Source organism: Bacillus sp. FSL K6-1145, from assembly GCF_038003425.1.
GTDB lineage: Bacteria > Bacillota > Bacilli > Bacillales > Bacillaceae > Bacillus > Bacillus pumilus.
This window is the reverse complement of the sequence record NZ_JBBOPC010000001.1, coordinates 2652890-2883575: the sequence shown is the minus strand read 5'-3', so window position 1 is coordinate 2883575 and position 230686 is coordinate 2652890. Positions and strand designations below refer to the sequence as shown.

The following is a 230686-nucleotide window of genomic DNA, read 5'->3' as shown; positions in this document are numbered from 1 at the left end:
AGTGAGCTGTATGAGCTGACATTAGGGGAGGCGGATCTAAAGCGAATCACGTTCGAGCATGATGAATTCCTCAAGGAGCATGTCCTATCGGTACCAGAGCCATTTTCATTTCAGTCAAAAGAAGGCGACGAGGTGCATGGCTGGTTTATGAAGCCATCCCAATTGGAAGAGGGGAAGACTTATCCGCTTATTTTAGAAATTCATGGCGGACCGCATGCCATGTATGGTTATACGTATTTTCATGAATTTCAAATGCTCGCCGCGGAAGGCTATGCCATCGTATATATCAATCCTCATGGCAGTCATGGATACGGACAAATGTTTACCGACCGTGTGAGAGGGAGTTATGGTGACGTTGATTATGAGGATGTCATGCAGGCTGTTGATCATGTGCTGAAAGCCTATGATTTCCTTGATGAAACAAGACTTGGAGTGACAGGCGGCAGCTATGGCGGTTTTATGACCAACTGGATTGTCGGACAGACCGACCGTTTTCGCGCAGCCGTCACACAGCGGTCCATTTCAAACTGGATTAGCTTTTATGGCATCAGTGATATCGGTTATTATTTCACAAGGTGGCAGATGGATGGGGATATTTATGATTCAGCCGATAAGCTATGGGATCGTTCGCCGCTCAAGTATGTGAAGCAGGTAAATACGCCGCTTCTCATCCTACACAGCGACGAAGACTATCGCTGCCCAGTCGATCAAGCAGAACAGCTTTTTGTAGCACTGAAGGAGCTTGGGAAAGACACAAGGCTCGTCAAATTCCCGAAGGCTTCTCATGATTTATCCAGAAGCGGTCATCCGGGGCAGCGTATTCAAAGACTGACCTTTATAAAGGATTGGTTTAGAGAGAAGTTAAACTAAAAAAAACGACCCAAATCGGGTCGTTTCAGCGTGATGACAAACCCTCGCATTCCGTGTCAGTCCTGCGTGCTGGTGCTCACGAATATCAATTCGCTCCGCGCCAGTACTCGTCCTTCCTAGAATTCAAGGGTTTTCATATCAAGCTGAAAAAGGCTAATACTGAAAAAAACGACCCAAATTCGGGTCGTTTTCATGTCATATATGAATTAGAAAACCTGTTCAACTTCTACAACGCCAGGCACTTCTTCTAATAATGCGCGCTCAATACCGGCTTTCAATGTAATGGTTGAACTTGGGCAGCTGCCGCATGCACCAAGAAGACGCAATTTGACAATGCCATCTTCAATGTCTACAAGCTCACAGTCTCCACCATCACGTAATAGAAATGGACGAAGTTTGTCTAGTACTTCCTGTACTTGGTCTTTCATTTCGACTTCAGTCATTAGATACAATCGCTCCTTTCACAACATATCACCATTATATTCATCTGGACGATAAAAATCTATTGATTGGTTTCAAAGTTTCCTTCTCATTATAGCACAATCTCATCTTGAAACAAAAAGTGATTTTGACTTTTTTCATACAGAAAATTCAGCTAAAATAAAGAAAGAATAGGGGGCTTGTCAAATGAATCAAACTGTCGATCTTTATGTATATGGAAGAGATGTACTTTGCGCTAGCTGCGTGAATCTGCCTTCATCAAAAGACACATTTGAGTGGTTAGATGCAGCGTTAAAACGAAAATATCCAAATCAGCCGTTTCGCATCACATATATTGATATTGAGCACCCACCAGAAAACGAACACCAAAAGGAATTGTCCGAACGAATTCTTGATGATGAATTCTTTTATCCGCTTGTCTTAGTGGAGGATCAAATTGTCGGAGAGGGCAATCCAAAATTGAAAGACATTTATCAAGAAATGGAGAAATACGGTTACACGGAGAGCAGTGAATAAACTGTTCTTTTTTTGAGAAAATAAACAGAACAAACGTTCCTTTTCGGCTTGAAAAAGAACGTTTGTTCGATTATAATGAAATGAAAGGAGCGTGAGCATCATGAATTATTTACTGAAACAATCTCTTCAACAGCAAATACCAATTGAGATGATTTATATGAAGAAAAACGGAGAGTGCACGAAGCGTAAAATCATTGTCCACCGTCAAACAGACCAGCTCATCCAAGCGTATTGTTTATCAAAAAAGACGATGAGAACGTTTCGTAAAGACTGCATCCTTGCCCTTGCTCCGATCAAATGGACCCGTTCATCGGCACATGCCGTTTCATAGAAAAAAGCTCCCTCGACGAGAAGGAGCTTTGAGATAAAATTCACATGATGTTAGCCATTGTGATGCTTATACATCCAAAGGAGTCCGGATTTTAGAAGTCTTGGTACACGGCCAATAAGTGGACGATCTGCTACTAAGCCAAAGCCGGCTTTTTTCCCTAAAGAGCCTAAGACACCTTTTAGCTTAAACTGAGGATAAGCCTCAGGAAGCGGCTCGTTTTTCCAGCGTTTTTGCAGAGATTGGACAATTTGTTCTGCCTGCGCCTCGGCAAGCTGTGCACTTGGGGCATGCGGAAGACTTGCGCAATCACCCACGACATAGACGTGCTCATTTCCAGGGAGATTGTGATGAGGTGTTAATACGACGCGGCCTTGTGCGTCTTTTTCAACATCCATCTCCCGTACCACTTTGCTTGGCTGAATGCCTGCTGTCCATACGATGACCTCTGCTTCAATGGCGTCATCATGGTTGTAAACAACACCTTCTTCAACCTTCGTAATATTGGCACAGTTAATGATCTTTACGTCATTTTCTTCAAACCACTTTTGCACATATAAACTTAATCTTTTTGGGAAGCTTGATAGAATCAGCTCTCCGCGGTCAAAAAGAATAATGTTTAAATCAGCACGGCTTTCTCTTAATTCACTGGCTAGCTCTACCCCGCTAAGTCCAGCACCGACGATACCAACCGTTGCACCTGCACCCAAATTGTTTAATTTGTTATACGTATGTCTTGACTGATCAATGGTTTGAATGCTGTATGTATGTTCTTTCGCACCAGGGACATTATGATACTTGTCCTCACAGCCGAGTCCAATCACCGTGTCGTCATAAGGAATGGGTTCACGGTCGCTGAATAAGATCTGTTTGTTTTCGATATCAATTTTTTCTACTTCCCCATATTGAATATCCAGCTTCGGATGCTCTGGAAAAGATACTCGAATGTGATGATCAGAGATCGTTCCAGCAGCGAGTGCATAATATTCTGTTTTTAAACAGTGGTAAGGATTTCGATCAATTAATGTGATAGTAACATCATCAGGTAATTGATTTGGCAATAAGCGGTGGAGAACCCGCATATTCCCGTAACCTCCGCCGATCAAGACTAAATTTTTCATGACGATTCTCCTTTTCCCCGTAGACATTGAAAAACACTTATACTAAAAAACTTTAAGTTAAAATACCAAATAAAATTATATCGAATTTACTGTGAAACCACAATAATTGTTTCAAAATAACCTACATATTCATTAGTTAGTCCTAAATAGTAAAACATTTTACGAGGAATAGGCGTAACGATACAGGTGAAGCTCATGTTTTGACTAATAGAAGGAATTTCGGTAGGATGGTAAAGCAATGTGAGGTGAAGCAAAGTGTTCCCACTGATCGAATTTTGTGTAAGTAATCTTGCACAAGGGTCTCAAGAAGCAAAAGAGAAGCTTGATAAAGACCCAAACCTAGACGTTATGGAATACGGCTGTTTAAGCTACTGCGGCAAATGTATGGACTCCCCATTTGCACTCGTGAATGGAGAATTTGTTTCCGGAGAAAATGCAGAGCAGCTAGTTGAGCGTATTTATGCTTTTATAGAGGAAAATGAGATGTTTTAAATGCACCACATGGGTCATGAGGTGCATTTTTTTCATATTTTAAGTTTCCATTTTTAAGGAGAATGAATAGAAAGCGCATCCAATATGTTATGCTAATAAAATATCATTAAAATGAAGCATCACACGAGAGAAAATGAGGCATATGCATAATAAAAGCCCCTTGCCATGGCAGCAAAGAGCTTTTATGTATGAAAAACGGGGGATGATAAGATTGTCTCCTGAATCGACTCCTTTTATACTATAAAGAAACAACATTTTTGGAGGAAGCTCATGACATCATTTCAATTCACGAAAATGCACGGATTAGGAAATAATTATATTTACGTCAATCAGATGAAGGAACAGCTTCCAGAAGAGCAGCTATCAGAGATAGCGATCCAGGTTTCTTCTGTTTATACAGGAATCGGTTCAGACGGAATGATCCTTATTTGCCCATCAGATGTTGCACCTGTGAAAATGCGTATTTTCAACAATGATGGATCAGAGGGAAAAAACTGCGGCAACGGTCTGCGCTGCGTCGCAAAATATGTGTATGAGCATCAAATCGTAACTGACACAACGTTCCAGATTGAGACATTGTCAGGACTCGTTGAAGCGACCGTTCATGTACAGGATGATCACGTTCATTTAGTAACAGTAGATATGGGGAAACCTCGTTTTGAAAAAGAAGCGATGCCGATGCTAGGTGAACCAACAAGCACTACGATTAATGAACCGCTTGATTTTGGCACGACGACCTTAAATGGAACGGCCGTTTCAATGGGAAATCCGCACATCGTGTTTTATTTAGAGGACATTGAAAAGGCACCGCTTGATACAACTGGGCCAATCATCGAAAAACACGACATGTTCCCAGAAGGCGTCAATGTAGAATTTGTAGAAGTGGTTAGTGAAACAGAACTGCATTTTCGTGTGTGGGAAAGAGGATCTGGCATTACTCAAGCCTGCGGAACGGGAGCTTGCGCGGCTGCCGTATCCACGATTGTGAATGGACAGGCGAAAAAAGAAACGGACATGACGGTTCACTTAGCAGGCGGAGATCTCATCATTCGCTGGAAAGACAACGACCATGTGCTCATGACAGGGCCTGCTGAAACGATTTGTGACGGCACATTTTATCTGTAAACCATTTATTTGAGAAAAGGCACCATCACGTTTATAATTGAAAAGAAACATCCAGTCAAAAGGAGGGATGATCATGAGTACACCAGTAACCATTACAGAAGCTGCTGCACTGCAGATTAAAGATATGATGAAAGAACATGAAGAAGAAAATGCGTTCCTACGAGTTGGCGTAAAAGGCGGCGGCTGTAGCGGTCTTTCATACGGAATGGGCTTTGACCATGAAGTTTCAGAGAAAGACACGCAGTTCGAACAGCAAGGCATCCAGGTCCTTGTCGACTCCGAAAGCCTTGATATCATGAACGGCACTATCATTGATTTCAAACAATCACTAATGGGCGGCGGTTTCACTATTGATAATCCGAACGCGATTGCTTCATGCGGATGCGGTTCTTCTTTCAGAACAGCGACAAATACCGGTACGCCGGAAGAGTGTTAAAAATTGAGTGATTTTTTGAGAATTTATTATTTACTTGAACAGTTGAGAGCAAGTTTTAACTTATAACTGAACTTTAGAAAGAATCACATACCTTCTCGGAAGTTAATGTTTAATACATTACTCTTTGAGAAGTTTTTTTTGTTTAAGCATCAGAGTTTATATTAAGAAGAAAATATCAATACATTCCAGAATGATAACGATTTTTTAAAAAATTTTAAAAGGATCATATTCCTAAAAAATAAAATAATTGGTATAATTTAGACGGCGGGGATTTTGGAGAATGTAGCCATAAAAAGCTAGCATTTAAAAAGTGCTTAACAGCTTACTTCCGATAGCTAGAGAAAAACATCTATCGGGGGGAATGTTTAATGATGACGGAAACAAAACTAAGTGGACTTATGTTTTTAATAGTCCTATCAATTGCTTACTTCTCTGGTTTTATGACCATTGATTGGGTAAAACTAAGTGATTTCGCAATAGCATCTCTTGGCCTTTTAGGCAGTTGGGTGTTAGCAAAATTTCATGACAGTGGTAGCACACCTTAAAAGTGGGCTACCTAGTACCACTTTTTTTCAACTTTTAAAAAATAAAAAAGAAAGGGGTGATGTATATGTGTATATGATAGTTTTAATATGATTTTAGATATATGATAAAGATAATTTTTTATTTGTTGAAAATTAATTGTATCAAAATAATGTGAACAGTCATTTAAACATTCCTCGAACTATAGATGGGTTGTCGCTATGCGATAACCCTTTTCTCTGTGTAATTAATGTCTTAATTTAATATTTAATATCTAAAAATAACTATTGTAATCAAAATTATCATTTTCATAAATCGCTCAATTTTGTTACAGCTTGCTCTCACAACTGGCTATTTCCACCCGAAAAGAGTATCATGAGAACCAAACATAAACTGTAGGTAGAAAAGAGGTTGCTGAGGTTTGAGTGAACAAATCAATTGCAGGAACTGTCATGAACTGATTCCGTATCGTTCTAAAACGTGTCCAGCTTGCGGGATTGAGAAGCCGCTTCCGAAAAAGGAACGTGTAAAAGATCGGGTGATTTTGGTTGTGGCAGGGATTGTTGTGGTGCTGCTTGCTGCAATGGTACTTGGAATGGCGAATGCCTATATTGGGATTTTTAAATAAACGAAAAAGGAGTTCCGCTAGTGGGAACTCCTTTTTTTGATTTCGCTTATTTGTTTTCAAATAAGCTTGTGGAATGAAGAGGCTGTACACGGGCTTTCGGGTCCATGTAGGCTTTCGCATTGTTGACAGCCGTTGGTGCTTCACCAAATCCGCTGGCAATCAATTTGACTTTTCCTTCATACGTACAAATGTCTCCTGCCGCATAGAAGCCTTCAATGTTTGTTTCCATTGTGGATTTCACGACGATCGAGTTCTTTTCGATTTCAAGACCCCATTGCTTAATTGGTCCAAGAGAGGAAACAAAACCGAAGTTGACGATCACGTCGTCCACATCAAGCACTTGTTTTTTGTCGCCTTTGACTTCTTCTAGCACAATCTGTTCAATGCGGTCTTCACCAATGAGCTCGGTTGGGACAAATGGCGTCACGACATTGACTTTCGAATTGTGCAGGTTTTCTACACTGTGCTCATGTGCACGGAATTTATCGCGGCGGTGAATAATGGAAACCTCTTTTGCGATAGGTTCAAGCATCAGTGCCCAGTCCACCGCAGAGTCTCCGCCGCCAAGAACAGCGACACGTCTGCCAGCAAATTGATTCAAATCATTAATGAAGTAATGCAGGTTGCTTCCTTCAAATGATTCTGCTGCATCTAGTTCAAGCTTTCTCGGTTGGAATGCACCGTTACCAGCTGTGATGATGATCGTTTTAGAATAATGAACCTCTTGATTTGTCACAAGTTTAAAGATACCATCTGCCTGTTTTTCAACTGTTTCAACTGCTTGCTCTAAGCAAATGGTTTGATCAAATTTATCCATTTGTTCCTTTAAGTTATCAATTAATTCTTGTGCGCGGATTTTTGGAAAACCAGCCACATCATAAATGTATTTTTCAGGGTAAAGAGCGGATAATTGACCGCCGAGCTGAGGAAGGCTTTCAATGATTTTCACACTTGCCTGTCTCATGCCACCGTAAAACGCAGTAAACAATCCTACTGGGCCGCCCCCGATAACGGTAATGTCATATACCTTAGAATCTTCTTGCATTCCTTTAATCCTCCCAAATGAAAATTGTTATCACTATATCATATCATACCACACATCGTCGTTTGACTTGTTTTGAAAAACTTGTCGTTTTTTGATGCCGAAGCTTTGAAAAAGAGGAAAAAGTGAGAAAGACCGTTTATCATAAGGATTTTCAGTTTAAAGCCTTGAAAATTGGATCAGAACTCGCTATTATTGTTAAGGGAACTAAATATTAATTTTTTATGAATTTTTGTCGGATACGGTCAAATGCTTTCGTTTTATGTAGGTGAAAGTTCAGATTTTCACATACTTATTTTTTTGTTTAAATTTCATAAAATGCCGCAAAGCGGTTGAGAATAACGATATGTAATTCTTTATCCGTTTTACAGCAAATTTAAAAAAGGTGGATGTGATTCCAGTGAATAAACCGAAAATCGTTGTATTAGGTGCAGGTTATGGCGGATTAATGACTGTAACAAGATTAACAAAACAGCTTGGCACAAATGATGCGGACATTACTCTTGTGAACAAGCATAATTATCATTACGAAACAACATGGTTACATGAAGCAAGTGCAGGTACACTTCATCATGACCGCTGTCGTTATCAAATCAAAGATGTGATTAACAGTTCCCGTGTCAACTTTGTACAAGCAACAGTTGAAAGCATTAATAAGGAAGAGAAGAAAGTCGTGACATCAGATGGCGAACTTTCTTACGACTACCTTGTTGTTGCGCTTGGTGCTGTTCCTGAAACATTTGGTATTGCAGGACTGAAAGAATATGCATTCTCAATCTCTAACATCAACTCTGCTCGTCAGCTTCGTGAGCATATTGAGCTTCAATTTGCGACGTATAATACGGAAGCTGAAAAACGTCCAGAGCGCTTGACAATCGTTGTCGGCGGTGCGGGCTTCACAGGTATTGAGTTCCTTGGTGAGCTTGGAAACCGTGTGCCTGAGCTTTGCAAAGAGTATGATATTGATCAAAAAGATGTGCGCATCATCTGTGTAGAAGCTGCACCAACAGCTCTTCCAGGATTCGATCCTGCATTGATCGACTATGCAATGAACTACCTTCAAGGTAAAGGCGTTGAGTTCAAAATTGGTACAGCGATCAAAGAATGTACGCCTGAAGGCATCATTGTTGGAAAAGACGATGATACTGAAGAAATCAAAGCTGAAACTGTTGTTTGGGCTGCTGGTGTACGCGGTAACCCAATCGTTGAAGAAGCTGGATTTGAAAACATGCGCGGCCGCGTAAAAGTATCTCCAGATCTTCGTGTACCAGAAAATGATGATGTATTCATCATCGGTGACTGTTCATTGATCATCAATGAAGAAATCAACCGTCCATACCCACCAACTGCACAAATCGCAATGCAGCAAGGTGAAACAGTAGCGAAAAACCTTGCCGCACTAGTGAAAGGTGGTTCTCTTGAAAGCTTTAAGCCAGACATCAAAGGAACAGTTGCTTCTCTTGGTGAACACGACGCTGTAGGTGTTGCGTTTGGTAAAAAACTTCAAGGAACAAAAGCTTCAGCAATGAAGAAAATCATCGACAACCGTTCTTTATTCATGGTTGGCGGACCAGGACTTGTTCTGAAAAAAGGAAAATTCAAGTTCTTCTAAACCGATATAGACAAAAACGTGTATCCTCGTGATACACGTTTTTTTTGACATATTTTCTTACTTGGTTATCGGCAGTAAAGTATGGTATGATAAATTATCAGAAAATTTAGATTAAGGGAGTGAGCAATATGAATGCACATACAAAAGAAAAGAAGTCCACCTGTCAATATTGTTCGGGGAAAGGATATTTTCAGCTATTGCTCGGCGGATCTGAAACATGTGAGGAATGTAAAGGGACAGGAAAGAAGCTTTAATCCATCTGCTTTTTCCATTGATTGACTTCATCTCTATTTCCAAGTTAAACTAATGATGGGATATTTGGGGGTGGAGATGAAGTGATCAGTTTACCAGTCGTTATTATTTCCGTTATTTTATTTTTCGTGTTATTCTTCGGCATTGGCTTTTTGCTCAATATGCTGCTGAGAATGTCATGGATTATGGCTATTTTATATCCAATTGTATGCCTTTTCATTATCAACAATCAAAAGATGATCGCTTATGTCAGAGAACCGGGCATCGCTTTTTCAGGAATAGGGGACCGCATTGTCTCTCTAGCAGCGGCTGATATCATTATTTTGTTAAGCGGTCTGATTGGTGCAATTGCATCAGGTTTTGTCATTAATGCACTTCGAAAAAGAGGGTATCAAATGTTTTAACTCACTTGTAGATAGGCAAGTGGGTTTTTTTGTTTCTCCTTTGCATAGTTTCCATTTTGTTTGGAAACAAATAGATGGGTAGAGGAGTGACAAATAAAGATGAAAACATGGATGAAACGATTGTTCATGACAGCCCTTTTTATGCTTGCTCTTTTGACAAGCTTTACGGGCATATCTGGAGTTGAACCAAGTGATGTAGCTGCCTGGGTGAAAGAGACTGATCCTGGCAAGCAAGTATCTTCTTTTTTCCAACAGCAAAAAAGAGAAACGATGGCACTCAAAAGTGATGACTTGCGGGCTATTTCTCTCGAAGAAGCGTTCAATTGGAACGATTACCCGAAGCAAAAGGTTGTCGCCACAGGCTATACAGCAGGTGTGGAATCAACAGGTAAAACGAAGGAACACCATGCATATGGCATTACATATTCAGGCGTCAAAGTGAAACGTGATTTATATTCAACTGTGGCTGCGGACCCATCAGTCTTTCCGATTGGAACAGTGCTCTTTATCCCAAACTATGGCTACGGAGTGGTCGCAGATACGGGAAAAGCCATTAAAGGTCATAAGCTTGATTTATACTATGAAACCGTAGATGATGTGTATAGAGAATGGGGTAAAAAAGTGCTCGATGTGTATATCATCAAAAAGGGCGAAGGAACGTTAACGGAAAAAGACTTAAACCAGCTTAATGAAGCAAAATCAATGCAAGTATTCCGTCAGCAGTTTCAAGCCAATAAAGAATAAAAAAGCTTTGGACAAGTTTGAGGTCCAAAGCTTTTTTCGCTTCTACATGAAGTAATAATCTAAGATAAGTGTCAGCAAGATCCCTGTTAAGCCGCCAAAGAAGACTTCAATCGGCTTATGACCAAGAAGCTCTTTCAATTTCTTTTGCTTTTCTTTTTCTTCCGCACTCGGGAAATTCTTTGCTTCAGAAACAAATCGGTTAAAATCTGTTACCAGCTTGTTCAGTACAGTCGCCTGTTCTCCTGCCTGTCTGCGCACACCTGTCGCATCGAACATGGTAATAATCGCAAAGATGGCGGAAATCGCAAAGATTGATGTATTTAGCCCGTGCTCTAAAGCCACTGCTGTTGAGAGTGCTGTTACGGCTGCGGAGTGTGAACTTGGCATTCCGCCTGTGCTTGTAATGAGCGACCAATCTAGTCGTCTAGAAATGATAAATTGAATCGGTACTTTTACAAATTGAGCAAAAAAGATGGCTGCAAGGCTGGCAAGCAGCGGAAAATTCGTCAGTACGCTCATGAACAAGAAACATCCTCTCTGTAAGAAAAAATATCGTGCAAAATGGTGGACTGTGTACCCTAGTATGATGAAAAAATGATAGCAGATTCAAATGCTGCCAAGTCCATGTTCAATTATAACATTAAAGAAAGTAGATGTGGAACGAGGAGACGCGGACGGGCTGTACAAGTTTTCATCGCTTTTTCATGATGCCCTTCCGCGTGTGAAAATATAAATGTTCATCAAGTAAAGACAGACTGGCAATGATCGTATAGACCCGCAAATTTTGATATAATAGAAGTTCCAATGTGAAAAATGGAGTTCATTGAAGGAGCGTGTGATAAATATGTTTTTCTCGACAAATGAATGGCAACATAAAGATACACTGGCGATCGGACTTTTTCAAAAGAGCCAATTATCAGGAAAAGCAAAAGAAATGGATGAATTACTTGAAGGACAAATCACTGAATTATTAAAAGAAGGCGATATTTCATCTAAACGAAATCAGCTTTCGAAGTTTTTCCCATCCCCTGAAACAGGCATCAAACGCATTTATTTTGTCGGGCTTGGGAAGGAATCAGATTACACGTTTGAAGAGGCAAAAGAAGGATTTGCCCATTTATTTAAAAAGCTTCATCAAGATAAAAAGCAAGCGGTTTCGGTCTTGCTGGACACGTTTATTGGAAAGGATCTACCTGCCCAAGATGCAGCCCATGCCCTTTCTGAAAGCTGCCTTTTAGCTACATATGAATTACAAGATTTTAAACATAAAACAAATGAGCCGGATCGCTTCATCGAATTTGTTTATGCAATGACGGATCATGATACGACTGAAATTCAGGCTAGTCTGAAAGTGGGCGAGGTCTACGGACAGTCCGTCAATTCGGCTCGTACCCTTGTGAATATGCCGCCGAATATGCTCACATCCTCTGATCTGGCTTCGTACGCGGCAGAGCTTGCGTATAAATACGAATTTGAGATTGAAATTTTAGATAAAGAACAAATGGAAGAGCTCGGGATGGGCGGGATTCTAGCTGTCAATAGAGGCTCAACAGAACCACCAAAGCTCATCGTTCTGAAATATCAAGGCAAGGAAGAATGGACGGACGTGATTGGGCTTGTCGGTAAAGGCATCACATATGATACTGGTGGCTATTCGTTAAAGCCAAGAGCCAGTATGGTTGGGATGAAAACTGATATGGGCGGCTCAGCCTCTGTTTTAGGTGCTATGGAAATCATCGGTGAACTGCGCCCAGAGCAAAATGTCATTGCTGTTATTGCTTCGACAGACAATATGATCTCGGCTGACGCGATGAAACCGGATGACGTCATTGTGTCGCTTAGCGGTAAAACAATCGAAGTGCTGAATACGGATGCAGAAGGCCGTCTTGTTTTAGCAGATGGGGTGACATATGCGAAGCAGCACGGTGCCTCTGTTCTTGTAGACGTGGCGACATTAACAGGCGGAGTCATTGTGGCACTTGGAAATGAGACAACAGGCGTCATGACAAATAACGATGAACTGTATGCCCAGTTTAAAGAGGCATCAGAAGAATGCGGTGAAATGATTTGGCAGCTGCCAATCACTGAAAAAGATAAAAAGCGCGTACGAAACAGCAAAATGGCAGATCTCAATAACTCACCAGGACGTGATGGACATGCGATCATGGCAGGAGCTTTCATCGGTGAATTTGCTGAGGATACGCCTTGGGTTCACTTGGATATTGCAGGAACAGCCACAACAGAAAAGCCTTCATGCTTTGGGCCAACAGGGGCGACAGGTGTGATGGTACGGTCATTGGCCACATTTGTGGAACGATTTGAAGGAAAGAAATAAAGGATGAGGCTCTGCCAAATGGCGGGGCCTTTTTTATGTAGGTCATACGCCATTTGACGTAGTATTTTTTCTATGGTAACATACGTTGGTACTTTAATTATCTACTACATTAGTAAACTAAAGGATTTCGGGGGTTTCACCATGAATGCAGTTGTTTTAGCGGTTGTTTTAATGTTGATATTAAGCTTGCTGCGGGTCAATGTCGTGATTGCGCTGGCACTCGGTGCTTTAGCTGGCGGACTTGCGGGTGGATTAGGCCTGGGAGGAACAGTGGAAGCCTTTACTGACGGGCTCGGAGGAAATGCGACAGTGGCGATTAGTTATGCGCTTTTAGGGGCATTTGCTGCGGCGCTGACAAAAACGGGTCTTCCAGATGCTATGGTTGAAGGAGCAGTGAAGCTTTTAGGAAAAGAAGGCGACTCAAGAAGAAAAACATTATCAAAAGTACTGATCATTCTTGTGATTTTGATCGTATCTTGTTTTTCACAAAACGTCGTTCCTGTTCACATTGCCTTTATTCCGGTCTTAATTCCGCCATTATTAAAAGTGTTTAACGAGCTTCAAATTGACCGTAGACTGCTAGCGTGTGTTATGACCTTCGGACTCACTGCACCATATATTTTACTTCCAGTCGGTTTTGGACAGATTTTCCACGGAATGCTTCGTGATAACATGAAAGAGGCAGGATTAACTGTACAATTATCAGATGTTCCACTAGCCATGCTTATTCCTGTAGGGGGCATGGTGCTCGGGCTGCTTGTTTCACTTTTCGTGTATCGGAAACCAAGGGTATATGAGGATCGAGATATCACGGACGTAGAAAAATCAGCTTATACGAAAAAGAGCTTATTGCTTGCAGTGCTGGCTATCCTTGTCTCACTTATTGTCCAGCTTTATTTATCTCAAAGCCTTGGTGTGGAAGGAATGATCTTCGGTGCACTGGCAGGTCTTCTAGTTCTGTTTGCCACAGGCATGATGAAACGAGATGAAGCGGATGCGCTGATTACTTCCGGTATGAATATGATGGCATTTATCGGCTTTGTCATGCTTGTAGCCGCTGGATTTGCCAACGTATTAACGAAAACAGGAGATATTGAACAACTAGTGAAAGCATCTTCTCAGTTCATTGGAAACAATCAAAGCGTAGCGGCCATTTTAATGCTATTAGTTGGTTTACTTGTGACAATGGGGATCGGTTCATCCTTTGCGACGATTCCAATCATTACAACCATTTTTGTTCCGTTATGTATGCACTTAGGATTTAGCCCGCTAGCCACCATTGCTATTATTGGTTCAGCTGCGGCTGTTGGCGATGCTGGTTCACCTGCAAGTGACAGTACGCTTGGACCGACATCTGGATTGAATATGGATGGACAGCATCACCACATTTGGGGTACATGTGTCCCGACTTTTATCTATTATAATATCCCGCTTGTTCTATTCGGCTGGCTTGCAGCGATTATCCTGTAAGATGAAAAGCTTGTAGAGAAAACGATGATGTTTTTTCTATAAGCTTTTTTGTTGTTCACAAGCGAAAAAATAATTAGGACTAAAGTATGAATTAAATGAATCTTTCTTCCTCTATCTTACGTATATATGCTGATAAAAACGAAAAGGGGAAGATGAGAGATGTCATTTTTTAAAAAGCTAGCGGCAAGTGCAGGGATTGGTGCGGCAAAGGTAGATACCATTTTGGAGAAAAACACTTATTATCCTGGACAAGAGGTAAGGGGAACTGTCCATGCAAAAGGCGGGAAAATCTCTCAGGACATCCGCTATATCAATGTCAAGATTGAAACACAGTATGTGATTGTGAAAGATGATGAAGAGCGTAGAAAATATGCGAACATCTATACTTTACGGGTGACGGATTCTTTTACCATCCAGCCTGGCGAAAAGCATGAATTTCCGTTTTCATTTATTCTTCCTATTGATACCCCGATGACGATCGGAAAAGTAGAAATTGCAGTAGAGACGGACCTTGATATCCAAGGCGGAATTGATAAATCGGACTATGATCGCATTTTCGTTGAAGCACATCCTTGGGTGAAAAATGTGCTAGAAGCCACTAGAAATCTTGGCTTCCACCTGAACGAAGCGGACTGTGAACAAGCACCTTACTTCCAGCGTCGTCTGCCATTTGTTCAAGAATTCGAGTTTATTCCGACATCAGATGACTATCGTTATATGCTTGATGAATTAGAGCTGATTTTTCTGATAGATGAAGGCGGATTAGACATTGTTTTCGAAGTCGACCGCAGAGCAAGAGGACTCAGAGGGTGGCTTGAGGAGATGTATCATGATGGAGAACAGCTTGTGCGCTACCGCTTCAGTCCATCAGACCTTGAAGATGTAGAAGTGCTTGAAGGGATGCTAGAAGGAATCATTGACCAATACGCTGAATAATGATGAAAAAAGAGCCTGAATGAAGACAGGCTCTTTTCTATGCGACTTGTAGATGATGTCTGCACTTATGATGCGGCTTGTTGTTTTCGAAAGGACGTAGCTTTTGAAACAGAGCGATAAATTTTAGGTGCCAGCATCGCAAGTAATATCGTCAATGCGTAATCTTTCACCATAAACCAGATCATAAAGAACCACGTGGTTTGATAAGAAATCGGGGCATTCAGCCACACATTTAATGCGAGGTACGTATAAGTCGTTCCGATCACATACATGACGGTCGTACCTGCAATAGCTGCAAGTAAAAAGCGGCCAAATCCAGGATTTTTTCTTTTTTCTAAAATGAATCCAGCTAGCCAGGCAGCAGGAATATACGATAAGACAAAACCACCGCTTTTGCCTAAAATCACCCCAAAGCCTGCTGAAAACTGTGCGAATACAGGTGCGCCAGCAATTCCGACCAAGGCATATACAATCATCGCTAAAGCACCAAGCCGTCTGCCGAGCAAAAGACCAGCAAGTACACAAAAAAATGGCTGCATCGTAAGTGGAATTCCGCCGACTTGTAAAAACGGCACAATGGATGTGATATTCGCTCCAATCGCCATGAGTGCAGCAAACATTCCGACTAGCACAAAATCAGCGGTTCTTGTTTTCTGTTGCATGATGTTTCCCCCTGTCTTATCTGTACAAATAGATTAAGGGGATGAAGGTTATTTGTCAACCTATTTTTGATATTGGTTAACAATAAAACCCGCCCATCAAAAGGGCGGGTCTGTATTAAGCTTGTGTCATAGAGGACGCATCGATCGCTTGATGAACAGGTACATAATCATAGCCGAGATCACGAGCGACGGCTTCATATGTGATATGTCCGTTCATGACATTGACACCTTCTGCGATGGCTTTGTTTTCTTGAATGGCTTTTGCAGCGCCTTTATTAGCAATTTGCAGTGCGTAGGGAACGGTGACATTCGTTAAAGCAACAGTCGATGTCCGTGGAACGGCTCCAGGCATATTGGCGACAGCATAATGTAAAATACCGTGTTTTTCATAAGTAGGTTGATCATGTGTTGTGATATGATCTATGGTTTCGACAATGCCGCCTTGGTCAATGGCTACGTCTACGATGACGGAACCGGGCTTCATTTGCTTCACCATTTCTTCCGTCACAAGCGTTGGTGCTTTGGCACCTGGGATCAGCACCGCACAAATGAGAAGGTCCGCCTCACTGACTGAATCGGCGATATTGACAGGGTTAGACATTAACGTTTTCATTTGATGCCCAAATTGATCGTCCAGCTGACGTAATCGTTCTGCGTTTACGTCAATAAGAGTGACATCTGCGCCAAGTCCAATCGCCATTTTCGCTGCGTTTGTTCCAACAACACCGCCGCCTATAATTGTGACCTTCCCTCTTGATACCCCTGGTACGCCTGCGAGCAAGATGCCTTTACCGCCTTTTGGCTTTTCTAAAAATTGTGCACCGATTTGGGCGGCCATTCTGCCTGCCACTTCAGACATAGGTGTTAAGAGAGGGAGTGATTTTCCGTCCGTTACTGTTTCATAAGCAATAGCTGTGACGCCTTTTTGTTTTAAAGCTTCAGCCAAGGAGGGCTCTGCAGCAAGATGCAGGTACGTAAATAAGATGAGTCCTTCTCTGAAAAATGAATATTCCTCAGGTAATGGTTCTTTTACCTTCATGATCATATCAGAAGAAGCCCACACATCTTTCGCTTGATCAAGAATTTCTGCACCAACAGATACATAATCGTCATCAGTGAATCCGCTTCCAAAACCAGCGTTTGTTTCAATCAAAATCTGATGTCCAGCTGAAAGTAATTGAGAAGCTGCTCCTGGTGTTAATGCCACTCGGTTTTCATTGTTCTTAATCTCTTTCGGAATGCCGATGATCATGTTTATTCCTCCCATGCTTATCTATTCATATTGTATGTCTAGTGTATCCTGAATGTTTAAAAAATGCTTCGGTTGAAATAAAAAATAAAAAAACGCCTCTTTGTGAAATTTCACAAATGGACGTTTTTTAGCTTCATATCAAGGTATATGGTCATTTTCTCATTCATGTTTTTTAAATCGATTTCTGCAATGTCCGTAATGCGTTTTAATCTGTAATTCAATGTATTGATGTGGATGTTTAATTGCTTTGCGGCAATATTGGCATTGCTGTCACAGTCAATAAACCGTTCAAGGGTTTCGACTAGGTTGGAATGATGCTTCAGGTCGTAATCTTCCAGCTTTGATAAAGAGTAACTGGAGTAAGATGAACCCCTTCGTTTTTCAGCGAGGACATCTAAATATTGATAAATACCAAGTTCAGAAAAACTGTGTAAACGTTCGGTTTCAACAGGGAAGCGCTCTTTTGTTTTTAATACAGCCAGTGCTTCTTTATAGGATGGCTGAATATGAGAGATGTTATCGTAAATTCCACCAATCGCTGCTTGAACGTGATGGATATGATAACGATCAGACAGCTGCTGCAGCATGCCGCTTGTGAATTGTTTAATATCCTGCAGTGGGTGCTCTGTTTTTGGTGAGACAAGAATAATGAATTCGTGAAAATCAACAGTCGTTAACAGCACTTGGACTTGCTGCGTTGTTTCAAGCAGATAAGATAGCTTTTTTTCTGTGTCCTCTGTGAGTTCGTCACGAAGTCGGAAGATGATGATGGCATACGTGTCTGGACATCTGATGCCGAGTCTTAAAAATAGGTCGAGCATCTCATCCTTTTCATGAATATGACCTGTGAGCATCTTCCAAAAAAGCTCCTGATTGCGTTCTTCTGTTTTCGTTTTGCGAATTTGTAAGTTAAGTAATTTGTTTTTAACAGCATGTGCTGCCATCTTCAAAAGGTCTATTTCTTCTTCTGAAAAAGGCTGTGCGGATTCAATTGCCCAGATAAATCCGAGTACTTCTTTGTCCTTCCAGATTGAAATGGCAACCCTGCTAGATAAACCCACCTCTGCAATTTGAGGGACACGAAGCGGTTCGTCTGTCTTAAGGAGTGTAGGAATGATGCCGTCCTTCCAAAGCCGATTAATGACCTTTTCCGGTACACGGCGGGAGATAATGGTTGAAGTTCTGGCGGGATCAGTAAAATCATTATGTGTGCTATAAGCGAGCAATCGATGATGCGTATCTTCTATAGTAATAGGGCAATTGAGCACATCACTAATTTGGTCTGCCACATCCTCTAAACGATCAAGACTATACTTAAATGGATCTGTCTTTTTTGTCATAAAAACCCCTGCTTTTTCGAATATTTCACGTACTTACATTATGAAGAGAAAGAGGTACGTAAATCAATAACAAAATGCCATAAATTTAAAAAAGAGATCGCTATGAAAAGCGAGCGCACCGATGCTGAAAGAAGGAGAAAAAGAAATAGTAAAATAATAACGTAGTAATAAATCAATAGGCGGAAAGATTCAGTGAAGTGTGTCTACACTTATTAAGAATATATGACCAAAAAAATGTTAAATACTAGATAAAAAGCGAAAATACAGTAATTCTATAGACTCATTTTGTAAAATAAAAACAGATTTGTTTGACTGTGTATCATTTCTGTTTTTATAATAATAACGTCAAAAAATAAGTGGATTAGCCCATTATATGGCGGCTATGCACGGGAGGTAATGAGGAATATGTCAGGAATTATTCGCGTAACCCCAGAAGAACTAAGAGCGACCGCTAAGCAATATGGTGTTGAAAGTCAAGAAGTGTTAAACCAAGTTGATCGTCTAAATAGAATGATCTCAGATTTAAAAGGAATGTGGGAAGGTGCTTCTAGTGAAGCATTTGCTGATCAATACGAGCAGTTAAAGCCTTCATTCATCAAAATGTCTGATCTATTAACAGATGTCAGCAATCAGCTTGATCAAACGGCAAATACACTTGAAAGCACTGACCAAGACATCGCTAGCCAAATCCGCGGCTAATCAAAGGGATTTCCTTTCTAAGTGTGAAAAGCAGAAAAAGCGCCGAGTCTGTCAATGGATGCCGGCGCTCTTTCTATTTTGTGAGGTGGAAATTTGTGTATATCGATATTACCATCGACTTAAAAAATTATGATGGCAGTGTGTTTGATTTGAGACTATCAAATTATTTACATATTAAACAAGTCATCCATATCGCCTGGCAGGCAAAACAAATCTCACTCCCTAAGCGAGAAGGCGGCTGGGTGCGAGTAGTCAATAAGAAAGCTGTGTTTTCAGGCGAATATAAGCTGTCAGACTGTGGAATCACCACAGGAGACAGGCTGGAAATACTATGAAAGGACTTTTGTAAATGGCAGATAAAAAGAGTTCCTATTTAGAAGAACAATTAGAAGCAGTGATGAAAAAAGAGGGCGTAACCTACAGCTTCATTTTTCAAAGAGAGACCATTAAACTCTTAGACGGTTTAGAAGCGGCACCGATCAAAGACATCAACCCTTCATTCAAAAAAGAGATTCAATTAACTGAAGATGAGGTCATTATTTCTATTCAACCGCCTCCTGCCTATCAGGAATTTCGTTTCATCCATGCGAAGGATGAAAAAAGCAAATGGATTTTTTCATACCAGCTTGTCGATGCAGTGTGCAAACACGACGTGAAGCGGCTGCATCCTATTGTTTCTCCTGAAAACATTGTTTTTCATCAAGGCTTAGCTCCTGCATTTTTGCATTACGGCGTCAAAGAAAGCGTCCCGCCATATGAAACGGATGAGCATCGTCTGTTAAAAGAGGTCAAAGCCGTCATTCTTCGAGTGGTGGACCATGAATATCAGTTTCAAGAATATGTGGCTTACAGCGAGACACTGAAATTATCTGAACTGGCAAAAGAGATCAGCGAAACGCAGTCTCTGGAAGAATTGTCTGCCCTGATTCAGCAAAAGATCGAAGCGATTGAAACGAAAGAGAAAACGCTATTGACCATTCCGAAAAAGAAATGGAAGGTCGAACGATATATCGGACTAGGTCTGCTTGTCCTATTAATCCCTGCATTGGTGTACACCATTTACACCTTCTTTTTTGCGATGCCGAAACAAGAAGCGTATGTCGAGGCAAACAAATATTATCTCAACAAACAGTACAGCCAAGTGGTGGATACGTTAGAAAAATATTCAGCCAATCAAATGCCGGTCTCTCTTCAATATGAACTGGCCATTTCGTATGTACAAACAAATCAAGGCAACCTGTTACTCGATCAGCATAAAAAAGAAATCACAGATACATACACATTACAGACTGATCCGCAATATTTCCTTTTCTGGATTCATATTGGACAAGGCAATAGCAAGGAAGCACTTGATATTGCACGGGTACTTGGAGACGACCGGTACATATTTACGGCACTCGTCGCCTACCGCAACGACATTCAAAACGATGACAGTCTTTCTGCGGAAGAAAAACAAAAACAGCTAGATCCGATCATTAAGGAAATGGCGAAATATGAAGAAAAAGAAACAACGGAGACAAGCACCAATGACTCCTCGGGCGCAAGTCAAACAGATGAAACAGCTGAACAAAAAGAGCAGTCAAAAGCCGATCAAGAGAAAAAAGAGAAAGAATCTGAAGCGAAAAAGAAAACCTCTCAGACGAAAAAAGATGAGAAAAAATAATTCTTTCGATACAACTGACAGTTGGTGCTGTCCCATGAGGAGGTGGAGCGTTTGAGTCTTCTTTGGGTTTTTTATGAGGAGGATTATCAAACCGTCCGTTTAGACGAGCAGTTCAATCGAGAAGCTGTGATTGGACCTGAAATAGAGCATACGGTGACAATCCCTTCACTTTCGTTTGATGAAGGGGTCATCCGTTTAACTCCTGATGAACCGAATGATGGCTTTTCCATTTATCAGGGTGAAGAGAAGAAAGGCACATTACTTCCACATGAACCATATAAGCTTGGTACACTGACACTTGTTTTAATGGAAGCACATCATGATCAACACATTTATTACCTAGGAAATAGAGTCGAGCTGTCTTTTTCACGTGAGAACAAAGGTGATATTGATGTGTGGAAAGAACAAGCGCATTCCATGTTTCAAGATGCGAGCCAATTTACTTTGGAGAAAATCGAAGGAACTTGGTATGTCATGCCTCAGGACGAAACGATTTATGTGAACGGGAAAAAAATTCATGGTCCAGAGACAATTGATGCTGGAGATGAGCTGTTCTGGAACTTCCTAACGGTGACATTGAAAGAGGATGATTTATTGCAGGTGACTGCATATGAACCATTTCAAACACGTTTGGAAAAAACAAGAGCACCAAGCACAGAAACAAAACAAAAATATCCTTTATATAGACGAACACCGCGTTTAATTTATGATCTGCCAGATGACCGGGTTTCCTTTAGCTTTCCTTCGCAGGAGAGTGAAAATAGCAGCAGAGGGCTTTGGCTTGTTGTCCTCCCGCCGCTTGTGATGCTTCTTGTGATGGGAATTGTCGCTCTTGTCCAGCCGCGCGGGATCTTTATTGTCGTGTCGATGGCGATGTTTATCATGACGTTAATCACATCGTCTGTTCAATACTTTAAAGAGAAATCACAACGTAAAAGAAGGGAAGAGAAACGGCAGCGAGTCTATTCTCTTTACTTAGAAAATAAACGAAAAGAACTGCAAGAGCTCTACGACCGCCAGCAATATATTTTGACGTATCATTATCCGTCATTTGAACAAATGAAGTATTTAACGTCAGAAATTAGCGGCCGAATTTGGGAAAAAACACTGATGAGTGATGATTTCTTGCAGTTGCGTCTTGGGACGGGCGCAGTCCCGTCAAGCTATGAACTATCGATGAGCGGCGGCGATATGGCCAATCGTGATATCGATGAATTAATGGAACAAACGCAGCACATGCAACAGGTCTATCGTGAAGTAAAGGATGTACCCATCACATTCGGTCTTGCCGATGGCTCAACTGGATTGATTGGAAAGCCCGCCATTGTGAAAAAGGAGCTTCATCAGCTTGTCGGACAGCTTGCTTTCTCGCACAGCTATCATGATTTAAGATTTGTCTTTATTTTTCATGAGCAGGAGTATGAGAAGTGGGAATGGATGAAATGGCTTCCGCATTTCCAGCTGCCTCATACATACGGCAAAGGGTTTATTTACAACGAACAAACACGTGATCAGCTGTTGTCCTCCATTTATGAAATTTTACGTGAGCGTGATCTAGAAGAAGAAAAAGAGAAGAAGATCTTTACGCCTCACTTTGTGTTTATCGTGACAAATCATGAGCTCATTGCGGAACATGTGATTTTAGAATATTTAGAAGGCAGCCGAACGGACCTTGGCATCTCCATTATTTTTGCTGCTGAAACAAAGGAAAGCTTAGCTGAAAATATCTCGACGCTTGTCCGTTATATTAACGAGGAAGAAGGAGATATTCTCATTCAGCACAAGAAAGCCGTCCGAATTCCATTTCAGCTTGATACACATGAGCGCGGGGACAATGAGCTGTTTGCCAGAACGCTGAGAACATTAGATCATCAAGTTGGCATGACCAATTCGATTCCTGAAACGGTCTCCTTCCTTGATCTTTTTCATGCCAAACAGGTAGACGAGATTGGTATTCGTGAAAAGTGGCTCACATCAGAAACGGCCAAATCACTCTCTGTGCCAATCGGTTATAAAGGGAAAAATGACATTGTGGATCTGAACCTGCACGAAAAAGCACATGGCCCGCACGGCCTGTTGGCGGGAACAACAGGATCAGGGAAAAGTGAATTTTTACAGACGTACATTTTATCGCTCGCTGTACACTTTCATCCACATGAAGTCGCTTTCCTATTGATTGACTATAAAGGAGGCGGAATGGCGCAACCGTTCCGGAATATTCCTCATTTACTTGGCACGATCACCAATATTGAAGGCAGTAAGAATTTTAGTGAAAGGGCACTTGCTTCAATTAAAAGTGAATTGAAGAAAAGACAACGCTTGTTTGATCAATATCATGTGAATCACATTAATGATTATACGAAGCTCTATAAGGAGAAAAAGGCTGAACAGGCAATGCCTCATTTATTCTTAATCTCTGATGAGTTCGCTGAATTAAAAAGTGAAGAGCCCGACTTTATTAGAGAGCTTGTCAGTGCGGCACGTATCGGCCGAAGCCTCGGCGTTCATCTCATTTTGGCTACCCAAAAGCCAGGCGGGGTCATTGATGATCAAATTTGGAGTAACTCACGCTTTAAGGTCGCACTAAAAGTACAGGATGCGTCAGACAGTAAGGAGATATTGAAAAATAGTGATGCGGCGTCTATTACCGTTACAGGCCGTGGCTACCTACAAGTAGGAAACAATGAAATCTATGAATTGTTCCAATCAGCTTGGAGCGGTGCGCCTTATATGGAAGATGGCTACGGATCAGAAGATGACATTGCCATTGTGACTGATACTGGACTTATTCCGTTATCAGGGGTAAGCACAGAGCCGGCTGTGAAAAAAGAGACAGTGTCGGAGATTTCTGCTGTTGTGGATGAAATTGAACGGATGCAGCAGGAGCTTGGTATTGAGAAGCTCCCAAGTCCATGGCTTCCACCGCTCGAAGAACGGATTCCAAAATCACGTTACGCGTCGAGTGAAGAGCATGTCTTCCATTTTGCGCTTGTCGATGAGCCAGATCAGCAAAGCCAGCATCCACTTTCTTATCAAATGATGGAGGATGGGAACATTGGGATCTTTGGTTCCTCTGGCTACGGAAAATCACTTGCTGCAACAACACTGCTCATGAGCTTTGCGGAGAGATATTCACCTGAAGAATGGCATGCGTATATTTATGACTTCGGAAATGGAACATTGCTTCCGTTGGCCAAGCTGCCGCACACGGCGGATTATTTCTTAATGGATCAAATGAGAAAGATTCAAAAGTCGATGACGCGTCTGCGGGAAGAGGTTGAATACCGCAAGCGTTTATTCAGGCAGCAAGAAATGAGTCATATCAAAATGTACAACGCCTTAAATGAGAAAAAGCTCCCATTCATTTTCATCGTGATCGACAACTTTGACATTGTCAAAGACGAAATGCATGAACTTGAATCTGAATTTATCCAGCTGAGCCGTGATGGACAATCATTAGGAATTTACTTCTTAATTACAGCGACTCGGGTAAACGCAGTCCGTCAATCTCTTATGAACAACTTGAAAACAAAGGTCGTCCATTACTTAATGGATCAAGGAGAGGCGTACTCGATTATTGGCAGACCGAAATTTAGCTTAGAGCCGATTCCAGGACGAGTTATTATCAACAAAGAAGAGCTTTACTTTGCACAAATGTTCCTACCAGTTGAAGGAGATAACGACCTCGAGCTGTTTGAGCATTTGAAACAAGAGATCCAGCTTCTTCATGATCGCTTTGCATCAGCTGAAAAACCAAAACCTGTACCAATGCTTCCTGATAAACTAACCATTTGGGAGCTAGAAAGTCGCTTAGAAGAACAAAAACAGCCGTATGACATTCCAGTCGGACTAGATGAGGAATCTGTTGCTCCTGTTTACTTTGACTTGAAGAAGAATAAACACTGCCTCATCATCGGTCAAACGCAGCGAGGGAAAACAAATGTGACAAAACTGATGCTTGATCAGCTATTAGCAGCAAAACCTGAGAAGCTAGCCGTCTTTGATTCGATTGATCGGGGTCTCTCTCATTATGCAAAAGAAGAGAACATTGATTACCTTGAAACAAAAGGTGATATCACCGAATGGGCTGAGGAAATAGACCGTTTATTCAAGGTGCGTGAAGAGATGTACGTCGAAGCTGTGCGCCGGGGAGAGACTGATCAGTTGTCGTTCTCTCAAATTGTGCTTGTGATTGATGGCATTACGCGTTTTCAGCAGACAATCGACCCGCGCCTTCAAGATCAATTGGCTGATTTCATGAAGTCATATGCACACCTAGGCTTTAGCCTGATCGCATCAGGAAATCATACCGAATTCAGTAAAGGCTATGATGCACTCACAAACGAAATCAAACAAGTTCGTCATGCTATGTTACTCATGAAAAAATCAGAGCAAAACATCATACCGCTTCCGTATGCAAGACAAGAACCAGATATTCAGCCAGGCTTCGGGTATTTGGTTGAAAACGGGAAAGAGAAGAAAATCCAGGTTCCTTTATGTGCGGTAGAAAGGAAGAGTGTTCAATGACAGAGCAGCAAAAAAGCTCCATCAAAATCGTATCGACCATGATATTGATTCTGGTTCTGCCGGTTTTATTTTTCCACCTTATTGGAGATGATCCGGCAAAACAGAAAAAGAATGCCACACGTAATATTGCTGTGGTCAATGAGGATATGGGAGCGAGCGAAAGTGAAAACACCGCTCGTTTCGGACAGGATGTCGTGGCCGCATTATCAGAGCGTCCAGATTATACATGGACCGTAGTGAACCGCAGTGCGGCGGAAAATGGACTGAAAAGCAGAAAGTATGACGCTGTCCTCTATATTCCGTCTGATTTCTCTAAAAATGTGCTGAGCTATGATAAAGATCATCCTGAAAAGGCATCCATTCAATTTTCCATTCAAGATCAGCTCAATTCAGTCAATAAAGAGAAAGTGCAAAGAGAGCTGGAAAATGCGCAAAAGAAAATGAATGAACAGATGTCAACGTTATACTGGAGCTTTGTATCACAGGAAATCGGCAATGTCAGAGAAGAGTTTGAGCATATTGTCGGTAAAGAAGTCGAATTCCAAAACACGATGTATAACTTCTATAAGCCGAACTCAAACAAACTATCAGACGCTGTTCAGCAGCAGAAGAAACAAATAGAAGAATTAAAAAATGCGATGGCCGACTCGCAAAAACAATATAAAGATGGTCTGAGTACAACAGAAGAAGCAAAGAACCAGTTAAAGGGCTTTGTGAAAGTAGTCGATCAATACCAGCAGTATCAAGACAAACAAAAGGACCTCCTGATCAAAGCGCAATCAACAAACCAAAAACAAATCCAGCAGGGGCTCAAACAGCTTGCTGATATCCAAAACCAAAATGCCCGCAGCTTTAGTGATCAAATGGGTGGACTCAAAACAGACATCAACGGCGTACAAAGTCAGCTAAACACAACGGACATCGCCATCCAATCTGTTCAAAAGTCAAGAGAGGACGCTATTCCTAAGCAATCGACGGGATTAACTAAGCTTGTTCAGGAGTCTCAGGAAGAACTGATTAAAAAGTATGAAGAGCGTTACTTAGAAGACTATCGAAATAAGATATCAGCCTTGCAGACAAAGCTATTGGCTAAACGGCAAGAGTTGATGGATGAGCCTGAGCCGCCAGTTGATTCTGAAGATGACGGGCCATCAGATCAAGATAATGAAAACCCAGAAGAGATTGGGATTAACCTAGATGAAGAAACAAATGAGCTCTCGCAAATTTCAATAGAAATGAACGACCTTGCGGATCAATTAGGAGAACAGGAGACACCTCCTTCGACCGGAGATGGGGAAGAAGGTGAAGCGGGCGAAAATCCTGCTCAGCCAGATACCGGCAACAAGAATTCATCGCAGGATGACCTAAAAGCACTCTCAACCCGCTTAGATGAAGTGAAAAAGAAAATTCAAGAAAAAGCTTCCGCTCATAATGACGAATTGAAAGACAAAGTGAGTCAAATGAGTAAAGAGCTTGAGAAACTTACGAAGAAAGTAGAAAAGCTTGAAAAGATGTTCCTATGGTTACAAGATCGATATAATGTGATTCCAAATGAAATCAAAAATCAGGAGTCCACTATTTTAAGCAAAGTAAAAGAGCTGAAGCGCAGAAACTCACCGATTGGTGAAGCTTTTAATGACAATCTTTTTGAGAAAAAGTTCGAAACAAAATCAACAAGAACTAAAAAATTAATGGAGTATTCCAATCAACTCTCTCAGCTAGAGCTGATGATCGCAAATGTCTATCAACCATCTAATAACTCTTCTTTATATGACGCAAAAGAAGAGAATATCCAGTCCATCCTCTCCATCAAAAAAGAGGAAACAGAAAACTGGGATACGCTCAAAAAACAAATGCTGACGTCAAACGATGATGTGTCTACTTTTATTGATGAGATGCAGAAGTTTTCAGATGGCTATGCAGAATACATTTCGACTCAGCAGGCAAGCATGGAACAGGAATTAAACACAATTTCTGAAAGTGCGGACAATGTTGCGGAGCAAATGGCTGATCAAGGAGATGCAGTGTATACGGCAGACCTTGCAGGCAGTTCTATTGTTGTCAGTGCGCAGGATTCAATTGGTCAAGAAGTGCTTCGACTTTCTGAAAATATGAGTTCGTTAACCGACCGCCAAAAAGGGGTGGCGGATTATACGAATAACATTGAAGAGAGTGTGACAACGGTCCAAGAAAAAGCGGATACGCTGAATGAAAACTGGAGCAAGAATGTTCATTCCACGAAGCTTGTTCAGCAAGATTTGAAAGGTATTTTAGGAAACACATTAAGCGATCAAGGCAACAGCAACTATGTGTATAATCACTTAGCCAATCCGCTGAAAATTAGCGGTGATGTACCAGAAGAAAAAACGCAGACTGTACCGCCAGTGGTTATTTTGGTCATTGTGATGATCAGTAGTTTGTTAATTGGCTTTTTCAGCTCGTATTATGCGGCAGCTCCGATGCTGGTTAAAGGTGCACTGTTTGGCATCTTAAATCTATTAGTCGGACTCATGATCAGCTTGTTCGGACTGAACATTTACAAGCTTGCAGATGATCAAGCGATTCAGTGGTCCATTTTCACGATTTTACTATTAGTGGCTTGTTCCGCCTTTATTCGCACGGCGTTCCTTTTCGGCTCTATTGCCGGATGGATGGCAGCAACGGCGCTTATTTTCTTCTTTGTCGCACCATTAATTGATTTGGTGATGCCGAATTTCCATTTCACAAATCCAGTGACAGACGTGTACCTGTCCATCCAATATGGAAATGGAGATCACTTTGGAATGGGTGTTATAGGATTAGTGATTTTAACTGTCCTCTTCATGGCCATCCCGCTTGTGACAAAGCTATGGAAAGATAAAACGGAGGAACGTGATGTGACTCATGAGGCTTAATCTGTTCGTGAAAGGGATGGCACTTGGTGTCATGTCCCTTTTTCTCCTCATTCCTGCTGCTTTCGCTGCTGGTGAAGATACGGATACAAATGTCAAGCCGAATGAATATCAAGAAAAAGAACTCAATATTAACTCAAGTATATTGAGGGATCAAACGAAATACGAACAAAGCAAAAAGACATCAACAGTTAAAACAGACATTCATTTTGCTGAACCGCCTAAAACTCCGGGAGGGTCTCTTTCTCCGCAGCTTTTCAGTGATCTAAAAGAGAACCCGCCCAAAACATCAGCTCACATGATGGAAGAGATGAATATCTCTTTTCGTGATGCCGCTGTATCGGCACCTTCTGGAGATGATTATGAGAAGCAGTCATCCGCACTGCTTCCGATCATCTTTGGTTTCTTAATCGTCTTTGGCATCGTTGTGATGGTCATTCTAATTCCAAAGGTGAATGTGAAGGCTGAAAAGAAATAGCCTGTCTCTTTAAAAAGAGGCAGGTTTTTCTTTATGCAGATTGCTTGAAGTCGTACCGTTTCACTACGTAAAATAGAGTTATCGAGGGAGGAGATTGTCATTCGAATTTCAATCGTTACAGGCGGATCAAAAGGATTTGGCCTAGCACTTGTGAAACGGCTGCTCTCACGCGGAGATCATGTGTACACGGCAGCAAGAAGTGCATCACCAATTTCTCATCCGAAGCTTACACATACACAGGTCGACCTGACAGATGAGCAAGCAGCAGCCAAATGGCTTCAAGATTGTCTCACGCCGCAAACACTGACAGCAGCTGATGACATCTTATTCGTCAATAATGCAGGCATGGTGACACCTATCAAGCGTGTGGGGCAAGGCGGACAGGATACGCTTCATCAACATTATACGCTGAATCTTGTGATTCCTGTTTTGCTGAGCCATGTGTTTGTTAAGCAGACTCAATCATTTAATGGAAAGAAAACGATTGTTCACCTTTCTTCTGGAGCGGCGAAAAATCCATATAAAGGCTGGAGTGCGTATTGCAGCTCAAAGGCAGGACTTGATATGTTTATGAGGACTTTGCATGAGGAACAGCAGGACGAGGAATATCCAATCAACACGTTTTCATTTTCCCCAGGCACGATTGATACAGATATGCAAGGAGAGATTCGGAAATCATCAAAACAGGACTTCGAACAAATTGATCGTTTTCAGCAATTATATGAAACAGGCACACTGAAGAGTCCAGATGAAGTCGCAGGTATTTTGCTCGATCTTTTAGCGAGTGATCCAGCTGGCGGCTGTGTATACGATGCACGTGAGTATGTGAAAAAGCAGTCATAACGACTGCTTTTTTCCGTCTTGTACAAGCAAAACCGGCCAATTTGACATAAGCTAATCTTGAGACTCATAGAAAATATAACAGAACATTTGAGTTTCTTTTCAGAATATGTTAGGATGCTAAAAATATAGATAAGGAGGGGTCTCCATGAGAAAGGTTACATTAATGGATGTTTACACCCATCCAGTTGCTCAAAAGTATTTAAATCGTTCAGGAAAAGCCCATGCGATTGCTTGTGCTTATCACGCATTCAAGCTGGCGATGAAGGCTGGGATTAACCCAGATCTGGCTGTGAAAGCAGCGCTCTTACATGACATTGGCCATTATGAATGGTATACAGCCGGCGGAGAATGGGATTACGAGACATATAGACGAAATGATATTCATGCCATTAAAGGTGCGGAGCGGGCACATAAACTGCTCATACGGCTCGGGGAGGAACCAAAAGCAGCCAAAGATATTGCACTTGCGATTCTGCTTCATACAGATTCCTATTTGCCAGAGGGCGACCTTCATAAGGACACACTCCAACAAATTGTGAAGAAAGCAGATGAAATGGATGAAGAGCCTGGCGGACACCACCATTACAGACAAATAGACGAATCACTCGCAATGAAAAAAATTGCTGATTTGGATCAGAAAGTGCAGCAGGCACTTCAGCCCATGAAACGCTCTGTTTAATATGGAATGTCACCATGAATCGTTCCGTGCTGATCGACATACAATGTGCGAATAACGGTACGGTTAAACGCAGATGTCCCTGACGCAGTGAGTCCAGTGTAATTTACCGTGACAGAATAAGCACCTTCTTTTTTCAATTGAACGGCTGATGAGGTACTTGTTTTCAATGGATGATCTTTTTTTGCATCTTGAAAGTAAGTGGTTTCCACCGTTCTGCTTAACCGTTTAATCAGACCGCTTGAATGGGTCGATGCATCTCCTGACTTCGAAGCAGCTTCTTTAATTTCTTCATTTAATGGTGAATCAAAGGTTACAAGCAGCAGATAAGGAGCTCTTTTTCCTGAGTTCGATTGAATCGTCCATTTTCCAGGAACGGGTTTATTGATTTTCACATGGTGTGAATATGCGCCTTCATATGGGAAGGATGCTTCCGATGTCTTAAGGTTTGTTAAGACATCTCCATTTGGGGCAATGATTTCGGGCTGCGTCTCCTGCCTTTCATTTAACCACTGGATCGATAAGCCATTCGTTCCTTCCTCTACATAGAACGCTTCTGTTTGATCCTTTTCACTTTCTCCACCTTTCACATAAACATCTGTATTGAGCTCAGCAGAAACGGGCTCTTGTTCCTCTTTATGTTTATTTCCAGCGCTCGCGGCATTTGCCAGCAGCTGATGCTGGAACACAGGAAACATGCTTGTGCCGTTTTTGATTGAATAGTGATCCCATTTTCCTGTTAAAATATTGTTTGCATATGATAGTTTTGTGCTGTTTACCGTGACGGCACCATCATTTGTACCAAAGCTTTTTAAATACATGCCGCCTAAATACAGCGCACCGCCAAATGTTCCCCATTCCGAACCAGAGTAGGTGACATATTTATTGGGAAACGCCTCAAGCTGGTCGGTTTCACTTCGAAAAGCCGCCATCAGACCGGTTTGCAAAGAATAAAGCGCGTCGCTTTTTTGTCCAAGAATTTCCGCCAGCCAGCTTCCGCCCTTGCTATACGCTAGATCCGCAAGCGGTGTCCCGTTATGAGGAGAGCCGAGAGTAATGACCTTTTCCACATAGGGATGGGCTTTGAAATACACCAGGGCGGACTGTGTATCGACCCCGCCTTTACTATGACCAATCACAATGAGTTTTCTACCAAACGAATCATAGATTTCTTTGAGCTTTTCCGCTAATAGTTTGCCGTTCTTTTTCATGTCCTGATCTGGGTGCAAATCTATGAATGCGCTTTCGTATCCGTTCAAAACAGCCTGCTTTGCCATATCGTTTCGATTGGACCAAGTGGAGGAGGAGCTGTTAATGCCATGAACAAAAACAAGTGGTGGTTTTGATCCGTCTTTTTGAACGGGCTCTTCGCCTTTAAACCACTTTCCTGGCGTCCCTGGTGGGTCTCCAATTGTCCCTGCATGCGCATAACATGCAGAGGATAGAAAGAGCATGACAGCAACAATACAGATGAGTTTTTTCAAGACAATTCACCTCTTCAAATGTTTTAAATGGTTGGCAGCACCAATCTATTATACTTCTAAAAAATGTAAAAACGTACCAATTGTTAAAATATGGTATTAATGTTGTGGGATTGCCCTGAGTGACATTCACATGGGTTCATGCATACGCTGTGGGTAAATACACAAGTAAAGGGGCGGGTAGTATGGCACAACAAGGAAGTCCACAGCTTGTTTCATTAGTTGATCCATATGTTTATCAAACATTGCAGAAAGTGGTCGGTATGAGATTAATTGTGCAAACAGTGAAAGATACGGTCCGTGGGAAATTGAAGGAAGTCATGCCGGATCATATTGTCATAGAAGCGGGGGCGAAATCAGTTTTTTATGTGCGGATCCAGCAAATCGTGTCGGTGATGCCTGATCACAGTGAAAGAGTGTAACAAGCAGACGCATAGGTGTCTGCTTTTTTTCATGCTTATAGAATGTATATCTAGAAAAAGTGCATGATATACCAATTGTTCTTTTTTTTTCAAAAAATGAGGTTCTAAAAACAAGAAGCAGTTGACAGATGGTGGGTTGAATAGTAGTTTTTTAATAAGATCAATACGTAACAGGAGGAGCATCTTTGTTAAAATCTAAAGTTCATTTTTGGACATTCCAAATATTACTTGTTTTACTCATTGTGTATGTATCAACAAAGGTTTCGTTTTTATTTCAGCCGATTATTTTATTTGCATCAACACTGTTTGTCCCCATTTTGCTGGCGGGTATTCTCTTTTTCATCTTTAATCCAATTGTTCAATTTTTGTCCAAGAAAATGCCTAGGACACTCGCTATCCTGATCATTTATCTCCTGTTCATCGGACTCATCACAATCATCGTCAATGCTGCCGGACCTGCCATTGTCACGCAGTTAGGCGGACTTGTCAAAAGCTTCCCTGGATATGTGACGGACATGCAGAAATTTATCAATGACTTTTCGCATTCTAAAACATTTACTTGGATGATGAGCCAAGATTATGTGTCTGTCTCAAAGTTTGAACAGACGGTCGTTTCGACATTAAAGGCATTACCGGAAAACATTGCTTCAAGCATGTCTGCGGTGTTTGGCGTGATTGCGAATATTGCTTTAGCCGTCATCACAGTTCCATTTATTTTATTTTATATGCTGAAAGACGGGCATAAGTTTCCGGACAAGCTCGTTCAGTTCTTACCAATGCCTTACCGCAAGGAAGGGCTCAAGATCTTCAAAGAATTAAACGACACGCTCGCAGCTTACATACAGGGGCAGATTATTGTCTGTTTGTTTGTCGGAGTCGCTTGTTTTATTGGATACTTATTAATTGGTGTAAAATATGCGCTTATTCTCGGTATTATCATTGCGGTCACAAATGTGATTCCATACCTTGGACCATATCTTGGCGCGGCACCAGCTGTGCTGATTGCCTTTCTTGATTCGCCTGGAAAAGCAGTGGTGACAGTGATTGTGATTCTTGTCGTGCAGCAAATTGACGGAAATGTCATTTCTCCATTGATCATTGGGAAACGCCTGAACACACATCCTTTGACCATTATCCTGTTATTAATTGGGGCAGGAAGCTTTGGCGGTATCCTTGGCATGATCTTTGCGGTTCCTGTCTATGCACTGCTCAAAGCCATCACCCTGAATATTGTCAGATTGGTTCAGCTGCGTCAGCGGTCTCGTAAAGAACAGCATTTAAACGTATAGGACAAATGCACAACTTTTCCCTTTTTGCATAAGATGATTGACATAAGCAGATAGGGGGAGATTTTGATGCCTGCCATCGTTGGACCTATTCATATCGAGTCATTAGGAGGAAACGGTGCAGCTACTTTCGGTGATGTACTGGCCATTGCCCCTTTAGCTGTAGACCACTCTACTGGCGGGGCGGGAGCCTTTAATGCCGGTGATTATATGTCTCTTACAAGTGATCCAAATGCGACGATGCTTTGGGACTTCACATTGTTTGGCCAGCCTCAATCATTTAATGCATAGAAAGACAGCTGGTGATCAAATATCAGCTGTCTTTTTTTATTTGTGATACACGTATTGTTGAGCTGGGCATATGATGTGGATAGAAAAGGTGGTGGAGCAATGCCAGCGATTGTTGGACCTATTCATATAGATCGTGTGTACGGAAATGGGGCGGCACATTTCGGTGATGTTTTTGCCATTTCACCAAAAAGTGTTGATCACTCCGCCGGTGGTTCAGGTACCTATAATGCAGGGGACCTCGTCCAATTTTTTAACAGTCCAAACGTCACATTTGTTTGGGATTCTAATCTTATTAGTCAGCAAAAGAGCTTCAATGCGTAGCCAGCTTTGAAAGGGTATTCCTTTTCAGAAGCTGTCTTTTTTTATGGTACAATGGATATGGATGTAAGAAGAAAAAAGAGGTGTGAACAGAGTCAAATGAAAATTAGAAAAGCACACATCACAAGCCGGCAGCCAAAGACCTACAATGTATATTTACATGAAAATAAAAAAGAATATAAAACGCTTGTTGCCGTACCTGATATTGAATGGAGTATTTCCATTGCGTACGAGGACGAAAAAGAGCAGCTGATCCATACGCTCGAGCAATCCTTAATGGAAAGAGCAGAAACAGACGAAGCCCGTGAACTTGCACTAAAGATTGTGCACTGGGTCACAGAAATGTAAATTTTAAAACCAGGAGTGAAAACAGCGATGAAAGAAGAATCCGTAGACTTTTATTTGCAGCAAGGGATATTTGGACATGCTGAAACAAAACCCGATGAACGAAGAATGTTTCTCGGTTCATTAAGGGAACGAGCGCTTCTTGCCCTGACAAAGGGACAGGTATCACGAAATAAACCGTATCAAGAGGTCGAACAAATATTAAAGGCCAACCGTCAGGCCACTGTTCTTTTAAATGGTGAGTTGTCCTATGCTTCTTATTCGCAATATGTGAAAATGGCTAATGCCGCTGGATGTTCCTTTAAAGTGGTGAATCATCATGAGGCACATTCTCCTTTTGGTCTTGTGATAGAGCTGCCGAATGCGGTCAATCAAGAGCACATCTATATCGAAGATGAGCTGTTTCAAAAGGCTTTTTCTCACGAATCTGTTGAATAGGTTTCCCTAGTGAAATGAATAAGCTATAATGAGTCAAAAGAGCATATGGGAGAGATGCGGATGGGCAAAGCATTGATTTGTATTGATTATACCGTTGATTTTGTTGCAGACGATGGAAAATTGACATGCGGAAAGCCTGGACAGGCGATAGAGCCTAAGATCACAGAGATCACTTCTTCGTTTATTGATGAAGGGCACTTTGTCGTCTTTGCAGTCGATCATCATGAGGAGCAAGACCTTTATCATCCAGAGACAAAGTTATTTCCGCCCCATAATATTCGCGGGACAAAGGGAATTGAACTTTATGGAAAACTAAGTTCACTATTTCACACGTCAAAGCATTTAAAACATGTCTACTATATGGAAAAAACAAGATACTCTGCTTTTGCAGGCACTCAATTAGAAATGAAACTGCGCGAGCGTGGCATCACTGAACTTCATTTAGCCGGCGTATGTACCGATATTTGTGTACTTCATACAGCTGTTGATGCGTACAATAAAGGCTTCGAACTTGTGATTCACGAGAATGCTGTGGCGAGTTTTAATGAAGCGGGGCACGAGTGGGCACTTTCTCACTTTGAGCAGTCGCTTGGTGCGAAAGTGGTTAAGTAAGGGAAGGAGAATGGAAGTTGGAGCATCGGTTTATTGACGACAGTTTATCACTACATACAGACCTTTATCAAATTAACATGGCAGAAACGTATTGGAGAGACGGCATTCATGAGAAGAAGGCAGTGTTTGAACTCTTCTTCAGAAAGCTTCCATTTGACAATGGCTTCGCTGTATTTGCTGGTTTAGAGAAAGCGATTGAGTATTTATCGGACTTCTCCTTTACCGAAAGTGATCTAGCGTATTTAAAAGACGAACTCGGTTATAAAAGCGATTTCATTGATTATTTAAGCGGGTTATCCTTTACAGGCTCCCTTCATTCAATGCGGGAAGGCGAAATTGTCTTTGCAAATGAACCAATTATGCGTATCGAGGCAACGCTTGTCGAAGCGCAGCTAATCGAAACCGCCTTGCTGAATATTGTGAACTTCCAGACGCTGATTGCAACAAAGGCAGCTCGGATTAAAGGAATCATTGAAGACGAGACAGCACTAGAATTTGGAACAAGACGTGCACATGAAATGGATGCAGCAATGTGGGGAGCAAGGGCGGCACTCATCGGCGGCTTTCAGGCGACAAGTAATGTTCGTGCTGGGAAGCGCTTCAACATCCCAGTGTCAGGAACACATGCTCACGCACTTGTACAAGCATACCGTGATGAATATACGGCATTTAAAAAATACGCTGAAACCCATACAGACTGTGTCTTTTTAGTCGATACGTATGATACCGTGAGATCCGGTATTCCGAATGCCATTAAGGTAGCGAAAGAATTCGGAGACAAGATCAACTTTATTGGTGTCAGACTTGATAGTGGTGACCTTGCCTACTTGTCTAAAAAAGCTAGAACGATGCTGGATGAAGCTGGATTCCATGACGCAAAAATCATTGCATCAAGTGATCTCGATGAACATACCATCATGAATTTAAAAGCACAGGGTGCCAAAATTGATGTGTGGGGTGTTGGAACAAAACTGATCACAGCATTTGATCAGCCAGCTCTCGGTGCAGTGTATAAGCTTGTGTCCATTGAAGACAACGGCAAAATGAATGATACCATCAAAATTTCGTCCAACCCAGAGAAAGTGACAACACCAGGACGTAAACGTGTGTACCGCATTATCAACCAATTGAATCATCACTCAGAGGGTGACTACATTGCGCTCGAAGAGGAAGATGTTCATAGTGAGGATAAGCTAAAAATGTTCCACCCTGTGCATACATTTATCAGCAAATTTGTCACAAACTTTGTGGCGAAGGATCTACATGTCCCGATTTTCGAACAAGGAAAACTTGTATATGACAATCCGGATATTCAAACGATTCAAGCCTATGTGCAGGATAGCCTCGGACTTTTCTGGGAGGAATATAAACGAATCAGCAAACCAGAAGAATATCCAGTCGATTTGAGTCAAAAATGCTGGGATAACAAGATGCAGTTTATCCATGACGTGAAAAATAAAATTAAACTAGAGCTTTATGAAAGCTAACGTTGGAAGAAAAGGAGATCATCCAGTCAGGTGATCTCTTTTTTTATTTTTTCACCGATTCAAATTGAACCATAAGCGCAATCATTTGGTATACTGAAAGCACATCTTGTTTGTCATTGCATAAAGGAGGATTGGAGCAGTTGAGGGTGTTTGTTGCGAGACAGCCTATTTTTAACAGAAAAGAACAAGTCGTATCATACGAGCTACTTTATAGAGATAGTGAAACCAATACATATAGCGCTGAAGATGGTGACAAAGCGACAACGGACCTCATTATTAACAGTTTTTTAAATATCGGCATCGAAACATTGACAGAAGGCAAAAGATGCTACATTAATTTCACCGAAAGCTTACTTTCGTCTGATCTGCTCACCTATTTTGATCCGCATCAGCTTGTGATCGAGATATTAGAAAATGTCCCGATTACCCCGGCTCTTATTATGAGATGTAAGGAGTTAAAAAAATGGGGATATACGATTGCACTTGATGATTTTTTTCTAAGCGGATCACATTTCAGTGACAAGTTGCTTGACGAACTCCTCTATTGCATTGATATTTTAAAAATTGACTTTCTAAAGACTACATCGAAAGAACGTAGAAATATTCTACATACCTATAAAAAATATCGACTTCGCTTCCTTGCAGAAAAGGTGGAAACGCGAAGAGAATATGAAGAAGCGCTAGAAGCCGGCTTCCATTTGTTTCAAGGGTATTTCTTTAGTGAGCCGCATGTTATATCAGGACGAGCATTATCAACCAGCTTCCATGCGTACCACCAGCTATTAAATGAGCTGAGCAAGGAACAGCCGAATATCCAGGTCGTGACCCATTTTATTGAAAGTGACCTTTCGCTATCATACCAATTATTAAAAATGCTCAATTCAGGCGGCATGAGGCGTCTTTATCAAATCAAAAGTATCCGGCAGGCGATTATTCTGCTCGGGTTTAATGAAATTCGGCGCTGGATCTTTATTCTTTCATTTAAAGAATTGAATGTTCAAGCCAACTCAAGCCAAAAAGAAATTATCAAAATGTCCTTCATTCGGGCGAAAACGTGTGAACTGATTGCGAGTCGTACCGAACGAGAGCATCCAGCCTCTTATATGCTGACAGGCATGTTTTCTCTCATCGATACACTTGTCAGGGCAGATATCACAGAACTTGTGAAAGAGCTGCCGCTTTCTGATGAAGTTGGCGAGGCACTGCTTGGCTATGAAAATGATTATTCATTTGTACTCGGTGTAGCCAAACGGATTGAATGAAATGAATGGGATCATGAGATGTTAGATGGGAATCTCCCGAAGCAAGAAGCCTACGGATGTTATATAGAAGCCATTGAATGGTGTCATAAAATGTTTGAATCGTAAAAGCCGCTCACGTCAGAGCGGCTTTTTTTGTTATGCCCACTGTAAAAGGAGAAAAAGTCTGCTAGAGGCGAGAGACAAGTAGATACGAATGCCTTCTGGACTAAAGCGGATGTCAATACCACTTTTCACACCGATTTGCTTCAGCATTCGGATGACACTTGCCGAATCAGAGCGCTCAGCAGCCTCCATGATGCGCTGTGCAAACGAAAGCGAGCTGGAAATCTGCTGTGTAATAAGTGAAGCATCAGCAACAAGTCGGGCTGATTCCTTTGCGGCTCGTTGAAACGAGTGGGCATCTACTGGAGGAAAAGTCATAGGCGTGCGCGAATATGCACGGCTCATTGCGGGACCTTGCAAAGCAGGATAAGGAACATAGTAAAACACGTGGTCACCTCTTCTCTCATTGACGTGAAATTGGACGGATATCTGTTCTAAATGTATGTAGAAAATCAGAATAAAGAATCAAAATGATCTTTCTATCTTTATAAATCCAACATAAAAATAGGTACTTTTGCGGTCAATTTCGGTGAATGTCGCCAAAAAATTGCGGTGTCCACAATGGGGTCTGTCGTCTGACCTATAACACGCAAAACCGAGGTTATAGAAGGGATCGTATGTTCTATTGTGAGAGAAGTGTGACGAATGATGCCTATTCTTGTTGCATTAGTGACACAATTCCTTTGAAATTAAGATAAAAGTATGATTTGAAAAGTCAGAAAATGATGAAAAAAGACCTATTGAATTTTGCGGTATCACGCACACATTTTGTGCATACTTTTCGGTGAAAAAATACTCAATTACATTTACACTGTTAGTAATAGATCAAATACTTATGACCCAATCACCATACACAAATACATTGATCTTCCAAAAAAGGAGAGTGGAATCGATGGAAAAGTATGAAATCGAAGAACTTAAACAATTATTATGGAAACTTGAAAACGAAATTAGAGAAACAACGGCTTCTCTTCATAACATTAACAAAAGCATTGATCAATACGACAAATATGAATATGTGAAAATTTCTTAAAGACTTGATAATCATCAAGTCTTTTTTTTATCCAAATACATACAAAAAAAGGATATATTATTATATAATTGTTAAATAGTGATGTCAGTGGACATTTGCTCATGTCTTTTTAGTAAAATAAAAGGCGGAAGGGTGAGGGACAAGACCGAGTATGCTAAACTATCTAGAGAATACAAAAATCAAGCAGAATATGTCTGATTTTATTCAACATGCAGTCAGGCAGAAGGATTTACAAAAGCTGCTTCTAGAATTTACAGATATAAAGAATGAATTTCCCTTTGGGCAATTAGCTTACAAGCATTATGAGGCATTTGGCGGACAAGACAAGCAAGCGATTACACAATTGGCAGCAGGGATTGAACTTCTCATCTTATCAGCCGATATATTAGATGATATCGAAGATCAGGATAAAGATTCGTATCCTTGGATGAACGTCAACCAAGGAGTGGCCATCAATGCTTCTACGTATTTGTATACGCTGAGTATCCAACTCATCACAACAATATGTGAAAATGATTCTCAACTAATTGAGAAACTGTTCCAACTCATCAAATGGTCAATGGAAGGACAGCATGAGGATTTGCGTCATATGCATGGAACAGAAGAAGAGTGTGTAGAGGTTTTAAGGAAAAAATCAGGATCATTAACAGCTCTTGCTAGTGTACTGGGTGTTTATTTAGCGACAGGAAAAATCAACTCAACTGTGGAATCATATTCCATATGTTATGGTGTTGCTGAACAAATCAGTAACGATTTTTTTGCGTTATTTTCGAAAACCAACGGAGATTTTCTAAAAAAACAAACGCTGGCATTTAGCTATTTACAAAGAGGCTTTAACGATGCCAGTCAAGAGATTCTTATGTTCTTATCTAATCGTTTAGATGAGTCAGAACAAAAGTCATTTCAACTGAAGCAGAAATTACTTGAAGCAGGTTTGACTCAGTACATGGTATCAATGAGAGAGATTATGCTGTTACAAATGAGGCAAGGGATTGACCAACTTGATTTACCTAAAACAAAGAGGGAACAATTGTATGCATTTATGACAAAGGAGGGCAATGATTGAACATTCAAAATGTTATTGCATATTTAATGGAAAATCCTGGAGTTGTGAATGAGTTGGATTTAGGGAATGCAAGTTTAATTCACACAGATGAGCAAACCATGAAAGCAATCATTCAAGGCATTAAAAAAGGGCAAATGTCTGCAGAATATATATGGTACTATAAATGATGCTATTTCATTTATAAATGATTTAAAAGTTCTCCAGTTAAGGATGTTTTATACATGAAGATAACTTATACGAAACTATCTGCTTTTTTCGTTTTTCTGTCTTTTTTATTTGTGATCTATGTTTCATATATTTATGTATTTGATATTTTTAATGGAGCACGTGTAGCGGAGAACAAGAACGGTCAAGCAGAAGTTGTCAAAGTTGAATATCTTTCTTTAGCCTACACATCAGGATTAGAAGAAGGAGATATTATACTTAAAATCAATGGGGAACCTGCTAACAACAAAGATCATATGATCAATGGTGAGCTTAGGAATGTGCAAAGAATTGATATTCAAAGAGGCAACCAAATGATCACCCTTAAAAATAAGACATTGATTGGTCAAGAAAGTTTATTTGTCTATTTAATTCCTCTCGTCCTGTATTCAATATGTTTATTTTGTATCTTCTTTATCATTAGAATTAACAAAGAGGCCCAACGGAAATCAGCATTTCTATTAGTTTTATTTTTATTAACGATTTGTATCGGGTATCTTAGTGCAGGTACTTCAGGTATTGGTGAAAGATTTAGCCATTATGTGATCGTATTTTGTTTATCAAGTGTATTTATCTTTTATATTCATTTCATTTATCAGTATTTTAAAGAGTTTAACTTGCATATAACAAATCAAAAAACAATTCGCCTTTTATATAGTCTTCCAGTAATTAATCTATTGATAGAGCTAGCAGTTCCAATAGATTCAGCGATAGCAAGATACATGCCAAGTTTAAATCTTTTATTCTTTTTCGCTTCTATTATCATGTCATTCAAAGTGATTATCAATGGAATGCGGAAATATAAAGAGACAGAGCAGGGGTCTGTTTTAAAGTTTTTTGTCATGATTAATATCATAGCATTCTGTCCATTTATATTTTTATTTGCAATACCATATGTTTTGTTTCGTATTTATGTAGTAGATCCCTTTTTCTTGACTTCTTTTGTCTTGCTTATTCCTTTTTCTCTAGTGTACCAATTCATGACGAACAAACTATACAATATGGACTTTTTGATTAGTAGACTGAAATACTATGGCTTTTTAGCCATTACACCGACCATTTTTGTTATTGTCACGTTTTACATTCTGCAAAAACCAGAAGATTTGAAGTATACACTGAAACTCGCATTAATCACCTATACACTCATGCTTGCTGTCTTTTATTTTAAAGAAATTCTAGATTTCCGCTTCCGGCTGAAACGTTTTTCAGAGAAGCATAATTACCAGGACAGTGTGTTTAAATTTACGCAGCTCATCCGTGAGGCGTCATCACTTCACCAAGTGCTTTATCATTTGAAATACACCATTTTAGAAGTGCTGGTTGTTAATAAAGCCTTTGTGCTTGAAGTGAAGCCAGATGGGCAGATTGAAGAGATTGATGAATCTTCAGGTGATAGCAATCTATGGAAAGAGTATGTGGATCAATTTCAGGATATTTTAGGGGAAGTCGGGAAAATCATTGGGCTTGATAAAGGGTTCATGATGAAAATTGGCGAGCGGGGTGGTCACTCGTTTGTGATTTGCTGCTTATCCAATTTACAGACACCTAAATTGACGCGTGATGAGATTTCTTGGCTGAAAACATTGGCATTTTATACAAGTGTCAGTTTAGAAAATGTCGTCAAGATTGAAGAATTGATGGAGCATCTTGAAGATTTGAAGCAGCGTGAAGCGAACCCTGCTTGGCTGAAAAAAGTCATGTTTGCGATGGAAGAAAAACAGCGCTCCGATTTAGCAAGGGATCTCCATGATTCCGTGCTACAGGATTTGATATCGCTGAAAAGACAGTCAGAGATGTTTTTAACGAATTTCCAAAACGATCAATGCCCAACGTCTATTGAACAATCGCTTATCTCATGGAATGAACAAATGTCTAAGGTGATTCAAACGACGAGAGAAACGTGTCATGAACTTCGGCCGCAGCTGCTGTACGATTTAGGTTTAGTGAAGGCGATATCGAAGCTGACTTCTCAAATTCAGGAGGAAGCACCGTTTCATATTCGGCTGAATACGACACGCTTTGATAAGGAGATGGACATTGATATTGACTCCCAGCTTAATATTTACCGGATTGTTCAGGAATTGTTATCCAATGCCTTGAAACATTCTCAAGCCAGCCAAGTGCTCGTAATGCTGATTTGTATTAAAGATCAGGTTGTTCTTCACTACGAGGATGATGGAGTAGGCTTTGACGCAAGCCATCTTGATCAGCACACCATGAGCATGGGCCTCTCTGGGATCAGAGAACGAGTCAAGGCGTTAAATGGGAAGCTTCACATTCATACCGCACCTGAAAAAGGGCTGAAGGTGAAAATTGAAATGGAATTGTAACGATTTATTAAGGAATAAGACTTGGCATCTGCCAAGTTTTTTATATAAAATGGAAGTGAGTGATTTAAAGGGAGGAAGACATGAAGAAGATATTGGTCATTGATGATCATCCGGCTGTCATGGAAGGGACAAAAAGCATATTAGAATCAGATCAGCAGCTATCAGTCGATTGTTTAAGTCCTGATGCAGAAGCCGCCTTTTTAAAGACGCATGACTTTTCCATCTATGATGTGATTTTGATGGATTTAAATCTCGGGGATATCAATGGAATGGACATTGCGAAACAAATTCTAGAAACCAACCAACAAGTGAAAATCATCATTTATACAGGGTATGAAGTAGATGATTATTTTGAAGAGGCCATTCGGGCTGGATTGCACGGTGCAATTAGTAAAACAGAGACAAAAGACAAAATTATTGAATACATACACCGCACATTGCAAGGAGAAGTTGTCATTCAGCTATCCTATTTAAAGAAATTAATTTCACAGCAGCAAGAAAAGCCAGAACAGGCGCAGCAGACCGATCACGAGCTGTTAACAGAGCGAGAGTGTTTGATCCTCAGAGAAGTGGAAAAAGGATACACGAACCAAGAGATTGCCGATGTGCTGCATTTGAGCAAACGCTCGATTGAATACAGCTTGACGTCCATCTTTAATAAGCTGAATGTTGGCTCTCGAACCGAAGCGGTGTTAATTGCAAAATCTGAAAGTGTGCTGTAAACGTGTGAAGGGAGAGAACCCTGATGGAAGTGAATGGATCAAATACACTGCTTGAGGCACTGGGGATTGAGATTGTAGAGTGTAATGAGTCTCGATGCGTAGCAACAATGCCAGTCGATCACAGAACAAAACAGCCATTTGGACTGCTGCACGGAGGAGCTTCTGCTGCTCTAGCAGAAACAGTGGCAAGCATGGGAGCTGCGGCTCATTTAGACTTAACTCAGCAAGTTTGCTCAGGGATTGAAATCAATGCCAATCACTTAAAATCTGTACGTGGTGGAGTAGTGACAGCGACGGCTGTTCCTGTACATGTCGGGCGCCGTACAATGGTATTTCAAATTGATATTAAAGATGATCGAGACCGGCACATCTGTACGTCAAGATGCACACTTGCTGTCATTGATCGCATATAAAAAAGCTCCCGGTGCAGCGGAAGCTTTTTTTAGGTTGAATTGATTCATAAAAAGAAGATCCTCGCATGTGAGGATCTTCTTTCGGTTTATAAGTACGAGTCTTCTTTGCGTTTAATCACGAAGTTACGAAAACCACCATAATCATCTTGTACACTTCGTTTGTCCATCTTGACACCAGTATTGTAGGCGGCTCTTCCGATCAAGTGTGCGCCGACCGGAGCTGTTAAAAAGATAAAGACAATCCCAAGTAGAATCTTCGCAGAAATAATGCCTGCAAGAAACCATTCGTGAAAGAATACCCCAACTAATATGAGGACAACACCAAGTGTCGATGCTTTTGATGCAGCATGCATACGTGTATAAACATCCGGCAGGCGAAGAACGCCAATGGCTGAAATGAGACAAAGGATGGCGCCAAGCAGGATAAAGAAAATGACAATAGCTTTAGCGATGACGATCATTTTCAATCACTTCCCCTTTCTCAAGGAATTTGGAAAAAGCGACAGTGCCGATAAAGGCAAGGATACCGAGCAGTAAAATAATTTCAAAGAACGTTGTCGTTTTCAGCAAAATAGAAACGATAGCTGTCATCCCAATTAAATTGATTCCTATCGCATCAAGCGCACTTACACGATCAGGAATAGAGGGCCCTTTGATAACCCGTATCACAAAAAGAAAGGTGGACAGCGCAAGAATGCCAAGTGAAATTTGTAATATGAGCTCCATTACTTACCGCTCACCTCCTGAATCGCTTTTTCAAATGAAACCCGGATATCGTGAATGGCTTTTTCTGCATCTTCAATATCCATCGCGTGAATGTATAAAATGGAACGATCATCAGAAATATCAATGACGAGTGTACCTGGTGTCAATGTAATCATATTAGCCAGTATGGTGATTTCCCAATCCGTTTTCAAATCTGTACGAAAGGCGAAAATACCGGGCTTAATGGTGAGCTTTGGAGATAATACGGTCTTTAATACACTTAAATTGGCAAGAAGCAGCTCCCGAATAAAAATCAATACGAGCTTGAAAATCGCAAACAGGGCATAGCCGTAAAAACGCTGCGGGAAAAACCGCCGAAGCATAAAAATGGCGACCATCCCTAGTACAAAGCCTGATACAAAGTCTGCGGCTCTGTATGTATCATTCATAAACATCCATGTAAAGGCGAGGAGAGCGTTTAGTAATATTTGAAAGGCCATGTTCATCTACTCCTTCAGCACAGCTTGAATATATTTTTCTGGTGTTGAGAGCATTTCCGCTGCTTGATTGATATAAGGGGCAATGAACTCTGTCCCTAACCCAATGGCAAGCGACAAGATCACAAGCAGTACGCCAGGGTACACCATTCCTTTAATCGACGGTTTCCTTCTTCGCATATCTTGATCCTCACCCCAAAATGCGAGTATGAAGATCCTCATAATCGAATACAGGACAAGAAGGCTGGACATTAAGACAAGGATAGAAAAGGTCATGTGTCCAGCAGAAAATCCACCTTCTACAATCTTTAGCTTTCCAACAAATCCACTCAGAGGAGGAATTCCTGCTAGGGATAAAGCCGAAATGAAAAACATCCACCCTAGTAAAGGCTGAGATTGAATCAGTCCGCCCATCTTTTTCAAGTGATTGGTGCCAGCATACACAAAGAGTGCACCTGCCAGCATAAATAAAGCGCCTTTAATCACCATGTCATGAATGAGATAATAAATGGCCCCTTGGAGTGAGGCGGGTGTATTGGCTGCAATCCCAAACAAAATGACCCCAACTGCTGTGACAATGTTATAGATGACGATCTTTTGCACATCAGAATAGGCAATAGAGCCAATCACACCGAATATCACCGTTAGTGCGGCAAACCAAGCCATGAGTGTATGTGTAAACCCTGTATCATGTATAAAAATTAAAGTAAAGACTCTGGCAATCGCATATAAGCCAACCTTTGTCAGCAGTGCACCAAATAGAGCAGAAATAGCCGCTGGCGGTGCATGATATGATCCTGGAAGCCAGAAATAAAGCGGGAAGATCCCAGCTTTTAAGCCAAATACAATCATGAACAGAATGGAAATAACAGTGATTAATCCTGTTTGCCCTGATTCAGCAATCTTCACACTTAAATCAGCCATATTCAGTGTACCAGTGACTGCGTATAAACAAGCGACACCGACGATAAATAAAGCCGATGAGATGATATTAAACACAATGTATTTGAGTGATTCTCGAAGCTGCGGTTTTGATCCGCCCAGCACAATAAGCATGTATGATGCCATCAGCAGTAATTCAAAGAATACAAACAGGTTGAAAATATCGCCTGTTAAGAAGGCACCACTTACGCCAGCGAGCAAAAATTGCACGCCAGAGTAATAGAACAGCCGCTCCTTTTCCTTCCCAATCGTTTGAAAGGAGAAAAGAACTGTCACTAGTCCAACGACGGAAGCGGTCAGTACAAGGAGCGCAGCAAATTGATCGGCCACAAGGGCAATCCCAAATGGTGCTTTCCAACCTCCTAAATAGAGGGTTTGAATCCCATTAGTAAATATGGTTTGGACTAAATACACATTGCAGACAATGGCTGATAGTGAAGCAAACACACTAAAGCCTCTTGACAGCATGATATTCTTATTCATAAAGATCAAGAGTGTAGCAGCTAATAATGGTATTAAAATTGGCAGGATCACGAGATTATTCATGCTGATCATTTCCTCTCATTTGATCCATGTCATCTGTTCGCAGCTCTTGGAAGGCACGGAAGGCCATGACAAGTAAAAAGGATGTCACACCAAAAGCAATGACAATGGCTGTTAAAATTAATGCTTGTGGTAATGGGTCTACATAGGATGTGATTCCCTCAGTTAAAATGGGAGGGGCTCCTTTTTTTAAGCCACCCATTGTTAAAAGAAGCAAATGGACGCCGTGGCTCAAAACAGCAGTGCCGACGATGACCCGCAGTAGGCTTTTTGAAAGCATTAAATAGGTCGCCGTCATAAAAATAATACCGACGATAATAGACATTAGAAATTCCATTATTCCTTCTCTCCAATCGTTTGAATAATGGTCATGGTGACACCGACAACAACCAAATATACACCGATATCAAACAGTACGGCTGTTGCCAGTTCTGTTTTCCCTAAAAACGGCAGTTGAAAATAATCAAATGCATGGGATAGAAAAGGTGCACCGAATAGAAATGATCCCATACCCGTCAGGATCGCGACGAGCAGCCCAGTCGCTGCAACATAGATAAAGTTGAACGGCAGAATGCGTCTAACTGTTTTCAGATCGTAGGCTAAGAGCAGAAGGACGACAGCACTGGCACTCATTAATCCGCCAATAAATCCTCCGCCTGGGTTATTATGTCCCGCAAGAAACAGGTGAAGGGAGAAGAGCAGGATGATGAATGCAGTGATTTTAGTTGTGACTTGTAAAAGCATATCATTCGTATCAATTTTTCTCATCGGCGCACTCCTCTCTTCCGTTTTCCTTGTGTCTTTAATAATCCATAAATACCAAGTGCCGCAATCGCCAGCACGGTAATTTCAAAAAGTGTATCAAAGCCCCTGAAATCAACAAGGATGACATTGACAATGTTGTTTCCGCCTGCAAGCTTGTAGCTGTTTTCAATAAAGTAAGAAGCAATCGTATCAAGTGACTGATTGCTTGTGGAAGCGAAAGCAAGGCATGTCACAATGACTCCAACACCTACTGAAATGATGAGATTGGTCATTTTAAATTTCCTCGTTTTTTGCTTCATGCTCAGTTGAGGCAAGTGATAGAAGCAAAGTAAAAACAGTGCAACAGAAATTGTTTCAATAATTAACTGGGTGAGGGCAAGGTCAGGTGCCCTGAAAATAACAAAAAATAGTGACAGCGTATACCCCATGACACCTAACCCGATAATAGCTGTTAAGCGAGAACGAGCAAACACAGTCGTGAGGGTTGCAGCTATCATGACTAATGATAGAATGACCTCGTACGTGCCGATTGGAGCAGCATGCTCCATATTAAATGAAAAGGCATTCTGATAAAACATCACGCCCCCAAGCACGATAATCATGAATCCAAACACATAGACAAGGTAATCACGAAGGAAACCAGTCATATAACTGTTTGTTAGGCGATAGGAGCCTTTTTCTAAGCCTATCAATGAACGGTCATATAAGGAGTTAAATGACCATTTTTCCTTAAAGATATTGTAGATTGGACGCCATTTTGACAACGTCAAATATCCGATAATCCCTAAAGCTACAACACCCATTGTCATATATACCTCTGGCAGAAAGCCGTGCCATGCTTCAATTTTGACAACAAACCGTTTTCCTGGATCAATCGCATCCGGAATAATGGCTGCAATTGCAGGTTCAATGACAGAATAAGCTAGAATATTTGGGAAGAAGAAAAAGGTGACCACAAGCGCAGCAAGGATAATTGGCGGGATGAGCATACCAATTGGTGCTTCATGCGGCTTTTTCTCTAATTGATCTAACTGAAGATTGCCTCTAAATGTTTTAAAGAGAAGCATCATACTGTAAATGAACGTAAAGACACTAGCGAGCCAAGCAATTGCTGGGAAAATAGTGCCCCATGTCGAAATATCTGTAAAGCTGATTTCAGAAATGCGTATCATACTTGTGAAAAACAGCTCTTTACTTAAGAAACCATTAAATGGCGGTAGACCAGCCATTGAAAATGTACCGATTAACGTAATCGTAAAGGTAATCGGCATGATGGTCATTAAACCACCTAATTTCCGAATGTCACGAGTACCTGTTTCGTGATCGATAATACCTGCTGCCATAAAGAGACTGCCTTTAAACGTAGCATGGTTAATGAGGTGAAAAATAGCAGCAAGAACGGCTGCGCCAAAAAAGGCAGGGTTGTTTTCATGAATCGCAGCTGCGCCGACGCCAAGCATGAGCATAATCATGCCGAGCTGACTAACTGTCGAGTAGGCCAGAATGGCTTTCAAATCATTTTGCCGGACGGCATGGAATGATCCCCAGAATAATGTGATAAGTCCGACAATGGATATGGTCCAGAACCACACCTCTGATATAGCAAAGATCGGACTGAAGCGGGCAACAAGATAAATACCGGCTTTCACCATCGTAGCAGAATGCAGATAACTGCTCACAGGGGTAGGTGCTTCCATTGCATCAGGCAGCCAGATATAGAATGGGAATTGCGCTGATTTCGTAAAGGCACCTAGTAAGATCAGGATCATGGCAGGGATAAAGTAAGGTGATGCCATAATGAGCTGAAGCTGATTGACTGCTTCACGAATACTGAATGAATCAGTGATCAGGTAGATGAGGATGAAGCCACCAAGCATAGCTAATCCGCCAAAAACAGTAATAAGCAGTGATTTGGTTGCACCATATCTAGAGCGCTCCCGCTTATACCAATACCCAATTAAGAGGAAGGAAGAAATACTCGTTAGCTCCCAAAACAAGTACAGAACCACCATATTGTCAGAGAGAACCACACCAAGCATAGCGGTCATAAACATTAACAAATACGTATAGAAAGAGCCAAGCTGTTCTTTTTCTTTTGATAAGTAGAAAATACTGTACAAGACCACTAGTGCGCCAATACCTGTAATTAATAATGCAAATAACAAGCTAAGGCCATCAACATATACAGTAAAATTCATCCCTAAAGATGGAATCCATTCAGCTTGTGAGAAAAGCGTTCGTCCATTCGAGGTAATGTGTAACATTTGGATGAAATAGGTGAATAAAATAATCGGCAAGATGAGAACAAACCACCCTGTATGTATACGCCTTACATATTTAAAAAGGAAAGGTACAACAAAGGCGAGTAAAAAAGGTGATAGGATGGCGAAGTGAATAAGCTGCAAGAAAATGAACCTCCTTTGATCAATATAAATTCACGTTCTAAAGAACTGGTAATTAAAATTATATCTTAAATACAGCCATAGTGCATTGGTTTGAAACGATTTCGAGCAAACTGTATTTGTTTTGGGTTCTTTTGACCACAAAAATAATTTTATCAAAAATGAAACTCATTGTATATTGTTTTGTTTTTCGTACATGCTTTTCTTAAAGGAGCTGATTAAATGAAACGAAAGATCGCCATCAGCTTAAGCATATTCTGCACGATTTTAGGAGGAGCATTCTTGATTGACCGAAATGATCAAAAAAGGTGGCAGGACGGCAGTGAATGGCCGCTATTTTCTGAGCACCTTTTCCGCATGAGCTATCAGGAAACTAAGCTGTATCCTTTTCAGCCTAGGGAATATTTACGAATTGTATTAGCTGATGAATAAAATCATATAGGATAAAAGAAATATAAAAAAGCATGTGCCTATGAGAGGGCACATGCTTTTGATGTTTCAATGTTTTAAGTAAACATTCTAAGTAAGATTGTTGCGCAGATCACAGTTGCTGCTCCGCCAAGACGTGTAGATACTTGTGCGAAAGGCATGAGACCCATTCTTCCAGAAGCTGAAAGGATCGCAACGTCACCAGTACCGCCAAGTCCGCTGTGACAGCCTGTCACAATCGCAGATTCTACTGGGTACATGTTCATCAATTTCCCAACGAAGTAACCAGAACCCACCATTCCAAGAACGACAGCGATACATACACAAACGAATGGAATAGAAATCACTGTTGCTACATCATCAAGTGGAATGTATAGAATCCCTAGACCGACCATAAGCGGCCATGTAAAGCTTCTTGATACAAACTTGTAGAACTGCTGTGAGCCATCTTGCAGATGCTGAGGCATCACGTTTAAGTATTTGATTAAAGCGGCAAGAACAATCATTAAGATTGGACCTGGAATATGAACAAAGCTTTCTAATAAACCACCAAAAATGAACGTTGTACAAGCCACGAGTACACCAGCACCCATTAACCCAAAATCAACTTTTGGATCCATATCAGGCTGTTCAAAAATTTCATTTGCCTCTTTAGATTTTACAAGACGACCATTCCCGTTTAGTTCAGGACGTTTTTCACCAAGCTTCTTCATTGCGCCAGCACAGATAATGGCAATGACGTTCCCAATGACGGCAGCAGGAATTAATTGAGAGATTAATGACTCTGCTGATACACCAAGAATTTGTGAATAAGCAATAGATAATGGCAAAATCCCTTCTCCAACACCACCAGCAATAATCGGAACAATAATAAAGAAGAACGAATGATGCGGTGTGTAACCAACTAAAAGACCAACAAGAATTCCGGCAGTCACAGCTGCAATTGTACCTGCAACAAGAGGAACAAACATACGAATAAGGCCTTGTACTAAAACAGTTCGCTGCATCCCAAGAATACTACCTACTACAAGAGCAGAAATATAGAAGTAAAGGAAGTTCGACGTCTTCATAAGAGACGTAACCGCTTCCAACGAGTTCGGATTCAGAACATGAAAAAAGACCAGGAACGATGGTACGAATAAAGAAAGAATCGCCGGTCCACCAATATCTTTTAATATCGGAATACGTTGTCCTATATCTCCAAGGAAAATCCCCAAAATCATAATAACAGCGAAACCACCAAGCATATTTGCTGGAATTTTATTAAAATAAGCGGCAGTTAAAATAATCGCTGCAAGTACTAAATACACAGGTAAGTCAATAACACCAATTTTCCAAGACATGATCTTACGGAAAACGCTTTTATTATTGTCAGAATCGTCTGTAATCGATTTCAATTGTTGTGCATTAGCCACATAAACACCCCCAAATGCTATTTGTCTCAATTGTAGAAGATTCTGTGACACTCATCTATTTATTAAACTAAATTAAGTGTAATAAAAGTAAAATAAACAGGAGTTTTTATGTTTTTATCATACAAAAATCCCCTGAAGGTAGTTTATCCTTCAGGGGATTGATCATACATCGTTATTATCGTTTTCCTTTTAAATAAGGTGTCCCAAGTGCTTTCGGTGCATCTGCTCGGCCGATGAAGCCAGTGAGTGCTAGGATGGTCAGCACATATGGTGCAATGAGCATATACACGTTCGGTATATCTTGGAAGAGCGGTAGGAGAGAGCCAATAATGCTTAAACTTTGAGCAAATCCAAAGAATAAAGCAGCGCCCATTGCGCCGAATGGGTGCCATTTACCGAAGACAAGTGCAGCTAGTGCGATGAAGCCTTGTCCAGTAATGGTTGCATGTGAGAAATCAAGAGCGATGGTTGACGCATAAACAGCTCCGCCAAGACCACCAAACAGTCCACTAATAAAGACGCCGATATAGCGCATCCGGTACACTTTGATTCCCATTGTATCAGCAGCCATTGGATGTTCTCCGACTGCACGAAGACGAAGACCAAACGGCATTTTAAATAAAACAAACCAAGCAACAACCGCAAGCGCTAATGCGAGTATGGACGTATAATAAACATCTTTAAAGAAGATATCGCCAATTATCGGAATGTCACTTAAAAGGGGAATATCACCTTTATAGAAAGGCTCTGTAATTTTATCTGTTTGAGCTTTCCCGTAAATGAGTTTCACGACAAACAGCGTAGCGCCAAGTGCCAGCATGTTAATCGCAACACCACTGACCGTTTGATCTGCACGGAATGTAATGGTCGCAACTGCATGAATGAGAGAGAACAATCCGCCAATCGCCATTCCGACGAGGAGCCCAAGCCACGGGGTCAAGGCCCCAAATGTATCAGCAAAAAACAAGTTAAAGATAATACTGGAAAATGCTCCGACGACCATCAAACCTTCAAGACCGATATTCACAACACCTGATCTTTCTGAAAAGACGCCTCCAAGAGCGGTTAAAATAAGTGGTGCAGCATAGACAAGTGTTGCTGGGACGATGATTTCAAGAATTTGCAGAAATCCCACTTATTTTCCCCCCTTTTTCTTCATTTGGTTCATCACAAGACGGATAATATAGCTTGAGGCAACGAAAAGAATAATGATCGCAATGACAATATCAACGACCTCAGTCGGTACGCCAGATTCAAGTGGCATATTTAAAGCGCCGACCTTCAATCCACCAAGCAGCAGTGCAGCAAGAACAACACCAACAGCAGTATTTCCACCTAATAAAGCGACGGCGATTCCGTCAAAACCTACACCGGTAAACGAGCCTTTAATTGATGCATATTCAAATGTACCAAGACCTTCCATTGCGCCTGCAAGACCTGCAAAAGCACCTGAAATGAGCATCGCATAAATGATATTGCGGCGAACATTCATACCGGCATAATGGGATGCCTGCTGGTTCATTCCAACAGCCCGCAATTCAAAGCCTTTAGAGGTTTTTTGAATAATGACCCACATCACGACCGCAGCTATAATGGCAACAAAAATACCATTATGCATCCGGGAGAAATCGGTGATTTGTTCAAAGAAACCAGAGCGAAGCGAGGCAGTGGCATCGATTTTTTCTGTTTTATCTTTATTATTTGTTAAGACATTTGAAATCAAATAGTTCGTCACATGAAGGGCAATGTAGTTCATCATGATCGTGACAATCACTTCATGAACATAAAAACGAGCCTTTAAAAACCCAGGAATAAAGCCCCATAATGCACCAGCAGCAGCTGCGGTGATGAGTGCAAGTGGCAGATGGATGTACATAGGTGCATGGACAGTTGTACCGATCCATACAGCAGCTACCCAGCCAATCAGCATTTGACCTTCTACACCGATATTAAAGAGACCTGTCCGAAATGCAAAAGCAACAGCAAGCCCTGATAAAATGTAAGGTGTCACTTGTCTGATGGTTTCTCCCATATAATAGGTTTCACCGAAGACGCCATTCCAAAGGGCGCCATAGCCTTCGATGACACTATAACCGCTTGCCAGCATAATAATGGCCCCAACAAAAAGACCAAGTACAATGGCTATAAGCGGAATAAGCAGATTTGTTAAGCGATTAGACATTTGCTTCTTTCCCCACTTCCTGTTGCGTACTTCCAGCCATTAATAGACCAAGCTCTTGCTCTGTTGTTTCTTTTGGATCAACGATGGCAATAATGCTGCCTTCGAATATAACAGCAATCTTATCACTGACATTCATAATTTCATCAAGCTCAAATGAGATGAGGAGGACGGCTTTGCCTGTGTCCCTTTGCTCAATGAGGCGCTTATGAACAAATTCAATCGCACCAACATCAAGTCCACGTGTCGGCTGAGCGGCAATTAATAAATCGGGATTGCGGTCAACTTCACGGCCAATAATGGCTTTTTGCTGATTCCCGCCTGACAGGGCGCGTGCCTCTGTATATTCACTCGGTGTTCTTACGTCATACTCGGCAATGATTTGCTTTGCCTTTTGGTATATATTTTTCATATTCATCAAGCCAAATTTTGAGTATGGACGCTGGTAATACGTTTGTAACGAAATATTCTCTCCTATTGAAAAATCAAGCACTAGTCCGTGTTTATGACGGTCTTGAGGAATGTGTCCAATTCCAGATTCGGTCACCTTACGAGGCGGAAGATTTTGAATGGCTTTCCCGTTTAGCATGATCGTGCCAGATTCTGATTTTTTTAGACCAGTAATGGCTTCAATCAATTCAGATTGACCATTGCCATCGACTCCAGCAATACCGACAATTTCTCCAGCCTTTACTGAGAGGTTGAGATGTTTGACCGCTTCAATACCTCGCGCGTCTTTTACCGTAAGATCCTGAATTTGAAGTACTTCCTCAGCAGGAGAGGCGTCTTTTTTGTCTGTCTTAAATGAAACTTCACGACCGACCATGAGGCTTGCAAGCTCATCTTTGTTTGTGCTTTCCACATCAAGTGTACGAATGCCTTGGCCTTTTCGGATAATGGTGACGCGGTGACATGCATCCATAATTTCTTTCAGCTTATGGGTAATTAAAATAATGGATTTGCCTTCATTGATTAAGTTTTTCATAATTTGTATGAGTTCTTTAATTTCTTGAGGTGTTAAGACGGCTGTTGGTTCGTCGAAGATCAAAATATCAGCGCCGCGGTAAAGAGTTTTTAAAATTTCTGCACGCTGCTGCATGCCGACAGAGATGTCAGATACTTTTGCGGCAGGGTCTATTTTTAAACCATAGCGGTCAGAAAGCTCTTGTACTTGCTGTATGGCTTGTTCTTTGTCGATCTTTCCAAATTTCTTGGGCTCTTTTCCTAAAATGATGTTTTCAGCGACGGTGAAGGTATCGACAAGCATAAAGTGCTGATGCACCATACCGATGCCTAAATCACTTGCATCATTCGGGCTAGAGATGGTCACAGGTTTTCCGTGAACCTTGATTTCACCTTTTTCAGGCTGGTACAGTCCGAAAAGCACGTTCATGAGCGTTGATTTTCCAGCGCCGTTTTCACCAAGCAGCGCATGAATTTCGCCCTTTTTTAGCTGCAGCGTAATGTTATCGTTTGCTACAATGCCAGGGAATTCTTTGCGTATATTCAACATTTCAATGACATAATCCACAGGTTTAACCGCTCCTTTTTTAGGGTGCTGATGAAGATAAAAACTAGCAAAAGAAAAGCTGCAAAACGAGGCTGCAGCTTTTCTTTTACCACCTTTTACGAATAAAGAGGAGGTAAAGGAGAAACAAGGGGATAAGGCGCGCTTATCCCGATGTTCAAATTAAGCTTTAAAATCTTTTAGTTCATCACGTGTTGCAGGGATTTTAATTTCGCCCTTGATGATTTTTTGTTTCCATTCTTCTACTTTCTTCAATACATCTTTATTAAGGTTGTCCTGAGATGGAGAAATGTCAAGAGCGCCTTCTTTTAGACCATATGTGATCACTTCGCCGCCAGGGAACTTACCTTCTTTTGCTTTCGTTGTTAAGTCTTGTACCGCTTTGTCTACTTTCTTAACCATAGAAGTAAGGGTGACACTTTGTTTTGTTCCAGGTACTTTTCCTTCGTCATACTGGTCTTTATCTACACCGATGACCCAAACTTTGCGGTTAGGATCCGCTTTTTTCAGGTTTTTCGCTTCTGTGAAGACACCAGTTCCAGTGCCGCCAGCAGCATGATAAATGATGTCGACGCCGGATTTGTACATGCTTTCAGCTGTTGCTTTCCCGATGTCTGCCTTATCGAATGCACCAGCATATTTCACTTCAACTTTTGCTTTCGGGTTAGCTGCTTCAACGCCTGCACGGAAACCAACTTCGAATTTTCTGACTAATTCAGAATCAACGCCGCCGACAAAACCAATTTTGTTTGATTTTGTAGAAAGAGCAGCCGCAACACCCACAAGGAATGATCCTTCATTTTCGTTGAACACAATGCTGGCTACGTTGTCTTTTTTCACGACAGCATCAACGATGGCAAAGTGGTTTTTCTTACGCTGATCTGCAATTTCACTAATAGAATCTTGCATTAAGAAACCAATTCCGTAAATAAGGTCGAATTTCTCACGAGCAAGTGTGTTTAAGTTTGTTGTATAGTCAGCGTCTGATTTAGATTGTAAGTAATCAAAGCCGTTTTTACCTTTTTTTAGATTGTTGTCTTTTCCAAATGCTTGTAAACCTTCCCAAGCTGATTGGTTAAACGATTTGTCATCGACACCACCGACATCAGTTACCATTGCAACAGTGAATTGATCTTTATCTTTTTTGCTTTCACCGCTGTTTGAGCCAGAGTTGCCGCATGCTCCAAGGATGGTTCCTGCTGCTACGACTAAGGACAATGCTAGTCCAATTTTGCGCTTCTTCAAAACATAACCCCCTATAAAATTTAAAAGTTTCAGAAAAGTCTCGCGAAAAAAGACTGACCTATCTCTTCTCACCCTTCTGAATAGGGTATTTTATCCTGCTTTCTCCTGAAACTTATGGAGGACAGGAGAGAAGATGTAAGACATCAGACTTATATCTCGTTGAACTAATCAATCATAATTTATCATTTCCAATCGAATAAATAAATAGAAATTTGTTTTATTTTAAAAAAAATGTTAAAAGGCTAAATTCGATGTCTTTTTATGTGCTGAAATATGATATAATGCCGCTTTTGTGATGTGATCTACTACAGTGGAACCACTGATATCAAGGGGTTTGTCACATCGTGTTCCATAAAAAAACATCTGGCCTCTGTATAAGGTCAGATGTGTCAAATTATAGATATTGCTGAATTAAATTCATATTTGTTGTACTGAGTTTATATTGGAAAACAGGGCGTCCAATTGTCCCGTATGCCATTTCAACATCAACTACTTCGATGTCCTCAAGGAATTTCAAGTATTTTCTAATAGAGACTTGAGAGATTTCTGTATGATTCGCTAGGTCTTCGGTCGTGAAAGCCTGATGACCGAATGATTGAATACTTGTCCAGATGAGTTTGAGTGTGCTTTTGGTCAGGCCTTTTGGCAGAAGGACTTTTTCCGTCTCTGCTTTTTTATGAAAGAGCTTCGCATCTAAATCATTTTGCGAGATGCTGTTCATCGTTTGGTACAAGGCGTGTTTTCGTTTATATTCTGAGAGCGCTGATTGGAAACGTTCAAATTCAAACGGCTTGATCAAATAATCAACAGCCCCGTTTCGCATCGTTTGCTGGATCACGTCGATTTCATTGGCAGCTGAAATGACAATGACATCAACCGAATGATTTTGTTTGCGAATTTCTGATAATAATGCCAGGCCATTTTGTCCAGGCATATAAATATCGAGCAGTACAAGGTGAATGGCTTCTGTTTTTAAGATGTCCAGTGCCTGCTGAAAAGAGGTGGCAATCCCTTTTAATTCAAAGCCGTCGATTTGGGTCAGGTAGCGTTTGTTCAGCTCCCCAACCATTGGGTCGTCTTCTACTATTAACACATTAATCATGTGAATCCTCCTTTTGTTTATACGGAATACGGAGACTAAAGGTCGTTCCTTCTCCTTTTTCACTCGTGACAATCAGATGACCGTTCAATTTTTTGATGCTTTGATCAACGAAGTAGAGACCGAATCCTCTGTCTTCTCCTTTAGTTGAAAAGCCTTGATCAAACATGATGTCTTGTTCTTTTTTTGTGAGACCAACACCTGTGTCTGTAATTTCAATATGAAGCTGCTCCTGAACGTATCGGAATGAGATCGAGATGTTTTTCGTCTCAGTATGAGAAACAGCATCGAGTGCGTTATTTAACAGGTTGCCAATGACGGTAATGAGATCATGCGTCACTGCCGGGTCCTCTGAATTTGGGACTTGTGTGCTGCATATGACTTCTAAGGTCGCGCCTTGTTCCCTGATATAGCTTTGTTTTCCTAGTAAAAATCCTGCTAAAACAGAGTTTTTCACATGGTTGATGATTTCATTTGTTTCCGTCTGCTGATAGATCGCAATATCTTTGATATAAGTGCCAAGGTCATCGTAGTTTTTGAGCTGAACCAATCCTAAAATGACATGAAGCTTGTTCATAAATTCATGTGACTGGGCACGGAGGGCATTTGCATACATTTTGACTCCGCTCAGCTGCTCAGCCAAGTGTTTGACTTCTGTTTTGTCACGGAAGGTGGCGATTGCTCCAACGATCTCGCCCTTTACCGTAATCGGGACTTCGTTAAATACGAGCTCCAGTCCGTTCATTCTCACGTCGCGGTCAAGCAGCGGCTTGCGTGTTTCAATGACTTGCTTTAGACCGCTTGAAGGGAGGAGCACCTGAACATCTTGTTCTCTAGGATCAACCATAATGCCCATAATATGAAAGAGCCGTTTCGCTTCAGCATTGGCGAGCTTGATTTTACCGTGCTGATCGACGGCAAGAATCCCTTCTTTTGTTGATTCTAGCATGGCGCTTCGTTCTTTTAATAATGTAGCAATCTCATCTGGCTCTAGTCCAAACATAATTTTCTTCACTTTTCTTGCCACAATGAGTGCTCCAATGATACCAGAAAGAAGACTGAGCGATATGACGAAGTAGAGTGGAAGTAAGCTTTGATGAATAATCAAGTCAATTTCCTTTAACGTAATCCCTACTGCCACAGCCCCGAGCTGCTTCCCATTTTGATCATAAACCGGAACAAAAGCACGCATGGATCTGCCAAGTGTTCCAGAAGCCGTACTAATATGCTCTTTACCCTGTAATGCTAGTTTTTCATCACCGCCAGCAAACCGCTTCCCGATCTTCTGCGGATTTGGATGGGTTTTGCGAATGCCGTTCATATCCATCACGACAACGAATTCGGTTTTGGTGATTCGCTGAACACTTGTTGTATATTGACGGAGTGCTGAATACGATCGATTTTCTTCTAATGATTTCGCTGTGATCGGAGCCTCTGCGACCATTTTTGCAGTGGAGAGGGCGATGTCACGTTCCTGCTGATGAATGTTTTTAGCTGTTTCTGACCAGATCGTAAAGAAAGTGATACAAAGGGAGATCAGGACAACGATACAAACAAAAATCGTCAGTCGTGTTTGCAATCTTAATGTTTTTTTCACGAGTATACCCCTAACGCACGATTTTTTCGTAATAGTAATACTTTAACGGGAAAATGTAAGTTTGTGAAGGAATGTACGTGCAAAATCACAAATTTGATTTTGCTACCAGTTTACTTTGAAAGCATCTTGTCAATCCGTTTTAAGTGAGCCATAATAAATGTGAGCTTATGAGAAAGGATCTATTTATGAAAAATACATATTTGACTGGATATTTTCCGCTGATTTCGATTTTACTATTCAGCTCTGCTTTTTCGATTTTCACAGTAGGGATAATGACTGATTTCTTGACTCAAGCAGGTATTTTAAAAGGAATGCTGGAATTCTTCTCGGAACAGGGCATCCGGCTTGCTCTTTTTGCTGCTTTTGCACTTGTTTATTTTATGATTTTATCTGCCTTGAAACTGATTGCAGATACGGTGTTAGAGCTGGCGCTACTCTTTTTCGCGAAAGATCCTGAAGGAGAGAACTTAAAGAAAATTCGGATTGCATCCGTTGTTTATTTATTTGCCAGCTTGCTTGCATTTCTGCTGACGCAGCAGCTGATTTTGCTTGTCGGACTATTTGTTTTAGCAGGTCTTGTCTATTTTATCTGGGTTGTGGTCCGCATTTATCAATCGCTTTCCATGCTGAATTTAATTGGATTTATGATGTTTATTTTGCTGTTTTGGGCCACGTTTTTAATCGGCATTTTGTACTTATTTATTAAGCTTTATAACAGTGTTATGGCAAGTCTGCCTTCATAAACAGACAAAGAAAGCATCCTCCGATAGTGGAGGATGCTTTTTTTATGATAGAAACCGTTTTTGAATATCAGGTGTAGGCATCATACAAGATGTTTTTTGACCGAACCATTTGTAGCGATTTTTCGCTATCCGCTCATAAAACCAATCACGGATAGGGCGCGGAATGGCAAGGAATAAATAACTCCATCTGTAGATTCCTTTTAAATGCCGCGTGGCTTTTAAGATGCCTGTCGACTTCGTATAAAGGGTTCCTTTTTCAATATAAATGAATGAATTAAACTCATCTAAAGGCAAACCGTTTTCTTTTAAAATGCGCTGCCCTGTCTCTGATTGTAATGAAGCAAACATCATTCGCTCATTTGGATCACGCTTAATCACAAACTGAACAGCGCCGCTGCACACGTTGCAGACACCATCAAATAAAATTAAATGGGATGGATGTGTTGAATGCATTGCAATCAAACCTCCTGTTTATCTGGCGTATTGCATCGTATTTTTCCAAATACGTAAGTGCGGACTTGAGCTGTAAATAGATTCAACCGTTCCTCTATCTCTTCCAACCCATACACCCATTGTATATTGATCTGTCAGTCCAACAAACCAAATGTCTTTGTAGTCATTGGATGTTCCTGTTTTACCACCAATGTAAGGGGAACTGAAATTCGCTTTTTTCCCTGTTCCGCTTTTTACAACGGAGGCAAGCAGTTTACGCATGGTGTCATTTGTCCGCTGAGAATACACTTGCTTCGGTGACTCTTTCCACTTGTAAAGTGTCTTGCCGTTTAAGTCTGTCACCTTTGTGATCGAATGATTTTGCGTGTAAGCACCTTGGTTGCCAAAGACGGTATACGCATCTGTTATTTCTAGCGGCGAGAAGCCCTTCGTAAATCCGCCAAGTGCAGAAGGAAGGCGGTAATCATCCGCTACGATATGCTCGAATGAGAATTTCTCTAAATAGCTAAAGCCCTTTTTGACACCGACTGTATCTAGCATTCGGATCGCAGGGGTATTGTAAGAGTTCTTAAAGGCTGTTTCAAGTGTGACGGTTCCATACGTTTTATGATTATAGTTCTGCGGACAGTATCCGCTGCTACAAAACTTGCCGGCACTAATTTTGCTTGAAGCTGTTGCACCGGTTTGGTCGATGTAAGGACCATAGTCTAAAAGCGGCTTAATCGCAGAACCAGGCTGTCTTTGCGCTTGATAGGCGTAGTTGAAATCAAACTTTTTATAGTTCTTGCCTCCAGCAAGTGCGACAATTTGATGCGTTTCATGATTAATGACCGCTGATCCGCCTTCTACACCTTGGTAAGGTAGCTGCGCATTGAGCTGATAGACGGCTCGTTGCTGTAAGGAAGGATCAAGTGCCGTATAAATTTTGACCCCATCCTGAAGCAGGGCACTGACCTTTTCAGATAATTCTTTTTGAATGGCTTTTTTTGCTCCATCTGTTTTGGCCTTCTTCAAGCGTTTTGTAAAGCCTTCCTGATCTGACACAAGATCGGTAAATTCCTCATTGGCATATGTCACATAGTCAGGGTAAAGGTTTTTCTTTTCACTCAAGGACAGGTTGATTTTTTGTTTGACGGCTTTTTTGTATTGCTTTTTGGTGATGACGCCGTCTTTCTTTAAAATGCCAAGCAGTCGTTCTTGGCGTTTCTTTGTGTGTTTGAATTGCTTCAATGGGTCATACAGTGTTGGGTTGTTTGGAATCGCAGAGATAAATGCCATCTGTGCAAGCGTTAAAGAACTAAGTGGCTTATCAAAATAGTAATTAGCCGCAGAACCGACACCGTAAACACCATTACTGAAATAAATCGTATTTAAATAGCTTTCGAGTATTTCATCTTTCGAGAATTTCCGCTCTAATTCATAGGAATAGAGCAGCTCTGTAAACTTTCGGGTGAACGAACGTTCATGGCTTAAATATAAATTACGAGATAATTGCTGTGTGATCGTACTTGCGCCTTGGCTGATGCCATGGTTTTTCACATTTGAGGCAAGGGCACGAACAACTCCCATAAAGTCAATGCCTTTATGGTCATAAAAGTTACGGTCCTCTGAGCGGAGGAACAGCTCCTTCACATGATCAGGAATTTTATCATACGTGACGAACACTCGGTTTTCATCGTTTGATACGATTTCGGAGATGAGGGAACCATCCCGATCATACATATAACTGTTTTGGGAAAAATCTATCTTTTCCAGCTTGATTTTTTGATCAAGCACTTCGTTCACAGGCTTCACACTTGCAGCTTCTTCCTTTGATAGATAAAAAGTCAGAACAAATAATGGAATGAGGGCAGCAAGTAATAACCAACCAATCATTGCACGAAACATGAGGTCACTCACTTTCTTCAATTTTCTAGCCATATCGTACCATTCTTTTGCGAATACGAGAAGGTTATTTTTAGAAAAGAATGGGCTTGAAGTCTAGTGAATAAGGCTTCTACACAAGAAAAAAGAGTATCTGATGCTGGATCAGACACTCCTTTCTTTTGCCTTCGACTGTGAGCGGACTGCCCATAAAAATAATGCACCAAATAGAAAAATGCCGGCGGTGACATAAAAGACAGCTGGAATCCCGTAATGACTCGCCACAATGCCGCCAATTACCGGACCGACAACATTCCCAAGAAAACGGAAGCTGACATTGTATCCAAGCACTTCCCCTTGCATAGAGGCAGGTGCTTTGATCCGAATATACGCCGTCGTACATGGAATAATCCCGCCAAGTGCCATCCCGTATAGAAAACGGAAAAGTACTAACATCGCATAGGAATCCGCCATTGCTTGCGGGATGAATAAAATAGAGGAGAGGATGAGAAGGGCAAGCAGCACCTTGTCGTGACCAATTCGATCTCCGAGATCTCCCCATTTTCGTGTAAAGAGCAGGTTGCCAAGTCCAGTTGCAGAGAACGCAAGACCTGCATAAAATGCGAGATTAACAGGACCGTGTAAATCATGAATGTATAAAGCCAAAAGTGGCTGAATGCTAAAGTTCCCTACTTGTGTAATAAACGTTAAAAGCATCGTGACGACAAGCAAGGGCTGTTTGAAAATATGAACGAGCACATCCTTCCGTGAGTAAGAAACGCGCCTCGCTTCTTTTGAACGGATGGGATGTTCTTTCACTCCGAAAATAATCACAATTGCTGACACATAAATGACAGCCGCTGTGAGGAAAAACGTATAAATAAATCCGACGCTGTCTGCCATGAATCCGCCCATTAATGGACCAAACAATCCTCCGGCGACATTACTCATCTGCATCGTTCCAAGGGTTTTACCTGCAGTTGCCTTTTCCGTCTGTGCAGAGATGAGTGCCATTGAAGTCGAGATAAAACCTGTGACAAGCCCCATGAAGAGCCGCAGGGCGAATAGCTGATAAACGGTTTGCACAAGCCCCATTAATAGAATACTTGTTGCGATCCCAATCCCGTTAATGAGCAAAATCTTTTTATAGCCATGCCGATCTCCAATCCGTCCCCAAATCGGAGAAATCAGAAAGGCCGTTAAAAACGTGACGCCAAAGACATAGCCGCTCCATCTTTGGACAAATTCATTTGAATAACTGCTATCAAGAGATTCTATGTAAAGTGATAAAAAAGGGACGATCATTGTAATGCTGGCAGATACAAAAAAGTTCACAAACCACATGATGTACAAGTTTTTCTTCCTGTTTGTGATAGAGACCACCTTCTTTATTTATTTCGTGTTCCTTAATAATTATAAAGGAAACTAAACGATCTTTCATCTGATGAATAGGTTGGGCATAGTGAATCTGCATTATTTTCAAGAAAATGAAGTGATTTCAAGGTCCGTCTTAATATAATGGTATCAGAATGAAAAACTGATGAAAAAGTGAGGTGAGACTGGTGGAACAGAAGACGGTGCTTGTGGTCGATTTTGAATTTACGATGCCTGATGGAAAGTATCATCCGCAAAATTTTTTTCCTGAAATTATTGAAGCTGGGGTAGTGAAAGCGGCAAGTGAAACGATCATAGACACGTTCTCTAGCTACGTCAAACCGAAAAAGTTCCCGAAGCTGACGAAGCGCTGTAAATCGTTCCTCGGTATTACGCAGCAGGATGTAGAGAGCGGAATTTCCTTTGAGGCATTTATCGAGAAGCTTGTGTCGCTAGATGGGGGAGAGGATTGTGAGATTATTACATGGGGCAATATGGACATGAAAGTGCTGAAGCAAAACTGTATGCTCAATCACATTGCCTTTCCTTTTAAGGGGAAGCTGAGGGACCTTGCCTTTGAATATAAAACCTTTTTTGGTGATCGCACACTGACAGGGCTTCGCAAGGCGGCAAAGGAATACGGCAGTGAAGGAGCTGGTAAGCATCATAAAGCACTAGATGATGCCATGACGACTTATCAGCTGTTAACCCTTTTTGAAAAAGACAGAGCCTATGTGGAAAATCCGCAAACAACCAAAATTGGTGAGCTGATCGATTTCTCACATTTTTTTGATTCGGCTGATTAGCGGGCGTCTTCTGGAAAATAATCTTTTTCGAGAGAAGATAGGCATGCTCTTGATTTTTCTGCCCATTTGGATTCATCCGCATGGAGCGCTTGTTTTAATTTTTCTACAGCTTCTTTTAGTGATACTTGATAATCTGGTATAACGCCATCATAAGGCTTCACCATATGATGAGGGATATTCGTCTGTTCACGATAGGCCAAAGCCCGTCTTTCTTGGAAAAAAGGCACGTCTGCTTCTTTTGGGTGATGCAGGTCGCCTTGAGTGGGATGTGTCAGAACGGCTTTTACTTGAACGAGATAGGCCGATGGTTTCACTGCTGTCACTTCCCCAATGTAAACACCTGTTTTATAAAATCCTTTCACAACGTGTCCAATTTGAATGTCTGTCATGTGAAATTCCTCCATTTCCTTCTCGTAGGAAGGTATTTCATTTCTTTTAGCCAATATAGTGAAGTAAACGAGCAAAAGGGGGAATGGCGAATGTTGTCGTTCATCGCACTCTTTCTACTGTATTTTCCTGAAGATAAAAGGGAGTACATCCCAGCGGCAATCACCACTGTGATTTTCTTTATGGCTGCATTTATTTGCTTTCGTCTGATCGTTCGTGCGTCTAAGAAGCAGGAGCGGATAGATGAAAAAAAGACAAAAAAAATGGATTGATCATTTTCTTCTTGTATCTTCAGGAAACTTCACGGTAACGGTTGTACCAGACTGCAGCGAGCTTTTGAAACGAATGGTTCCATGGTGATTTTCAATGATAGAAAATGTCACGGTCAGCCCAAGTCCAGTCCCTTTATTTTTCAATGTGTAATAGGGTTCGCCAAGCTTTTTCATTTGGCTTTCTGTCATTCCTACACCGTTATCCACGAAAAAAAGGCATATTTTATGATTTTCTTTTGAAGCATAAAGCTCAATTTTCCCTTCGTGTTCTGGGGCTGCTTCAATCGCATTTTTGATTAAATTAATCATGACTTGCTTGATCTTCGTTTCATCACCTTGAATGTATAAGTCAGGTTCAATGGATTGATGAATCGTGACCGATTTGAAATTCGCATAGGATGTCATCAGTGATGCACATTCCTCGAGTAATTTAGATAGGTTGAGAGATTCAATTTGATAATAATTTTGTTTCGCAATGTCAAGATAACTCGTAATAATATCCTGCGCCCTGTCTAACTCGGACAGAACGAGATTTTTATAATCTTTATTGGTTGATGTCTCTTTTGTATTGTCACTAGAAAAGAGCAATTGGATAAAGCCTCTCACCACTGTCAGCGGATTGCGTACTTCATGGGCAACGCTTGCAGCGAGTTCACTTACAATGGTCAGCTTTTCTGATTGGACGAGCTGTGTTCTCATTTGCGCATTTTCTTTGACGAATTCAATGGAATAGATACTTAGCACGAGAAAGAATATGTAGTAAAGAGTTGAGAAAAATAACTCAAGTAACTTCTGCTGCATAATAAAGGCCGGGCTGTATTCCATTAAGCTGACCGCAAATAGTCCAATGTAAATAAAGAATCCTTTGGATAAACCGATAAGCACTCCATACATCAGCTTTTTCAGCTTCGAATATTGACGCCATTTCCGGTAGAACAGAAATGGGATGAAAAAGTAAATCGGTACGACAATGAGTCCAACCCATAAAAAAGAGCCATACATCACGAATTTGACCATGGAACTTATCAAGATGGCGACGATCCCAGCTGTGTAGCCTCCATATAAAATGGCAAGTACAAGAGGGATGGATTGAAGGCCAGTCTGCAAGTCTAAAATCGAACCAACTGGATACATAATACATAGTGCTGAAGAGATGGATGCGAATACTGTGATGAGCAGTTTATTCGTTTTTGGGAAATGAGCAGGGGTCCGGCTTAGCCATAGCGCGTGATATAAAAAGATTGGAAATAGAATAAAAGATACATGGAGCAGAAAATCCTTGAACATTTCCATTTAAATGCTCTCCTCGTAAATAATAGTAATTCCTCTCATTATATCATTTCATGTACAAAGTAGATATGATAAAAGGAGGGTTTTTTTCTTTAAAAAGAACACCCGTGAGGATGTTCTTTTGATCATATAGGTCTTAATCAGATGATTGCGTAAACGCTTGATGAAGGCGTTTCAATCCTTCTTTGACTGTTGAAGTAGGACAGCCGAGATTCATCCGAATAAAGCCGTCTCCTTCGAGTCCGTACACGTGACCAATCTCTAGGATCACTTTGCCCTTTTTTAGCAAATTGCGTTTCAATTCCGCTTGACTGAATTGATAATCCCGAATGTCTAGCCACAATAAATAAGAAGCATCTGGTTTCATATAACGCATGTTTGGAAGATGTTCGTCAATATAGTCCATTGCCATTTTCATATTGCTTTCGAGATAAAGAACAAGTGCATCAAGCCACTCGTCGCCATGGCGGTAGGCTGCTTCCATCGCAGGGATCGCAAAAGCATTCAGTTTGGCCAGTCCGTTTCTTTGCATTTCATTGTTGAAAAGGGTTCTTTTTTCTTCATCGGAAATGATAATGGCAGATGCTTGGAGGCCAGCTAAATTAAATGTTTTACTTGGTGCAATGCACGTCACTGTGATATGTGCTATGTCGTCAGAAAGACTAGCAAATGGTACATGCGGCTTTCCGTATAGCATCAAATCAGAATGAATCTCATCTGAAACGACTGTGACACCGTGCTTGATACAGAGGTCTCCTACTCGCTTTAACTCTTCTTTTGACCACGCTCTTCCGGACGGATTATGCGGATGACAGAGGAACATGAGCTTCGCTTCTGGTCTGCTTAATTTTTTCTCTAAATCATCAAAATCCATGACATAGCGGTTGTTTTCTATTTTTAAAGGATTGGTTGAGACTGTTCGTCCATTTCGTTCAATCATTTGATAAAAAGGAGTATACACAGGGGATTGTATGACGACTTCGTCACTTGGTTTTGTATAGGCTTGGACTGCAAAACTAAGTGCCGTGACAATCCCAGGTGTGAAGGTGACAGCTTCTGTCTGGATCGACCACCCGTGTCTTCTTTTGAGCCATTCAGCTACTGCCTGCTGCGTATCCTGATCTTGAAAAGCATAGCCAAATACACCGTGATCCAATCGCTTTTTTAATGCATCAAGGACGACCTGCGGCGCTTTAAAATCCATATCGGCTACCCACATTGGCAGCGCATCTGTAGTAAGGAATAAAGACTCTGCTTGATCCCATTTCACTGATTTTGACCCTTTACGTATGATCTGTTCGTCGAAATTCATGAAACCCACCTCTAGCCGTTTTTCAACCATTGTTGGTTGTGCTAAAATAAACATCACAAAATTTATTATAAGCGGTGATACCGATGAAAGATAGTCAAGCTGTAGAAGAGATGATTCAACTCATTAAGGCATGGGACCCTTTTCAATATGGGGAGGACTTTTATGAAACGGAGCCTGCTGACGTCATCAGTGCATTATACGACGCAGAAGACTCTTTATCTTTAGCAAAAGACATTCAAGCCATTTATCATCACTCATTTGAGCAGCTCCTGCCTTTTGAGAGCTGTCAACATATAGCGAATCAGCTTTTCGTCATACGAGACAGCAGCTCCTGCACACGCTAAGACAGGCTGAAATGTCCGATTTGATCAGACACAAAGACCGGATTTTCCTCAGGAACGAGGTGCCCGGTTTTTTTTAATGCGTGCAAGGTCGAGTTTGGCAGATCCTTGTGCAGCCTCTCTCCTATTTGGATGGGAACGATTCGATCTTCCTCACCCCAAATGAGCAGCACGGGTGTCTCCATTTTCTTTAGGACATCCGAGGTCAAATCCCCTTCCCGGTGCCGAATCAAGCGGAAAATCCCTCGGAAAATTTGATCATCAGAAAAAGGCTTTAAATATCCATCCACCATCTCTTGATCAATGATGGAATGATCATGCACAACAGCCGTTAAATTTTTCATGATGCCTTGCTTCAAGAGCTTTCTTTTAAGATAGAGATAAAAATAAGGAATATATGTGCTGTAAACAACTGATCTCTTTGATTTATTTAAATATCCTGAGCTGCACAAAAGGACCGCCTTTTCAAATAGGTCTGGCCGTTCAGATGTGGCATATAAAGCAATTTGGCCGCCCATCGAATGACCCACAAGGATCGCATGCTGAATCTGTAAGTAACCAGCTAGCTCGATAATGATCTTTGCCATGTTGCGATAGCTGTAAATAAACGTATTCGACTTCTCGGACTGTCCAAATGGCGGCAGATCGATCGCGATTAAATTGAAGTCTTGTTTCAGAAGCGGGATGAGCTTTCGATAGCTGAAGGTAGAAGAGAAAAGACCATGAATTAAGATCAATGTTTTCTTCCCCTGATTTGGATAGTGCTCGTAATAGATGTCTAAACCGAATTTACTTTTCATATAAGCTGGCTGAACAATGTCCATACTCATCACTCCGATACTTGATACTCTCTCTGTTAGGTGACTGTATTGTACCCTAAAAAGTGGATTTTAAGCTATGGTTAGCATCTTTTCCCTGCTTAGCATAATGGGAAAAACGTGCTATAATGTTCAGAAGATTTTTTAAAACTAGCTTTTTACAATCTGAGGTGTGAAATTAAATGAAACTAACAGAAAAAGAAACTGAAATATTAGAGATTTTAGATGAAAACAGCCGTGCCGATTTAAATACAATTGCAAAAATGGCAGGCGTGACAACAGAAGAAGCAGAAGCAATTATTCAAAAACTTGAAGATCAAAAAGTCATTATTGATTACTCAACCATGATTGACTGGCGTAAAGTAGATGGTCACGAAGGCGTCACAGCCATGATTGATGTCAAAGTGACACCAAAAAGAGGCGTCGGATTTGATGAAATTGCTGAACGTATTTATCGCTTTCAGGAAGTGGAGTCTGTCTATCTCATGTCAGGTGTTTACGATCTATCTGTTGTGATCCGCGGAAGATCTATGTCTGATATTGCCCGCTTCGTGTCTGAAAAATTATCGACACTTGATTCCGTTGTTTCAACAACTACCCACTTTATTTTGAAGAGATATAAACATGATGGGAAAGTGTTTGAAACAGGAGACGATGACAAAAGAATCGTGGTGTCACCTTAAATGAAAAAGTCTTATTTATCTGAAACGGTACAAAGCATTCAGCCGTCAGGTATTCGGAAATTCTTTGATTTGGCAGCCACAATGGAAGGGGTCATTTCCCTTGGTGTCGGCGAGCCAGATTTCGTGACAGCTTGGAATGTCAGAGAAGCAAGTATTATGTCATTAGAACAAGGGCTTACCTCTTATACGGCGAATGCAGGGTTATTATCTTTGCGAAAAGAATTGAGCAACTATTTATATAAGCGGTTTCACATTGAATACAGTCCTGAAGAAGAACTGATTATCACAGTTGGCGGAAGCCAGGCACTTGATTTGGCGTTTCGTGCGATTTTAAACAGCGGGGATGAAGTGATCATTCCAGAGCCTTGTTTCGTAGCATATGGGGCCCTTACGACACTTGCGGGCGGAGTACCTGTTTATTTAAGTACATCGGCTGAAAAAGATTTCAAAGCAGACTCTACGGATCTTCGCACGAAGCTGACGCCTAAGACAAAAGCGATCCTGCTTTGCTCACCGTCAAATCCAACTGGTTCTGTCTATTCAAAGGAAGAGCTTGAAGATATTGCTCAATTTGCAAAAGAGCATGACCTTCTCATTATCACAGATGAGATTTACGCAGAGCTGACGTACGATGAAGCTTTTACAAGCGTTGCGGCAATTCAAGATATGAAGGAAAGAACGATCCTCATTTCAGGCTTTTCAAAAGGGTTTGCTATGACTGGCTGGCGCTTAGGATATGTGGCAGCACCACCTGTACTGCGCGATGCCATGCTGAAAATACACCAATATTCTATGATGTGCGCGCCCTCAATGGCACAATATGCAGCAGAAGAAGCCTTGAAAAACGGGCTTGAAGATGTAGAGAAAATGAAGAAAAGCTACAGAAGGCGGCGAAATTTGTTTGTCGGCTCTTTGAATGAACTGGGGCTCACATGTCACCAGCCAAACGGCGCATTTTACGCTTTCCCGTCCATTAAAACGACGGGCATGACGTCAGAACAATTTGCTGAGGAGCTGCTCCTAAGTGAAAAAGTAGCCGTAGTCCCTGGTAATGTCTTCGGACCGAGTGGTGAAGGTCATATTCGTTGTTCATATGCTTCGTCTCTTGACCATCTTCAGGAATCACTTTCAAGAATCCAGCGCTTTTTGCAGGAACGACAAGTGAAAGAAGAAGCACCTGCCATCATCAAATAAAAAAAGGCATCAATCCATTAGGACTCATGCCTCTCAAATTAGGGGGGAATACTAGAAAGCATTCTTGTTTTCAGGTATTCCCCCTTTTGAACTGATCTAAACCCAATTAAAAAATATTTTGCGTAAAAGACCGTTCTGTGATATAGTTTTTAATTGCGTATAAACGAATATTAAAACATTTATTTAGGAGTTGTTATCATGGCGACAAAGTTTGAAGTAGGCAGTGTTTACACTGGTAAAGTAACAGGATTACAAGCGTATGGTGCGTTTGTTGCATTAGATGAAGAAACTCAAGGACTTGTGCATATTTCTGAAGTAACACATGGTTTCGTAAAAGACATCAACGAGCATCTTTCAATTGGTGACGAAGTTCAAGTGAAAGTTCTTTCTGTTGATGAAAAAGCTGGTAAAATCAGCCTTTCTATCCGTGCTACACAAGAAGCACCTGAAAGAAAAGAAAGCAAACCAAAGAAACAAAGACCACAGCAAGTGAAAGAAGAAGCTGCTACACCACAAGGTTTCAATACACTTAAAGATAAACTTGAAGAGTGGATTGAGCAATCTAACCGTAAAGATTTGATCAAGAAATAAAAAAAGCACCGCTTCAAACGGTGCCTTTGGCTGCCTCGTATAGGCGGCCTTTTTTATGTCTTTTTGTTTAGCGAACCTCTGGATTCGGCTCGTCACGGCGAACAGCTTCTTCGCTTGGCTTGAACAATAGACCAAGGTTAACAAGACCTGCAATTCCAACAAGACCATAAATAATACGTGATAATGCAGAGCCTTGTCCGCCAAAGATCGCTGCTACTAAGTCAAATTGAAAAAAGCCGATTAGTCCCCAGTTAATAGCACCGATAATCGTGAGCACGAGGGCAATACGCTGAATAGCACTCATCGTGATTCCTCCTTTCGCTACAGCATCAATACATTTATATTTTGCAGATTTTTAGCCAAACTATGCGTAAGAAAATGGATTAAAGCAAATTACTTTACTTTTGGAATGATTGAGGCGCATAATGTAGCGCGAGGAGGAGATCAAATGGATCGATTTACTTATTGGAACCCAACGAAATTAATATTTGGAAAGGGAGAAGTTTCAGCCCTTTCAGATGAACTCAAACACTACGGAAAAAACGTATTACTTGTATATGGTGGAGGCAGTATTAAACGAAACGGCCTTTATGACCAAGTTGTCAGCATCCTAAAAGAATCAGGAGCTGCAATCACTGAACTTGCTGGTGTTGAGCCAAACCCGCGCTTAACAACAGTAAGAAAAGGGGTTGAGCTTTGCAAAGAGAACAACGTTGACTTTATTTTGGCAGTTGGCGGCGGCAGTGTTATTGATGCAACGAAAGCGATCGCAGCCGGAGCCAAGTACGATGGAGATGCTTGGGATATCGTGACGCGTAAGCATGTCCCAATGGAAGCAATTCCGTTCGGTACGGTGTTAACCCTTGCTGCAACAGGTTCTGAAATGAACTCTGGATCAGTGATCACAAACTGGGAAACAAATGAGAAATATGGCTGGGGAAGTCCAGCAGTTTTCCCTAAATTCTCTATTCTTGATCCAGTGAACACGTTCACTGTGCCAAAAAACCATACGATTTATGGCATGGTTGATATGATGTCTCACGTGTTCGAACAATATTTCCATCACACGGAAAATACACCTTACCAAGACCGTATGTGTGAAGGGCTTCTTCGTACGGTCATTGAAACAGCTCCGAAGCTGATCAACGATCTTGAGAACTATGAGCTGCGTGAAACGATCTTATTCACTGGTACCATTGCGCTCAATGGTATGCTGTCAATGGGAGCACGCGGTGACTGGGCATCTCACAACATCGAGCATGCGGTATCTGCTATCTATGATATCCCTCATGCAGGCGGACTTGCGATCTTGTTCCCGAACTGGATGAAGCATGTCATTCAGGAAAACCCAGGCCGCTTTAAACAATTAGCGGTACGCGTATTTGATGTGGACCCTGCGGGCAAAACAGACGAAGAAGTAGGCTTAGAAGGAATCGACAAATTGTCAGCTTTCTGGACAAGTCTTGGCGCACCGAACCGTTTAGCGGACTATGATATCAACGATGAGAAAATTGATTTAATCGCAGATCGTGCAATGGCACGCGGTGAATTTGGTCAATTTAAAAAGCTAAACAAAGAAGATGTTCTAGCTATTTTGAATGCTTCTTTATAATCAAACAAAAAAAGATAATTGCTTTCGAGCAGTTATCTTTTTTTGAGTTCGACGTGTACATATGTTAAAGTAGTCTTTCATGTTTTTGGATATATACGCTGTAAGGAGATGTATCAGCAGATGGAAAATTTTATTTATTATAATCCAACGAAATTAATGTTTGGAAAAGGACAACTAGACGGACTAAAAAGCGAACTCGCTCGTTATGGAAAACGAGTGTTACTTGTATATGGTGGAGGCAGCATTAAGAAAAATGGTCTTTATGATAATGTGATCAGCGCGTTAAATGAAGCAGAAGCTGACGTATTTGAGCTGTCAGGTGTTGAACCAAACCCGCGCCTCACCACAGTGAAAAAAGGAATCGACATCTGCCAAAATGAAAAAATTGATTTCCTATTAGCTGTTGGCGGCGGCAGTGTGATCGACTGTACAAAAGCGATTGCAGCCGGAGCGGAATATGACGGAGATGTGTGGGACATTATCTCAAAGAAAACAACCGCTCAAAAAGCATTGCCGTTTGGCACAGTGCTCACACTTGCGGCAACTGGTTCAGAAATGAATCCAGACTCTGTCATCACAAACTGGGAAACAAATGAAAAATATGTGTGGGGCAGTTCAGTCACTCATCCTACTTTTTCAATTTTAGACCCTGAGCATACTTATTCAGTGCCAGAAAACCAGACGGTGTACGGCATGGTCGATATGATGAGCCACGTCTTCGAGCAATACTTCCATAATGTCAAAAACACGCCTTTACAGGATCGGATGTGTTTTGCTGTTCTTCAAACAGTCATTGAGACAGCACCAAAACTGCTTGAAGACTTACAAAACTATGAGCACCGTGAAACGATCCTTTACGCAGGAACGATCGCTTTAAATGGCACGTTGCAAATGGGTTACTTTGGCGACTGGGCGTCCCATACGATTGAGCATGCAGTATCGGCTGTCTATGACATTCCGCATGCAGGCGGACTTGCGATCCTCTTCCCAAATTGGATGCGTCATACACTCGATCACAATGTGGATCGCTTTAAAAATCTCATGCTAAACATGTTTGACATCGAGACAGAAGGAAAATCTGATCGTGATATCGCATTAGAAGGTATCGACAAGCTGTCAGCATTCTGGACAAGCCTCGGTGCACCAAGCCGTCTAGCAGATTATGACATTGGTGAAGATCAGCTGGACAAAATTGCCGACATTGCGGCGAAAGAAATGGAATACGGTGGTTTTGGTAACTTTATGAAACTTGGTCGTGATGACATTCTTTCTATTTTGAAAGCTTCTTTATAATCCTGCTTGCCGTTTCTCTCTATGAGAAACGGCTTTTTGCTATCGGAGTGACGATCACTTGATTTCAATAGCTAGTTCCGCTAAAGTGAAAGGGACAGAACTAACGTAATGGAGGGCTTACAAGCGATGACACATATTCAATTTGACTACTCAAAAGCGTTACCTTTCTTTCAAGAGCATGAGCTTACATATTTAAAAGATTTTGTGAAGGTGGCCCATCATAATATTCATGAACAAACGGGTACAGGCAGTGATTATTTAGGCTGGGTTGACTTGCCGAAGCAATATGATCGCGAAGAATTTGCCCGCATTAAAAAAAGTGCAGATAAAATTAAGTCAGACTCTGATGTCTTGCTTGTTGTCGGAATCGGCGGTTCGTATCTCGGCGCACGTGCGGCGATTGAATTTTTGAACCACTCTTTCTATAACACGCTGCCAAAAGGCAAACGCAAGACGCCGCAAATCATCTTTATTGGAAACAACATCAGTTCTTCTTATTTAACAGATGTGATGGATCTATTGGAAGACGCAGATTTCTCTATTAACGTCATTTCAAAATCTGGTACAACAACAGAGCCAGCGATTGCGTTCCGCATCTTTAAAAAGCTCCTCATTGAAAAATACGGTGCCGAAGAAGCGAAAAAACGTATTTATGCAACAACTGATAAGGCACGCGGTGCATTGAAAACATTAGCAACAGAAGAAGGCTACGAATCATTTATCATCCCTGATGATGTAGGTGGACGTTATTCAGTCTTAACAGCAGTGGGTCTATTGCCAATCGCTGTGAGCGGTGCAGACATTGATCAGATGATGGAAGGTGCGGCAAAAGCAAGCGAAGACTTCGCTTCATCTGAGCTTTCTGAGAATGCGGCATACCAATATGCTGTCGTCCGTAATGTCCTTTACAATAAAGGCAGAACGATTGAAATGCTGATTAACTATGAGCCAGGACTGCAATACTTTGCAGAATGGTGGAAACAATTATTCGGTGAAAGTGAAGGGAAAGATGAAAAAGGAATCTATCCTTCATCTGCGAACTTCTCAACAGATCTTCATTCACTTGGTCAATATGTTCAAGAAGGAAGAAGAGACTTGTTTGAAACAATCGTTAATGTAGACAAGCCTCGTCATGAGCTTGTCATCGAAGCAGAAGAACAAGACCTTGATGGCTTGAACTATCTAGCAGGAAAAACGGTTGATTTCGTTAATAAAAAAGCATTTGAAGGAACGATGCTTGCTCATACAGATGGAAAAGTACCGAATCTGATCGTCACAATTCCTGAGATGGATGCTTATACATTCGGATATCTCGTTTACTTCTTTGAGAAAGCATGCGCGATGTCTGGATATCTACTAGGCGTTAATCCATTCGACCAGCCTGGCGTAGAAGCTTATAAAGTGAATATGTTTGCTTTATTAGGAAAACCAGGCTTCGAAGAGAAAAAAGCCGAGCTTGAAAGCCGACTGAAACAATCGTAAGAATGAAAAGCACACCTTTCAGCGTGATAGAAAACCTTTGAAGTCTAGGAAGGGCGAGCACTGGCGCGGAGCGAATTTAACATTCGTGAGCACCAAGCGCGCAGACCTGACAACGAATGCAAGGGTTTGTCTACACGCTGAGCACACCTTTGAAGGGTGTGCCTTTTTTATTTTCGCACGGTTCCTGTGCAAGCCTCCTTTCGCTCTGTACATAGAATAATGAGTAGAGGAGGGTGAAACATGAGAACGAATCATATTTACATTCACGATATTTCTGGCCAGGCAATCGTCAACTTTGGCAATGTCGGACGCATTTGTCCTATGAGTGCTACGAAGGAAACATCAGGGTCCGGCAGTGCGAACGAGACGAATCAATCATCCAATCAAAGCTTATTTGATGCCACTTTTTCAAACAATGTACAAATCACGAGAGATAGATGTATGAATTCCTCTCTTTAACGAAACCTATTAGACAAAAAGGAGGGTTTCGTATGATTCATGTACCATCCAGGCTGACTGGTGAAAGCTTTTCACTTTACCATTTAGAAGAGACGATGAAGCCGCTCGGCTATGTCATTAATGGTAACTGGGATTACGATCACGGATACTTTGATTATAAAATTGATAATCGTGATGGCTATACCTTTCTCAGAGTTCCTTTTACAGCCGAAAAGGGCCAGCTGGATCAGCCAGGCGTTGTGGTGAAACTGGGAGATCCATTTCTCTTAAAGCATGTCTATCAAGATAAGTTAGATGATCATGCGATGGTTGGAAATGTGGGAGCATCCTTTAATCAATTCCAAGAACCAAAAGAGAAAGATGGAGATGTATCAAAAGCTTATACTGAGATTGGCTTTTCGCTCGTCAAGGAATTAGAAGACGCACTGCTTTAAAGGCTGATCAGTTCATCCTCAGGATGAAGCTCATAATCAAAGGGAGGATTCATCATGGGTCCTTCTTTTTTTTGTACACCGACAATGATCACATGATGCTCTAAAAAATGATGGAGCGCTGTTAAGAATGTTTCTCCGGCTAACGAAGCTGGAACCGGTATGATGGTGATCTGTTTATGCAAGGTCATATGACGTTTTTTCTTTAACGCTTTGAACTGTTCCTTTAAAAGAAAATGCTCGACCATTAAATGATTGACTGCATCAGAGGTATGAATGACTTGATTGGCGCCAGCCCGCTCGGCATTTTTCACGTAACGATCTGTTAAAATTTCAATTAAACAGTAGAGTGAAGGGTTTAATCCTTTTGCTGCAAGTAATGTTAAAACACTCTGCATATCAGCTGTCACTTCATTCTCGTGCTGATCTGCGGTAATCATCAGTGCATCTGCACCTGAAATATTGGCTTTGCGAAGTGTGCCATCTTCGGTGCCATGCCCTTTAATAAAATGAACATTCTCTAGAAGCGGCCCTTCCTTCAAGGAATCATCAATTAGCACAATCGGCATAGCTGGATCAATCGTTTGAAATGACTGAAGCAATTTGTTCGTTTTTTCATTCCAACCGACGATAATGAGATGTCCTTTTCCTTTAAACGCGACCTTCCCTTCTACATAATGGTGCTGCTTGCTGAACACAGCGGCAGCGAGTGTGGCAAAATAAGCCGTGACAAAGCTTGCCCCGATCAGAATCAGCGCCATACCTGCGATTTGTCCGGGAATGGTTTGCGGCACAAAATCACCATAGCCGACCGTCGCGACTGTAATGAGAGCCCACCAGATCCCATCAAAGATCGTATGATACTGCTTCGGTTCAAGCAAGACGATTAATTGTCCAAAAAAAAGAAGCAAGAAACAGATGATGATGGCAATTCGAAGATAGAGAGGCCACCTTAGCCAAGCAATAAAGATACGGTTTGATTTCATTGGACTCTTCCTTTCAGGAGACTGCTAATGTCAGTATGCCCGATTGAGGAAACATTTTTTCATCTTCGTCATGTAGATCCCATATCTTAAAATAAGAGAGAAGAAGGAGGGAATGCGAATGTCGTTCGTTCAAAAGACCGTACTTCTTTTTATCGGCGCTCACTTTTTATCATCAGCTGTGATCTTACTTGTGTTTGATTTAAATGCTGTCAATCATTTTATGAATGATTTTTCATGGCTGCACTTTTTTCAAGACCTATACGGAACGGTGACCTTTTATACAGCATGCTTAGGTGTGTTCTTCTTTTTCATTGGCGTGGTGATCCCCCTTAAAAAGACCTAGTGCTTTTTTCTGTACACGTTACATAAAAGTCATTAAAATTGTAAATAAATATATAAAATAAAAAGGAAGCTGATGAGCATGCTGTTTTTTTATTTTTTAACTTTTGCCGCATTGGGATTATCATTTTGGGCACAATTTAAAGTAAAGAATAATTTTGAAAAGTATTCAAAGGTTGAAGCATCCAGTATGAAAACAGGTGCGGAAACCGCTCGACATATTTTAGATCGCAACGGGTTATACGACGTGCCTGTTGAACCGGTAAGAGGAACTTTGACTGATCATTACGACCCGACGCAGCGTGTGGTTCGCTTATCTGAACCTGTGTACTACGGCCATTCCATTTCGGCCATTTCAGTCGCATCACACGAGGTTGGACATGCCTTGCAGCATCAGGAATCCTATGGTGCGCTTGTCTTGAGACATAAGATTTTTCCTGTCGTGAACTTTGCATCTGGCGTTGCCCCGCTTCTTTTCCTTGGTGGAATCTTACTTGGCAGCCTTAACTTAATCGGGCTTGGGATCATTTTGTTCTCAGCGGCTGTGTTCTTTCAGCTTGTGACATTGCCTGTCGAGTTTAATGCAAGTTCTCGTGCGAAAGATATCATTGTTTCAGAAGGAATCATTAGAAGCAGTGAAGAAAGAGGCGTGAACAAGGTGTTAAATGCTGCCGCTCTTACGTACGTCGCAGCAGCCCTTGTCTCCTTGTTTGAATTGCTCCGTTTTGTAATGATCTTCCTAAATGGCCGTAATGATTAATTGATGCCAGAGGAGGTGAGCCCTTACCGTTGTTAGGTAAGGGTTTTTTTGTATATTTTAAACGTATTTTTAGTCATATTACTCATTGCTGCGACAGCGTTTTTTGTTGTCACTGAATTTGCGATTGTGAAAATTAGAGGCTCTAAAATCAATCAGCTGATTGAAAGCGGTGATAAGAGAGCCATTCACGTACAAAAGCTCATATCAAATCTCGATGAATATTTATCCGCCTGTCAACTCGGTATTACCATTACCGCTTTAGGCTTAGGGTGGCTGGGCGAGCCGACGGTGGAGCATTTTCTGCATCCACTGTTTGAGGAGTTGGGGCTTCATTCCGCATTAACCGACATCCTATCGTTTATCATCGCATTTGTGATCATTACGTTTTTACATGTCGTTGTGGGAGAACTGGCGCCTAAAACGATTGCCATTCAAAAGGCAGAGGCGGTCAGCCTTGTGACAGCAAAGCCACTCATCTTTTTCTATAGAGTCATGTACCCGTTTATTAAAGCATTAAATGGATCTGCGCGAGGCATTGTGAAATTATTCGGTTTTCATTCTGTCAAAGAACATGAAGTGGCGATCAGTGAGGAAGAATTGCGTCTCATTTTATCTGAAAGCTATGAAAAGGGTGAGATTAACCAGTCTGAGTACAAATATGTGAATAAAATTTTTGAATTTGATAACCGAGTGGCGAGAGAGATCATGATTCCTCGTACAGAAATTTCAGCCATAGAGATTGAACAGACGCTTGAAGACGTGACACATTATATGCTGAACGAAAGATACACACGCTACCCCGTCATTAAAGAAGACAAAGATCATGTGATTGGTGTCATCAATAGCAAAGATGTGTTTAAGGCGAGTTTCCTGAATCAAGATGTGACGATTGAAGACTTAATGCGTCCTGTGATACGAGTGATTGAAAGTACGCCTGTTCAAGAATTGCTCATTTTGATGCAAAAGGAACGAATTCATATGTCAGTGCTCGTAGACGAATATGGAGGAACAGCCGGACTTGTCACAGTAGAGGACATATTAGAGGAAATCGTGGGCGAAATTCGAGATGAATATGATCAGGATGAAACACCTCATATCGTCAAAAAAGGTGACTTCCACTATGTAATGGATGGGAAAGCCTTGATTGATGAAGTAAATGATTTATTGGATTTAGCCATTGAGAATGATGATGTTGATACAATTGCTGGCTGGATGATGACACATAAATTTGATATTGAGATTGGAGATACGATTGAAGCAGAAGGCTGTGAATTTACCATCATAGATGCAGAAGACCATCATATTCGGACCATTGACATCAAAAAGGTCCACTTTTCCTAAAAACCTCGTAACACTTGACGAGGTTTTTTTACTTGGTAAACTTTAGGTGAGATAATGCCTTCTACCGATAAACAGTGATTGACTTCACATAAAAAGGGTATGGTTTGATAGAAATGACAAAAAGGAGCCGCTCATATGAAAAAAATTAATGTACAAACAAATAGACGCGATGAGATGATCGACGTGACGAATGAGGTCCATCAATATATCAAGGAAACAGGTATTCAAAACGGAACCGTCATTGTCTACTGTCCTCATACGACAGCAGGGATGACCATTAATGAAAATGCGGACCCAGATGTGAAACGAGATATGCTCCGCCGGCTTGACGAAGTCTTTCCGTGGGAACATCCGAAGGACCGCCATATGGAAGGAAATACAGCCGCACATATGAAAGCGAGCTTTATGGGTGCTACGCAGCATATTCTCATTAATCATGGTGATCCTGTCCTTGGCACATGGCAGGGAATTTATTTCTGTGAGTTTGACGGGCCGAGACATCGCCATTTTTATATACAGGTATCATCAAACGAGTAAGAAATGGGGGAAATAAATGGGGGATATCACGAAATTACTGCAAATCAAATATGGGATTATTCAAGCGCCAATGGCAGGAGGTGCCGTGACACCTCAGCTGGCAGCCGCTGTTTCGCAATGCGGAGGACTTGGCAGTTTGGCAAGTGGATATGTGCAGCCTGACCATTTGAGGCAGCAGATCAGACAGGTCAAACAACTGACAACTCGCCTGTTTCAGGTCAATGTATTTGTACCAGAGCCAATTCCTGAAGTCAAAAAAGAGGATGTGGCATTTTGGGAGAAGAGACTGCCAGCACGACCAGTAGCCGATAGACTGCCGAGCGAAGAGGAATTGTGGAATGATTTTGAACAGAAAATCAACATTCTTTTGGATGAGGACGTACCGGTCGTTTCCTTTACCTTCGCTTGTCCAAACGAACAAACGATACATCGCTTTAAACAAAAGGGGATCTTTTTAATTGGAACCGCCACAACAAAAGAGGAAGCACTGCTTTTAGAGGAAAAAGGGATGGATGCCATTGTTCTGCAAGGAAGTGAAGCAGGGGGTCACCGAGGTACCTTTTTACCTGCAAAAGGAGATGCCCTGATGGGACTCTTTAGCCTGATCTCTGACGTCAAGCCGCTTTGTCATGTGCCATTGATCGCCGCAGGCGGGATTACAGATCGAGCAGGTGTGGAAGCCGCTCTAGCACTTGGAGCGGATGCGGTGCAAATCGGCACACGATTTTTAGCCAGTCAGGAAAGTGCTGCGGCAGACATATACAAAAAGGCGATTTTACAGGCAGCAAGCAGTGAAACAAAGATCACGAAGCTTTTTTCTGGAAAAAGAGCAAGAGGTATTGTGAATCAGTGGATGGAGGAAGAAAGACAGAATGAAGATAGGGTTCTTCCTTATCCGGTTCAGCATGTATGGACGACACCGATGCGAAAAGCAGCTGCGGCGGCGGGAAACCCTGATCAAATGGCTCTTTGGGCAGGACAGGGCGTTGGCCGTATTCACTCGATTTTAACCGTTGAGGAGATCATGCATGAACTGACGCACATATAAAATCATGTTGGGGGGTGTGAAAGGGTGGACATCTTAAAACATTCATACCGAAAAAAAGGACAAATTGAATTTTGGTTTGATGAATTTCCGCACTCTCCTGCCGTCCTTACGCCCATTCGTCATTACTATTTTGTTCGTTATGTAAAATGGAGCCGGCACGATCCGCCGGTCACAAGAAAAGACTTAGAAAAAATGGAGCTCCTTGCGAACACGATGCTTGGCACGCTGCAAGATTATCGAAAGCGCAAGGCATATAAAAGCCCCTTGTCATAACCACTAGACAAGAGGCTTTTTTTAGCTGCCGAACATTTGCCTGAGATAAATCACATCCATCCGGGTGGTCTGCGGCAATAGATAAGCAGATTGAACAGCACCTGGCCGCCTTCTCTTATTCAATTTGTCGATAATTTCTGCCGCTGTTAAAATCCCAAGTCCATGTCCGTAATATTGATCTTCTCCTAAGTAAATCACATTTTCCCCGCGCCACTGTGACTGCTGATAGCTAAATTCTGGATTCTCGAAATATAAGCAATCCCCATAGATAAAGTCATTCCCGCGCTCTGTATAAATCGACAATGTATCATAATGCCAGTCATACAGAGTTAGACTGCGAAGCCTTCGGTTAAACTTCTCGTCCCCTACCGTTTGCAAGACGCCCATATAAAACACGATGACAATGGCGGTGGCACATTCAAATGCATATTGTGAGCCATTTTCAAAAATGTCTTTAATGCCTCTAGATGGTTCGACTTGATAGCGCAGCTCTAGTGCTCCTGCTTCAGATACGCGCCAAAAGGCGTCATTTGCACGAGACCTTTGAAAGATGGCAAATGAGGCACCACTTTTATGCAAATCTCTTGCAGCATTCATAATGTTCGATCTCAATGTAACCTCAAATAACAAATCAGATGCTTGCCTGTAGCGGAACGTATCATTTGAGGCTTGTAACTGCATCAAAATGATCCGCTTTTGTCCCTCTAGCTGAAATGAAGCCAGCTGCTCATTTGTCACTGGCTGTCCTGAAAGGATAATCATATGAAAAGCGCCCCCTTTTGTATTAGCGTATGCAGGGTGCTTGGGCAAGGAATCAATTTGTGTAAATAAACAAAAAAGCATCCTTTTTATTTGAAAAACATGAAAATAATATGAAGCTGTCCGATATATAACATATCGTTTAAAAGGAGGAAAAACATGAAAAATGCAATAAAATGGTTGAAAAAACCATCGATTTCTAAGAGACTGATTATTTCATTCACTCTCGTTCTTGTCTTGCCAATTATTACACTCAGTACGATTTCATATCAGATTGCCAAAGAAGAATTAGATCATGAAATCATGTACGGAGCAAAAGCAAGAGTCAATGAACTGAATGACATGATCCAGCAAAAGCTGATGAATAAGGAAAACGCAGTAAAACTCTTTACTGAAACAGCTACTGCTGCAGACTTTAAAAAGAACAACCAGGACAAGCTGTATGAGCATTTTGAGATATACAGCAAAATCAATGAAGATGATGTGGTTGGGTTTTATGCAGCAAGTAAAAAGCGTGACTTCATTCAGTTTCCTAAAGTAGATATGCCAAAAGGCTATGATCCAACAACGCGCGATTGGTACCAACTAGCTATGCAGGATGATAGTGGTAATCCAGTTGTCACCAATCCATACATTTCTGCCACAACAAACGGCATGGTTGTCACGATTGCCCAGCGCCTGAAGGACGGGGCGGGAGTGATCGGAATCGACATTGATGTGCAAGACATTGTCGATAAAATAAAAGAGATTAAAATTGGACGAGAAGGATACCCAATTATTGCGAATAAAAACAAGCAAATTGTGGCCCATCTAGAAGAAAAATCAGGATCTAAGGTTACTGAAAATATTTCATCTATCCTTTACAGCGGAAAAGAAGGAACATCAACTTATGAGAATAAAGGAGAACAAAAGCGTCTCGTTTTTGTGACAAATGATTTAACAGGTTGGAAAATTGCTGGAACGATGTTTGTATCAGAAACAGAAGAAGCAGCACAGCCAGTTTGGAATTCTGCCATTATTCTTTTAATTTCTTCTTTTATCCTTGGCGGTATTGCGATCTTCTTTATCGTTCGCTCCATCACAATTGGACTTCGAAAGCTTGTTGATTTCTCAGAAAAGGTGAGTGATGGTGATTTAACCGAAACCCTTGAAACCAAATCGAAGGATGAAATTGGAGATCTCACAAGAAGCTTTAGCAAAATGAGTGAATCCCTTCGTGACGTCATTCGAGCGGTACAGCAATCTGTCGACAATGTGGCTTCCGCTTCCGAGGAGCTGACGGCAAGTGCCAGCCAAACAAGTCAAGCAACTGAACATATCACGATGTCGATTGAACAATTTTCAAATGGAAATGAAGCACAAAACGAGAAAGTCGAATCTAGTACGAATCAGCTTGTGGCAATGAATGAAGGATTACAAGGCATGTCACAAACGTCATCAGAAGTGGCTACTGTCTCACTTCAATCGACAGAGGCAGCTGGTCAAGGCGGCCGAATAGTTGAAAGCACAGCGAGCCAAATGAAACATATTGATACATCTGTACAAGAAGCAGAACAAGTCATGAAGCAATTAGAATATAAGTCTAAAGATATTACGAGCATTTTAAATGTCATTAACGGCATTGCAGATCAAACGAATCTTCTTGCGTTAAATGCAGCCATCGAAGCAGCAAGAGCAGGCGAATCAGGACGCGGCTTCTCTGTCGTGGCAGAAGAAGTGAGAAAATTAGCTGTCCAATCGGCAGACTCAGCGAAAGAAATAGAAAAGCTCATTCAAGAAATTGTGTTAGAAATTGCTAAATCTCAAGATATGTTCAAAACGGTCAATCGAGAAGTACATGCAGGACTTGGTATGACAGAAGAAGCAAAAGAAAGCTTCCAGAACATTTATGAGGCGGCAGAAGGAATGTCGAAAAAACTGACGCAATTAAACGATACAGCCATTGATCTATCGAGCGGTTCGAAGCTAGTTTCACAAGCTATGCAGGAGATGCGTCAAGTCTCTAGAGAAAGTGCTGCAAACATTCAGGACATTGCGGCTTCTGCTGAAGAGCAACTGGCCTCTATGGAAGAAATATCATCTTCTTCAGTGACACTTTCTAACATGGCAGAGGAACTAAAAGAGCTCACAAGTCAATTTAAAATTGATTAAATAATGATGAAAAAATACCCAGAATTGTCTGGGTATTTTTTTTATATTTTAAACATCGTTTTCAGCCTGTAAAAATAAACCTTTCATCCGATAATAACTTTAGAGAAGTAAAGGGGGAAAGAGAAAATGGGGAAAATGATTCAATGGTTAAAAAAACCATCCATTTCAAAAAAATTAATTATTGCCTTTTTGGTAGTCCTTATCCTGCCAACCACTGCACTGACAATTAGTGCGTTTTTTACATCAAAGACAGAGCTAGACAAACAGATTATGGGCAGTGCGATGAGTCAAGTCAATGCATTTGATACTTTAATCAATGAGAATATAGGAAACAAAGCAGATGCTGTGGCTCTGTTTACAGACTCACTCAAAGCGTCTAATCTTCAAGAAAAAAATAGAAATGCGACCATCAAAGAATTGCAGCAATTTGGAAAAATTAATGAAAAAGATGTTTCTGCTATCTATGCAGGCTCCGAAAAGGGATTGTTTATGCAATATCCAGTTCAAAAGATGCCTGATGGCTACGATCCAAGAGAGCGTCCATGGTATCAAGAAGCGCTCAATGCAGAGAACGGTAAACAAGTCATCACAAAACCATACGTAGCAGCCTCCACAGGCAAAATGGTCATCACGATTACTCAAAAAATGAAAGATGGGTCAGGTGTTATTGGACTTGATATGGAAATTGACACCCTGATTCAAAAGTTAAAAGAAATCAAAATTGGGCAAAAAGGCTATGCCTTCATCATGGAGAAAGATAAAACAGTTTTAGCAGATCCGACCCAAAAGCCAGGAAGTCAGGTCAATGAGAATCTAGCAAATATTATTTATCAAAACAAAGAAGGAAACGGCAGCTACACACTCAAAGGAATAGATAAAAAGGTTGCGTATGTGACCAACGAATTAACCGGCTGGAAAATCGGTGGAACGATGCTCGTATCAGAAGTAGAAGATGCAGCAAAGCCCGTTTTCAATACAGCCCTTATTGTGTTCAGTGTGACACTTATCGTAGCAGGTACCCTCATCTTCTTTATCGTCCGCTCTATATCTAAAAGATTATCCAACCTTGCCCGCTTCTCGAAAAAAGTCAGCGAAGGTGATTTGCGCGATAAGCTTCAGATCCAATCAGATGACGAAATTGGCCAAGTTGGGAAAGGCTTTAATACAATGATTGACTCATTAAGAACCCTCATTGGTGCCGTCCAAACCTCAGTCGAAAATGTCGCTTCTTCATCAGAAGAACTGACCGCCAGCGCAGGGCAAACAAGTAAAGCAACAGAGCATATTACACTAGCCATTGAACAATTTTCCAATGGAAATGAAAGTCAAAATGACAAAGTCGAATCCAGCTCAGAAGAGTTAGATGAAATGAACCGTGGCCTTCAGCACATGAATGAGTCGGCTGAATCCATTACTGCTTCATCGATCAAATCAACAGATATCGCAGGGGAAGGCGGACAGCTTGTCGAAAAAACCGCTTCTCAAATGAATGTCATTGATCAGTCCGTGAAAAAAGCAGAGAATGTCATCAGCGCTCTTGAAAGTAAATCAAAAGACATTACACAAATTCTAGGTGTCATCAATGGTATCGCCGACCAAACGAATCTACTTGCGCTAAATGCAGCAATTGAGGCAGCAAGAGCTGGGGAATCTGGCAGAGGCTTCTCCGTTGTAGCAGAAGAAGTAAGAAAACTGGCTGTTCAATCAGCCAATTCGGCGAAAGAAATCGAGAATTTGATTAAAGAAATCGTTCAAGACATCGATGTATCACAGGAAGTATTCACTGCAGTGAATCGAGAAGTTCAATCAGGCCTAAGCTTCACTGAACAAACAAGAGTCAGCTTCCACAATATTTTCGAAATGACAAAAGAAATTTCTGACCAGCTGCAAACGATGAATCAAACGGTTATCCAGCTTTCAAATGGCTCTGCACATGTGTCAGAGGCTGTCCGTGAGATTGCAGACGTCTCACGTGAAAGCTCCGCAAACATTCAAGACATTGCGGCTTCAGCGGAAGAACAGCTCGCATCTATGGAAGAAATCAGCTCCTCCTCTGCTACGCTTTCATCAATGGCAGAAGAATTGCGTGATTTGATCAGCAAATTTAAAGTCGAATAGACAAAATGAAAAGAGCCCTTCAGCTAAAGGGCTCTTTTTCAATTGAATAAATCAAAAGAAATAGGTAAATTTACTCATTTTAATTAGATTTCGAACATTACCCCTTGAAAAATAATTCATATTACCTAAGAATAGAAGTGAAATACCACAAATCATAATTCAAAAGGAGTAGAATCATGAAAAAAATCAACTTTTTTAAGCATTTTACAATGTCCAAGAAATTAATTACTGCATTCTTAGCGATTCTCCTAGTGCCAATTCTCGTATTGGCAGCATTTTCTTATGAAGTGGCATCAAAGTCTCTCAATAATGAGATTATGTCTAGTGCTGCAAATGGTGTTCAGCAATTAAACGAACTCATTAATAAAGATGTACAGCCTAAAATTGATATCGTTTCTTATTTATCGAAATCGGTGAAAAAGAGTGAATTGACTTCTAAAAATAAGGATTTACTCAAGGTGAAATTAAAGCAATTATCGGAAACAGACGAAGATGTTGTGGAAGTATTCATTGCAGATCAAAATGGTAAACTAACCGAATATTCCGAGATTCATAAAGGTAGTGAAGCGAGTGCAAAAAACGAACCGTGGTTTCAACAATCGATGAGAGATGAGAAACTCATCATTTCAGATCCTTTTGCCGACAAGTCATCAGATGACCTGCTCATCAGAATATCAGAACAGCTAGCAGATGGTTCTGGTGTGATTGGAATCAATGTGCGCTTGAACACGATCGTGAAAGATACAAACAGCATCAAAATAGGCAAAGAAGGCTATGCGTTTGTCGCGACTTCAGATCAGCATTATATTGCCCATAAAACAGACAAGCCTGGGGCGAAATTGACAGGTGATTTCATCACGAAATTGTATGCTAAAAAACAAGGCAGTTTCAAATATGAATACAAAGGACAGCCGAAGCAAATGTTCTTTGACACAAATGAAGCAACAGGCTGGAAGCTTGCTGGAACCATGTATGTGGACGAAGTCCAAGAAGCTGCACAGCCAGTACTCGACTTAACAATGATCATACTGGCAGTTGCGATTGCCATAGGCGGAATCGCGATTTATTTTATTATTAAATCAATCCGAAAGCCACTGATAGAACTCTCTGAATCGGCTGAGAAAATCAGTCAGGGTGATCTGACCCAGCACATTGAAGTTCGTACGCACGATGAAATCGGCAAGCTTGCGCAGAGCTTTAACGAGATGTCAGCTAAGCTGAAACAAGTCATTCAAGCTGTTCAAAATTCCATCGAAAATGTGGCCTCCTCTTCTGAAGAATTAACAGCAAGTGCGGGACAGACCGCTCAAGCGACTGAGCATATCACATCATCTATTGAACAGTTCTCAAACAGCAATGAACATCAAAATGATATGATCGAAAAAAGCTCAGTCCAGTTGAACGAAATGGATCGCAGCTTATCCCATATGGTCGATACGACCTCTCATATGATGGAATCGTCGATTGATTCAAGCAAAACGGCTCAGGCCGGTGGAGAACTTGTTCAAAAAACAGCAGGGCAAATGCAAACCATCGAGCAGGCAGTGAAAGAAGCAGAGCTTGTGATTCAAGGCTTAGAGCAGAAATCAAAAGATATTACGAACATTCTGGGTGTCATTAACGGCATTGCCGACCAGACCAATCTCCTAGCTTTAAATGCTGCGATAGAAGCCGCTCGGGCAGGAGAAGCAGGCAGAGGTTTCTCTGTTGTTGCAGAAGAAGTTCGTAAGCTGGCAGAGCAATCCGGAAGCTCTTCAAAGGAAATTGAAAGCTTGACGAACGAGATTGTAGAGGAAATTAAAAAATCACAGAACATGTTTAAACAAGTAGCAGGTGAAGTACAATCTGGATTAGACATTACAGATGAAACGAAAATCAGCTTTGAGAAAATTACCGATAAAACATCAGAAATGACAGAACAAATGAAACAAATGAACGGAACGGCTAAAGAACTCTCGCATGGCTCAAATGATATTTCACATGCGGTGAATCAAATTAAAGAGCTTTCACGAGAAAGCTCCGCAGGCTTCCAAGATATCGCAGCATCCGCAGAAGAACAGCTGGCATCTATGGAAGAGATCAGTTCCTCCTCTGCTACGTTATCTCAGATGGCAGAAGAGCTAAGAGAGCTCATTAAACAATTTAAAATATAAGAATATAGGGAAGCACCTGACGTTTTGGCGTCAGGTGTTTTTTCCATTCAATACATATAATTTGGGTATTTTGGTCTTATTTAGACTTTAATAAGTTAAAAAAGTAAAGAACATAGTAGTACTTCCGATATATATACTATCTTACTAAAAGGAGTTTTCTTTTTTATGAAATTCATACAGTATTTCAGGAAGCCATCTATTTCAAAAAAGCTCGTATTCTCTTTCTTATTTATTCTCTTATGCCCAATCATTGTGTTGGCATTCTCTTCATATCATACGGCGAGTACTTCTTTGAATGATCAAATCATGCAAAGTGCAAAGGAGAACGTCGAGCAGCTAGATAAAAATATTACGAAGGTTGTGAAAGTGAAAACAGACGCAGCCGATTTCTTTAGCAAATGGATCACGGAGAAAAAGCTTAAGCAAAAAGGCACGACAGATATTCAAGGACGGTTTGAGCAGTTCATGAGTATGAATGATGACACAGAAGGCATTTTTGTCGCTTCAAGTGATGGCAAAGTGTTTTCAAGATATCCTAATAAAAAAATGCCTGCTGACTATGTCGCAACGGAGCGGGATTGGTATAAAGACGGCTGGGAGAAAAACGGAGAGCTGTCTGTTTCAGCACCGTATCCAACAGCTTCCACAGGTACGCTTGTGGTCACCATCTCTAAAAAGTTAGAAGACGGATCAGGAGTCATTGCAATGAACCTAGACATTGCGAATCTAGTAAAAGAATCAAATAGCATAAACATTGGGAAACAGGGTTATGCCTTTATCGGAAGTCCGGATCGTACCTTTGTTGCCCATCCTACGAAAAAAGCGGGAACAAAATTATCTGGTGAATGGCTAGAAAAGCTTTATTCACAAGATGAAGGTTCTATGAGTTATATGTTTGAAGGAAAAGAAAAGCAAATGGAATTCACCACAAACAAAGCGACTGGCTGGAAAATTGTCGGTACGATGTTTGTGACAGAAGTAGAAGAAGCTGCACAGCCAGTCTTTAACATGGCCGCTATCATTTTAGCTGGCGCGCTCATCATTGGCGGGATTCTGATCTTCTTGATCATCCGTTCCATTACAAAACCACTATCTATACTTGTCTCTTCTTCAAAGAAAATCAGTGAAGGAGATTTAACAGAAAAAATTGATGTCCGGTCAAAAGATGAAATTGGACAGCTAGGCACAAGCTTTAATGAAATGAGTGAATCATTAAGAGATGTCATCCAAGCTGTACAAACATCTGTAGAAAACGTGGCTTCTTCATCTGAAGAACTGACAGCAAGCGCAGGTCAAACAACAAAAGCAACCGAACATATTACATCATCTATTGAAACATTCTCAAACGGCAACGAAAATCAAAGCGAAATGGTGGAGCAAAGTGCGGCTCATTTAAAACAAATGAATGAAGGTCTGAACGAGGTCGCAGAAACATCTGATGTCATCGCAGCATCATCTATTCAATCAAGAACAGTCGCGGAATCAGGCGGACAGCTTGTGGAGCAAACCGTTGGCCAAATGAAGACGATCGACCATTCAGTGAAAGAAGCTGAAGGGGTGATCAACGGGCTAGAGCATAAATCAAAAGACATCACAAACATCCTAGGCGTGATTAACGGCATTGCGGATCAAACGAATTTACTTGCACTCAATGCAGCTATTGAAGCAGCACGTGCAGGTGAGTCAGGCAGAGGCTTCTCTGTTGTCGCAGAGGAAGTACGTAAACTTGCAGTTCAATCATCAGATTCAGCAAAAGAGATTGAAAAGCTTGTGAAAGAAATTGTATCTGAAATCGAAACATCTCAAAATATGTTTAAATCAGTGAATGAAGAAGTGAAGAATGGTCTTTCCATTACAGATCAAACGAAAGAAAGCTTCTCACAAATTAATCAGCAAACAGCGGAAATCGCTACAAGAATGAATGAAATGAATACAACAGTACGCGAGCTTTCAAAAGGATCTGAGCAAATTTCTAAAGCAGTGAATGAAATTGCAGATGTATCACGAGAGAGTTCAGCAAGCATCCAAGATATCGCTGCATCTGCTGAAGAGCAGCTTGCTTCTATGGAAGAGATTAGTTCTTCCTCTACGACTCTTTCCCAAATGGCGGAAGAATTACGTGATTTAATTAAAAAATTCAAGATCAGTGAATAAGATCAAGTGGTTCTCCTCAAGGGGAACCGCTTTTCTTTTTAAGCGGTCATCTCGTACAATAGAGGAAATTGAAAGAATAGGAGAGATGTTATGCGTTTATCAAATAAGAAGGTCATTGCGTTTGTCAGTGATGATTTTGAAGATTTAGAGCTATGGTATCCGGTTCTGCGTTTAAGAGAGGAGGGCGCAACCGTCCATCTCGTAGGAGAAAAAGCAGATCATGAGTACATCGGCAAGTATGGTGTGCCTGCCGTATCCGATGCAGATTTTTATTCCATTCAAGCGGATGAATATGATGCTGTGCTCGTCCCAGGCGGATGGGCGCCCGATAAACTGCGTCGTTATCCAGAAGTATTAGACATTGTCCGTACGTTTGATGAAAAGGCGAAACCAGTCGGACAAATTTGCCATGCTGGCTGGGTGCTCATTTCAGCAGGCATCCTGCAAGGCAAAAAAGTAACGAGCACACCTGGTATTAAAGATGATATGACAAATGCTGGAGCAGACTGGTTTGATGAAGCAGTCGTCACAGATGGTCACCTCGTCTCGAGCAGACGTCCACCGGATCTTCCTCCCTATGTGAAAGCATTTGCGGATGTGTTAGCGGCAACATAAACTATTGATCCAAAATAAAAAAAGGGCGAATTTGCACATCATGTTCGCCCTTTGTTCATCATTTCATGCCCCATTCATTTTATCTATCGGCAGGAAACCTCACGCCCATTTGTTTTCTCGCCTCGTCCATGACGGACATGGTTTGAACAGATAAGGCAAATGTATTGACCGGAGACTGCCTCATTCCTTGCTGAATACACTCAATAAAATGACAGATTTCATAATACATGGCTGGCTGATCATCTTTGAGAGAGATGTCGGTATGGTGTCCTTGCCGATCATGGATCGTGATATGCGAAGGACGGTGGAATTGATCAATCACCATCGTCGCATCCTCTCCTTGAATTTCCGCAGATAAATGAGACGTTGAAATTTTAGAATGAAAAAGGAGTGCTTGATGCCCGGCATACTGTAAAAGGACAGAGCCGCTCCCATCTACACCAGAAGAAAGCTTATAGCCTCTTGCGGTGATTTGATTCGGCAGACCAAATAAATAGAGCGCCGGATAGACGAGATACACACCGATATCCATTAAAGAACCATTGGATAATTCAGGCTTAAACGCATTTGGAATCTCGCCATTTCGGTAGGCATCGTATCTTGAGGAATATTTACAGTAATGAGCGACCACTTGCCGAATGGGTCCAAGCTGATCAAGGTGCTGTTTGATTTGAAGGAAGTTGGGCAGAAATGTCGTTTTCATCGCTTCCATCAAACACACTTGATGTTTCTTCGCTGCAGCAATCATTTCTTCTACTTCTTTTCGGTGAGAGGCAAATGGTTTTTCGCATAATACGTGCTTTTGGTGCTCCATCATCAACATGGCTTGCTCTTTATGAAGGGCATTTGGACTCGCAATATACACGGCATCAAACGCATCACTTTCCGCCATTTGATGTAAGTTCGTAAAAACTGTATCAATACCGTATTTTTCGGCAAATGCCTGGCCTTTTTCAGCGGACCGTGAATAGACGGCTGTACATGTAAAATCAGCTACTCCTTCACCGGCCTGTAAGAATCGATCTGTAATCCAGTTCGTTCCGATGACAGCAAATCGAATCATGTCGTTCCCTCCTTCTACTTTCTCTGATTATACATCCTTTGAAAGCGTTTGTAAGAAAGAACATTCTTTTTATTGAAAAGCGGATGAAACCTTTATATAGGCTGATGCGTCTTACATAAAGGATATAAATGTACGAGAAGTGGGTAGTTTCTTCCTTCATTCGGGTAATACTCTGATAGAAGGGAGAGGAGGAAACGACCATGAAGCGCGTCCTGCATATAGGAAGTACATACGTCTTTGCGCTTTTATTCATAGCAGCCGGTATTTTTCATGTGATAGAGCCGAGTGGCTTTGCGCGTATGATGCCAGGCTGGCCATTTCCATATGGTATGGTCTATGCGACGGCATGCCTAGAATGGCTGCTGGCTGTCTTGCTGCTTTTGCCAAATGTCAGGATCTCAGCAGCAAAAATCATTGCTGTCTATCTTGTCCTCATTTTCCCTGCAAACTTATTTGCTGCACGAGAGGGAATTCCATTTCCAGGTCAAGAAAGCACAGAGCAGTCTTTGCTATGGATAAGACTGATAGGACAGCCCATTCTGATTGTATGGGTGATGTCCATTGCGAAATGGGAAAAAAAGCTGAAACAATGACCACCATATCATGATCAGGTAGTGTACAATTTATTCATAAAATAGCCCGAGTTTGGAGGAACGATATGAATTCTATGCAAATGTGGAGCAGTCGATTTAGAAAATTTTTTCTTGATAACAAGTTTGTTCTCTTTTTACTCGTCCTGCTATTAATTGGATTGAATATCCTTGTTTTCATGAAAACATCCTTTATTTTCACACCGCTCATTGTACTCGTCAAAACCATCGCCTTACCGATTATTTTAACGGGGGTCGTGTATTATTTATTAAATCCAATTGTCAATTTGTTAGAGAAGTTTAGAGTCAAACGGATCTTTTCGATTTTGCTTTTATATATTGTCATTATTGGCATTATTACAGTGACGATTGTGTCTATTATTCCGTTTTTACAAGCGCAAATGATGAGTCTGTTTCATAACCTTCCGAAATATGTTGATACGGTAGAAGATCAGATTAGACAACTAACGGGAAGCAACTTCATTAATCAAGCGCAAAAAGCGATGAATTTTAACGTTTCTGAATTGGTGAGCAAAGCGTCAAGTCAAGCGACGAAAATTTTGGAAAGTACCTTTACCGGAGTGGGGACATTCCTAGGGGCGCTTACTGAAGTCATCATTTCAATCGTGACCGTTCCGTTCATTCTGTTTTATTTATTAAAAGACGGCAAAAAATTGCCTGACTATTTCCTGAAATTTATTCCGAATAAGTTTAGAGAACATACACATATCGTGCTTCACGAAATGAACCATCGCCTGAGCTCTTATATTCTCGGCCAGATCATTGTCAGCTTCTGTATCGGTTTTCTTCTCTTAATTGGATACATGATTATCGGGTTAGACTATGCCTTACTGCTGGCCATCATTGCTGCTTGTACAAGTATCGTGCCTTACCTTGGTCCAACGATTGCCATTACACCAGCGATTGTGATTGCCCTTGTCACGTCACCAATTATGCTGTTAAAATTGATCATTGTTTGGACGGTTGTCCAGCTGATTGAAGGGAAATTCATTTCTCCACAGGTTATGGGGAAAAATCTTCACATCCATCCAATCACCATCATTTTTGTTCTTTTAACAGCCGGTAAACTGTTCAGCGTGGTCGGCATCATTGTCGCTATTCCGACGTACGCCGTGCTGAAAGTCATCACGACTCACTTATTTGATTGGTTTAAAATGCGATCCAATTTGTATAAAGAAGAAAAGGTTTGATGTCATAATCTTTTTTGAAAAAAATATAGTATCATAAAGACGAGCTTTCGAAATAGGAAGCTTGTCTTTATGTGGACATAGATGGTTGCCTGTTCAAAAGATCAGAATTGAAAGGAAAGAAAATCATGAATCTATGGGATTTATTCGTGGCACTGGTTTTAGGAATTGTCGAAGGATTAACAGAGTATGCACCTGTCTCGTCTACAGGTCACATGATCATTGTCGATGATCTTTGGTTAAAGTCAAAGGAAATCATTACGCCAGAGGCGGCAAACACATTTAAAGTCGTGATTCAGTTAGGCTCTATTTTAGCTGTCATGATTGTGTTCAAGGATCGAATTTTGAACTTGTTAGGCTTAAAGAAAAATATCACTGAAGAACAAAAGCGCAGCGGGCATAAACTGACCATTGCTCAAATTGCAGTAGGACTCGTCCCAGCCGTCATTTTAGGATTCTTATTTGAAGATTATATTGATAAATACTTGTTTGACGTGAGAACAGTTGCTGTCGGTTTGATTTTAGGCGCAGTGCTGATGCTTGTCGCTGACTGGATCAATAAACGTAAAACAGAAACAAGCTCTGTCGATAACATGACGTATAAACAGGCGCTTTATATCGGACTGTTTCAATGTTTGGCATTATGGCCAGGCTTCTCTCGCTCAGGTTCGACGATCGCAGGCGGGGTTATTCTTGGTTTGAATCACCGTGCGGCAGCTGACTTTACATTTATCATGGCGATGCCGATTATGGCGGGGGCAAGCTTGTTAACACTGGTGAAAAATGCCGAATATTTAACAACAGACATGCTGCCATTCTTTATCGTCGGCTTTGTGAGTGCATTTGTTGTGGCTCTCTTCGTTGTTCGATTCTTCCTAAAACTGATCAATAAAATCAAACTGGTGCCTTTTGCAATATATCGAATAATCCTAGGTGTGATTTTATTTATCCTATTCATGTAATGCTGAAAACTACTCTTATTAAAGAGTAGTTTTTTGTTGTTTCAACTATTTTAAACAGTAAAATCACCCTCTTATTTGGTAGAAAAAGAAGTTTTTTCATAAATTAGTGTTTAAGAGACTGGAGAAGGGGTAGTACATAAACATACCAATTAAAGGAGGAGTTAGAAATAATGAGAAAAACAAGCAAATTCTTTGTTAGTTCTGTGATCGCTACGTCAATGGTTGCTGCCCCTCTATCTCTTACGACTTTTGGTCAAACGGCTGAAGCTGCAACGACAACAGGTGTTGATGGAAGTGTCTCTATTGATCCAGTAGCCATTGCCGATAAAATTGAACAAGCAGTAAAATCATCTCAAAATCGTGATGGATTCGTTAAAAATGCGGCGTACAGCGCCTTCTATGAAGCAGGTCAAAACTATAACGTCGTTGTCCAAAACTTAAGCCAAGACCATGACTTTAGCGGACTGAACAATGTGGTTTACTATGATAGTGTTGAATATGATGGTATTACGTTTGGTATTTGGGTATTTGAAGATGGGACGTTCGTCAATAATGGTGACGGCGGCTATATTAACTGGACATTTGTCGGCAGCTTTGACCGTGAGGAAGGAAGCGGCACTGTCGACTTCCATAAAAGATTCTAATCTTATTGTTAAAAGTCTGCCGATTCACCGGCAGACTTTTTTTATAACGCACATTCTTCTATGTCAAAACCTAAATCTTCAATGATATGATGATCCATTTGGACTTGCTGACCTTTTGTTGTTAAATAATCGCCTACGAAAATGGAATTTGCCGCATAAAGGGCAAGCGGCTGAAGCGTCCGTAAATTGAACTCTCTGCCTCCAGATACTCGAATTTCCTTGGTTGGATTGACAAACCTCATGAGTGCCAACACTTTCAATGCTTTGACCGGATGTGTTCGTTCTTGATGCTCAAGTGGTGTTCCCTCAATTGCATGAAGAAAGTTGACTGGAATGGAATCCGCATCAATGGCTCTGAGCGCAAAAGCCATTTCAACAATTTGCTGGTTGGTTTCACCCATTCCAATGATAACCCCTGAGCAAGGTGACATGCCCGACTGTTTGACCTCCTCAAGGGTCGACAAGCGGTCATGATATGTATGAGTTGTCGTAATGTGAGTATGATGATCTTGATGTGTATTGATATTGTGATTGTACCGATGAACCCCTGCTTCCTTCAGCCGCTTCGCTTTGTCTTCATTTAATAACCCAAGACATGCACACACCTTCAAAGGCATGGTCTCAGTGATCTCTTTTACTGCTGCTGTCACCTCATCTAATTCTCTGTGAGAAGGTGCTCTGCCGCTCGCGACAATACAATAAGTCCCCGCTTTTCTCTTGAGCGCCTCACGCGCGCCAGCCACAATCGTTTTTTGATCAAGCATTGTATATCGTTCAACCGATGCTTTAGAAATGATCGACTGTGAACAATAACCACAGTTTTCAGGACAATAACCGCTTTTTGCGTTAAAAATCATATTTAATTTCACCTTATTTTGAAAAAAATGAAATCGTACTTGATAGGCTGCATGCATGATAGATAATAATTCTCTATCGTCAGCTTCAAGAAGATCTAGACCTTCTTGAAGAGTGATCCGTTCATTTTTCAGTGCTTTTTCTGCTATCGCTTCCCAAGACAAAGATATGTGTTTTCCCATCATAAGCTCCTCTCATTATGTTAACTTATTTTTATTAAAAGTTAACATAATGGATAGTCGTTGGCAAGCATTGGATAAATGAAGTCTACAAAAATACTTGAAGACACACAAAAAGGCGATGATCATGAAGTCATCGCCTTTTTATATGTAAAGCCTTATAGCTTATCGAACAGTAATATAGTTAATCACAAGCTCGCCTAGTGAATTATAGTAAGAAACTGTGACAGAACCACGTTGTACGGCACGAATCCAAGTGAAGTTCGGAGCTGTTTGATCTAATTGAATGGCATATGTTGCGCCTGACACAGAAATTTGACTTGCTGGAAGAGAGACGGCGATTGAAGAACCTACAGTAAGCGTACGGTTCACTGTAATCACTTTATTCATAATAGGAGCTTTTGCTATAACTGGTTCTTTTGGCTGTGCAGCTGCATGTGCACCTTCAGTTTGGAAGAACGTAAGAGCACCTAAAGCAGCTAAAGACAATGTACAAGCTTTCATTAATTTTTTCATCGGTAACACTCCTTTTTTTGATATATACATATATTAATAATAATAGCATTATATGTCAATTAAAATATGTGAAAAAAAGAGTATTTATGGTGAAAAATGTCACATATTATTCATGATCCTTCTCTTTTTTAGGGGAAAAAGAGGCATAAAAAAAGCTGGGCGTATCCCAGCAATGTAAAGCTTTATGAAAAGAGATGCTCAATCGTCGTCTCGCTGTTTTGGCTGACGGCCTTTTTGCTTCTCTTTTTCTTTAATGTAGTGAATAAAATCGATGGTTTGTCTTCGTGCTTCTTCGGAAAAATCGGAGGCAGCCTTAAACGCAATTTGCAAATCAGGATCGTCTGCAAGGTCGCCATCAGTTCCGCCTTTGTCCTTACCTGTGAGAAGATAGTCCGTTGAAACTCCGTATAACTCGGCGATTTTCACAATCATTTCACCGTCGGGCTTTCTCAAGCCATATTCCCAATTTGCATAAGTGGACATCGCCTTTAATCCGAGTTTTTTAGCAACCGTTGACTTGCTCCATCCATGCTTCTCTCTTAATTCAGTTAAAATCTTCCCAGTCAAATTATCCATTGGAAACACCTTTTTTCATGTTATGAGTAAATTTTATCATGAATTACACGGAAAAGATAAATAATTACACAAAAAGAATAAAAAATGATTGACTTACTCGTTTTGTGTACATTATCATAATGAATATAACTTACACATATTGAGTAAGAGGTGAAAAGATGAAACTTGAAAATTTACGAGAAGAACGCATTTTACAAGGAAAAACACAAACCTATATGGCGAAAAAGTTAGGGTATAAGTATACGAGCGGCTATGCAAATATAGAAATGGGCAGAACGAAGCCCAGCTTAGAAATAGCAAAGCATATTGCAGATTTGCTGAATAGGGGTGTTCAAGAGCTTTTTTTTGACCAAAAGTTACACGAAATGAGTAATTCTTTAAAGGAAGAGCACTTCTTTGAAAAGGGGAGACGAACAAAATGAATATTGAACATCCATTGGTAGCGCAGATGAATGACTTTGGATATCCAAAAAGCTATTGGTCATATGACATGACACGTTATGGGTATCAAGTCGAGATTGAAGAGAGTCTGGAGGGATTTGAAGAAGATGAAACATCAGATGACGTTTGATGCCAGAAAGGAAGCGCAGCTCTGTTTAGTCCAAGCTGGTGGCTGGATGACCTTTCATCACCAGAAACCGGTGTTTGTTTTTTCCACATCAGAAGACAAGCAAACATACATGACCCTCTTGGCGGAAAAGCTCGCTGAAGCAAAAAAGGAGGAAGCAAGACGACATGAAACGATGGAAGAAAATCATGGAAATCCTCAAATGCTTGCTCAAAGCGAGTAAAAACGAACAAGACATTCGTCAGTGGGAAAAGGATGACGGGAGATCATAACATGGTCATCCATTTCATCATTGAGACAGAGTTATTGTTCACAAAAGATACATTGATAAAAAGAATACGAGCAGCTGCAAAAGCGCAATGCCCGCAGAAAATAAAAGACGCACTATCACTCGAGATTCGTTTATTTGACGACATGCCGCTTGACATAGCTGATTGTCAAATCAAGCGTACATACGCAGAGAAAGGTTTGATACGCCCAGTGAACGTCAGCATCTTTCAGCCGCGGCTGCATCATATTCAAGAAGCACTTCATTCTATTGCGGATAGGGCCTCTCTACAGATCGTTGATTTAAGAGTTTCCCAGTTTTATAGTATGCGTCCAAGAATTGAAATCATTTTAAATACGATAGGTGATGGCACGAAGTCCTCACCAATTAAGGAGACAAGCATATGAACGAGCCAAAACAATTATTCATTCAAGAAAACCAGACATTTGTCGGTGAGATGGAAACAGGAAAAATTCAAGTCATCGTGTTAGATGGGAATGTAGGAACAGCTTATCAGATAGATGTACCTGAACATGGAAAAACCATTATCCAAACGGCAAAAGGTCATTTTGCAAGAGTAGATCACGAGATTGGTTTTAAAATCAGCTAGATCACTGAACAGATCACAACATCATACGTCCAAGACGGAAAGCCTGCGGACACTGATCAAGACCCTATGAAAAGGGGACTGATTGGTGTCCGTTTTTTATTTTCTTAAAAAAGGGAGAGAGCCAATATGCAAGATTTACTCATTGAATACAAACGAGCATTAAAGGATGCTAGAAAACAATATGAACCATTTAAAGAAAAAGAAGAACATCAGCTGTCCGTTCAAGACAAGCATGATAAAAAAATGATCGCCAGTATGGTGAGCGATCTCGAATACGTAGTAGAATGGCTTCAAATTGGAAGAGAGCCAGGCGCACGCAGAGGATTAGACAGACGTTCAGTCTATCAGCGCACCATTCTAGCAAATCCAGAAGTGTTAGAGGCTTTATCACATGAATATACAATCATCCAAGAAAATGAAAAAGAATTCAGTGAGCGGGACAAGAAACGAATTGATGAAGCCTTGTCCGTTTTAACGGACCGAGAAAAGGACGTATTTTTCATGCACACAACGCAAGGATTATCGTTTAGCGAGATTGCGATCATGCTGGATGTGAAGAAAGGAACTGTGCAAAAACATATGGAGAGAGCTCGGACAAAGATGGCCAAAAAAGTACAAGAACGCCTATTCGAAGCAGCTGAATAGGCGTTTTTTCTTTTACAAAATAAATGGAGCAACACTTGTCTTACAGTTGCCACCTATAGTTAGAAAGACCAAACGGATGTTTGCTAGCCCTACACAAATGATTCCTTCACAGGAAATCGTTCGAATTAAAAGGAGGCGGCAGGTGAATGTAAATGAAAGATAAACGGATAGAAGCCAAGCAAGATTATATGAAAGGGATGACGTACCAGCAAATTGCTGATCATTACAATGTCTCGATCCATACCGTGAAATCTTGGAAAAGACGATACGGATGGCAAAGGCAAAAAGGTTCGTCAAAGCAGGCACACTCGATCTTCAATCAGTTTCTTTCAGATGAAACAATTGAAATCATGGAGAAAATGGGCGGGCGTACATCGCTTGATTTAATCTGGGATCAAATTCAAATTCAATATGCTGCCATTATTCGGGCGCAGCGAATCATGTATGTGTCAGATCAAGATGACATGATCAAAGAGCTGAAAAAGGCAGCATACATGCCTTCTTCATTAGAAGAAACAGTAGAAGGCATTCAGCCAGAACAAGAAATCAGCACAGAAGAATATTCGTTTCAATTTTCATGGGATCGGCATGCCACCTTTTTAAATGCCCAATCCCGTGCAATGGGAGAGCTCAGGCGTCTCATTAAACAGTTTGAAGAGCTTGCACATGCGAAGGATGAACGAAGATTAAGGCTAAAGCAAATTGAACTGACCATCGAAAAAACAAAAAAAGCAGTGCGCGAAGAAAAAGAGGAAGATCTTCACATCATGATCAAGCGAAAAGAGGATAACTCATGACGCCATTGATTGAAAAAGAAGTCAATCCTCACTTTGAACACTTTCTATTCGATTGGAATCAAAAGTTTCAATTTTTAGTAGGCGGCTACGGCTCCTCGAAAAGCTATCACATTGCGTTAAAACTCATTTTAAAGCTGCTGGAAGAAAAACGGACAGCACTTGTCATTCGAGAAGTATATGATACGCACCGCGAATCAACATTTTCTCTCTTACAAGAGATCGTCAGCGATCTTGGCATCGATCATGTGGTGAAGTGCCGCAGTTCGCCGCTTGCCTTGACGTTTCGAAATGGCAGCAGCATCTTATTCAAAGGGCTGGACAAGCCTGAGAAATTGAAATCGATTAACAACATCTCGATGATTTGGATTGAGGAGTGTTCAGAGGTTTCTTATGAAGGCTTTAAAGAGCTGCTTGGAAGGCTGAGGCACCCGTCCTTACCGCTTTATATGATGTTATCGACCAATCCTGTTGGTCAAGATAATTGGACGTACAGACATTTCTTTCGAGATGAACAGTTGAAGCGATTTGTCCTAGATGACGAAACCTTATACAAAAAACGCACCGTTGTGATCAAGGATACGTACTATCATCACTCCACAGCGGAAGATAACCTATTTCTCCCTAAAAGCTATGTGGAGCAGCTGGATGAGCTGAAAGAATACGACCCAGACCTCTATCGAATTGCGAGGAAGGGCTATTTCGGCATCAACGGCACAAAGGTTTTTCCTCAATTTGAGGTGAGAAGCCATTCTGATGTATTAGAAGCCATTCAGCAGATTGACCGGCCGCTAAAACGAGCAGGCATGGATTTTGGATTTGTTGAATCATACAATGCGCTCATTCGATTAGCCGTCGACCATGAAAAAAAGTACTTATATATTTACTGGGAATATTACGACCGCGGGAAAACAGATGATGAAACAGCTGTTGACCTAAAAGAGTTCATTGAATCAAAGGAACTCATCAAAGCCGATGCAGCCGAGCCTAAAACCATTCACTATTTTCGGCAGCGTGGATTTCAAATGGTGGCAGCACATAAGTTCCAAGGCTCTCGTTTGCAGTATACGAAAAAGATCAAACGGTTTAAAAAAATCATTTGCTCTGATGCTTGTCCGTACACAATCTATGAACTTCAATCACTGACCTATAAGGCAGATAAGGATGGACGTTTAGAGGAAGATGCATTTCAAATCGATCCGCACACATTATCAGCGATCTGGTATGCGCTGGATGATTATGAAGTGACGGATTTGAAACAGACCGCCTCAGAGCGTGTCCGTCCAAACAGAGAGAGGAGGTCCATACAATGAAACAATTGAAAGCAACGATTATGAAGGCAAACATGTCTGATCATACAAAACAAATGTATGCAGATGAATTTTCCTATGAAAAAGATGACATTGTTCCCCCGCCTTACAACATCAATGAATTAAAAAGCATGGCAGAATATTCAACCATTCTTCAGCAATGTATTGATGCGTACAAAACGAATATTTTGGGTTTTGGGTTTGGGGTGGAATATGCCTTTGACTTTAATGCAGAAGGTGTAAAACCGGCAAAAAAGAAAGCCGCAGAAAAGGAATGGACAAGACTTGAAGAGTTTACGAAGTACATGAACTATGATGAGTCCGCTGATGTGATTCTTGGCTATGTCCTCGAAGACCGAGAGAAAACGGGCAATGGCTTTTTAGAGGTGCTGAGAGATGGACAAGGAAAGCCGGCCGGAATCGAGTATTTAGATGCGCTCCATATCCGCATTTGCAAGCTTAGTGAGCCAGTCGACGTTGAATTCAGTTACACAGAAAATGGCGAATTAAGAACAATGAATCGAAAGAAACGATTCCGCAAATATGTGCAGGTGATCAACGAAAAGAAAGTCTTCTTCAAGGAGTATGGTGATCCGCGCATTTTGCACTGTGAAACAGGCAAGTACGATGACACCACACCAGAGCCGCTTCGCGCAACAGAAGTAATTCATTTTAAAATTGGCAGCGGAACGTATGGGATTCCCCGCTGGATTGGCAACATCGTCAATATGTACGGAGCACGCAAGGCAGAGGAGCTGAACTATCTTTATTTTAAACAAGGGCGGCATGTACCAGGTGCCATCATTGTCGAAAATGGGATGCTGTCAGAATCCTCTTATCAGCAGCTTCAAGATTATATGGACGATATTGAAGGATCTGATCATGCACATAAATTTCTATTGCTTGAAGTTGAAGGTCTGCCGACAGAAAAAGGGTTAACGGGAGAAGAAGATGTCTCAAATGTCAAAGTAAACTTCAAATCTCTAGCCGAGATCCTGCAAGAAGATGCGCTCTTTTTAGAATACGATGAAAAAACAAGAAACAAAATCCGCTCTGCGTTTCGCCTTCCGCCAATTTACACAGGTGAGTCTCAAGACTATAACAAAGCGACAGCAGATACAGCGCGTAAAACAACTGAAGAGCAAGTATTTCAGCCGGAACGGCATCTCATCACAGGAAAACTCAATACTCTTTTCCTGCCGGATCTTGAAATTTGGCATGTCCGTTTTCTATTAAATGGTCCTGATTTTAGAGATCCATTAGAGATTGCCAAAGTACTGACACCATTTATTCAGGCGGGGGCAGTGTCACCTAACGATTTGCGCGATTTAGCAGGAAGAATCCTCGGAAAAACGCTAGAGGAATGGCCTGAGGAACTGTATCACCGCCCTTTAGAAAGCCGCATGAAATCAGCTGAAGAAAAGCCTCAACCAGAGCCTGACCAGCTGACGAAATAAACAGAAGCGGGTGCGCTTTTTTGAAAGGGGGTGAACATATGCCAAGAGAACTAAAAAACGCTAAAATTACGCATGTTTCCTACGTGGACAAAGCAGCGAACAAGAAGAAATTCTTTTTGATGAAAGCAAAGAAAAAGCGGCCTGACTTTCAAAAAGAGGTCAGTGTCCTGACAAAGGCAGAAGATGCTCATCGCCTCGTGTACGGTGTCGTGTATGAGCCGAATACACCTGATGCACATCAAGACTTTATGACAGCCAAGGAAATTGAAAGAGCGGCACACGGCTTTATGAAGGATGCCCGTCATATTGACAAGCAGCATGATTTTCAGGATGGTGTTGGCGAAGTGGTTGAATCATATATTGCTCCGGCTGATGTTGAAGTGGGCGGGGAGCTGATTCGCAAAGGATCTTGGGTGCTTGTGACAAAGGCTTCCCAAGAGATTTGGGATCAAATTCAAAAAGGCCACATTACAGGTTATTCAATGGCCGGAACGGCGGACATCGTCGCCATAGAAGAACAAGATCAGCTTCTATCTCAAGACACAAATGAGAGAGGGCTTTTTTCTTTGCTGAAAAATTTCTTTTTAAAAGAGGAAGGTGCAAACATGTCACAACCATTTTGGAACGTTTTAGACCATCTGCTGGAAACCTTACAGTCAAGTGATGGTGATGAGGCGGATGTAAGAGCTACCTTAGAACAGCTCATTCCAATCATGCAGGACATTCTGAAGACAGAGGATGTACTTCAAACGATTGGTGAAAGGCCAGCAGACGTACAAAAAGAAGAGGCCGCTTTGACGACGGATCAAGTGCGAGAGCTCGAAAAGGCAAAAAAGGCCATCGAAAACGTCTTGCAGCAGGCTGAAAAGCAGGAAACAGAACAAACAGGGGAAGAACCTGTCCAAAAAGTGCTCGAGCAAGTCGTTGCACCGATTCGTCATCAGCTCTCTTCCTTAGAAAAATCAGCCAGCAGAGAAAAAGCAGCGATGCAGGAAGTGCTTCAGCAGCAGCTTTTGCCTATTTCAGAGCGGATTCACATGCTTGAAAAGGCAAGGGGCATATCAAAACAAACAATCCACGATACACAAAACGACACGACAAAACCCATATGGGATGGCTTACTATAAGCCGAAATAAGGAGGAAACAGTGTGAGAAATCAAGAGTTGATTCGTAAGGCCGAAATGACACTTGCCAGCTTAAAAACCGGCGGTCTCATGAACGCAACCCAATCCAACACATTCATTAGAATGATGCAAAACACACCAACCGTTTTAAATGATGCACGCATCATTCCGATGGAAAGTGATTCACAAAAAATCGAAAAAATCGGCTTTGGCCAGCGTATTTTGCGCCCAGCAGAGGAAGGCAAAGCGCTTGATGCAAAAGACCGTGTTGTCCCAGCGACAAGCACAGTCCAGCTAAATGCAAAAGAGGTCATTGCAGAAATTCATATGACCTACGACAGCATTGAAAACAATATTGAAAAAGACGGAATTCAGCAGACGATTATGCAAATGCTTGCTGAACGAGCGGCAGTTGATATTGAAGAGCTCATCGTCAATGGGGATACGACTTCAGCAGATCCGTTTTTAGCCCAAATGGATGGCGTCAGAAAACAAGCAGTATCTCATATTGTCGATGCCAATGGAGCGGAAATTAGCCGCCAAATGTTTAAACAAGCCTATAAAGAGATGCCGTCAAAATATTTACGTGTACCTCAGGATTTCCGTTTCTATACATCCCCAAGTTTAGAGGTGGAATGGAAGGATCAAGTAGCAAACCGTCAGACAACTCTCGGAGATGCGGTTATTCAAGGCGGACTTTCTTCTGCATTCGGTGTGCCGGTCAAAGGTCTTGCCAATATGCAGCCATATGACGAAGCGGGAACAGACGTATCAGATATTTTGCTGACACACCCTAAAAATATTATCGTAGGTTTTTCTCGTCATATTCGAATTGAAGTAGAAAAAGATATTCGCAGACGTAAATTTATTATTGTCCTAACAGCGAAGCTAGACAGCAAATTTGAGGAAGAGGATGCTGTAGCAAAAGTGATGAAAGTGAAAGAGTAGGTGACATCAGGCCATGATTATTTCTCCTGAAGAACTGCAAGCCTATTCTGTATTTGAGCGTGTGAAAAATCGATCTGTAGAAAGACTGACAGCAGATATTATCGAAGCAGAAGCTGCGGTATTTCAAATCGTAGGTCATGATTTCTCAAGCGAAAAATATCAGCCCCTCCCTGAAAAAGCAAGAATCGCATTATTAAAAATGGCCCAATATTTTGCCATGCTGAATGATGATGAATCTATGATGAAAGGCTTTACGTCAGAAAAAATGGGTGATTATTCATATGCGAAGGCAGCTGATCAAGTGAAAGGCAAACCTTATGTATATGCCCTGCTTGTCGATTACATTGAACCATCATTTACTGGGGGCAGTACCAAATTAAAGGTGAGATCATTATGAGTTATCAATCTCTCTTAACAGATCGCTGTGATCTTTTTCACCTTGAACATCAGGAGGCTTCCCGAGGAAAATTCGGGATTCCAGCTGATGACTTACAAATGACTCTTTCCTATCCTGATGCGCCTAGCCTGACAGATCTGGCTTGTTATGTCATAGAAAAGAATCAGTCACTTGTGCAAGAAGAGCCGAATACAGTGATTTATCAGTCCTATCTTGTCCATTTTCCTTTAGCAAGTGATATTCGCCTGCATGACAAAATGGTGTGGAACGGCGTCTCACTTAAGTTGCAGCAGCCCAAAATAGTGAAGAATCATCACATTGAAGTGATGGCAGTCAGGAAGGAAAATCTATGAAAATTGATGGACTTGACCGGCTGCTTTCACAGCTGGAAACAGCGTGTGCCGGCGGCTTAAAAGCAGAATATCAAGATTGGCTAGAGGACATGGGCCTAGAGCTTTTGGACATCATTCAGGATGAGTTAATCAAGGAGAATGCTGTCGATACAGGTCGGCTTCTAAGCTCCTTTACGCAAGGAGACAAGGAGAATCATTTTCTCATGTCAAAAGGTGGTCTCACACTTGAAGTGGGAACGAAGCTTGAATATGCCTCCTATGTCAATGACGGACATGCTACTTCTTCAAGTGGAGAGCGAAGATGGGTGCCTGGCAGGTGGGCTGGCAGCCGCTTTGAATATGATCCGAATGCAAAGACAGGAATGATGCTTGCCTCTCAATGGGTAGATGGAAATGGCTACTGGGATCATGCTGTCATGCTCTATGAGCAAATGTTTGAACAGTCGCTGGATCGAAAGCTTCAAAGCTGGTTCGATCGACATTTTGGGAGGTGATGAAATGAATCAAGAAGTCGGGGCAATCATGCATTATATTTACACACACTTTCCTGTGACAATGTATGATCGACTTTTGCCAGAGCGTTTTCAAGTGCCATCCGTTTATGTGCCGCCCGTAACAGTCATCAGCGGTCCAGATACGGTATCTACATTTATGAAATCTTATTCGCTGCAAGTGAAAGTGTTTCATATGGATTCAGAAAAAGCACATGACGCGGCAGAAATAATTGTTGATGCATTGCTTGCTGATCGTCAAATGATTCAGATGATGAGTGAAGATGGAGAGGTGCTTGATGATTATGTCCGCATAAAAAGAGTGGAAACAAGAATGATAGATCAAGGCGTAGCAGCGATTGTCCTGACGTGGGATAGCAGTTATTGGTACAACCGAGACAAACAAGCGAGCCTTGAAGACATCAACTTTTCAGATGGGGTGATCAAACGTGAGCAAGACTAAAAAAGCAGAGCCTGCTCAAACAGCTGGCGAAGAAAAAGAATTTGGCTTTTCATTTGAAGCCTTAAAGGAGCACAGTAAGGATCTTTTTGGGGTTAAACCAGAAATCCTTGAAGGTGCTCTTTTTTATATCAAACATCAACCAATTACAAAAACAGAAGCGAAAAAGCACATTGATGCTTTTTTGTCCAAGGAGGTTTAAAGGATGAACGGAGGCACATTTACACCAGGTACAGAGAAAAAGCGTCCTGGCATTTACTTTAATTTTAAAACAACAGCAGAGCAGCGAATTACTTTAGGCGATCGAGGTACGGTGGCACTTCCTCTTGTGATGAGCTGGGGAGAACCAAAAACCTTTATTTCCGTTTCCAATATGGAAGACTTAAATAAAAAGGTTGGACTCAACATTGATGACAAGTCTCTTCTTCTTTTCCGTGAAGCAAAGAAAAAAGCGCAAACGGTCTTGCTTTACCGCCTAAACGAAGGGGTACAAGCCAAAGCGGAAATCGCAGAAAAATTTGTGGTCACAGCCAATTATGGCGGTCAAAAAGGAAATGAGATCACTATCCAAGTGGCAGAAAATGTACTCGACAGCACAAAACGTGACGTCATCACTTATCTTGGAACAGATATTGTCGATAAGCAGGTTGTCACGGATGTCAAAGATCTTGTAGAAAACAAATATGTTCAATTTTCTGGTGAAGGTGAAGCAGTTATCACGGCTGGTGTGGCACTAAGCGGCGGGAAAAACGGTGTGGCAAGTGTCGCAGATTATACAGCTTTCCTAGAAGCAGCAGAAACAGAATATTTTGATGTCATTGCGCTCCCAGTCGATAAAAGTGAGCAATTAAAAGCGACATTCGCTTCCTTTATCGAGCGTTTACGTGATAAGCAAGGACGTAAGGTGCAAGGCGTTGTGGCGAACTATGCAGCTGACCAAGAAGGCATCATTAATGTGACAAGCGGTGTTGTGCTGGAAGATGGAACAGAACTAACGCCTGCTCAAACAACTGCTTGGGTTGCAGGGGCAAGTGCAGGAGCAAACTTCAATCAGTCACTCACCTTTGTTGAATACGAAGGAGCAGTAGATACATTAGAACGCCTTGATAATGATCAAGTAGAATACCGATTATCACAAGGGGAGTTCATCTTCACTTTTGATGCGAGAGACCGCACGGTCAGTGTTGAAAAAGATATTAACTCTTTAACAAGCTTCACAGCTGAAAAGAATCAGCAAATGGCGAAAAACAAAATCATTCGTGTGCTTGATGCCATCAACAATGATTTAACGTTCGAATTAAAAAATCTGATTAAATTACGCAAAGCCAATGGCAATGACATCCCAGCATCTGATGATGGAGTGCAGCTTGTGAAAACACTGATTACACAGTATCTCACACAGCTTCAAGATGGCAGCGGCATTACAGGCTTTAACTCAGAAACAGATATCGTGATCGGTCTCAATGAAGATCGTGATGGATTTATTATCGATCTAGCTGTTCAACCAGTAGATGCAGCAGAAAAATTCTATTTCAACGTGGAGGTGAAGTAAGATGGCTTTTAAAGCGCAAAATACAATTTCAGGTAAAGAGGGTCGTCTTTTCTTAGAAGGTGAGGAGCTTGCCTTTATCAAAACGTTTGAAGCAAACGTGGAGAAAAACAAATCAGAAGTCAACGTGATGGGCCGAAGAATGACGGGTCATAAAACAACTGGGGCAAATGGAACAGGAACGGCAACATTCTATAAAGTCACTTCACGTTTCGTACAACTCATGCTCAACTATGTGAAAAAAGGGGAAGACCCTTATTTCACTCTTCAAGCGGTGATTGATGATAAATCATCAGGCAGAGGCACAGAGCGTGTGACGTTATTCGATGTCAACTTTGATTCGGCTAAAATTGCTGGATTGGACGTCGATTCAGAGGCACTTGAAGAAGAAGTTCCGTTTACGTTCGAGGACTTTGATCTTCCTGAAAAGCTGAAGAATTCCTTTTAATGAACAAAAGGCATACAAATGACGAAAATATATGTTATTTTTATTTTATTCAACGATATGGTATAATTTTTCATAGTTACAGAGTAGCTACAAAAGTGTTACTGTGTAACCCCAAAAAGTTTTTTAGAAATATGTTTACATGCAAAGTACTTTGCATAAAATAAAAAGAAGCCAGGATGCGTCAACATCCCGGCAATGTACAATTTGGCCCTCAAGGGGCTGGCTTATCAATTAGATAGTTTTTAAGGATAGACTTTCCCTTCAACCGTCCAAAGCTCAAGGGGAGTCTATTTTTTGTCTATATACGTCAACAAAGTAAAGATAAACATCCCGAATAAAAGCATTAGGGAAATCGCTTCAAATGTTGACATTGGCATCACCCCCTTCCTATCGGGGATGAGCCAGACACCCTTGAGCAAGCCGTTCAATTGTACAATTTAGATTATACATGAAAAGATTGGAAAGCACATTCAAAAAATGGATGTGCTTTTTTGCATTCAAAAAAACATAACAAAGGGAGTTTTTATACATGAGCGAAAAACAAACATTTGATCTTTCATTTTTTATGCCAGGAAAAACAGTAGAAGCGGAAGAGGTCAAAGTACCAATTTCTAAGCGTTTTGTTGATAAAAAAGGGAATGTCATCCCTTTTGTCTTTAAAGCCATTACAACTGAACGCATTGATGAACTGGAAAAAGAAAATACGACCTTCAAGAATGTCAAAGGCAGAGGCCGCGTGAAGGACTTAGACAGCCAGCGTTTCTACGCACGAATTGCCATTGAATCGACTATTTATCCAGATTTCCGCTCGAAGGAATTAAGAGAAGCCTACAGCACACAAGATCCAGTTGAAGTCGCAAAACGTGTATTATCTGTCGGCGGTGAATACGCAAACTGGTTAAACAAAGCGATTGAAATCAACGGATTCGAAGACGAAATTGAAGATTTAGAAGACGCAGCAAAAAACTAATAAAAGATGGGGATAAGGAAGCCGTGTTTTTATATTACGCCATGCACGAGCTTCACTATTCCCCATCTGAACTCCTAGATTTATACGAATCACCAAGACCATTCAAAGCACTCCTATTTGGACTCATCAGCTACAAACTCGACATGCTAGAAAAAGAAGCAAAGAAAGGAGGGAAATAATTGGCGAAACTCACTGCACGATTTGAATTAGAAGACAAAGTATCGAAGAAGCTGCTGCGCATACAAAAACGATTTCAAACATTTGAGAAGCAGCTCAAACCATTTAGAAAACCGGTGAAAATAAACCTGGATATAGATGACAAGAAATTAAGAAACTTTAGTTTATCGCTTCGGAAAATGTCAGTGATTTCCATGAGACTGGATCAAGAAATCTATAGTGATCTTAAAGCATTAAACAATCAGTTAAATATGTTCCCGAATCAATTGGTCATATCCATTCAAGCGAAGGGATTAGATGTCATTAAATCGAGCATAAATCGTTTAAAGCAAGCGGGAACAAGCCCCATTATGCTGACGTTTAAACTAAACGATCAATTGTCAGGTAAAATGTCATCAATCAAAAAATCTATCTTTCAGCTCATGAACAGAACGTACTATATGAGATTAAACATGGTTGACCAAGCCACCGCTGCAATTCAACGAATCAAAAAGACGCTCAAAAGCTTGACGATGTCTAAACATGAAATCAGAGTGTCTGTTCAAGACAATGCAAAGAGTAAGTTGAAAAAACGAGATCAAGCAGAGTCGGTTGTGAAAGAACAAAACATAAAAAAAGAACCTGAGGCTGTTAGTCCGTCAGTGAAAACAGAAGATCCTAAACAGAGCTGGCTCCAGAACCTTGCCAATAAGGGATTAAGTGAAATTCAAAAATATGCAGGTGACGTTGCAGATAAAGTGAAGGAAAAATTGAGTCCTAGAAAGTTTTGGGATGAAAAAGCACTTCCTTGGGTTGAAAATAAAATAGAAGAGTACAAGCAAGATGTGATCGGAAGAATTAAAGAGAAAATTAAATTTAATCCTGAAAAAAAACTAGATCAATTGGTGACTAATGTATTAGATCGGTTCTTAGGTGCAAGTGATCAATCAAGTGAAAGTACCACTCAGGCACCAACAACAGCACCAACAACAGCACCAACAACAGCACCAACAACAGCACCAACAACAGCACCAACAACAGCACCAACATCAACACCATCAAATCCAGCTCCCAAAACGAAACCTCAGTCGCGAGGTGGAAAAGGCTTGTTTCGCAATAGTTGTTGCCCCTGCTGTGCAAGAGGTTTAAGCAGGGGAGGATCTACTAAAACTAAAAATCGAAATGGTCGCTCACCAAGACAGACAAGAAATCCAAATGCTACTTCAAGGGCCGAAATGAATAGAAGACCTCCAAGTAGATTAGGGAAACTGAAAACAAATGCAGGTAAATTATTTGGAAAAATCCCTACTGGACTAAAGAAAGGTGCGGGTATCGCAGCTTCAGCTGGCGGACTTACGGGTTTAGTGAAAGGTAGCAAGGGGTTAAGTGGATTAGGGAATGCAATGAAAAGTATAGGTAAAGGGAGCGGAAAATTATTAAAGAAAGTACCTATTCTAGGAAGTGTACTTAGTGCAACAAATCTAATTGGTATGAACAAAGAGAATGCTGGTGAAAAGATTGGTACGACTGGAGGCGGCATCGCCGGTGGAATGGCAGGTGCTGCAGCAGGTGCAGCTATTGGAAGCGTAGTCCCAGGGATAGGTACAGCCATCGGCGGTCTAGTAGGCGGCATCGCTGGAAGTATGGGCGGAGAATCTATCGGTGAAACAATTGGAAAATGGTTTGATGGCGGCGGATTTGAAAAGATTGGCCAAAAAGCCATTGAAATCAAAAATCAAATTGTCGAAGTTTGGTCAACAGTCGCGGCTTGGTTCACAGAAAATGTATGGACGCCACTAAGTGATACAGTCGTTACAGTAGCAACGACCATCTGGACAAATCTAGTCAATGCCTGGACATGGATTCAAGAAACATTTAGTGCAGTTGCAAGCTGGTTTATCGAAAACGTTTGGACACCGCTCAGCGACACAGTCGTTACGGTAGCAACAACCATCTGGTCAAGTCTAGTCAATGCATGGACATGGATACAAGAAACGTTCAGTGCAGTAGCGGGTTGGTTTATCGAAAACGTTTGGACACCGCTCAGCGACACAGTCGTTACGGTAGCAACAACCATCTGGTCAAGTCTAGTCAATGCATGGACATGGATACAAGAAACGTTCAGTGCAGTAGCGGGTTGGTTTATCGAAAACGTTTGGACACCGCTCAGCGACACAGTCGTTACGGTAGCAACAACCATCTGGTCAAGTTTAGTCAATGCATGGACATGGATACAAGAAACGTTCAGTGCAGTAGCGGGTTGGTTTATTGAAAACGTTTGGACACCACTGAGCAGTACAGTTGTTACAGTCGCTACAGGGATTTGGACAGCATTATCAAATGCATGGAAAAAGATACAATCAATCTTTGGAGCTGTATCGTCATGGTTTATGGAAAATGTGTGGAATCCACTTGTAGATACCGTAGGAACCATTAAAGACAGTTTCGGGAAAAAGTTCGAAGAAGCGTATAAAGTGGTGACAGATATATGGGATGGATTATCCAAATGGTTTGAGGACAACATTCAAAAGCCGATTGTAAAAGTAGCAGAAGCTATTAGTGATGGTTTTTCTGCAGCATTTGGTTGGGTTAAAAAGATTTTTGACAAAGCAGGCGGTATTGTAGATGTAGTCATAAATTGGATTGTTGGGAAGAAAAAACCTGATAACAATGCCACAGGCGGCTATATCACTCAGCCAACCTTATCATGGGTCGGTGAAGCAGGTAACGAATTTGTCATTCCAACTCAAAATAACCGAGGGCGCGGGAAGATGCTGCTTGCTCAGGCTGCTTCTCATCTTGGGATGTCTGTTATGCCAAGCGGAGCAGCTGGAAATCAAGTATCAAGCTCTCCAGCTCCTACAGCAGTAGCTTCATCATCTTCTGTCGGTTCAATAGACGGATCGGTCTCGATGACTGGGAACATTCAAGCCTCCAGCATAGGCGAGCAATTTAATAAGGATTTTGAACAAGGATTAAATCAAAAAATGATTACACTTGATCAATGGAAGCAAAAGAATATTCAGCAGCCTTTTGGTCAATTGACCTCAGACTCAAATAAGTTCGGTCAGCAAACAGTTGCTGCTTTTGCGAATGGTCAGCAGATGACACCAACAGGAACAGATAGCTTTTTGCAAAGTCGTGTAAAAGCACCATATCAACAAGTGATGACAGCATCGCCAACTTGGGGTTCTGGAACGGTTAGTGGTTTTGCCACAGGTCAAAATGCCACTTCAGTTGGTACTAGCCAATACGTAGATCAGCACATCAAACAACCATTTCTACAAGCAAAACAAGAATCACCAGGCTGGGGCTCAGGAATGATGGATGCCTTTAACAGTGGCATGCGTTCAAAAGCAAGTGAAGTCACACAAGCCGCCAAAGAAATGGCGAAGAAAGTAGAGCAGGCGTTTAGAGAGGAATTAGATATTCATTCCCCTTCACGCGTCATGATGAGTCTTGGGAAATTCGCATCGATCGGTGTCGTCAAAGGACTCGACTCAGTTGATGTGAAAAAGTTTGCTGAAAATCAGGCTGGTTCATTAATCGGTGCCTTCAGCGGTATGGGGGCTTCAGGTCTTAGTGTTCAGCAATGGCTCATGGCAGCTCTCATGGCAACTGGCACATCGATGAATTGGCTTCCAGGTCTGATGACCATTGCGCAGCATGAATCGAATGGAAATCCGAGAGCAATCAACTTATGGGATTCCAACGCCAAGAAGGGAACGCCTTCTAAAGGCTTAATGCAAACCATTGGAACGACGTTTAACTCCAATAAAGGCAAAGGCATGAATGACATTTGGAACCCAATTCATAATGCCGTAGCAGCCATTAACTACATTAAGGGCAGATATGGAACAGTCTTCAATACACCGGGATTACGAAGTATGAGAAGAGGCGGGCCTTATAAAGGCTACGCAAATGGTGGACTGATTACTCAGGAGCAGGTTGCTAGAGTCGGTGAAGGAAACAAACGCGAATGGATCATTCCTGAAGAAAGAGGCATACGCGGAAGGTATTTATTAACGCAGGCAGCCAAGGCACTTGGAATGCAAGTATATGATCCAGCAAATGCGTCTGCTCCTTTACCAGAATCACAAATGCAGCAAGTCACCTCAGCTCAGTCTTCTAGTCGTACAGCATCGTCAAGTAATAAGCAAATCACCATTCAATTCAATGGGGATCAGCATTTCCATAATGGACAAGATCAGCAATCGCTAGTCGAAAAAATTAGACAAATGCTCGTAGATGAACTGGAAGTAGAGCTTCATACAGGAACGAAGGGGGTCGTGATTGATGGGTAAATCAGTGTATCAATTGTGGATTTCCCAAGGAAAGGACAAGTTGCGATTCCCTGTCCTTCCATCCGAACTTGAAATCACAAATAACGTACAAAATGAAACGGTAAAGGTTGCCTCTTTTGGAGAACTGACCTTTATTGATGTCCCATCGGCTAAGCAAGTATCATTCACTTCATTATTTCCTAAGAAATATTCGCCAATTGCTGAATATAAAAGCATTCCATCACCGGAGAATGCGATAGCGAAAATAGAACGAATGATGCGTTCAAAGAAGTCTGTGCGGTTGATTGTAACGGGGACAAAAATCAATATGACGTGCAGCATTGAAAGCTTCACCCATAAAGAAGGATCATATGATATTGGCGATCGTGAATTTACGATCGAGTTAAAGGAATACAAAACCGCATCACCTAGGAAAATTAAACGAAAGAAAAAAGCAAAACAAACAAAAAAGAAAAGGCCTTCAAAAACACCGCCAAAAATGTACACCGTCAAAAAAGGGGATACGCTATGGGCTATTTCAGGCAGGTTTTATGGCGACAGTACAAAATGGCGACGTATTTGGAATGCCAATAAATTAGCGATGATTAAACGTAGCAAACGCAATATTAAGCAGCCGGGGCATTGGATTTTCCCTGGACAAAGGTTAAAAATACCACAATAGGGGGGCTGGCATTGATCGAGCTTTTTGCCATCAGAAGCGGCACCATGTATGAGCTTGTCACAGAGAGTGTGACACTTCAGGGGCAAAGGTATCAAGCCCCTCGCTCTATTCAAGCAAATATTATCACAAAGCAAGGGAGTCAAACATATTACCGTGTCTCAGAAGGGGACACGGTTCTTTTTAAATGGAAAGGAAAAGAGCTGTTCAGAGGCATTGTGTTTTCTCGGACGCCTGTTGAAGGGAAACTGACCTTTACCGCATACGACATGCTTCAATATTTGGTGAAAAACCAAGATGTCTATGTTTTTTCAAAACAAAGAGCAGATCAAATCTTGAGACGGATTGGAGCTGACTTTCAAATTCCCATGACCTCTATCGCCAATACAGGTCATGTCATAAAATCACTAGTGTTTAAAAACGATACGAGCCTATATGACATGATTCTGAAAGCATTAAAAGAGACAAAGCGGCAAACCGGCAGAAACTATCAAATCTATTCTGCTAAAGGAAAGATGGGGCTGAGAGCTTGGCCAGATCCAGAGGACGTATGGGTCATTGAATCAGGTGTCAATCTCATTGGCTATCAGTACAGCACCTCGATTGAAGAAACAGCCACTCGTGTCAAGCTGCGCACGTCTGCGGATGAACAGGGGAAAAATAAGAAAAAAGGTAGCAAATCAGAGATTGTAGTGGTCGAACAGGATAAAGCAGGTCAGAGTAAATACGGTATTTTACAGCATGTTGAGACGGTTACAGGGCAAATCAACCAGCCGCAGCTGCAAAAAAGAGCCAAAGTACGGCTGGCAGAGAAAAAAGGCGTGAAACAAGAAGTCAAAAGCATCCAAGCGCTAGGCATTCCTGAACTGCAAAGCGGTCTTCCAATCTATTTGAAAATCCCTGAAATCAACGTAAAAAAAACGTACTGGATCGATCAGGACAAACATGAATTCAGTGGGGTGAAACACACCATGACAATTGATGTCGTTGAGAAAAATTCCATTCCAAAGGGTGATCAAGCGTGAGGTTAAGTGAAGCGATTAAACGATTAGCAGTGAATGCTGTAGACGCCGCCTCTCCAATTGATCTGGTGGTTGGAGAAGTCACGGCAGTTTCTCCTGTAAGCATCCGGTTAAATGAAAACCATAAGCTAATCATCCCGGAAGAATTACTGATTTGGCCAAAGCGCCTAAATAAGGGTGAGGATGATGAACTGAAAAGGGGAGACAGCATTATGGTGCTGGCAATGGCAGGAGGGCAATCCTTCTACATCATCGACAAATTGTAAGGGAGGTGATGAACGTGGCACTTTCACCAGAGGAAGAAATTGAGGAAACAGAAGAAGACGAAGAGGTGGAAACCTCGACGACGTATCGAATAGATGTTGAAACTGGCAGATTGACAGGTGAAACCATTTCAGGCATTGAAGCAATTCGTCAATTCGTTTATATGACACTTAGGACAGAGCGGTATGCACATCCTATTTACAGCCACGATATTGGCACTGAAATTCAGGAGCTCTTGACGGATACAGAAGCCACGGATGAATACAAAGAAATGGAGATTCCGAGGCTGCTAGAGGAAGCATTGATTGTGGACGAACGGATTGATCATATTGAAGAGATAGAGGTCACAAAGGAAAATGACTCGTTTCATGTCAAGCTAGCTATTGTCACAGATGAAGGCACATTAGAAATAGAGGAGGTGATGGAGAGCGATGTTTGAGGAACAAACGTACGAAGCATTAATGGAAAGAATGCTAGACAGACTGCCAGATGACATAGATAAAAGAGAAAACAGCGTCATTTGGAATGCCTTGGCACCTGCTGCTGCTGAACTGGCCCAGTCCTATATTTGGCTTGATCAAGTATTCGAGCTGGTCTTTGCAGATACAGCACAAGGAGAGTTTCTAGATCGGCGGGCCGCTGAAGTAGGAATTGAAAGAAAACCAGCGACTAAAGCGGTTTGGTCCGCAGCTATTAAGCCGGAGGATATCAACATCCCAGCTGGCTCACGGTTTTTTATTGAAGACGTCTATTTCCAATATTCGAACGATGGCACGCTAGAATGCGAGACACCTGGCAGGATCGGCAATGGTCAATTAACAGATCAGCCGCTACTATCTCTTGATACAATTCCAGGACTTGAATCAATTATCATGAAAGATTTGGTGATACCCGGACAAGAGGAAGAAGATGATGCCTCGTTATATGATCGCTACTTAATACGTGCTAGGCGAGAGGCTGTCAGTGCCAACAAGGCCCATTATAAAAAATGGGCTGAGGAAGTGACAGGGGTTGGCAGAGCGAAAGTATTCCCGCTTTGGAATGGAGAAGGAACAGTCAAGATTGTCATCACAGACGGCAATCTAGATGTTGCATCAGATCTGCTTGTTAAAAGAGTACAGGAATATATCGACCCAGTACCAGGCGAAGGAGAAGGGCAAGCGCCTATCGGTTCAAAAGCGACCGTCGAAAGCGCCAAATGGCTGGACATTGACATAGAAGTAGCCGTCGAACTTCAAATGGACTGGACCCTTGAAGGAGCGCAGAAAGAAATAGAAGAAAAGGTCAAAGCGCTGTTGAAATCAATTGCATTTGAAAAGAGTACCATTCGAATGTCCGCATTAAATGACATTCTGTACCATTCAGAAAGTGTATCAGATTATGCAAACGTGTTATTGAATGGGGAGTCAAAAAACTTAGTATTACAGGACATTGAGATACCGCGTCTGAGGCAGGTGAAGGTTATTGAGCAAACAGGATGAAATGAAAAACTACTTGCCGCCATATTTTACAGAGATTTATGAAGTTGATCACCTGCTCAAAACAGAAGCGCCAGAGTTTGAGCAATTGGATGAATCCATTTTCGATTTAACGGATCAGTTCTTCCCTTTGACAGCGACATGGGGATTGAATAGATGGGAAAGAATGCTGAAGGTGCAGCGAGAATCAGATGATTCCATTGAACTTCGCAGAGCACGCTTACTCAATATGATGTCAAACATTCCACCGATCACGTATCTTTCTTTAGAGAAATCGGTGAATCGCTTTCTCAAAAATCCAAGTGCCATCATCCGTCTGACCACCAATCGCTACCATTTCGCCTTACGTGTGAATCTAGATGATCTGCAAAACACTAGATATATTGTAGAAATACTTGAAACGTTAAAGCCAGCTCATTTGGCTTATACGTTCACTGCATTTCATCATACCGATGTACATGAAATAAATGATCATCACGGGAGGCTCACACTGCGAAGCAGAGTGGGTTTTTTCGATCATATCCCGATTTTACTCAATGGTGAATTTGTATTAAATGGGTCGTTTTATCTGAGCGGAACACGAGGGACAACCGATGTACCTGCTCGTTTTCGGCATTCGTTGAAGATGAGAATGCCGCTTCAGCATAAGTCAAAGAACACATACCGAATGAATTATCTCATGGCTGGAGCGGTACATGAAACGAAGCAAGGAGCGGCATTGACTTTACGCACAAAAAATCAGCTCCAGCATCAAACCAAGAAGAAAATGACGTTCCGATTGCCAGTACATGTCCAAACTGAACAGGGCGGCAGCTTACTGATTAAGGATCATTACTGGATTCTCGACGGATCTGTTCCGCTGGACGGATCAAAAATGCTAGCAGCAACTTCTCAAAAAATAGAGCTATAAGGAGGATCACAATGGCTGATCAATTAACTGTAACAACACTATATGCACGTCAACAAATGGCAAAGGCAAGAGCAGAAGGAACAAAACTCACAAAAGTCGTCAAAATGGCATTTGGAAATGGTGGGACGAAGGATGGGAAACCGATCTCACTAGACGGCACTGAACAAAAACTCAAAAAAGAGCTGGTCCAAAAAGAGATTGATTCGTTTACCTTCATTGAACCAGCAAAAATCCGCTACACCTGCACGATCGCCGAAGGAGAACTTGCAGGAGAAGTGATCAATGAACTAGCACTTGTCGACGAAGCCGGCAAATTCACCGCCATCCGCACCATGACAGACAAACAAAAAGACGGCGACATCGAATTTGTTTTTGAGATTGATGATATTTATTAATGGAGGGGAAAAGAAGTGGAAATAAAATCACCTTTACCGTTTGAAACCTCTGACAAAGCCCATGCCAACTTATTTAACCGGATGGTCAACACACTTGTGGAGAATGACAATGAGCTCAGTAGACAAATAGAAGGAATCACAAATGAAAGCTTATTTAAACTAACAGGCGATCAAGCCATTCAAGATGCATCAGTCAGCGGTGAGGAATATCCAGATGGCATTACGTTCATGGATATTGGACAAGCGAATGATACCGGATATCCTACGAGATTTGGCTTTGTGAAAAATGAAAAATATAGTAACTTTCGATTTGTTCAATATTACTATGGGACTGGAAACGAAGCGGGCAGTTATTTTGATAGCACGGGTACATGGTGCCGTCATTGGTGGACTGGATCTGGTTGGACCGACTGGCATAAGCTCTCTGGATTCTGTCATGCCAATATAGGTACAACTGGAAAACAGTTATTAACCAAAGGTGAGTATCAAAAAATCCTTTTTAATCGAAAGATAAAAGACAGTCATAACAATTTTGACATCAAAAATAATCGCTTCATCTGCCCTGAAAACGGAATGTATTCAGTGAATGCAGGTGTTTATATTGAAACCTTTCAACGATACGCAAACTTTGAATTATCGATCTATTTAAATGGAAGAAGATATAAAAATATTGCACATCAAAGACAGAGCCCGACAAGCCCATCTGATGTGTTGAGCTTTAGTATGGGACTTTATGGTGCTGCGAATGTACCGGCTAATAAAGGGGATTATTTAGAAATTTACATGTATGCAGGATATGACGGAGACGTTAATCGATATGTATCTGAAAATTCAGGCTGGTACAACTATTTTGATATTACAGAAGTAGGTGGCAGAAATTTCCTGAGAGGATAGGAGGATTCTATGATTTTATATGAAGCCATTAAGTATAAATACCCCGATGCGGATCCGCAAAAGGACTTTGAACTTAGAAATGACGGAGACGGTTCTTACATTAACGAGTGGCATCTAGATGTGCCAAAGCCAACGGCAAAAGAATTGAAAGAATGGTGGGACGAATCTCAAATCAATCCAAGGTATCAACCGCCTCTTCCGCTAGATTATCTAGCACAAGAAGTAGCCAAAGAAAAGCTCATAAGAAAACAGCTTGAACATCAATGTGATCATCTAACAAACGAAATAAAAGCGCTAAAAAATGAGATCCTTTTATATAAAGGAGAGCGTGAATCATGAATTATTGGGTGATGGCGTTGTATTTTAAATGGGTGACTCCTGAATTGGTCAAACAAGCGGTGGAACTAGGCGATTGTTCAATGGAAGATTTAAAAACAGGATATGAGCAAAGGATGCTCACTCTAGAGCAGCTACAAGAAATGGAACCAAGCATCAAAGCAAGGGAGTGAAAACTGAATGGAAATAAAACAACCAAAACCTTTTGAAGTAAATGATAAAGCACATGCTGATTTGTTTAATGACATGGTCAAAGTACTTCTTGAAAATGATCATGGATTAATAGAGCAGTTCTTAAAACATACAAATGATGCGAGAGTACATGCATCTGAAACAGAAAAGAAGAAATGGAATAATTCACAGAACTATAAGATCACAGCAGATAGTGGAAGACAGCTGATTAATGTATCTGCTGATGGCAGAATATTTGATGCGATAAAAGATAAAGGAACATGTACTTTTTATGCAGCTGCTGGTGTGGAGGATTCTCCGGCCTCATCGAATATGTCAATTAGAGGGCTGCAGACAGTAGGTCAAGAAAATATTGGCTCTGGTTTTGCGATGGATAGTTCAGGTAATGCTTATTTTTTCTATTACGAAGCCGGACATACGTCGATTAAATGGACAAAGCTGCCTACAGAAAGCGATAGAAAAAGATGGGATAACGGTCAATTAGTAAAAATCACACAAGATGATGGAAAGCCCTTTTATCATGGATTTGCTAGTGAAACAGACTACAATACCCTTACGGAGACAGGGATGTATCTTATATATAATACTGGAGTGAATGGTCCATCGCCTTCCCATGATCGAGTGTTTTTGTTGGTCATGAGTTATGGCAGTACATTAGTACAAATAGCATATGAATCTGTTTATGGGAAGAACACATACTTTAGAGTTCTTAGACACAAAGCACAATCATGGACACCATGGGAGAAGCAAATCACGCTATCAGATCTATTAGAAGGTTCATGGGAAACACCTAAAGAGATTAATGGCAATTGGAAGGAATATGACCCTATTAATTTGCCAGTGAAATATCGAAAGAATCTCTTGGGGGAAGTTGAGATGGTAGGTGCTATAAAAGGTGGGATTTTAGGAAATAACCCTGTGTTTATTTTGCCTGAAGGATATCGGCCACAGCAGGCGATCCATTTTGTAGGTATCGCTTCGAGTATAGGGACACCTGGAGTACCTCAATTCCATCGAACCTTAATAGATAAGAATGGGAATGTATGTGTGCAATCATCTTCAAATAATGCTAATCCAACTGAGTTTATTACATTTGGTTTTAAGTTCAGTACAAGATAATTCCATAAACAATGTGAAAGGAGAATCACATGGAGATAAAGACACCACGTACTTTCAAAACAAGTGATAAAGCCCATGCAGATCTGTTTAATGACATGGTAAAGGTTATTATTGAAAATGATGCTGAACTATTAAATCATATCAATCAACACGAAAATGATGTAACATCTCATGCATCTAAAACAGAAAAGCAGAAATGGAATCAATCTCAACTATATAAAATGACGAATGATAACGGAGCCCAGTTGATCAATATCCCATCTGGCAGCAGTATTTATAACGGGATAAAATCGTTAGGTGCCTGCTCATTTTATGCTCCAGGCGGTTCTGGGGTAGTTGATTCTCCTGCTATAGGTAATGCTGCATTAAGAGGCTTTCAGCTTGTTGGTCAAAATAATATTGGTGTAGGAATGGCGATTGACACATCAGGCAATGCATTTTGTTTTTCCTATCATGTGAATGACCTTGCGATCAATTGGCTGCAAATACCTAGTCAAAACGAAAAAAACAAATGGGACGCAGGACAACTATCTAAAATTACCGCTGACGATGGAAGAGCGTACGAAAGAATTAATGCAAACGATCCTAGTATTTTGGATAAACTCATCAAATTACCAGGCGTGCATTCTTGGTATATCCACGAAGCACATCCTGATTTGCCGACAAGAAGTTCTATGAGAGCCTTATCAGTCTTTAGTGAAAATACCTATGGCTGGATTATTGGGGCAAATAATACAGGTGATGTGTACATCAATCGTTCCACGACAGATGTTTCGGGTACTCAGCAAGAATGGAGCGGATGGAAGAGGTTGAACGAGCATCCGTTATTGAAGGCGAATGGAAATAGAATGCTTATCCCTACTGGTACAGATATATTAACGCTGCCATCTGGCTTTTATTATGTCTCTGGAACGAACGCAGTGAATATGCCATCAACGACCGATGCTTCTTGGTTTAATGTAGATATTATAGAAACGGGAAATAACCGCAAAACATTTCATGTGAGTCGAAGCTATGATAATAGTCATTGGTACGGAACGACTCATACAGATGGGGGGTTCAGAGGCTGGAAACAGCTAATGACAAATACTGAGTTTGAAAATGTCACGTGGCAGAGTGTGACCTTAGACAAAAGTTCATCTATAGGGGATAGACCAGTTGAATATGTAAAATGGGGAAATTTATTATTGCTAAGAGGCCACCTAAAAGCAAATAGAGAAATCATCTGTGGATGGATTCCAGCCGCGGGTTTACCAGAGAAAGGTCTTGTAGTGTCAGTGCCTGTATCAGGTACAACGGGTCATAGTAAATTACTTATATATAAGACAGGAGAGCTAAAGCTAACTGGTTTACTGGCAGCGAATGAAAGTGCCGTAACTGGCTACTATTTAGACACGGTCGTCCCATTAAATTAAGGAAGTGATAAAAATGATACTAGCTTATGAATACAATCATCAAAATGAATTGGTCAGACCTATCGAAGTGTTCGAAAGAGATGATGAAGGCAATTATGTCATTCCAGATCATTGCACAACAATTGCACCACCCAATCATCCTTCTTTTTATAAAGCTGCATTTGATGTGGAAAAACAACACTGGTATGAATCAGCGACACAGGAGTATATAGATAGCCTAAAGCCAGCCCCTCTCCCGCCAAGTGATATAGAACTTTTAAAGAAACAAAATGCTTTGTTATCAAAACAATTAACGCAGTTATTGGCTATGCAGAAAGGGGGAAATTCAGAATGATGTTTCCAACTGTAGCAGATATCAAACAATTCTGGGACTGGCAATGTTACGGACCAGAGGACATTGCATTTTATGTAAGCATTGGCTGGATCTCGGCAGATGACTATCAAGACATAACAGGAGAAAAATACGAAGCCTAATGGCTTTATTTTTTTGCTGTTCTCTTTAGCTGGATTCTATCTTAATCTCATTGAAACAACTTATGCAATGGTAGAAAGGTGAGAATACATTGGATATAAAAATTCCTCGTTCTTTTGAAACGAGTGATAAAGCTCATGCTGATCTATTCAACGATATGCTGAAAACATTGCTTCATAACGACACTGGTATATCAGAACAATTGACGAATCATATTGATGATTCGAGACAACACTCTTCAGAAGTAGAAAAAAAGAAATGGAATGAGTCGCAGCTGTATAAAATTACAGGTGACAATGGAGTCCATCTTTTAAATATTCCTGTCAACTCAAAAATCTTTGACTCAATTAAAGACAAAGGTACTTGTACATTTTATGCGCCCAGTGGAATAGAGGATAGCCCTTCACAATTTGCAATGCGAGGGATGCAGACGGTGGGACAAAATAATATTGGAACAGGTTTTGCGATAGATACATCAGGTAATGCATATTACTTCCACTATAATGCTAGCCATATATCTATCAATTGGACACAGCTTCCGACAGCAGCTGAAAAAGATAAATGGAACAATGGACAGCTGTATAAATTAACCCAAAACAATGGTAAGCCTATTTATAAAGGGGTAAGTGAGACCACCGACTATAACGAAATGACAGAAACAGGAATGTACCTCATTTATAATGCCGGTCTTAATGGTCCAAAAGAGATCAGACGGGCATTTATGATAGTGATAAGTTATGGGAATACCCTATTACAAACTATATATGATGCAGTCAACGGTCTTAATTCTTTTTATAGAATTAGGAAGACTGATTTTACATGGACTGAATGGGAAAGGCAGCTCACATCTACAGATATAAATGCCATTCAAGCATTTCCTATTACCAATTCAGATGGATTTGGAAAATTTCACATAATCAATTCTGTTGATTTTCATGACATACTACCTCGTTATAAAGGTTTTGTTCATTTTACCTCAGACACATCTGCTATTAACGGACCAGGTGTTGCTTTACGGGGGGTTTGGGTATGTAATAGTGCAGGGAACTACGGTTCTGTCATTGGATTTGATAACCTTGGCCGGACATGGCGTAAAACAGTTGTAAATGGCGTGTGGTCAAAATGGGAACGTTTGTTAACCAGTGCAGAGCAAATAGAATGGAAGTTTCCGACAACAATAATAAACGGATGGAAACAATATGGCACTCAAAAAGTGCAATTTTATAAGAATCCATTTGGAGAGGTAGAGTTAATTGGTTCTATTACAGGGGGTACTATCGGTTTTGCAGTACCTGTTTTTACATTGCCTAGTGGTTATCGTCCTATACAGGATATGCATTTTATAGGGGTAGCATCTAGTATCGGCACTGGTTCAACACCACAAACACACAGAACACATATTGATACTAAAGGTAATGTGTATATACAAAGCGTCTCCAATTCAACAAACCCAAATGAATTTATCACGTTCGGCTTTAAATTCATGGCGGCTCAGGAGGGATGAAAGTGAAATGGATATATAAATACGATGAAAAATTCAATTACCTTCCAGGAGAAGAAGTAGAAATTGAAGAGGACGCAGGCATCCCAAAAGGATATACAGATGTAAGACCTCAAGATGGTTTGTACAAAGGTAAATACAATGAAGAGAAAAGGGCATGGTATGAGTCGGCAACACAAGAATACATCGATAGTTTGCAGCCAAAGCCGCTGCCGCCATCAGATATTGATTTATTAAAACAGCAAAATGCTGATCTGCTTCAGCAGCTGGCAGAGTCAGAAAAGAGAGCAGAAAATCAATCGAAAAATATATCAGAACTTATCATGCTGCTGACGGAAAAGGAGGTAATTTAATTGGATTGGTTCCGTAGTATTTCATTGTTCTATCAATGGAAATGTTATGAAAATGAGGACGTAGCAAAATTTGTTCGTTTCGAGAAGATTACGCCGAAACAATACAAAGAAATAACAAACGAAGAATATCCAACTAACGCTGAATAGGCGTTTTTATTTTGCCTTCTTTCAGGGTGTGCAAAGTGAGGGAGTAGGTGAGTGTAGTGGAAATGGATTTGACACAATATTTAATGACACAAGGGCCGTTTGCGGTGTTGTTCTGTTGGGTGCTGTTTTATGTATTAAACACAACAAAGGAAAGAGAAAACAAGCTCAATGAACAAATCGAGGCGCAAAATGATGTGTTAGCAAAGTTTAGTGAGAAGTATGATGTTGTGATCGACAAACTCGACAAAATTGAACGGAATTTAAAATAGGAGGAGAAATCATGAAAACATTCGACAAAGGCACTGTGATTCGCACAGTGCTTCTTTTTATTGCGCTCATCAATCAAACGCTTGTCATGTTTGGACAGACGGTGCTGCCGATTAGTGAGGAACAAGTACAAACCGCTGGTGAGGCACTATATGTAGCAGGTTCCACCATTTTTACGATGGTGACAGCCATTATCGCTTGGTTTAAAAACAATTATGTGACCTACAAAGGTCAATTACAAAAAGATACCCTGAAACAAAGAGGGCTAACAAAATAATCGTTGAAGGAGAAACAATATGGTCAATATCATTCAAGCCTACATTCCAAAACACAACCGCAACAGACCAGGAAATACGATGAAGCCGCTCTATATTACGGTGCATAATACCTCTAACACGGCAAAAGGTGCAAATGCGGGGAGTCACGCTGCGTTTGTTGCCCGTTCAAGTACCGGAGTCAGCTGGCATTACACTGTCGACGATCAGGTGATTTATCAGCATTTACCGTTAAACGAGAACGGCTGGCATGCAGGAGACGGCAGAGGCAATGGCAATATGAAATCAATCGGAATTGAAATTTGCGAAAATACAGACGGCAACTTTGAACAAGCAGTCGAAAATGCCCAATGGCTCATTCGAAAGCTAATGGGCGATTTGGGAATTCCTTTATCAAATGTAGTGCCTCATAAACATTGGAGCGGGAAAGAATGTCCAAGGAAATTGCTCGGACGGTGGGATCAATTTAAAGCTGGAATAGCCACAGCTCGTACCGGCAGCAAAAGCACAAGAAAGCCAGTTCGAACAGAGAGCTTGAGTCACAAAGCACCAGTTACCAAACAGAAATCGTCAAATCTGCCATCTGGCATCTTAAAAATAACCAAGCCCTTAACAAAAGGATCACAAGTCATAGCCGTGCAAAAAGCCTTATCCTCACTCTATTTCTACCCAGACAAAGGGGCAAAAAACAACGGAGTTGATGGCTATTATGGACCGAAAACAGCGAATGCGGTCAAGCGGTTCCAGCTCATGAATGGTCTAGCGGCAGACGGGATTTACGGTCCGAAGACGAAGAACAAAATGGAACAATTGCTAAAAAAGTAATCATTCATAAAGTGCTATCAGCAGGTGAATGGAATTTCCCTTGCTGATAGCTAGCAAAAAATGACATCATTTGTGATATAATCGACCGAATCACTATCATGAGGGGAGAGTAAAATGAAAAAGGAACTGTTCCAAGTCATCATGCTGTCAGTGCTGCTCATCTATTTCTTTTATCACGGAATGACGAGTGATTATCCTGTGTCTTACACAATCATTCTCATCACGGCTTATGTTTCTGTGATCGCGTACCGCATCATAAAGATATTAGGCTCAAGAAAAAACAAAGAACAAACAGAGCTGTAAGAAATATATACATAAAAAAACCATCCTTGATTTCTCAAGAATGGTTTTTCGTATGGAGCATAGCGGGATCGAACCGCTGACCTCTACGCTGCCAGCGTAGCGCTCTCCCAGCTGAGCTAATGCCCCGATGTGTTACGACTTAATTTATTATAATCAATCCTTCTGTAAAATTCAAGCTTTAAAACGCACACACATCGTCTATTTTTCTTTCTGATCAATCGGGATATAGTCAAAGATTTCCCCTGAATGAACAGAGTCTGCTAAGCGTCTCAGCCAGTCATAGTAGGCTTTTGAGCTTTCAAGCTGCTCTATGAGCTGCTGCGCTTCCTCTCTAATATGTTCCTCCAGATGATCATCACGAGCCACCTCTTGAAGCCGCACTTGCGCTTCTTCTATCGCCGCTAAATTGACCTCGACCTCTCGTTCCCACTTTTGTGGAAAGAAGTTCATGAAAAACTTAAAAAAGTCTTTTTCAGCAACAAAGCTATGTTTTCTTCGTCCTCGGTGAAAGGTCTTTTTGACAATATTCATGTCTTGAAGCTTTTTCACACCTGTACTCATACTTGGCTTGCTCATTTGCAGCTCTTCACGCATTTCATCCAGCGTCATTTCCTCATTTAAATACATGGTCCCATAGAGAATACCAGCACTTCGTGTAATTCCATAGAGATCCATCGTTTCAGCTATGGAATCAATGACTAGATCTTTAGCAGCTAAAATACGTTCTTCTGCTTGCGGCTGTTCCTGCTTTTTCATCCTGTCCCTGCTTTCTATTAAGAGAATTCAATACGTTCAAAAAAATCTTTATGGACTATATGTTAACGAAAGAATGCAAAATGTCAAAAGAAAATGAAGCATATCTCCCTTTGACAGAAAAATTTGAACATGATACGTTAATTATGTTCAAAACGTTAAATTTTTATTTAACAAACTTATCGAAAAGAATCAGAGGAGGTTCCTTCTATGAGTCAAACACTATTTATAGATGGACAATGGGTTGGCGCCAAAAGCGGCGACACGCGGGATATCATTAATCCATTTAATCAAGAAGTGATCGCGACAGTGAGTGAAGGATCAAGAAATGACGCGCAGCTCGCCATTAAGGCAGCGAGAAAAGCCTTCGATCAAGGTGACTGGGCAAACTTGCCTGGACTTGAAAGGGGAAATATGGTGTTTAAGATTGCTGAATTGATTAGACGTGATCTTGATGAACTAGCCAAATTAGAATCGCTTGATACTGGTAAAACAGTAGAGGAAAGCAAAGCAGACATGGACGATATTGCGAACGTGTTCCAATATTACGCCGGTCTTGCAGACAAAGATGGCGGGGAAATCATTGCATCGCCAATTCCGAACTCTAAAAGCGAATTGGTCAGAGAGCCTGTCGGTGTATGCGGGCAAATTACTCCTTGGAACTATCCATTGCTTCAAGCAAGCTGGAAAATCGCTCCTGCTCTAGCGGCGGGGAACACAATCGTTTTAAAACCAAGTGAAATTACACCACTCACCACGATCAAAGTATTTAAACTCATGGAAGAAGCAGGCATTCCAGCAGGGGTTGCGAACCTAGTCCTTGGACCAGGTGCAACGGTTGGTGATGAGCTTGCTGTAAATGATCAAGTCGATTTGATTTCATTTACAGGCGGTATTGAAACAGGTAAGAAAATCATGCAGGGAGCCAGTGGGAATGTGAAGAAAATCGCCCTTGAGCTCGGCGGGAAAAATCCGAATATTGTGTTTCAAGATGCTGATTTAGACGTAGCGGTTGACCAGGCAATGAATGCTGTGTTTTTCCATGCGGGGCAAGTGTGTTCAGCAGGTTCACGTTTGCTAGTGGAAGAATCCATTCATGCTGAATTTTTAGAAGAACTGGTGAAGCGCACGAAAAAAATCAAGCTAGGCAACGGCTTTGATGAAGAAACCCAGAGCGGACCGCTCATCTCAGCTGAGCATCGAGAAAAAGTAGAAAAATACGTCAGCATTGGGTTAGATGAAGGCGCCAAATTAGAAACAGGCGGAAAAAGACCTGACGCAGAGGAGCTTTCAAATGGGTTCTTCTACTTGCCAACGATTTTCTCAGGCTGCACGTCAGAGATGCGGATTGTCCAGGAAGAAGTCTTTGGCCCAGTATTGACAGTTGAATCCTTCCGTACAGAGGAAGAAGTGATTGGGCTGGCAAACGATACGATTTATGGATTAGCAGGAGCCGTGTGGTCTACTGATATCAGCAAGGCCGAAAGAGTCGCTCGTCAATTAAGATTAGGCACAGTTTGGATCAATGACTTCCATCCTTATTTCGCTCAAGCACCTTGGGGTGGATATAAGCAATCAGGTCTAGGACGTGAATTAGGACGCACCGGTCTTGAGGAATATACGGAACTGAAGCATGTATATCGTAATACAAAACCTGAAGCGATTCGTTGGTTTCAATAAAAATCACACATTTGGAGGAGATTCTATATGACATTAAATATGAAAATTGAAAGCATGCAGAAATTCCATACATTTGAAATTCCGACTGTCATCAAACATGGCATCGGTGCAGTGAAACATGTTGGGGAAGAAGTAAAAGCATACGGTGTCTCAAAGGTATTACTTGTAACAGACCCAGGTATTTACCTGGCGGGCGTGGTAGATCCAGTGATTGCTTCATTAAAAGAAGCACAAATCGATGTGGTGCTATTTGATAAAGTAGAGCCAAACCCGCCAGTCCGTTTAGTGAATGAAGGCTCTGCGTTATATGAAAAAGAAGGCTGTAATGGATTAGTCGCAGTAGGCGGCGGAAGCTCAATGGATACAGCGAAGGCGATCGGTGTAGAAGCGACGCATGAAGGCTCAGTCCTTGATTACGAAGCGGCAGAGGGGAAAAAACCGCTTGAAAACAGAATCCCGCCTTTAACCACTATTCCGACAACAGCTGGTACAGGTTCAGAAGTCACGCAGTGGGCAGTGATTACAGATGAAGAAAGAGAATTCAAATTCAACACAGGTGGCCCGCTCATTGCAGCTCACCTCACAGTCATTGATCCAAAGCTACATGTATCCATGCCGCCTCATGTGACGGCAATGACTGGAATTGATGCACTTGCACACGCCATTGAATGCTATACAATGAAATTTGCTCAGCCTATTACAGATGCGGTCGCGCTCATGGCCATTGAATATGCAGCTCATTATATTCGCCGTGCCTTTGCCGATGGTGAGGACTTAGAAGCCAGGTATGGAATGGCACAAGCTGCAATGCTTGCCGGGCTTTCTTATGGAAGCGAATCAGCTGGAGCTGCACATGCGATGAGTCAAACACTCGGAGGCATTATTCCTGTAGCGCATGGTCAGTGTGTCGCAGCAATGATGGGACCGGTGATGGAGTATAACTGGAAAGGGTATCCCGAAAAATTTGCTCGTATTGCGCAAGCATTTGGAATTGATATTAGCCGAATGTCAACAGAGGAAGCCGCAAAAGCAGCAGTGAACTGGATGTATGATTTAGTGGAAGACCTAGAAGTTCCTTCATTAGAAGAACAAGGTGTATCAAAAGATATGATTGACCGTTTATCTAAAGAAGCAATGAAAGATCCGCAAACAATTGGAAACCCAAGAGATCTAAACGAAAAAGCGTACAACTGGATTTATGCTCGCTGTTTTGATCTAACACCTAAAACAGTGTAACAATGAAAAAAGGCTCCCAAAAGGGAGTCTTTTTTATGTCTTATAGCTGTTCTTTAATTTCTTTGATTTGATGGATATGGCGTTTTTCGTGTGCGCCGATAAAATCAAGATATTGCTTAAGCGATAACTCTTCAAACACAGGGTGTGCAATGACGCGTTTGAAATCATCCTCAGTAAACGTTGATAGAATTTGATTGAGCTGCTCACGGGCTGTATCGAGCTCATCTTTTAAATGTGTAGGTGTCACATGCTTGCGCTCAGGCTCAACAATACTAGGCGCAGTCGCTTTTCTAGAACGATCCTCTGCCATTTCCACCGGCTTTGGCTCATATTCTTTGATCGGTGCTTTTTTTCCCTCAGCAGCTAGATGTTTTGCTGCCACGAGGTCCATCTTCTTTAAATGATCTGTCACCTCTTGAATACTCCAAGTATCATCAGATAATTTTTGATTCAATTGCTCTTCGTTCAAACCTTGTAGCTCTTGCCACAATTCTTGTCTTGCATCATGTAATAAACTCATTTTCATCACCTCAAGATCAAATTTTAACATACTGGTACATGACAATCATTCTTGAGCTATCGGTGAATTCCTGTGAAGAATTGTGAGGAAATTTGAAACCTTTACAAAAGTGGTTCGTATTACCTGTTAGAAGGAATACATTGGAGGTGAGCATGGTCTAAATGAAACAAAGGCTGTTCATTTCATGAAGAAAGGGTGAGGAAGATGGATGTGTTCGGGCTGCCACTTCAGACGCTGTATTTATACATATTGATGATATCAGGAATCCTGACACTTGTTTTCGTCTTTTTCGGCGATGTATTTGATGGATTGTTTGAAGCGATTCCTGTTCCATTCCTTCAACCAACATTAATCCTCGCATTTCTTACCTTTTTCTCGGCTGGAGGGTTTATCTCTGAAAAAACAGCAATTGTAGGAAGTGGACTTGGCGCAGTCTTATCTGCCATCCTCGCAGTGGTTCTTGTGACCTGTTTGAATGTATTTGTCTTAGTCCCGCTTTCCTCTGCTGAAGAATCTCTCTCATATACGGAGGCCGACTTAAAAGGAAGAACTGGAGAGATCATTGTATCTGTTCCAAAAGACGGGTTTGGAGAAGTGCTGTTAATTAGTAATAGCGGGAAAATCTCAAAGCCTGCCGTCAGCTTCGACGAAGAGGAGATTCCATATGGAACTCGGGTACTGGTCGTCGAAGTGAACAAAGGCGTCTTATCAGTTATACCAAATGAAGAAATCTAGGAGGGAATGCTATGCCAGGAACAACCATTTTGATAATCATTGGAATTGTGCTTGTGATTCTGATTGCACTTATTGGTGTATTTGTTTCGAAATACCGGACTGCAGGTCCAGATGAAGCGTTAATCGTCACAGGAAGTTACCTCGGAAGTAAAAATGTCCACGTGGATGAAGGTGGAAACAAGATTAAGATTGTAAGAGGCGGAGGTACCTTTGTACTCCCTGTTTTTCAACAAGCAGAGCCGCTCAGCTTACTATCTAGCAAGCTAGATGTTTCAACACCTGAAGTCTATACTGAACAAGGTGTACCAGTCATGGCGGACGGAACAGCCATCATTAAAATCGGCGGATCGATTGAAGAAATTGCTACTGCTGCAGAGCAATTTTTAGGTAAAACAAAAGAAGACCGCGAAAACGAAGCGAGAGAAGTACTAGAAGGACACCTTCGCTCCATTTTAGGGTCAATGACAGTTGAAGAGATTTATAAAAACAGAGAGAAATTTTCTCAAGAAGTACAGCGTGTCGCTTCTCAAGATCTAGCGAAAATGGGTTTTGTCATTGTATCGTTTACCATCAAAGATGTCCGTGATAAAAATGGCTATTTAGAATCACTAGGTAAACCTAGAATTGCCCAAGTGAAACGCGATGCAGATATCGCAACAGCAGAAGCAGATAAAGAAACACGTATCAAACGTGCAGAAGCAGATAAAGATGCGAAGAAATCTGAGCTTGAGCGTGCCACTGAAATCGCTGAAGCAGAAAAGATCAATGAGCTGAAAAGAGCAGAATTCAGACGTGAACAAGATACAGCAAAAGCAAGTGCCGACCAAGCGTACGATCTTGAAACAGCACGTAACCGTCAGCACGTAACTGAACAAGAAATGCAAGTAAAAATCATTGAACGTCAGAAGCAAATTGAATTAGAAGAAAAAGAGATCCAGCGTCGTGAGCGTCAATACGATTCTGAAGTGAAAAAGAAAGCAGATGCGGACCGTTATGCGGTTGAGCAGTCAGCTGCAGCGGAAAAAGCGAAACGCCTCGCAGAAGCAGATGCCAAGAAATACAGCATTGAAGCAATGGCAAAAGCAGAAGCTGAGAAAGTCCGAATTGACGGGCTTGCTAAAGCGGAAGCTGATCGTGCAAAAGGGGAAACGGAAGCCGAAGTCATTAGACTGAAAGGACTTGCGGAAGCCGAAGCGAAAGAGAAAATCGCTGAAGCATTCGAACAGTATGGTCAGGCAGCGATCCTTGATATGATTGTGAAAATGCTTCCTGAATATGCGAAGCAAGTATCTGCACCACTTTCTAACATTGATAAAATTACGGTTGTGGATACGGGAGGTAACGGAGAAGGCAGCGGTGCCAATAAAGTCACTGGCTATGCTACAAACCTTATGTCCAGTCTGCAAGAAAGCCTGAAAGCATCCTCTGGAATTGATGTCAAAGAAATTATTGAGAACTTTTCAGGCAAAGGCAATGTGAAGCAGAGCATTCAGGAACTAACGAATGAAATCAAACAGCCAAGAAAAAAAGAGATCGCTGATACTCAAATAGAAGAATAAAATAAATAGACACCTTCCATCAGAAGGTGTCTATTTGGCATGTGCCCGATATGGATTCCTTTTTACATATGAAGAAAGATTTACGAGAATACCAGCAGATATCATCATGAACACTAGGGAGGAGCCACCATAACTAATGAAAGGAAGCGGAATGCCTGTGATCGGAAGAAGACCAAAGACAGCGCCTAAATTAAAGACTGCTTGGAGCATGATTTGAAACGTAAGCCCAATCGTTAACAGTTTTCCAAAAGGGTCATGTAAAGCCTGCACAATTCGCATTGCGCGATACATGATGAATAGATATGCACCTATCACAATCAAAATCCCCATAATGCCCAGCTCTTCACTGATAATGGCCATAATAAAATCCGTATGCGCTTCGGGAAGAAAGCCTAGCTTTTGAATACTCCCGCCTAAGCCATTCCCTGTCAGCCCGCCGGAATTCATTGCGAGATACGAATGAATCAGCTGATAGCCATCCCCATCTTCATACTGAAAAGGATCACGAAAAGAAGTCAGCCGCTTCAAACGGTAAGGTGCTGTCACTGCAAAAAAAGTGATACATGCTACGGCAGTCGATCCTAGCAAAATGAGATGGCGCGTTTTCAACCCAGCGCATAATAAAATGATGCCACAGCTTAATAAAATAGACACAGCTGTGCCTAAATCAGGCTGCTTTAAGATTAATAAAAAAACAAGACTTAAAAGGATGAGTGGCGGCAGTACGCCTTTTTTAAAAGATGTAATGTACGCCTGTTTATTCGCGTACACATAGGCAAAATAGATCACCATCACTAGTTTCACAGCTTCAGAAGGTTGGAGCATAAGAGAGCCCAGCTGAATCCACCGCTGTGAATTGTTTTTGACAACACCAATTCCAGGAATCAGGACTAGGATGAGACATAGCAATGACAGCATGACAAGCCATTTCATCCATTTACGATAAATCTGATAGGGGAAAAGAGCAGCAATGAAAAAAAAGAATCCCCCAATCAGGAGCCATTGCCATTGTTTGATAAAGAAATAGCTGCCCTTTTCATACTTCACTTCTCCTAAAGGATAACTTGCACTGTACACCATCAGTAAACCAAATAAGCAGAGGAACACAATCGTTCCAACAAGAACGAGGTCGACTCTTTTGAGATGAGATAGAAGAAATGCCACCATCTTCAATTCCAGTTGTCTCCAAACATATAGGATGATGACCTGATATTGACACTAAACACGAGGCCAATGGCGATCATGTTAGTCAATAGCGCACTGCCTCCATAGCTTATAAAAGGAAGCGCGAGTCCTGTCACAGGCATTAAACCGATTGTCATCCCTACGTTTTGGAAAACTTGAAACACGATCAGCCCAACGACTCCTGCACATATGTACAACCCATAAAGCGTATTAGCATGCATAGCCACATGAATGATTCGGTAAATCATCATTAAGTACAAACACATCAAAAGGGAGGCGCCGATAAAACCAAACTCTTCACCAATGACGGCAAATATAAAATCCGTATGTGCTTCAGGGATATTACCTCCTTGTACTTGATGCCCCTGTGTAAAACCGCTACCTGATAATTGACCTGATCCAATGCCGAGCATCGATTGTTTCAGCTGATACCCGTATGTTGAATCAAATTCATCGGGGGAGAGCCAGCCATAAATGCGATCAAGCTGATGTGGCTTAATGATTTTTGTGAAATGCTCAAAGTGTTCGTTGTGTAAGTAGACCAAAAATGAAAGAAGTGCAAGAAAAGAAGCCATTAATGCGGTCATCATCTTGCTGGAAATTCCTGACACAAGCATCAGTGTAAAGGCGATAGATAATATCACGAGCGCTGTCCCTAAATCAGGCTGAATTAAGATGAGGAAAAAAGGGACAACGGTCCAGCAAACGACTTTACTTGTAGGAATGATACTTTCTTTAAACGAAAATCGCTGATGCTTGTATTGGTTCAAGACAGCCGCTAGTAGCAGGATCACAAAAATTTTCATGAACTCTGATGGCTGAATTTTGATTGAACCGAAGCTGATCCATCTTTGGGATCCGTTTTGACTCGTTCCGAAAAAATGCACAAGAATAATGAGAAAAATACCACCTGTAAATAACCGAAAAGATAAACGCTCAAGAAGTTCATAATCAAAGTATGCAGCAGCGGCCATAAGACCGAAACCGACGATATACCAGAAAATTTGTCTTTTGACGAAATAAAACATATCCTGCGATTCATACTGTCCTGATCCGCTATATACAGCTATTAGGCTGATGACAAATAAACAAATCACAGTGAGTAAAAGTACGAAGTCAATGTTGTACTGTTTTTTCATAGCTTCTTGTCCTGCTACCTATTTGTCAGCTGGTCTATGACGATTTTCACAGCCGCAGCATCATCAATATAGCCGATCGGAAAAATAAAATCTGGTATTAAGTCAACAGGCATAATGAAATAAAGGAGTGCGCTCCCCATCATCATTAATTCTCGAGAAGTACCTCGTCCGGTCATAAATAAGCTGTACATGTCTTTCAAATGCTGAAGGAATGGCCCGGCGCCGTTTACCGCCTCCATCTTTTTCTCAAACTTTGCTGAGATCGTTTCTTTTCCCTCGTTTGTTTGGCTATAGGTCTCATATTCGTTTAGCTTTTGTTTCAATTTGGTCTGACTAAATGTACCGTCGTAGACCTTCTCATCTTTCAGTGTTTTTTCGATCTCTACGACCGTTTGTATGAACGTATCACTATGTACCTTTTCGTTTTTGATTGGAAACCCTGAAGCAGCTAATAGTTGATCTAATGATAGGTTCAGAGAATCTGAAAGCCGCTGCAGATGATTCAAAGTTGGTTTTCTTTTTCCATTCATGATTCGAGACAGTGTCGCTTTATCAATTTCTGTGTATGTGCTGAGCTCTCTTAAAGATAAAGAACGTTGTTGCAATCTTTCCTTTAAGAGAGAGCCAAGCTCAGTTGTTTTAGAATCCATTTTACGCCATCCTTTGTATGATGTATCAACTCTTCTATAGAAGAAGTCGTACCCAATATAAAGGTGTGTTGACAAAATGTCAACGAATATCCTTTATTGATTGAATTTTAGGATATAGGAATTTATCATAATAAAGATAGGATGAAAACAGTGAGAAGGAGTGGCGCGGATGAAGGTGAGACATGCTGTACAAAAAGATATTCCTAAAATTGCCGAAATACATGTGAAGAGCTGGCAGACGACTTATCAAGGCATTATTAATCAGGATTATTTGGATGGTTTAAATATAGAAGATCGAGAAGAGAGCTGGAGAAGAAGGTCACTTGAAGGGACGTTTGTCGCAGAAGATGACGAGGGGGTATTTGGTTTTGCTTCTTTTGGAAAACAACGTGATGAGCGCTATCCAACATATGATGGAGAACTATATGCGATCTATTTATTGCAAGAGAAACAGAAATCAGGAGCAGGTATCGCTTTAATTACAGAAGGAGTGAGCTATTTAATAGAGAAAGGGTATCAGAATATCATGCTGTGGGTATTTGAACAAAATTCGGCAAAGCATTTTTATCAAAAGCTTCAACCTCATTTTGTCGTTACCAGCCAGTTCGAGCTGGCTGGCGAGAAGCATGATGAAATAGGGTATGGGTGGGAGCTGCCTGTATTAAATGACCATCTACACCGAATTAAATCGTCAGCTTCCAATAATAATGAGAGAAAAAAGTGAAAAGCATAGCTAAAAGCATATAAGAGATAAGAGGAGAAGCTTCTACTTTTCCTTTTATTCCTGCTATCTTTAAAGCTTCATAGAAACCTGCCAAAAAATAAGCAAGACTGAGAATATAACAGCACAGCATAATGGAGTAAGGGTTCATTGGCGTACCTCCAACATGAAATCTTCTACTATTAATAGATTCCATAGAGCGGCAATTTATGCATAAAAAAATAACCAGCTGAAATCAGCCAGTTATTTTTTGTGAGGAAAAACCAAACGAGATGCACTTGGTATGAGTATGCAAAGAACGATACTGCAAATAATAAATGAAGGAACCATATATGTGCTGTTATAAATTAAAGAGTAAACCCAACCTGGAGTTCCTTTTGGTGCATAATGAGAAAAGAAAACAACACCAGAGATAAAGAACGTCAACAGTCTGAAGAAACTTGCAACAAATACGGATAGGGTAATATAGAAGAATTGCTGCTTTCGCTTTTGGTCCTGAATGGCTTTTTTAATCAATCCAGAAAAGAGGCCGCTTAGGGAAATGACAACAGATGCGACGAAATAATCGAGAAATCCTTGAACTGGTGTAGCGATAATAGGGCCATTCATCAGCTGAAGGCCTGCAATAAGCACACCAATGATAAACCCGGTTGATATTCCCCATCTAATAGACATCAGAATGACGGGTATCATAATCAGCGCAAGAGATCCGCCGTTCGGCATTCTTAAAAAGAGACCTGATAAGTAATCTAATACTAGTGCAAGTGAAGTCATAATTGCGATTTCCATCAGTCGTACCAATTGATTTGATTGCTGCATAAAAAAATCTCCCTTTTCATGAATTGAGCAAGGAGAGACCGTGTAAGGATGAGTATGTTATTCATAGAAAAACATATCGAGTTGAATACACCACATGTATTCAATTGAATCCACATTCCTACGTCAGTATTAACTGACAGGTTCAAAGGGTCAGAACAACGAGTGTTCACTCTCAGCACAAAGCTCCCCCTGCGGTTATTTAGTTTTCTTCTATTATAAATATACTAAAGACCTTCAGGATCAACAATAGAGAATTCCTGTGACAATCAATTTTTGTATGGTTATATAGGAAGAGATAAGAAAAAATAAATTATTTAGAAAAAATACTTGTTTCCTCTCTCAAAAGGTGTTATATTTGTATTCGCCGCTAAAACAGCGCGGTTATTAAATAACATAAAGAAAAAAGTTATTGACTTTATCTTGATAGAATGTTATATTAATAAAGTCGCCTCTGAGAGACGACGAAGATGATCTTTGAAAACTAAACAAGACAAAACGTACCTGTTAATTCGAGTTTTTATAAAAAATCCTATGAAACATCATAGGTAGTCAGTCAAACGCTGACGAGGCAGGAAATGATCACATGCTAAGTTCGCTACATCGTGTAGCAACGCATGTGTGATATGCATCCTGCATACCTCGGAGAGTTTGATCCTGGCTCAGGACGAACGCTGGCGGCGTGCCTAATACATGCAAGTCGAGCGAACAGAAGGGAGCTTGCTCCCGGATGTTAGCGGCGGACGGGTGAGTAACACGTGGGTAACCTGCCTGTAAGACTGGGATAACTCCGGGAAACCGGAGCTAATACCGGATAGTTCCTTGAACCGCATGGTTCAAGGATGAAAGACGGTTTCGGCTGTCACTTACAGATGGACCCGCGGCGCATTAGCTAGTTGGTGGGGTAATGGCTCACCAAGGCGACGATGCGTAGCCGACCTGAGAGGGTGATCGGCCACACTGGGACTGAGACACGGCCCAGACTCCTACGGGAGGCAGCAGTAGGGAATCTTCCGCAATGGACGAAAGTCTGACGGAGCAACGCCGCGTGAGTGATGAAGGTTTTCGGATCGTAAAGCTCTGTTGTTAGGGAAGAACAAGTGCGAGAGTAACTGCTCGCACCTTGACGGTACCTAACCAGAAAGCCACGGCTAACTACGTGCCAGCAGCCGCGGTAATACGTAGGTGGCAAGCGTTGTCCGGAATTATTGGGCGTAAAGGGCTCGCAGGCGGTTTCTTAAGTCTGATGTGAAAGCCCCCGGCTCAACCGGGGAGGGTCATTGGAAACTGGGAAACTTGAGTGCAGAAGAGGAGAGTGGAATTCCACGTGTAGCGGTGAAATGCGTAGAGATGTGGAGGAACACCAGTGGCGAAGGCGACTCTCTGGTCTGTAACTGACGCTGAGGAGCGAAAGCGTGGGGAGCGAACAGGATTAGATACCCTGGTAGTCCACGCCGTAAACGATGAGTGCTAAGTGTTAGGGGGTTTCCGCCCCTTAGTGCTGCAGCTAACGCATTAAGCACTCCGCCTGGGGAGTACGGTCGCAAGACTGAAACTCAAAGGAATTGACGGGGGCCCGCACAAGCGGTGGAGCATGTGGTTTAATTCGAAGCAACGCGAAGAACCTTACCAGGTCTTGACATCCTCTGACAACCCTAGAGATAGGGCTTTCCCTTCGGGGACAGAGTGACAGGTGGTGCATGGTTGTCGTCAGCTCGTGTCGTGAGATGTTGGGTTAAGTCCCGCAACGAGCGCAACCCTTGATCTTAGTTGCCAGCATTTAGTTGGGCACTCTAAGGTGACTGCCGGTGACAAACCGGAGGAAGGTGGGGATGACGTCAAATCATCATGCCCCTTATGACCTGGGCTACACACGTGCTACAATGGACAGAACAAAGGGCTGCGAGACCGCAAGGTTTAGCCAATCCCATAAATCTGTTCTCAGTTCGGATCGCAGTCTGCAACTCGACTGCGTGAAGCTGGAATCGCTAGTAATCGCGGATCAGCATGCCGCGGTGAATACGTTCCCGGGCCTTGTACACACCGCCCGTCACACCACGAGAGTTTGCAACACCCGAAGTCGGTGAGGTAACCTTTATGGAGCCAGCCGCCGAAGGTGGGGCAGATGATTGGGGTGAAGTCGTAACAAGGTAGCCGTATCGGAAGGTGCGGCTGGATCACCTCCTTTCTAAGGATATATGGAGCAGCGTGCGTTTTCGTCTTGTTTAGTTTTGAAGGATCATTCCTTCAAGACATGTCTCTAGCGAGACAGGATTGTTCTTTGAAAACTAGATAACAATAAGTAATACATTCACATTGAATGCAATGCAAAGTTCATCACACATAGTGATTCTTTCTAAAGTAAGAAATGGTTAAGTTAGAAAGGGCGCACGGTGGATGCCTTGGCACTAGGAGCCGATGAAGGACGGGACGAACACCGATATGCTTCGGGGAGCTGTAAGCAAGCTTTGATCCGGAGATTTCCGAATGGGGAAACCCACTGCTCGTAATGGAGTAGTATCCATACTTGAATACATAGAGTATGAGAAGGCATACCCGGGGAACTGAAACATCTAAGTACCCGGAGGAAGAGAAAGCAAATGCGATTCCCTGAGTAGCGGCGAGCGAAACGGGAACAGCCCAAACCAAGAGGCTTGCCTCTTGGGGTTGTAGGACACTCTATACGGAGTTACAAAGGAACGATATAAGCGAAGAGGTCTGGAAAGGCCCGCCAAAGAAGGTAACAGCCCTGTAACTGAAATGTTGTTCTCTCCAGAGTGGATCCTGAGTACGGCGGAACACGTGAAATTCCGTCGGAATCCGGGAGGACCATCTCCCAAGGCTAAATACTCCCTAGTGACCGATAGTGAACCAGTACCGTGAGGGAAAGGTGAAAAGCACCCCGGAAGGGGAGTGAAATAGATCCTGAAACCGTGTGCCTACAAGTAGTCAGAGCCCGTTAAAGGGTGATGGCGTGCCTTTTGTAGAATGAACCGGCGAGTTACGATCCCGTGCAAGGTTAAGCAGAAGATGCGGAGCCGCAGCGAAAGCGAGTCTGAATAGGGCGCATGAGTACGTGGTCGTAGACCCGAAACCAGGTGATCTACCCATGTCCAGGGTGAAGTTCAGGTAACACTGAATGGAGGCCCGAACCCACGCACGTTGAAAAGTGCGGGGATGAGGTGTGGGTAGGGGTGAAATGCCAATCGAACCTGGAGATAGCTGGTTCTCTCCGAAATAGCTTTAGGGCTAGCCTCAAGGTAAGAGTCTCGGAGGTAGAGCACTGATTGGACTAGGGGCCCCTACCGGGTTACCGAATTCAGTCAAACTCCGAATGCCGATGACTTATCCTTGGGAGTCAGACTGCGAGTGATAAGATCCGTAGTCGAAAGGGAAACAGCCCAGACCGCCAGCTAAGGTCCCAAAGTATACGTTAAGTGGAAAAGGATGTGGAGTTGCTTAGACAACCAGGATGTTGGCTTAGAAGCAGCCACCATTTAAAGAGTGCGTAATAGCTCACTGGTCGAGTGACTCTGCGCCGAAAATGTACCGGGGCTAAACGTATCACCGAAGCTGCGGACTGTTCTTACGAACAGTGGTAGGAGAGCGTTCTAAGTGCTGTGAAGTCAGACCGGAAGGACTGGTGGAGCGCTTAGAAGTGAGAATGCCGGTATGAGTAGCGAAAGACGGGTGAGAATCCCGTCCACCGAATGCCTAAGGTTTCCTGAGGAAGGCTCGTCCGCTCAGGGTTAGTCGGGACCTAAGCCGAGGCCGAAAGGCGTAGGCGATGGACAACAGGTTGATATTCCTGTACCACCTCCTCACCATTTGAGCAATGGGGGGACGCAGGAGGATAGGGTAAGCGCGGTATTGGATATCCGCGTCCAAGCAGTTAGGCTGGGAAATAGGCAAATCCGTTTCCCATAAAGGCTGAGCTGTGATGGCGAGCGAAATTTAGTAGCGAAGTTCCTGATTCCACACTGCCAAGAAAAGCCTCTAGCGAGGTGAGAGGTGCCCGTACCGCAAACCGACACAGGTAGGCGAGGAGAGAATCCTAAGGTGATCGAGAGAACTCTCGTTAAGGAACTCGGCAAAATGACCCCGTAACTTCGGGAGAAGGGGTGCTTCTTAGGGTGTTAAAGCCCCGAGAAGCCGCAGTGAATAGGCCCAGGCGACTGTTTAGCAAAAACACAGGTCTCTGCGAAGCCGTAAGGCGAAGTATAGGGGCTGACGCCTGCCCGGTGCTGGAAGGTTAAGAGGAGCGCTTAGCGTAAGCGAAGGTGCGAATTGAAGCCCCAGTAAACGGCGGCCGTAACTATAACGGTCCTAAGGTAGCGAAATTCCTTGTCGGGTAAGTTCCGACCCGCACGAAAGGCGCAACGATCTGGGCACTGTCTCAACGAGAGACTCGGTGAAATTATAGTACCTGTGAAGATGCAGGTTACCCGCGACAGGACGGAAAGACCCCGTGGAGCTTTACTGCAGCCTGATATTGAATGTTGGTACAGCTTGTACAGGATAGGTAGGAGCCTTGGAAACCGGAGCGCTAGCTTCGGTGGAGGCATCGGTGGGATACTACCCTGGCTGTATTGACCTTCTAACCCGCTGCCCTTATCGGGCAGGGAGACAGTGTCAGGTGGGCAGTTTGACTGGGGCGGTCGCCTCCTAAAATGTAACGGAGGCGCCCAAAGGTTCCCTCAGAATGGTTGGAAATCATTCGCAGAGTGTAAAGGCACAAGGGAGCTTGACTGCGAGACCTACAAGTCGAGCAGGGACGAAAGTCGGGCTTAGTGATCCGGTGGTTCCGCATGGAAGGGCCATCGCTCAACGGATAAAAGCTACCCCGGGGATAACAGGCTTATCTCCCCCAAGAGTCCACATCGACGGGGAGGTTTGGCACCTCGATGTCGGCTCATCGCATCCTGGGGCTGTAGTCGGTCCCAAGGGTTGGGCTGTTCGCCCATTAAAGCGGTACGCGAGCTGGGTTCAGAACGTCGTGAGACAGTTCGGTCCCTATCCGTCGCGGGCGCAGGAAATTTGAGAGGAGCTGTCCTTAGTACGAGAGGACCGGGATGGACGCACCGCTGGTGTACCAGTTGTTCTGCCAAGGGCATCGCTGGGTAGCTATGTGCGGACGGGATAAGTGCTGAAAGCATCTAAGCATGAAGCCCCCCTCAAGATGAGATTTCCCATTCCGCAAGGAAGTAAGATCCCTGAAAGATGATCAGGTTGATAGGTCTGAGGTGGAAGCGTGGTGACACGTGGAGCTGACAGATACTAATAGATCGAGGACTTAACCTATATTCTAATGTGAAGTTTGAACATTGTTATCTAGTTTTGAGAGAACATTCTCTCCATCAGGTTTGGTGGCGATAGCGAAGAGGTCACACCCGTTCCCATACCGAACACGGAAGTTAAGCTCTTCAGCGCCGATGGTAGTTGGGGGTCTCCCCCTGTGAGAGTAGGACGCCGCCAAGCTTGTATAAGGATCAGTTCCATACGGAACTGGTCTTTTTTGTGCTTCTTGAGAAAATATGCTGCTGATTGCACTTGTTTGATGAACGTTTCGACACTCTAACTCATATACAAGCATGTGAAACACATTAAAACAAAAGAGATCAAGCGTTTCAGTTAAACCTAGTAGAGAGTTAGATTAATAGATGATAGAAGAGCTCTGTATCGTTATTAGTAGATAATTCTATTTCGGACATACTGTATCTAATGTGAGATGTTCATATTTATAAAGGAATTGCCCGTTTTTAAAGAGAATATAGAGTGGAGAAGTTTAAGTGATGAACGTTAGATGACGCTGTTTGAATAGAGGAAATAAAGGTCATTTGTTAAAAGAAATACGTAAGGAAAATTGAAATAAAATTTTTTTAATATAGCCTTTACAAATGATGAAAACCTGTATATAATAATCTTTGTCGGATCGAGAGATTCCTACATAGTGGAGGATTAGCTCAGCTGGGAGAGCATCTGCCTTACAAGCAGAGGGTCGGCGGTTCGAGCCCGTCATCCTCCACCATATTTATTCTTACATAATGTTAGGATAGATAAAGCCGGTGTAGCTCAACTGGTAGAGCAACTGACTTGTAATCAGTAGGTTGGGGGTTCAAGTCCTCTTGCCGGCACCAGTTTCATATGGTAAGATAGACAAGTCGCTTTTAAAGCGAGCCATTAGCTCAGTTGGTAGAGCATCTGACTTTTAATCAGAGGGTCGAAGGTTCGAGTCCTTCATGGCTCACCATGTTTCATGCGGGTGTGGCGGAATTGGCAGACGCGCTAGACTTAGGATCTAGTGTCTTTATGACGTGGGGGTTCAAGTCCCTTCACCCGCATTGCCAAATAAAATAAAGAAATCCTGTAATGCGGAAGTAGTTCAGTGGTAGAACACCACCTTGCCAAGGTGGGGGTCGCGGGTTCGAATCCCGTCTTCCGCTTATACCATCCACGCCGGGGTGGTGGAATTGGCAGACACACAGGACTTAAAATCCTGCGGTAGGTGACTACCGTGCCGGTTCAAGTCCGGCCCTCGGCATTATAAAATAAGCGCCCGTAGCTCAATTGGATAGAGCGTTTGACTACGGATCAAAAGGTTAGGGGTTCGACTCCTCTCGGGCGCGCCATTAAGATCGGGAAGTAGCTCAGCTTGGTAGAGCACTTGGTTTGGGACCAAGGGGTCGCAGGTTCGAATCCTGTCTTCCCGACCATCTTTTATGGGGCCTTAGCTCAGCTGGGAGAGCGCCTGCCTTGCACGCAGGAGGTCAGCGGTTCGATCCCGCTAGGCTCCACTTTTAAAAGATTATTTTGATCATGGCGGTGTAGCTCAGCTGGCTAGAGCGTACGGTTCATACCCGTGAGGTCGGGGGTTCGATCCCCTCCGCCGCTATAAAGGACCTTTAGCTCAGTTGGTTAGAGCAGACGGCTCATAACCGTCCGGTCGTAGGTTCGAGTCCTACAAGGTCCACCATCTATACGGAGGAATACCCAAGTCCGGCTGAAGGGATCGGTCTTGAAAACCGACAGGGGTGTCAAAGCCCGCGGGGGTTCGAATCCCTCTTCCTCCGCCATATTTTTTAAAAACTTATATCATCGCGGGGTGGAGCAGTTCGGTAGCTCGTCGGGCTCATAACCCGAAGGTCGCAGGTTCAAATCCTGCCCCCGCAACCAAATTATTTTATACACCAATAGGGAGTGCTCAATGAGTGCAACCAAAATGGTCCGGTAGTTCAGTTGGTTAGAATGCCTGCCTGTCACGCAGGAGGTCGCGGGTTCGAGTCCCGTCCGGACCGCCATTTTTAAAATGAATACTTGGCTCGGTAGCTCAGTTGGTAGAGCAACGGACTGAAAATCCGTGTGTCGGCGGTTCGATTCCGTCCCGAGCCACTTTTATAAAAAAATATTGATAGTATGGCGGTTGTGGCGAAGTGGTTAACGCACCAGATTGTGGCTCTGGCACTCGTGGGTTCGATTCCCATCAATCGCCCCATACATATATTTGCGGGTGTAGTTTAGTGGTAAAACCTCAGCCTTCCAAGCTGATGTCGTGGGTTCGATTCCCATCACCCGCTCCATTTGTATATCCATTCATGGGCCTGTAGCTCAGCTGGTTAGAGCGCACGCCTGATAAGCGTGAGGTCGGTGGTTCGAGTCCACTCAGGCCCACCATGATATTCCGCAGTAGCTCAGTGGTAGAGCTATCGGCTGTTAACCGATCGGTCGTAGGTTCGAGTCCTACCTGCGGAGCCAAATGGAGAAGTACTCAAGTGGCTGAAGAGGCGCCCCTGCTAAGGGTGTAGGTCGCGCGAGCGGCGCGAGGGTTCAAATCCCTCCTTCTCCGCCATTTATCTGGCCCGTTGGTCAAGCGGTTAAGACACCGCCCTTTCACGGCGGTAACACGGGTTCGAATCCCGTACGGGTCATGTTTAGAAAGAGGTCTTGTCAAAGATCTCTTTTTTATTTTCTTCAAAAAAGAAAGACCGCCATTATAGCGGTCTTTTTTTACATGTTCATGGAATAGATCGTATAAGACAAGTATGTTGCAAAGAAGCCCCATAAGACATAAGGAATTAGTAAAATTGGAACGACTTTGCTTAGTTTACGCGAGACGATAACAAGAGCAAGTGCTGTCAGCGCTACAAGCAGGCAGTCGATCGTAGCGGCAAATAGATCTTTTTGTGTAAATTGAAAAAAACTAAAGGCTTGATTAAATACGTAATTTAAAAGAAAAAGAATCCAAAAGGGTAAAGTGATTTTTTGAAATCCATATTTTCCATAAATGATCGCTGCGGACAACGAGATGAGAGCAAATAAGACAGCCCACACAGCGCCAATTACTCCACCACTCGGTGTCCATTCCGGTTTATTTAATGCATCATACCACTCTCTGTCAATCGGAAACAAGAATCCGGCAATAGAGAATAATGCGTATGTAATAAAGAAGACAACCACTGCCCAAATGATACTTTTTCTCGCCATTAAGAATCTCCTCCAATCAAATTCACTCTTAAAGTGATTTCCCAATCATTACATGATATAAACATTAAGCCCCCATTATGAGGGGACTAATGATTTTCTTCTGTATAAGGTTCTTCTTCGTACGGCTTCAAGTCACCAAATACGGTCATGACGCCTTCGTCATCCAATGCCTCTTCATAGGCTTCGTGGGCTTTATTTGGATATACTTTGCTTGCTTTGCCCTCAATATCAGCAGCTGCGAATCCTTCATAGTCTTCATCTTCTGATTGTGTATACACATCATCGTATGTCAATGGAGGAATTTCCATATCGGACGGAGTATCAGAGTTTCCGTAGCGCTCTACGTCTTGATATGCATCCTCTCCATCATAGGCTGCACTTTCTTCATTTTCGAATTGCCCTGATGGCGGACTTAATAAATCCTCTTCAATCGGACGGTTTTGTGAAACGGTTTGTTCTTTTGAATGCTCTGTGCATGTGACGGCACTAGGTAAGGCCTCTAAGCGTTCCTTTGGGATAGGGGATTTACAGACCTTGCATAGCCCATAAGAGCCGTCTGTGATGGCTTGAAGTGCTTCATTAACGTCTAACAGATGTTCATGTTCCAAACTGTTTAACGCAATATCTTTCCCGCGTTCGAACAGCTCTGTCCCTTGATCACCTGGGTGATTATCATAGGCTGACAGGTCTCCGACCGAATCATAAGGAAATGATACTTTTTGTTCATCGTCATGGCTTTTGGCTTCGAGTTCGTGCTTTTCATCGAGAAGTCGCTGCTTCAAATGATGTAATTCGTCTTTAGACAACAAAGCGATCATCCTTTCATATTAAACATAATATTAGTATGAGCAATTTTGTCTGTAAGACTAGTTCCAAATTGAAGCAATTCCTCATGAAAAAACGCCTGCGGCTGCAGGCGTTCTTTGTTACGCGATATAGTATTGTAAGATCAAAGCGATTGTCAGCAGGAAACCGAAAAATGTATTGGTTTGAGCTGTAGATTTCATGGCATTCATTAATTCAATTGGTTTTTCTTTTTGCTTAAATTCTTTGATAGCTGTATATGCTTTTGGGACACTGAGTAAAACAAGAAGACTCCAAAGGCCGACAATATCTGTGAAGATATAAACAAAAATAAGTACATAAGAGATCAAAAACATGGAAAGTAAAATGTTCACAGCAGCCTTTCGCCCAGCAAGAATAGCAAGTGTTTTTCGTCCATTTTCTTTATCGCCGTCTAAATCGCGGATATTGTTCGATAGTAAGATGGCACCAACTAAAATAGAAATTGGTAATGAGACGAGAACAGCTTTAGACGTCAGTGTGCCTGTTTGAATATAGAAACTGATCAGGATGATTCCTAGTCCCATAAAAGCACCTGACACAACTTCTCCAAACGGTGTATATGCAATAGGAACAGGACCGCCTGTATAGAAATAGCCTGCTGCCATACATATGAGTCCTATCAGTGCAATCCACCAGCTAGACATCATGCAAATGTACACCCCTAGTAGTAAAGAAAGCGCAAATAGTGCATAAGCAAGGCTGAGAACGGTTTTAGGTTTCACACCATTTCTGACAATGGCGCCGCCGATGCCGACAGATTTCTCGTTGTCCAATCCGCGAACATAATCAAAGTACTCATTAAACATGTTCGTTGCGATTTGGATAAACATAGATGCAAACAGCATAGCTAAAAATAGCCCAACATGTATTTGACCACTTGGAAGTGCGAGAACAGTTCCTAAAGTAACGGGAATAAATGCTGCTGTTAATGTATGCGGTCGTAGTAAATTCCACCAAATCCGCCAGTTCTTATCAGGCTTAATCGGTGAAAGCTGATCTGATATCGATTGATGCTGCATAAAATATACTCCTTTAAATAAAAAAATACGTACACGTCCAAATTCCAGTTTAGCAAAGTTCAAAAAGGTGTCAATATATTGATGCGATGAAACCTGAAAAAGATGTTTGCTAATCGTTGCCATATCGAGAGAAAGCTTGATCTTAGAACAAGACTTTCCATTTTTCTTATAGATGCTCTCGTTTCAAGAAGCAGCAGCGAAAAAATCTAGAAAGCGTGATATAATAAGGATTCTAGGTTTAAAAAGCTGTTTTCTTTACTAAGTTCATCTGTTAAGGTTTATAATAGAAAAGCAGGTCATTCGACATACTCGAATGTTCACGTATTTGTTCATTATGGTTTTATTTTTTTATGTTATTTCATGGATTTTGGAGGAATGTATCATGGTGACAACAGTGCAAAGTACTTTCCGGCAGGAAGCGCTTGCGACATTAGAAGAAGCGAATAACGTCAACCATGCTGTTTTGATAAGCTACTCCAGAAGAGTTGACGATCTGGATCCTCTTGCCTTTTTCCAAAGCGGCGAAGCGGATTTTTTAGGCGAGCGGTTTTTTTGGTCTGATCCAGAAAGCCAAATGATATTTTCTGGACTTGGCAGAGCGGCCGTTATTAAATCATCTGAGCAAGGCAAGGAACGATTTGATACAGTCCATCAAGAATGGGAACAGCTGAAGCAGCACATGTTCCATTTTCATGATGAGAAGGAGTTAAGGCAAGCGGCTGTTGGTCCGCTTTTATTTGGAGGATTCTCATTTGATCCGTATGAAGAGAAGGCGCGTCACTGGGAAGCTTTTGGCGAGGCTCATTTTTTTGTGCCATCGATGATGCTTACTGTCTCGAAAGAAGGCACGTTTCTGACGATCAATGAATGGAAGCAGGTGGACGGGAATGTTCATCAGCTCATTCAAGAATTAGAACAAAAAGCCTCTCATTACGAAACATTACCGCTCAGACATGGTGGACAAGCTGAACTTGTTCATATGGAAGAACGAGATGTGAAGGAATGGATGAAGGCGATCCAAGAAGCGACAGACCACATTCGTGCAAACGAATATGAAAAGGTTGTTTTAGCAAGAGAAGTCTTGCTTCACTATAAAAATCAAATTGAACTCGCTCCACTGTTATCAGAATTATTAAAGCATCAAACAACGAGTTATGTATTTGCGGTTGAACAGGGGAAACAAGCATTTGTCGGAGCTACGCCGGAACGCTTAGTGAAAAAAAGCGGCGGAGAGGTCTTTTCATCTTGTTTAGCAGGTTCGATTGTTCGTGGAAAAGATGAAGCGGAAGATCGAGCATTAGGCGAGGAACTGCTGCATGATGAGAAGAATTTGATTGAACATCAAATTGTTGTCAATATGATTGAGCAAGCATTTGAGGCTAATTGCCTTCGCGTGCATAAACCAAATCAACCTAGTCTTTATAAAACAAAAAACATTCAGCATTTGTTTACACCGATTGTAGGAGAAATTAAAAGCAGCTGTTCTCTCTTTTCATTAATTGAACAGCTCCATCCGACGCCAGCATTAGGCGGATATCCGAAGGAAAAGGCGGTTGAGGTCATTCGTGAAATCGAACCGTTGAAACGTGGCTGGTACGCAGCGCCGGTAGGGTGGATTGACTCTCAGGATAATGGAGAATTTGCTGTTGCCATTCGGTCAGGTCTTATTGAGGAAGACCATGTTCGTTTGTTCGCTGGCTGCGGCATTGTAGAGGATTCCCTTGCAAAGCAGGAGTACGAGGAAACGCAAGTGAAATTAAGACCAATGCTATCTGCCCTTGGAGGTCGTCCTATTGAATAATCAAATCATGACAACATATATTGGCAGATTGATGGATGAATTTGTCCAAGGTGGCGTACAAGAGGCAGTTGTCTGTCCAGGTTCTCGTTCGACCCCGCTTGCAATGCTGGCTCTAGCCCACCAAGACATCAATGTCCATGTATTAGTGGATGAACGGTCTGCTGCTTTTTATGCGCTTGGTCTTGCAAAAGCAAGTCAAACACCAGTGCTGCTTATTTGTACGTCAGGTACAGCAGCAGCTAACTTTTACCCAGCCATTGTAGAGGCACATTATTCCCGTGTCCCACTTATTGTTTTAACTGCTGATCGGCCGCACGAATTGAGGGAAGTTGGAGCACCTCAAGCGATTGATCAGCAATTCTTATTCGGTAAGTTTGTTAAATGGTTCACAGACTTAGCATTGCCAGAAGAAAGTCAGACGATGTTACGCTATGTTCAGACGGCTGCGGCAAGAGCAAATCATATGTCGATGCAAGAGCCGAAGGGACCTGTACAAATCAATGTCCCTCTGAGAGAACCATTGCTTCCTGATTTGTCTATTGATCCTTTCGAGCGAGAAGAAACAGACCTGAAAAAGGTATTAGCTACAGGACAGGCTTTCCCAAATGATGATGCGATATCTGAAATTGTGACGGTTATGAACCGTTCCAAAAAGGGACTGATTGTGTGTGGCGAGCTTCATACGGAGGAAGAGATAGAGGCAGTATTACGTCTTTCAAAAGCCTTGCATATGCCGATTTTAGCGGACCCGCTTTCTCATTTACGAAATGGTCATGAGCATGCAGAGCTTATTATTGATGCGTATGATTCTTTATTGAAAGATGAAGCATTGCAGCAGCACCTATTGCCGGATATGGTCATTCGTTTTGGACCGATGCCTGTGTCTAAGCCTTTATTCAAGTGGCTGGAAAAACATGCGGAAGTGAATCAGATTGTTGTTGATGCTGCCGGAGGTTTTCGAGATCCTGGGCTGAGTGCTTCATATGTCATTGAAAGTGATGTGGCAGCTTTTGTAGATGAAGTAGTTAATAGATCGGACCAACGTGAGGATACAAGTTTTCTAAAGCGCTGGCAGGATGCAAATTCATCATTCAGAACGCATGCTTCCCATTATTCTGATGAGGATCTGTCATTTGAGGGGAATGTGTACCGTCAGCTTCAGCATCTTTTGCCGAAGGAGAGTGTCCTTTTTATCGGGAATAGTATGCCGATTCGTGATGTGGATACATTTTTTGAAGCGCAATCGAAGCCTTTTCGAATGATGGCGAATCGAGGAGCAAATGGTATTGATGGTGTTGTGTCTACAGCACTTGGCACGTATGCAGCTTTGAAACAGCCGGTCACCTTAGTGATTGGAGATTTATCATTTTACCATGATATGAATGGTCTCCTTGCAGCGAAGTTGATGGACATTCCACTGACGGTTGTGTTGTTAAACAATGATGGAGGAGGCATCTTTTCTTTCCTTCCACAGGCGTCTGAAGAACCGTATTATGAAAAACTCTTTGGTACACCGACTGGACTGAATTTTGAGTATGCTTCGAAGTTGTATGGGGGAACCTATTCGAAACCGTCAACGAAACAAGAATTACATGATGTCTACAAGGCGCATATAGAAGAGCCTGGACTTCATTTAATTGAAATTGAAACAGATCGGCATTCTCGTGTAAGCAAGCATCGTCAAATGATGGATGACATATTGGAAGAAGTGAAAAAAGAATGTCTTCTTTCATAATACGGATGCGTGATGGTGTGGCGTACGAGGTGGTGGATCAGAATCCATCAGGTGAGAATGCCACGCTATGCTTACACGGCTTCACTGGAAGCGCGGCTTCTTGGACATTCTTGAATGCTTATATGGGAAATACAAGATTGATTCAAGTCAGCCTGCTTGGACATGGCCGCACGGACTCACCAGAAAGTATAAGAAGATATGCGATGTCGCATCAGCTAGCAGATCTTGCAGAGATTTTAAACCAATTAAAGCTTCACAAAGTGAATATTCTCGGATATTCTATGGGAGGACGTATTGCTTTATCATTTGCCTCTCGTTATTCAGAGCGAGTCAACAAGTTGATTCTAGAGAGTACCTCTCCAGGGCTTCGCACGTTTAAAGAGCGGATGGCAAGACTCAAACATGATCATCAGCTGGCTCAGAAAATGAGACATGAAGGTTTAGTGAAGTTTGTGGATTTTTGGGAGAGTATTCCACTGTTTGCTTCGCAGAAAACTTTATCAGCTGACACGCAGGCTCAACTACGAGAGGAAAGGCTAAAAGCCAATCCACTTGGACTGGCTCGCAGCTTAGAAGGCATAGGAACAGGTTCGCAGCCCTCTGTTTGGAAGGCTTTAAAGCATATGAATTTACCTGTTTTATTGATGTGCGGAGCGCTTGATGAAAAGTTCTGCAAGATCGCCACACGTATGCAGCAGGAGCTTGAAGGCAGTCAATTCATATTGGTTGAGCAGGCTGGGCATACAGTTCATGTGGAACAACCACATTTTTTTGGTAAAATAGTAAGTGAGTTTATTACGCAAGATTAGAGGAGGAACTATTGATGGCTATTGAATGGCAAACTGAGCGTCAATATGACGAAATTTTATATGAAACATGCAATGGGATTGCAAAGATCACGATTAATCGTCCACATGTACATAACGCGTTTACACCAAAGACTGTGAGTGAATTGATTGATGCATTTTCACGTGCTCGTGATAATTCGAATGTTGGTGTGATCGTACTTGCAGGTGCTGGCGGCAAAGCATTCTGTTCTGGTGGAGATCAAAAAGTACGCGGTCATGGCGGTTATGTAGGAGACGATCAAATTCCGCGTCTAAATGTACTCGACTTACAGCGTTTAATTCGTGTGATTCCAAAACCTGTTGTTGCGATGGTTGCTGGTTATGCAATCGGCGGCGGGCACGTTCTTCATATTGTATGTGACCTGACAATTGCAGCAGATAATGCGATTTTTGGACAAACTGGTCCAAAAGTAGGCAGCTTTGATGCTGGTTATGGCTCAGGCTACCTTGCACGTATTGTTGGTCATAAGAAAGCGAGAGAAATCTGGTACTTATGCCGTCAATACAATGCACAAGAAGCGCTTGATATGGGACTTGTTAATACTGTTGTACCATTAGAGCAGCTTGAAGAGGAAACAGTGAAGTGGTGCGAGGAGATGCTAGAAAAGAGCCCGACTGCTTTACGATTCTTGAAGGCTGCATTTAATGCAGATACGGATGGATTAGCTGGAATTCAACAATTTGCAGGAGATGCGACACTTCTTTATTACACAACAGATGAAGCAAAAGAAGGACGCGATTCCTTTAAGGAAAAACGCAAGCCGGACTTCGGTCAGTTCCCGCGTTTCCCTTGATTCAATCATAGCGATGAAAAACAGCTTAGTGCATCAGACTAAGCTGTTTTCTTTTACAAAAAGGAGGTGTCATGATGAAGCAACCGAATTGGCTGCTGCACCGTGCTTATTTAACACCAGAAAGAGTCGCACTCATTTATCAGGATAAACAGTGGACATTTCGCGATTTAGCTGATGAAGTCAATGAGCTTTCAAATAGACTTGCACAAGCATCATTAAAAAAAGGGGAAACGGTCGGGCTTTTGATGAACAACCAGCCTCAAATGGTGATGCTTGTTCATGCTTGTTTTTCATTAGGATTCAAAATCGTGCTATTGAACAATAAGTTAACAAAAGCTGAAAGGCGCTATCAACTTGAAGATGCAAAAGCAGCCGCTTTATTTACTGAACCTGTTTATGCAAGTGATCATAAGGGTGATCTACCCGTTTATACAATGGAGACTTTACCAGAAGCAGGTCACGACAATGGAAAGAAAATCGAAAGCGAATTTGATTTGAATGAAACAGCAACGATCATGTATACGTCTGGCACAACAGGACAACCAAAAGGGGTCGAGCAAACGTTTGGTAATCATTTTTATAGTGCTGTTTCCTCTGCACTCAATATGGGCCTCAGAGAGGATGACCGCTGGCTTATTGCACTGCCTCTTTTTCATATTAGCGGGTTATCCGCTTTAATTAAGTCTGTGATTTATGGGATGACTGTCGTACTTCATCAGAAGTTTGATGTCGATGAAGTAAAGGGTTCGATTGAACAGCATCGTGTGACGATGATATCTGTTGTTCAAACGATGTTATCCCGTTTATTAAGCAGGCTGGAAGAATGTCCGTCTTCTTTGCGCTGTCTGTTATTAGGCGGAGGACCTGCGCCTTTTGCGATGCTTCAAGAAAGCAAAGAGAAAGGCTTCCCTGTGTTTCAATCGTACGGCATGACAGAAACCTGTTCACAAATTGTGACCCTTGCGCCTGAATTTAGTGTAGAGAAGCTTGGATCAGCGGGAAAACCCCTTTTTGGATGTGAGCTGAAAATTCAAGATGGTACACGCATTTGTCGTCCTTTTGAGCATGGCGAAATTATGGTGAAAGGGGCAAATGTCATGAAAGGGTACCTTTACCGTAAAGAGGCGACCGCGGCTGCTTTTGATCAAGGCTGGCTGAAAACGGGTGATATCGGCTATGTGGATGAGGAAGGATTTTTATTTGTGCTTGACCGCCGTTCAGATTTAATTATTTCTGGCGGTGAGAATATTTATCCTGCTGAAATTGAAGCGATCCTGTTAACACATCCGCATGTAAAGGAAGCCGGAGTGACGGGTATGTATGATGATAGATGGGGAGAGGTACCAGCTGCCTTTCTTGTCACAGACCATAAAATACCGGAGAACGAGCTCTATGCTTTATGTGAGTCGCATCTAGCAAAATATAAATGGCCTGCCGCTTTTCACTTTGTGGACCAGCTGCCAAGAAATGCGTCAAATAAATTGCAGAGGCACAGACTCAAGTCAAAGGGGTTTTTAGATGATTCAAATTGAACGAGTGATTTTATATCATGTCACGATGAAGCTCAAGCAGCCATTTACCACAAGTCTTGGGACCATCTCAGAGCGTGAGTTTATTATTGTCGAGGTAAAAGATCAAACGGGATTGACTGGATGGGGAGAGGTGTCAGCCTTTTCTTCTCCTTGGTATACAGAAGAAACCATTGAGACTTGTTACCATATGCTGAGAGCTTTTTTTATACCAAATGTGCTGACACGCACCTTTACACACCCTTCAGAAATACCAGACAGCCTGTACCAATTTAAAGGTAATAGGATGGCGAAAGCGGGAATTGAAGCGGCTGTTTGGGATATTTATGCGAAGCGTGAGAATAAGTCGTTACGAGATGTATTAGGCGGCACCAAGGATAGAATACCTTCTGGTGTTGTGGCGGGGTTAGGACCCATTGATGACATGCTGAAGCAAATACAGCAATTTGTGGACCAAGGTTATCAGCGGGTGAAGGTGAAAATTAAGCCGGGGCAGGATATCGGACTCCTTAAAAAAATTAGAGAGTCTTTCCCTCACCTTCCACTAATGGCGGATGCAAACTCTGCTTATGAATTAAAGGATATTAGCAAGCTCAAACAGCTCGATGACATTCGTTTATTAATGATTGAACAGCCATTAGCTGCAGATGATATCGTCGATCATCGCCATTTGCAAAAGCATTTAAAAACACCGATATGTTTGGATGAAAGTATTTGTTCCTTAGATGATGCTAGAAAAGCTGTAGAGCTTGGCAGCTGTCAAATTATTAATGTGAAGCCTTCACGAGTTGGAGGGCTGACAGAAGCCCTCAAAATCCATACATTCAGTAAGGAGCATCAAATTCCGTTATGGTGCGGAGGAATGATTGAAACAGGCATTTCTCGCGCACAGAACGTGGCACTTGCTTCGCTTCCGCAATTTACAATTCCAGGTGATATTTCTGCTTCGTCAAAATATTGGGAGCAGGATATCATTTATCCTGAAATCAAGGTTGAAAATGGTTTTATTGAGGTGCCTCGTTCCCCAGGAATGGGCGTAGAAGTGGATTATCAAGCGCTTCGTTCCTTTTCAGATAAAATTGACGTCTTTACAAAACATGATTTTGTGATGTGAAAATAAGGTATTCACCTTTTGCACATCCAATAAAATCTATATATAGTGAGAGAAAGTTTTTCCTTCCTGTCTCAACAAAAAAGAAAGAGCGGTGATCCGCTCTTTCTTACTCTTCTACCAGTTCGCTGTCATAAGCAAGCTGTCCAATATAGTGATTCATTTCACTAGGCATGTCTGCTGCATGGCCATATTCATAATCCCAAAGGTTTAAAAAGGAGTGAGCAGCCTGATAAAATGCGGCTTCGTCCGCGTCGTGAATTTCATAAAAAAACGTTTGAAGCAGCCGATCGTGTTTCAATGCGAAGCGCCTCCTTAAATGAGACTTAAAGATCTTGTGGTTTAAACGTTTTACAATCCGTTTCTTCACTTTTTTCAGCCGTATTTCCTGTGTGGCTGACGACATAGATTGCATCTGCCCCACAGCGGTTTCCAGCATTCCAATAGGAACAGTTATTGACTTCACAAAGGATTTTTTGACTCATACAGATGACCTCCTTTTGAGTATGTCTTTCTTCTATAATGTAACCGAAATGAACCTCATCCATTCACGTTAATCTTCCTGGCGAATATAGCGCTTATCCTTCATAAACAATTTCCAGAAGAAATAGAACCCAGGGAATAAGATGATAAAACCTACAATATACGTGATAAATAATGCTCTAAATGTCACAGGGTCTGTAAATCCAGACATGATTGTAATATCCGGATAGGCCATATAAGGCAAATGGGCACGTCCGTACACATAGCTTGCTAAAAAATATTGAATGGTAATCGCAATGACAGCTAAACGAGGCCGGCCTTTTCTATGCTTAAACCGACTATTTGGTAAAAATAGAGCCAGCCCTGCTAGCAAAAACATCAGGAGTGATACAAGAAGAATAGGGATGTTCTGCATCATTTTTGTGAACAGCCAATTTGCCTCGCTTCTTAATGTCAGCATGATGAAAAAGGCCATCATGAGTGAAAGCGGACCCGTAATGAGCGCTCCTCTTCTATAAATGCTGTAAGCTTCATCTTCATCAGCCACATTCGAGAAATCAGCTAAAAGCAATGACGAAAGAAAAAGGGTGCTGAAAATGGCAAAGCCGACAAAAGAATAGACATTTGCACTCGTAAAGACCAGTCCAAGATCTAATGAGTAGTTGTTGTTCTCCTCAAAGATAAATCCACCATGAGTAATCGGAAGAACCATGATCAGGATCGATGGAATGATAAAGCCGCTAATCCCTGAAATGTAAGTCACTGCTTTTCTGTATTTTTTAGGAAGAGAATGAGAAAACACGAGAAACCCGCTTCGCAGTGCAAGAAGCAATAATATAATGCTGCCGGGTATTAATAAAACAGTACCAAGGACAAAGGTCGCACCTGGAAACATACTAAACAATGCGACAACAATTGCCACAATGAATACGTTAGTTACTTCCCATGTTGGAGAAAGGTACTTATTTGCGATATTAGCGGCCTTTGTTTGTTCTTTATTCATATAAATCATGGACCAAAATCCTGCGCCGAAATCCATTGATGCCATCACTGCATAGATAAAAACGAACCCCCATAAGATGGTGATTGCAATGAGTGCATCAGTTGTCACATCCATTTGCATCTTGATCGCTCCTTTTTAAGATTCTGTTAACCGTAGGTCTTCTTCAATCGAATGTTTTCTAAAGTAGTACGTCAGCACAATCACAGTTGCTATGCCTAAGATGAGATAGACAATGGCAAAAAGGATAAAGAGCGTACCGATCGAGCCTGATGATGTGACGACCTCTGAGGTTTTGAGCATTCGATAAATGACCCATGGCTGACGGCCTGTACATGCAAAGATCCAGCCGAACTCAATGGCCAAAAGACTAAGGGGCCCGCCGAATAAGTAAAGAAAAAGGAGCCACTTCGGATAATGCTCGCGTTTTAAAATTTTACGGTAAAGCAGTGCTAACACCGCAAACAAAATGAGAACTGAGCCAATAATGACCATGCCGTTAAATAACGTGTGAATAAATAAAGGCGGCCACTCGTCACGAGGGAAATCATTTAAGCCTTTGACCACCGTATCAAAGCTATTTCCTGCCAGAAAGCTAAGCGCCCAAGGGATTTCAATTGCTCCTTTAATTTCCTTTGAATCAGCATCAGTAAAACCACCTATTGCGAGCGGCGCATGTGATTGTGTTTCAAATAAACCTTCAGCACCAGCTAATTTTTCTGGCTGATATTCATACAGAAGCTGAGCAGACTCATGACCATTTATGGCCGTAAGAAATGAGAAGAGGCCGCCTACAATAAGTCCAAGAAAAAGGGCTTTTCGATGAAACGTATAGAGTTTCTCATTCTTTCTTGTTTTAAGCATTTTAAAAGCTGCCACTGATGCAATCACAAAAGCACCTGTTGTAAAAGCAGACAGCACGACATGTGTCGCAGTTACGACAAAGCTTGGATTGAAAAAGGCCTTCCAGGGCTCGATATTCGTAATTTCTCCATTGACCATTTGAAAGCCAGCAGGAGTACCTTCAAACGCATGTACGTTTGTGATCAGAATCGCTGAAGCGGCTGCACCAATCACGACAAAAATAACGGTAATGATGCGCATAGCAGGTGATAGGCGATCCGCTGCGTACACATAAATAGACATAAATAATGCTTCAATAAAGAACGCATAAATTTCAATCTGAAATGGCAGTGACATGACCTTTCCGATGACCTCCATAAAACCTGGCCATAGAAGAGCGAGCTGGGTACCAGCAATCGTGCCTGTTGGAATGGCGACACCTAACAAGACAGCCTGCGCTTTCGTCCACCGTTTCGCCATGACAGCATAGTGAGGGTCCTTCGTTTTTTGGAAGATGAGTTCAGCTAACAAAATCATTAGCGGGATGCCGACACCAAGCGAGGCATAAATAATGTGAAAGCCCATGGTTGTGCCGAACAGGCTTCTAGCTAAAACGAGATCAGTCAATTTTTTTCTCCGCCTTTCTTATCGCTTCTCTTTTTCATGATGTTATTATTCTCCACCATTTTTAGATTATTCTTCCTGACTAAGAAAGCTTGATTTTTGACAAGTTGTAAGAGAGGGAGTAGAATATAAATATAAAACGTAATAATTACGTTTTGATAACGAAAGGAGTTTTGACATTGAAAAGAGATATTCATCCAACCTCACATGAAGTTGTATTTATGGACGTAAACAGCGGTTACCGCTTTTTGAGTAAATCGACAAAGTCATCCAATGAGACAGTAGAATGGGAAGATGGGAAAACGTATCCTGTCATTAAAGTAGAAACAAGCTCTGATACGCATCCTTTTTATACAGGACGCCAAAAGTTCGGAGAAAAAGGCGGAAGAGCCGAGTTGTTTAAGAAAAAGTATCAAATGTAATATAAAAAGCACACCCTACAATGGTGTGCTTTTTTTACAGCAAAAAACCCCGGATAATCACCCGGGGTTTTAACAATTAATCATTTAAAGCGGTTTTTAAGGTCTTTAGATTTTGTTTCATTAAGCTGACGTAGCTTTCGCCATTTTTGGCATCATCTTCAGTAATAGATTCTAGATTTTTAAGTGTGAGGCTTTTTGCCCCAATTTCACTGCGGATCGTATCTGAGACTTTGCTGCTGACGTTGTTTTCAAAAATCACAAATTGAATGTGATGCTTTTCAGCTTTTTGTACAATGCTTTCGAGCTGCTTTTGTGAAGGCTCTTCAGAAGCGGATAACCCTAATACACTGATTTGTTCAATGCCGTAGCGTTTTTCCCAATAACCGTAGGCTGCGTGGGAAACAAGGATTTCTTTATGTTTTGCTTTAGATAACGTTGTGTTGAACTCTTGATCTAGCGATTGCAAATCCTTTTTTAGTTTTTCATAGTTTTTTGTGTATTCGTCTTTATGATCTGGATCTAATGAAACGAGTGTATCTTTAATGTTTTTTGCCATTTGCTGTGCATAAACAGGGTCTAACCATGCATGAGGATCTTTATCTCCGTGATCGTGTCCATCATGGTCATGATCTTCCCCTTCATGATCGTGATCATGGTCTTCGCCTTCTTCATGTGAATGCTCTTCTTTTGTCGATAACAATTTGATGCCTTCGGCTGCTTTGACTGTTTTCACGCCTTGGTCTTTTAACGTAGAAGCGGTTTTGTCAGCGAATGCTTCAGCGCCTGTGCCGCTGTAGATGAAGGCGTCTCCTTCAGCCATTTCAACCATCGTTTTTGAACTTGGTTCAAAGCTGTGTGCATCTGCATTGGCAGGGTACACGCTTTGCGCATGAACATGAGAACCACCAATTTTTTCAGTGAAATCTTGAATCGGGAAAATTGTGGTGTAAACGGTTAGTTTTCCGTCTGCTTTCCCTTTTGAAGCATTTGTCCCCGCACTGCTTGAGCAAGCGGCAAGACCGATCGCAAATAAAGCAGCTGTTAACATATAAAAGATTTTTTTCATGTGAAAAATGTCTCCTCTCAATCTATTAGATAGAAATGATTACGATTTAATGTCCTGAGTTATTGTATCGTAATAATTACGATTTGAAAAGAGGAAAATAAAAAATTTTCAACAGCAGATGTTTCCTTTTAAAAAAATGCGCTGCAAAACGTGACGAAATTTCTCACATTGTGCTATATTTATTTTTAAAAAAAGATAAAGGAATGGACAACGTATGAAACTTTTAGAAGAAATCATCGAATATAATCAACAATTTATTGAAGAAAAGAAATACGAAGAATTTACAACAACGAAGTTTCCACAGAAAAAATCTGTCATTCTGTCATGTATGGATACAAGACTTGTCGAGTTGCTTCCACGTGCAATGAACATGAGAAATGGAGATATCAAGATCGTTAAAAGTGCTGGTGCTCTTGTGTCTCATCCATTTGGAAGTATTATGCGAAGCATTTTAGTGGCTGTTTATGAATTAAATGCTGACGAGGTTTATGTCATTGGGCATCATGATTGCGGTATGAGCAAAATAGACAGCCAAACACTTTTAAACAAAGCCATTGAGCGTGGTATCCCAGAAAAACGTATTGAAGTACTGGAATACTCAGGAATCGATTTTAAACAGTGGCTCAAAAGCTTTAGTTCGGTTGAAGAGAGCGTGAAGGACAGTGTGTCCGTTGTGAAAAATCACCCGCTTCTCCCATCAAATGTGCCTGTGCACGGTCTTGTCATTGATCCAGGAACTGGCAAGCTTGACGTAGTCGTCAACGGATATGAAGAAAAATAATTTATTTTTCCTTTTTCGGCGGGACAGGATCGATGCCGCCAGGATGGAGCGGATGACATTTTAAAATCCGTTTGATGGTGAGCCAGCCGCCTTTTAAAGCGCCATGCGTTTTGATCGCTTCTAGCCCGTAGTTTGAGCATGTTGGGTAAAACCGGCAGCTAGGCGGTGTAAGAGGGGAAATACATTTTTGATAAAAGCGTATGATACCGATAAAAATTTGTTTCATAGAAGTTCCTCCTTGTCTGTCTTCCACAGTATAAGAAAAAAGGACAAGGAAGGAAAGTTTTATAAACTAAACTGGTCGGAGAAATATGTTATAATATAGGAAATTGCAATTATAGGAGTGGTGATTATGCCTTCAGTTGAAAGCTTTGAACTTGATCATAATGCTGTAAAAGCGCCATACGTTCGTCATTGTGGCGTTCATAAAGTGGGATCAGATGGAGAAGTCAATAAATTTGATATTCGTTTTTGTCAGCCAAACAAACAAGCAATGAAACCTGATACGATTCATACATTAGAGCATTTACTTGCGTTTAACATTAGAACACACTCAGAGAAATACGACCATTTTGATATCATTGATATTTCTCCAATGGGCTGCCAGACAGGCTACTATTTAGTGGTCAGTGGTGCACCAACTCCAAAAGAAATCGTTGAACTTCTTGATGCAACATTCAAGGATGCAGTTGAGGTAACAGAGATTCCTGCTGCAAACGAAGAGCAATGCGGTCAAGCGAAGCTTCATGACCTTGAAGGGGCAAAACGTTTGATGCGTTTCTGGCTTTCTCAAGATCAAGAAGAGCTTCTAAAAGTATTTGGTTAATCGATCATAAACCGGACATGATGATGTCCGGTTTTTTTGTATTCGATCATGAGATGTCAAAATAGGGGATATTTGTTAAAATGGACATGTCAGTAAAAGAAGGGGGAACTCGGGATGCGAAAAATGTTGGGAATGATATTGATGCTCTTGTTACTAAGTGCATGTGGGAACTCTGCAGCAAATAGTGGCAAAGGGGAGGTACCTGAGCTATTAGAAGTGAAGCTTACAGGACCTGAACAAGTGGAGAAAAATGAAAGCGTTATAGTAAAAGCAGCTGTCACATATGGTGATACGCCTGTTGATGATGCAGACGAAGTTCAATTTGAAGTGTGGAAAGATGGCGATAAGGATAACAGCAAGATGATTCAGCCAAAGAAAGAGAACAAAGGTGTATATGAATTGCATACAGCCTTTAAAAAAGATGGCCTTTATATCATACAAGTCCATGTGACAGCTAAACAGCAGCATAATATGCCAAAGACAAATATCCATGTAGGTGATGTGAAAAAAGAGAGTTCATCTACTGAAGAAGAAACCTCACATCATTAAGTGTCATTTTATTTCGGGTTAGGACGTTGGTTTGGTTCAGCATCCTGTGGTGAATCGACTTTATGCTTATATTCATAAGCCTTCGATGTTGTCCATAGTGATAAAAAGACAACGATTGAGATAATGATAAAGCTGATAATCCCAAGTAGCAGCATCTAACTCCCTCCTTATTTCCATATTAACATATATTTCATGCAGTCAAAATAGAAGAAATTCATGGCAGGTTTCAGTATAATAGGAAAAGGGTATTCTCATACTAAACGCAATTACATAAGGAGGAATAAACATGTCTGAAAAATTATTAAACGTCGTTAATAAACAAGTAGCTGATTGGACTGTGCTTTACGTAAAATTACATAACTATCACTGGTACGTAAAGGGAAAAGACTTCTTTACACTCCATGAGAAATTTGAGGAACTTTATACAGAAACAGCGACGTACATTGATGATTTGGCTGAGCGTATGCTTGCGTTAAATGGACAGCCTGTTGCGACAATGAAAGAATGCTTAGAAATTTCTAGCATTCAAGAAGCTGAAGGTAATGAATCAGCGGAGCAAATGGTGAAAAATCTATATGATGATTTCTCAAATATCGCTGAGGAATTAAAGCAAGGAATGGAGCTGGCTGGAGAAGTTGGCGATGAAACAACAGGTGATATGCTGCTTGCGATTCATCAATCTATTGAGAAACACAACTGGATGCTTAAAGCATTTTTAGGATAATACGTATGTGGAAGGAATGTCGATCATGAAGAGATCGACATTCCTTTTTTGTTGGAATCGGGACAGACAGCCCATTGAAATCATAGGGCTTTCAGCCGAAGAGAAAAGAGAAGGGAGGGGAGAAGATGTCTTCTATTGCAGGAATGATGAGTCAGCAAGTCGCGAGCATTCAAAAAACACTTAATATTAGTTTGTTGAATTCACAGCTTGCTACGAATACAGCACAAGCCATGGTCATGCTGGATCAAGTTCAGCAGCAGCCTCAAGCTGTTCAACCAAAGGATTCAGACGCTCGCTTTATTGATGTGAGAGTCTAAAGATGGAAGCCGCCGCACAAGGTGGCTTTTTTTCTTGTCAGCACTCTCTGGTTTAAAAGGCGACGCCTTTATTTTTTGTCGTCCAAGCTATTGCGAAGATCTGACATATACTATTGAGGTAAGGAGTTCCACTCTGAAAGGATGTTGATGCCAAGTGAGCAAAGATTTAGGCATCTTTTCGTTGTTTACAGTCAGTTTGTCAGCGATGGGCTTTCTGTTTGGTGGAGCAGGATATTTACTGATGATATTAGTAACACTCATGGCCATTGAATTAATTTGTTCAAGCCTAAGAGAATCTTTGACAGGACAGCTCACAATGAAACGTTTTTCTACACGGCTTGTTCGAAAGATTGTGACGGTCTCCTTAATATCCATGGCGCATTTCTTCGATGTCATGCTGAAGACAAATGGGATGATTAAGGATTTAGCGATCATCTTCTATATTATTTATGAATCTTACCAAATCGTCTCGACAGCCAATGCCCTCGGAATTCCCATTCCACAGTTGTTTATTGATGTGTTGGACATGTTAAAAAATAAATTGCGCAAAAAGCCGTAATTTCTTCATATCTGGTCATACTAAAGGAAAAAGGATGAATCAGATGACGAGACACACATATTATGTATCCGTACAGGATGGGTCGATATCTCAGCATAGAGATGCGGCGGCTTGGCAATTTCAAATAGAAGCAGACGATGATCAAATTTTGCAGCTGAGAGACTATTTCGATGAACAGTATATGACAGATTGGAAAGGCTTCTTTCGAGCGCATGTTCCGTATCTTGAATATCATTATGACAGTCCGAATGATGAAATGGATCGAAAAAGAAAAGAGATATACTCAATGATTTTCGAGCTCGGGAATGAAGAGACAAAGAACTTTATTGAAACAAATGGATTAATGAATTGAAAAAGCATGTAGAGATTTTCTACATGCTTTTATTTTCGCGGTTGTAAGATGCCTCCGATCAGATCACTAAGCCCGCCTCTATTCTCTTGCTGAGATGTCTGTGAATTAGTGAATTCATGGGAGGAGTTCTGGCTCTGAGGCTTATAACGGTTATCATCTAAACCAACCCGTAAGCCGGATGTACGCTCAGATGGCTGGATAATGACAATTTGGTCTTGTTCTTGGAACTCAAATAAGTAGGATTCACCAGATGTTTGTCCGATGAGGGTCTTCCAGTTCACATCTAATTTGACCTTCGGTGCTTTACCTGTCCAAGCGACGATGGCGTCAGGGTCTACACGGCAAGGGGCTTTTAAAATGAGCGGGTTTCCATTTGTTTTAATGGCGACCTGCGCCCCGTGGCCTTGATAGGAGAGCTTTGATGTAAACAGTCCTTTCTGTGATAAAATCCCTACGCCTACTGGTGTCACGCCGTAATGACATTCCTCAGTAAAGGCAAGTAAATCCTCACTTTCTACACTTACATGCTGCCAAGGACCGCTCGGCTCAAGGTTAATCACTGTCACGTGCTCGCTGGAATCAGCCAAATAACAAGTACCTTGTCCACTTACTTCCATCACCTCAAGGTTTTCACCTGTCAATTTTCTGCTGATATGGTTAAATACTTGACTGACCATATTTCCTTTGTTCGTACCGAGTAGTCGTTTGCGGTATTGAAACGTACCTTGATCGGCAATCATTGCGCCTTTTTTCGCAAAAAAGATTCCGCTGCCTTCTGCTTGTAAAGTGAGTTCTTCTATTGTGTTGAATTGAAATCCCATTGGTGCCGGCTCCTTTCCTGCGTCAAGATGTGAATCCATAGATGCGGCATAAATCATTTAAATCTAGCGTAGTTCCTTGCCCGGTGGCGATAATTTTCCATTCTTCCTCATCTCTTATGAGTTGGGCGCAAATGATGGAGGTACAATACGAATAATCTTCTGTTAATTGAAAGGTACAAATCTCTTGTTGTGATATTTGATCAGTCAGATGCACATAAGCGTTCGTCACTTGTCCAAAATGATGCTTGTGCTCGTGTGCATCATGTATCGTGGCTGTTACAACGATTTTATGAATATCAGGAGAGACTCTGCTTAATTGCATAATGATCATTTCATTGTCTCGATATCCGCCGCCAACTTGATGATCACCAAGATGGCGAACAGCTCCGTCTAAGCTCTGCTGCTGATGATAATAGATCAGATGGCTTGGAGACAACAGTTTGTCCTCTTCATTTAAGAGAAACACTTGCGTATCTAAATCAATTGGCTGGCCAGCCAAATCCCAGCCAAGCCCGATTTGAATTTGGTCGATATTTGGATTGTCTTTAGTTAAATCTAGCTTTTGCCCTTTGATGAGGTGTTTCTTGATCACCTCATGAGGGGCGTCATCTTTTTCAATTTTACTGGGCGTAAGCGATTGATCTTTTTCTTGTTTTGACCCATTTGTTATCCTCATGCTGTTTTCCTCCTTGTCGTAATAGGACAAACACTAATTGATTTACGTCATCAAGGGATAAAAGGTTTCATGATTAAAATAGGGTGAAGTTGGGGATGATAAAAAGGTTTTAGCAACAAGACCTCATTTTAAATACAGACGAAATGAAACCACTCGTTTGTTTCACTTTTGATAAAAATTCTTCAGAGAAATGTGATCTGTGGTATGATGTTTTACAAGAAGCAAGGACAGGATATGAGGGATTTCACATGCATGTATTTAAAGACTATTATCATAATACGGTCAAGCTCTCCTTTGAAGAGAAGCCTTTTTCAAGTCATCCAAAGCATGTTTGGGCTATCTGCCGTTACCAGGGGAAATGGCTGCTCACTGAACATGAGGATCGGGGCTATGAGTTTCCAGGAGGGAAAGTTGAGCCAAATGAAGAAGCAGACCAAGCCGCTATACGTGAGATTCAAGAAGAGACGGGTGCTGTTGTTCGTGAATTAACGTATATTGGTCAGTATCAGGTGCTAGGCAGAGAAAAGGTCATCGTAAAAAATATTTATTTCGCTGATATTGAAAGGCTAGTGAAGCAAGACACGTATTTTGAAACGAAAGGACCTGTTCTTTTCGCAGACTTGCCAAGATCCATCGCAAAAAATAAGAATTTCAGTTTTATTATGAAAGATGATGTGTTAAGACAAAGTCTTGCTTATTTAGAAAAGAACGGTTTGATTCGTTAAAAAAAGCGCAGGGAGATCTCCCTGTGCTTTTTATTTTTGGAGAAAACGGCGTTCGAGCCATTCCACAAGCTGGTACATGATGGTCGCAAACACAGCAATAATGAAAAGACTTAAGAACACGAGTGTAAAGTTGAAGACTTGAAAGCCGTAAATGATCATGTAGCCGAGCCCTTTTGAGGATACAAGAAATTCCCCTACAATGACCCCAACCCAAGAAAGACCAACATTCACTTTGATGGCAGAAATCATCGTTGGAATACTAGCTGGCAAAATGACCTCACGAAAGACGACGCTTTTTTTCGCGCCAAAGGTTTTCATCACCTTTAAATAATTCTCATCGACCTCTTGAAAGGCAGTGTAAATGACGATCGTCGTAATGATCACACTAATGATCGCACCCATGGCGACGATGCTGATCATACCAGGTCCAAGGGCAACAATTAAAATGGGGGCGAGGGCAACTTTCGGCATGGCATTTAAAATGACTAAATAAGGATCAAGAACGTTTGCTAATCGGGTGGACCACCATAAGGCGGCAGCGAGCAAAATGCCGCAAAAGGTACCAAGTAGAAAACCGAGCACCGTTTCAAATAATGTAATACTCATATGATTCATTAGAGAACCATCTTGAATTTTTTGCACAAACAATTGGCAGACCGCAGAGGGTGAACTGAAAATAAGCGGATCAATGAACCTTAAATGACTGGCAAGCTCCCAAAGCGAAAAGAAGCTGGCGAATATGATGAGCTGATAGATACGTGTGATCCGTTTTTCCATTCGGTATTTTTTGCGATAGGCTTCATGTAAAAGGTCACTGTGTTTCAACTGTTTTCAGCTCCTTCCAAATCGTTTGAAAGAGCTCTTGGAAATGCGGGGTCTGTCTCGCTTCAAATGGAGAGAGAGCCCTTATGTCGTCTGGAACGGTAAAGATTCGCTGGATAGAGCCTGGGTGCTTTGAGAATAAGAAAATGCGGTCACTCATCGCAATGGCTTCACCGATGTCATGTGTCACAAGGACTGCTGTTTTTTGATAGTCTTTTAATGTGTGAAAGACGAGATCTTCTAATGTGAGTTTTGTTTGGTAGTCTAGCGCTGAAAATGGCTCATCTAGTAAAAGCAGACCGGGATCAACTGCAAGCGTTCGGGCGAGAGCCGCACGCTGCCTCATTCCGCCAGACAGCTCCTTCGGATATTTTTCCTCGACTTCAGGCAGTCCAAGCTTTGGCAGTAAATCAAGGGCAGCTGAGGTGGCCTCATGCGAATCTTGTTTCGCAATTTTTAACCCGAGAATGACATTTTCCTTGATGGTCTTCCAAGGAAACAAATAATCTTGCTGGAGCATATAGCCGATTTGATGCTCCTGTTGATTTGGTTCTTTTCCTTCGATTAAAATTCGACCTTCAGAGGGCGGCGTAATTCCTGCGATGATAGACAGCAAGGTGGTTTTTCCGCAGCCGCTGGGACCAATAAATGAGATGAATTCACCTTGGTCTATCTCCATATTGATGTGCTGTATAGCTGTTGTTTTTTCTTTTAAAGAGAAGTACGTATGGGTCACATGGTCAATTTGAAGGAAAGACATGTGCTACCTCCTATTCTATTTGTGATCTGTGACCTTCTTTGCAATGGATGAATCGACAAGTTGTTTGTACGGAATAAATTCCGGCAATTCACCGCTCTCCTTCATGATTTCCTGCAATTTGTTCCATTCTTCTTCATTTAGAAGGGGATCTGTTGCATAGGAATCTTGCTGTTTGTAGCGTTTGATGGCAGTTGATAAGACATCAAGGTCTGTATCAGGAAAATGAGCTTGAATGGCCTTTGCAATCTCCTCAGGCTGCTTGGCTTCTACCCATTTCTGCGCTTTGTAAATGGCTCGGGTGAACGCTTCAGCGGTCTCTTTGTTTTCCTCTAAGTAACTCTTCTTTGCCATGAAGGTGGTATATGGCACCTTGCCAGAAGCTTCTCCAAAGGAGGCGGTAATGTACCCTTTACCTTCTTTTTCGAGTAAGGAAGCGGTCGGTTCGAATAACTGTACAAAATCGCCAGTTCCAGAGGAGAACGCACCTGAAATGTTGGCAAAATCAATATTTTGAATCATACGAAGATCCTTTTTTACATCAATGCCTTCTTTTTTCAAGACATATTCACCGACCATTTGCGGCATGCCGCCTTTCCGCTGTCCTAAGAAATCTTTACCTTTTAATTGATCCCAAGAGAATTGGTTTACTTTCTCCCTTGAAACAAGAAATGTGCCGTCTGTTTGCGTCAGCTGTGCAAAGTTTATGACAGAATCCTTTGTGTCTTGAGCCTCTACATAGATAGAGGATTCAGACCCGGTCAGTGCGATATCAGCACCGCCTGATAAGAGAGCTGTCATCGTTTTATCGCCGCCCCAAGTGGTTTTTAGTTCAACCTCCAGGCCTTCTTCTTTGAAGAAATCCTCTGATAAGGCGACATATAGCGGAGCATAAAAGACCGAATGGGTCACCTCGGCTACTTGTACGGTCTGCTCCTGTTCTTTTTTACAGGCGACAAATGGAATAAAGAGCAGGACGACGACGATGAATGCCAGTCTGACTTTGATGGAACGATTCAAGAGTAATTCGCCTCCTTTGTTCTAGATCACTATTAAAGTATGTGAAAAGGGATTTTTGGTGAGTGCCTAGATGAAAATAAGAAGCGCATTGTTTATTTATAGAACGCGTCTTTTTTTCTATACTAGAGGCATGAAGGCTTTCTTGAATTTGGCAGAAATAAAGGAGCGGTTTCGTGTATAGATTGAGTTGGGTATTTATTGGATGGTATTTAGTAGGTCTGATCTTAATGGTCTTTTTTGAAGTGCCAGCATGGCTTCAGTTTGCAAACGGAATCTTTCTTGTGCTGTATGCTTGCTGCGTCATAGAGATTGGGCGACAGATTTATGGCTCCTGGGGGTTTGTCATCAAAAGGGCAGTCATTGTCGGGGTGCTTACATTTACGGTGGAGTGGGTAGGGATCACAACGGGGTTCCCATTTGGGGCCTATGACTATTATCCGACGCTAGGTTTTCTAGTGGCGGGGGTGCCGTTAACCATTGCATTTGCTTGGGTTGGCGTGTTTTTAAACAGCCTTTTTTTATCCAATCAGCAGTCAAAGTGGAGACGAGCCGTCGAAACGGGGATATGGATTGTGTTGCTTGACCTCATATTAGATCCAGTAGCAGCTGAGCGGAAGTTTTGGGTGTGGTATGACGGCGGTGGGTTTTATGGTATTCCTTTTGAGAATTTTGTGAGCTGGGGTATGATTGGAGCAGGACTTTCATTTCTTTTCCCGCTTGTCTCAATTGATCAAAAGGCACTCAGCTGGACGAGTCGTATTTATCAGGCGATGGTGTTCTTTTTTGGTCTTTTGGCATTAAAGGGCGGACTCGATGTCATTTTTTATTTAGCACTGATCATTGTCATTTTGTGTGAAGGAAGGGTTCGATTTGAAAGAAAGCGACAAAAGCCGATCGTTTAGACGTCTATTTTCACTTTATCTAGAGCGATATTTGCTCCATAAGCATTTCCGCTGTGTGATGATGAAAGGCTCGGTGGACCCGAAGGAAAACCTGCCTGTTCTTTATCTCGCCAATCATAGCTCATGGTGGGATGGACTGATCATTTTTCTTTTAACAGAAAAGGCGTCTGAACTTGATCACTACATGATGATGGAAGAGAAGCAGCTGAAGCAATATGCTTTTTTCCGTAAGCTTGGGGCGTTTCCGGTTCATAAAGAGAACCTGAGAAGCGTGAAACAAGCTTTAATGATAGCAAAAGAGAACATGCAGGACGGCGGAGCGGTATGGCTTTTTCCACAGGGGAAAATTATGCATCAGGACGTGAGACCGCTTGAACTGGAAGGCGGGGCTTCTTTTTTAGTGAGGCAATTTGAGCAAGTCGTGGTGAAGCCTGTAACCTTGCAGTATACATTTAATCAATATCAAAAGCCGATAGTTTCTGTTGTGTTCGGTGATGATGCCATCGTATCTGGAAGCTCCCTGCGAAGCAAGGATATGACGCGTATGCTTGGCGATCTGCTTGAAACGCAGTTAAACAGGCATCAAGCACAGGTCATTGCGGATCCTGATTTTTCAATAAACGAAGAATTTAAACAGATCACAAGGACAAGTCAGTCAACAAGTGATGCGTTTGATTCTTTTAAAAAGTGGGTGAGAACATGGCGCTCTTCTTAACCGTAATCAGTGTGCTGCTGCTTTGCCAGTTTCTATTCACCATATGGAACATGAAGCAGTTTCCCGTGTTAAAGCCCGCTTCCTTTTCATCAGATGAACCCATTTCGTTATCGATACTGATTCCGGCTAGAAATGAGGAGAAACGGATAGAAGCCTGTCTTCAGTCGATCGTTAATCAGCGTCTTTATCCGAAAGAGGTGATTGTACTTGATGATCATTCGACCGATCAGACAAGAGCGATTGTGGAGCGCTTCTCACAAACATATCCATGGATTCGTGTGCAGTCAGGCCGGCCGTTAAAGCCAGGCTGGCTAGGAAAATCATACGCCTGTTCTCAGCTCGCTGAGGTGGCTGCTTCTGATTGGCTGCTTTTTTTAGATGCGGATGTCCGGTTGAAACGGGGAGCATTTGAAGCTGTGTACGAGCAGTTATGCGCGCAAAAAACGGGCATGCTGTCAGGCTTCCCAGAGCAAAAAACAGGCACTTTCTTTGAGCATCTTGTCGTTCCCATGATGATGTTTACCATTGGCTGTCATCTACCTGTGAAGTGGGTCAGAAAATCAAAGAATCCGGCTTTTGCCGCCGCGCATGGAGGCTTTATTGCCATTGAAAAGAATTGCTATCACGACATAGGCGGGCATGAAGCGATTAAGGATTCGCTAGTGGATGATATGGCATTGGCTAAACGGGTGAAGGAACAAGGCTTTCCGTTCACACTAGCAAACATTCATCCATTTGTGTATATGAGAATGTATGAGAGTGGACAAGAGGTATGGGAAGGTTACAGGAAAAATTTGTTTCCAGGTGTCAATCGAAGCATTGCTTTGTTAAGCAGTGTCTTTTGTTTATACACCCTGCTTTATTTGGCTCCTGTCATTTGCTTGATGCTGGCTTTGCTGCAGCTGAATGTGCTCAGTATATGCTTAGCCATTCTTTGCTACGGACTGGGTGTGTCGATCAAAGCTGCAATTGATATTGAGAACGGAAGAACATCTGCAATGGCCTTTTTATTACCGATCAGCATTTTAAGTCTGATCGCCATTGGCCTTGCTTCTATGAAAATCGGGCTGAAAAAAGAAGGGTATGAATGGAAAGGGAGAAGGTACGAATGAAAAAAGTGATCATCATCGGCGGCGGTCTTGGCGGATTATCAGCAGCGATCCGCTTACAGTCACGCGGAGTTCAGGTCACCATATTAGAAAAAGAAGCGGCTTTAGGCGGGAAATTGCAGCGTCATCAGGGGGCTGGCTACTCTTTTGATCTAGGACCGAGTACCATTACAATGAAGTCATACTTTGAGGAAGTGTTTGTTTCCTGTCATAGACGGATGGAGGATTACGTCACATTTTATCCGATTTCTCCTCTGACCAAAAATGTTTTTTCAGATGGACATACGGTCGAATTTACGCCGAATATTGAGCAGATGGAATCACAAATTGCAGCATTCAGTCCTGAAGATGCGAAGCAATACCGTGCATTTTTAAAGGAATCAAAGATGCTTTTTCAAAAGGCTGAGGATCAGTTTTTAAATCGCTTGTTATTGACGTGGAAGGATAAGGCGGATGTAAAGCTCGTGAAAGCCCTTCTCTCTGTCAAACCGTTTACAACCGTTCAACGCTTGCTGCGTCAATATTTCCATCATCCGCATACATTGGCGATGTTTGGACGGTATGCTACTTACATCGGCTCTTCTCCCTATCAGGCTCCGGCTATTTTTAATATGATGGCGTATTTAGAAGGGGAGAAAGGGGTATATGGCATAAAGGGCGGTACATATCGTTTAGTTGAAGCATTTGAGACTTTGGCAAAGGAATTAGGCGTACAGATTCACCTGAATGAACAAGTCAACAAGATTCATGTGAAGGACCGGCGAATCAAAGGAGTAGAAACGGCTCACCAGATGTATGAAGCAGATCAAGTCATTTCCGGAGCGGACGCGCTGACTGTCTACCGCCATCTGATTGATGAAAAAGACCGCCCAAGCTTTTTAAATCAAAAGCTTACTGTCATTGAACCGTCACTATCTGGCTTTGTTCTCTTATTAGGTGTACCTAAAGTCTATGAACAGCTGTCCCATCACAATGTGTTTTTCCCAGAGAATTATGAGCAAGAATTCAAGGATATTTTTCAGAAAAAACAACTGCCTCAGGATCCAACGCTTTACATCTGTTATTCAGGTCATTCAGAACCAGCTTTAAGCGGAGGACCGGGAAGAAGCAACTTGTTTGTACTGGCGAATGCGCCTTATGTGACAAATGAGCACGATTGGGACATGCTAAAGGAGACATACCCGCAGCATATGAAAACAAAATTAAAGGAAAAGGGTCTCTTTGATCTGGATAAGGTGGCCGAATATGAAGCGGTTCAAACTCCGCTTGATCTGCAGCAGAAAACGGGCGCATATCATGGAGCCATTTATGGTATGTCTTCCAACTCGTTCAAGCAGGCGTTCTTCCGCATCAATAATCAGTCAAAGGACATTGAAGGGCTATGGTTTGTTGGAGGAACGAGTCATCCAGGCGGCGGCACGCCGATGGTGACTAAATCAGGTCAGCTCGTTGCAGAAGCGATCATCAAGCATTTGACGTAAGAACAGATGAAAAGGAGAGAAATCAAGTGATTGTGGAAAAAAGAAGGTTTCCGTCCCCCCATCCGCATATTCACTTATTTACAGTGACCTATGAGGCAGATGGACTTCGGATCAAAGGGCTGCTCGCAGAACCGGCCGGAGAAGGTCTCTATGACGGCTTTTTGTATTTAAGAGGCGGCATAAAAAATGTGGGAATGGTCAGACCAGGCCGGATTGTGCAATTTGCCGCGCAGGGATTTGTTGTATTTGCGCCCTTTTACCGAGGAAATCAGGGAGGCGAAGGGAACGAAGACTTTGCCGGAGAGGACCGGAAAGATGCTTTTGCTGCCTTTCAGTTGTTAAAGCATCATAAAAAGGTGAAGCAGGAGAGTATTCATATCTTTGGTTTTTCGCGCGGAGGCATTATGGGCATTTGGACCGCTGTTGAAATGAAACAGGAGGCCGCTTCCTTTGTGACATGGGGAGGCGTCAGTGATATGAAGCTCACCTATGAAGAGCGTGTGGATATGAGAAGGATGATGAAACGTGTGATTGGCGGTCCCCCGCACAAAGTGCCAGAGGCCTATGAGGATAGAACGCCTTTAAATGATGTAGACAAAATTGAAGCGCCTGTTCTCATCATCCACGGAGAAGAGGATCAGAATGTATCCATTGAGCATGCGTATTTATTAGAAGATGCGCTGCGCCAGCACGGAAAGTCAGTGGAGACTTGGTATTTCCATGGATACAACCATTATTTTCCGCCGCAGCATAATCGGGAAATTGTCAGAAGGCTGACGACGTGGATGCACAGCCGGAAAAGCGGAAATGTGGTAAAATAAGCAGTATAACGAATTTTAGAAAGTAGGGGGATTTTCAATATGGGAATGCCTGTTGAATTTAATACAATGATTGTCACGAAGGGAAAAGAGACAAGAATTGAAGAGAATGTATTTGAGCTCATGAAGGAAGGGTACCGCATTTATCCATTAAATATTCCGCTTGAGGTGCGTAAAACGAAAGACGGAGAAAAAACAGGGACAGCACACGTTGAAAAGCTAGAGCTTACAGACAATGTGACAAAGGTCACTTACCGTCTCGTCTCATTACATTCAACAAACTAACAAAAAAAGCTGAGGGAATGATTCCCCTCAGCTTTTGTCATTTGATTATACGAGTGGTCCGCCTTTGGCTTCAATGTCACTTGCTGCGTGGCTGAATTTTTGGAAGTTCTTTTTAAATTCATTGGCAAGGAAGTGTGCTTTTTCTTGATAAGCCTCTTGGTCATCCCATGTTTTAGAAGGTTGAAGCACTTCATCTGGAACGCCAGGAATATGAAGCGGGATGTGTAATCCAAAGATGTCATCAGTGATCATTTCGGCGTTGTCGAGGTCGCCTTCGATCGCTGCTTGCACCATTGCTCTTGTATGCGCTAGGTTCATACGTTTGCCTGTACCATAGCCTCCGCCAGTCCAACCTGTATTCACAAGGAATACTTTTGCGCCGTGCTCATCAATTTTCTTGCCAAGCATTTCAGCATAAACGTGAGCTGGAAGCGGCAAGAATGGTGAACCGAAGCAAGTAGAGAATGTCGTTTCTGGTGATGTGACACCGCGCTCAGTTCCTGCTAATTTACTTGTGTAACCGCTCAAGAAATGGTACATCGCCTGTTCTTTTGTTAAACGGCTGATTGGAGGTAAAACGCCAAATGCATCAGCTGTTAAGAAGACAATGGCAGATGGGTGTCCTGCGATACTTGGCGTCACGATGTTATCAATCATTTCGATTGGGTAAGCAGCGCGTGTGTTTTCAGTAAAGAACGTGTCATCATAATCCGCTTCACGTGTTTCTTCATCAAGCACAACATTTTCAAGAACTGATCCGAAGCTGATGGCTTTGTAGATTTGCGGTTCTTTTTCTTCGCTTAAGTTCACACATTTCGCATAGCATCCGCCCTCAATATTGAAGACTCCTGAGCCAGACCAGCCGTGTTCATCGTCACCGATCAGCTTGCGGCTTGCGCTTGCAGAAAGCGTCGTTTTCCCAGTACCTGAAAGGCCGAAGAATAGTGCGACATCGCCTTCTTGACCGACGTTTGCTGAGCAGTGCATGGATAAAATATCTTGCTCAGGAAGCAGGTAGTTCATGACAGAGAAGATGGACTTTTTCATCTCTCCTGCATACTCTGTTCCACCGATCAGAATGGTACGTTTTTCAAAAGAAACGATAATAAACGTTTCAGAGTTTGTGCCATCTGTTTCAGGATCTGCTTTAAAATGCGGTGCAGATAAGATGGTAAACGGTTTTTCGTTTGAAGAAGGTGTTGATCCGTCAGGTCTGATGAATAGCTGCTTTGCAAAGAGATTGTGCCATGCAAATTCGTTTACCACTGTAATTGGCATACGGTATCTTTCATCTGCACCGGCAAATCCTTCAAAGACGAATAGTTCATCACGTTCTTTTAAGTATGAAACAACCTTTGTATATAAACGGTCAAATGCTTCTTTAGAAATCGGCTGGTTGACTTGACCCCAATCAATTTTATGTTCAGAGCTTTCTTCTTTCACGATAAATTTATCTTTAGGCGAACGTCCTGTGTAGGCACCCGTTGTAGCACGGACAGCTCCTGTTGATGTTAAAACGCCTTCATCACGTGCCAAAATCTTTTCAACAAGTTTCGGAACAGATAAATTTTGGTGCGTATTTTCTAATGAGAGCAATGACTGCAAATCTTCTTTTAAATCCACTGAGTTCATAAAAAAACCCTTCCTTTACCGTTGAATTTGTTTTGTTTCGATTAGTATAACACATTCATAACAATAGTCTATACTATTTAAATATTTTTGTGTGTGTTTTTTCATTTCTGCTATGAAAATATGCTTTTTGGTGATGCTAATATTGAGGTGAAAAAAGGGGAAGAAAATTCTGATGAAGCATTGACATGATGCAAGTATTTAAGATAAGATATCTTATTGAACGGATACTCTTATCCCGAGTTGGTGGAGGGACAGGCCCGATGAAGCCCAGCAACCGGTTTCTTATGAAAAGGCATGAATATGCTGAGAAACCAAGGTGCTAACCTGATGCAAGGTACAAGAACACCTTGAGCGATAAGAGTGAAAGGCATGCGATCTCAGACCCTTTCCTCGCAATGAAGGAAATGGTTTTTTTATTTTTGGGATATCATATGAACAAATTGCCAATAACATCTCTAATAGAAACGTTTTCAAATATAAGAGGGAACGAGTTCCGTATCATATTGGAGACCTCATCTTGGGATGATGTGGTCTTGTACAGGAGGAAATAGCCATTATGAGTCAAAATCGTCGTTTATTTACTTCAGAATCAGTGACGGAAGGACATCCGGATAAAATCTGTGATCAAATTTCAGACAGCATTTTGGATGAAATTTTAAAGAAAGATCCAAATGCACGTGTTGCCTGTGAAACTTCTGTTACAACGGGTCTCGTATTAGTAAGCGGAGAAATTACAACGTCTACTTATGTCGATATTCCAAAGACGGTGCGTGACACGATTAAGGAAATTGGCTACACGCGTGCGAAATATGGTTTTGATGCGGAAACATGTGCAGTGCTCACATCTATTGATGAACAGTCTGCTGATATTGCGCAAGGTGTAGACAAAGCGCTTGAAGCACGTGAAGGCACAATGACTGAAGAAGAACTTGATGCGATTGGTGCAGGTGACCAAGGATTGATGTTTGGTTTTGCCAACAACGAAACCGAAGAACTTATGCCGCTGCCGATTTCACTAGCGCATAAATTATCTCTCCGTTTAACTGAAGTACGCAAGGATCAAACACTTGCTTATCTACGTCCAGATGGAAAAACACAAGTAACAGTAGAATATGATGACCAAAATAAACCTGTTCGTATTGATACAGTGGTTATTTCAACGCAGCATGCACCAGAAGTAACGCTTGAACAAATTCAAAGCGACTTAAAAGAGCATGTCATCCGCCCTGTCGTTCCAAGTGAACTAATTGATGAACAGACAAAATACTTTATTAACCCAACTGGCCGTTTCGTGATCGGTGGACCTCAAGGGGATGCTGGTTTAACTGGACGTAAAATCATCGTTGATACGTATGGCGGATACGCTCGTCATGGCGGCGGTGCTTTCTCTGGGAAGGACGCAACAAAGGTTGACCGTTCTGCGGCATACGCTGCTCGTTACGTAGCGAAAAACATCGTAGCTGCTGGCCTTGCAGATTCTTGTGAAGTACAGCTTGCTTATGCAATTGGTGTTGCACAGCCTGTATCGATTTCAATTGATACTTTCGGAACAGGAAAAGCTTCTGAAGAAAAATTAATTGAAGTGGTTCGTGCGAACTTCGATCTTCGTCCAGCTGGCATTATTAAAATGCTTGACCTGCGTCGTCCGATCTACAAACAAACAGCTGCATACGGACATTTCGGCCGTCATGATTTAGATCTTCCGTGGGAAAAAACGGATAAAGCCGATACGCTTCGCAAGGAAGCATTAGGACAATAACAACATATAAAACCGCTTATTTTAAGCGGTTTTCCTTTTGATTAAAAAAAATTCTACAAAAAGCGAAAAAATGTGAAACAAAATCGGACAAATAACTGTCTAATTATAGGTCTACTTTTAAGAAATAACATAACGTGGAGGCAATAATATGTGTGGGTTTGTTGGTGTGTTTAATCACCGTCCATTGTCCGAAACTACTGAGCAGGAAGAGTTAATTAAACAAATGAATCGTCTCATCGTTCACCGTGGTCCGGATGATGAGGGGTACTTTCATGATGAGCATGTAGGATTTGGATTTAGACGTTTAAGTATTATAGATGTTGAACACGGAAAGCAGCCGCTTTCTTATGAAGATGAAAAGTACTGGATTATTTTTAACGGGGAAATTTATAACTATGTGGAGCTGAAGGAAGAGCTTGTGAAAAAGGGCTATACGTTCAGCACAGATTCTGATACGGAAGTACTGCTTGCCACATACCGTCATTATAAAGAAGAAGCGGCTTCTAAGCTTCGCGGCATGTTTGCATTTTTAATTTGGGATAAAGAAGCGCAGCAATTATATGGCGCAAGAGATCCTTTTGGCATCAAACCGCTTTATTTCACACAAATGGATGAGCAAGTGTACTTTGCGTCTGAGCGCAAAAGCTTGATGGCTGTGAACGAGAACATTTTATTTGATGAGACTTCATTGCAGCAGTACATGTCGTTCCAATTCGTTCCTGAGCCAAATACGCTTGATCAAAAGGTGCATAAAGTTGAGCCTGGTCATCAGTTTATTTTACGCCCAGGACAGGAGATCGAATTTAAGACATACTGGAAAGTTCAATTTAAGCCTGAGCAAACACAAGAACAGAAGCTGATTGAAGAAGTACGCGATGCAATCTATGATTCTGTGAAAGTTCACATGAGAAGTGATGTACCTGTTGGTTCATTCCTATCAGGTGGTATTGATTCTTCCTTCATCGTGTCTGTCGCAAAGGAATTACACCCTGAGCTAAAGACATTCTCTGTTGGCTTCCAGCAGGATGGCTTTAGTGAAGTCGATGTCGCGAAGGAAACAGCTGACAAGCTAGGCTTACAAAACTTCAGCGCCGTCATTTCTCCAGAGGAATATATGAACGAGCTTCCGAAGATTGTCTGGCATTTAGACGATCCTTTAGCTGATCCGGCAGCAATTCCATTGTATTTCGTGGCAAAAGAAGCGAAGAAACAAGTGACGGTTGTTCTTTCAGGTGAAGGAGCGGACGAGCTGTTCGGTGGATATAATATTTACCGTGAGCCTCTTTCTCTTAAACCATTTGAATCTGTACCATCTATGCTGAAAAAGCTTCTTCTTCGTCTGGCTCGTTTAATGCCAGAAGGAATGAAAGGGAAGAGCTTTATCGTTCGCGGCTGTACGCCATTAGAGGAACGTTATATCGGTAATGCGAAAATCTTTGAAGAGCCAGTGAAGAAAAATCTCCTCAAACATTATGATCCAAGCATCACATATCGTGACATAACGAAGACATACTTCGAGGAAAGCGCAGGCTACAGTGATATTAACAAAATGCAATATGTTGATATCCATACGTGGATGCGCGGAGACATCTTATTGAAAGCAGACAAGATGACGATGGCGAATTCTCTTGAGCTTCGTGTTCCATTCCTTGATAAGGTCGTTTTTGAAGCGGCTTCTAAAATTCCAGAAGAGCTGAAAACAAAAGATGGCACAACGAAATATTTATTGCGTAAAGCAGCAGAAGGCATTGTGCCTGACCATGTGTTAAACCGTAAAAAGCTTGGTTTCCCTGTGCCAATTCGTCATTGGTTGAAAAATGAGATGAATGCTTGGGCAAAAGACATCATCAAAAACAGTCAAACAGATGAATACATTAACAAAGAGTATGTGCTTGATTTATTAAATGAGCATTGTGCTGGTAAAGCAGATCATAGCCGTAAGATTTGGACCGTCCTTATCTTTATGATTTGGCACAGCATTTATGTGGAGCGCAGCATTGATCCAGAGCAGTTGAATCATCAACCGAAAGAAGTTATCTTTAGTTAATGAAAAAAGGTTTTCAGCACAAAGCTGAAAACCTTTTTTGTTATGATAGAAAGTGGCGGAAAAGGGTAAAATAACAAGCGGTTCATAGTTATTGCTTAATATCCTGAAAAAAACATGATAAAGTGAAGATAACGCGTATGATGTTAACGGGGTATAAGGGAACGATAGTATTGTCCTTTTTCTACATATTCTCTACGGATTCTGTCCATGTCTTGGATATCTTCATCTGTTAACTGCCGGACGACCTTGGCTGGACGGCCGTAAGCGAGTGATCCTTTTGGAATGATCTTTCCTTGAGGGACAAGACTACCTGCACCGATAAAGGCACCTTCGCCAATTTCTGCACCATCGAGAATGATAGACCCCATACCAATGAGGGCATTTTTTCGAATGATTGAGCTATGTAATGTGACTTGGTGTCCAATGGTAGCACCATCTTCTATTAGAAGTGTTTTTCCAGGACTTTGATGCAGACAGGATAAATCTTGAATATTGACGTTTTTTCCAATTCTCACAGGAGCGACATCGCCTCTTATGACGGTTTGGAACCACACGCTCGAATATTCTCCAATCGTGACATCTCCTGTAATGGTGGCGTTATCTGCGACAAAGACCGATTCATGAATCTCAGGTGTAAACTGATGATATGGATAAATCACTTTTTCGACTTCCTTTCTTAATACAACATTTGTGAGGTGTTTACTTTGTGGACTTGGCATGCTGAAAGACCAGTTGGTACAATTGTGATAGTACATGGTGCGAGTGAATATCACGGCCGATATAAATGGCTGATCGAAATGTGGCGAAATGCCGGCTATCACGTCGTCATGGGTGACCTGCCTGGGCAAGGGACGTCGACACGTGCGCGCGGCCACATTCGTTCGTTTCAAGAATACATTGATACAGTAGATGAATGGATCGAACATGCGAAATCATTCAGGCTTCCTACTTTTTTACTTGGACACAGTATGGGCGGACTCATTTCAATTGAGTGGGTCAAGCAGTATACCCATACGAAGATTGATGGCCTTATTTTATCATCACCTTGTTTAGGTCTGCAATTTAAACCGAAGAAGCTAATGGATTTTGCATCAAAAGGTCTAAATGTGCTGGCACCGTCCTTTAAAGTCGAGTCAGGGCTGTCGATTGAACTAGCCACACGAAATCAGGCTGTGATTGAGGCAGACTCAAATGATTCCCTTTACGTAACAAAGGTGTCGGTCCGCTGGTACCGAGAGCTGATCAAAAATATTGATGCAGCCATGCAGCCAACGAATGTTTTTAAATCGATTCCGCTCCTTTTAATGCAGGCGGGCGATGATAAGATCGTCGATAAAACGAGGGTGATCAAATGGTTCAATGGCATTGAATCAACCAATAAATCATATCGTGAATGGGAAGAGCTGTATCACGAAATTTTTAATGAACCGGAAAGAGAAGATGTGTTTAAGGCAGCAAGAGCCTTTACAGATCAATATATTTGATGGTGAGCTTTTAAGTTAGGGGTGGATTGATTTGTCAGTACCAGAGCGTCCTTTTGCACTGATGACAAAGGTGTATAAAGATATTTTTCCGCTTGTTCATCAGGAGCTAAAAAAGTGGCGGGCTCATGCAGAAATGATTGAAAATGAAGAACTGCGTACGCAGGCGTTAGCGAGCATATCGAGTAAAACCTTCCACTGCGAAGGTGGAGGTATCTTATCTCTTCTAGCAGGTGAGGCGAAAGAAACGTGTATTGAATTCATTGTGGCGTATCAAACCATCAGTGATTACTTAGATAACCTGTGTGACCGCAGTACGTCGCTTGATCCAAAAGATTTTCATATGCTGCATCAAGCGATGAGAGATGCGCTTGATATTCATGCTGAGCTCAAGCCTTACTACCAATTCCGTGATGATCAAGAGGATCATGGGTATTTACACGCGCTTGTCCGCACATGCCAAGACGTGCTGTCGCGTCTTAAGCATTATCCGATCATTCAGCCATATTTACACACGCTGTGCGATTACTACAGTGATTTGCAAGTACATAAACACGTCGTTCCTCATGAGCGGGTTCCGCGACTAGAGTCATGGTTCCGCCAATATGAAAAGGATTTGCCTAAGATGGAATGGTATGAATTTTCAGCTTGTGCAGGATCAACGTTAGGGATTTTCTGTCTTGTGGCGTACGCGCTGCAACCGGACTTTACAGAAAAGCAGGCGAAGCAAATTTATGAAAGTTATTTCCCTTATATTCAAGGTCTGCACATTTTACTTGATTATTTAATTGACCAAGAAGAAGACCGGCTTGGAGGAGATCTGAACTTTTGCTCCTACTATGCCTCTCATCATGAGATGATGGATAGACTTCAGCATTTTATTGAAAAAGCGGATGAGCAGCTGAAAGGCATTCCGCACGAAAACTTTCACAAATTAATTAACAGAGGATTATTGGCAGTCTATTTGTCCGATGAAAAAGTGACAGCCCAAAAAGAGATGAATAAGCTGGCAAAACGGCTGATCAAATCAAGCGGGAAAACATCGTTCTTTTTCTATATCAACGGAAGAGCCTACCGGACCTATCAGAAAATGCCTTGGATGAAATCCTCATAAAAAAGCTCAAATCCATTAGGATTTGAGCTTTAGTTTTTTTCAATGGCGACCACAAAAGGCGGGTCGTTTTGAATATTCATGTATTGATATGATAAAACTTGTACCTCTTCATGAGGAAGTGATCTGCAATAGTCGAGAAGCACTTCTTTTTCTTTTTTCCCTTCGGGGTGTCCATGATAAATCACAAGGACGATCAGACCTCCGGGTTGAAGCCAGTCGAGGAGCTGCTCAATGGCTTTAATGGTTGTTTCGGCCTGAGTAGTGACGGCTTTATCGCCTCCGGGCAAGTACCCAAGGTTAAACACCGCGCCAGAGATATGTCCATAAACATCTCTTGGCAAGTGTTGAGCCAGTTTTTCATGACCATCGTGAATGAGATGAACATATGGATATCCCTCGCCAAGCCTTTTACGCGTCTGCTGTATGGCTTCTTCTTGTACGTCGAATGCGAAAACTTGTCCATCATGACCGACAAGATCAGCTAAATAGAGTGTATCGTGGCCATTTCCCATCGTTGCATCAATGACGATGTCGCCTTTTTGACAAGCCCGTTCTAACAGCTCTTTACTAAAAGGGAGCATGCGTTTCAAGATCATTTTGCTGCTTCTTCCAATCTGACGAAACGTTTGCCTTGGTAGCTGTTACGTCTTTCAAGCTCAGCATTAATGGCATTTAATACTTCCCATTTGTTTACACTCCACATTGGACCAACCATTAATTCAATCGGGCCATCGCCTGTAATACGATGAATAATCATTTCTGGCGGCAGGATCTCCAGCTGATCACAAACAAGCTGGACATATTCTTCCTGGCTTAGAAACTCCAATTTGCCTTTTTCATATTGCTTGACCATTGGGGTTCCTTTTAAAAGGTGAAGCAAATGAATTTTAATTCCTTGCACATCTAAATCAGCAACAGCTTTTGCTGTCTCCATCATCATGTCCCGGTTTTCAAGAGGCAAGCCGTTGATGATATGCGAGCAGACACGAATGCCGTGTTTTCGCAGTTTTTCTACACCTTCTACGTAGCATTCATAATCATGGGCACGGTTAATGAGCATCGCTGTCCGTTCATGAACCGTTTGAAGACCAAGCTCTACCCAGAGATAAGTGCGCTCATTTAAATCAGCTAAATACTCCACCACGTCATCTGGCAGGCAGTCAGGTCTTGTCGCAATAGATAAACCAACTACACCATCCAAATTCATCACGGTTTCAAATTTTTCCTTTAAAACAGGAAGCGGGGCGTGTGTGTTTGTATACGCCTGAAAATAGGCCATATATTTTCCGTCTTTCCATTTTGTATGCATCCGGTCTTTGATTTCGTTAAATTGAGTGACGAGATCATCCGCCCGGTTTCCTGCAAAGTCACCAGATCCTGCGGCACTGCAAAATGTACAGCCTCCATGGGCTACAGTACCATCACGGTTTGGGCAGTCAAAGCCACCGTCTAAGGCCACTTTAAAAACTTTATGACCAAAGTGCTCTCGCAAATGATAGTTCCATGTGTGATAGCGTTTTTCGCTGTTTGAATATAAAAAAGGGTTATGCTGATCCAAGTCAGTAACCTCCTTGCGTAATAATAGGCATCCTTAAAGTTTAACAAAAATCATGAAGGAGGACAATTGAATCTGTCCAACATTTTCTTTAGTGAAAAAGCTTTACGTGGGCAAAATAGGCGGGAGCAATGATGAAATGGAGGGAATGCAAGATGGCAACAAGGCAGTCAATCGATGAATTTATCCAAAAAAGTACTGAAACCCTTGAGTTTGCAAATGAGCAATTTGATTTGAACTTACGCCAAGAGCATTATAATGAGGACGAATTTTCTAAGGCACAGCTTATGCTTGAAGATGCGGTGAACGAATTAGAAAAATTAAAAGATGTCGCCAATGACCAGCAAAGAGAGCGGTTAGACAGGGCACGTGTTCAAATGCAAAGCTTGCAAAATCAAATGATTTTAGGCATTTCTTACGACAACGAATGATGAACAGATCCTTTTTTAAAGGGTCTGTTTTTTATTTTTTGAAAGGCTATTGACTTTTTATTTAAGTGTCTATATTGTATTAAGTGTACTACATCAACTAATACACTAAAGACACTTAAAAAGTGAAGAAAGGTGTTTAACCATGAAAAAAGAAAAAAAACCAATCAATTTGAAGTGGATGGTGCTGGCTGTTGTGTTAGCATGTACATTTTTTTTCGTTCTCGTTTTCATTGGTTTTGAAGTTCAAAAAGATTTGATACTTAATTCAATCCCTTTAATGCAAGGGCATGAACAAGCAATAGGACTGCAAAAGCATGAATGAGGAAAGAGGGAGCCATCATGATTCAAATAGATCCACGAAGCGCTGCGCCAATATATGAACAAATCATTGAGCAACTCAAAATTTTATGTCTAAAAGGTGTAATGAAACCTGGTGACAAACTGCCCTCTGTCAGAGAGCTCGCCACTATTATCATCGCCAATCCGAACACCGTCAGTAAAGCATATAAGGAGCTTGAGCGTGAAGGGATTATTGAAACACTAAGAGGGCGCGGTACGTATGTAACAGAAGAGGCTCGGTTAAAGCTGAATGAAGGGAAGGTATTGGAGATGAAGGAGCAATTAAGACAACTCATTATAGAAGCTCATTATGCCGGTATTGATATTCAACAACTGAAGGAATGGATAGAAGAGATTGGCTCAAGTCTCGAGGGAGGAAATAAAGTTGATTGAGGTTAGAAATGTATCGAAGACATTAAATGGACGTGAAGTACTCAGTAACGTTTCCTTCAAAATAGGCGAAGGTGAGATCTTTGGTTTGCTTGGCAGGAATGGCTCTGGTAAAACAACACTTCTCCGCTTGATTCAGCAAATTCTTCTTCCAGATGAAGGAGAGATTTATTTTAAAGACGTGCTTGTGAAAGACCACCCGTTAGTAAAGCAAAATATTGTGTATATGCCAGTCGTCAATCCCTACTTTGACAGATACAATTACGGGCAGCTTGTCCAGCTGTTAAAGCATATTTACCCGAAGTTTGACGTGACATATGCCAATGAGCTTGTGAATCGCTATGAAATTCCGGAAAAAGTGAAATATCGTGAACTATCGACAGGGTTAAAAAAACAGCTCTCATTAATTTTAAGCTTTGCGATCAAGCCAGCCGTGATTCTGTTAGATGAACCAACAGATGGTATTGATGCCGTCACAAGAAATGATGTTCTTCAGCTCATGATCGACGAGGTAGCGGAACGTGAAACGTCGATTCTCATCACATCGCACCGATTAGAGGATATTGAGCGTATGTGCAACCGAATCGGGTTTTTAGAAGGAAATCAACTCACAAGTGTCATGGATCTAGATGAATTAAAGAATGATTATGTCAAAATCCAGATGGCTTTTGAAGAAGATATGAACTTGAGTATACGAAAAAATGGCGTTGCTATATTAGATCAAGCGGGCATTTTTTATACAGCACTTATTCTTAAAACCGATGTAGAGGCCAAAGAGTACTTGAAGTCGCTGCAGCCAAAAGTATGGCATGAACTGCCTGTGAATTTAGAAGAAGTATTCATTGCAAAGTTTGGAGGGAAACGGAGATGGTAAAGCGGCAATTATTATATAAAGAGTGGAAGCAATCAGAGCTGACATTTATTTTAGTGATGCTGGTTGCGGTGTTTGCGACGCCATTATCTCTCTTTATGGGTTACTCAACTTTTCAAGATTGTTTGAAAAGTCCATCTTGTATAATTGATACAGCAACATTCACTTATATGTTTAACCAAGATGCATTTCTCTCACTTTCATGGATAATGGGAATATTTTTTGCTGTGATTCAGCTAGGATTTGAGAGAAATAAAGGGCAAATAGACTTTACATTATCCTTGCCATTTAGCAGAAGTGCCATCTTTCATTCCAAGTTTTTTTTAGGGGCTGGAATCATTGCAAGCGTTCATGTTGTCTCATACCTTATCATTTATTTACTTAAATTAGGTCTTCATCCAATAGAGACACCTGAGTTCAACAGTCGTTATTTTTATGCACTGTTGTCAGCCTTGATGGTCTATAGTTTATTTTTAGCAGCAGGTACATTAACAGGAAGTGCCATATCTCAAACAATCGTTGGATTCAGTACATCCATTCTACCATTTTTGATGATTGGACTTCCGATCGTTCATTTAGATTTTATCATTAGACCAACTGAGAATTGGATAGATACGAGCTTCAATTATTTGATATCGCCTCTATCTCCAATTACTTATATTACAAATGACTATTTTCAACAGGATTATCAGCGTTGGTTCAATGGTGAAGAATTCATCATTCCACTTGTCATGATGGTCATATTTTACCTAGTTGGTTTGTTTAGCTTTACCAAACATCCAACCGAACGAAATGGGAGGTTCTTCCTCTTTTCAGCGATGGATTGGCCAATTCAAATTATGGTCATCGTGTTCGGTGTTTTAGGTTTTGGCTGGGTTGGCTTCTCTTCCGATTCGTTATTAGGTTATTTTGTCGGCATGATCATAGGCGGCGTTGTAGGTGCACTAACAAGTTATTTCTTAATATATCGAAAAAGATAAACAGAGAGTAGGGGAGTAGAGATGATTCAAGTTCAAGCGTTAGATCATGTGTTTAAAATTGGTAAAAAAGGCAGAGAGAATGAGATTCCTGTGCTGAAAGGGATTGACCTATCCATTAAAAGAGGCGATATAGCTTGTATTGTTGGGCGAAGTGGCTCGGGGAAATCTACCCTATTGAACTTAATTTCAGGATATATTACGCCAACGAGCGGACAAATTGTCATTGATGGTACCGATGTGACTGGGTTTAATGAAAAAGAATGGGCGGACTTCCGCTTAGATCACTTTGGTTTTATCTTTCAAAGCTTTCAATTGATCGGGAGCTTAACGACGTATGAAAATGTTGAACTTCCGCTCACCTTAAAAGGTGTGAAGCCGTCTGAACGAAAGGCGAAAGTAGAAGAAATGCTGAAACGAGTAGGTCTAGAACATCATGCAGGGCATTACCCAAATGAGTTGTCAGGCGGGCAGCAGCAGCGTGTGAGTATTGCAAGAGCCTTGATTTTAAATCCATCTATTATTTTAGCGGATGAACCAACAGGCAGTCTAGATTCAGAAACCGAAGGAGAAATCTTAGCCTTTATCCAGCAGCTTAATCGTGAAAAAGGAATCACGTTTGTCATTATTACACATGACGATGAAGTCGCTTCAATCGCAGATACAACGTTCCAGCTTCATGATGGTGTATTAAAGAAAGGGGAACAATCCATTGAAATTTAGAGATCAGGTCAAATTTATTAGAAGAAACATGAAGAAAAATAGATTGCGTGTGTTTATGACCATTCTTGCGACGACAATGGCATGCTCTTTCTTAATCGTTTTAGCATCTGTCGGTTTTGGTCTGCAAAAATCGGCGCAAGATGAAATCATGAAACAGCAAATCATCACAGAAGTGAAAGTGTTAGGCAAGGAAAAAGGTGACGTCAAGACAGATGATTTAAAGAAATATGATCATGTGAAATCTGTCGTCTCAAGAACGGCGCTCATTCCATTGGTAAACGTCGAGCTCGATGATCGCTCAGGTGAAACGCAGGCTGCTCTAACCGATATGAAAGAAGAAAAAGAAGCAGGGCTTGAGCTAGACCGAGGAAAAGTCCCAACATCAGCGAACGAAATTGTGGTCGGGTATCATATGGCTGAACAACTGTGGACAAAAAAAGAACGCCAAGCCTATGAAAAAAAATTAAATCAGACATCAAATGGCGAAGAAATGCCAGAGGAGCCTAAGGGCTACACGAAAGATATTTTAAATAAAGTGATTCAAGTCAAGGTACCAAAACTCAACGAAGAAAATGAAGTCGTCAAAGAAAAAACATTTGATTTCCGTGTAGTAGGTGTGTTGAAAAAGCCGAATCTGGAGTGGCAAGAGGATCATAAAATTTTTATTCCGAATGCGTATGAAAAGGAATTTGGTCAAGTACTCGATCTATCTCCTGAAGCAGGAAATGTCGAGAAAATGACTTCTGTTTATGCAGATAAATTCGACAATGTCGGTGCACTCACGAATAAGCTGACAGATGAGGGCTATCAAGTCATCTCTGTGACGAATCAGCTCGAAGGAATGGATATGTTCTTTACAGTCTTCAAAATTGGACTTATTTTTGTTGGATGTATTGCGGTCATTATTTCTGCAATTGGTATTTTTAATACGATGACAATGGCAGTAACAGAGCGGACACAAGAAATTGGGATTATGAAAGCCATTGGCGCGAATCCATCGATTATCAAGCGAATGTTCCTCATGGAAAGTGCTTACATTGGGGTGATTGGGTCGATCATCGGTATTATCATCTCATATATCATTAGTTTCGCCGTCAATTTAATCATTCCAGCCATTTTGTCGTCCATGTCAGAGGGAGGGTCAAGCGATCAATTCTCGATCACCTTCTCCTATATTCCGCTCAGCCTTGTAATTACAGCAACAGTGATTAGCGCAGGGGTAGCAATCCTTTCAGGGCTTAACCCAGCACGTAAAGCAACAAAAACGAATGTATTAGCAGCATTAAGAAGAGAAATCTAAAAAAAGAACCTCCTAAGGCACCCAATTGGGCTGACAGGAGGTTCTTTTTTCGTATAGCTATTGCTTAGGTGCCCGGTACCCTGCACGCTCTGCCTCTTCTACAGAGCAGAATAGCTTGGTTACATTCTTTGTTCTAGAGTAGTATCTGCTGCTCGGTGTGTGATAAATACCGTTGACACTTCCTTTGATGTTACAGGCTGCAGATCCTTTTTTTGTTTCCTTCTGTGACTCATGACCGCCTGTGCTTTTTCCTTCATCTTTAGGAGCGGACCGCTGAACGGTAGAAGACTCCGTATCGCTGCTGCTTTTCTTGTTCTCTTTTTTGAGTGTTTCGTTGCTTGAGGCAAGCTTGTCTATTTTCTCTTCAAGCGCTTGAATGGTCTTTTCTTGCTTTTTGATTGTTTCTTTTTCTGAGGTGATGGTTTCTAGCTTTTTCGCTAGTTTTTCTTTATCCTTTGTTGCGTCCTCTAAAGAAGCGGTAAGCTCCTCTTTATCAGCTTTTAAGCGCGTTATGTCAGATGTGAGCTGCTTTTGATCCTTTAACAGCTGTTCTGAAGATGGATCTGCTTGTGCCTTCGGTGCATCTGTGGCAGCAAACGGTAATGACATAATGGAAAAGATGAGACCCAAGATCAAGAAAGGATAAAATAGTTTCTTTGAAAAGATCTGCGCATTCTGGTGTTTGAGTAATAAGAAATTGACGGCATATCCTATGGCAAAACAAACACATAAAAGACCTATGATGAGTAACATCATCATCTAGTAGCCCCCCTACATCCTTTATTACACCTATCATACCTCATTTTCCCATTTTTAGGGGGCGTTTCAACTAAAAAAACCCTGTTTTAGACAGGGCTTTCAGCTAATGGTAATCCTTTGATTGCTTCCTTAACCGTCAAATAAGTGATTGTATCCTGAAAATCTGTATCCAAGTCTTTCATTTTCATTGCAAGCTGCGGTTTGATCCCTGTGATGATCAGTTCGGTTCCGGTTAGATTAAGAAGACGATGTAGCTTGAAAATGCGTGCTGCAACGGAATCATCGACATCGATTAAACCAGAAAGATCGACAATTAAATAATCATCCTTTGAATCATCTAATATACAAGTTAACTTCGCGACAATGGCATCAAAGCGTTCTTCAGATAGTTTTCCAATGAGTGGCAGAGCAGATACACCATTTTTGATTGGGACGATTGGCGTCGAAAGAGAGGTGACTTCCTGTAAGGAATCTTCTAGGAGCTGTTCATATTCTTTCTGTTTCGTAATATCCTTTTGAAAGCCAATGAAAAATGTTTTATCATCTTGTTCAATGTATAGAGGATCTATATTGAGTTCATTCCAAAAAAAAGTACCGTCTTTTTTATAATTTTTTAGCTGTGTGGTAATAGGTGTTTTATTCTGTATTCCATGACGTATTAAATCAAGCTGCTTTTGATCTGTGTCTTTCCCTTGAAGGAATCGACAATTACGCCCAAGAATCTCATCTGGTTTGTATCCAGTCATGTGTGTAAAGCCATGATTCACATAAACGATAGGGTTATCCTCTAAAGAAGGGTCTGTAATGACAACACCGATCCGCGCATGATCTAGCGCTTTTTTTATGAGTTCAAGCTGTTTTTGTAAGCCGAAGATGTTCGAGCTGACCATATTACCCTCCTTTGTTGCTGCTATCAGACATATCAAATGGTTGTCTTTTCAACCAAAGGTATTCCTTACTAACGTAACATAACATATGTTCTGTTTCAACGATTGCAATGGCTTTGTTAAATTTGTCATCATAGTTTGTCCTCCATTAGAATATAGTAAGTAAGGAGACTTTTCTTTAGAAAAAGAAGGAATCAATTGCTCATAATTCATAAAATGACAAAAATAGTCAATATGGATTAGGTAAAAATGATTCCAATGCATCAAGATTGTTTTGGGTCATTCACATATAATGGAAGAAACAAGCTTTTTTTCTTCGTTAGAGAGAATAGACCTTTTACATGGATTATGACGGAACAGCAGAATGGCATTACAGGGGGCTGGACAGCCTGAAGTCGCTTTACTATTCTAAGGGCTTTAGGAAGGTGATGAAAATGCTGCAACAAGTCATTATTGCTTGCGCCATTGGAGGGGTCATGGGCATTCTCGGTCACGTAAAGAAAAAAGGCAGGCTAGAGAAGCCCAGAATGACAAAAAAGTTTATTTATTTAGGGTTTATTGAAGATTGGCTCGTTGGGATGATTGCCGCTACACTGCTTGTCTTATCCTCAAATCCCGATTCTAGTCTGCACTTGGTCATCTTATCAATTATTTCAGGTTACGGAGGAGAAGCAGTTCTGCGAAGCTTTGATTTTGTAAGAGAACAGCATTCACAGAATGCAGACTCCAACCGTCATAACCGATCTCCACACGAATAATATCCTCTACTTTACCCTGATCTAGGGTACATTCCCATTGTATACAAACCTGCTTGCACTTATGATCATAATTCTATAAAATACTACTTAGATGACGGTTACGATAAGAACAGTGAAGAGGAGTAGTAGGAAAGCAGTATTTGTCTTTAGAGAATTGACGGCTGGTGAAAGTCAATCAAATCTGCTTCTGAACTCGCCTCAGAGTTGCAGTTGCGTTAAAGCTTCTGTCGCATGTCTGCGTTAAAGATATTAAGTGAGCGTACAAACAGAAAGTTACGCTAACAAGGGTGGTACCGCGGGAACCAAAAAATCTCTCGTCCCTTTCCAGGGATGAGGGTTTTTTGTTGATTTTAGAAAAATCTGAATTCTTGCAGTGGTCATCTGAGCAGATACAGCCGTACATATTAAAGGAGGTTTTCACATTGAGTTTTCAGCATCGGGAAATTGAAAAGAAGTGGCAGGATTATTGGCTGACACATAAAACATTCGCCACATCTGACTCGGAAGATAAACCAAAGTTCTATGCACTTGATATGTTTCCATACCCATCAGGAGCAGGACTTCATGTCGGGCACCCTGAGGGCTACACAGCAACGGATATTTTATCACGCATGAAACGTATGCAGGGATATGATGTTCTTCATCCAATGGGATGGGACGCATTTGGTCTTCCAGCAGAACAGTATGCGCTAGATACAGGGAATGATCCGGCGGTCTTTACAGAAGAGAACATCAATAACTTCCGCCGCCAAATTCAATCACTAGGGTTCTCATATGATTGGGATCGAGAAATCAACACGACTGATCCAAATTATTATAAATGGACACAATGGATTTTCTTGAAATTGTACGAAAAGGGATTGGCGTATATCGATGAAGTACCAGTGAACTGGTGCCCAGCGCTTGGCACAGTCCTTGCAAACGAAGAAGTCATTGATGGAAAAAGTGAACGCGGAGGGCATCCGGTTGAAAGACGTCCGATGAAGCAATGGATGCTAAAGATTACGGCATATGCGGACAGGCTGTTAGAAGATTTAGAAGACATTGATTGGCCTGAAAGCATTAAAGATATGCAGCGTAACTGGATCGGACGTTCAGAAGGTGCACATGTTCATTTCGAAGTAGAAGGACATGATGAACAGTTTACTGTTTTCACAACGCGTCCTGATACATTGTTTGGGGCAACCTATGCGGTACTTGCACCAGAACATGCACTTGTTGAAAAAATGACAACAGCTGCTCAAAAAGAAGCAGTCGAAGCATATATGAAAGAAATTCAATCTAAGAGCGACTTAGAGCGGACAGATCTTGCAAAAACGAAGACGGGTATTTTCACAGGCGCTTATGCCATCAATCCATTAAATGGTGAAAAGATGCCGATTTGGATTGCAGATTACGTGCTGGCTACTTATGGAACAGGCGCGATTATGGCGGTACCTGCCCATGATGAGCGTGACTATGAATTCGCCAAAACATTTGATCTTCCAATCAAGGAAGTTGTCGAAGGCGGAGACATTGAAAAAGAAGCTTACACAGGCGATGGAAAACACATTAACTCTGATTTCCTCGATGGATTAGGAAAAGAAGAAGCGATTGAAAAAGTCATTGCATGGCTGGAAGAACATCAAAAAGGCGAAAAGAAAGTCACTTACCGTTTAAGAGACTGGCTATTTAGCCGCCAGCGTTATTGGGGTGAGCCAATTCCAATTATTCATTGGGAGGACGGAACGTCTTCAGCTGTTTCAGAGGAAGAGCTTCCACTCATTTTGCCTAAAACGACTGAGATTAAGCCAAGTGGCACAGGTGAATCACCTTTAGCCAATATTAAAGATTGGGTTGAGGTTGTCGATCCTGTCACAGGTAAAAAAGGACGCCGTGAAACCAATACAATGCCGCAATGGGCAGGCAGCTGCTGGTATTTCTTACGTTATATTGACCCGCATAACTCAGAAGAGCTTGCATCTCCTGAAAAGCTGAAGAAATGGCTTCCTGTTGATGTATATATTGGCGGAGCAGAACATGCTGTACTTCATCTTCTATATGCGCGCTTCTGGCATAAGTTCTTGTATGATATCGGCGTTGTTCCGACAAAAGAACCTTTCAAGAAATTGTTCAACCAAGGAATGATTCTTGGGGAAAATAATGAAAAAATGAGTAAATCAAAAGGAAATGTCGTCAATCCAGATGATATCGTAGAATCTCATGGTGCGGATACATTGCGCCTTTATGAAATGTTCATGGGACCTTTAGATGCATCAATCGCTTGGTCTGAAACAGGACTTGATGGTGCTCGCCGCTTCCTTGATCGTGTATGGCGTCTATTCACAAACGAAGATGGCACAATCAGTGATAAAATAACAGAGCAAACTGGAGGCGCATTAGAACGCAGCTATCATGAAACCGTGATGAAGGTGACAGACCACTATGAAGGCCTGCGCTTCAATACAGGGATTTCACAATTAATGGTGTTTATCAATGATGCCTACAAGGCTGATACACTGCCGAAAGAATATGCAGAAGGCTTTGTGAAACTACTTTCTCCAATTGCACCGCATGTAGCGGAAGAGCTTTGGAATAAACTTGGTCATGAAGGGTCTATCTCTTATGAAGCATGGCCGCAATATGACGAGTCAAAGCTTGTCGACGATGAAGTAGAAATTGTCGTACAATTGAATGGGAAAGTGAAAGCAAAATTAACTGTTCCTGCTGATGCAACTAAAGAACAGTTAGAAGAGCTTGCAAAAAATGATGCACGTGTAAAAGAACAGCTTGAAGGGAAAACCATTCGCAAAGTGATTGCGGTTCCTGGGAAGCTTGTCAATATTGTTGCGAATTAATGATGACACCCATCGGTATGAACCGGTGGGTGTTCTTTATTTCCCGGGACATAATTTTGTCGAAAACAAGGTGATTGCACGATCGATCTCGTATGTTAACAGATGATCAACAAAAGGAGGAGTGACGTCAATGGAAAAGGAAAGCAAACGTGAACAACTGCTCAGTCTGTTAGGAGAAATGCCAGAACGCCATCGCGTGGAGGCATATACGTTAAAGGTCGAGGATCGTGAATCGTACGTTATCGAAACACTCATTCTTTCAATCCATGGTGTAGAGGAAGTGCCCGCTTATTTTGTGAAGCCGAAGGATACGGTGAAAAAAAGACCAGTTGTGCTGTTTCAGCACTCTCATGGCGGGAACTACGTCGATGGGAAGGAAGAGCTCATCAAGGGTGCTCATTATTTGCAAGCGCCTTCATATGCGAAAGAGTTCACCTCAAAAGGCTATAGTGTTCTGGCTATTGATCATGCAGGATTTGGTGAGAGAAGAGGAAGAACCGAAAGTGAAATTTTTAAGGAAATGCTTTTAACAGGGAAAGTGATGTGGGGCATGATGCTGTATGAAAGTATGTGTGCAATTGATTATGTGCTGTCTCGACCTGATGTGCTGCCGGACCGGTTAGCTATTTTTGGAATGTCAATGGGCGGGCTTCTTTCCTGGTGGACGGCTGCGCTTGATGAGAGGGTCAGTGTGTGTATTGATCTTTGCGCACAGGTCGATCACCACACATTAATTGAAACGAACAATTTAGACAGGCATGGCTTTTATTACTATGTACCAAGCTTAGCAAAGCACTTTACGGCAACTGATATTCAGGAAATGATTTTTCCAAGGCCGCATTTAAGCTTAGTTGGAAAACTTGATCCACTCACGCCTGCTGAAGGCGTCGCTCGCATTCAAAAGGGATTGAGCCAAACTTATCAAGCGGCTTCATTGAAAGAACGGTATCAGCTTGTTGGTCTTCATGCAGGTCATTTTGAAACAGCCGCTATGCGTCACGAGGCCACTCGATTCTTAAAAAAATGGCTGTAATCTATAAAGGCTTGGACATACTACGTCATTAGAAAGGAGGAGACACATGAAGAAGATCACGATCATTGGCGGGTGCGGTGTGATTGGCCGTATTTTAACAAAAACGCTCTCTTCTGAGTATGAGATCACCATTATTGATCAAACGGGCTGTGTAAAAGGAGACATTTTAGCAGATGCAACGAATGAACAGGAATTATATGAGGCGATTCCGCGAGATACAGATGTCATCATACACCTTTTAAACATGGAGATGACGCATGATGTGATGAATCATGAGGAGTTTGAAAAAATGAATGATATTTTTTGGAGGAGCTCTTATTCTATGTTTCGATCAGCTGCAAGCCTCGGCATACGAAAAGTCATTTTTGCAAGCAGCAATCACGTGACCGATCGTTATGAAAAAGATGGACGCTCCTTACTAGGGAGACATATTACAACAAACGATGTACCTGCGACTCAAAATGTCTATGGCATTTTAAAATTTGCTTCTGAACAACTAGGCCGTTTGTTCCACGATCAAACGGGAATGTCTGTTATCAATTTACGGATTGGAACGGTTGTGACAGATGAGATGGAGGCATTACACGAGAAAGAACGGACGAAACGAACACTTCTTTCACACGAGGATCTAGCACGGATGATAAAGGCAGCGATTGAAACGACCGTTCCCTTTGGGACATATTATGCCGTATCAGAAAACGAAGAAAAGCCTTGGTCTACGGAAAACACGAAGCAGGAGTTAGGCTATAGACCCGATGTAAATACGACGGAAATCCTTGAAGAAAATGATCGGGCATAGGGCATAATCATGTCATTAGCTGATGATCTTATTCTTTTGTTTCATGAGCATAAAAGCACGACTGACAGGATCGACCCAGTTGGACTGTCAAGATGATTATAGACGCTTTCTTCCCCCATTTGTTACATTTTAATCACGATATCGTCACAGGCTGTAGCTTATTTTCGGATAAAATGATAACGCTTACAAAGAAAGGGCGTGATGAACATAGATCGTTCTATTAAAGGCCGATTGTTCAACTTATTTAATTACTCTTTTCTACTCATGTTCGCATTAATATGTGTGCTTCCGTTCATCCATGTCATTGCAGCCTCTTTTGCTACAGTAGAAGAGGTCATCACGAAGAAGTTTATCTTGTTCCCGACCACGTTTTCTTTAGAGGCCTATCGGTATATTTTCTCTACGGATATTGTGTACCGCAGCCTTATCGTGTCCATTCTTGTGACACTCGTTGGAACAGCTGTCAGCATGTTTTTGTCCTCACTCATGGCATATGGGCTGTCTCGTCAGGAGTTAAAAGGCCGGAGAACATTGATGTTTCTCGTTGTCTTCACGATGCTATTTAGCGGAGGTATGATTCCGACGTTTATTGTGGTGAAAACACTTGGTCTACTTGATACCTATTGGTCACTGATTCTACCGGTTGCGATCAATGCGTTCAATTTGATCATCTTGAAAAACTTCTTTCAAAACATTCCCGCAAGCCTTGAGGAATCAGCGAAGATGGATGGCTGTAACGATTTAGGGATTTTCTTTAAAATTGTGCTGCCACTTTCTTTGCCAGCTATTGCGACCATTTCACTTTTTTATGCCGTGACGTATTGGAATACGTACATGACCGCCATCCTGTATTTAAATGATTCAGTGAAATGGCCGATTCAAGTACTTCTAAGGCAGATTGTCATTGTTTCGAGCGGAATGCAGGGAGATATGTCGGATATGGGATCATCCACACCACCGCCAGACCAAACGATTAAAATGGCTGTCATTGTGGTAGCCACCATTCCCGTTCTGCTTGTCTATCCATTTATTCAAAAGCATTTCAACAAAGGGGCATTACTAGGTTCTGTAAAAGGTTAAAAAGAAGGAACAACGGAGGGATCTTATGGGGAGAAAGAAATTATGGTTGATTGCGTTTGTTCTGTTATTTGCAGCAAGCGGTATTTTATCCGCATGTTCAAGCAAAGGAAGTTCATCGGATGAAAAGGTTGATTTAGACAAAAAAGTGAAGCTGACATGGATGGCCATTTTGTATCATCAGCAGCCGCCGAAAGATTCGGTTTTAAAAGAGATTGAGAAGCTCACAAATACAGAACTTGATATTACGTGGGTGCCTGATGCTGTGAAGGAAGACCGGTTAAATTCTGCCCTTGCTGCAGGGAATTTGCCGCAGATTGTGACAATTCAAGACATTAAGAATTCGTCTGCTATTAATGCATTCAGATCAGGTATGTTCTGGGAAGTCGGTCCGTATTTAAAGGATTATCCAAATTTAAGTAAGATGAACGAACTGATCAATAAAAACGCCTCTATAGACGGTAAGCTTTATGGTATTTATAGAGAGAGACCACTTTCAAGACAAGGAATTGTCATTCGAAAGGATTGGCTTGAAAATTTAAATTTGGATACACCAAAAACGTTGGATGATCTTTATGAGGTAGCGAAAGCCTTTACTGAAAAAGATCCGAATCAAAACGGAAAAGCGGATACAATTGGCTTTACGGATCGGAACGATTTGATTTATGGGGCATTTAAAACGCTGGGTTCATATGAGGGAATGCCAACAGACTGGAAAGAAGATAACGGCAAATTCACGCCAGACTTTATGACAGATGAGTACATGAATACGATGAAGTACATGAAGAAACTGCGTGATAATGGCTATATCAACAAAGACTTCCCTGTGACAAGCAAAACACAGCAGCAGGAATTATTCTCACAAGGAAAAGCAGGAATCTATGTTGGAAATATGGTAGATGCTGTGAACTTGAGAGATGACGCGACAGATAAAAACATGAAAGTCGATATCTTGAACCGAATCAAAGGTCCAGATGGCAAAGAACGGGTGTGGGCATCAGGTGGTCATAATGGCATCTTCGCATTCCCTAAAACAAGCGTGAAATCAGAGGCAGAATTAAAGCGAATTTTGGCCTTCTTTGATCGCATTGCAGAAGAAGATGTCTATGGTCTCATGACGTACGGTATAGATGGTGAGCATTATAAGAAAGAAGAAGGGAATACATTTGTCAGGGAAGAAAGCCAAGTGAAAAGCTGGCAGACAGATGTACAGCCGCTTGTCAGTTTAGTAGGCATTGATAAACGTTACTTGAAAAATAAAGGGGATGCGGTTCGTACAAAATATGAAGAGCTGGAAGAAGACAATCAAAAGATCATCGTCGCCAACCCTGCTGAAAGCCTGTATTCAGAAACAGCCTCAGAACGAGGAAATGAATTGAAAAAAATCATCGATGATGCGACCTATAAGTTCATTCTTGGAGACATCAGTGAAGATCAATTTAAGAAAGATGTAGAGAAGTGGAAATCAAATGGTGGCAATAAAATCATTGAAGAATATGAAGCTTCCTTTAAAAAATCAAAATAATCAACATCAACACCCCCGCACAGTTAAAGAGCGGGGGTGTTTCTATTAAAAGTCAAAATTGTCTGGGTCTGGACCGATCCGTTTGTTTTCATTTAAGTCAGAAAGACGTTTCATATCCTCATCAGATAAGACAAAATCAAATATGTCTGCATTTTCTTTTAAACGATGCGCTTTCGTTGATTTTGGAATGGTGATGACGCCTTTTTGCACATCCCAGCGCAAAATAATTTGAGCAGGTGTTTTGCCGTATGTGTCCGAGAGTTCTTTGATCACCGGATGATGAAGCAGTTCCCCCTGCATGAGCGGTGACCAAGCTTCCATTTGAATGCCATGTGTGTTCAAATACGTATAGAGTGCTTCCTGCGTTAGTTTTGGGTGAAACTCGACTTGATTGATAGCTGGTATGATGTCTGCATCTTTTAATAGTTCGTCTAGATGATGCGGCTGGAAGTTGCTCACACCGATTGCTCTCACCTTTCCTTCACGATACAAAGTTTCCAGCGCACGCCAAGCGTCTTTATATTTGCCCTCAACCGGCCAATGGATTAAATATAGATCCAAATAGTCAAGCTGAAGTTTTTTCAAACTTTCCTCATATGCTTGTAGAGTGGATTCATATCCTAAATCGGCATTCCACACTTTTGATGTCACAAAGAGGTCTTCGCGGCGCAGTCCTGTTTCTGCAAGACCAAGTTGTATGCCTCGTCCAACCCCTTCCTCATTGCCATAAATAGCCGCTGTATCAATACTGCGATAGCCTATTTGAATGGCTGTTTTGACGGCGTCTATTAATTCTGCACCATCTTCCACCTTGAATACACCGAGACCAAATCCTGGCATGTGGACTCCATTGTTTAATGTTTTTGTACTTTGTAAATGATTCATATTGAACACTCCTTAGATGGTTTGATTTTGTTCTTGTTGTTCGATTCGAAAACTAATCATCGTGAGAATCGCAGCGATGAGGACCATGATACCACCGACCCAGCCTGTATGCACAAGCCCAAGAGTATCTGTCACGATGCCGCCTAAAAATGAGCCGATGGCGATACCAGCATTAAAGGCAGCGATATTCATAGCGGAAGCGACGTCGACTGCTCCTGGTGTGTATCTTTCTGCAAAATCAACGACAGCTACTTGAAGCCCTGGGACATTCATGAAAGCAAACAGTCCCATCAGCATGACGGTTGCGATGCCTAGCACCGTAAATCCAGCAGTCAAGCTAAGGATAAACAAAATGATGCTTTGGATGATAAACATGTAAATGAGTGCTTTCATTGGCTTCTCATTTGCAGCCTTTCCGCCAATGACATTTCCAGCTGCGATCGTGATCCCGTATAAAAGCAGGATCAATGCCACCGCCCCAGGCGCAAGACCTGTCACATGCTGTAAGAGAGGGGATAAATACGTAAAGACGACAAAGGTTCCTCCGTATCCTGTTGCTGTAATGACAAATAGAAGCAAGATTCTTTTTGTTTTTAATAAAACAGCTTGATCCTTAAATGATGTTTTCACGCCTTGCTTTAATTGAGATGGAACAAGAAAATAGTTAGATATTAGTGCGATCAGACCAATAATGACAATCACACCGAATGATGTCCGCCAGCCGAGCTCATGACCAAGAAATGTCCCGAATGGCACGCCCGTCACAGTCGCTACTGTTAATCCAGTGAACATAAAGGCAATCGCGCTTGCCCGTTTTTCTTTCACTACAAGGCTTGCAGCGATCGTAGAGCCGATGGACATAAAGATTCCATGGGATAAGGCTGAAATGACCCGGCCGATTAATAGCACTGAAAAGGTCGGAGCCATCGTGGCGAGTGTATTTCCAATCAAAAAGACGAGCATAATGAGCAAAAGCAATGTTTTTCTTTTCATCGCTGAAGTCAGAGAAGTCAAAATAGGGGCGCCGAATGTCACACCAAGTGCATATAAAGAGACGGTCCAGCCCGCCTGGCTGACGCTCACTCCAAAGTCCTCTGAAATCATCGGCAAAAGACCGACACTAATAAACTCAGTGGTTCCTATAGCAAAAGCACTAATAGCTAGTGCGAGAAGGGCAAATTGGTTTTGTTTTTTCTTCATGAATCAGTTCACATCCTTCTGTGATGACATTTTGATAGACGAAGCCGATCGGCAAGAGTTATTATCTAACATGGATGATGAAAAAAAAAGTACGTACTTTTTTGTAATATAGGTACTAAAAAGTGCCTATTCGTATAAAGAGGAGTGAGGATTTAATGGAAAAGAAAAAATATAATATCTCCGTGGAAGCGACCCTTGAGGTCATTGGCGGGAAGTGGAAGTGCGTGATTTTATGTCATTTAACACATGGAAAAAAACGCACAAGTGAATTGAAGAGACTCATGCCAAACATCACACAAAAAATGCTCACGCAGCAGCTGAGAGAGCTTGAAAGTGATGGGGTGATTAACCGGATTGTGTATGAGCAAGTACCGCCTAAAGTGGAATATGAATTAAGTGAATACGGTCAGTCGCTCGAAAGAATTCTGAATGCGCTATGTGATTGGGGAGCAGCTCATATTGAACGTGTGTACGGAGAGCCGCTTTCAGTGCTAGAAGACAGCATTTTAAATGAACAATTTAAATAAAAAAGTCCCGCTTCCTCCTATGAGAGCGGGACTTTTTGTCTTATATGCCTTTTTTCTGGTCGCGGTATTTGCCAGGGGTCGTGCCTTCTAGTTTTTTGAAGGAACGGATGAAGTTTTGCGGGTTTTTATATTTCAGTTTTTCCGAAATTTCTTTGACGGACATATCGGTCTCCACGAGCCAGTTTTTGGCGACATGGTGTCTGTAGGATGAGAGATATTCACTAAAGGAGATATCCATTTCCTTTCTAAAGATACTGCTTAAATAATTTGGGTTGTAATGCAGGCGTGTGGCGATTTCATCCAATGTGAGATCTGAGTCGAATTCTTGATGAATGATATGGATGATCTTTTCTGAGATGTTTTTGTATTGTGATTCCTCGCGTGCACCTAGCTGGTCAATAATCGGCCGAATGATCTCATGTTTCAGCCATGCTTCGGTATCTTCAAACGTTTTAAATTCAAAAATCGTATCATACAGCATTTTATTGTCTTCGACCTCAAATAATTCAATGCCAAGCAAATGCATCAGCTCAATCAAATTGTTTAAAAAACGGGCGAGGGCGATATGGTACTCGTGCGGTCCTGCATTTTTAGAGAAAATGGATTGCAGGAGCACATGTAAATAGTGATCTGCCTTGCCTTGATCACCTGCTTTCATCGCATCAAATAAATCATGTTGAAGCTGCTTTGGAAAATGAGTTTTAAACGTTTTTCCTTGCTGGATATGTTCATATAAGATAATGGACTTTTTCTCTGCTTTGAGTCTGTATTTTAAGGCCTCTTTTCCTTCAATGTAAGCCTGTTTTGCCATCGTGAGCTCCTGAAACTGACGGCTGATTCCGATGCTGATCGATAAACCAAGCTCTTCCTCGATACGCAGCTGAGTCGTTTCCGCTAATTGGTTTAAATATTCAGTAAACTCTTCGTCTGACTTTGAGTGATTTAGGATAATCGTCGTTTGATGCTGATTGACAACTGTTGGCTGAAGGTGCTCCTCTTGCGGAATAATCTGCTCAATTAGTCCATTGATCGCAAATAAAAGTAAGTCAGCATCCTTTTTTTCATAAGGTGTTCCTTTTAGCGTATCAATTTGGGTCACAAGCATGGATAAGTGAGACCAGTCCTGAGGGAATCCTAAACTTTGGAACCGGTTGTTAATTTCTTCTTCTGTCAGCTTTCCGAGCAATAGCCGCACCATAAAGTATTGCTGGAGGTGCGTGACTTGCTGCTCAATACGTTCCTCTAAATCATTGTTTTGATCCTTCATTTGTTTAATACTCGACTCAATCAACTCAAATTCATTTTGAAAAGGCTGCTTTTGCAAAAAGGATTCATTGCGTGCAAAGGACTCGTATAACAAGCGGATTGGTTTATAAAAATGCCTGGACCCAAACCATGAAAATAGCAATGAAAGCGCTAACAAAATAAAGCAGATAATAAAGGTGATCCACCCAATTGATTTCGTTTGTGCCTTGAGTTCTGGTATGGAAACAAAGGATAGGTACGTCCATTCGTTATAGTCTGATTTTTGAAACGTAATTTGATAGTTTAGTTCCTCGATCTTCATGTTAAATTGACCTGATCGTTTTTCACGCGATAGGACATGCTTGACGAACTCTTGATTTTTCAAGGATTCACCAATTTGTTCTTTGCGGTTATGTAACAGCACTTTTCCGTTAGTATCAATGACAAACATACTGTCAGATTGAGAGAAGTCAGGCATATTGTCAGCAATCGTGCAGCTGGGAATGCTGGCGACAGCGATCCCTTTTTTCTGGACACTGTTCATAGGGAGTTGTTTGATTAAGTTCACATTGTATTTGCAAAAGGAGGCCTTTCCTTCCTTTGTCGCAACAAGTGGATTATTTTCTTCAAGTGCCCAGCTGGAATGACTCGGAATATTGAGGTAAGAGGTGAGCGCTTTCTCTTGGTCCCCGCTTGTGACATGATAAAGCCCCGAATTGTTCATGTACCAGTCTTCCATTTTACTGACGAGCGTAATATTGGAAAGATCGGTGTCAAAGGTTTGCAGGTAGTTCAGTTCCTGCTGTACTTGATTATAAAGCTGGAATTGGTCTGGATTTAAAGGTTCTGCCAGTGTTTGAAGGAGAGGCGGCGAACTGACATAGTGAGTGAGAGAGTGATCAACTGTCTTTAAAATATGCTCAATATTGGATTGCGTTTGTTTAACGCTGTCCAGCTTTTCATTTGAGATATTTTCGAGTGCTGTTTTTTGTGAATGCTGATAAGAAAAAATACCGACAATGATGACAGGAATCGTACTAAGCATGAAAAAAAACGTGACGAGCTTGTAATAAAATTTATATTGCCTTCTTTTCATAAAACCCCCCATTTCAAACGGAACAATCTTTTCCTCTTTATTTATTAATCCAAAAATTTGGTAGGTTTGTCAATAATCATTTTCTGAGATTAGGATCATTTTCTCATGTTTTATGTAACGTTTTGAGTAGCTTCCCCTAAGTAAATATGATCTGATGATATGATTGTAGACGGATTTTTCATCCTTAAGATACAGTTAACACATGCACCAGCATGAGGGGAGGCTTTATCTATGAAAACAGAGGATGTTACTGCCAAGGGTGTGCCTGCGGCAGCTTTGAAAAAAGAAAGAAGAAAGCGCTTACTTAATCAAATGCTTAGTCAAAAGTTTTTGTATGTCATGATTTTGCCAGGGCTCATTTATTTTCTTGTCTTTAAATATGTGCCGATGTGGGGGCTGATCATTGCCTTTCAAGATTACCAGCCGTTTCTCGGTATTCTTGGCAGTGAGTGGGTTGGCTTCAAACACTTTATTCGATTGTTTACAGAACCAACATTTTTCATCTTATTAAAAAATACACTGATTTTATTTGCCATGAATGTCGTGATTTTCTTTCCAATTCCGATCTTATTGGCCCTGCTTTTAAACGAGGTCAGATTGGCATTGTTTAAGAAATTTGTGCAGACGATGATATACATTCCTCACTTCATGTCATGGGTGATTGTCGTGTCCTTATCCTTTGTTTTGTTAACAGTAGATGGTGGGTTAATCAATGAATTAATTGCTTTCTTTGGAGGGGAAAAGATTAACTTTCTTCTTAGTCAGGAATGGTTTAGACCGATGTACATTTTACAAGTGATTTGGCGGGAAGCAGGCTGGTCGACGATCATTTACCTAGCGGCGATTACAGCGGTAGATCCGCAGCTATATGAAGCAGCGAAAATGGATGGAGCCGGCAGACTGAGACAAATGTGGCACATTACGCTCCCTGCCATTAAAAGTGTGATTGTCGTTCTGCTTATTTTAAAAATTGGTGACACATTAGAGCTTGGCTTTGAGCATGTCTATTTATTACTCAATGCAACGAACCGGGAAGTAGCAGAAATCTTTGATACGTACGTTTATACAGCTGGTCTTAAGCAAGGGCAATTCAGCTATAGTACCGCTGTTGGTCTATTTAAAGCAGCCGTTGGACTCATTTTGGTTATGCTGGCGAACCGTTTAGCGAAGAAATTTGGGGAAGAAGGTATTTACTAAAAAGGGAGATGAAAAAGAATGACATTATCGACTAAAAAGGGATCACCACTTGAGCATGCAGAGAAATTAGCACAAACAATTATGAAAGCGCATACACCAATCGAGCTACCTCCAGCTGGAAGATGGCATTATCATCAAGGCGTTTTTCTTTGCGGTGTGATGAAGCTATATGAGTCAACGGGGAACGAGACGTATTTCAATTATGTGAAAAGCTACGCAGATTCGCTCATTGATGAGTATGGAAACCTGTTATTTCGAAGAGATGAGCTTGATGCGATCCAAGCTGGGCTCATTTTATTCCCTCTTTATGAACGAACAGGAGAGAAGCGGTATGTGCTGGCAGCGGAGAAGCTCCGCGGGCTTTATCGCACATTGAATCGCACATCTGAGGGCGGATTTTGGCATAAAGACAATTATGCTTATCAAATGTGGCTGGATGGTCTCTACATGGGCGGACCTTTTGCCTTAAAGTATGCAAAGCTGAAAGATGAAGAGGAACTGGTGGATATGGTGATCCAGCAAGAGCATCTCATGAGAAAGCATACAAAAGATGAAAAAACAGGTCTGTATTATCACGCGTGGGACGAACGAAAAGTGATGCCATGGGCTGATCAAAAGACAGGCTGTTCTCCCGAGTTTTGGGCAAGGTCATTTGGCTGGTATGTCCTTGCATTAGCAGATATGATCGAGGATCTGCCAGAGCAGCATGAAGGGCGAAAGATGTGGAAGGAAACGCTGACAGACATGCTGGAGAGTGTAGCTAGGTACCAGGATCAAGACACAGGTCTCTGGCATCAAATCATTGATAAAGGTACTCATAGCGACAATTGGCTTGAAAGCTCTGGATCGTGTTTATTCATGTACGCCATGGCAAAAGCCATGAACGAAGGGTATGTCAGCCCCCGCTACACAGATCATGTGGTGAAAGCTTACCAAGGCTTAATTCAGCATAAGACGGCTGTGACAGAAAACGGTGATCTTACCATCAATGATATATGTATCGGAACATCCGCTGGATTTTATGATTACTACGTCGGTAGAGAAAGAAGCACAAATGATTTGCACGGGGCAGGCGCTTTTATTATGGCGTTAACTGAGCTAGAGAAGCTGCCTGTTTTTCAAAAGGCATGAAGAGGCAAAAAAGGGCTACAGCATGGCTCCTCAGCTTTATCGCTGCCTTTTGTTTGTCAGCCTGTCATGGGAAAACAAACGGTATCGATGTTCTGATTTTTTCTGACATGTCAAAGGGGATGAAGGATCAATTAGTCGAGAAGGCTTTTCAAACGGAACAAGAAACGTATAGCGTCCACATCTTCCCGGCGATTCCCGAAAAGCTTCTTGTTGAAATTACCGCCAAAGAGGGGGACATCATGCTTGTCCCGGAAGAAATGTTTCGAACATATGATGATCCTGAAAGCTTTCAGCTGCTTGAAGAGATGGGTATTGATGATCAAGCGGCAGGGCCATATACGATCGAGGATCAAAGGACAGGTAAAACGGTTGATTATGCGGTTCAAGTTAGTAAAGGCACGAAGAAGCTAAACGGCTATACCTTTCGATTACATCGAGATATGGTCGCTTTTATTCCCGTGTATGCAGACAAGTCCAAAGAGGCGCTGTCTCTCATGAAACAGCTTCGTGAAAATCGATAGAAATAGGGGTGGGGACTGTGAAACGGGTCGTAATTTGCGGACTCAGTCAGCGTGCGTTCAATATGTTTATTAAACCGCTAACAGAGGATTTCAATGAGCATTACAGGATTACAGGGCTTTTAGATATAGATCATCATCGGTATACACTTTGTCAGGAGCGTTTTCCATCACTGCGGGGCGTCTCGTTTTTTCATGAAGAGGCATTTGATCAAATGGTGAAGGAAGCAAAGCCAGATATCGTCATTGTGGCAGGCAGGGATGACACACATGTCACCTATATTTTGCAAGCACTTGACTATGACCTCGATGTCATCACTGAAAAGCCGATGGTCACAACAGCAAAAGACGCCAAAAAAGTAATGGAAAAAGAAAAGGAAAGTAAAGGAAAGGTCACAGTCACTTTCAATTATCGCTACAATCCATTTCATCGAAAGATCAAAGAACTCATTTTAGAAGGAAAGATTGGAAGGGTCACATCTGTTGAACTGAGCTGGCTCATTGATACGTATCATGGCGCTAGTTATTTCAAAAGGTGGAACCGAACGCGGCAATTCTCTGGCGGACTATCCATTCATAAATCGACGCATCATTTTGATTTGGTCAATTGGTGGATCAATCAAAAGCCGAAGCAAGTATTTGCCTATGGGGCGCTGAACTATTACGGAGATAAAAGTCCTTGGAATCCTTTGCAGGGGGAAGAAAACAGGTATTGCGGAACATGTCATGTGAAGGATACATGTCATTATGAAGCAAGGTGGAATCCGAGGGTAGTACGCTCAAATGTCGAGGACGATCATATCGAATCCGGTCAGGAGCAAACGCAGCAATACACCAATTATCGCCCAGACGCCTGTATTTTTGATGAGGAAATTGACATTGAGGATACATATGTGGCATCAGTGGCATATGACCAAGGGGCTCTCTTCAGCTATTCGATTCAATTCTCAGCACCCTACGAAGGATACCGGCTTGCTATAAATGGGACGAAGGGGCGTATTGAAACAAATGAGTTTCATGTGCCATCCAGAATTCCTTTTCAATTCCCAGAACAGACGATTTCTTATTATCCGATGTTTGGGGCAAAAGAGACGATTGAAGTCGTGAAGCAGCCAGGAGGACATGGCGGCGGAGATCCTCTGCTTTTGGCCGATTTATTTATCGGGAAAGATCCTTTAATTCACTATGAAATATCAGCAGGGGCAGAGGCTGGTGCTTATTCAATTGCACTTGGGGAAGGCATGTGGCGGTCTGTTGCAGAGAAGCGCCCAATTGACATAGAAGAGTTGCTTCAGAAAGAGACGGTGTCATAAAAAAGAGAGGAGGGGAAAGAGATGGATCATGATGGTTCAATGAGCAGAATGCTTCGAATGTGTGAGTGGGTGATGCGACTCGCCTATACAAATTTGCTATGGTTGCTGTTCACCATGCTGGGACTTGGGATCTTTGGATTGATGCCTGCGACCACTGCGTTATTTTCGGTGATGAGAAAGTGGATACAAGGGCATGAGCAAGTGAGCGTTTTCCGGACTTTTTGGAAGGTGTACCGTGAGGAGTTTGTACGCTCTAACTTGATTGGATTGACGCTATTGATCATAGGAACGATTATATATGTAGACCTTGCGTATATTTATCCAACGAGCTGGTTTTTGCATGTGCTTCGTTTTGCCATTTATATCTTTGGATTTCTCTTTGTTGTGAGCTTGTTTTATATTTTTCCGCTGCTGGCTCATTATGATTGGAAAAAACGTCTCTATCTAAAATTCTCTCTTTTGCTTGGTATCTCATATTTGCAATATACACTCTGTATGCTCGTTTTCTCGGCTCTGCTGTTTGTTCTCTTTGCTTATTTGCCGGGAATCGTGCCGTTCTTTAGTGTGAGTATACTCGCCTATGGTCATATGTGGCTCGCCTATCAAGTATTCAAAAAAGTAGAGTTTGAAAGTGAGCAGCAGACAGCCGAAGTAAAGAAACGCCTGCCGTCTTTCCTGCAATCGAAGCGGGTGAATACACAGTAATGGGGTTCATTTGCTATAATGGTGTCACTGTGATTAAAAGGAGAGATGAGCGTCGTGTCAGTAAAAGAAATCTCAATAGAAGAATTAAAACAAAAGCTAGAGCAAGAAGAAGCCATTCAGCTTGTTGATGTGCGTGAGGACGAGGAAGTAGCAGAAGGAATGATTCCAGAAGCTGTCCACATCCGAATGGGAGATATCCCCGAGAAACTGGATGCATTCGATCAAACGCAGGAGTATTATATTATTTGCCGCTCTGGTAAACGTAGTGAAAATGTCTGCTATTTCCTAGAAGACCAAGGCTATCAAGCGACCAATGTCGTTGGCGGAATGCTTGCTTGGTCAGGAGAAACAAAACCGAAGCTGTAAACAGAAGTCCTTTCATCTCATAGATGAAAGGCTTTTTTTGTTCATATGCCCGCCCTCATGTGCATAAAGATAGAGTAGCGAGAGAAGGGAGAGTGGCATATGTGCTAAAGGTAGCTGTCTTTGATGAAGAGCACGAAAAAGATTTGCAGAGCGAAATCAATCTTTTTTTAAAAGGAATGGATGACGACCAAATCATTGACATCAAGTACAATGTAGCAGTGATCTGTGAGCAAGGAGGAGAACAGCTCTACTGTTTTTCTGCCCTCATTTTATATAAAAAATAGGACCTATTTGAAGGGTCCTTTTACTTTGTTTAACTAGCGTCAATATATAAACGATGCTTGTTGCAGTGAACACATTGAAAGAGATAGCCTTGCAGATCTCCGCCGTTGACGAGCCATTGTTTTAGGTTTTCTTTCGTTAATCCTCCGCCGCTGCAAATGTCTTCGATATCTTCTGTGAGCTCTTCCTCTAAATGTTCTATCTCTTTCCAACCGACATACTGGACGATCGCGCAAAAATCTCCGCAATGGCTTAACCAATATTCCTGCTGCCAGCCGCGATAACCTGGCGTTCTAAAGATCAGTTCATCTATATATTCCTCTTGCTCAACGTCATCACAGCTTGCATCGTCTTGAAAGGTGCCATCGTATTTTTTAGCGGCTGAACCATCTTTAATGCACCAAGGGCAAATTCCTTTCACATCTTCAACAGAATAAAATGGACCATGATACACATATTCTCTATCTTTTTCACAAACAGGACATGTCGTAGGCTCTTTTTTGATCACGTTTAACGAAACTGGATCTGGGTTGTACTTGAATGTAGGCAGCGTCATATAAACCTCCATTGTAGAAATGATTTCATTATTATTTTACAGGAATCCTCCTGCTTGCAACAATCTTAAATTGTCTATATAGAAAAAAGCCGTTCTTATGAGGAACGGCTTTCAGCGTGTAGACAAACCCTCGCATTCGGTGTCAGTCCTGCGCGTCGGTACTCACGAATGTTAAATTTGCTCCGTTCCGGTGCTCGTCCTTCCTAGACTGCAAAGGTTTTCTATCACGCTGAAAAGAAGACAAAGGGCTAAAATAAACATCATTTTAGCCCTTTGTCAACAATCTGAAAGCCGTTCTTATGAGGAACGGCTTTTTTCGCTTGAGATTATGCTTTTTTTACTCTTGGACTTCGTGGTTTACTGACTTTATTGGCTTGCTTGATGGCTCTTCGTTCATCATTCAATGACTTGTACAGTGAGACAATCATCAAAATAATGACAACGGAGAACGGCAAGGCTGCGAGCTTGGCTGTATTTTGCAGGGCTTCAAGTCCCCCTGAAAATAAAAGTACGGCAGCAACAGAAGATTGGATGATGCCCCAGCTAACTTTGACACTGCCAGAAGGGTTCAATGATCCATAGGTTGTCTGCATTCCAAGCACAAATGTAGCTGAATCAGCCGATGTAATAAAGAATATAGCGATTAAAATAAGTGCTAGAATCGATGTGATCATCGCCAGCGGATATTCATTTAGTACACCGAAGAGCATTGTTTCTGTTGATAGACCCGCAACATCGACAATATTCTTTTGCTGTAAATCCATCGCAGATACACCGAAAATCGAGAACCATAGAAATACTAGGATAGAAGGAGCCACTAAGACACCTACTAAAAATTCTCGAATCGTTCGTCCGCGTGACACCCTTGCGATAAAGATTCCGACAAATGGTGCCCAAGAAATCCACCATGCCCAATAAAAGATTGTCCATCCATTAATCCATTCTCTCTTCTCAGGATCATTTGGAGATAGACGGAAGCTCATTTGAACGATGTTGGATAAGTATTGCCCAATTGAGTCAGTAAATGAATTTAAGATAAAAACAGTTGGACCTACCAAAAGTAAGAAAAACATCAGAACAGCTGCTAATACCATGTTGATATTACTTAAATATTTAATGCCTTTTCCAATCCCGCTTAGAGCAGATGCAAGGAAAAGCACCGTCACAATCATGATAATGATCAATTGTGTGCTAAAAGCATTCGGAATGTGAAACAGGTAATTCAACCCACCGTTTATTTGTGCCGCGCCTAATCCTAGGCTTGTCGCAACACCAACTACAGTTGCAAATACCGCAATACAATCGATGGTTTTTCCGATCCATCCATTCGTTTTATTTCCTAAAACCGGCTGCAACGTTGCACTGATTAAGCCAGGTGCATCTTTTCTAAATTTAAAGTAAGCAATACAAAGTGCAACAATGGCATAAATAGCCCATGCATGAAGCCCCCAATGGAAAAAAGTATATCGAAGGGAATCTCGGAATGCCTGCGCCGTTTCAGTATCACCCGTTGGTGACTGGATGGCATAGTGGCTGATCGGTTCAGCTGCTCCGTAAAAAACAAGACCAATTCCCATACCGGCACTAAATAGCATCGCAAACCAAGAAAATAAGCCGAATTCAGGCTCTTCCCCAGGTTTTCCTAGCGTAATCTTACCGATTGGGCTAAAAATAAAGAATAGACAAAAGCCGACGAGTAGTGACACCACTAACAAGTAATACCAGCCAAAGTCATTTGTAATGTATGTTTGAATTTGATCTGTGACATTTTGCAGTGTTTCTGGAGAAAAAGCTCCCCATATGACGGCAACAAATGTGATCGCAATCACAATCCAAAATACACTTGATACGTTTTTCACACCATCTCACTCTCCTGTTGTTCTACACGTTTAAGCAGAGGATTTACTTAATATCCCCTAACTCAACTAATTTCAAACAAAAAGAGGCGAGCTTCTCACTCGACCTCTACTTTACCGTAACATGTTTTGCTTCCATTAATCAACTATCGATATGTGAAGATGATTTTTCTTCGATTCGTTTACGAAGACGATAAACGTATTCTTTTAAACAAACAGCGAAGATGGTAAACGCCAAAACAATGGCTACTTTTAAAGGGTTAATGGACAGCTTCAAGAAAAAAGCGGCTGTCAAGCTAATAACGACTGCAAATACAATTGGAAATGCACGTCTGATCATTGATCTCTCTCCTTTGCTTCTAGTGCAGCATTCATACCAGCAAGTCTGCCTGTTACAAGTGCTGACGTGATATTGTATCCGCCTGTATAACCATGGATGTCTAGAATTTCTCCGCAGAAATAAAGACCGGGCATTTTTTTAGACGCCATTTTCTTCGGTTCAATTTCTTTCACAGAAACGCCGCCTCCTGTGACAAACGCTTTGTCCAAAGAGAGTGTACCATTGGCATGAACGATAAAATGTTTGCAATCATGGGCGAATGCGCGCAGTTTGTCCTTAGCAAGACCAGAAAAAGTGTCTTGCGGATCTATACCGTTCCTCTCTAACAAAAACAATAAATAGCGTTCTTGCATCCAAGACTTTAGGACATTTTTAATGGCTTTTTTTGGTTCATCTTTTAGGTCTCGATGAAGCTTTTGGAAAAGCTCTTCGTCATTAAGCTTCGGATATAAGTCTATTTGCAGACGGACGACCTGCTGCTTTTTCAATTCTTTCACCACAAATCCGCTGCATCTAAGAACAGCTGGGCCGGATAAGCCAAAGTGTGTAAAGATCATATCCATGACATGTGTGACGACAGGTTTTCCCTTTTTATTTAAAACGCTGACAGCCACACTTCTTAAAGAAAGCCCTTGGAGCACTTTTTCTTTTATAAAACGTTCATCTGATGTGACCGGTACTTCTGTTGGGAAGAGCTCTGTAATCGTATGACCAGCGGCTTCTGCCCATGCGTAGCCGTCACCAGTAGAACCAGTATGCGGCACACTTTTTCCGCCAACAGCAATCACAACAGCGTTACTTGAAATTTTTTCATCATTATTTGTAACAATTCCGGCTGCTTGTCCGTCTTGATACAGAACTGTTTTAATCTTCTCATTCGTTCGAATGGTCACATTGAGGTTACGGAGCCTGTCTAAAAGGGCATCCACAACAGATTGTGCTTTGTTTGAGACAGGGAACATACGTCCATGGTCTTCTTCTTTAAGTTCAATGCCGAGGTTTTCAAAAAACGAAATAATATCCTCGTTATTGAACTCAGAAAATGCACTATATAAAAAACGGCCGTTTCCGGGAATATGCTTGATGATTTCTTCTACTGGAAGGCGATTGGTGACGTTACAGCGTCCACCGCCAGAAATGGCGAGCTTTCTGCCAAGCTTGGTTCCTTTGTCAATTAACAGAACAGTTGCACCGTGCTCTGCTGATGCAATAGCGGCCATCAGTCCAGAAGGTCCACCGCCAATGACAATGACATCATAATGTTTCATGTTACATTCCTCTTTCTACTTTCAGTCATTTATCTATTATAACGAAAATTGGGGAAGGCTGAAATATGAATTGATTGGTTTTGTGCCTTCTGTATTGGATTTGTTACCTGTGCGTCGAAATGATGTGGTAAAATAGTTGAGTTGAATATTCATTAGAAAAATGGTGGTTAAGCGCATGTCTAATAAACTGCTTCGTGGTACGTTGGTTTTAACGATAGGGACTTATCTCTCTCGTATTCTTGGTATGATTTATTTAATTCCATTTAGCGCAATGGTTGGAGCTACTGGTGGAGCGCTATTTCAATATGGATACAATCAGTATACGATCTTTTTAAGTATTGCTACGCTTGGTTTTCCAACAGCGGTATCAAAATTTGTTTCTAAATATAATGCAATTGGCGATTATGAGACAACGAGAAAAATGTTCAGGGCGGGTATGTCGGTCATGCTTGTCACCGGGATTATCGCTTTTTCTCTTTTATATTTGAGTGCACCAATTTTCGCCAAGATTCAGCTTGGCGGATCAAATGAAACAGGCGGTTTGACCGTCGACCAAGTGGTATATGTGATTCGGATGGTCAGTTTAGGTCTTTTGGTTGTACCAATTATGAGTCTCGTGCGAGGGTTCTTCCAAGGACACTCTATGATGGGACCGACAGCTGTTTCCCAAGTCATCGAGCAGCTTGTCAGAATCATCTTCCTATTAACAGCAACGTTTATTATTTTAAAAGTGCTTGACGGCGGTCTTGTCATCGCTGTCGGATATGCTACATTTGCAGCACTTATCGGCGCATTTGGCGGCTTATTCACGCTTTATTTATATTGGCTGAAGCGCAAGGATCGGCTCTTATCCATGCAGCCGAATACAGGTGCTTCCTCTGACTTATCTTATAAGCAAATGTTTACAGAGCTATTTAGCTATGCCGCACCGTATGTGTTTGTTGGACTGGCGATTCCAATTTATTCTTATATAGATACAAACACGATTAACAGAGCCATGATTGCATCAGGCCATCAGGATATTAGTACAGCGGTATTGTCTATTGTGACGTTATATTTACCGAAGCTCGTGATGATTCCTGTGTCCCTTGCAACAGCGTTTGGCTTAACCTTGATTCCAACGATTACGGAATCATTTACAGCTCGTAACTACAAGCTGCTCAATAGACAAATTGATCAGACGATGCAGGTCATATTATTTTTCGTGCTGCCTGCTTCATTTGGTATCTCAGCATTAGCTGGACCGGTTTATTGGTTTTTCTATCCGTCTGTTCATCCTGAGATTGGGATGTCAATTTTGTTCTGGTATGCACCTGTTGCGTTATTGTTTTCTTTATTCACCATTAATGCAGCGATTTTGCAGGGAATTAATAAACAAAAATTTGCCATCGTCAGTCTGTTGTTAGGGATCATCATTAAAACGGTTCTGAACATTCCGCTAATCAGCTGGCTGCAAGGAAATGGTTCTGTGCTTGCGACTGCGTTAGGCTATAGTGCGTCCATCTTGTATATGTTTATCATGATTAAGCGCCATGCAGGCTATTCGTTCCGCAGGATTTTCAAACGATTTATTCTCATTGGTATTTTGACTGCGATTATGGCTGTAGTGGCGTATGCGACATGTCAGCTTGTGAGCCAAGTGATTTCGTATGAAGGTGGAATTATTAACGCGGGTATCGTCATTTTGATTTCAATGATCACTGGCGGCGGTGTGTATCTGTTCTTGTCATATAAGGTAGGATTACTTGAGCGTGTACTCGGCAGCCGTATGCCCAAATTTTTAAGAAAAAAGAGTTAAGAAGAGGTGGAGTTTCATGAGGCTTGATAAATTGCTTGCTAGCAGCGGCTTTGGTTCAAGAAAAGATGTAAAGAAGCTGGTCAAGGCACGGGCAGTCACCGTGAATGGAGAACTGGCGAAGCAGGTGAAAGATCATGTTGATCCATCGAATGATGAAGTGCTCGTACACGGAGAGCGTGTAGAATATAAAGAATTCATTTACTTAATGATGAACAAACCAGATGGTGTCATCTCAGCTACTGAAGATTTGCGGGATGAAACGGTCGTCGATTTACTTGAGCCGGAGGATATCGCAAGGGAGCCATTTCCTGTTGGGAGACTAGACAAGGATACAGTCGGTCTTCTCCTCCTCACAAATGATGGACAGCTTGCTCATCAATTACTTTCTCCAAAAAAGCATGTGCCAAAAACGTACGAGGTTCATTTGAAATATCCATTAGGAGATCAAGACATCAAGCGTCTTGAAGAGGGTGTTGTCATTTTAGATGATTACCGCACGAAGCCGGCAAAGGTTGAAGTAGATGCGAATGAAAGTGAAGATACACGCATCCGTTTAACAATTACTGAAGGAAAGTACCATCAAGTGAAGCTGATGGCGCAAGCAGTGGGAAATGAAGTCATCTTTTTAAAAAGACGCTCGATGGGAGCTATCTCTTTAGATGAAGATCTAGCGCCAGGGGAGTACCGTGAATTGACGGACGAAGAATTAGACAGCTTAATCAATCGACCATAAATGTAGAACAAAAGAAAAGAAGACAAAAGAAAAGAACCGGCATGTCGCCGGTTCTTTTTGTTATATGGACAGTTCATTATACGCTTAAGATGATATTTTTACTTTTTTTCTCGTTGTTTCCCATTTGCCTCTGCTTGGACTATGAACAAGATCGTTATAGGCAAGCACGTTTAAGTCTCTTTGAATGGTTCTAGGTGTGATCCCGAATTCATCAACCAGCTCTTGTGTCGTCACAAGACCTTTCTCTTGAATGAACATATAGACTGATTTTATTCGAGTCATCATACGGTTTGTTGAAGGTTTCAAAAAACCACTCCCTATCAATAAGATCGGATGGACTTGACTAACCACAACTTACTACACTAAAACTGCGAAATAAGGACATGCAACAATGGTAAATGTTCGTGTTTCTTAATGTTTTATTCTATTATACACGTTATTATGCATCTAGTTCCACCAAAAAGTCAACTTTACATGTTATTTAACTTGTCTTCATGAATCGAAACATGGTATATACCATGTTTTGAATTCGGTTACAACCCAATGGGCGTAAGGCGTATGGAGAATACTGTCACATTCAAACGTCCAAAAATGAAACACAGAAAATTTACAAAATAAAAAATTCACTCATCTTAAAAAGACACATCCCTTGTTAGAATGTGCCTTTATTGTTTCTGTTATCCTTCTAAGAAAAAGAGCTGAATGAAAAATAAAATGGCAAAGATGAGAACAAGTACATGTACTTCTCTCCATTTCCCTTTTGCCAGTTTCACAAGTGGATATGAAATAAATCCAAGTGAAATTCCGGTTGAAATACTAGATGTCAGCGGCATGGAAAGGATCACTAGAAAAGCAGGGAATGCTTCGTCTAGCTCGTTCCAGCGAATGCGTGACACGGAGTTCATCATCAAGCACCCGACAATGATGAGAACAGGTGATGTGATGGATGGTAAAGAAGAAATGGCCTGAACGAGCGGACCGAAAAACAATGCCACAATAAACAGTGCAGCGACCGTTAAAGAAGTGAGTCCAGTTCTTCCGCCAGCAGCAACCCCAGATGATGATTCAATATAAGCTGTCGTTGGGCTTGTTCCAAACATAGAACCGATCGTCGTTGCAGCAGAGTCAGCGAGCAGGGCTCTGCGTACCTTTGGCAGCTGCCCATTTTTCATGAGTCCTGCTTGTTCGGCCACTCCGATCATTGTGCCCGTTGTATCAAAAATCGTCACTAGTAAGAAGGAGAAGACGACAGCGTATAAATGATGAGAGAATACATCGCCGAAGGCAGCGAATGGGTTTGTAATCAGCATGCCTTCTGGTAGTGCAGGGATGTCCATCAGCATTTTCGGAAAATGAAGCTGGCCTGTTACGACCGCAATCAGTGTCGTCGCTAACATGCCGATAAACAGAGCGCCATTTACTTGAAGTACCATTAAAATAACAGAGATCATTAAGCCGACAAGCGTTAAAATGACAACAGGCGAGCTTAAGTTGCCAAGCTTCACTAAATTTTCCGGGTCAGCTGCGATAATCCCAGACTGACGGAGGCCGATAAATGCAATAAAAAGCCCGATTCCGGCTGTAATGCCGTATTTTAAATTATCTGGAATGGCTTGAATCAGTTGTTTTCTAAGGGATGTTAACGATAAAATAATAAAGAGTATTCCAGCAACAAATACCGCACTGAACGCTGTTTGATAGCTGATGCCGCCACCACCGACAACTGTAAAGGTGAAATAGACATTCAGCCCCATGCCTGGTGCAATCGCAATCGGATAGTTTGCAAATAGTGCCATCCAGAGTGTACCGACGACAGCAGCGATAATTGTTGCAGTAAAGACTTGGTCAAAAGGAATGCCTGCTTTTGAAAGAATTCCTGGGTTAACGGCAACAATATATACCATAGTAAAGAATGTCGTCATACCAGCGATTAATTCTCTCTTTATGTTGGTTTGGTTTTCTTTTAACTGAAACATAAAATCCTCCATTTACGAACATTATTACAAAACAATTAATATAATATTCGTTTTAAGGGTGGATTGCAACCTTTTTTCAAGGAGGAATGGAAAAATGAATTGGGAAGCTGAAGTCATACGAAAAAAAGACGATTTGATTGAGGACACACAATCTTTTTTACAAATTGAAAGTGTCCTTGATGAAGAAGGTGGAAAAGAAGGAAAGCCATTTGGTGAAAAAGTCGATCAGGCCCTTCAGTATATGCTGAAAAAAGGGGAAGACGAAGGATTCACAGTCAAGAATGTGGATGGCTATGCAGGTCATATTGAATATGGAGAAGGCGAAGACATTGTAGGTGTGCTATGCCATGTGGACGTTGTGCCTGCTGGTGACGGCTGGACAACCCCGCCATTTTCAGCGGACATAAGAGAAAATAAAATATTTGCACGAGGCGCTATTGATGATAAAGGGCCAACCATGGCGGCTTTCTACGCACTGAAGTTGTTAAAAGATACAGGGATGAAGCTGTCAAAAAAGATTCGAATGATCATTGGAACAGATGAAGAAAGTGATTGGCGCTGTGTGGACCATTATTTCAAGCATGAGGCGATGCCGCAAATTGGATTTGCACCAGATGCTGATTTTCCGATTATTCATGCTGAAAAAGGGATCATTGATGCCATTGTGTCATTTACATATCAACATACAGAACAACATCAGCGCTATACGCTCAAGCAATTCACATCGGGTATGCGGCTGAATATGGTGCCGGATGAGGCAACTGCCACTGTGACAGCGGCACAAGAACACGATGCTGAATCATTAAAAACAGCTTTTGAAGCTTATCTTGCTGACAATCAATTATCAGGTGAGGTAAAGAATGTAGCGGATGGACTGCATTTCACATTAAAAGGTGAATCAGTTCATGCTATGGAGCCGGCGCATGGCATCAATGCGGGCATTCATATGGCCAATTTCCTATGTGGACAAGAATTAGATGAAGACGGGCTTGCTTTTACCTCCCAAATCAACGCTTTATTTGATCAGGATACACGAGGGAAAAAGCTGGGGATTGCTTGCAAAGATGACATTAGCGGAGATTTGACCTTGAATGTTGGCACGATCCGCTATACACAAAGCGAGGAAGCGAAGCTAGGATTAAATGTCCGCTATCCAGTGACAGCAGACGGCAAGGACGTTAAAAAAGGGATCGAAGGCATCAAAGGGGCTACCCTTCTAAAATTTGATGACAGCCCCCCGCATCACGTCTCAAAAGATCACCCACTTGTCAAAACATTGCAGCGGGTATATGAGGAACAAACGGGAGATCCAGCTCACCTGATTGCCATTGGTGGAGGAACGTATGCGAGATCTTTAGAAGCAGGCGTTGCCTTTGGTCCTCTCTTCCCTGGCAGACCAGATTGCGCACACCAGAAGGATGAATATATCGAAATCGATGATCTACTAAGAGCAACCGCTCTATATGCACAAGCCATGTATGAATTGGCAAAATAGAAAAAGAGAAGAGGGATTCACAGTGAAAAAAATGTTCTTATGCTCTTCATTCAAAGACAGCTATTCTCTCTTATCTGACTTTACGGGTGAATCATTAAAAGGAAAACGCGTGACATTTTTCCCAACAGCTAGTGCTGTGGAAGAAGTCACGCACTATGTGGAGGCAGCGAAAGAAGCCTTTCATCAACTCGGTATGCAGCTAGAAATCGTTCAAATAGCTGAGCAGTCTACCGAAGAAATCATAAAGATGATAAAACAAAATGATGTGGTGTACGTATCAGGAGGCAACACCTTCTATTTGCTGCAGGAATTGAGAAAGCACGGTCTCGATGACGTGCTAAAAGAAGAAATCAATAAAGGCAAGTTGTACATTGGCGAATCCGCAGGGAGTATCATCATGGCGCCAAGCATTGAATATATCTCCGTGATGGATGATCGGCAGAAGGCACCAGAGCTTTCATCTTATCAAGGATTCAATGAGATAAGCTACTGTCCGGTACCGCATATGTACAATACCTATTTAGGCGAGGCTGCGCAGCAAATCATGGAGCAGTATGAGCAGACGCTCGATTTATGCCCGCTTACTGATGAGCAGGCTTTACTCATCACAGGGGAGCAGGCTGAGGTGAAGTCCGACAAATCGTCCTAACCTTGAAACAGCATGTAGACAAACCCTCGCATTCGGTGTCAGTCCTGCGCGCCGGTACTCACGAATGTCAAATTCGCTCCGTTCCGGTGCTCGTCCTTCCTAGGGCTGCAAAGGTTTTCTCACGCTGAAAAGAAGACAAAGGGCTAAAATCAAGATCATTTTAGCCCTTTGTCAACAATCTGAAAGGAACAGGGATTCATGACCCTGTTCCTTTTTTAATCTTGAAAAACATCACTTGATAAGTATCGTTCGCCTGTATCTGCTGTCATACAGATCACAATTTGATCTACCGGCAATTGCTTGGCTGTTTCAATCGCAGCATAGCAGGCTGCTCCAGAGGATGGACCAACTAAAATTCCTTCAAGACGGGCAAGCTGACGTGTGATATTGTACGCATCTTCATCGCTTACTTGCACGATCTCATCATAGACATGCTCGTTTAAAATTTTGGGAATAAATCCTGGGCTTGTGCCAACAAGTTTATGTTTGCCAGGTGTCCCGCCAGATAAGACTGGAGATCCCTTCGGCTCTGCCACACGTATGGTCATATGAGGGAAAGCCTTCTTTAATTCCTCTCCAGTGCCTGTAATGGTTCCGCCAGTTCCTGCTGTTGCGACAAAGGCTCCAAGGGGCTTTCCAAGTTGCTTGACAGCTTCTATGATTTCAACAGCCGTTGTGCCTCTATGTGCATCTGGATTCGCTCTATTATCAAATTGCATCGGGATAAAGCTATGAGGAATTTGAGCTGCCAGCTCCTCTGCCTTGCGAATACAGCCTGGCATTTTTTCTTCTCCTGGGGTTAAAACGACCTGCGCCCCGTAAGCCTTCAAAATATTGATTCGTTCCTTTGTCATCGTATCAGGCATCACAAGGATGGCTTGATACCCTCTAGCTGCTGCATTCATAGCTAAACCAATCCCTGTATTCCCACTCGTCGGTTCAATAATGGTCGCTCCTTTTGTAAGCTTCCCTTGCCTTTCAGCCTCGACGATCATATTGTAAGCAGCGCGGTCCTTCACACTGCCGCTAGGATTAAACGATTCCAGCTTTAAATAAACAGCTGCCGCATTGTCTGGCTGAAGCCGCTGTAATTGAACAAGTGGTGTATCGCCAATCAGCTCCGCTATATTTTGTGCAACCTTCATCATGTGACACCCTTTCTTCTCATTCCGCATTTCTTTAGTTATACTATCATCAATGGGGATTCGTAAAGCTTGTTATAAAAGGACAGGTGATATTGTGTCAGAAAACCGTCATTATTTTATTGGGGTTCACATCCCTGAACAACTTGCGCATCAAATCAAAAAAGACATTGATCAAAGAAGCGGACTGTCTTTTCAAAAGTGGACAGCACCACATGATTATCATGTGACCTTGATCTTTTTAGGTGCCATTCCAGATGAGCGCTTAAAGAAGATCATCGAGCTGCTTGAGATCCTCTCAAAGGAAGCCACTGCATTTTCACTAGAGCTGAATGAGGTCGGACAGTTTGGCACGAAGGAACGCCCGAGAGTCTTTTTTGCAAAACCTAATGAAAGTGAACCACTCATGCAATTAAGAGAAAAGGTGAGAGCAGCCGTATTGTCAGCAGGACATCCTGTTGAAAAGAGACCGTTTCATCCGCATATGACGATTGCGCGCAAATGGAACGCGGATCACTCTTTTGCAGAACAAGCGCCTTTACGCAAAGAGCCATACGTGATAGAGGTTTCTTGTATGACTCTATATGAAATACGCCCGAGAGAAACCCCGCGTTATCACGCAATCAAACAATTTGCACTACATAAATGATTCTAAAAGTTGGAGTGAGCAGCAGATGGCGCAAATTATCAAAATTCAAGATTATATATCACGATATGAACAAGACCCGCATCACTACATCAATCAATTTATTCGATTGAAAAAGCAAAGGTGGGACGAGTTAAAAAAAGCTTCAAAAGAGAAGACGCAGCATTCATTTGACCAAATCTCTGAACAAGCGCCTGAACAAGAGGAGGAAAAGAGAAAGAAATTCTCCTTAAAGAGAAAGCAAAAAGAAGCCGATATGAAGAAGGAACGGGACCTGAGTCTTTTTAACGAGCCGACAGATATAGAGCAAGGTGTCTTTACAAACGTTCCTACAGATGAAACGAAGCTCATTCATTTTTTTAAGGATCATCTATATGATGTTCAATTAAAATGGGCGAGCTCGACGATTTCCAACATTTCGACCGTTTCCCATCACATTCGGTATGACGAAAAGCTGCGCATGCTTGCTAGGCAGCTTCCGGATTCATATTTTGTGATGTACAAACCGGTGCTGCTCATTCAAAAAGCAGAGATGGAATTATGTCCAGTCCTCATTACGCCGCTGGAAGTGATTTGTTTATCCTTCTTAGAGGCAGAGCCTGACAGCGTATATATCGGAACGAAAGAACGTTTTTGGGAAAAGCGGGCGAATGGGAAAGCGGTTCAGTCCGTTTTGAATCCTTGCGCAAGCCTTCTACGCTCTGGCACCGTCGTGTCAAAGATCTTACAGCAAAGCGGTGTCCATCTTCCTGTGAAAAAAATCCTGATCAGCCGTACCTCGTATATTGACTTACCGGAAGTTCCATACGGGATGGAGGTTGTCGATAAGAAGAAGGCGGAAGATTGGTTTGAAAAGCAGCGGAAAAATACTGCGCCGACAAAGCATCAGCAATTTAAGGCGACAAAAGCATTGCTTGCTTATGGTGAATCAGACAGCAAAAGAAGGCAGGAATGGCTCGATTAAAGGCATAATGGAAGGTCACGAAAAAAGAGACCTGAGTGGAGCTAATATATGAATGAATGGTACTTTATCGTTAATCCAGCAGCAGGACATGGAAAAGGACTTCGTACATGGAGGAGCATAGAGAAAGAACTACAAAGGGTGGAGATCTCATATCGATCGTTTCTCACCCAGCATGAAGGTCATGCAGAAGTATTGGCAAGACAAATTAGCGCCATGCAAGATGACAGGCTAAAGCGCCTGATTGTCATTGGTGGTGACGGAACCATTCATGAAGTCCTAAATGGCTTAAAGGAAATGGATCATGTGCAGCTAAGCTTTGTCCCCGCCGGTCATTGGAATGATGCGGCGAAGGGCCTTGGCATCCATCGTCAAGATGTCCTAAAAGAAGTGAGAAAGCAAAAAAGAATGCTCACCAAAACATTTTCACTCGGCTCCTTTCAAGATCACGCAGAAAGCGCACAATCCGTTCTCTTTCTCAATCATATCGGTGCTGGGTTTGATGCGCATGTGCTAAGGAAAACAGTGCATTTCAGAGGAAAAAAGTGGCTGAAACGACTGGGGCTTGGGTTTATTATCTACCCGCTGTCATTTCTCCATTCTTTATGGTCCTTTAAGCCGTTCGACCTTGCACTGTTTATTGAAAACGAGAAGAAGGTCTTTCGCCAAGTGTGGTTTGTGATTGTTTGTAATCACCCCTATTACGGAGGCGGGCTGGAAGCAGCTCCAGAAGTAAGCGCAAGGCAGCCAGGCTTTCAAACACTCGTTGTCACAGATTTGAATCCATTTAAAGTGCTCTTGTTTCTAAGTGCGATGGTGTTTCGCAAGCACCTTGGAATGAAGGGCGTTACCCTGTTTCAGCACGAAGAAGCGTACTTGGAGGCAGATGGAAAAATCTTATTTCATGCAGATGGAGAAGTGATTGGCGCAACGCCTGTTTTTGTGAAGGCGAGTGAGTACTCCTTAAAATTACGTGCTTAAATCACTTATCGTGAATGTCTTAGTCAAAGAACCATGAAAAAAGCCTTTCTTTTCATAAGGTTCTTGTCCTGATTTTCTAGTTTTGCTTGACGAGTATAAGAAGGTAACGATAAAATCTATAGGACGGCTATTGTTTAGCATCTCATTCTCAATAGCTGTCCTTTTTGTTTTTATGATCATATAAATAAAAAAAGAAGCAGCCTATTGACCTTCAATCGGCTGAATTTTGTCGACTAAAAAAGCACGATTTAAAATATTTTAAGAAATGATGGGTTGAAAATTGATATGAACTGGTTGGGACAAATATTAGGTAGCGAATGGCACATCTCTCCTGCTGGAGGCGCTACGGGAGATGCGTACTTCGCAACACACAATGACCAAAAGCTATTTTTAAAACGCAATACGTCACCGTTTCTTGCGGTTTTGTCAGCTGAAGGCATTGTGCCGAAGCTTGTCTGGACAAAACGGATGGAAAATGGGGATGTCATCACTGCGCAGCACTGGCTGAGCGGCAGAGAGCTGAAGCCAAAGGACATGAATGACCGTCCTGTCGCAGAGCAGCTAAGAAAAATTCATACATCGAAAGAATTGCTTGATATGCTGAAGCGATTAGAGAAGCACTCTCTAGACCCAGCATCCATTCTGAAGCATTTAAAACAGTCCATATTTAAAGAGCAAATTGATTCGCGCGACGTCACACGTGCTATCCAGTACTTAGAGAAGCATGTGGAGGCAGTTCAATTTGAAGACAAGGTCGTGTGTCATTGTGACCTCAATCATAATAATTGGCTGCTGACAGATGAAAACCAGCTTTACTTGATCGATTGGGATGGGGCGATGATTGCTGACCCAGCCATTGATCTTGGACCACTTTTATACCATTATGTTGAAGAAGAGAACTGGGAAAGCTGGCTCTCAATGTACGGTGCCCCGCTGACAGACAATTTGCGAAAACGCATGGCTTGGTACGTCCTCGCTGAAACCGTATCGTTTGTCGTGTGGCATAAAAGAAAAGGGAATGAAAAAGCGCAGCAAGAAGTGCAAGCGGAGCTGAGCGCACTCTTACAGCGGTTAAACATTCATTAAGACAGAGGAATATTCTCGATCCACTCTGACAAATGCGATTGATGCGCCTCAATATGTGCATCGATTGAACTGACAGAAGTACCCTTTTGGCTGTAATCATGAATATCTGTTAATAATTGACGAATGTCGGCATCAAGGTCTTCTTTTGCCAGCATGAATTGAATCACGCGTCCCACCTGTTCATATTCTGCAACAGTCCCGCAGCAATCCAACTGGTGATCGGTTAAAATATCTTTGATTAATTGAAGCTGATGTTGACGGTTTAATCCCATACGTATGCTCCTTTTCTGCGTGTCATTTATGTGGTTAAACTGTGCATTCAGCGCCCAATTTATACATGCGGCAGACCAGCTCAAGCGAAGGGCTGGTCTTTTTCATATGCGCATAAAGATGCTGTCTTGCGGGTCTTTATGTTTCATGGTATCTTGATAAAATGTAAAGAAAATAGAGGTGTATCAAATTGAGAATGCGACATAAACCATGGGCTGATGATTACTTAGCTGAAAATGCTCATATTGCCTTAGCTAACCCAGAGCAATATAAAGGGAAATGGCATGAGCTGTTTGGAAATGATCATCCAATCCATATTGAAGTTGGCACAGGAAAAGGGAGCTTTATCGCTGGAATGGGCAAGCTTCATCCTGATACCAACTATATTGGCATTGAATTATTTAAAAGTGTCATTGTGACAGCAGTAGATAAAATCAAAGAGACAGATGTTGAAAATGTAAAGCTCTTGAACATTAATGCGGAAACGCTGACAGATGTGTTTGCGGAAAATGAGATTGACCGAGTTTATTTGAATTTCTCTGATCCGTGGCCAAAAGCAAGACATGAAAAGCGCAGATTGACGTTTAAGGCCTTTTTAGAGCGATATGAACATATTCTCCGTCCAGGCGGTGAATTGCATTTCAAAACAGATAACCGCGGGTTATTTGAATATTCCTTAAAGAGCTTTTCTGCATATGGCCTTCTTTTAACGTATGTAAGCTTAGATTTACATAAGGACGGACTAGAAGGAAATGTGATGACGGAATACGAAGAGAAATTCTCGTCTATGGGACAACCTATCTATCGATCAGAAGTGAAATTTTCAGAATAACAAGTGACATCAAGCTGGCTGCAAAAAGAATTGCAGTCAGCTTTTTTCATGAAAAGATTGATGCATGCGATTTTCAGCTGTATTTGCTACGATAGAAAAAGGAGGGATGACAGCAATGGAGACAATGAACATAGGTGACATGGAACTGTTCTGGTTAAACGGGGGAGATACACACATGGACGGAGGTGCGATGTTTGGTGTGGTGCCAAAGCCGTTATGGTCAAAAAAATACCCGGTGAACGATCGCAATCAAATTGAACTGCGGTGTGACCCAATCCTCATACGGTGGAATGGTCTCCATTTTTTAGTGGATTCTGGCATCGGATCAGGGAAGCTGACGGATAAACAAAAACGCAATTACGGCGTAACAGAAGAGACAAAATTGGAAAAGTCACTCGCGGCACTCGGCCTGCAAACAGCAGATATTGATTACGTCTTAATGACGCATCTTCACTTTGATCATGCAAGCGGATTAACAAAACTCGAAGGAGAAAAGCTCGTGTCTGTTTTTCCGCAAGCAAAAATCATCACATCCAAAATCGAATGGGATGAAATGAGGGCGCCTAACATCCGCTCAAGAAATACATATTGGAAAGAAAACTGGGAGCCTATAGCAGATCAAGTGGTGCCATTTGAAGAAAGCATCGAAGTAATAGAAGGCATTGAGCTGCATCATACAGGCGGTCATAGCAATGGCCATAGCATCTTAACGCTCACAAGTCAGGGTGAAACAGCGATTCATTTAGCTGACATTATGCCAACGCACGCTCATAAAAATCCATTATGGGTCTTGGCATATGATGATTACCCAATGACCTCAATTCCAGCTAAGCAAAAATGGCAGGCATTTGCAGAAGAAAAAAATGCGTGGTACTTGTTTTATCATGATGCGATTTACCGCGCTGTTAAGTGGGATGAAGATGGGCAAATCACACATGAAGTCAAAAGAGAAACAGGAAGATAAAAGATCATCTGCATGTTTTTTCGCCTTTCACACAAAATAACGACAAAATGAACTTGTGAAAGGAAGAGTGCAGGTGAACCAATTTTATCGTGTACATGGTGATGTCATTGAAACACCATTAAGAGGGATGGAAGTCATGTCCGTCCCTTATTTAAACAAAGGGGTTGCATTTACGAAGGAAGAGCGGGAAGAGCTTGGTTTAAAGGGCTTTCTACCACCTAAGGTTTTAACATTAGAGGATCAGGCAAAGCGTGCATATGAGCAGTTCAAGGCACAGCCAGATGAACTGGGGAAAAATGTGTATTTAACATCACTTCATGACAGAAACGAAGTGCTTTTTTACAAATTACTAAATGAGCACTTGGCTGAGATGCTGCCGATTGTCTATACACCGACGGTTGGAACAGCCATTCAGCGTTATAGCCACGAGTATCGAAAGCCAAGGGGGCTTTATTTATCAATTGATGACTTGGAAGGCATGGAAGAGATCTTTGCCTCTTACGGTGTGGATGAATCCATTGACTTAATCGTTGCGACAGATGCAGAAGGTATTTTAGGTATTGGAGACTGGGGTGTTGGCGGTATTGCCATTTCAGTCGGGAAACTTGCTGTTTATACAGCCGCAGCAGGCATTGATCCTAGCCGCGTGCTGGCCGTAGTACTTGATGCGGGGACGAACCAAGAAAGTCTCTTGAATGATCCGCTTTATGTTGGAAATCAGCATTCTCGCGTTCGAGGCGAGCGTTATGATCAGTTTATCGATCAATATGTAGAGCTTGCCCGCGCAACCTTTCCAAATGCCCTCCTTCACTGGGAAGACTTTGGGACAAAAAATGCACGAGCCATATTGGAAAAATATAAGGAACGGATTTGTACATTTAATGATGACATTCAAGGGACTGGAGCTGTTTCACTTGCTGCGGTTATGGCATGTGCAAAAGCTTCGAAGGTTCCGCTGAAAGATCACCGAATCGTCATTTTCGGAGCGGGTACGGCAGGGATTGGCATAGCGGAGCAGATCCGTGATGCGATTGTCAGAGACGGAGTCAAAGAAGAGGAATCATATGATCATTTCTGGTGTATTGATAAAACAGGTTTACTTACAGATGATTCGCCTGACATTCAGCCATTTCAAAAGCCATATGCAAGACGTTCTGACGAAGTAAAGGATTATGCCCGTAATGGTCCTAAGCATTCCATTGATTTATTAGAGGTCGTCAAACAGGCTAAACCAACCATCTTAATTGGCACCTCGACAGTAGGAGGAGCATTTACAGAGGAAATTGTGAAAGAAATGGCGTCACACGTAGAGCGCCCAGCGATTTTACCGATGTCGAACCCGACACCTCTTTCAGAAGCAAAGCCTGAAGATCTCATTGAGTGGACAGAAGGACGCGCCCTCGTGACAACAGGAAGCCCATTTGATCCTGTCGAATATGGCGGCATCACATATGAAATTGGGCAAGCAAATAATGCTCTTGTGTTCCCAGGGCTTGGCCTTGGAACGATTGTGTCTAAAGCACGCCTCATGACAGACAGCATGTTTGTTGCGAGTGCTGAAGCGATTGCCAGCATGGTCAATGTCGGAAAGCCGGGTGCAGCGATGCTGCCAAGTGTCGATCAGCTTCGAACCGTTTCAGCAACAGTAGCTGTTCGTGTGGCGCAAGCAGCGATCGATGAAGGAATTGCAGAGGAAACGCCTGATGACCTTATTCAGGCTGTACAGGACGCTATGTGGCATCCTGTGTACAAAAAAATCAAAGCCATATAAAAAAGAAGCTTCGCAAGGACACAACTTTGCGAAGCTTTCTTTATCAAGCCACAGAATCAATGACATCCACAATCATGCCTGTTTTGGCATCAATCATGACTTCGTACTGTTCAAGCTCGCCAAAGGCTGAGCGAGTAATGCCAGATTTGTACACATCAATCGTTTCACCATTTACGGTATACGGTTCTGGTACAGTATAAATCCAAGAGCCATCAATCGGGCCGCGCTGTTTAAAAGCGGATTTCACAATTTTTAATGCTTTTTCAGACGAGATATACGTAGGGAAAAATACTTTCTTTGCAACAATTGCAGCGGCTACGCCAATACTCGCACCAATCAGAACATGTTTTAACTTCAACGTGCTGCACCTCCGTATTGCTGTTTTTTCCATTATA

General features: G+C 41.8%; 245 protein-coding genes, 22 tRNA genes, 3 rRNA genes, 4 pseudogenes, 2 riboswitches and 1 other annotated feature (1 of these 277 only partly in view). Of the genes and pseudogenes, 196 read left to right on the top strand and 78 right to left on the bottom strand.

Annotation, left to right across the window (positions count from 1 at the left end):
• On the top strand, positions 1-870 hold the 3' end of the coding sequence (locus MHH41_RS14730) for an alpha/beta hydrolase family protein (protein ID WP_340866498.1). It extends 1101 nt beyond the left edge of the window; 870 of the gene's 1971 nt are visible here — the last part of the coding sequence; the start codon falls outside the window, past its left edge; it ends in the stop codon at positions 868-870.
• 206 nt (positions 871-1076) lie between these two features.
• Here MHH41_RS14730 and MHH41_RS14725 read toward each other — a convergent pair.
• A pseudogene (locus MHH41_RS14725) lies at positions 1077-1376 on the bottom strand (NifU family protein).
• Between the two features lie 121 nt (positions 1377-1497).
• Between MHH41_RS14725 and MHH41_RS14720 the strand changes: the two are divergent.
• Both MHH41_RS14720 and MHH41_RS14715 read left to right on the top strand, forming a co-directional pair.
• Positions 1498-1827: a YuzD family protein gene (locus MHH41_RS14720; RefSeq protein WP_003212989.1), complete on the top strand. Its 330-nt coding sequence runs from the start codon at positions 1498-1500 to the stop codon at positions 1825-1827.
• A gap of 100 nt (positions 1828-1927) precedes the next feature.
• Entirely contained in the window at positions 1928-2158 is a 231-nt protein-coding gene (locus MHH41_RS14715) for a hypothetical protein (RefSeq protein ID WP_003213664.1), read from the top strand.
• A gap of 50 nt (positions 2159-2208) precedes the next feature.
• Here MHH41_RS14715 and MHH41_RS14710 read toward each other — a convergent pair whose 3' ends face one another.
• Positions 2209-3276: an NAD(P)/FAD-dependent oxidoreductase gene (locus MHH41_RS14710; RefSeq protein ID WP_003213534.1), complete on the bottom strand. Its 1068-nt coding sequence runs from the start codon at positions 3274-3276 to the stop codon at positions 2209-2211.
• Positions 3277-3531: 255 nt separating this feature from the next.
• Here MHH41_RS14710 and MHH41_RS14705 point away from each other — a divergent pair, with 255 nt between their 5' ends.
• From MHH41_RS14705 to MHH41_RS14685, 5 genes are all read left to right on the top strand, one after another.
• Positions 3532-3768 carry a YuzB family protein gene (locus tag MHH41_RS14705; protein WP_003213414.1) on the top strand — a complete coding sequence of 79 codons (237 nt, stop codon included), beginning with the start codon at positions 3532-3534 and terminating at the stop codon, positions 3766-3768.
• 270 nt (positions 3769-4038) lie between these two features.
• Complete coding sequence (dapF, locus tag MHH41_RS14700; protein WP_340866497.1) at positions 4039-4893, top strand: diaminopimelate epimerase; 855 nt, start codon at positions 4039-4041, stop codon at positions 4891-4893.
• Positions 4894-4966: 73 nt separating this feature from the next.
• On the top strand, positions 4967-5329 hold the full coding sequence (erpA, locus tag MHH41_RS14695) for an iron-sulfur cluster insertion protein ErpA (protein WP_012011138.1): 363 nt from the start codon (positions 4967-4969) through the stop codon (positions 5327-5329).
• Between the two features lie 368 nt (positions 5330-5697).
• Positions 5698-5874 (top strand): hypothetical protein, encoded by a 177-nt coding sequence (locus MHH41_RS14690; protein ID WP_251191385.1) that lies wholly within the window; start codon positions 5698-5700, stop codon positions 5872-5874.
• A gap of 398 nt (positions 5875-6272) precedes the next feature.
• Entirely contained in the window at positions 6273-6479 is a 207-nt protein-coding gene (locus MHH41_RS14685) for a hypothetical protein (RefSeq protein ID WP_044140840.1), read from the top strand.
• A 46-nt stretch (positions 6480-6525) separates the two neighbouring features.
• Here MHH41_RS14685 and yumC read toward each other — a convergent pair whose 3' ends face one another.
• The gene (gene yumC / locus MHH41_RS14680) at positions 6526-7524 is read right to left on the bottom strand and encodes a ferredoxin--NADP reductase 2 (protein ID WP_003212844.1); all 999 of its coding nucleotides are present in this window, start codon (positions 7522-7524) and stop codon (positions 6526-6528) included.
• Between the two features lie 391 nt (positions 7525-7915).
• On the opposite strand from yumC, the gene MHH41_RS14675 reads away from it, so the two are divergent.
• From MHH41_RS14675 to MHH41_RS14660, 4 genes are all read left to right on the top strand, one after another.
• On the top strand, positions 7916-9133 hold the full coding sequence (locus MHH41_RS14675; protein ID WP_161792789.1) for an NAD(P)/FAD-dependent oxidoreductase: 1218 nt from the start codon (positions 7916-7918) through the stop codon (positions 9131-9133).
• A gap of 128 nt (positions 9134-9261) precedes the next feature.
• Positions 9262-9387, top strand: coding sequence for a YuiA family protein (locus MHH41_RS14670; RefSeq protein ID WP_157957789.1), 126 nt, complete (start codon positions 9262-9264; stop codon positions 9385-9387).
• A gap of 81 nt (positions 9388-9468) precedes the next feature.
• Positions 9469-9789, top strand: a complete 321-nt coding sequence (locus MHH41_RS14665) for a YuiB family protein (RefSeq protein ID WP_003212933.1) — start codon at positions 9469-9471, stop codon at positions 9787-9789.
• A 99-nt stretch (positions 9790-9888) separates the two neighbouring features.
• Positions 9889-10533 (top strand): 3D domain-containing protein, encoded by a 645-nt coding sequence (locus MHH41_RS14660; RefSeq protein WP_003212854.1) that lies wholly within the window; start codon positions 9889-9891, stop codon positions 10531-10533.
• 42 nt (positions 10534-10575) lie between these two features.
• Here MHH41_RS14660 and MHH41_RS14655 read toward each other — a convergent pair whose 3' ends face one another.
• The gene (locus MHH41_RS14655; RefSeq protein WP_003212726.1) at positions 10576-11052 is read right to left on the bottom strand and encodes a divergent PAP2 family protein; all 477 of its coding nucleotides are present in this window, start codon (positions 11050-11052) and stop codon (positions 10576-10578) included.
• A 325-nt stretch (positions 11053-11377) separates the two neighbouring features.
• Here MHH41_RS14655 and MHH41_RS14650 point away from each other — a divergent pair, with 325 nt between their 5' ends.
• The 3 genes from MHH41_RS14650 (at position 11378) to MHH41_RS14640 (ending at position 15274) form a co-directional block, all read left to right on the top strand.
• The gene (locus tag MHH41_RS14650) at positions 11378-12868 is read left to right on the top strand and encodes a leucyl aminopeptidase (protein WP_340866496.1); all 1491 of its coding nucleotides are present in this window, start codon (positions 11378-11380) and stop codon (positions 12866-12868) included.
• 141 nt (positions 12869-13009) lie between these two features.
• Positions 13010-14338, top strand: coding sequence for a Na+/H+ antiporter family protein (locus tag MHH41_RS14645; RefSeq protein ID WP_340866495.1), 1329 nt, complete (start codon positions 13010-13012; stop codon positions 14336-14338).
• A gap of 159 nt (positions 14339-14497) precedes the next feature.
• Positions 14498-15274, top strand: a complete 777-nt coding sequence (locus MHH41_RS14640) for a sporulation protein (RefSeq protein ID WP_003212856.1) — start codon at positions 14498-14500, stop codon at positions 15272-15274.
• A 65-nt stretch (positions 15275-15339) separates the two neighbouring features.
• Here MHH41_RS14640 and MHH41_RS14635 read toward each other — a convergent pair whose 3' ends face one another.
• The 3 genes from MHH41_RS14635 to MHH41_RS14625 all read right to left on the bottom strand — a co-directional run bounded on the left by MHH41_RS14635 (position 15340) and on the right by MHH41_RS14625 (position 18528).
• Positions 15340-15936 carry a biotin transporter BioY gene (locus MHH41_RS14635; protein ID WP_003212636.1) on the bottom strand — a complete coding sequence of 199 codons (597 nt, stop codon included), beginning with the start codon at positions 15934-15936 and terminating at the stop codon, positions 15340-15342.
• 115 nt (positions 15937-16051) lie between these two features.
• Complete coding sequence (gene ald, locus MHH41_RS14630) at positions 16052-17188, bottom strand: alanine dehydrogenase (protein ID WP_050944055.1); 1137 nt, start codon at positions 17186-17188, stop codon at positions 16052-16054.
• Between the two features lie 110 nt (positions 17189-17298).
• The gene (locus MHH41_RS14625; protein ID WP_340866494.1) at positions 17299-18528 is read right to left on the bottom strand and encodes a PucR family transcriptional regulator; all 1230 of its coding nucleotides are present in this window, start codon (positions 18526-18528) and stop codon (positions 17299-17301) included.
• Positions 18529-18933: 405 nt separating this feature from the next.
• Here MHH41_RS14625 and MHH41_RS14620 point away from each other — a divergent pair, with 405 nt between their 5' ends.
• The 8 genes from MHH41_RS14620 (at position 18934) to MHH41_RS14585 (ending at position 30308) form a co-directional block, all read left to right on the top strand.
• Entirely contained in the window at positions 18934-19227 is a 294-nt protein-coding gene (locus MHH41_RS14620; RefSeq protein WP_003213769.1) for a WXG100 family type VII secretion target, read from the top strand.
• Between the two features lie 95 nt (positions 19228-19322).
• Positions 19323-19562, top strand: coding sequence for an EsaB/YukD family protein (locus MHH41_RS14615; protein WP_003213579.1), 240 nt, complete (start codon positions 19323-19325; stop codon positions 19560-19562).
• A gap of 14 nt (positions 19563-19576) precedes the next feature.
• Complete coding sequence (gene essB / locus MHH41_RS14610) at positions 19577-20890, top strand: type VII secretion protein EssB (RefSeq protein WP_340866493.1); 1314 nt, start codon at positions 19577-19579, stop codon at positions 20888-20890.
• Between the two features lie 51 nt (positions 20891-20941).
• Positions 20942-25417, top strand: a complete 4476-nt coding sequence (essC, locus tag MHH41_RS14605; RefSeq protein WP_340866492.1) for a type VII secretion protein EssC — start codon at positions 20942-20944, stop codon at positions 25415-25417.
• Positions 25414-28311: a type VII secretion protein EsaA gene (gene esaA / locus MHH41_RS14600; protein ID WP_340866491.1), complete on the top strand. Its 2898-nt coding sequence runs from the start codon at positions 25414-25416 to the stop codon at positions 28309-28311. The genes essC and esaA overlap by 4 nt, the downstream gene beginning before the upstream one ends.
• Positions 28301-28786 carry a type VII secretion protein EssA gene (gene essA / locus MHH41_RS14595; RefSeq protein ID WP_050944050.1) on the top strand — a complete coding sequence of 162 codons (486 nt, stop codon included), beginning with the start codon at positions 28301-28303 and terminating at the stop codon, positions 28784-28786. The genes esaA and essA overlap by 11 nt, the downstream gene beginning before the upstream one ends.
• A gap of 99 nt (positions 28787-28885) precedes the next feature.
• Entirely contained in the window at positions 28886-29629 is a 744-nt protein-coding gene (locus MHH41_RS14590) for a (S)-benzoin forming benzil reductase (protein ID WP_340866681.1), read from the top strand.
• Between the two features lie 145 nt (positions 29630-29774).
• Complete coding sequence (locus MHH41_RS14585) at positions 29775-30308, top strand: HD domain-containing protein (protein ID WP_003212819.1); 534 nt, start codon at positions 29775-29777, stop codon at positions 30306-30308.
• Here the strand turns inward: MHH41_RS14585 and MHH41_RS14580 are convergent.
• Positions 30305-31789 carry an esterase/lipase family protein gene (locus MHH41_RS14580; RefSeq protein WP_340866490.1) on the bottom strand — a complete coding sequence of 495 codons (1485 nt, stop codon included), beginning with the start codon at positions 31787-31789 and terminating at the stop codon, positions 30305-30307. The genes MHH41_RS14585 and MHH41_RS14580 overlap by 4 nt on opposite strands.
• Before the next feature lie 182 nt (positions 31790-31971).
• Between MHH41_RS14580 and MHH41_RS14575 the strand changes: the two genes are divergently transcribed.
• The 9 genes and pseudogenes from MHH41_RS14575 (at position 31972) to MHH41_RS14535 (ending at position 38352) form a co-directional block, all read left to right on the top strand.
• Entirely contained in the window at positions 31972-32208 is a 237-nt protein-coding gene (locus MHH41_RS14575) for a YuzF family protein (protein WP_003213721.1), read from the top strand.
• 185 nt (positions 32209-32393) lie between these two features.
• Positions 32394-33497, top strand: coding sequence for an AI-2E family transporter (locus MHH41_RS14570; RefSeq protein WP_340866489.1), 1104 nt, complete (start codon positions 32394-32396; stop codon positions 33495-33497).
• Between the two features lie 66 nt (positions 33498-33563).
• Positions 33564-33785, top strand: a complete 222-nt coding sequence (locus tag MHH41_RS14565; protein WP_106029262.1) for a spore germination protein — start codon at positions 33564-33566, stop codon at positions 33783-33785.
• A gap of 99 nt (positions 33786-33884) precedes the next feature.
• The gene (locus tag MHH41_RS14560; protein ID WP_050944046.1) at positions 33885-34106 is read left to right on the top strand and encodes a spore germination protein; all 222 of its coding nucleotides are present in this window, start codon (positions 33885-33887) and stop codon (positions 34104-34106) included.
• A 96-nt stretch (positions 34107-34202) separates the two neighbouring features.
• Positions 34203-34451, top strand: coding sequence for a YueH family protein (locus tag MHH41_RS14555; RefSeq protein ID WP_034660684.1), 249 nt, complete (start codon positions 34203-34205; stop codon positions 34449-34451).
• A 27-nt stretch (positions 34452-34478) separates the two neighbouring features.
• The gene (locus MHH41_RS14550) at positions 34479-34886 is read left to right on the top strand and encodes a YueI family protein (RefSeq protein WP_050944045.1); all 408 of its coding nucleotides are present in this window, start codon (positions 34479-34481) and stop codon (positions 34884-34886) included.
• Between the two features lie 60 nt (positions 34887-34946).
• Positions 34947-35498 carry a cysteine hydrolase family protein gene (locus MHH41_RS14545; RefSeq protein ID WP_003213138.1) on the top strand — a complete coding sequence of 184 codons (552 nt, stop codon included), beginning with the start codon at positions 34947-34949 and terminating at the stop codon, positions 35496-35498.
• A gap of 17 nt (positions 35499-35515) precedes the next feature.
• Entirely contained in the window at positions 35516-36985 is a 1470-nt protein-coding gene (locus MHH41_RS14540; RefSeq protein WP_340866488.1) for a nicotinate phosphoribosyltransferase, read from the top strand.
• Positions 36986-37125: 140 nt separating this feature from the next.
• Positions 37126-38352 (top strand): annotated as a pseudogene (locus MHH41_RS14535) (EAL and HDOD domain-containing protein).
• A gap of 30 nt (positions 38353-38382) precedes the next feature.
• Here the strand turns inward: MHH41_RS14535 and MHH41_RS14530 are convergent.
• Positions 38383-38736, bottom strand: a complete 354-nt coding sequence (locus MHH41_RS14530; protein ID WP_050944043.1) for a hypothetical protein — start codon at positions 38734-38736, stop codon at positions 38383-38385.
• A 505-nt stretch (positions 38737-39241) separates the two neighbouring features.
• Between MHH41_RS14530 and degQ the strand changes: the two genes are divergently transcribed.
• From degQ to MHH41_RS14500, 6 genes are all read left to right on the top strand, one after another.
• Positions 39242-39382 carry a degradation enzyme regulation protein DegQ gene (degQ, locus tag MHH41_RS14525; RefSeq protein ID WP_003213123.1) on the top strand — a complete coding sequence of 47 codons (141 nt, stop codon included), beginning with the start codon at positions 39242-39244 and terminating at the stop codon, positions 39380-39382.
• Positions 39383-39533: 151 nt separating this feature from the next.
• Positions 39534-40448, top strand: a complete 915-nt coding sequence (locus MHH41_RS14520; RefSeq protein WP_340866487.1) for a polyprenyl synthetase family protein — start codon at positions 39534-39536, stop codon at positions 40446-40448.
• Positions 40445-40615: a competence pheromone ComX gene (gene comX, locus MHH41_RS14515; protein WP_212045489.1), complete on the top strand. Its 171-nt coding sequence runs from the start codon at positions 40445-40447 to the stop codon at positions 40613-40615. Before MHH41_RS14520 ends, comX begins: the two co-directional genes overlap by 4 nt.
• Before the next feature lie 54 nt (positions 40616-40669).
• The gene (locus MHH41_RS14510) at positions 40670-42982 is read left to right on the top strand and encodes an ATP-binding protein (protein ID WP_340866486.1); all 2313 of its coding nucleotides are present in this window, start codon (positions 40670-40672) and stop codon (positions 42980-42982) included.
• A gap of 80 nt (positions 42983-43062) precedes the next feature.
• Positions 43063-43704: a response regulator transcription factor gene (locus MHH41_RS14505; RefSeq protein WP_058013793.1), complete on the top strand. Its 642-nt coding sequence runs from the start codon at positions 43063-43065 to the stop codon at positions 43702-43704.
• Between the two features lie 23 nt (positions 43705-43727).
• Positions 43728-44117: a hotdog fold thioesterase gene (locus tag MHH41_RS14500; RefSeq protein ID WP_340866485.1), complete on the top strand. Its 390-nt coding sequence runs from the start codon at positions 43728-43730 to the stop codon at positions 44115-44117.
• 86 nt (positions 44118-44203) lie between these two features.
• On the opposite strand, the gene mnhG is transcribed toward MHH41_RS14500, so the two are convergent.
• The 7 genes from mnhG to MHH41_RS14465 are packed head-to-tail and all read right to left on the bottom strand — an operon-like array spanning position 44204 to position 49974.
• Complete coding sequence (gene mnhG / locus MHH41_RS14495; protein WP_003213369.1) at positions 44204-44578, bottom strand: monovalent cation/H(+) antiporter subunit G; 375 nt, start codon at positions 44576-44578, stop codon at positions 44204-44206.
• Positions 44562-44843, bottom strand: coding sequence for a Na(+)/H(+) antiporter subunit F1 (locus tag MHH41_RS14490; protein ID WP_003213177.1), 282 nt, complete (start codon positions 44841-44843; stop codon positions 44562-44564). Before MHH41_RS14490 ends, mnhG begins: the two co-directional genes overlap by 17 nt.
• Positions 44843-45322, bottom strand: a complete 480-nt coding sequence (locus MHH41_RS14485; RefSeq protein ID WP_044140819.1) for a Na+/H+ antiporter subunit E — start codon at positions 45320-45322, stop codon at positions 44843-44845. The genes MHH41_RS14490 and MHH41_RS14485 overlap by 1 nt, the downstream gene beginning before the upstream one ends.
• A gap of 6 nt (positions 45323-45328) precedes the next feature.
• Entirely contained in the window at positions 45329-46807 is a 1479-nt protein-coding gene (locus MHH41_RS14480) for a Na+/H+ antiporter subunit D (RefSeq protein WP_340866484.1), read from the bottom strand.
• Positions 46800-47141, bottom strand: a complete 342-nt coding sequence (locus tag MHH41_RS14475; RefSeq protein ID WP_058013796.1) for a Na(+)/H(+) antiporter subunit C — start codon at positions 47139-47141, stop codon at positions 46800-46802. The genes MHH41_RS14480 and MHH41_RS14475 overlap by 8 nt, the downstream gene beginning before the upstream one ends.
• Positions 47141-47572, bottom strand: a complete 432-nt coding sequence (locus MHH41_RS14470) for a Na(+)/H(+) antiporter subunit B (protein WP_034620105.1) — start codon at positions 47570-47572, stop codon at positions 47141-47143. Before MHH41_RS14470 ends, MHH41_RS14475 begins: the two co-directional genes overlap by 1 nt.
• Positions 47569-49974 carry a Na+/H+ antiporter subunit A gene (locus MHH41_RS14465; RefSeq protein WP_340866483.1) on the bottom strand — a complete coding sequence of 802 codons (2406 nt, stop codon included), beginning with the start codon at positions 49972-49974 and terminating at the stop codon, positions 47569-47571. Before MHH41_RS14465 ends, MHH41_RS14470 begins: the two co-directional genes overlap by 4 nt.
• 219 nt (positions 49975-50193) lie before the next feature.
• Here MHH41_RS14465 and MHH41_RS14460 point away from each other — a divergent pair, with 219 nt between their 5' ends.
• Complete coding sequence (locus tag MHH41_RS14460; RefSeq protein ID WP_003213300.1) at positions 50194-50403, top strand: hypothetical protein; 210 nt, start codon at positions 50194-50196, stop codon at positions 50401-50403.
• 74 nt (positions 50404-50477) lie between these two features.
• On the opposite strand, the gene MHH41_RS14455 is transcribed toward MHH41_RS14460, so the two are convergent.
• From MHH41_RS14455 to malK, 7 genes are all read right to left on the bottom strand, one after another.
• Positions 50478-51815, bottom strand: coding sequence for a 2-hydroxycarboxylate transporter family protein (locus MHH41_RS14455; protein ID WP_340866482.1), 1338 nt, complete (start codon positions 51813-51815; stop codon positions 50478-50480).
• A gap of 175 nt (positions 51816-51990) precedes the next feature.
• Positions 51991-52950, bottom strand: a complete 960-nt coding sequence (locus MHH41_RS14450) for an ABC transporter permease (protein WP_003213713.1) — start codon at positions 52948-52950, stop codon at positions 51991-51993.
• Positions 52951-53997: an ABC transporter permease gene (locus MHH41_RS14445; RefSeq protein WP_003212654.1), complete on the bottom strand. Its 1047-nt coding sequence runs from the start codon at positions 53995-53997 to the stop codon at positions 52951-52953. It lies immediately after the preceding gene.
• Positions 53990-55525 (bottom strand): ABC transporter ATP-binding protein, encoded by a 1536-nt coding sequence (locus tag MHH41_RS14440; RefSeq protein WP_003213375.1) that lies wholly within the window; start codon positions 55523-55525, stop codon positions 53990-53992. The genes MHH41_RS14445 and MHH41_RS14440 overlap by 8 nt, the downstream gene beginning before the upstream one ends.
• 159 nt (positions 55526-55684) lie before the next feature.
• Positions 55685-56767 carry a BMP family lipoprotein gene (locus MHH41_RS14435; RefSeq protein ID WP_044140813.1) on the bottom strand — a complete coding sequence of 361 codons (1083 nt, stop codon included), beginning with the start codon at positions 56765-56767 and terminating at the stop codon, positions 55685-55687.
• A 394-nt stretch (positions 56768-57161) separates the two neighbouring features.
• Complete coding sequence (locus MHH41_RS14430; protein ID WP_340866481.1) at positions 57162-57869, bottom strand: response regulator; 708 nt, start codon at positions 57867-57869, stop codon at positions 57162-57164.
• The gene (malK, locus tag MHH41_RS14425) at positions 57862-59463 is read right to left on the bottom strand and encodes a malate sensor histidine kinase MalK (RefSeq protein WP_050944037.1); all 1602 of its coding nucleotides are present in this window, start codon (positions 59461-59463) and stop codon (positions 57862-57864) included. Before malK ends, MHH41_RS14430 begins: the two co-directional genes overlap by 8 nt.
• Before the next feature lie 185 nt (positions 59464-59648).
• On the opposite strand from malK, the gene MHH41_RS14420 reads away from it, so the two are divergent.
• On the top strand, positions 59649-60206 hold the full coding sequence (locus tag MHH41_RS14420) for a YufK family protein (protein ID WP_003212871.1): 558 nt from the start codon (positions 59649-59651) through the stop codon (positions 60204-60206).
• A 42-nt stretch (positions 60207-60248) separates the two neighbouring features.
• On the opposite strand, the gene MHH41_RS14415 is transcribed toward MHH41_RS14420, so the two are convergent.
• The 3 genes from MHH41_RS14415 to MHH41_RS14405 form a co-directional block, all read right to left on the bottom strand.
• A complete protein-coding gene (locus MHH41_RS14415; protein WP_003213597.1) occupies positions 60249-60659 on the bottom strand; it encodes a thiol-disulfide oxidoreductase DCC family protein in 411 nt (136 codons plus the stop codon).
• An 18-nt stretch (positions 60660-60677) separates the two neighbouring features.
• The gene (locus MHH41_RS14410; protein ID WP_340866480.1) at positions 60678-62579 is read right to left on the bottom strand and encodes a transglycosylase domain-containing protein; all 1902 of its coding nucleotides are present in this window, start codon (positions 62577-62579) and stop codon (positions 60678-60680) included.
• A 108-nt stretch (positions 62580-62687) separates the two neighbouring features.
• A complete protein-coding gene (locus tag MHH41_RS14405) occupies positions 62688-63866 on the bottom strand; it encodes an MFS transporter (protein WP_249118190.1) in 1179 nt (392 codons plus the stop codon).
• A gap of 218 nt (positions 63867-64084) precedes the next feature.
• Here MHH41_RS14405 and kapD point away from each other — a divergent pair, with 218 nt between their 5' ends.
• Complete coding sequence (gene kapD, locus MHH41_RS14400) at positions 64085-64702, top strand: 3'-5' exonuclease KapD (RefSeq protein WP_003213730.1); 618 nt, start codon at positions 64085-64087, stop codon at positions 64700-64702.
• On the opposite strand, the gene MHH41_RS14395 is transcribed toward kapD, so the two are convergent.
• Positions 64699-65091 (bottom strand): kinase-associated lipoprotein B, encoded by a 393-nt coding sequence (locus MHH41_RS14395; protein ID WP_284907292.1) that lies wholly within the window; start codon positions 65089-65091, stop codon positions 64699-64701. The genes kapD and MHH41_RS14395 overlap by 4 nt on opposite strands.
• 90 nt (positions 65092-65181) lie before the next feature.
• Here MHH41_RS14395 and MHH41_RS14390 point away from each other — a divergent pair, with 90 nt between their 5' ends.
• Entirely contained in the window at positions 65182-65361 is a 180-nt protein-coding gene (locus tag MHH41_RS14390) for a hypothetical protein (protein WP_003213469.1), read from the top strand.
• On the opposite strand, the gene MHH41_RS14385 is transcribed toward MHH41_RS14390, so the two are convergent.
• Positions 65362-66654: an ATP-binding protein gene (locus MHH41_RS14385; RefSeq protein WP_095117872.1), complete on the bottom strand. Its 1293-nt coding sequence runs from the start codon at positions 66652-66654 to the stop codon at positions 65362-65364.
• A gap of 133 nt (positions 66655-66787) precedes the next feature.
• Entirely contained in the window at positions 66788-67963 is a 1176-nt protein-coding gene (locus MHH41_RS14380) for a MalY/PatB family protein (protein WP_340866479.1), read from the bottom strand.
• Positions 67964-68046: 83 nt separating this feature from the next.
• On the opposite strand from MHH41_RS14380, the gene MHH41_RS14375 reads away from it, so the two are divergent.
• Entirely contained in the window at positions 68047-68307 is a 261-nt protein-coding gene (locus MHH41_RS14375) for a YugE family protein (protein WP_003213422.1), read from the top strand.
• On the opposite strand, the gene MHH41_RS14370 is transcribed toward MHH41_RS14375, so the two are convergent.
• On the bottom strand, positions 68304-69128 hold the full coding sequence (locus tag MHH41_RS14370; RefSeq protein WP_137054471.1) for an alpha/beta fold hydrolase: 825 nt from the start codon (positions 69126-69128) through the stop codon (positions 68304-68306). The two genes, MHH41_RS14375 and MHH41_RS14370, sit on opposite strands and share 4 nt — an antisense overlap.
• Before the next feature lie 176 nt (positions 69129-69304).
• Between MHH41_RS14370 and MHH41_RS14365 the strand changes: the two genes are divergently transcribed.
• From MHH41_RS14365 to yugI, 3 genes are all read left to right on the top strand, one after another.
• Positions 69305-69805, top strand: a complete 501-nt coding sequence (locus MHH41_RS14365; RefSeq protein ID WP_003213765.1) for an Lrp/AsnC family transcriptional regulator — start codon at positions 69305-69307, stop codon at positions 69803-69805.
• Entirely contained in the window at positions 69806-70999 is a 1194-nt protein-coding gene (locus MHH41_RS14360) for an aminotransferase (RefSeq protein WP_327839898.1), read from the top strand.
• A gap of 198 nt (positions 71000-71197) precedes the next feature.
• Positions 71198-71590: a S1 domain-containing post-transcriptional regulator GSP13 gene (gene yugI, locus MHH41_RS14355; RefSeq protein ID WP_003213420.1), complete on the top strand. Its 393-nt coding sequence runs from the start codon at positions 71198-71200 to the stop codon at positions 71588-71590.
• Positions 71591-71657: 67 nt separating this feature from the next.
• On the opposite strand, the gene MHH41_RS14350 is transcribed toward yugI, so the two are convergent.
• Positions 71658-71894: a DUF378 domain-containing protein gene (locus tag MHH41_RS14350; RefSeq protein ID WP_003212952.1), complete on the bottom strand. Its 237-nt coding sequence runs from the start codon at positions 71892-71894 to the stop codon at positions 71658-71660.
• A gap of 144 nt (positions 71895-72038) precedes the next feature.
• Here MHH41_RS14350 and MHH41_RS14345 point away from each other — a divergent pair, with 144 nt between their 5' ends.
• The 5 genes from MHH41_RS14345 (at position 72039) to MHH41_RS14325 (ending at position 76870) form a co-directional block, all read left to right on the top strand.
• Complete coding sequence (locus tag MHH41_RS14345) at positions 72039-73202, top strand: iron-containing alcohol dehydrogenase (RefSeq protein ID WP_050944032.1); 1164 nt, start codon at positions 72039-72041, stop codon at positions 73200-73202.
• A 120-nt stretch (positions 73203-73322) separates the two neighbouring features.
• The gene (locus tag MHH41_RS14340) at positions 73323-74495 is read left to right on the top strand and encodes an iron-containing alcohol dehydrogenase (RefSeq protein WP_340866478.1); all 1173 of its coding nucleotides are present in this window, start codon (positions 73323-73325) and stop codon (positions 74493-74495) included.
• 126 nt (positions 74496-74621) lie between these two features.
• A complete protein-coding gene (locus MHH41_RS14335; protein WP_012011080.1) occupies positions 74622-75977 on the top strand; it encodes a glucose-6-phosphate isomerase in 1356 nt (451 codons plus the stop codon).
• 240 nt (positions 75978-76217) lie between these two features.
• A complete protein-coding gene (locus tag MHH41_RS14330; protein WP_003213169.1) occupies positions 76218-76436 on the top strand; it encodes a spore germination protein in 219 nt (72 codons plus the stop codon).
• 32 nt (positions 76437-76468) lie between these two features.
• Entirely contained in the window at positions 76469-76870 is a 402-nt protein-coding gene (locus MHH41_RS14325; RefSeq protein WP_003212880.1) for a YugN-like family protein, read from the top strand.
• On the opposite strand, the gene MHH41_RS14320 is transcribed toward MHH41_RS14325, so the two are convergent.
• Complete coding sequence (locus MHH41_RS14320; protein ID WP_050944029.1) at positions 76867-77853, bottom strand: potassium channel family protein; 987 nt, start codon at positions 77851-77853, stop codon at positions 76867-76869. The genes MHH41_RS14325 and MHH41_RS14320 overlap by 4 nt on opposite strands.
• Positions 77854-77971: 118 nt before the next feature.
• Here MHH41_RS14320 and MHH41_RS14315 point away from each other — a divergent pair, with 118 nt between their 5' ends.
• From MHH41_RS14315 to MHH41_RS14290, 6 genes are all read left to right on the top strand, one after another.
• Positions 77972-78196: a hypothetical protein gene (locus MHH41_RS14315; protein ID WP_335353050.1), complete on the top strand. Its 225-nt coding sequence runs from the start codon at positions 77972-77974 to the stop codon at positions 78194-78196.
• An 81-nt stretch (positions 78197-78277) separates the two neighbouring features.
• On the top strand, positions 78278-78952 hold the full coding sequence (locus MHH41_RS14310; protein ID WP_041816317.1) for a zinc metallopeptidase: 675 nt from the start codon (positions 78278-78280) through the stop codon (positions 78950-78952).
• 48 nt (positions 78953-79000) lie between these two features.
• Positions 79001-80293, top strand: coding sequence for a hemolysin family protein (locus MHH41_RS14305; RefSeq protein WP_284907286.1), 1293 nt, complete (start codon positions 79001-79003; stop codon positions 80291-80293).
• A gap of 135 nt (positions 80294-80428) precedes the next feature.
• Positions 80429-80830, top strand: a complete 402-nt coding sequence (locus tag MHH41_RS14300; protein WP_212045479.1) for a secondary thiamine-phosphate synthase enzyme YjbQ — start codon at positions 80429-80431, stop codon at positions 80828-80830.
• Positions 80831-80846: 16 nt separating this feature from the next.
• Entirely contained in the window at positions 80847-81878 is a 1032-nt protein-coding gene (locus MHH41_RS14295) for an NAD(P)H-dependent flavin oxidoreductase (protein WP_335353051.1), read from the top strand.
• 24 nt (positions 81879-81902) lie between these two features.
• On the top strand, positions 81903-82151 hold the full coding sequence (locus tag MHH41_RS14290) for a hypothetical protein (protein WP_050944026.1): 249 nt from the start codon (positions 81903-81905) through the stop codon (positions 82149-82151).
• 21 nt (positions 82152-82172) lie between these two features.
• Here MHH41_RS14290 and MHH41_RS14285 read toward each other — a convergent pair whose 3' ends face one another.
• Positions 82173-82913, bottom strand: coding sequence for a protein-glutamine gamma-glutamyltransferase (locus tag MHH41_RS14285; protein WP_044140789.1), 741 nt, complete (start codon positions 82911-82913; stop codon positions 82173-82175).
• Positions 82914-83069: 156 nt separating this feature from the next.
• On the opposite strand from MHH41_RS14285, the pseudogene MHH41_RS18925 reads away from it, so the two are divergent.
• The 7 genes and pseudogenes from MHH41_RS18925 to MHH41_RS14260 all read left to right on the top strand — a co-directional run.
• Positions 83070-84119: pseudogene (locus tag MHH41_RS18925) on the top strand (cache domain-containing protein); the annotation flags it as partial.
• Positions 84111-85061: a methyl-accepting chemotaxis protein gene (locus MHH41_RS18920; protein WP_372706104.1), complete on the top strand. Its 951-nt coding sequence runs from the start codon at positions 84111-84113 to the stop codon at positions 85059-85061. The pseudogene MHH41_RS18925 and the gene MHH41_RS18920, both read left to right, overlap by 9 nt.
• Before the next feature lie 126 nt (positions 85062-85187).
• A pseudogene (locus tag MHH41_RS18915) lies at positions 85188-86234 on the top strand (cache domain-containing protein); the annotation flags it as partial.
• Positions 86229-87179, top strand: a complete 951-nt coding sequence (locus MHH41_RS18910) for a methyl-accepting chemotaxis protein (protein ID WP_436232234.1) — start codon at positions 86229-86231, stop codon at positions 87177-87179. The pseudogene MHH41_RS18915 and the gene MHH41_RS18910, both read left to right, overlap by 6 nt.
• A gap of 176 nt (positions 87180-87355) precedes the next feature.
• Positions 87356-89332 carry a methyl-accepting chemotaxis protein gene (locus MHH41_RS14270; protein ID WP_340866476.1) on the top strand — a complete coding sequence of 659 codons (1977 nt, stop codon included), beginning with the start codon at positions 87356-87358 and terminating at the stop codon, positions 89330-89332.
• A gap of 165 nt (positions 89333-89497) precedes the next feature.
• Complete coding sequence (gene tlpB / locus MHH41_RS14265; protein ID WP_050944022.1) at positions 89498-91486, top strand: methyl-accepting chemotaxis protein TlpB; 1989 nt, start codon at positions 89498-89500, stop codon at positions 91484-91486.
• A gap of 90 nt (positions 91487-91576) precedes the next feature.
• Entirely contained in the window at positions 91577-92101 is a 525-nt protein-coding gene (locus MHH41_RS14260) for a type 1 glutamine amidotransferase domain-containing protein (RefSeq protein ID WP_340866475.1), read from the top strand.
• Positions 92102-92180: 79 nt separating this feature from the next.
• Here the strand turns inward: MHH41_RS14260 and MHH41_RS14255 are convergent, their stop codons facing one another.
• The gene (locus tag MHH41_RS14255) at positions 92181-93164 is read right to left on the bottom strand and encodes a Gfo/Idh/MocA family protein (protein ID WP_284907280.1); all 984 of its coding nucleotides are present in this window, start codon (positions 93162-93164) and stop codon (positions 92181-92183) included.
• A gap of 200 nt (positions 93165-93364) precedes the next feature.
• Between MHH41_RS14255 and MHH41_RS14250 the strand changes: the two genes are divergently transcribed.
• The 4 genes from MHH41_RS14250 (at position 93365) to MHH41_RS14235 (ending at position 96568) form a co-directional block, all read left to right on the top strand.
• Complete coding sequence (locus MHH41_RS14250) at positions 93365-93757, top strand: DoxX family protein (protein WP_284907279.1); 393 nt, start codon at positions 93365-93367, stop codon at positions 93755-93757.
• A gap of 65 nt (positions 93758-93822) precedes the next feature.
• Positions 93823-94965, top strand: coding sequence for an AI-2E family transporter (locus MHH41_RS14245; RefSeq protein WP_050944018.1), 1143 nt, complete (start codon positions 93823-93825; stop codon positions 94963-94965).
• Positions 94966-95090: 125 nt separating this feature from the next.
• Entirely contained in the window at positions 95091-95924 is an 834-nt protein-coding gene (locus MHH41_RS14240; RefSeq protein ID WP_050944681.1) for an undecaprenyl-diphosphate phosphatase, read from the top strand.
• A 170-nt stretch (positions 95925-96094) separates the two neighbouring features.
• Positions 96095-96568 (top strand): hypothetical protein, encoded by a 474-nt coding sequence (locus MHH41_RS14235; protein WP_003212767.1) that lies wholly within the window; start codon positions 96095-96097, stop codon positions 96566-96568.
• A gap of 41 nt (positions 96569-96609) precedes the next feature.
• On the opposite strand, the gene bioB is transcribed toward MHH41_RS14235, so the two are convergent.
• The 3 genes from bioB to MHH41_RS14220 all read right to left on the bottom strand — a co-directional run bounded on the left by bioB (position 96610) and on the right by MHH41_RS14220 (position 98694).
• Positions 96610-97605: a biotin synthase BioB gene (gene bioB / locus MHH41_RS14230; RefSeq protein ID WP_340866474.1), complete on the bottom strand. Its 996-nt coding sequence runs from the start codon at positions 97603-97605 to the stop codon at positions 96610-96612.
• Between the two features lie 162 nt (positions 97606-97767).
• A complete protein-coding gene (locus MHH41_RS14225) occupies positions 97768-98118 on the bottom strand; it encodes a hypothetical protein (RefSeq protein WP_003213146.1) in 351 nt (116 codons plus the stop codon).
• A gap of 198 nt (positions 98119-98316) precedes the next feature.
• Positions 98317-98694: a helix-turn-helix domain-containing protein gene (locus MHH41_RS14220; protein ID WP_050944016.1), complete on the bottom strand. Its 378-nt coding sequence runs from the start codon at positions 98692-98694 to the stop codon at positions 98317-98319.
• Between the two features lie 158 nt (positions 98695-98852).
• On the opposite strand from MHH41_RS14220, the gene MHH41_RS14215 reads away from it, so the two are divergent.
• From MHH41_RS14215 to MHH41_RS14130, 18 genes are all read left to right on the top strand, one after another.
• Positions 98853-99116 (top strand): helix-turn-helix transcriptional regulator, encoded by a 264-nt coding sequence (locus MHH41_RS14215; protein WP_106029241.1) that lies wholly within the window; start codon positions 98853-98855, stop codon positions 99114-99116.
• The gene (locus MHH41_RS14210) at positions 99113-99265 is read left to right on the top strand and encodes a hypothetical protein (protein WP_310425878.1); all 153 of its coding nucleotides are present in this window, start codon (positions 99113-99115) and stop codon (positions 99263-99265) included. Before MHH41_RS14215 ends, MHH41_RS14210 begins: the two co-directional genes overlap by 4 nt.
• Positions 99243-99485, top strand: a complete 243-nt coding sequence (locus MHH41_RS14205) for a hypothetical protein (RefSeq protein WP_223251233.1) — start codon at positions 99243-99245, stop codon at positions 99483-99485. The genes MHH41_RS14210 and MHH41_RS14205 overlap by 23 nt, the downstream gene beginning before the upstream one ends.
• Positions 99486-99535: 50 nt before the next feature.
• Complete coding sequence (locus MHH41_RS14200) at positions 99536-99937, top strand: holliday junction resolvase (RefSeq protein WP_106029240.1); 402 nt, start codon at positions 99536-99538, stop codon at positions 99935-99937.
• Positions 99934-100140 (top strand): XtrA/YqaO family protein, encoded by a 207-nt coding sequence (locus tag MHH41_RS14195; protein ID WP_012011053.1) that lies wholly within the window; start codon positions 99934-99936, stop codon positions 100138-100140. Before MHH41_RS14200 ends, MHH41_RS14195 begins: the two co-directional genes overlap by 4 nt.
• A gap of 126 nt (positions 100141-100266) precedes the next feature.
• Positions 100267-100785, top strand: a complete 519-nt coding sequence (locus MHH41_RS14190; protein WP_137054484.1) for a sigma-70 family RNA polymerase sigma factor — start codon at positions 100267-100269, stop codon at positions 100783-100785.
• Between the two features lie 152 nt (positions 100786-100937).
• Positions 100938-101582, top strand: a complete 645-nt coding sequence (terS, locus tag MHH41_RS14185; RefSeq protein WP_003213198.1) for a phage terminase small subunit — start codon at positions 100938-100940, stop codon at positions 101580-101582.
• A gap of 8 nt (positions 101583-101590) precedes the next feature.
• A complete protein-coding gene (locus MHH41_RS14180) occupies positions 101591-102892 on the top strand; it encodes a PBSX family phage terminase large subunit (protein ID WP_161802746.1) in 1302 nt (433 codons plus the stop codon).
• A complete protein-coding gene (locus MHH41_RS14175) occupies positions 102889-104346 on the top strand; it encodes a phage portal protein (RefSeq protein ID WP_044140773.1) in 1458 nt (485 codons plus the stop codon). Before MHH41_RS14180 ends, MHH41_RS14175 begins: the two co-directional genes overlap by 4 nt.
• Positions 104347-104384: 38 nt before the next feature.
• Positions 104385-105473, top strand: coding sequence for an XkdF-like putative serine protease domain-containing protein (locus MHH41_RS14170; RefSeq protein WP_340866473.1), 1089 nt, complete (start codon positions 104385-104387; stop codon positions 105471-105473).
• Positions 105474-105495: 22 nt separating this feature from the next.
• On the top strand, positions 105496-106419 hold the full coding sequence (locus tag MHH41_RS14165; RefSeq protein WP_340866472.1) for a phage major capsid protein: 924 nt from the start codon (positions 105496-105498) through the stop codon (positions 106417-106419).
• Between the two features lie 13 nt (positions 106420-106432).
• Positions 106433-106816: a protein YqbG gene (gene yqbG, locus MHH41_RS14160; protein WP_050944009.1), complete on the top strand. Its 384-nt coding sequence runs from the start codon at positions 106433-106435 to the stop codon at positions 106814-106816.
• Positions 106813-107169 (top strand): YqbH/XkdH family protein, encoded by a 357-nt coding sequence (locus MHH41_RS14155; protein WP_058013843.1) that lies wholly within the window; start codon positions 106813-106815, stop codon positions 107167-107169. Before yqbG ends, MHH41_RS14155 begins: the two co-directional genes overlap by 4 nt.
• Positions 107166-107663: an HK97 gp10 family phage protein gene (locus MHH41_RS14150; RefSeq protein ID WP_050944008.1), complete on the top strand. Its 498-nt coding sequence runs from the start codon at positions 107166-107168 to the stop codon at positions 107661-107663. Before MHH41_RS14155 ends, MHH41_RS14150 begins: the two co-directional genes overlap by 4 nt.
• Before the next feature lie 4 nt (positions 107664-107667).
• Complete coding sequence (locus MHH41_RS14145; RefSeq protein WP_106036168.1) at positions 107668-108123, top strand: phage tail terminator family protein; 456 nt, start codon at positions 107668-107670, stop codon at positions 108121-108123.
• On the top strand, positions 108110-108322 hold the full coding sequence (locus MHH41_RS14140) for a hypothetical protein (protein ID WP_003212736.1): 213 nt from the start codon (positions 108110-108112) through the stop codon (positions 108320-108322). The genes MHH41_RS14145 and MHH41_RS14140 overlap by 14 nt, the downstream gene beginning before the upstream one ends.
• 3 nt (positions 108323-108325) lie before the next feature.
• On the top strand, positions 108326-109672 hold the full coding sequence (locus MHH41_RS14135; RefSeq protein ID WP_212045467.1) for a phage tail sheath family protein: 1347 nt from the start codon (positions 108326-108328) through the stop codon (positions 109670-109672).
• Between the two features lies 1 nt (position 109673).
• A complete protein-coding gene (locus MHH41_RS14130) occupies positions 109674-110117 on the top strand; it encodes a phage tail tube protein (protein ID WP_003213309.1) in 444 nt (147 codons plus the stop codon).
• A gap of 287 nt (positions 110118-110404) precedes the next feature.
• Here MHH41_RS14130 and MHH41_RS18905 read toward each other — a convergent pair whose 3' ends face one another.
• Positions 110405-110461 carry a putative holin-like toxin gene (locus MHH41_RS18905; protein ID WP_350223447.1) on the bottom strand — a complete coding sequence of 19 codons (57 nt, stop codon included), beginning with the start codon at positions 110459-110461 and terminating at the stop codon, positions 110405-110407.
• A gap of 185 nt (positions 110462-110646) precedes the next feature.
• Here MHH41_RS18905 and MHH41_RS14125 point away from each other — a divergent pair, with 185 nt between their 5' ends.
• The 24 genes from MHH41_RS14125 (at position 110647) to MHH41_RS14010 (ending at position 128373) form a co-directional block, all read left to right on the top strand.
• Positions 110647-111087, top strand: a complete 441-nt coding sequence (locus MHH41_RS14125) for a phage tail assembly chaperone (protein ID WP_050944005.1) — start codon at positions 110647-110649, stop codon at positions 111085-111087.
• Positions 111088-111128: 41 nt separating this feature from the next.
• Positions 111129-111266, top strand: coding sequence for a hypothetical protein (locus MHH41_RS14120; protein ID WP_088002055.1), 138 nt, complete (start codon positions 111129-111131; stop codon positions 111264-111266).
• A complete protein-coding gene (locus MHH41_RS14115) occupies positions 111267-115547 on the top strand; it encodes a transglycosylase SLT domain-containing protein (protein ID WP_340866471.1) in 4281 nt (1426 codons plus the stop codon). It begins immediately after the preceding gene.
• The gene (locus tag MHH41_RS14110) at positions 115540-116208 is read left to right on the top strand and encodes a LysM peptidoglycan-binding domain-containing protein (protein ID WP_003213616.1); all 669 of its coding nucleotides are present in this window, start codon (positions 115540-115542) and stop codon (positions 116206-116208) included. Before MHH41_RS14115 ends, MHH41_RS14110 begins: the two co-directional genes overlap by 8 nt.
• Positions 116209-116219: 11 nt before the next feature.
• Positions 116220-117230 (top strand): XkdQ/YqbQ family protein, encoded by a 1011-nt coding sequence (locus tag MHH41_RS14105; protein WP_044140764.1) that lies wholly within the window; start codon positions 116220-116222, stop codon positions 117228-117230.
• Positions 117227-117493: a DUF2577 family protein gene (locus tag MHH41_RS14100; RefSeq protein ID WP_065099036.1), complete on the top strand. Its 267-nt coding sequence runs from the start codon at positions 117227-117229 to the stop codon at positions 117491-117493. Before MHH41_RS14105 ends, MHH41_RS14100 begins: the two co-directional genes overlap by 4 nt.
• A gap of 14 nt (positions 117494-117507) precedes the next feature.
• Positions 117508-117930, top strand: coding sequence for a DUF2634 domain-containing protein (locus MHH41_RS14095; RefSeq protein WP_012011034.1), 423 nt, complete (start codon positions 117508-117510; stop codon positions 117928-117930).
• Positions 117923-118972, top strand: a complete 1050-nt coding sequence (locus MHH41_RS14090; protein ID WP_310027155.1) for a baseplate J/gp47 family protein — start codon at positions 117923-117925, stop codon at positions 118970-118972. Before MHH41_RS14095 ends, MHH41_RS14090 begins: the two co-directional genes overlap by 8 nt.
• Entirely contained in the window at positions 118956-119879 is a 924-nt protein-coding gene (locus MHH41_RS14085) for a YmfQ family protein (RefSeq protein WP_340866470.1), read from the top strand. The genes MHH41_RS14090 and MHH41_RS14085 overlap by 17 nt, the downstream gene beginning before the upstream one ends.
• Before the next feature lie 11 nt (positions 119880-119890).
• Positions 119891-120274 (top strand): phage tail-collar fiber domain-containing protein, encoded by a 384-nt coding sequence (locus MHH41_RS14080; protein ID WP_340866469.1) that lies wholly within the window; start codon positions 119891-119893, stop codon positions 120272-120274.
• A 15-nt stretch (positions 120275-120289) separates the two neighbouring features.
• The gene (locus MHH41_RS14075; protein ID WP_340866468.1) at positions 120290-121168 is read left to right on the top strand and encodes a hypothetical protein; all 879 of its coding nucleotides are present in this window, start codon (positions 120290-120292) and stop codon (positions 121166-121168) included.
• Between the two features lie 9 nt (positions 121169-121177).
• The gene (locus MHH41_RS14070; protein WP_050944000.1) at positions 121178-121507 is read left to right on the top strand and encodes an XkdW family protein; all 330 of its coding nucleotides are present in this window, start codon (positions 121178-121180) and stop codon (positions 121505-121507) included.
• A complete protein-coding gene (locus MHH41_RS14065) occupies positions 121504-121677 on the top strand; it encodes a hypothetical protein (protein ID WP_003212881.1) in 174 nt (57 codons plus the stop codon). The genes MHH41_RS14070 and MHH41_RS14065 overlap by 4 nt, the downstream gene beginning before the upstream one ends.
• A gap of 7 nt (positions 121678-121684) precedes the next feature.
• Positions 121685-122815: a pyocin knob domain-containing protein gene (locus tag MHH41_RS14060; RefSeq protein ID WP_339205967.1), complete on the top strand. Its 1131-nt coding sequence runs from the start codon at positions 121685-121687 to the stop codon at positions 122813-122815.
• Positions 122816-122844: 29 nt separating this feature from the next.
• Entirely contained in the window at positions 122845-124230 is a 1386-nt protein-coding gene (locus MHH41_RS14055; RefSeq protein ID WP_340866467.1) for a hypothetical protein, read from the top strand.
• Positions 124231-124243: 13 nt separating this feature from the next.
• A complete protein-coding gene (locus MHH41_RS14050; protein WP_340866466.1) occupies positions 124244-124564 on the top strand; it encodes a hypothetical protein in 321 nt (106 codons plus the stop codon).
• The gene (locus MHH41_RS14045; RefSeq protein ID WP_170965974.1) at positions 124561-124704 is read left to right on the top strand and encodes an XkdX family protein; all 144 of its coding nucleotides are present in this window, start codon (positions 124561-124563) and stop codon (positions 124702-124704) included. Before MHH41_RS14050 ends, MHH41_RS14045 begins: the two co-directional genes overlap by 4 nt.
• Positions 124705-124793: 89 nt before the next feature.
• Entirely contained in the window at positions 124794-126206 is a 1413-nt protein-coding gene (locus MHH41_RS14040; protein ID WP_340866465.1) for a pyocin knob domain-containing protein, read from the top strand.
• Positions 126203-126556 carry a hypothetical protein gene (locus MHH41_RS14035; RefSeq protein WP_223251357.1) on the top strand — a complete coding sequence of 118 codons (354 nt, stop codon included), beginning with the start codon at positions 126203-126205 and terminating at the stop codon, positions 126554-126556. The genes MHH41_RS14040 and MHH41_RS14035 overlap by 4 nt, the downstream gene beginning before the upstream one ends.
• Positions 126557-126703, top strand: a complete 147-nt coding sequence (locus tag MHH41_RS14030) for an XkdX family protein (protein ID WP_081311384.1) — start codon at positions 126557-126559, stop codon at positions 126701-126703.
• A gap of 56 nt (positions 126704-126759) precedes the next feature.
• Positions 126760-126972 (top strand): BhlA/UviB family holin-like peptide, encoded by a 213-nt coding sequence (locus tag MHH41_RS14025; RefSeq protein ID WP_008344062.1) that lies wholly within the window; start codon positions 126760-126762, stop codon positions 126970-126972.
• Positions 126973-126983: 11 nt separating this feature from the next.
• Positions 126984-127247, top strand: a complete 264-nt coding sequence (locus tag MHH41_RS14020; protein ID WP_003212734.1) for a phage holin — start codon at positions 126984-126986, stop codon at positions 127245-127247.
• 19 nt (positions 127248-127266) lie between these two features.
• Positions 127267-128070: a peptidoglycan recognition protein family protein gene (locus tag MHH41_RS14015; protein ID WP_106032268.1), complete on the top strand. Its 804-nt coding sequence runs from the start codon at positions 127267-127269 to the stop codon at positions 128068-128070.
• Between the two features lie 114 nt (positions 128071-128184).
• On the top strand, positions 128185-128373 hold the full coding sequence (locus MHH41_RS14010; RefSeq protein ID WP_106029225.1) for a hypothetical protein: 189 nt from the start codon (positions 128185-128187) through the stop codon (positions 128371-128373).
• A gap of 53 nt (positions 128374-128426) precedes the next feature.
• On the opposite strand, the gene MHH41_RS14005 is transcribed toward MHH41_RS14010, so the two are convergent.
• Together MHH41_RS14005 and cudC are read right to left on the bottom strand one after the other, a co-directional pair.
• Positions 128427-128499: transfer RNA gene (locus MHH41_RS14005), tRNA-Ala, on the bottom strand.
• Between the two features lie 72 nt (positions 128500-128571).
• A complete protein-coding gene (cudC, locus tag MHH41_RS14000; RefSeq protein WP_310425911.1) occupies positions 128572-129129 on the bottom strand; it encodes a choline uptake/conversion transcriptional regulator CudC in 558 nt (185 codons plus the stop codon).
• 207 nt (positions 129130-129336) lie between these two features.
• On the opposite strand from cudC, the gene betB reads away from it, so the two are divergent.
• Together betB and MHH41_RS13990 are read left to right on the top strand one after the other, a co-directional pair.
• Positions 129337-130806, top strand: coding sequence for a betaine-aldehyde dehydrogenase (gene betB / locus MHH41_RS13995; protein WP_137054496.1), 1470 nt, complete (start codon positions 129337-129339; stop codon positions 130804-130806).
• Positions 130807-130833: 27 nt separating this feature from the next.
• Positions 130834-132042 (top strand): iron-containing alcohol dehydrogenase, encoded by a 1209-nt coding sequence (locus tag MHH41_RS13990; RefSeq protein ID WP_003213555.1) that lies wholly within the window; start codon positions 130834-130836, stop codon positions 132040-132042.
• Between the two features lie 40 nt (positions 132043-132082).
• Here MHH41_RS13990 and MHH41_RS13985 read toward each other — a convergent pair whose 3' ends face one another.
• Positions 132083-132562, bottom strand: a complete 480-nt coding sequence (locus tag MHH41_RS13985; RefSeq protein WP_212045464.1) for a DinB family protein — start codon at positions 132560-132562, stop codon at positions 132083-132085.
• 204 nt (positions 132563-132766) lie between these two features.
• Between MHH41_RS13985 and MHH41_RS13980 the strand changes: the two genes are divergently transcribed.
• Entirely contained in the window at positions 132767-133297 is a 531-nt protein-coding gene (locus MHH41_RS13980; protein WP_034620073.1) for a hypothetical protein, read from the top strand.
• Positions 133298-133308: 11 nt separating this feature from the next.
• A complete protein-coding gene (locus tag MHH41_RS13975) occupies positions 133309-134856 on the top strand; it encodes a flotillin family protein (RefSeq protein WP_340866464.1) in 1548 nt (515 codons plus the stop codon).
• A 30-nt stretch (positions 134857-134886) separates the two neighbouring features.
• On the opposite strand, the gene ftsW is transcribed toward MHH41_RS13975, so the two are convergent.
• The 3 genes from ftsW to MHH41_RS13960 are packed head-to-tail and all read right to left on the bottom strand — an operon-like array spanning position 134887 to position 137830.
• A complete protein-coding gene (gene ftsW / locus MHH41_RS13970) occupies positions 134887-136023 on the bottom strand; it encodes a putative lipid II flippase FtsW (protein WP_374726569.1) in 1137 nt (378 codons plus the stop codon).
• Between the two features lie 2 nt (positions 136024-136025).
• Positions 136026-137180 carry a rod shape-determining protein RodA gene (gene rodA, locus MHH41_RS13965; protein ID WP_340866463.1) on the bottom strand — a complete coding sequence of 385 codons (1155 nt, stop codon included), beginning with the start codon at positions 137178-137180 and terminating at the stop codon, positions 136026-136028.
• A 14-nt stretch (positions 137181-137194) separates the two neighbouring features.
• Positions 137195-137830: a DUF1232 domain-containing protein gene (locus MHH41_RS13960; protein ID WP_340866462.1), complete on the bottom strand. Its 636-nt coding sequence runs from the start codon at positions 137828-137830 to the stop codon at positions 137195-137197.
• A gap of 169 nt (positions 137831-137999) precedes the next feature.
• Between MHH41_RS13960 and MHH41_RS13955 the strand changes: the two genes are divergently transcribed.
• Positions 138000-138554 (top strand): GNAT family N-acetyltransferase, encoded by a 555-nt coding sequence (locus MHH41_RS13955; protein WP_003212763.1) that lies wholly within the window; start codon positions 138000-138002, stop codon positions 138552-138554.
• A 240-nt stretch (positions 138555-138794) separates the two neighbouring features.
• On the opposite strand, the gene thiT is transcribed toward MHH41_RS13955, so the two are convergent.
• A complete protein-coding gene (thiT, locus tag MHH41_RS13950; protein WP_034659700.1) occupies positions 138795-139370 on the bottom strand; it encodes an energy-coupled thiamine transporter ThiT in 576 nt (191 codons plus the stop codon).
• A gap of 98 nt (positions 139371-139468) precedes the next feature.
• Positions 139469-139570, bottom strand: a riboswitch (TPP riboswitch).
• 436 nt (positions 139571-140006) lie between these two features.
• On the opposite strand from thiT, the gene MHH41_RS13945 reads away from it, so the two are divergent.
• From MHH41_RS13945 to MHH41_RS13830, 24 genes are all read left to right on the top strand, one after another.
• Positions 140007-141555, top strand: a 16S ribosomal RNA gene (locus MHH41_RS13945).
• Between the two features lie 182 nt (positions 141556-141737).
• Positions 141738-144668 (top strand): 23S ribosomal RNA (locus tag MHH41_RS13940).
• A gap of 61 nt (positions 144669-144729) precedes the next feature.
• Positions 144730-144845: ribosomal RNA gene (rrf, locus tag MHH41_RS13935) — 5S ribosomal RNA — on the top strand.
• The 16S, 23S and 5S rRNA genes sit together here with 21 tRNA genes alongside, the layout of an rRNA operon.
• Positions 144846-145319: 474 nt before the next feature.
• Positions 145320-145395, top strand: a tRNA-Val gene (locus MHH41_RS13930).
• Between the two features lie 33 nt (positions 145396-145428).
• Positions 145429-145504, top strand: a tRNA-Thr gene (locus MHH41_RS13925).
• Between the two features lie 37 nt (positions 145505-145541).
• Positions 145542-145617, top strand: a tRNA-Lys gene (locus MHH41_RS13920).
• Between the two features lie 8 nt (positions 145618-145625).
• Positions 145626-145708: transfer RNA gene (locus MHH41_RS13915), tRNA-Leu, on the top strand.
• 30 nt (positions 145709-145738) lie between these two features.
• Positions 145739-145810, top strand: a tRNA-Gly gene (locus tag MHH41_RS13910).
• A gap of 12 nt (positions 145811-145822) precedes the next feature.
• A tRNA-Leu gene (locus MHH41_RS13905) sits at positions 145823-145908 on the top strand.
• Positions 145909-145919: 11 nt separating this feature from the next.
• Positions 145920-145996, top strand: a tRNA-Arg gene (locus MHH41_RS13900).
• A gap of 7 nt (positions 145997-146003) precedes the next feature.
• Positions 146004-146080, top strand: a tRNA-Pro gene (locus MHH41_RS13895).
• A gap of 8 nt (positions 146081-146088) precedes the next feature.
• Positions 146089-146161, top strand: a tRNA-Ala gene (locus MHH41_RS13890).
• A 24-nt stretch (positions 146162-146185) separates the two neighbouring features.
• Positions 146186-146259, top strand: a tRNA-Met gene (locus tag MHH41_RS13885).
• 4 nt (positions 146260-146263) lie between these two features.
• Positions 146264-146340 (top strand) — tRNA-Ile (locus MHH41_RS13880).
• 7 nt (positions 146341-146347) lie between these two features.
• Positions 146348-146440 (top strand) — tRNA-Ser (locus MHH41_RS13875).
• Between the two features lie 23 nt (positions 146441-146463).
• Positions 146464-146540 (top strand) — tRNA-Met (locus MHH41_RS13870).
• Positions 146541-146588: 48 nt separating this feature from the next.
• Positions 146589-146665, top strand: a tRNA-Asp gene (locus MHH41_RS13865).
• An 18-nt stretch (positions 146666-146683) separates the two neighbouring features.
• Positions 146684-146756: transfer RNA gene (locus MHH41_RS13860), tRNA-Phe, on the top strand.
• Between the two features lie 27 nt (positions 146757-146783).
• Positions 146784-146859: transfer RNA gene (locus MHH41_RS13855), tRNA-His, on the top strand.
• A gap of 11 nt (positions 146860-146870) precedes the next feature.
• Positions 146871-146944, top strand: a tRNA-Gly gene (locus tag MHH41_RS13850).
• 17 nt (positions 146945-146961) lie between these two features.
• A tRNA-Ile gene (locus MHH41_RS13845) sits at positions 146962-147038 on the top strand.
• Between the two features lie 6 nt (positions 147039-147044).
• A tRNA-Asn gene (locus tag MHH41_RS13840) sits at positions 147045-147119 on the top strand.
• 3 nt (positions 147120-147122) lie between these two features.
• Positions 147123-147213, top strand: a tRNA-Ser gene (locus MHH41_RS13835).
• A gap of 7 nt (positions 147214-147220) precedes the next feature.
• Positions 147221-147292: transfer RNA gene (locus MHH41_RS13830), tRNA-Glu, on the top strand.
• 79 nt (positions 147293-147371) lie between these two features.
• Here MHH41_RS13830 and MHH41_RS13825 read toward each other — a convergent pair.
• The 3 genes from MHH41_RS13825 to MHH41_RS13815 form a co-directional block, all read right to left on the bottom strand.
• On the bottom strand, positions 147372-147848 hold the full coding sequence (locus MHH41_RS13825; RefSeq protein WP_034620862.1) for a TspO/MBR family protein: 477 nt from the start codon (positions 147846-147848) through the stop codon (positions 147372-147374).
• Between the two features lie 86 nt (positions 147849-147934).
• Positions 147935-148657, bottom strand: coding sequence for a TraR/DksA C4-type zinc finger protein (locus MHH41_RS13820; RefSeq protein WP_340866461.1), 723 nt, complete (start codon positions 148655-148657; stop codon positions 147935-147937).
• A gap of 117 nt (positions 148658-148774) precedes the next feature.
• Entirely contained in the window at positions 148775-149713 is a 939-nt protein-coding gene (locus MHH41_RS13815; RefSeq protein WP_003217744.1) for a 1,4-dihydroxy-2-naphthoate polyprenyltransferase, read from the bottom strand.
• Positions 149714-150095: 382 nt separating this feature from the next.
• On the opposite strand from MHH41_RS13815, the gene MHH41_RS13810 reads away from it, so the two are divergent.
• The 6 genes from MHH41_RS13810 to menC all read left to right on the top strand — a co-directional run bounded on the left by MHH41_RS13810 (position 150096) and on the right by menC (position 157534).
• A complete protein-coding gene (locus MHH41_RS13810; protein WP_310426635.1) occupies positions 150096-151514 on the top strand; it encodes an isochorismate synthase in 1419 nt (472 codons plus the stop codon).
• Entirely contained in the window at positions 151507-153249 is a 1743-nt protein-coding gene (menD, locus tag MHH41_RS13805) for a 2-succinyl-5-enolpyruvyl-6-hydroxy-3-cyclohexene-1-carboxylic-acid synthase (protein ID WP_340866460.1), read from the top strand. The genes MHH41_RS13810 and menD overlap by 8 nt, the downstream gene beginning before the upstream one ends.
• Positions 153234-154058 (top strand): 2-succinyl-6-hydroxy-2,4-cyclohexadiene-1-carboxylate synthase, encoded by an 825-nt coding sequence (menH, locus tag MHH41_RS13800; RefSeq protein WP_137055398.1) that lies wholly within the window; start codon positions 153234-153236, stop codon positions 154056-154058. The genes menD and menH overlap by 16 nt, the downstream gene beginning before the upstream one ends.
• Positions 154059-154072: 14 nt before the next feature.
• Positions 154073-154891 carry a 1,4-dihydroxy-2-naphthoyl-CoA synthase gene (gene menB / locus MHH41_RS13795; protein WP_003217719.1) on the top strand — a complete coding sequence of 273 codons (819 nt, stop codon included), beginning with the start codon at positions 154073-154075 and terminating at the stop codon, positions 154889-154891.
• A gap of 71 nt (positions 154892-154962) precedes the next feature.
• Positions 154963-156423 carry an o-succinylbenzoate--CoA ligase gene (locus MHH41_RS13790; protein ID WP_340866459.1) on the top strand — a complete coding sequence of 487 codons (1461 nt, stop codon included), beginning with the start codon at positions 154963-154965 and terminating at the stop codon, positions 156421-156423.
• Entirely contained in the window at positions 156410-157534 is a 1125-nt protein-coding gene (menC, locus tag MHH41_RS13785; RefSeq protein WP_050943486.1) for an o-succinylbenzoate synthase, read from the top strand. Before MHH41_RS13790 ends, menC begins: the two co-directional genes overlap by 14 nt.
• A 106-nt stretch (positions 157535-157640) precedes the next feature.
• Here the strand turns inward: menC and MHH41_RS13780 are convergent, their stop codons facing one another.
• From MHH41_RS13780 to MHH41_RS13765, 4 genes are all read right to left on the bottom strand, one after another.
• Positions 157641-157832, bottom strand: coding sequence for a hypothetical protein (locus MHH41_RS13780; RefSeq protein ID WP_050943488.1), 192 nt, complete (start codon positions 157830-157832; stop codon positions 157641-157643).
• Positions 157833-157857: 25 nt separating this feature from the next.
• The gene (locus MHH41_RS13775) at positions 157858-158016 is read right to left on the bottom strand and encodes a DUF1540 domain-containing protein (protein ID WP_008360682.1); all 159 of its coding nucleotides are present in this window, start codon (positions 158014-158016) and stop codon (positions 157858-157860) included.
• Positions 158017-158084: 68 nt separating this feature from the next.
• Positions 158085-159131 carry a cytochrome d ubiquinol oxidase subunit II gene (locus MHH41_RS13770; protein ID WP_170966031.1) on the bottom strand — a complete coding sequence of 349 codons (1047 nt, stop codon included), beginning with the start codon at positions 159129-159131 and terminating at the stop codon, positions 158085-158087.
• Positions 159132-159152: 21 nt separating this feature from the next.
• Complete coding sequence (locus MHH41_RS13765) at positions 159153-160484, bottom strand: cytochrome ubiquinol oxidase subunit I (RefSeq protein WP_003217550.1); 1332 nt, start codon at positions 160482-160484, stop codon at positions 159153-159155.
• 176 nt (positions 160485-160660) lie between these two features.
• Here MHH41_RS13765 and MHH41_RS13760 point away from each other — a divergent pair, with 176 nt between their 5' ends.
• A complete protein-coding gene (locus MHH41_RS13760) occupies positions 160661-160903 on the top strand; it encodes a type B 50S ribosomal protein L31 (protein ID WP_003217579.1) in 243 nt (80 codons plus the stop codon).
• Between the two features lie 76 nt (positions 160904-160979).
• Here MHH41_RS13760 and MHH41_RS13755 read toward each other — a convergent pair whose 3' ends face one another.
• Positions 160980-161969, bottom strand: coding sequence for a metal ABC transporter solute-binding protein, Zn/Mn family (locus MHH41_RS13755; protein WP_310426627.1), 990 nt, complete (start codon positions 161967-161969; stop codon positions 160980-160982).
• Positions 161970-162183: 214 nt separating this feature from the next.
• On the opposite strand from MHH41_RS13755, the gene MHH41_RS13750 reads away from it, so the two are divergent.
• Complete coding sequence (locus tag MHH41_RS13750; protein ID WP_050943492.1) at positions 162184-162750, top strand: beta-class carbonic anhydrase; 567 nt, start codon at positions 162184-162186, stop codon at positions 162748-162750.
• A gap of 1 nt (position 162751) precedes the next feature.
• On the opposite strand, the gene yidD is transcribed toward MHH41_RS13750, so the two are convergent.
• Positions 162752-162976 (bottom strand): membrane protein insertion efficiency factor YidD, encoded by a 225-nt coding sequence (gene yidD / locus MHH41_RS13745; protein ID WP_003217666.1) that lies wholly within the window; start codon positions 162974-162976, stop codon positions 162752-162754.
• A 126-nt stretch (positions 162977-163102) separates the two neighbouring features.
• Here yidD and MHH41_RS13740 point away from each other — a divergent pair, with 126 nt between their 5' ends.
• Positions 163103-163576: an S-ribosylhomocysteine lyase gene (locus MHH41_RS13740; RefSeq protein WP_003217624.1), complete on the top strand. Its 474-nt coding sequence runs from the start codon at positions 163103-163105 to the stop codon at positions 163574-163576.
• A gap of 114 nt (positions 163577-163690) precedes the next feature.
• Positions 163691-164125, top strand: a complete 435-nt coding sequence (locus MHH41_RS13735) for a FixH family protein (RefSeq protein ID WP_044142137.1) — start codon at positions 163691-163693, stop codon at positions 164123-164125.
• Positions 164126-164133: 8 nt separating this feature from the next.
• On the opposite strand, the gene ytzI is transcribed toward MHH41_RS13735, so the two are convergent.
• Positions 164134-164280, bottom strand: coding sequence for a YtzI protein (ytzI, locus tag MHH41_RS13730; RefSeq protein ID WP_003217544.1), 147 nt, complete (start codon positions 164278-164280; stop codon positions 164134-164136).
• A 131-nt stretch (positions 164281-164411) separates the two neighbouring features.
• Here ytzI and MHH41_RS13725 point away from each other — a divergent pair, with 131 nt between their 5' ends.
• The 4 genes from MHH41_RS13725 to MHH41_RS13710 all read left to right on the top strand — a co-directional run bounded on the left by MHH41_RS13725 (position 164412) and on the right by MHH41_RS13710 (position 166077).
• Positions 164412-164849, top strand: coding sequence for a Dps family protein (locus tag MHH41_RS13725; protein WP_003217576.1), 438 nt, complete (start codon positions 164412-164414; stop codon positions 164847-164849).
• 125 nt (positions 164850-164974) lie between these two features.
• Positions 164975-165166 carry a hypothetical protein gene (locus MHH41_RS13720; RefSeq protein ID WP_003217712.1) on the top strand — a complete coding sequence of 64 codons (192 nt, stop codon included), beginning with the start codon at positions 164975-164977 and terminating at the stop codon, positions 165164-165166.
• 154 nt (positions 165167-165320) lie between these two features.
• A complete protein-coding gene (locus MHH41_RS13715) occupies positions 165321-165725 on the top strand; it encodes a phage holin family protein (protein WP_003217754.1) in 405 nt (134 codons plus the stop codon).
• 43 nt (positions 165726-165768) lie between these two features.
• On the top strand, positions 165769-166077 hold the full coding sequence (locus MHH41_RS13710) for a hypothetical protein (RefSeq protein WP_003217683.1): 309 nt from the start codon (positions 165769-165771) through the stop codon (positions 166075-166077).
• Between the two features lie 29 nt (positions 166078-166106).
• On the opposite strand, the gene MHH41_RS13705 is transcribed toward MHH41_RS13710, so the two are convergent.
• Positions 166107-166898 (bottom strand): AIM24 family protein, encoded by a 792-nt coding sequence (locus MHH41_RS13705; RefSeq protein WP_003217675.1) that lies wholly within the window; start codon positions 166896-166898, stop codon positions 166107-166109.
• Positions 166899-166920: 22 nt separating this feature from the next.
• Entirely contained in the window at positions 166921-167574 is a 654-nt protein-coding gene (locus tag MHH41_RS13700) for a TerD family protein (protein ID WP_003217746.1), read from the bottom strand.
• 248 nt (positions 167575-167822) lie between these two features.
• Here MHH41_RS13700 and ytkD point away from each other — a divergent pair, with 248 nt between their 5' ends.
• On the top strand, positions 167823-168299 hold the full coding sequence (gene ytkD, locus MHH41_RS13695) for an RNA deprotection pyrophosphohydrolase (RefSeq protein ID WP_034665337.1): 477 nt from the start codon (positions 167823-167825) through the stop codon (positions 168297-168299).
• A 30-nt stretch (positions 168300-168329) separates the two neighbouring features.
• On the opposite strand, the gene MHH41_RS13690 is transcribed toward ytkD, so the two are convergent.
• The 3 genes from MHH41_RS13690 to MHH41_RS13680 are packed head-to-tail and all read right to left on the bottom strand — an operon-like array spanning position 168330 to position 170898.
• On the bottom strand, positions 168330-169076 hold the full coding sequence (locus tag MHH41_RS13690) for an ABC transporter permease (RefSeq protein WP_445661621.1): 747 nt from the start codon (positions 169074-169076) through the stop codon (positions 168330-168332).
• Positions 169077-169110: 34 nt separating this feature from the next.
• Positions 169111-169881 (bottom strand): ABC transporter ATP-binding protein, encoded by a 771-nt coding sequence (locus tag MHH41_RS13685; protein ID WP_044142147.1) that lies wholly within the window; start codon positions 169879-169881, stop codon positions 169111-169113.
• Between the two features lie 15 nt (positions 169882-169896).
• Positions 169897-170898: an ABC transporter substrate-binding protein gene (locus MHH41_RS13680; RefSeq protein WP_003217688.1), complete on the bottom strand. Its 1002-nt coding sequence runs from the start codon at positions 170896-170898 to the stop codon at positions 169897-169899.
• A gap of 173 nt (positions 170899-171071) precedes the next feature.
• Between MHH41_RS13680 and MHH41_RS13675 the strand changes: the two genes are divergently transcribed.
• The 6 genes from MHH41_RS13675 to MHH41_RS13650 are packed head-to-tail and all read left to right on the top strand — an operon-like array spanning position 171072 to position 176208.
• Positions 171072-171800, top strand: coding sequence for a carotenoid biosynthesis protein (locus tag MHH41_RS13675; protein WP_251190195.1), 729 nt, complete (start codon positions 171072-171074; stop codon positions 171798-171800).
• Positions 171769-172515 carry a lysophospholipid acyltransferase family protein gene (locus MHH41_RS13670; RefSeq protein WP_212046430.1) on the top strand — a complete coding sequence of 249 codons (747 nt, stop codon included), beginning with the start codon at positions 171769-171771 and terminating at the stop codon, positions 172513-172515. Before MHH41_RS13675 ends, MHH41_RS13670 begins: the two co-directional genes overlap by 32 nt.
• Positions 172500-173627 carry a glycosyltransferase gene (locus MHH41_RS13665; protein ID WP_340866457.1) on the top strand — a complete coding sequence of 376 codons (1128 nt, stop codon included), beginning with the start codon at positions 172500-172502 and terminating at the stop codon, positions 173625-173627. The genes MHH41_RS13670 and MHH41_RS13665 overlap by 16 nt, the downstream gene beginning before the upstream one ends.
• On the top strand, positions 173624-175105 hold the full coding sequence (locus MHH41_RS13660; RefSeq protein WP_340866456.1) for a phytoene desaturase family protein: 1482 nt from the start codon (positions 173624-173626) through the stop codon (positions 175103-175105). Before MHH41_RS13665 ends, MHH41_RS13660 begins: the two co-directional genes overlap by 4 nt.
• Before the next feature lie 26 nt (positions 175106-175131).
• Positions 175132-175926 carry an alpha/beta hydrolase family protein gene (locus MHH41_RS13655; protein ID WP_253622313.1) on the top strand — a complete coding sequence of 265 codons (795 nt, stop codon included), beginning with the start codon at positions 175132-175134 and terminating at the stop codon, positions 175924-175926.
• Between the two features lie 39 nt (positions 175927-175965).
• Positions 175966-176208: a DUF2584 domain-containing protein gene (locus MHH41_RS13650; protein ID WP_003217584.1), complete on the top strand. Its 243-nt coding sequence runs from the start codon at positions 175966-175968 to the stop codon at positions 176206-176208.
• Between the two features lie 45 nt (positions 176209-176253).
• Here the strand turns inward: MHH41_RS13650 and pckA are convergent, their stop codons facing one another.
• Positions 176254-177840: a phosphoenolpyruvate carboxykinase (ATP) gene (gene pckA / locus MHH41_RS13645; RefSeq protein WP_003217554.1), complete on the bottom strand. Its 1587-nt coding sequence runs from the start codon at positions 177838-177840 to the stop codon at positions 176254-176256.
• A gap of 227 nt (positions 177841-178067) precedes the next feature.
• Positions 178068-178201: riboswitch (SAM riboswitch) on the top strand.
• Positions 178202-178396: 195 nt separating this feature from the next.
• On the opposite strand from pckA, the gene metK reads away from it, so the two are divergent.
• Positions 178397-179599 (top strand): methionine adenosyltransferase, encoded by a 1203-nt coding sequence (metK, locus tag MHH41_RS13640; protein WP_050943510.1) that lies wholly within the window; start codon positions 178397-178399, stop codon positions 179597-179599.
• 148 nt (positions 179600-179747) lie between these two features.
• Positions 179748-181646 carry an asparagine synthase (glutamine-hydrolyzing) gene (asnB, locus tag MHH41_RS13635; RefSeq protein ID WP_106028996.1) on the top strand — a complete coding sequence of 633 codons (1899 nt, stop codon included), beginning with the start codon at positions 179748-179750 and terminating at the stop codon, positions 181644-181646.
• A gap of 143 nt (positions 181647-181789) precedes the next feature.
• Here asnB and MHH41_RS13630 read toward each other — a convergent pair whose 3' ends face one another.
• On the bottom strand, positions 181790-182305 hold the full coding sequence (locus tag MHH41_RS13630) for a gamma carbonic anhydrase (RefSeq protein WP_310024086.1): 516 nt from the start codon (positions 182303-182305) through the stop codon (positions 181790-181792).
• 45 nt (positions 182306-182350) lie between these two features.
• Between MHH41_RS13630 and MHH41_RS13625 the strand changes: the two genes are divergently transcribed.
• Both MHH41_RS13625 and MHH41_RS13620 read left to right on the top strand, forming a co-directional pair.
• Positions 182351-183130: an alpha/beta hydrolase gene (locus MHH41_RS13625; RefSeq protein ID WP_003217757.1), complete on the top strand. Its 780-nt coding sequence runs from the start codon at positions 182351-182353 to the stop codon at positions 183128-183130.
• Between the two features lie 31 nt (positions 183131-183161).
• Positions 183162-184241, top strand: a complete 1080-nt coding sequence (locus MHH41_RS13620; protein WP_050943513.1) for a tetraprenyl-beta-curcumene synthase family protein — start codon at positions 183162-183164, stop codon at positions 184239-184241.
• 29 nt (positions 184242-184270) lie between these two features.
• Here MHH41_RS13620 and MHH41_RS13615 read toward each other — a convergent pair whose 3' ends face one another.
• Entirely contained in the window at positions 184271-184837 is a 567-nt protein-coding gene (locus tag MHH41_RS13615) for a class I SAM-dependent methyltransferase (RefSeq protein WP_340866455.1), read from the bottom strand.
• A complete protein-coding gene (locus MHH41_RS13610) occupies positions 184834-185799 on the bottom strand; it encodes a TIGR01212 family radical SAM protein (protein WP_340866454.1) in 966 nt (321 codons plus the stop codon). Before MHH41_RS13610 ends, MHH41_RS13615 begins: the two co-directional genes overlap by 4 nt.
• Before the next feature lie 152 nt (positions 185800-185951).
• Between MHH41_RS13610 and MHH41_RS13605 the strand changes: the two genes are divergently transcribed.
• The 7 genes from MHH41_RS13605 to MHH41_RS13575 all read left to right on the top strand — a co-directional run bounded on the left by MHH41_RS13605 (position 185952) and on the right by MHH41_RS13575 (position 190827).
• Positions 185952-186227 carry a YtzC family protein gene (locus MHH41_RS13605; protein WP_003217632.1) on the top strand — a complete coding sequence of 92 codons (276 nt, stop codon included), beginning with the start codon at positions 185952-185954 and terminating at the stop codon, positions 186225-186227.
• 142 nt (positions 186228-186369) lie between these two features.
• Positions 186370-186549 carry a hypothetical protein gene (locus MHH41_RS13600; RefSeq protein WP_003217546.1) on the top strand — a complete coding sequence of 60 codons (180 nt, stop codon included), beginning with the start codon at positions 186370-186372 and terminating at the stop codon, positions 186547-186549.
• 17 nt (positions 186550-186566) lie between these two features.
• The gene (locus tag MHH41_RS13595) at positions 186567-186959 is read left to right on the top strand and encodes a GntR family transcriptional regulator (RefSeq protein ID WP_003217551.1); all 393 of its coding nucleotides are present in this window, start codon (positions 186567-186569) and stop codon (positions 186957-186959) included.
• Complete coding sequence (locus tag MHH41_RS13590) at positions 186952-187830, top strand: ATP-binding cassette domain-containing protein (protein WP_050943515.1); 879 nt, start codon at positions 186952-186954, stop codon at positions 187828-187830. Before MHH41_RS13595 ends, MHH41_RS13590 begins: the two co-directional genes overlap by 8 nt.
• Positions 187824-188807 carry an ABC transporter permease subunit gene (locus MHH41_RS13585; RefSeq protein WP_335353118.1) on the top strand — a complete coding sequence of 328 codons (984 nt, stop codon included), beginning with the start codon at positions 187824-187826 and terminating at the stop codon, positions 188805-188807. Before MHH41_RS13590 ends, MHH41_RS13585 begins: the two co-directional genes overlap by 7 nt.
• A 21-nt stretch (positions 188808-188828) precedes the next feature.
• A complete protein-coding gene (locus MHH41_RS13580) occupies positions 188829-189527 on the top strand; it encodes an ABC transporter ATP-binding protein (RefSeq protein WP_106029001.1) in 699 nt (232 codons plus the stop codon).
• Positions 189517-190827 carry an ABC transporter permease gene (locus MHH41_RS13575; protein WP_226803841.1) on the top strand — a complete coding sequence of 437 codons (1311 nt, stop codon included), beginning with the start codon at positions 189517-189519 and terminating at the stop codon, positions 190825-190827. The genes MHH41_RS13580 and MHH41_RS13575 overlap by 11 nt, the downstream gene beginning before the upstream one ends.
• Positions 190828-190884: 57 nt before the next feature.
• Here MHH41_RS13575 and MHH41_RS13570 read toward each other — a convergent pair whose 3' ends face one another.
• Both MHH41_RS13570 and MHH41_RS13565 read right to left on the bottom strand, forming a co-directional pair.
• Positions 190885-191586: a coiled-coil domain-containing protein gene (locus MHH41_RS13570; RefSeq protein ID WP_340866453.1), complete on the bottom strand. Its 702-nt coding sequence runs from the start codon at positions 191584-191586 to the stop codon at positions 190885-190887.
• An 86-nt stretch (positions 191587-191672) separates the two neighbouring features.
• Entirely contained in the window at positions 191673-192476 is an 804-nt protein-coding gene (locus MHH41_RS13565; protein ID WP_321999471.1) for a PAS domain-containing protein, read from the bottom strand.
• Between the two features lie 425 nt (positions 192477-192901).
• Here MHH41_RS13565 and MHH41_RS13560 point away from each other — a divergent pair, with 425 nt between their 5' ends.
• The 6 genes from MHH41_RS13560 to MHH41_RS13535 all read left to right on the top strand — a co-directional run bounded on the left by MHH41_RS13560 (position 192902) and on the right by MHH41_RS13535 (position 200502).
• Entirely contained in the window at positions 192902-193231 is a 330-nt protein-coding gene (locus tag MHH41_RS13560; RefSeq protein WP_223250657.1) for a DUF4257 domain-containing protein, read from the top strand.
• A gap of 103 nt (positions 193232-193334) precedes the next feature.
• Positions 193335-193556, top strand: a binding site (T-box leader).
• Positions 193557-193653: 97 nt separating this feature from the next.
• Positions 193654-196068, top strand: a complete 2415-nt coding sequence (gene leuS / locus MHH41_RS13555) for a leucine--tRNA ligase (RefSeq protein WP_340866452.1) — start codon at positions 193654-193656, stop codon at positions 196066-196068.
• A gap of 130 nt (positions 196069-196198) precedes the next feature.
• Positions 196199-197101 carry an alpha/beta hydrolase family protein gene (locus tag MHH41_RS13550; RefSeq protein WP_106029002.1) on the top strand — a complete coding sequence of 301 codons (903 nt, stop codon included), beginning with the start codon at positions 196199-196201 and terminating at the stop codon, positions 197099-197101.
• A 46-nt stretch (positions 197102-197147) separates the two neighbouring features.
• Positions 197148-197900 (top strand): NAD-dependent epimerase/dehydratase family protein, encoded by a 753-nt coding sequence (locus MHH41_RS13545; protein WP_106029003.1) that lies wholly within the window; start codon positions 197148-197150, stop codon positions 197898-197900.
• A 219-nt stretch (positions 197901-198119) separates the two neighbouring features.
• Complete coding sequence (locus MHH41_RS13540) at positions 198120-198980, top strand: carbohydrate ABC transporter permease (RefSeq protein WP_087976618.1); 861 nt, start codon at positions 198120-198122, stop codon at positions 198978-198980.
• 25 nt (positions 198981-199005) lie between these two features.
• On the top strand, positions 199006-200502 hold the full coding sequence (locus MHH41_RS13535) for an extracellular solute-binding protein (RefSeq protein WP_137055383.1): 1497 nt from the start codon (positions 199006-199008) through the stop codon (positions 200500-200502).
• A 45-nt stretch (positions 200503-200547) separates the two neighbouring features.
• Here the strand turns inward: MHH41_RS13535 and MHH41_RS13530 are convergent, their stop codons facing one another.
• Both MHH41_RS13530 and MHH41_RS13525 read right to left on the bottom strand, forming a co-directional pair.
• Positions 200548-201387 (bottom strand): aldo/keto reductase, encoded by an 840-nt coding sequence (locus MHH41_RS13530; protein ID WP_050943528.1) that lies wholly within the window; start codon positions 201385-201387, stop codon positions 200548-200550.
• A gap of 12 nt (positions 201388-201399) precedes the next feature.
• Entirely contained in the window at positions 201400-202587 is a 1188-nt protein-coding gene (locus MHH41_RS13525; RefSeq protein ID WP_137055381.1) for an MFS transporter, read from the bottom strand.
• Positions 202588-202742: 155 nt separating this feature from the next.
• On the opposite strand from MHH41_RS13525, the gene MHH41_RS13520 reads away from it, so the two are divergent.
• Positions 202743-203114, top strand: coding sequence for a winged helix-turn-helix transcriptional regulator (locus MHH41_RS13520; protein WP_003217763.1), 372 nt, complete (start codon positions 202743-202745; stop codon positions 203112-203114).
• A 40-nt stretch (positions 203115-203154) separates the two neighbouring features.
• Here MHH41_RS13520 and MHH41_RS13515 read toward each other — a convergent pair whose 3' ends face one another.
• Complete coding sequence (locus MHH41_RS13515; RefSeq protein WP_050943530.1) at positions 203155-205455, bottom strand: helix-turn-helix domain-containing protein; 2301 nt, start codon at positions 205453-205455, stop codon at positions 203155-203157.
• 231 nt (positions 205456-205686) lie between these two features.
• Between MHH41_RS13515 and MHH41_RS13510 the strand changes: the two genes are divergently transcribed.
• The 7 genes from MHH41_RS13510 (at position 205687) to MHH41_RS13480 (ending at position 210969) form a co-directional block, all read left to right on the top strand.
• Positions 205687-206652, top strand: coding sequence for an ABC transporter permease (locus MHH41_RS13510; protein WP_003217645.1), 966 nt, complete (start codon positions 205687-205689; stop codon positions 206650-206652).
• 18 nt (positions 206653-206670) lie between these two features.
• Positions 206671-207783 (top strand): glycoside hydrolase family 88/105 protein, encoded by a 1113-nt coding sequence (locus MHH41_RS13505; RefSeq protein ID WP_003217717.1) that lies wholly within the window; start codon positions 206671-206673, stop codon positions 207781-207783.
• Positions 207780-208304, top strand: a complete 525-nt coding sequence (locus MHH41_RS13500) for a lipoprotein YteS (protein WP_253622320.1) — start codon at positions 207780-207782, stop codon at positions 208302-208304. The genes MHH41_RS13505 and MHH41_RS13500 overlap by 4 nt, the downstream gene beginning before the upstream one ends.
• 17 nt (positions 208305-208321) lie before the next feature.
• Positions 208322-209614, top strand: coding sequence for a Gfo/Idh/MocA family protein (locus MHH41_RS13495; RefSeq protein WP_253622321.1), 1293 nt, complete (start codon positions 208322-208324; stop codon positions 209612-209614).
• Between the two features lie 21 nt (positions 209615-209635).
• The gene (locus MHH41_RS13490) at positions 209636-210319 is read left to right on the top strand and encodes a YesL family protein (protein WP_340866451.1); all 684 of its coding nucleotides are present in this window, start codon (positions 209636-209638) and stop codon (positions 210317-210319) included.
• Positions 210320-210373: 54 nt separating this feature from the next.
• Positions 210374-210685, top strand: a complete 312-nt coding sequence (locus MHH41_RS13485) for a rhodanese-like domain-containing protein (protein WP_253622323.1) — start codon at positions 210374-210376, stop codon at positions 210683-210685.
• A gap of 101 nt (positions 210686-210786) precedes the next feature.
• Complete coding sequence (locus tag MHH41_RS13480; RefSeq protein ID WP_003217582.1) at positions 210787-210969, top strand: sporulation protein Cse60; 183 nt, start codon at positions 210787-210789, stop codon at positions 210967-210969.
• Positions 210970-210998: 29 nt separating this feature from the next.
• Here the strand turns inward: MHH41_RS13480 and MHH41_RS13475 are convergent, their stop codons facing one another.
• The 4 genes from MHH41_RS13475 to MHH41_RS13460 all read right to left on the bottom strand — a co-directional run bounded on the left by MHH41_RS13475 (position 210999) and on the right by MHH41_RS13460 (position 214987).
• Positions 210999-211523 carry a CbrC family protein gene (locus tag MHH41_RS13475; protein ID WP_106065788.1) on the bottom strand — a complete coding sequence of 175 codons (525 nt, stop codon included), beginning with the start codon at positions 211521-211523 and terminating at the stop codon, positions 210999-211001.
• Positions 211524-211849: 326 nt separating this feature from the next.
• Positions 211850-213382 carry a glycine betaine transporter OpuD gene (gene opuD, locus MHH41_RS13470; RefSeq protein ID WP_003217541.1) on the bottom strand — a complete coding sequence of 511 codons (1533 nt, stop codon included), beginning with the start codon at positions 213380-213382 and terminating at the stop codon, positions 211850-211852.
• A 139-nt stretch (positions 213383-213521) separates the two neighbouring features.
• A complete protein-coding gene (locus tag MHH41_RS13465; protein WP_003217594.1) occupies positions 213522-213719 on the bottom strand; it encodes a hypothetical protein in 198 nt (65 codons plus the stop codon).
• On the bottom strand, positions 213716-214987 hold the full coding sequence (locus MHH41_RS13460) for a BaiN/RdsA family NAD(P)/FAD-dependent oxidoreductase (protein ID WP_212046416.1): 1272 nt from the start codon (positions 214985-214987) through the stop codon (positions 213716-213718). The genes MHH41_RS13465 and MHH41_RS13460 overlap by 4 nt, the downstream gene beginning before the upstream one ends.
• 175 nt (positions 214988-215162) lie before the next feature.
• Here MHH41_RS13460 and MHH41_RS13455 point away from each other — a divergent pair, with 175 nt between their 5' ends.
• Together MHH41_RS13455 and MHH41_RS13450 are read left to right on the top strand one after the other, a co-directional pair.
• On the top strand, positions 215163-216785 hold the full coding sequence (locus MHH41_RS13455; protein ID WP_003217649.1) for a putative polysaccharide biosynthesis protein: 1623 nt from the start codon (positions 215163-215165) through the stop codon (positions 216783-216785).
• 16 nt (positions 216786-216801) lie between these two features.
• On the top strand, positions 216802-217518 hold the full coding sequence (locus MHH41_RS13450; RefSeq protein ID WP_050943540.1) for a pseudouridine synthase: 717 nt from the start codon (positions 216802-216804) through the stop codon (positions 217516-217518).
• Between the two features lie 84 nt (positions 217519-217602).
• Here MHH41_RS13450 and MHH41_RS13445 read toward each other — a convergent pair whose 3' ends face one another.
• Both MHH41_RS13445 and MHH41_RS13440 read right to left on the bottom strand, forming a co-directional pair.
• Positions 217603-217824, bottom strand: coding sequence for a DeoR family transcriptional regulator (locus MHH41_RS13445; RefSeq protein ID WP_008356419.1), 222 nt, complete (start codon positions 217822-217824; stop codon positions 217603-217605).
• A 371-nt stretch (positions 217825-218195) separates the two neighbouring features.
• Complete coding sequence (locus MHH41_RS13440) at positions 218196-219494, bottom strand: NCS2 family permease (protein ID WP_050943541.1); 1299 nt, start codon at positions 219492-219494, stop codon at positions 218196-218198.
• Positions 219495-219588: 94 nt separating this feature from the next.
• Here MHH41_RS13440 and pepV point away from each other — a divergent pair, with 94 nt between their 5' ends.
• Both pepV and MHH41_RS13430 read left to right on the top strand, forming a co-directional pair.
• Entirely contained in the window at positions 219589-220989 is a 1401-nt protein-coding gene (gene pepV / locus MHH41_RS13435; protein ID WP_340866450.1) for a dipeptidase PepV, read from the top strand.
• Positions 220990-221011: 22 nt separating this feature from the next.
• On the top strand, positions 221012-221638 hold the full coding sequence (locus tag MHH41_RS13430) for a Type 1 glutamine amidotransferase-like domain-containing protein (protein WP_003217567.1): 627 nt from the start codon (positions 221012-221014) through the stop codon (positions 221636-221638).
• Between the two features lie 215 nt (positions 221639-221853).
• Here MHH41_RS13430 and cysK read toward each other — a convergent pair whose 3' ends face one another.
• Entirely contained in the window at positions 221854-222783 is a 930-nt protein-coding gene (gene cysK / locus MHH41_RS13425; protein ID WP_050943543.1) for a cysteine synthase A, read from the bottom strand.
• A 94-nt stretch (positions 222784-222877) separates the two neighbouring features.
• On the opposite strand from cysK, the gene thpR reads away from it, so the two are divergent.
• The 4 genes from thpR (at position 222878) to MHH41_RS13405 (ending at position 226454) form a co-directional block, all read left to right on the top strand.
• The gene (thpR, locus tag MHH41_RS13420; RefSeq protein ID WP_268458519.1) at positions 222878-223429 is read left to right on the top strand and encodes an RNA 2',3'-cyclic phosphodiesterase; all 552 of its coding nucleotides are present in this window, start codon (positions 222878-222880) and stop codon (positions 223427-223429) included.
• Between the two features lie 25 nt (positions 223430-223454).
• Positions 223455-224390 carry a hypothetical protein gene (locus MHH41_RS13415; RefSeq protein ID WP_106033037.1) on the top strand — a complete coding sequence of 312 codons (936 nt, stop codon included), beginning with the start codon at positions 223455-223457 and terminating at the stop codon, positions 224388-224390.
• A 48-nt stretch (positions 224391-224438) separates the two neighbouring features.
• On the top strand, positions 224439-225368 hold the full coding sequence (locus MHH41_RS13410; RefSeq protein WP_003217628.1) for a YegS/Rv2252/BmrU family lipid kinase: 930 nt from the start codon (positions 224439-224441) through the stop codon (positions 225366-225368).
• A gap of 285 nt (positions 225369-225653) precedes the next feature.
• Positions 225654-226454, top strand: coding sequence for a phosphotransferase family protein (locus MHH41_RS13405; RefSeq protein ID WP_189286481.1), 801 nt, complete (start codon positions 225654-225656; stop codon positions 226452-226454).
• On the opposite strand, the gene MHH41_RS13400 is transcribed toward MHH41_RS13405, so the two are convergent.
• Positions 226451-226726, bottom strand: a complete 276-nt coding sequence (locus MHH41_RS13400; protein WP_003217549.1) for a YtzH-like family protein — start codon at positions 226724-226726, stop codon at positions 226451-226453. The two genes, MHH41_RS13405 and MHH41_RS13400, sit on opposite strands and share 4 nt — an antisense overlap.
• A 188-nt stretch (positions 226727-226914) precedes the next feature.
• Here MHH41_RS13400 and trmB point away from each other — a divergent pair, with 188 nt between their 5' ends.
• The 3 genes from trmB (at position 226915) to MHH41_RS13385 (ending at position 230291) form a co-directional block, all read left to right on the top strand.
• Complete coding sequence (gene trmB, locus MHH41_RS13395) at positions 226915-227556, top strand: tRNA (guanosine(46)-N7)-methyltransferase TrmB (protein ID WP_050943547.1); 642 nt, start codon at positions 226915-226917, stop codon at positions 227554-227556.
• 115 nt (positions 227557-227671) lie between these two features.
• Positions 227672-228520: a YtnP family quorum-quenching lactonase gene (locus tag MHH41_RS13390; protein ID WP_212046440.1), complete on the top strand. Its 849-nt coding sequence runs from the start codon at positions 227672-227674 to the stop codon at positions 228518-228520.
• A gap of 73 nt (positions 228521-228593) precedes the next feature.
• Positions 228594-230291, top strand: coding sequence for an NAD-dependent malic enzyme (locus MHH41_RS13385; protein WP_284906092.1), 1698 nt, complete (start codon positions 228594-228596; stop codon positions 230289-230291).
• 43 nt (positions 230292-230334) lie between these two features.
• Here the strand turns inward: MHH41_RS13385 and MHH41_RS13380 are convergent, their stop codons facing one another.
• On the bottom strand, positions 230335-230649 hold the full coding sequence (locus MHH41_RS13380; RefSeq protein ID WP_003217759.1) for a PepSY domain-containing protein: 315 nt from the start codon (positions 230647-230649) through the stop codon (positions 230335-230337).
• Between the last annotated feature and the right edge of the window lie 37 nt (positions 230650-230686).

Excerpts from the sequence above, each read along its gene's own strand:
- MHH41_RS14720 (WP_003212989.1), top strand. The coding sequence starts at position 1,498 with ATGAATCAAACTGTCGATCTTTATGTATATGGAAGAGATGTACTTTGC.
- MHH41_RS14715 (WP_003213664.1), top strand. The coding sequence starts at position 1,928 with ATGAATTATTTACTGAAACAATCTCTTCAACAGCAAATACCAATTGAG.
- MHH41_RS14710 (WP_003213534.1), bottom strand. The coding sequence starts at position 3,276 with ATGAAAAATTTAGTCTTGATCGGCGGAGGTTACGGGAATATGCGGGTT.
- dapF (WP_340866497.1), top strand. The coding sequence starts at position 4,039 with ATGACATCATTTCAATTCACGAAAATGCACGGATTAGGAAATAATTAT.
- erpA (WP_012011138.1), top strand. The coding sequence starts at position 4,967 with ATGAGTACACCAGTAACCATTACAGAAGCTGCTGCACTGCAGATTAAA.
- MHH41_RS14690 (WP_251191385.1), top strand. The coding sequence starts at position 5,698 with ATGATGACGGAAACAAAACTAAGTGGACTTATGTTTTTAATAGTCCTA.
- yumC (WP_003212844.1), bottom strand. The coding sequence starts at position 7,524 with ATGCAAGAAGATTCTAAGGTATATGACATTACCGTTATCGGGGGCGGC.
- MHH41_RS14670 (WP_157957789.1), top strand. The coding sequence starts at position 9,262 with ATGAATGCACATACAAAAGAAAAGAAGTCCACCTGTCAATATTGTTCG.
- MHH41_RS14660 (WP_003212854.1), top strand. The coding sequence starts at position 9,889 with ATGAAAACATGGATGAAACGATTGTTCATGACAGCCCTTTTTATGCTT.
- MHH41_RS14655 (WP_003212726.1), bottom strand. The coding sequence starts at position 11,052 with ATGAGCGTACTGACGAATTTTCCGCTGCTTGCCAGCCTTGCAGCCATC.
- MHH41_RS14650 (WP_340866496.1), top strand. The coding sequence starts at position 11,378 with ATGTTTTTCTCGACAAATGAATGGCAACATAAAGATACACTGGCGATC.
- MHH41_RS14645 (WP_340866495.1), top strand. The coding sequence starts at position 13,010 with ATGAATGCAGTTGTTTTAGCGGTTGTTTTAATGTTGATATTAAGCTTG.
- MHH41_RS14640 (WP_003212856.1), top strand. The coding sequence starts at position 14,498 with ATGTCATTTTTTAAAAAGCTAGCGGCAAGTGCAGGGATTGGTGCGGCA.
- MHH41_RS14635 (WP_003212636.1), bottom strand. The coding sequence starts at position 15,936 with ATGCAACAGAAAACAAGAACCGCTGATTTTGTGCTAGTCGGAATGTTT.
- ald (WP_050944055.1), bottom strand. The coding sequence starts at position 17,188 with ATGATCATCGGCATTCCGAAAGAGATTAAGAACAATGAAAACCGAGTG.
- MHH41_RS14625 (WP_340866494.1), bottom strand. The coding sequence starts at position 18,528 with ATGACAAAAAAGACAGATCCATTTAAGTATAGTCTTGATCGTTTAGAG.
- MHH41_RS14620 (WP_003213769.1), top strand. The coding sequence starts at position 18,934 with ATGTCAGGAATTATTCGCGTAACCCCAGAAGAACTAAGAGCGACCGCT.
- essB (WP_340866493.1), top strand. The coding sequence starts at position 19,577 with ATGGCAGATAAAAAGAGTTCCTATTTAGAAGAACAATTAGAAGCAGTG.
- esaA (WP_340866491.1), top strand. The coding sequence starts at position 25,414 with ATGACAGAGCAGCAAAAAAGCTCCATCAAAATCGTATCGACCATGATA.
- essA (WP_050944050.1), top strand. The coding sequence starts at position 28,301 with ATGAGGCTTAATCTGTTCGTGAAAGGGATGGCACTTGGTGTCATGTCC.
- MHH41_RS14585 (WP_003212819.1), top strand. The coding sequence starts at position 29,775 with ATGAGAAAGGTTACATTAATGGATGTTTACACCCATCCAGTTGCTCAA.
- MHH41_RS14575 (WP_003213721.1), top strand. The coding sequence starts at position 31,972 with ATGGCACAACAAGGAAGTCCACAGCTTGTTTCATTAGTTGATCCATAT.
- MHH41_RS14565 (WP_106029262.1), top strand. The coding sequence starts at position 33,564 with ATGCCTGCCATCGTTGGACCTATTCATATCGAGTCATTAGGAGGAAAC.
- MHH41_RS14560 (WP_050944046.1), top strand. The coding sequence starts at position 33,885 with ATGCCAGCGATTGTTGGACCTATTCATATAGATCGTGTGTACGGAAAT.
- MHH41_RS14555 (WP_034660684.1), top strand. The coding sequence starts at position 34,203 with ATGAAAATTAGAAAAGCACACATCACAAGCCGGCAGCCAAAGACCTAC.
- MHH41_RS14550 (WP_050944045.1), top strand. The coding sequence starts at position 34,479 with ATGAAAGAAGAATCCGTAGACTTTTATTTGCAGCAAGGGATATTTGGA.
- MHH41_RS14545 (WP_003213138.1), top strand. The coding sequence starts at position 34,947 with ATGGGCAAAGCATTGATTTGTATTGATTATACCGTTGATTTTGTTGCA.
- degQ (WP_003213123.1), top strand. The coding sequence starts at position 39,242 with ATGGAAAAGTATGAAATCGAAGAACTTAAACAATTATTATGGAAACTT.
- MHH41_RS14520 (WP_340866487.1), top strand. The coding sequence starts at position 39,534 with ATGCTAAACTATCTAGAGAATACAAAAATCAAGCAGAATATGTCTGAT.
- MHH41_RS14510 (WP_340866486.1), top strand. The coding sequence starts at position 40,670 with ATGAAGATAACTTATACGAAACTATCTGCTTTTTTCGTTTTTCTGTCT.
- MHH41_RS14505 (WP_058013793.1), top strand. The coding sequence starts at position 43,063 with ATGAAGAAGATATTGGTCATTGATGATCATCCGGCTGTCATGGAAGGG.
- MHH41_RS14500 (WP_340866485.1), top strand. The coding sequence starts at position 43,728 with ATGGAAGTGAATGGATCAAATACACTGCTTGAGGCACTGGGGATTGAG.
- mnhG (WP_003213369.1), bottom strand. The coding sequence starts at position 44,578 with ATGATCGTCATCGCTAAAGCTATTGTCATTTTCTTTATCCTGCTTGGC.
- MHH41_RS14490 (WP_003213177.1), bottom strand. The coding sequence starts at position 44,843 with ATGGAGCTCATATTACAAATTTCACTTGGCATTCTTGCGCTGTCCACC.
- MHH41_RS14485 (WP_044140819.1), bottom strand. The coding sequence starts at position 45,322 with ATGGCCTTTCAAATATTACTAAACGCTCTCCTCGCCTTTACATGGATG.
- MHH41_RS14480 (WP_340866484.1), bottom strand. The coding sequence starts at position 46,807 with ATGAATAATCTCGTGATCCTGCCAATTTTAATACCATTATTAGCTGCT.
- MHH41_RS14475 (WP_058013796.1), bottom strand. The coding sequence starts at position 47,141 with ATGGAATTTCTAATGTCTATTATCGTCGGTATTATTTTTATGACGGCG.
- MHH41_RS14470 (WP_034620105.1), bottom strand. The coding sequence starts at position 47,572 with ATGAGAAAAATTGATACGAATGATATGCTTTTACAAGTCACAACTAAA.
- MHH41_RS14460 (WP_003213300.1), top strand. The coding sequence starts at position 50,194 with ATGAAACGAAAGATCGCCATCAGCTTAAGCATATTCTGCACGATTTTA.
- MHH41_RS14445 (WP_003212654.1), bottom strand. The coding sequence starts at position 53,997 with ATGTCTAATCGCTTAACAAATCTGCTTATTCCGCTTATAGCCATTGTA.
- MHH41_RS14430 (WP_340866481.1), bottom strand. The coding sequence starts at position 57,869 with ATGATTAATGTGTTAATAGTAGAAGACGACCCAATGGTTGGGGAGCTG.
- MHH41_RS14420 (WP_003212871.1), top strand. The coding sequence starts at position 59,649 with ATGAAAAATACATATTTGACTGGATATTTTCCGCTGATTTCGATTTTA.
- MHH41_RS14415 (WP_003213597.1), bottom strand. The coding sequence starts at position 60,659 with ATGCATTCAACACATCCATCCCATTTAATTTTATTTGATGGTGTCTGC.
- MHH41_RS14410 (WP_340866480.1), bottom strand. The coding sequence starts at position 62,579 with ATGGCTAGAAAATTGAAGAAAGTGAGTGACCTCATGTTTCGTGCAATG.
- MHH41_RS14405 (WP_249118190.1), bottom strand. The coding sequence starts at position 63,866 with ATGTGGTTTGTGAACTTTTTTGTATCTGCCAGCATTACAATGATCGTC.
- MHH41_RS14395 (WP_284907292.1), bottom strand. The coding sequence starts at position 65,091 with ATGACAGACATTCAAATTGGACACGTTGTGAAAGGATTTTATAAAACA.
- MHH41_RS14390 (WP_003213469.1), top strand. The coding sequence starts at position 65,182 with ATGTTGTCGTTCATCGCACTCTTTCTACTGTATTTTCCTGAAGATAAA.
- MHH41_RS14385 (WP_095117872.1), bottom strand. The coding sequence starts at position 66,654 with ATGGAAATGTTCAAGGATTTTCTGCTCCATGTATCTTTTATTCTATTT.
- MHH41_RS14380 (WP_340866479.1), bottom strand. The coding sequence starts at position 67,963 with ATGAATTTCGACGAACAGATCATACGTAAAGGGTCAAAATCAGTGAAA.
- MHH41_RS14375 (WP_003213422.1), top strand. The coding sequence starts at position 68,047 with ATGAAAGATAGTCAAGCTGTAGAAGAGATGATTCAACTCATTAAGGCA.
- MHH41_RS14370 (WP_137054471.1), bottom strand. The coding sequence starts at position 69,128 with ATGGACATTGTTCAGCCAGCTTATATGAAAAGTAAATTCGGTTTAGAC.
- MHH41_RS14365 (WP_003213765.1), top strand. The coding sequence starts at position 69,305 with ATGAAACTAACAGAAAAAGAAACTGAAATATTAGAGATTTTAGATGAA.
- MHH41_RS14360 (WP_327839898.1), top strand. The coding sequence starts at position 69,806 with ATGAAAAAGTCTTATTTATCTGAAACGGTACAAAGCATTCAGCCGTCA.
- yugI (WP_003213420.1), top strand. The coding sequence starts at position 71,198 with ATGGCGACAAAGTTTGAAGTAGGCAGTGTTTACACTGGTAAAGTAACA.
- MHH41_RS14350 (WP_003212952.1), bottom strand. The coding sequence starts at position 71,894 with ATGAGTGCTATTCAGCGTATTGCCCTCGTGCTCACGATTATCGGTGCT.
- MHH41_RS14345 (WP_050944032.1), top strand. The coding sequence starts at position 72,039 with ATGGATCGATTTACTTATTGGAACCCAACGAAATTAATATTTGGAAAG.
- MHH41_RS14340 (WP_340866478.1), top strand. The coding sequence starts at position 73,323 with ATGGAAAATTTTATTTATTATAATCCAACGAAATTAATGTTTGGAAAA.
- MHH41_RS14335 (WP_012011080.1), top strand. The coding sequence starts at position 74,622 with ATGACACATATTCAATTTGACTACTCAAAAGCGTTACCTTTCTTTCAA.
- MHH41_RS14330 (WP_003213169.1), top strand. The coding sequence starts at position 76,218 with ATGAGAACGAATCATATTTACATTCACGATATTTCTGGCCAGGCAATC.
- MHH41_RS14325 (WP_003212880.1), top strand. The coding sequence starts at position 76,469 with ATGATTCATGTACCATCCAGGCTGACTGGTGAAAGCTTTTCACTTTAC.
- MHH41_RS14320 (WP_050944029.1), bottom strand. The coding sequence starts at position 77,853 with ATGAAATCAAACCGTATCTTTATTGCTTGGCTAAGGTGGCCTCTCTAT.
- MHH41_RS14315 (WP_335353050.1), top strand. The coding sequence starts at position 77,972 with ATGTCGTTCGTTCAAAAGACCGTACTTCTTTTTATCGGCGCTCACTTT.
- MHH41_RS14300 (WP_212045479.1), top strand. The coding sequence starts at position 80,429 with ATGAAAAAAATTAATGTACAAACAAATAGACGCGATGAGATGATCGAC.
- MHH41_RS14295 (WP_335353051.1), top strand. The coding sequence starts at position 80,847 with ATGGGGGATATCACGAAATTACTGCAAATCAAATATGGGATTATTCAA.
- MHH41_RS14285 (WP_044140789.1), bottom strand. The coding sequence starts at position 82,913 with ATGATTATCCTTTCAGGACAGCCAGTGACAAATGAGCAGCTGGCTTCA.
- MHH41_RS18920 (WP_372706104.1), top strand. The coding sequence starts at position 84,111 with ATGAGTGAATCCCTTCGTGACGTCATTCGAGCGGTACAGCAATCTGTC.
- MHH41_RS18910 (WP_436232234.1), top strand. The coding sequence starts at position 86,229 with ATGATTGACTCATTAAGAACCCTCATTGGTGCCGTCCAAACCTCAGTC.
- MHH41_RS14270 (WP_340866476.1), top strand. The coding sequence starts at position 87,356 with ATGAAAAAAATCAACTTTTTTAAGCATTTTACAATGTCCAAGAAATTA.
- tlpB (WP_050944022.1), top strand. The coding sequence starts at position 89,498 with ATGAAATTCATACAGTATTTCAGGAAGCCATCTATTTCAAAAAAGCTC.
- MHH41_RS14260 (WP_340866475.1), top strand. The coding sequence starts at position 91,577 with ATGCGTTTATCAAATAAGAAGGTCATTGCGTTTGTCAGTGATGATTTT.
- MHH41_RS14255 (WP_284907280.1), bottom strand. The coding sequence starts at position 93,164 with ATGATTCGATTTGCTGTCATCGGAACGAACTGGATTACAGATCGATTC.
- MHH41_RS14250 (WP_284907279.1), top strand. The coding sequence starts at position 93,365 with ATGAAGCGCGTCCTGCATATAGGAAGTACATACGTCTTTGCGCTTTTA.
- MHH41_RS14245 (WP_050944018.1), top strand. The coding sequence starts at position 93,823 with ATGAATTCTATGCAAATGTGGAGCAGTCGATTTAGAAAATTTTTTCTT.
- MHH41_RS14240 (WP_050944681.1), top strand. The coding sequence starts at position 95,091 with ATGAATCTATGGGATTTATTCGTGGCACTGGTTTTAGGAATTGTCGAA.
- MHH41_RS14235 (WP_003212767.1), top strand. The coding sequence starts at position 96,095 with ATGAGAAAAACAAGCAAATTCTTTGTTAGTTCTGTGATCGCTACGTCA.
- bioB (WP_340866474.1), bottom strand. The coding sequence starts at position 97,605 with ATGGGAAAACACATATCTTTGTCTTGGGAAGCGATAGCAGAAAAAGCA.
- MHH41_RS14225 (WP_003213146.1), bottom strand. The coding sequence starts at position 98,118 with ATGAAAAAATTAATGAAAGCTTGTACATTGTCTTTAGCTGCTTTAGGT.
- MHH41_RS14220 (WP_050944016.1), bottom strand. The coding sequence starts at position 98,694 with ATGGATAATTTGACTGGGAAGATTTTAACTGAATTAAGAGAGAAGCAT.
- MHH41_RS14215 (WP_106029241.1), top strand. The coding sequence starts at position 98,853 with ATGAAACTTGAAAATTTACGAGAAGAACGCATTTTACAAGGAAAAACA.
- MHH41_RS14210 (WP_310425878.1), top strand. The coding sequence starts at position 99,113 with ATGAATATTGAACATCCATTGGTAGCGCAGATGAATGACTTTGGATAT.
- MHH41_RS14205 (WP_223251233.1), top strand. The coding sequence starts at position 99,243 with ATGAAACATCAGATGACGTTTGATGCCAGAAAGGAAGCGCAGCTCTGT.
- MHH41_RS14200 (WP_106029240.1), top strand. The coding sequence starts at position 99,536 with ATGGTCATCCATTTCATCATTGAGACAGAGTTATTGTTCACAAAAGAT.
- MHH41_RS14195 (WP_012011053.1), top strand. The coding sequence starts at position 99,934 with ATGAACGAGCCAAAACAATTATTCATTCAAGAAAACCAGACATTTGTC.
- MHH41_RS14190 (WP_137054484.1), top strand. The coding sequence starts at position 100,267 with ATGCAAGATTTACTCATTGAATACAAACGAGCATTAAAGGATGCTAGA.
- terS (WP_003213198.1), top strand. The coding sequence starts at position 100,938 with ATGAAAGATAAACGGATAGAAGCCAAGCAAGATTATATGAAAGGGATG.
- MHH41_RS14175 (WP_044140773.1), top strand. The coding sequence starts at position 102,889 with ATGAAACAATTGAAAGCAACGATTATGAAGGCAAACATGTCTGATCAT.
- MHH41_RS14170 (WP_340866473.1), top strand. The coding sequence starts at position 104,385 with ATGCCAAGAGAACTAAAAAACGCTAAAATTACGCATGTTTCCTACGTG.
- yqbG (WP_050944009.1), top strand. The coding sequence starts at position 106,433 with ATGATTATTTCTCCTGAAGAACTGCAAGCCTATTCTGTATTTGAGCGT.
- MHH41_RS14155 (WP_058013843.1), top strand. The coding sequence starts at position 106,813 with ATGAGTTATCAATCTCTCTTAACAGATCGCTGTGATCTTTTTCACCTT.
- MHH41_RS14150 (WP_050944008.1), top strand. The coding sequence starts at position 107,166 with ATGAAAATTGATGGACTTGACCGGCTGCTTTCACAGCTGGAAACAGCG.
- MHH41_RS14145 (WP_106036168.1), top strand. The coding sequence starts at position 107,668 with ATGAATCAAGAAGTCGGGGCAATCATGCATTATATTTACACACACTTT.
- MHH41_RS14135 (WP_212045467.1), top strand. The coding sequence starts at position 108,326 with ATGAACGGAGGCACATTTACACCAGGTACAGAGAAAAAGCGTCCTGGC.
- MHH41_RS14130 (WP_003213309.1), top strand. The coding sequence starts at position 109,674 with ATGGCTTTTAAAGCGCAAAATACAATTTCAGGTAAAGAGGGTCGTCTT.
- MHH41_RS14125 (WP_050944005.1), top strand. The coding sequence starts at position 110,647 with ATGAGCGAAAAACAAACATTTGATCTTTCATTTTTTATGCCAGGAAAA.
- MHH41_RS14120 (WP_088002055.1), top strand. The coding sequence starts at position 111,129 with ATGCACGAGCTTCACTATTCCCCATCTGAACTCCTAGATTTATACGAA.
- MHH41_RS14110 (WP_003213616.1), top strand. The coding sequence starts at position 115,540 with ATGGGTAAATCAGTGTATCAATTGTGGATTTCCCAAGGAAAGGACAAG.
- MHH41_RS14090 (WP_310027155.1), top strand. The coding sequence starts at position 117,923 with ATGTTTGAGGAACAAACGTACGAAGCATTAATGGAAAGAATGCTAGAC.
- MHH41_RS14080 (WP_340866469.1), top strand. The coding sequence starts at position 119,891 with ATGGCTGATCAATTAACTGTAACAACACTATATGCACGTCAACAAATG.
- MHH41_RS14070 (WP_050944000.1), top strand. The coding sequence starts at position 121,178 with ATGATTTTATATGAAGCCATTAAGTATAAATACCCCGATGCGGATCCG.
- MHH41_RS14065 (WP_003212881.1), top strand. The coding sequence starts at position 121,504 with ATGAATTATTGGGTGATGGCGTTGTATTTTAAATGGGTGACTCCTGAA.
- MHH41_RS14060 (WP_339205967.1), top strand. The coding sequence starts at position 121,685 with ATGGAAATAAAACAACCAAAACCTTTTGAAGTAAATGATAAAGCACAT.
- MHH41_RS14055 (WP_340866467.1), top strand. The coding sequence starts at position 122,845 with ATGGAGATAAAGACACCACGTACTTTCAAAACAAGTGATAAAGCCCAT.
- MHH41_RS14050 (WP_340866466.1), top strand. The coding sequence starts at position 124,244 with ATGATACTAGCTTATGAATACAATCATCAAAATGAATTGGTCAGACCT.
- MHH41_RS14045 (WP_170965974.1), top strand. The coding sequence starts at position 124,561 with ATGATGTTTCCAACTGTAGCAGATATCAAACAATTCTGGGACTGGCAA.
- MHH41_RS14035 (WP_223251357.1), top strand. The coding sequence starts at position 126,203 with ATGAAAGTGAAATGGATATATAAATACGATGAAAAATTCAATTACCTT.
- MHH41_RS14020 (WP_003212734.1), top strand. The coding sequence starts at position 126,984 with ATGAAAACATTCGACAAAGGCACTGTGATTCGCACAGTGCTTCTTTTT.
- MHH41_RS14015 (WP_106032268.1), top strand. The coding sequence starts at position 127,267 with ATGGTCAATATCATTCAAGCCTACATTCCAAAACACAACCGCAACAGA.
- MHH41_RS14010 (WP_106029225.1), top strand. The coding sequence starts at position 128,185 with ATGAAAAAGGAACTGTTCCAAGTCATCATGCTGTCAGTGCTGCTCATC.
- cudC (WP_310425911.1), bottom strand. The coding sequence starts at position 129,129 with ATGAAAAAGCAGGAACAGCCGCAAGCAGAAGAACGTATTTTAGCTGCT.
- betB (WP_137054496.1), top strand. The coding sequence starts at position 129,337 with ATGAGTCAAACACTATTTATAGATGGACAATGGGTTGGCGCCAAAAGC.
- MHH41_RS13990 (WP_003213555.1), top strand. The coding sequence starts at position 130,834 with ATGACATTAAATATGAAAATTGAAAGCATGCAGAAATTCCATACATTT.
- MHH41_RS13985 (WP_212045464.1), bottom strand. The coding sequence starts at position 132,562 with ATGAGTTTATTACATGATGCAAGACAAGAATTGTGGCAAGAGCTACAA.
- MHH41_RS13980 (WP_034620073.1), top strand. The coding sequence starts at position 132,767 with ATGGATGTGTTCGGGCTGCCACTTCAGACGCTGTATTTATACATATTG.
- MHH41_RS13975 (WP_340866464.1), top strand. The coding sequence starts at position 133,309 with ATGCCAGGAACAACCATTTTGATAATCATTGGAATTGTGCTTGTGATT.
- ftsW (WP_374726569.1), bottom strand. The coding sequence starts at position 136,023 with ATGGTGGCATTTCTTCTATCTCATCTCAAAAGAGTCGACCTCGTTCTT.
- rodA (WP_340866463.1), bottom strand. The coding sequence starts at position 137,180 with ATGAAAAAACAGTACAACATTGACTTCGTACTTTTACTCACTGTGATT.
- MHH41_RS13960 (WP_340866462.1), bottom strand. The coding sequence starts at position 137,830 with ATGGATTCTAAAACAACTGAGCTTGGCTCTCTCTTAAAGGAAAGATTG.
- MHH41_RS13955 (WP_003212763.1), top strand. The coding sequence starts at position 138,000 with ATGAAGGTGAGACATGCTGTACAAAAAGATATTCCTAAAATTGCCGAA.
- thiT (WP_034659700.1), bottom strand. The coding sequence starts at position 139,370 with ATGCAGCAATCAAATCAATTGGTACGACTGATGGAAATCGCAATTATG.
- MHH41_RS13825 (WP_034620862.1), bottom strand. The coding sequence starts at position 147,848 with ATGGCGAGAAAAAGTATCATTTGGGCAGTGGTTGTCTTCTTTATTACA.
- MHH41_RS13815 (WP_003217744.1), bottom strand. The coding sequence starts at position 149,713 with ATGCAGCATCAATCGATATCAGATCAGCTTTCACCGATTAAGCCTGAT.
- MHH41_RS13810 (WP_310426635.1), top strand. The coding sequence starts at position 150,096 with ATGGTGACAACAGTGCAAAGTACTTTCCGGCAGGAAGCGCTTGCGACA.
- menH (WP_137055398.1), top strand. The coding sequence starts at position 153,234 with ATGTCTTCTTTCATAATACGGATGCGTGATGGTGTGGCGTACGAGGTG.
- menB (WP_003217719.1), top strand. The coding sequence starts at position 154,073 with ATGGCTATTGAATGGCAAACTGAGCGTCAATATGACGAAATTTTATAT.
- MHH41_RS13790 (WP_340866459.1), top strand. The coding sequence starts at position 154,963 with ATGATGAAGCAACCGAATTGGCTGCTGCACCGTGCTTATTTAACACCA.
- menC (WP_050943486.1), top strand. The coding sequence starts at position 156,410 with ATGATTCAAATTGAACGAGTGATTTTATATCATGTCACGATGAAGCTC.
- MHH41_RS13775 (WP_008360682.1), bottom strand. The coding sequence starts at position 158,016 with ATGAGTCAAAAAATCCTTTGTGAAGTCAATAACTGTTCCTATTGGAAT.
- MHH41_RS13770 (WP_170966031.1), bottom strand. The coding sequence starts at position 159,131 with ATGGATGTGACAACTGATGCACTCATTGCAATCACCATCTTATGGGGG.
- MHH41_RS13755 (WP_310426627.1), bottom strand. The coding sequence starts at position 161,969 with ATGAAAAAAATCTTTTATATGTTAACAGCTGCTTTATTTGCGATCGGT.
- MHH41_RS13750 (WP_050943492.1), top strand. The coding sequence starts at position 162,184 with ATGAAACTTTTAGAAGAAATCATCGAATATAATCAACAATTTATTGAA.
- yidD (WP_003217666.1), bottom strand. The coding sequence starts at position 162,976 with ATGAAACAAATTTTTATCGGTATCATACGCTTTTATCAAAAATGTATT.
- MHH41_RS13740 (WP_003217624.1), top strand. The coding sequence starts at position 163,103 with ATGCCTTCAGTTGAAAGCTTTGAACTTGATCATAATGCTGTAAAAGCG.
- MHH41_RS13735 (WP_044142137.1), top strand. The coding sequence starts at position 163,691 with ATGCGAAAAATGTTGGGAATGATATTGATGCTCTTGTTACTAAGTGCA.
- ytzI (WP_003217544.1), bottom strand. The coding sequence starts at position 164,280 with ATGCTGCTACTTGGGATTATCAGCTTTATCATTATCTCAATCGTTGTC.
- MHH41_RS13725 (WP_003217576.1), top strand. The coding sequence starts at position 164,412 with ATGTCTGAAAAATTATTAAACGTCGTTAATAAACAAGTAGCTGATTGG.
- MHH41_RS13720 (WP_003217712.1), top strand. The coding sequence starts at position 164,975 with ATGTCTTCTATTGCAGGAATGATGAGTCAGCAAGTCGCGAGCATTCAA.
- MHH41_RS13710 (WP_003217683.1), top strand. The coding sequence starts at position 165,769 with ATGACGAGACACACATATTATGTATCCGTACAGGATGGGTCGATATCT.
- MHH41_RS13705 (WP_003217675.1), bottom strand. The coding sequence starts at position 166,898 with ATGGGATTTCAATTCAACACAATAGAAGAACTCACTTTACAAGCAGAA.
- MHH41_RS13700 (WP_003217746.1), bottom strand. The coding sequence starts at position 167,574 with ATGAGGATAACAAATGGGTCAAAACAAGAAAAAGATCAATCGCTTACG.
- ytkD (WP_034665337.1), top strand. The coding sequence starts at position 167,823 with ATGCATGTATTTAAAGACTATTATCATAATACGGTCAAGCTCTCCTTT.
- MHH41_RS13690 (WP_445661621.1), bottom strand. The coding sequence starts at position 169,076 with ATGGAAAAACGGATCACACGTATCTATCAGCTCATCATATTCGCCAGC.
- MHH41_RS13685 (WP_044142147.1), bottom strand. The coding sequence starts at position 169,881 with ATGTCTTTCCTTCAAATTGACCATGTGACCCATACGTACTTCTCTTTA.
- MHH41_RS13665 (WP_340866457.1), top strand. The coding sequence starts at position 172,500 with ATGGCGCTCTTCTTAACCGTAATCAGTGTGCTGCTGCTTTGCCAGTTT.
- MHH41_RS13660 (WP_340866456.1), top strand. The coding sequence starts at position 173,624 with ATGAAAAAAGTGATCATCATCGGCGGCGGTCTTGGCGGATTATCAGCA.
- MHH41_RS13650 (WP_003217584.1), top strand. The coding sequence starts at position 175,966 with ATGGGAATGCCTGTTGAATTTAATACAATGATTGTCACGAAGGGAAAA.
- pckA (WP_003217554.1), bottom strand. The coding sequence starts at position 177,840 with ATGAACTCAGTGGATTTAAAAGAAGATTTGCAGTCATTGCTCTCATTA.
- metK (WP_050943510.1), top strand. The coding sequence starts at position 178,397 with ATGAGTCAAAATCGTCGTTTATTTACTTCAGAATCAGTGACGGAAGGA.
- asnB (WP_106028996.1), top strand. The coding sequence starts at position 179,748 with ATGTGTGGGTTTGTTGGTGTGTTTAATCACCGTCCATTGTCCGAAACT.
- MHH41_RS13615 (WP_340866455.1), bottom strand. The coding sequence starts at position 184,837 with ATGATCTTGAAACGCATGCTCCCTTTTAGTAAAGAGCTGTTAGAACGG.
- MHH41_RS13605 (WP_003217632.1), top strand. The coding sequence starts at position 185,952 with ATGGCAACAAGGCAGTCAATCGATGAATTTATCCAAAAAAGTACTGAA.
- MHH41_RS13600 (WP_003217546.1), top strand. The coding sequence starts at position 186,370 with ATGAAAAAAGAAAAAAAACCAATCAATTTGAAGTGGATGGTGCTGGCT.
- MHH41_RS13595 (WP_003217551.1), top strand. The coding sequence starts at position 186,567 with ATGATTCAAATAGATCCACGAAGCGCTGCGCCAATATATGAACAAATC.
- MHH41_RS13585 (WP_335353118.1), top strand. The coding sequence starts at position 187,824 with ATGGTAAAGCGGCAATTATTATATAAAGAGTGGAAGCAATCAGAGCTG.
- MHH41_RS13580 (WP_106029001.1), top strand. The coding sequence starts at position 188,829 with ATGATTCAAGTTCAAGCGTTAGATCATGTGTTTAAAATTGGTAAAAAA.
- MHH41_RS13570 (WP_340866453.1), bottom strand. The coding sequence starts at position 191,586 with ATGATGATGTTACTCATCATAGGTCTTTTATGTGTTTGTTTTGCCATA.
- MHH41_RS13565 (WP_321999471.1), bottom strand. The coding sequence starts at position 192,476 with ATGGTCAGCTCGAACATCTTCGGCTTACAAAAACAGCTTGAACTCATA.
- MHH41_RS13560 (WP_223250657.1), top strand. The coding sequence starts at position 192,902 with ATGAAAATGCTGCAACAAGTCATTATTGCTTGCGCCATTGGAGGGGTC.
- MHH41_RS13550 (WP_106029002.1), top strand. The coding sequence starts at position 196,199 with ATGGAAAAGGAAAGCAAACGTGAACAACTGCTCAGTCTGTTAGGAGAA.
- MHH41_RS13545 (WP_106029003.1), top strand. The coding sequence starts at position 197,148 with ATGAAGAAGATCACGATCATTGGCGGGTGCGGTGTGATTGGCCGTATT.
- MHH41_RS13535 (WP_137055383.1), top strand. The coding sequence starts at position 199,006 with ATGGGGAGAAAGAAATTATGGTTGATTGCGTTTGTTCTGTTATTTGCA.
- MHH41_RS13530 (WP_050943528.1), bottom strand. The coding sequence starts at position 201,387 with ATGAATCATTTACAAAGTACAAAAACATTAAACAATGGAGTCCACATG.
- MHH41_RS13525 (WP_137055381.1), bottom strand. The coding sequence starts at position 202,587 with ATGAAGAAAAAACAAAACCAATTTGCCCTTCTCGCACTAGCTATTAGT.
- MHH41_RS13520 (WP_003217763.1), top strand. The coding sequence starts at position 202,743 with ATGGAAAAGAAAAAATATAATATCTCCGTGGAAGCGACCCTTGAGGTC.
- MHH41_RS13515 (WP_050943530.1), bottom strand. The coding sequence starts at position 205,455 with ATGAAAAGAAGGCAATATAAATTTTATTACAAGCTCGTCACGTTTTTT.
- MHH41_RS13510 (WP_003217645.1), top strand. The coding sequence starts at position 205,687 with ATGAAAACAGAGGATGTTACTGCCAAGGGTGTGCCTGCGGCAGCTTTG.
- MHH41_RS13505 (WP_003217717.1), top strand. The coding sequence starts at position 206,671 with ATGACATTATCGACTAAAAAGGGATCACCACTTGAGCATGCAGAGAAA.
- MHH41_RS13500 (WP_253622320.1), top strand. The coding sequence starts at position 207,780 with ATGAAGAGGCAAAAAAGGGCTACAGCATGGCTCCTCAGCTTTATCGCT.
- MHH41_RS13490 (WP_340866451.1), top strand. The coding sequence starts at position 209,636 with ATGGATCATGATGGTTCAATGAGCAGAATGCTTCGAATGTGTGAGTGG.
- MHH41_RS13475 (WP_106065788.1), bottom strand. The coding sequence starts at position 211,523 with ATGACGCTGCCTACATTCAAGTACAACCCAGATCCAGTTTCGTTAAAC.
- MHH41_RS13465 (WP_003217594.1), bottom strand. The coding sequence starts at position 213,719 with ATGATCAGACGTGCATTTCCAATTGTATTTGCAGTCGTTATTAGCTTG.
- MHH41_RS13460 (WP_212046416.1), bottom strand. The coding sequence starts at position 214,987 with ATGAAACATTATGATGTCATTGTCATTGGCGGTGGACCTTCTGGACTG.
- MHH41_RS13455 (WP_003217649.1), top strand. The coding sequence starts at position 215,163 with ATGTCTAATAAACTGCTTCGTGGTACGTTGGTTTTAACGATAGGGACT.
- MHH41_RS13450 (WP_050943540.1), top strand. The coding sequence starts at position 216,802 with ATGAGGCTTGATAAATTGCTTGCTAGCAGCGGCTTTGGTTCAAGAAAA.
- MHH41_RS13440 (WP_050943541.1), bottom strand. The coding sequence starts at position 219,494 with ATGTTTCAGTTAAAAGAAAACCAAACCAACATAAAGAGAGAATTAATC.
- pepV (WP_340866450.1), top strand. The coding sequence starts at position 219,589 with ATGAATTGGGAAGCTGAAGTCATACGAAAAAAAGACGATTTGATTGAG.
- cysK (WP_050943543.1), bottom strand. The coding sequence starts at position 222,783 with ATGAAGGTTGCACAAAATATAGCGGAGCTGATTGGCGATACACCACTT.
- MHH41_RS13415 (WP_106033037.1), top strand. The coding sequence starts at position 223,455 with ATGGCGCAAATTATCAAAATTCAAGATTATATATCACGATATGAACAA.
- MHH41_RS13410 (WP_003217628.1), top strand. The coding sequence starts at position 224,439 with ATGAATGAATGGTACTTTATCGTTAATCCAGCAGCAGGACATGGAAAA.
- MHH41_RS13405 (WP_189286481.1), top strand. The coding sequence starts at position 225,654 with ATGAACTGGTTGGGACAAATATTAGGTAGCGAATGGCACATCTCTCCT.
- MHH41_RS13400 (WP_003217549.1), bottom strand. The coding sequence starts at position 226,726 with ATGGGATTAAACCGTCAACATCAGCTTCAATTAATCAAAGATATTTTA.
- MHH41_RS13390 (WP_212046440.1), top strand. The coding sequence starts at position 227,672 with ATGGAGACAATGAACATAGGTGACATGGAACTGTTCTGGTTAAACGGG.